General features: G+C 36.9%; 179 protein-coding genes, 1 other RNA gene and 3 pseudogenes (1 of these 183 only partly in view). 118 read left to right on the forward strand and 65 right to left on the reverse strand.

The features are described 5' to 3' along the window. The 6 genes and pseudogenes from rluB to hisC form a co-directional block, all read left to right on the forward strand. Positions 1-35: pseudogene (rluB, locus tag ACG94X_RS04915) on the forward strand (23S rRNA pseudouridine(2605) synthase RluB) (its annotated part extends 850 nt beyond the left edge of the window); the annotation flags it as partial. A gap of 459 nt (positions 36-494) precedes the next feature. Further along, positions 495-746, forward strand: a complete 252-nt coding sequence (ibaG, locus tag ACG94X_RS04920; protein ID WP_004723729.1) for a BolA family iron metabolism protein IbaG — start codon at positions 495-497, stop codon at positions 744-746. 6 nt (positions 747-752) lie between these two features. Next, entirely contained in the window at positions 753-2,012 is a 1,260-nt protein-coding gene (gene murA / locus ACG94X_RS04925; protein ID WP_419382629.1) for a UDP-N-acetylglucosamine 1-carboxyvinyltransferase, read from the forward strand. A gap of 4 nt (positions 2,013-2,016) precedes the next feature. Next, entirely contained in the window at positions 2,017-2,712 is a 696-nt protein-coding gene (hisG, locus tag ACG94X_RS04930; protein ID WP_419382630.1) for an ATP phosphoribosyltransferase, read from the forward strand. 588 nt (positions 2,713-3,300) lie between these two features. After that, the gene (hisD, locus tag ACG94X_RS04935; protein WP_419382631.1) at positions 3,301-4,602 is read left to right on the forward strand and encodes a histidinol dehydrogenase; all 1,302 of its coding nucleotides are present in this window, start codon (positions 3,301-3,303) and stop codon (positions 4,600-4,602) included. A 180-nt stretch (positions 4,603-4,782) separates the two neighbouring features. Beyond that, positions 4,783-5,880: a histidinol-phosphate transaminase gene (hisC, locus tag ACG94X_RS04940; protein ID WP_419382632.1), complete on the forward strand. Its 1,098-nt coding sequence runs from the start codon at positions 4,783-4,785 to the stop codon at positions 5,878-5,880. Between the two features lie 165 nt (positions 5,881-6,045). On the opposite strand, the gene ACG94X_RS04945 is transcribed toward hisC, so the two are convergent. Then, entirely contained in the window at positions 6,046-7,428 is a 1,383-nt protein-coding gene (locus tag ACG94X_RS04945; protein ID WP_419382633.1) for an anthranilate synthase component I family protein, read from the reverse strand. Between the two features lie 247 nt (positions 7,429-7,675). Between ACG94X_RS04945 and filA the strand changes: the two genes are divergently transcribed. From filA to filF, 6 genes are all read left to right on the forward strand, one after another. Continuing rightward, positions 7,676-8,629 (forward strand): putative pilus system protein FilA, encoded by a 954-nt coding sequence (filA, locus tag ACG94X_RS04950; protein WP_419382634.1) that lies wholly within the window; start codon positions 7,676-7,678, stop codon positions 8,627-8,629. A gap of 195 nt (positions 8,630-8,824) precedes the next feature. Then, positions 8,825-9,661: a putative pilus system C39 family peptidase FilB gene (gene filB / locus ACG94X_RS04955; protein WP_419382635.1), complete on the forward strand. Its 837-nt coding sequence runs from the start codon at positions 8,825-8,827 to the stop codon at positions 9,659-9,661. A gap of 51 nt (positions 9,662-9,712) precedes the next feature. Next, entirely contained in the window at positions 9,713-10,951 is a 1,239-nt protein-coding gene (gene filC, locus ACG94X_RS04960; protein ID WP_419382636.1) for a putative pilus system protein FilC, read from the forward strand. A gap of 11 nt (positions 10,952-10,962) precedes the next feature. Further along, positions 10,963-12,627, forward strand: a complete 1,665-nt coding sequence (gene filD / locus ACG94X_RS04965; RefSeq protein WP_419382637.1) for a putative pilus system OmpP1/FadL family transporter FilD — start codon at positions 10,963-10,965, stop codon at positions 12,625-12,627. Beyond that, positions 12,627-13,919: a putative pilus assembly protein FilE gene (filE, locus tag ACG94X_RS04970; RefSeq protein ID WP_419382638.1), complete on the forward strand. Its 1,293-nt coding sequence runs from the start codon at positions 12,627-12,629 to the stop codon at positions 13,917-13,919. The genes filD and filE overlap by 1 nt, the downstream gene beginning before the upstream one ends. A gap of 10 nt (positions 13,920-13,929) precedes the next feature. Continuing rightward, positions 13,930-15,876 (forward strand): putative pilus system protein FilF, encoded by a 1,947-nt coding sequence (gene filF, locus ACG94X_RS04975; RefSeq protein ID WP_419382639.1) that lies wholly within the window; start codon positions 13,930-13,932, stop codon positions 15,874-15,876. Positions 15,877-15,964: 88 nt separating this feature from the next. On the opposite strand, the gene ACG94X_RS04980 is transcribed toward filF, so the two are convergent. Next, on the reverse strand, positions 15,965-16,513 hold the full coding sequence (locus ACG94X_RS04980; RefSeq protein WP_419382799.1) for an NUDIX hydrolase: 549 nt from the start codon (positions 16,511-16,513) through the stop codon (positions 15,965-15,967). Between the two features lie 124 nt (positions 16,514-16,637). On the opposite strand from ACG94X_RS04980, the gene ACG94X_RS04985 reads away from it, so the two are divergent. The 9 genes from ACG94X_RS04985 (at position 16,638) to ACG94X_RS05025 (ending at position 25,373) form a co-directional block, all read left to right on the forward strand. Next, positions 16,638-17,255, forward strand: coding sequence for a CoA pyrophosphatase (locus tag ACG94X_RS04985; protein WP_419382640.1), 618 nt, complete (start codon positions 16,638-16,640; stop codon positions 17,253-17,255). An 80-nt stretch (positions 17,256-17,335) separates the two neighbouring features. Continuing rightward, entirely contained in the window at positions 17,336-17,866 is a 531-nt protein-coding gene (locus ACG94X_RS04990; protein WP_419382641.1) for a gamma carbonic anhydrase family protein, read from the forward strand. A gap of 184 nt (positions 17,867-18,050) precedes the next feature. Then, positions 18,051-18,716 (forward strand): tRNA (adenosine(37)-N6)-threonylcarbamoyltransferase complex dimerization subunit type 1 TsaB, encoded by a 666-nt coding sequence (tsaB, locus tag ACG94X_RS04995; RefSeq protein WP_419382642.1) that lies wholly within the window; start codon positions 18,051-18,053, stop codon positions 18,714-18,716. 32 nt (positions 18,717-18,748) lie between these two features. Then, positions 18,749-19,573: an undecaprenyl-diphosphate phosphatase gene (locus ACG94X_RS05000; protein ID WP_419382643.1), complete on the forward strand. Its 825-nt coding sequence runs from the start codon at positions 18,749-18,751 to the stop codon at positions 19,571-19,573. Next, on the forward strand, positions 19,567-20,385 hold the full coding sequence (locus ACG94X_RS05005; RefSeq protein ID WP_419382644.1) for a class I SAM-dependent methyltransferase: 819 nt from the start codon (positions 19,567-19,569) through the stop codon (positions 20,383-20,385). The genes ACG94X_RS05000 and ACG94X_RS05005 overlap by 7 nt, the downstream gene beginning before the upstream one ends. Positions 20,386-20,506: 121 nt before the next feature. Beyond that, positions 20,507-21,940 carry a C13 family peptidase gene (locus ACG94X_RS05010; RefSeq protein WP_419382645.1) on the forward strand — a complete coding sequence of 478 codons (1,434 nt, stop codon included), beginning with the start codon at positions 20,507-20,509 and terminating at the stop codon, positions 21,938-21,940. A gap of 40 nt (positions 21,941-21,980) precedes the next feature. Continuing rightward, complete coding sequence (fghA, locus tag ACG94X_RS05015; protein ID WP_419382646.1) at positions 21,981-22,817, forward strand: S-formylglutathione hydrolase; 837 nt, start codon at positions 21,981-21,983, stop codon at positions 22,815-22,817. A 301-nt stretch (positions 22,818-23,118) separates the two neighbouring features. Then, entirely contained in the window at positions 23,119-24,231 is a 1,113-nt protein-coding gene (locus tag ACG94X_RS05020) for a YjgN family protein (protein WP_419382647.1), read from the forward strand. Between the two features lie 20 nt (positions 24,232-24,251). Then, positions 24,252-25,373: a M48 family metallopeptidase gene (locus ACG94X_RS05025; protein WP_419382648.1), complete on the forward strand. Its 1,122-nt coding sequence runs from the start codon at positions 24,252-24,254 to the stop codon at positions 25,371-25,373. 110 nt (positions 25,374-25,483) lie between these two features. Here the strand turns inward: ACG94X_RS05025 and ACG94X_RS05030 are convergent, their stop codons facing one another. Next, positions 25,484-25,762, reverse strand: a complete 279-nt coding sequence (locus ACG94X_RS05030) for a DUF2218 domain-containing protein (RefSeq protein WP_419382649.1) — start codon at positions 25,760-25,762, stop codon at positions 25,484-25,486. 430 nt (positions 25,763-26,192) lie between these two features. Between ACG94X_RS05030 and rpe the strand changes: the two genes are divergently transcribed. The 9 genes from rpe to ACG94X_RS05075 all read left to right on the forward strand — a co-directional run bounded on the left by rpe (position 26,193) and on the right by ACG94X_RS05075 (position 33,465). After that, positions 26,193-26,879 carry a ribulose-phosphate 3-epimerase gene (gene rpe / locus ACG94X_RS05035; protein ID WP_419382650.1) on the forward strand — a complete coding sequence of 229 codons (687 nt, stop codon included), beginning with the start codon at positions 26,193-26,195 and terminating at the stop codon, positions 26,877-26,879. Positions 26,880-27,412: 533 nt separating this feature from the next. Further along, positions 27,413-27,889: a hypothetical protein gene (locus ACG94X_RS05040; protein WP_419382651.1), complete on the forward strand. Its 477-nt coding sequence runs from the start codon at positions 27,413-27,415 to the stop codon at positions 27,887-27,889. A gap of 56 nt (positions 27,890-27,945) precedes the next feature. Further along, positions 27,946-29,790: a copper resistance system multicopper oxidase gene (locus ACG94X_RS05045; RefSeq protein ID WP_419382652.1), complete on the forward strand. Its 1,845-nt coding sequence runs from the start codon at positions 27,946-27,948 to the stop codon at positions 29,788-29,790. Then, entirely contained in the window at positions 29,777-30,103 is a 327-nt protein-coding gene (locus tag ACG94X_RS05050) for a hypothetical protein (RefSeq protein ID WP_419382653.1), read from the forward strand. The genes ACG94X_RS05045 and ACG94X_RS05050 overlap by 14 nt, the downstream gene beginning before the upstream one ends. After that, positions 30,090-31,091 (forward strand): copper resistance protein B, encoded by a 1,002-nt coding sequence (locus ACG94X_RS05055; RefSeq protein WP_419382654.1) that lies wholly within the window; start codon positions 30,090-30,092, stop codon positions 31,089-31,091. The genes ACG94X_RS05050 and ACG94X_RS05055 overlap by 14 nt, the downstream gene beginning before the upstream one ends. A gap of 341 nt (positions 31,092-31,432) precedes the next feature. Further along, positions 31,433-31,750, forward strand: coding sequence for a DMT family transporter (locus tag ACG94X_RS05060; protein WP_419382655.1), 318 nt, complete (start codon positions 31,433-31,435; stop codon positions 31,748-31,750). 158 nt (positions 31,751-31,908) lie between these two features. After that, complete coding sequence (locus tag ACG94X_RS05065; RefSeq protein WP_419382656.1) at positions 31,909-32,226, forward strand: DMT family transporter; 318 nt, start codon at positions 31,909-31,911, stop codon at positions 32,224-32,226. Between the two features lie 54 nt (positions 32,227-32,280). Then, positions 32,281-32,763, forward strand: coding sequence for a methylated-DNA--[protein]-cysteine S-methyltransferase (locus tag ACG94X_RS05070; protein WP_419382657.1), 483 nt, complete (start codon positions 32,281-32,283; stop codon positions 32,761-32,763). A 36-nt stretch (positions 32,764-32,799) separates the two neighbouring features. After that, positions 32,800-33,465 carry a nuclease-related domain-containing protein gene (locus ACG94X_RS05075; protein ID WP_419382658.1) on the forward strand — a complete coding sequence of 222 codons (666 nt, stop codon included), beginning with the start codon at positions 32,800-32,802 and terminating at the stop codon, positions 33,463-33,465. 237 nt (positions 33,466-33,702) lie between these two features. Here the strand turns inward: ACG94X_RS05075 and ACG94X_RS05080 are convergent, their stop codons facing one another. After that, positions 33,703-34,470 (reverse strand): hydroxymethylpyrimidine/phosphomethylpyrimidine kinase, encoded by a 768-nt coding sequence (locus ACG94X_RS05080; protein ID WP_419382659.1) that lies wholly within the window; start codon positions 34,468-34,470, stop codon positions 33,703-33,705. Between the two features lie 97 nt (positions 34,471-34,567). On the opposite strand from ACG94X_RS05080, the gene ACG94X_RS05085 reads away from it, so the two are divergent. Continuing rightward, the gene (locus tag ACG94X_RS05085; RefSeq protein ID WP_419382660.1) at positions 34,568-35,212 is read left to right on the forward strand and encodes an HAD-IA family hydrolase; all 645 of its coding nucleotides are present in this window, start codon (positions 34,568-34,570) and stop codon (positions 35,210-35,212) included. A gap of 271 nt (positions 35,213-35,483) precedes the next feature. Here ACG94X_RS05085 and ACG94X_RS05090 read toward each other — a convergent pair whose 3' ends face one another. Continuing rightward, positions 35,484-35,948 carry an Lrp/AsnC ligand binding domain-containing protein gene (locus ACG94X_RS05090; RefSeq protein WP_419382661.1) on the reverse strand — a complete coding sequence of 155 codons (465 nt, stop codon included), beginning with the start codon at positions 35,946-35,948 and terminating at the stop codon, positions 35,484-35,486. Positions 35,949-36,086: 138 nt separating this feature from the next. Here ACG94X_RS05090 and ACG94X_RS05095 point away from each other — a divergent pair, with 138 nt between their 5' ends. The 6 genes from ACG94X_RS05095 (at position 36,087) to ACG94X_RS05120 (ending at position 43,209) form a co-directional block, all read left to right on the forward strand. Further along, on the forward strand, positions 36,087-37,346 hold the full coding sequence (locus ACG94X_RS05095; RefSeq protein WP_419382662.1) for a D-amino acid dehydrogenase: 1,260 nt from the start codon (positions 36,087-36,089) through the stop codon (positions 37,344-37,346). A gap of 47 nt (positions 37,347-37,393) precedes the next feature. Continuing rightward, positions 37,394-38,494 (forward strand): alanine racemase, encoded by a 1,101-nt coding sequence (gene alr / locus ACG94X_RS05100; protein WP_419382663.1) that lies wholly within the window; start codon positions 37,394-37,396, stop codon positions 38,492-38,494. Positions 38,495-38,531: 37 nt separating this feature from the next. Further along, positions 38,532-38,891, forward strand: coding sequence for a RidA family protein (locus tag ACG94X_RS05105; protein WP_419382800.1), 360 nt, complete (start codon positions 38,532-38,534; stop codon positions 38,889-38,891). A 137-nt stretch (positions 38,892-39,028) separates the two neighbouring features. Further along, entirely contained in the window at positions 39,029-40,459 is a 1,431-nt protein-coding gene (locus ACG94X_RS05110) for an amino acid permease (RefSeq protein ID WP_419382664.1), read from the forward strand. A gap of 147 nt (positions 40,460-40,606) precedes the next feature. Further along, positions 40,607-41,716 (forward strand): acyltransferase family protein, encoded by a 1,110-nt coding sequence (locus ACG94X_RS05115; protein ID WP_419382665.1) that lies wholly within the window; start codon positions 40,607-40,609, stop codon positions 41,714-41,716. A 341-nt stretch (positions 41,717-42,057) separates the two neighbouring features. Next, entirely contained in the window at positions 42,058-43,209 is a 1,152-nt protein-coding gene (locus ACG94X_RS05120) for a hypothetical protein (protein ID WP_419382666.1), read from the forward strand. Positions 43,210-43,453: 244 nt separating this feature from the next. Here the strand turns inward: ACG94X_RS05120 and hemJ are convergent, their stop codons facing one another. From hemJ to ACG94X_RS05155, 7 genes are all read right to left on the reverse strand, one after another. Beyond that, positions 43,454-43,906, reverse strand: a complete 453-nt coding sequence (hemJ, locus tag ACG94X_RS05125; RefSeq protein WP_419382667.1) for a protoporphyrinogen oxidase HemJ — start codon at positions 43,904-43,906, stop codon at positions 43,454-43,456. An 81-nt stretch (positions 43,907-43,987) separates the two neighbouring features. Continuing rightward, positions 43,988-45,220 (reverse strand): beta-ketoacyl synthase N-terminal-like domain-containing protein, encoded by a 1,233-nt coding sequence (locus ACG94X_RS05130; RefSeq protein ID WP_419382668.1) that lies wholly within the window; start codon positions 45,218-45,220, stop codon positions 43,988-43,990. 286 nt (positions 45,221-45,506) lie between these two features. Further along, positions 45,507-49,346 carry a DUF4132 domain-containing protein gene (locus ACG94X_RS05135; RefSeq protein ID WP_419382669.1) on the reverse strand — a complete coding sequence of 1,280 codons (3,840 nt, stop codon included), beginning with the start codon at positions 49,344-49,346 and terminating at the stop codon, positions 45,507-45,509. A 120-nt stretch (positions 49,347-49,466) separates the two neighbouring features. Beyond that, a complete protein-coding gene (locus tag ACG94X_RS05140; RefSeq protein ID WP_419382670.1) occupies positions 49,467-51,704 on the reverse strand; it encodes an SWIM zinc finger family protein in 2,238 nt (745 codons plus the stop codon). Further along, positions 51,701-52,819, reverse strand: a complete 1,119-nt coding sequence (locus ACG94X_RS05145; RefSeq protein WP_419382801.1) for a VWA domain-containing protein — start codon at positions 52,817-52,819, stop codon at positions 51,701-51,703. Before ACG94X_RS05145 ends, ACG94X_RS05140 begins: the two co-directional genes overlap by 4 nt. Before the next feature lie 110 nt (positions 52,820-52,929). Then, on the reverse strand, positions 52,930-55,665 hold the full coding sequence (locus ACG94X_RS05150; RefSeq protein ID WP_419382802.1) for a DUF5682 family protein: 2,736 nt from the start codon (positions 55,663-55,665) through the stop codon (positions 52,930-52,932). Between the two features lie 17 nt (positions 55,666-55,682). After that, positions 55,683-56,774 (reverse strand): AAA family ATPase, encoded by a 1,092-nt coding sequence (locus ACG94X_RS05155; RefSeq protein ID WP_419382671.1) that lies wholly within the window; start codon positions 56,772-56,774, stop codon positions 55,683-55,685. Positions 56,775-56,994: 220 nt separating this feature from the next. On the opposite strand from ACG94X_RS05155, the gene ACG94X_RS05160 reads away from it, so the two are divergent. From ACG94X_RS05160 to rimI, 7 genes are all read left to right on the forward strand, one after another. Beyond that, positions 56,995-58,482 carry an EcsC family protein gene (locus ACG94X_RS05160; protein ID WP_419382672.1) on the forward strand — a complete coding sequence of 496 codons (1,488 nt, stop codon included), beginning with the start codon at positions 56,995-56,997 and terminating at the stop codon, positions 58,480-58,482. 258 nt (positions 58,483-58,740) lie between these two features. Further along, positions 58,741-59,115 (forward strand): 30S ribosomal protein S12, encoded by a 375-nt coding sequence (rpsL, locus tag ACG94X_RS05165; protein WP_002050319.1) that lies wholly within the window; start codon positions 58,741-58,743, stop codon positions 59,113-59,115. A 176-nt stretch (positions 59,116-59,291) separates the two neighbouring features. Further along, on the forward strand, positions 59,292-59,762 hold the full coding sequence (rpsG, locus tag ACG94X_RS05170; protein WP_419382673.1) for a 30S ribosomal protein S7: 471 nt from the start codon (positions 59,292-59,294) through the stop codon (positions 59,760-59,762). 128 nt (positions 59,763-59,890) lie between these two features. Further along, positions 59,891-62,029, forward strand: a complete 2,139-nt coding sequence (gene fusA / locus ACG94X_RS05175) for an elongation factor G (RefSeq protein ID WP_419382674.1) — start codon at positions 59,891-59,893, stop codon at positions 62,027-62,029. 92 nt (positions 62,030-62,121) lie between these two features. After that, a complete protein-coding gene (gene tuf / locus ACG94X_RS05180; protein WP_419382675.1) occupies positions 62,122-63,312 on the forward strand; it encodes an elongation factor Tu in 1,191 nt (396 codons plus the stop codon). 316 nt (positions 63,313-63,628) lie between these two features. Next, entirely contained in the window at positions 63,629-64,510 is an 882-nt protein-coding gene (locus ACG94X_RS05185) for a metal-dependent hydrolase (protein ID WP_419382676.1), read from the forward strand. A gap of 204 nt (positions 64,511-64,714) precedes the next feature. Then, a complete protein-coding gene (gene rimI, locus ACG94X_RS05190) occupies positions 64,715-65,173 on the forward strand; it encodes a ribosomal protein S18-alanine N-acetyltransferase (RefSeq protein ID WP_419382677.1) in 459 nt (152 codons plus the stop codon). A gap of 126 nt (positions 65,174-65,299) precedes the next feature. Here rimI and ACG94X_RS05195 read toward each other — a convergent pair whose 3' ends face one another. The 4 genes from ACG94X_RS05195 to trxB all read right to left on the reverse strand — a co-directional run bounded on the left by ACG94X_RS05195 (position 65,300) and on the right by trxB (position 69,565). After that, the gene (locus ACG94X_RS05195) at positions 65,300-66,115 is read right to left on the reverse strand and encodes an arginyltransferase (protein WP_419382678.1); all 816 of its coding nucleotides are present in this window, start codon (positions 66,113-66,115) and stop codon (positions 65,300-65,302) included. A gap of 24 nt (positions 66,116-66,139) precedes the next feature. Beyond that, on the reverse strand, positions 66,140-66,871 hold the full coding sequence (gene aat / locus ACG94X_RS05200; RefSeq protein WP_419382679.1) for a leucyl/phenylalanyl-tRNA--protein transferase: 732 nt from the start codon (positions 66,869-66,871) through the stop codon (positions 66,140-66,142). Between the two features lie 78 nt (positions 66,872-66,949). Further along, positions 66,950-68,503 carry a methyltransferase regulatory domain-containing protein gene (locus ACG94X_RS05205; protein ID WP_419382680.1) on the reverse strand — a complete coding sequence of 518 codons (1,554 nt, stop codon included), beginning with the start codon at positions 68,501-68,503 and terminating at the stop codon, positions 66,950-66,952. 108 nt (positions 68,504-68,611) lie between these two features. After that, on the reverse strand, positions 68,612-69,565 hold the full coding sequence (gene trxB / locus ACG94X_RS05210) for a thioredoxin-disulfide reductase (protein WP_419382681.1): 954 nt from the start codon (positions 69,563-69,565) through the stop codon (positions 68,612-68,614). 312 nt (positions 69,566-69,877) lie between these two features. On the opposite strand from trxB, the gene ACG94X_RS05215 reads away from it, so the two are divergent. Continuing rightward, positions 69,878-73,150: a DNA translocase FtsK gene (locus ACG94X_RS05215; protein WP_419382682.1), complete on the forward strand. Its 3,273-nt coding sequence runs from the start codon at positions 69,878-69,880 to the stop codon at positions 73,148-73,150. 27 nt (positions 73,151-73,177) lie between these two features. Here ACG94X_RS05215 and ACG94X_RS05220 read toward each other — a convergent pair whose 3' ends face one another. Then, positions 73,178-73,732 carry a hypothetical protein gene (locus tag ACG94X_RS05220; RefSeq protein WP_419382683.1) on the reverse strand — a complete coding sequence of 185 codons (555 nt, stop codon included), beginning with the start codon at positions 73,730-73,732 and terminating at the stop codon, positions 73,178-73,180. Between the two features lie 240 nt (positions 73,733-73,972). Here ACG94X_RS05220 and rhtC point away from each other — a divergent pair, with 240 nt between their 5' ends. Beyond that, positions 73,973-74,593: a threonine export protein RhtC gene (rhtC, locus tag ACG94X_RS05225; RefSeq protein ID WP_419382684.1), complete on the forward strand. Its 621-nt coding sequence runs from the start codon at positions 73,973-73,975 to the stop codon at positions 74,591-74,593. A 163-nt stretch (positions 74,594-74,756) separates the two neighbouring features. Here the strand turns inward: rhtC and ACG94X_RS05230 are convergent, their stop codons facing one another. The 6 genes from ACG94X_RS05230 to yihG form a co-directional block, all read right to left on the reverse strand. Beyond that, positions 74,757-75,044, reverse strand: a complete 288-nt coding sequence (locus ACG94X_RS05230; RefSeq protein ID WP_419382685.1) for a PA4642 family protein — start codon at positions 75,042-75,044, stop codon at positions 74,757-74,759. Positions 75,045-75,249: 205 nt separating this feature from the next. Next, positions 75,250-75,522 carry a cell division topological specificity factor MinE gene (gene minE, locus ACG94X_RS05235; RefSeq protein ID WP_419382686.1) on the reverse strand — a complete coding sequence of 91 codons (273 nt, stop codon included), beginning with the start codon at positions 75,520-75,522 and terminating at the stop codon, positions 75,250-75,252. 3 nt (positions 75,523-75,525) lie between these two features. After that, positions 75,526-76,338: a septum site-determining protein MinD gene (gene minD / locus ACG94X_RS05240; protein ID WP_419382687.1), complete on the reverse strand. Its 813-nt coding sequence runs from the start codon at positions 76,336-76,338 to the stop codon at positions 75,526-75,528. 64 nt (positions 76,339-76,402) lie between these two features. Then, positions 76,403-77,131: a septum site-determining protein MinC gene (minC, locus tag ACG94X_RS05245; RefSeq protein WP_419382688.1), complete on the reverse strand. Its 729-nt coding sequence runs from the start codon at positions 77,129-77,131 to the stop codon at positions 76,403-76,405. Between the two features lie 140 nt (positions 77,132-77,271). Further along, positions 77,272-78,342, reverse strand: a complete 1,071-nt coding sequence (locus ACG94X_RS05250; RefSeq protein WP_419382689.1) for a preprotein translocase subunit SecA — start codon at positions 78,340-78,342, stop codon at positions 77,272-77,274. A gap of 89 nt (positions 78,343-78,431) precedes the next feature. Then, positions 78,432-79,349, reverse strand: a complete 918-nt coding sequence (gene yihG, locus ACG94X_RS05255; protein WP_419382690.1) for a 1-acylglycerol-3-phosphate O-acyltransferase, YihG family — start codon at positions 79,347-79,349, stop codon at positions 78,432-78,434. Between the two features lie 239 nt (positions 79,350-79,588). Between yihG and ACG94X_RS05260 the strand changes: the two genes are divergently transcribed. The 12 genes from ACG94X_RS05260 (at position 79,589) to ACG94X_RS05315 (ending at position 91,492) form a co-directional block, all read left to right on the forward strand. Next, positions 79,589-80,239 (forward strand): YiaD family glycine zipper/OmpA-like lipoprotein, encoded by a 651-nt coding sequence (locus ACG94X_RS05260; protein ID WP_419382691.1) that lies wholly within the window; start codon positions 79,589-79,591, stop codon positions 80,237-80,239. Positions 80,240-80,356: 117 nt separating this feature from the next. Further along, positions 80,357-80,989, forward strand: coding sequence for a YiaD family glycine zipper/OmpA-like lipoprotein (locus ACG94X_RS05265; RefSeq protein ID WP_419382692.1), 633 nt, complete (start codon positions 80,357-80,359; stop codon positions 80,987-80,989). Positions 80,990-81,119: 130 nt separating this feature from the next. After that, positions 81,120-81,746, forward strand: coding sequence for a YiaD family glycine zipper/OmpA-like lipoprotein (locus tag ACG94X_RS05270; protein ID WP_419382693.1), 627 nt, complete (start codon positions 81,120-81,122; stop codon positions 81,744-81,746). A 172-nt stretch (positions 81,747-81,918) separates the two neighbouring features. Further along, positions 81,919-83,958 (forward strand): UvrD-helicase domain-containing protein, encoded by a 2,040-nt coding sequence (locus tag ACG94X_RS05275; protein WP_419382694.1) that lies wholly within the window; start codon positions 81,919-81,921, stop codon positions 83,956-83,958. A 124-nt stretch (positions 83,959-84,082) separates the two neighbouring features. After that, positions 84,083-84,535 (forward strand): dUTP diphosphatase, encoded by a 453-nt coding sequence (gene dut, locus ACG94X_RS05280; protein WP_419382695.1) that lies wholly within the window; start codon positions 84,083-84,085, stop codon positions 84,533-84,535. A 225-nt stretch (positions 84,536-84,760) separates the two neighbouring features. Then, positions 84,761-86,191, forward strand: a complete 1,431-nt coding sequence (locus tag ACG94X_RS05285; RefSeq protein ID WP_419382696.1) for a phosphomannomutase/phosphoglucomutase — start codon at positions 84,761-84,763, stop codon at positions 86,189-86,191. Positions 86,192-86,251: 60 nt separating this feature from the next. Continuing rightward, a complete protein-coding gene (argB, locus tag ACG94X_RS05290; protein ID WP_419382697.1) occupies positions 86,252-87,157 on the forward strand; it encodes an acetylglutamate kinase in 906 nt (301 codons plus the stop codon). Between the two features lie 169 nt (positions 87,158-87,326). After that, positions 87,327-88,106: a GNAT family N-acetyltransferase gene (locus tag ACG94X_RS05295; RefSeq protein WP_419382698.1), complete on the forward strand. Its 780-nt coding sequence runs from the start codon at positions 87,327-87,329 to the stop codon at positions 88,104-88,106. 152 nt (positions 88,107-88,258) lie between these two features. Beyond that, positions 88,259-89,107, forward strand: a complete 849-nt coding sequence (locus ACG94X_RS05300) for a class II glutamine amidotransferase (protein ID WP_419382699.1) — start codon at positions 88,259-88,261, stop codon at positions 89,105-89,107. 283 nt (positions 89,108-89,390) lie between these two features. Beyond that, complete coding sequence (locus ACG94X_RS05305) at positions 89,391-89,846, forward strand: bacteriohemerythrin (RefSeq protein ID WP_419382700.1); 456 nt, start codon at positions 89,391-89,393, stop codon at positions 89,844-89,846. Positions 89,847-90,071: 225 nt separating this feature from the next. Beyond that, entirely contained in the window at positions 90,072-91,154 is a 1,083-nt protein-coding gene (locus ACG94X_RS05310; protein ID WP_419382701.1) for a hypothetical protein, read from the forward strand. A 17-nt stretch (positions 91,155-91,171) separates the two neighbouring features. Continuing rightward, positions 91,172-91,492, forward strand: a complete 321-nt coding sequence (locus ACG94X_RS05315; protein ID WP_419382702.1) for an RnfH family protein — start codon at positions 91,172-91,174, stop codon at positions 91,490-91,492. Between the two features lie 94 nt (positions 91,493-91,586). Here ACG94X_RS05315 and ACG94X_RS05320 read toward each other — a convergent pair whose 3' ends face one another. Continuing rightward, a complete protein-coding gene (locus ACG94X_RS05320; protein WP_419382703.1) occupies positions 91,587-91,985 on the reverse strand; it encodes an outer membrane protein assembly factor BamE in 399 nt (132 codons plus the stop codon). A 111-nt stretch (positions 91,986-92,096) separates the two neighbouring features. Here ACG94X_RS05320 and fur point away from each other — a divergent pair, with 111 nt between their 5' ends. Next, positions 92,097-92,534 (forward strand): ferric iron uptake transcriptional regulator, encoded by a 438-nt coding sequence (gene fur, locus ACG94X_RS05325; RefSeq protein ID WP_419382704.1) that lies wholly within the window; start codon positions 92,097-92,099, stop codon positions 92,532-92,534. Between the two features lie 83 nt (positions 92,535-92,617). Here the strand turns inward: fur and ACG94X_RS05330 are convergent, their stop codons facing one another. Both ACG94X_RS05330 and ACG94X_RS05335 read right to left on the reverse strand, forming a co-directional pair. Continuing rightward, positions 92,618-93,736 carry a PilT/PilU family type 4a pilus ATPase gene (locus ACG94X_RS05330; protein WP_419382705.1) on the reverse strand — a complete coding sequence of 373 codons (1,119 nt, stop codon included), beginning with the start codon at positions 93,734-93,736 and terminating at the stop codon, positions 92,618-92,620. 24 nt (positions 93,737-93,760) lie between these two features. Then, positions 93,761-94,798 carry a type IV pilus twitching motility protein PilT gene (locus tag ACG94X_RS05335; RefSeq protein WP_419382706.1) on the reverse strand — a complete coding sequence of 346 codons (1,038 nt, stop codon included), beginning with the start codon at positions 94,796-94,798 and terminating at the stop codon, positions 93,761-93,763. Positions 94,799-94,921: 123 nt separating this feature from the next. Between ACG94X_RS05335 and ACG94X_RS05340 the strand changes: the two genes are divergently transcribed. The 4 genes from ACG94X_RS05340 to ACG94X_RS05355 all read left to right on the forward strand — a co-directional run bounded on the left by ACG94X_RS05340 (position 94,922) and on the right by ACG94X_RS05355 (position 98,632). Beyond that, the gene (locus ACG94X_RS05340; protein ID WP_419382707.1) at positions 94,922-95,608 is read left to right on the forward strand and encodes a YggS family pyridoxal phosphate-dependent enzyme; all 687 of its coding nucleotides are present in this window, start codon (positions 94,922-94,924) and stop codon (positions 95,606-95,608) included. A gap of 182 nt (positions 95,609-95,790) precedes the next feature. Next, the gene (locus tag ACG94X_RS05345; protein ID WP_419382708.1) at positions 95,791-96,591 is read left to right on the forward strand and encodes a thioesterase family protein; all 801 of its coding nucleotides are present in this window, start codon (positions 95,791-95,793) and stop codon (positions 96,589-96,591) included. Between the two features lie 151 nt (positions 96,592-96,742). Further along, positions 96,743-97,564 carry a hypothetical protein gene (locus ACG94X_RS05350; protein WP_419382709.1) on the forward strand — a complete coding sequence of 274 codons (822 nt, stop codon included), beginning with the start codon at positions 96,743-96,745 and terminating at the stop codon, positions 97,562-97,564. 315 nt (positions 97,565-97,879) lie between these two features. Next, positions 97,880-98,632 (forward strand): hypothetical protein, encoded by a 753-nt coding sequence (locus ACG94X_RS05355; protein ID WP_419382710.1) that lies wholly within the window; start codon positions 97,880-97,882, stop codon positions 98,630-98,632. A 170-nt stretch (positions 98,633-98,802) separates the two neighbouring features. On the opposite strand, the gene ACG94X_RS05360 is transcribed toward ACG94X_RS05355, so the two are convergent. From ACG94X_RS05360 to ACG94X_RS05370, 3 genes are all read right to left on the reverse strand, one after another. Then, a complete protein-coding gene (locus ACG94X_RS05360; RefSeq protein ID WP_419382711.1) occupies positions 98,803-102,399 on the reverse strand; it encodes an AAA family ATPase in 3,597 nt (1,198 codons plus the stop codon). Between the two features lie 9 nt (positions 102,400-102,408). After that, a complete protein-coding gene (locus ACG94X_RS05365) occupies positions 102,409-103,662 on the reverse strand; it encodes an exonuclease SbcCD subunit D C-terminal domain-containing protein (RefSeq protein ID WP_419382712.1) in 1,254 nt (417 codons plus the stop codon). 355 nt (positions 103,663-104,017) lie between these two features. Then, positions 104,018-104,722 (reverse strand): nitroreductase, encoded by a 705-nt coding sequence (locus ACG94X_RS05370; RefSeq protein WP_419382713.1) that lies wholly within the window; start codon positions 104,720-104,722, stop codon positions 104,018-104,020. 417 nt (positions 104,723-105,139) lie between these two features. Between ACG94X_RS05370 and ACG94X_RS05375 the strand changes: the two genes are divergently transcribed. The 5 genes from ACG94X_RS05375 (at position 105,140) to ACG94X_RS05395 (ending at position 110,589) form a co-directional block, all read left to right on the forward strand. Continuing rightward, on the forward strand, positions 105,140-106,402 hold the full coding sequence (locus tag ACG94X_RS05375) for a DcaP family trimeric outer membrane transporter (RefSeq protein ID WP_419382714.1): 1,263 nt from the start codon (positions 105,140-105,142) through the stop codon (positions 106,400-106,402). Between the two features lie 540 nt (positions 106,403-106,942). Further along, positions 106,943-108,178, forward strand: a complete 1,236-nt coding sequence (gene gltS, locus ACG94X_RS05380) for a sodium/glutamate symporter (protein ID WP_419382715.1) — start codon at positions 106,943-106,945, stop codon at positions 108,176-108,178. A gap of 306 nt (positions 108,179-108,484) precedes the next feature. Beyond that, positions 108,485-109,471, forward strand: coding sequence for a patatin-like phospholipase family protein (locus tag ACG94X_RS05385; RefSeq protein ID WP_419382803.1), 987 nt, complete (start codon positions 108,485-108,487; stop codon positions 109,469-109,471). A 265-nt stretch (positions 109,472-109,736) separates the two neighbouring features. Next, positions 109,737-109,913, forward strand: coding sequence for a hypothetical protein (locus ACG94X_RS05390; protein WP_419382716.1), 177 nt, complete (start codon positions 109,737-109,739; stop codon positions 109,911-109,913). A gap of 154 nt (positions 109,914-110,067) precedes the next feature. Beyond that, a complete protein-coding gene (locus tag ACG94X_RS05395; protein ID WP_419382717.1) occupies positions 110,068-110,589 on the forward strand; it encodes an acyl-CoA thioesterase in 522 nt (173 codons plus the stop codon). A 565-nt stretch (positions 110,590-111,154) separates the two neighbouring features. Here ACG94X_RS05395 and ACG94X_RS05400 read toward each other — a convergent pair. Beyond that, positions 111,155-111,379 (reverse strand): hypothetical protein, encoded by a 225-nt coding sequence (locus tag ACG94X_RS05400; protein ID WP_419382718.1) that lies wholly within the window; start codon positions 111,377-111,379, stop codon positions 111,155-111,157. A gap of 458 nt (positions 111,380-111,837) precedes the next feature. Between ACG94X_RS05400 and ACG94X_RS05405 the strand changes: the two genes are divergently transcribed. The 11 genes and pseudogenes from ACG94X_RS05405 to ACG94X_RS05455 all read left to right on the forward strand — a co-directional run bounded on the left by ACG94X_RS05405 (position 111,838) and on the right by ACG94X_RS05455 (position 122,726). After that, positions 111,838-112,842: a CobW family GTP-binding protein gene (locus tag ACG94X_RS05405; RefSeq protein ID WP_419382719.1), complete on the forward strand. Its 1,005-nt coding sequence runs from the start codon at positions 111,838-111,840 to the stop codon at positions 112,840-112,842. Between the two features lie 68 nt (positions 112,843-112,910). Then, positions 112,911-113,441, forward strand: coding sequence for a YaeQ family protein (locus ACG94X_RS05410; protein ID WP_419382720.1), 531 nt, complete (start codon positions 112,911-112,913; stop codon positions 113,439-113,441). A gap of 108 nt (positions 113,442-113,549) precedes the next feature. After that, positions 113,550-114,173: an MgtC/SapB family protein gene (locus ACG94X_RS05415; RefSeq protein WP_419382721.1), complete on the forward strand. Its 624-nt coding sequence runs from the start codon at positions 113,550-113,552 to the stop codon at positions 114,171-114,173. 266 nt (positions 114,174-114,439) lie between these two features. Beyond that, entirely contained in the window at positions 114,440-115,678 is a 1,239-nt protein-coding gene (locus tag ACG94X_RS05420) for a DUF2252 domain-containing protein (RefSeq protein ID WP_419382722.1), read from the forward strand. 19 nt (positions 115,679-115,697) lie between these two features. Beyond that, positions 115,698-116,036 (forward strand): FKBP-type peptidyl-prolyl cis-trans isomerase, encoded by a 339-nt coding sequence (locus ACG94X_RS05425; protein ID WP_419382723.1) that lies wholly within the window; start codon positions 115,698-115,700, stop codon positions 116,034-116,036. Positions 116,037-116,625: 589 nt separating this feature from the next. Beyond that, positions 116,626-118,536: pseudogene (gene pgaB / locus ACG94X_RS05430) on the forward strand (poly-beta-1,6-N-acetyl-D-glucosamine N-deacetylase PgaB); the annotation flags it as partial. A 9-nt stretch (positions 118,537-118,545) separates the two neighbouring features. Further along, positions 118,546-119,817 (forward strand): poly-beta-1,6-N-acetyl-D-glucosamine synthase, encoded by a 1,272-nt coding sequence (pgaC, locus tag ACG94X_RS05435; protein ID WP_419382724.1) that lies wholly within the window; start codon positions 118,546-118,548, stop codon positions 119,815-119,817. Between the two features lie 16 nt (positions 119,818-119,833). Further along, positions 119,834-120,247, forward strand: coding sequence for a poly-beta-1,6-N-acetyl-D-glucosamine biosynthesis protein PgaD (pgaD, locus tag ACG94X_RS05440; RefSeq protein ID WP_419382725.1), 414 nt, complete (start codon positions 119,834-119,836; stop codon positions 120,245-120,247). 58 nt (positions 120,248-120,305) lie between these two features. Further along, a complete protein-coding gene (locus tag ACG94X_RS05445) occupies positions 120,306-121,454 on the forward strand; it encodes an acyltransferase family protein (protein WP_419382726.1) in 1,149 nt (382 codons plus the stop codon). A gap of 243 nt (positions 121,455-121,697) precedes the next feature. After that, a complete protein-coding gene (locus ACG94X_RS05450) occupies positions 121,698-122,159 on the forward strand; it encodes a PDDEXK family nuclease (RefSeq protein WP_419382727.1) in 462 nt (153 codons plus the stop codon). 21 nt (positions 122,160-122,180) lie between these two features. Then, positions 122,181-122,726 (forward strand): hypothetical protein, encoded by a 546-nt coding sequence (locus ACG94X_RS05455; protein WP_419382728.1) that lies wholly within the window; start codon positions 122,181-122,183, stop codon positions 122,724-122,726. 175 nt (positions 122,727-122,901) lie between these two features. Here ACG94X_RS05455 and ACG94X_RS05460 read toward each other — a convergent pair whose 3' ends face one another. Continuing rightward, positions 122,902-123,690, reverse strand: coding sequence for a crotonase/enoyl-CoA hydratase family protein (locus tag ACG94X_RS05460; RefSeq protein ID WP_419382729.1), 789 nt, complete (start codon positions 123,688-123,690; stop codon positions 122,902-122,904). A gap of 329 nt (positions 123,691-124,019) precedes the next feature. Here ACG94X_RS05460 and pnuC point away from each other — a divergent pair, with 329 nt between their 5' ends. The 3 genes from pnuC (at position 124,020) to ACG94X_RS05475 (ending at position 125,192) form a co-directional block, all read left to right on the forward strand. Further along, positions 124,020-124,604, forward strand: coding sequence for a nicotinamide riboside transporter PnuC (gene pnuC, locus ACG94X_RS05465; protein ID WP_419382730.1), 585 nt, complete (start codon positions 124,020-124,022; stop codon positions 124,602-124,604). Positions 124,605-124,622: 18 nt separating this feature from the next. Then, positions 124,623-124,949 (forward strand): hypothetical protein, encoded by a 327-nt coding sequence (locus ACG94X_RS05470; protein ID WP_419382731.1) that lies wholly within the window; start codon positions 124,623-124,625, stop codon positions 124,947-124,949. A gap of 129 nt (positions 124,950-125,078) precedes the next feature. Continuing rightward, positions 125,079-125,192 (forward strand): diguanylate cyclase domain-containing protein, encoded by a 114-nt coding sequence (locus tag ACG94X_RS05475; protein ID WP_419382804.1) that lies wholly within the window; start codon positions 125,079-125,081, stop codon positions 125,190-125,192. Between the two features lie 183 nt (positions 125,193-125,375). On the opposite strand, the gene ACG94X_RS05480 is transcribed toward ACG94X_RS05475, so the two are convergent. After that, a complete protein-coding gene (locus tag ACG94X_RS05480; RefSeq protein WP_419382732.1) occupies positions 125,376-125,579 on the reverse strand; it encodes an amino acid transport protein in 204 nt (67 codons plus the stop codon). 274 nt (positions 125,580-125,853) lie between these two features. Between ACG94X_RS05480 and def the strand changes: the two genes are divergently transcribed. Together def and ACG94X_RS05490 are read left to right on the forward strand one after the other, a co-directional pair. Continuing rightward, a complete protein-coding gene (def, locus tag ACG94X_RS05485) occupies positions 125,854-126,333 on the forward strand; it encodes a peptide deformylase (protein ID WP_419382733.1) in 480 nt (159 codons plus the stop codon). Positions 126,334-128,018: 1,685 nt separating this feature from the next. Then, a complete protein-coding gene (locus tag ACG94X_RS05490) occupies positions 128,019-129,245 on the forward strand; it encodes an acetamidase/formamidase family protein (protein ID WP_419382734.1) in 1,227 nt (408 codons plus the stop codon). 200 nt (positions 129,246-129,445) lie between these two features. Here ACG94X_RS05490 and ACG94X_RS05495 read toward each other — a convergent pair. Both ACG94X_RS05495 and ssrA read right to left on the reverse strand, forming a co-directional pair. Then, positions 129,446-129,865, reverse strand: a pseudogene (locus tag ACG94X_RS05495) (Arm DNA-binding domain-containing protein); the annotation flags it as partial. A gap of 179 nt (positions 129,866-130,044) precedes the next feature. Further along, positions 130,045-130,403: a transfer-messenger RNA gene (ssrA, locus tag ACG94X_RS05500) on the reverse strand. Between the two features lie 132 nt (positions 130,404-130,535). On the opposite strand from ssrA, the gene glpK reads away from it, so the two are divergent. Then, positions 130,536-132,017: a glycerol kinase GlpK gene (gene glpK, locus ACG94X_RS05505; RefSeq protein ID WP_419382735.1), complete on the forward strand. Its 1,482-nt coding sequence runs from the start codon at positions 130,536-130,538 to the stop codon at positions 132,015-132,017. Positions 132,018-132,318: 301 nt separating this feature from the next. Here the strand turns inward: glpK and ACG94X_RS05510 are convergent, their stop codons facing one another. After that, positions 132,319-132,504, reverse strand: a complete 186-nt coding sequence (locus ACG94X_RS05510; protein ID WP_419382736.1) for a hypothetical protein — start codon at positions 132,502-132,504, stop codon at positions 132,319-132,321. A gap of 273 nt (positions 132,505-132,777) precedes the next feature. Further along, a complete protein-coding gene (locus tag ACG94X_RS05515) occupies positions 132,778-133,356 on the reverse strand; it encodes a DJ-1/PfpI family protein (RefSeq protein WP_419382737.1) in 579 nt (192 codons plus the stop codon). 224 nt (positions 133,357-133,580) lie between these two features. On the opposite strand from ACG94X_RS05515, the gene ACG94X_RS05520 reads away from it, so the two are divergent. After that, the gene (locus ACG94X_RS05520; protein ID WP_419382738.1) at positions 133,581-134,060 is read left to right on the forward strand and encodes a hypothetical protein; all 480 of its coding nucleotides are present in this window, start codon (positions 133,581-133,583) and stop codon (positions 134,058-134,060) included. A 153-nt stretch (positions 134,061-134,213) separates the two neighbouring features. Continuing rightward, on the forward strand, positions 134,214-135,410 hold the full coding sequence (gene sbmA, locus ACG94X_RS05525) for a peptide antibiotic transporter SbmA (protein WP_419382739.1): 1,197 nt from the start codon (positions 134,214-134,216) through the stop codon (positions 135,408-135,410). Between the two features lie 131 nt (positions 135,411-135,541). Here sbmA and ACG94X_RS05530 read toward each other — a convergent pair whose 3' ends face one another. Beyond that, the gene (locus ACG94X_RS05530) at positions 135,542-136,060 is read right to left on the reverse strand and encodes a chromate transporter (RefSeq protein ID WP_419382740.1); all 519 of its coding nucleotides are present in this window, start codon (positions 136,058-136,060) and stop codon (positions 135,542-135,544) included. Between the two features lie 6 nt (positions 136,061-136,066). Beyond that, entirely contained in the window at positions 136,067-136,648 is a 582-nt protein-coding gene (locus ACG94X_RS05535) for a chromate transporter (protein ID WP_419382741.1), read from the reverse strand. A gap of 145 nt (positions 136,649-136,793) precedes the next feature. On the opposite strand from ACG94X_RS05535, the gene ACG94X_RS05540 reads away from it, so the two are divergent. The 3 genes from ACG94X_RS05540 to ACG94X_RS05550 all read left to right on the forward strand — a co-directional run bounded on the left by ACG94X_RS05540 (position 136,794) and on the right by ACG94X_RS05550 (position 139,563). After that, positions 136,794-137,678, forward strand: coding sequence for a LysR family transcriptional regulator (locus ACG94X_RS05540; RefSeq protein ID WP_419382742.1), 885 nt, complete (start codon positions 136,794-136,796; stop codon positions 137,676-137,678). Between the two features lie 218 nt (positions 137,679-137,896). After that, the gene (locus tag ACG94X_RS05545; RefSeq protein WP_419382743.1) at positions 137,897-138,880 is read left to right on the forward strand and encodes a hypothetical protein; all 984 of its coding nucleotides are present in this window, start codon (positions 137,897-137,899) and stop codon (positions 138,878-138,880) included. A 164-nt stretch (positions 138,881-139,044) separates the two neighbouring features. Next, complete coding sequence (locus ACG94X_RS05550) at positions 139,045-139,563, forward strand: hypothetical protein (RefSeq protein ID WP_419382744.1); 519 nt, start codon at positions 139,045-139,047, stop codon at positions 139,561-139,563. On the opposite strand, the gene ACG94X_RS05555 is transcribed toward ACG94X_RS05550, so the two are convergent. Beyond that, positions 139,564-140,061, reverse strand: coding sequence for a hypothetical protein (locus tag ACG94X_RS05555; RefSeq protein ID WP_419382745.1), 498 nt, complete (start codon positions 140,059-140,061; stop codon positions 139,564-139,566). It abuts the gene before it with no gap. Positions 140,062-140,356: 295 nt separating this feature from the next. On the opposite strand from ACG94X_RS05555, the gene ACG94X_RS05560 reads away from it, so the two are divergent. Next, on the forward strand, positions 140,357-140,521 hold the full coding sequence (locus ACG94X_RS05560; protein ID WP_419382746.1) for a DinB family protein: 165 nt from the start codon (positions 140,357-140,359) through the stop codon (positions 140,519-140,521). Between the two features lie 28 nt (positions 140,522-140,549). On the opposite strand, the gene ACG94X_RS05565 is transcribed toward ACG94X_RS05560, so the two are convergent. Then, positions 140,550-141,020, reverse strand: coding sequence for a hypothetical protein (locus tag ACG94X_RS05565; protein WP_419382747.1), 471 nt, complete (start codon positions 141,018-141,020; stop codon positions 140,550-140,552). Positions 141,021-141,226: 206 nt separating this feature from the next. Between ACG94X_RS05565 and ACG94X_RS05570 the strand changes: the two genes are divergently transcribed. From ACG94X_RS05570 to ACG94X_RS05580, 3 genes are all read left to right on the forward strand, one after another. After that, positions 141,227-141,361 carry a hypothetical protein gene (locus tag ACG94X_RS05570; protein ID WP_419382748.1) on the forward strand — a complete coding sequence of 45 codons (135 nt, stop codon included), beginning with the start codon at positions 141,227-141,229 and terminating at the stop codon, positions 141,359-141,361. 265 nt (positions 141,362-141,626) lie between these two features. Next, positions 141,627-142,220, forward strand: a complete 594-nt coding sequence (locus ACG94X_RS05575; RefSeq protein ID WP_419382749.1) for a ComF family protein — start codon at positions 141,627-141,629, stop codon at positions 142,218-142,220. Positions 142,221-142,222: 2 nt separating this feature from the next. Then, positions 142,223-142,783 (forward strand): hypothetical protein, encoded by a 561-nt coding sequence (locus ACG94X_RS05580; RefSeq protein ID WP_419382750.1) that lies wholly within the window; start codon positions 142,223-142,225, stop codon positions 142,781-142,783. A 46-nt stretch (positions 142,784-142,829) separates the two neighbouring features. Here the strand turns inward: ACG94X_RS05580 and gatB are convergent, their stop codons facing one another. Genes gatB through gatC form a run of 3 tightly spaced genes read right to left on the reverse strand, consistent with a single transcriptional unit; the run spans position 142,830 to position 146,149 of the window. Then, positions 142,830-144,305 carry an Asp-tRNA(Asn)/Glu-tRNA(Gln) amidotransferase subunit GatB gene (gatB, locus tag ACG94X_RS05585; protein ID WP_419382751.1) on the reverse strand — a complete coding sequence of 492 codons (1,476 nt, stop codon included), beginning with the start codon at positions 144,303-144,305 and terminating at the stop codon, positions 142,830-142,832. Further along, on the reverse strand, positions 144,305-145,783 hold the full coding sequence (gatA, locus tag ACG94X_RS05590; RefSeq protein ID WP_419382752.1) for an Asp-tRNA(Asn)/Glu-tRNA(Gln) amidotransferase subunit GatA: 1,479 nt from the start codon (positions 145,781-145,783) through the stop codon (positions 144,305-144,307). Before gatA ends, gatB begins: the two co-directional genes overlap by 1 nt. A 51-nt stretch (positions 145,784-145,834) precedes the next feature. Further along, the gene (gene gatC, locus ACG94X_RS05595) at positions 145,835-146,149 is read right to left on the reverse strand and encodes an Asp-tRNA(Asn)/Glu-tRNA(Gln) amidotransferase subunit GatC (protein WP_419382753.1); all 315 of its coding nucleotides are present in this window, start codon (positions 146,147-146,149) and stop codon (positions 145,835-145,837) included. Between the two features lie 133 nt (positions 146,150-146,282). Between gatC and ACG94X_RS05600 the strand changes: the two genes are divergently transcribed. The 6 genes from ACG94X_RS05600 (at position 146,283) to ACG94X_RS05625 (ending at position 151,060) form a co-directional block, all read left to right on the forward strand. Next, a complete protein-coding gene (locus tag ACG94X_RS05600) occupies positions 146,283-147,323 on the forward strand; it encodes a rod shape-determining protein (protein WP_419382754.1) in 1,041 nt (346 codons plus the stop codon). A 31-nt stretch (positions 147,324-147,354) separates the two neighbouring features. After that, positions 147,355-148,212 carry a rod shape-determining protein MreC gene (mreC, locus tag ACG94X_RS05605; protein WP_419382755.1) on the forward strand — a complete coding sequence of 286 codons (858 nt, stop codon included), beginning with the start codon at positions 147,355-147,357 and terminating at the stop codon, positions 148,210-148,212. Next, complete coding sequence (gene mreD, locus ACG94X_RS05610) at positions 148,199-148,696, forward strand: rod shape-determining protein MreD (RefSeq protein ID WP_419382756.1); 498 nt, start codon at positions 148,199-148,201, stop codon at positions 148,694-148,696. The genes mreC and mreD overlap by 14 nt, the downstream gene beginning before the upstream one ends. Next, positions 148,684-149,250, forward strand: coding sequence for a Maf family nucleotide pyrophosphatase (locus ACG94X_RS05615; RefSeq protein WP_419382757.1), 567 nt, complete (start codon positions 148,684-148,686; stop codon positions 149,248-149,250). Before mreD ends, ACG94X_RS05615 begins: the two co-directional genes overlap by 13 nt. A gap of 51 nt (positions 149,251-149,301) precedes the next feature. Next, positions 149,302-150,756 carry a ribonuclease G gene (rng, locus tag ACG94X_RS05620; RefSeq protein ID WP_419382758.1) on the forward strand — a complete coding sequence of 485 codons (1,455 nt, stop codon included), beginning with the start codon at positions 149,302-149,304 and terminating at the stop codon, positions 150,754-150,756. A 130-nt stretch (positions 150,757-150,886) separates the two neighbouring features. Continuing rightward, positions 150,887-151,060, forward strand: coding sequence for a PA1571 family protein (locus ACG94X_RS05625; protein ID WP_419382759.1), 174 nt, complete (start codon positions 150,887-150,889; stop codon positions 151,058-151,060). 204 nt (positions 151,061-151,264) lie between these two features. On the opposite strand, the gene ACG94X_RS05630 is transcribed toward ACG94X_RS05625, so the two are convergent. Further along, positions 151,265-152,710 (reverse strand): WS/DGAT/MGAT family O-acyltransferase, encoded by a 1,446-nt coding sequence (locus tag ACG94X_RS05630; protein WP_419382760.1) that lies wholly within the window; start codon positions 152,708-152,710, stop codon positions 151,265-151,267. A gap of 188 nt (positions 152,711-152,898) precedes the next feature. After that, positions 152,899-153,630 (reverse strand): phosphoadenylyl-sulfate reductase, encoded by a 732-nt coding sequence (locus ACG94X_RS05635; protein WP_419382761.1) that lies wholly within the window; start codon positions 153,628-153,630, stop codon positions 152,899-152,901. Between the two features lie 292 nt (positions 153,631-153,922). Here ACG94X_RS05635 and thrH point away from each other — a divergent pair, with 292 nt between their 5' ends. Next, on the forward strand, positions 153,923-154,540 hold the full coding sequence (gene thrH, locus ACG94X_RS05640) for a bifunctional phosphoserine phosphatase/homoserine phosphotransferase ThrH (RefSeq protein WP_419382762.1): 618 nt from the start codon (positions 153,923-153,925) through the stop codon (positions 154,538-154,540). A 95-nt stretch (positions 154,541-154,635) separates the two neighbouring features. Here thrH and ACG94X_RS05645 read toward each other — a convergent pair whose 3' ends face one another. Beyond that, on the reverse strand, positions 154,636-155,250 hold the full coding sequence (locus ACG94X_RS05645) for an arylesterase (RefSeq protein WP_419382805.1): 615 nt from the start codon (positions 155,248-155,250) through the stop codon (positions 154,636-154,638). Between the two features lie 46 nt (positions 155,251-155,296). On the opposite strand from ACG94X_RS05645, the gene ACG94X_RS05650 reads away from it, so the two are divergent. Further along, positions 155,297-156,046, forward strand: a complete 750-nt coding sequence (locus ACG94X_RS05650; RefSeq protein ID WP_419382763.1) for an ABC transporter ATP-binding protein — start codon at positions 155,297-155,299, stop codon at positions 156,044-156,046. Next, the gene (locus tag ACG94X_RS05655) at positions 156,046-158,631 is read left to right on the forward strand and encodes an ABC transporter permease (protein WP_419382764.1); all 2,586 of its coding nucleotides are present in this window, start codon (positions 156,046-156,048) and stop codon (positions 158,629-158,631) included. The genes ACG94X_RS05650 and ACG94X_RS05655 overlap by 1 nt, the downstream gene beginning before the upstream one ends. 149 nt (positions 158,632-158,780) lie before the next feature. On the opposite strand, the gene ACG94X_RS05660 is transcribed toward ACG94X_RS05655, so the two are convergent. Further along, positions 158,781-159,593, reverse strand: a complete 813-nt coding sequence (locus tag ACG94X_RS05660; protein WP_419382765.1) for a rhomboid family intramembrane serine protease — start codon at positions 159,591-159,593, stop codon at positions 158,781-158,783. Between the two features lie 73 nt (positions 159,594-159,666). Here ACG94X_RS05660 and mtgA point away from each other — a divergent pair, with 73 nt between their 5' ends. Together mtgA and ppk1 are read left to right on the forward strand one after the other, a co-directional pair. Beyond that, positions 159,667-160,341 (forward strand): monofunctional biosynthetic peptidoglycan transglycosylase, encoded by a 675-nt coding sequence (gene mtgA, locus ACG94X_RS05665; RefSeq protein WP_419382766.1) that lies wholly within the window; start codon positions 159,667-159,669, stop codon positions 160,339-160,341. Between the two features lie 150 nt (positions 160,342-160,491). Further along, a complete protein-coding gene (gene ppk1, locus ACG94X_RS05670) occupies positions 160,492-162,567 on the forward strand; it encodes a polyphosphate kinase 1 (protein ID WP_419382767.1) in 2,076 nt (691 codons plus the stop codon). A gap of 124 nt (positions 162,568-162,691) precedes the next feature. On the opposite strand, the gene oxyR is transcribed toward ppk1, so the two are convergent. The 4 genes from oxyR to rubA all read right to left on the reverse strand — a co-directional run bounded on the left by oxyR (position 162,692) and on the right by rubA (position 166,074). After that, entirely contained in the window at positions 162,692-163,597 is a 906-nt protein-coding gene (oxyR, locus tag ACG94X_RS05675; RefSeq protein ID WP_419382768.1) for a LysR family transcriptional regulator OxyR, read from the reverse strand. Positions 163,598-163,610: 13 nt separating this feature from the next. Then, positions 163,611-164,549 carry an esterase EstB gene (gene estB / locus ACG94X_RS05680; RefSeq protein ID WP_419382769.1) on the reverse strand — a complete coding sequence of 313 codons (939 nt, stop codon included), beginning with the start codon at positions 164,547-164,549 and terminating at the stop codon, positions 163,611-163,613. 60 nt (positions 164,550-164,609) lie between these two features. Further along, positions 164,610-165,800: an NAD(P)/FAD-dependent oxidoreductase gene (locus tag ACG94X_RS05685; protein ID WP_419382770.1), complete on the reverse strand. Its 1,191-nt coding sequence runs from the start codon at positions 165,798-165,800 to the stop codon at positions 164,610-164,612. Positions 165,801-165,909: 109 nt separating this feature from the next. Continuing rightward, positions 165,910-166,074 (reverse strand): rubredoxin RubA, encoded by a 165-nt coding sequence (gene rubA / locus ACG94X_RS05690; RefSeq protein ID WP_004678010.1) that lies wholly within the window; start codon positions 166,072-166,074, stop codon positions 165,910-165,912. 564 nt (positions 166,075-166,638) lie between these two features. Between rubA and ACG94X_RS05695 the strand changes: the two genes are divergently transcribed. After that, on the forward strand, positions 166,639-167,184 hold the full coding sequence (locus ACG94X_RS05695; protein WP_419382806.1) for an adenine phosphoribosyltransferase: 546 nt from the start codon (positions 166,639-166,641) through the stop codon (positions 167,182-167,184). An 87-nt stretch (positions 167,185-167,271) separates the two neighbouring features. Here the strand turns inward: ACG94X_RS05695 and ACG94X_RS05700 are convergent, their stop codons facing one another. Next, the gene (locus ACG94X_RS05700; protein WP_419382771.1) at positions 167,272-167,775 is read right to left on the reverse strand and encodes a YqiA/YcfP family alpha/beta fold hydrolase; all 504 of its coding nucleotides are present in this window, start codon (positions 167,773-167,775) and stop codon (positions 167,272-167,274) included. A gap of 360 nt (positions 167,776-168,135) precedes the next feature. Further along, complete coding sequence (locus ACG94X_RS05705; protein ID WP_419382772.1) at positions 168,136-168,861, reverse strand: hypothetical protein; 726 nt, start codon at positions 168,859-168,861, stop codon at positions 168,136-168,138. 104 nt (positions 168,862-168,965) lie between these two features. On the opposite strand from ACG94X_RS05705, the gene lysS reads away from it, so the two are divergent. Both lysS and ACG94X_RS05715 read left to right on the forward strand, forming a co-directional pair. After that, positions 168,966-170,492 carry a lysine--tRNA ligase gene (gene lysS, locus ACG94X_RS05710; RefSeq protein ID WP_419382773.1) on the forward strand — a complete coding sequence of 509 codons (1,527 nt, stop codon included), beginning with the start codon at positions 168,966-168,968 and terminating at the stop codon, positions 170,490-170,492. 312 nt (positions 170,493-170,804) lie between these two features. Then, positions 170,805-172,277, forward strand: a complete 1,473-nt coding sequence (locus ACG94X_RS05715; protein WP_419382774.1) for a capsule assembly Wzi family protein — start codon at positions 170,805-170,807, stop codon at positions 172,275-172,277. 640 nt (positions 172,278-172,917) lie between these two features. Here ACG94X_RS05715 and ACG94X_RS05720 read toward each other — a convergent pair. Further along, positions 172,918-173,355: a GNAT family N-acetyltransferase gene (locus ACG94X_RS05720; RefSeq protein WP_419382775.1), complete on the reverse strand. Its 438-nt coding sequence runs from the start codon at positions 173,353-173,355 to the stop codon at positions 172,918-172,920. A 150-nt stretch (positions 173,356-173,505) separates the two neighbouring features. Between ACG94X_RS05720 and cysD the strand changes: the two genes are divergently transcribed. Both cysD and cysN read left to right on the forward strand, forming a co-directional pair. After that, a complete protein-coding gene (gene cysD / locus ACG94X_RS05725; protein WP_419382776.1) occupies positions 173,506-174,420 on the forward strand; it encodes a sulfate adenylyltransferase subunit CysD in 915 nt (304 codons plus the stop codon). A gap of 168 nt (positions 174,421-174,588) precedes the next feature. After that, complete coding sequence (gene cysN, locus ACG94X_RS05730; RefSeq protein WP_419382777.1) at positions 174,589-176,202, forward strand: sulfate adenylyltransferase subunit CysN; 1,614 nt, start codon at positions 174,589-174,591, stop codon at positions 176,200-176,202. 205 nt (positions 176,203-176,407) lie between these two features. On the opposite strand, the gene ACG94X_RS05735 is transcribed toward cysN, so the two are convergent. Continuing rightward, on the reverse strand, positions 176,408-176,956 hold the full coding sequence (locus tag ACG94X_RS05735) for a DUF2239 family protein (protein ID WP_419382778.1): 549 nt from the start codon (positions 176,954-176,956) through the stop codon (positions 176,408-176,410). A gap of 267 nt (positions 176,957-177,223) precedes the next feature. On the opposite strand from ACG94X_RS05735, the gene ACG94X_RS05740 reads away from it, so the two are divergent. Continuing rightward, a complete protein-coding gene (locus ACG94X_RS05740) occupies positions 177,224-178,216 on the forward strand; it encodes an NAD(P)H-quinone oxidoreductase (protein WP_419382779.1) in 993 nt (330 codons plus the stop codon). Positions 178,217-178,428: 212 nt separating this feature from the next. Here ACG94X_RS05740 and ACG94X_RS05745 read toward each other — a convergent pair whose 3' ends face one another. Next, on the reverse strand, positions 178,429-179,439 hold the full coding sequence (locus ACG94X_RS05745) for a zinc-binding alcohol dehydrogenase family protein (RefSeq protein WP_419382780.1): 1,011 nt from the start codon (positions 179,437-179,439) through the stop codon (positions 178,429-178,431). Between the two features lie 177 nt (positions 179,440-179,616). Between ACG94X_RS05745 and ACG94X_RS05750 the strand changes: the two genes are divergently transcribed. Then, entirely contained in the window at positions 179,617-180,120 is a 504-nt protein-coding gene (locus ACG94X_RS05750; protein WP_419382781.1) for a hypothetical protein, read from the forward strand. A gap of 111 nt (positions 180,121-180,231) precedes the next feature. Here ACG94X_RS05750 and ACG94X_RS05755 read toward each other — a convergent pair whose 3' ends face one another. The 3 genes from ACG94X_RS05755 to ACG94X_RS05765 form a co-directional block, all read right to left on the reverse strand. Beyond that, positions 180,232-181,572: a CitMHS family transporter gene (locus ACG94X_RS05755; protein WP_419382782.1), complete on the reverse strand. Its 1,341-nt coding sequence runs from the start codon at positions 181,570-181,572 to the stop codon at positions 180,232-180,234. 447 nt (positions 181,573-182,019) lie between these two features. After that, the gene (paeA, locus tag ACG94X_RS05760) at positions 182,020-183,348 is read right to left on the reverse strand and encodes a polyamine export protein PaeA (RefSeq protein WP_419382783.1); all 1,329 of its coding nucleotides are present in this window, start codon (positions 183,346-183,348) and stop codon (positions 182,020-182,022) included. A gap of 129 nt (positions 183,349-183,477) precedes the next feature. Continuing rightward, complete coding sequence (locus tag ACG94X_RS05765) at positions 183,478-184,467, reverse strand: LysR family transcriptional regulator (RefSeq protein WP_419382784.1); 990 nt, start codon at positions 184,465-184,467, stop codon at positions 183,478-183,480. Positions 184,468-185,113: 646 nt separating this feature from the next. Between ACG94X_RS05765 and ACG94X_RS05770 the strand changes: the two genes are divergently transcribed. Beyond that, positions 185,114-186,715: an isocitrate lyase gene (locus ACG94X_RS05770; RefSeq protein WP_419382785.1), complete on the forward strand. Its 1,602-nt coding sequence runs from the start codon at positions 185,114-185,116 to the stop codon at positions 186,713-186,715. A 150-nt stretch (positions 186,716-186,865) separates the two neighbouring features. Here the strand turns inward: ACG94X_RS05770 and ACG94X_RS05775 are convergent, their stop codons facing one another. Beyond that, on the reverse strand, positions 186,866-187,348 hold the full coding sequence (locus tag ACG94X_RS05775) for a copper resistance protein NlpE (RefSeq protein ID WP_419382786.1): 483 nt from the start codon (positions 187,346-187,348) through the stop codon (positions 186,866-186,868). Positions 187,349-187,890: 542 nt separating this feature from the next. On the opposite strand from ACG94X_RS05775, the gene ACG94X_RS05780 reads away from it, so the two are divergent. Beyond that, entirely contained in the window at positions 187,891-188,484 is a 594-nt protein-coding gene (locus tag ACG94X_RS05780) for a 1-acyl-sn-glycerol-3-phosphate acyltransferase (protein WP_419382787.1), read from the forward strand. A gap of 141 nt (positions 188,485-188,625) precedes the next feature. On the opposite strand, the gene ACG94X_RS05785 is transcribed toward ACG94X_RS05780, so the two are convergent. From ACG94X_RS05785 to trpS, 5 genes are all read right to left on the reverse strand, one after another. Then, positions 188,626-188,964, reverse strand: a complete 339-nt coding sequence (locus ACG94X_RS05785; RefSeq protein WP_419382788.1) for a hypothetical protein — start codon at positions 188,962-188,964, stop codon at positions 188,626-188,628. A gap of 197 nt (positions 188,965-189,161) precedes the next feature. Beyond that, a complete protein-coding gene (locus tag ACG94X_RS05790; protein WP_419382789.1) occupies positions 189,162-189,893 on the reverse strand; it encodes a sulfite exporter TauE/SafE family protein in 732 nt (243 codons plus the stop codon). A gap of 203 nt (positions 189,894-190,096) precedes the next feature. Beyond that, a complete protein-coding gene (locus ACG94X_RS05795; protein WP_419382790.1) occupies positions 190,097-191,806 on the reverse strand; it encodes a flotillin family protein in 1,710 nt (569 codons plus the stop codon). Between the two features lie 22 nt (positions 191,807-191,828). After that, a complete protein-coding gene (locus ACG94X_RS05800; protein ID WP_419382791.1) occupies positions 191,829-192,491 on the reverse strand; it encodes a YqiJ family protein in 663 nt (220 codons plus the stop codon). A 538-nt stretch (positions 192,492-193,029) separates the two neighbouring features. Further along, positions 193,030-194,043, reverse strand: a complete 1,014-nt coding sequence (gene trpS / locus ACG94X_RS05805) for a tryptophan--tRNA ligase (protein ID WP_419382792.1) — start codon at positions 194,041-194,043, stop codon at positions 193,030-193,032. A gap of 197 nt (positions 194,044-194,240) precedes the next feature. On the opposite strand from trpS, the gene ACG94X_RS05810 reads away from it, so the two are divergent. The 4 genes from ACG94X_RS05810 to ACG94X_RS05825 form a co-directional block, all read left to right on the forward strand. Continuing rightward, positions 194,241-195,167, forward strand: a complete 927-nt coding sequence (locus ACG94X_RS05810; RefSeq protein ID WP_419382793.1) for a DUF808 domain-containing protein — start codon at positions 194,241-194,243, stop codon at positions 195,165-195,167. A gap of 52 nt (positions 195,168-195,219) precedes the next feature. Further along, positions 195,220-196,113, forward strand: a complete 894-nt coding sequence (gene ypfJ, locus ACG94X_RS05815; protein ID WP_419382794.1) for a KPN_02809 family neutral zinc metallopeptidase — start codon at positions 195,220-195,222, stop codon at positions 196,111-196,113. Between the two features lie 220 nt (positions 196,114-196,333). After that, positions 196,334-197,833 carry a cation:proton antiporter gene (locus ACG94X_RS05820; RefSeq protein WP_419382795.1) on the forward strand — a complete coding sequence of 500 codons (1,500 nt, stop codon included), beginning with the start codon at positions 196,334-196,336 and terminating at the stop codon, positions 197,831-197,833. 522 nt (positions 197,834-198,355) lie between these two features. Continuing rightward, positions 198,356-199,085, forward strand: a 730-nt coding sequence (locus ACG94X_RS05825) for a BapA/Bap/LapF family prefix-like domain-containing protein (protein WP_419382796.1), incomplete at its 3' end; no start/stop codon positions are given.

Below are 199,085 nucleotides of genomic sequence, written 5' to 3' on the forward strand. Positions count from 1 at the left end.
AAGGCGAAGAGAATCAAAATCAAGCTCCACAACGTGATCATCAGCCGATGACTAATCAATATGGTCAGCATCGTACTGAAAATCGTACCGATAGCCGTAACGAACGTACTGAAAACCGTTTTAACAAAGCGCGTTCTGGTGGTACGGGTTATAGCAATGATCGCTCGGATAACCGTGGCAATACATTTAATGGCAATCGTTCAGAAAGTCGTTATGGTCAACCCAACCGTGGTCGTTCAGATGATCGTTCAAACTCAACTGAGCGTCGTGATTATTCAGATCGCTCAGAACGTAGCGAACAACCTGAAAAGAAAAAACCTTTTGTCGTGACTAAGGGCTTTAAAAAGTTCTAATTCGATTTGGTGAGAAAAAACCACTATTTTGATATAGTGGTTTTTTTATCAATAATATTTGTACGAGTTAATGAATTACTTTGGCTAGTTATAGTAAAATACTCGGTTTTTACACTGTCAGTCCTATAAAGAGGTCATGCAATGAATAGTGAACAGCTCACTGAAATTTTAAAAGCAGCTTTTCCTGATGCTGAGGTTGCTGTCAGTGGACAAGCAGGTAAATTTGACCTCCGTATTGTGGATAACCAGTTTGAAGGGAAACGTCCAGTTCCTCGTCAACAAGCTGTTTATGCACCACTCAATTCTTATATTGCCAGTGGTGAAGTACATGCGGTTACTATTCGTGCAATGACTAAAGAAGAATGGCGCAAAGCCAGTATGTTTGGAGCTTAAGCGTCAATGGATAAATTTGTCATTCAAGGCGGTGCAAAAATCGAAGGTGAAGTTCGCATTTCAGGTGCGAAAAATGCTGCTTTACCTTTATTGGCAGCAATGATTTTAGCGGATTCGCCGATTACTTTAAAAAATGTTCCAGATCTAAAGGATGTGAGAACATTGGTCAAATTGATTAGTGGTTTAGGCATCACTATGAGTTATGAGGGCGATACTGTTGTTGCAGATACCTCTACTCTGGATAATCAATTTGCACCTTATGAATTAGTAAAAACCATGCGTGCATCTATTTTGGTGCTTGGGCCATTATTAGCGCGCTATGGTAGTGCAAAAGTTTCACTTCCAGGTGGCTGTGCCATTGGCTCACGTCCAGTCGATCAGCATTTAAAAGCATTAGAGGCTTTGGGTGCACAGATTGAGGTCGAAGCAGGTTATGTACATGCCAAAGTGGATGGTCGCTTAAAAGGTGGCGAAGTCATTTTTGATATGGTGACTGTAGGTGGGACTGAAAATATTCTAACTGCTGCCGTACTTGCAGATGGCGTAACAACAATTCGTAATGCAGCACGTGAGCCTGAAATCACAGACCTTGCACTCATGCTGATTAAAATGGGTGCGAAAATTGAAGGTTTGGACACAGATACATTGGTTGTGACTGGTGTTGAAAGTTTACATGGTTGTGAATACTCAGTTGTTGCAGATCGAATTGAAACAGGTTCGTATCTAGCAGCAGCAGCAATTACAGGTGGTAAAGTCAAAACCACACATACCGATCCAAATCTTCTTGAAGCTGTTTTAGATAAGTTTGAAGAAATGGGTGCAGAAGTGATCCGTGGTGATGACTGGATTGAACTGGATATGCAGGGTAAACGTCCGAAAGCAGTGAGCTTTCAAACGCTGCCGCATCCAGATTTTCCAACAGATATGCAAGCACAGATCATGGCGGTCAATACGATTGGTCGTGGTTTTGCAACAATTTCTGAAACAATTTTTGAAAACCGTTTTATGCATGTACCTGAATTGGCACGTATGGGTGCGAATATTCAGATTGAAGGCAATGATGCGGTGGTTACAGGTGTAGAAAAATTATCTGCTGCACCAGTTATGGCAACTGACCTACGTGCTTCTTTTTCTTTGGTTTTAGCTGCTCTGGTTGCTGAAGGTGAAACGACGATTGACCGTATTTACCATATCGATCGTGGTTATGAAGATATTGAAGCAAAATTACAAGGTCTAGGTGTTCAAATTAAGCGAGTGAGCGAGTAAGTTAATGAGCGATATGAGAAACGATGATCCAAACTTTGACGTAATGGGCAATTTTGATCATGGTTTAACTTTGGCATTGAGTAAGGGGCGTATCTTAAAAGAAACGCTTCCTTTGCTTGAAACTGCTGGGATTAATTTATTAGAAGATCCAGATAAATCTCGTAAGTTGATTTTTCCAACCACACATAAGCATGTGCGTATTCTTATTTTACGTGCTTCAGATGTACCGACTTATGTGGAAAATGGCGCTGCAGATATTGGTGTGGCGGGCAAAGATGTTTTGATGGAACATGGCGCGCAAAATGTCTATGAACCATTAGACTTGAAAATTGCCAACTGTAAGTTAATGACAGCAGGCAAGGTTGGCATGGAACGTCCGAAGGGTCGTTTAAAAATCGCCACTAAGTATGTCAATCTCACCCGTCAATACTATGCAAGCCTTGGCGAGCAAGTTGATGTGATTAAACTTTACGGTTCAATGGAATTAGCGCCATTGGTTGGTTTAGGAGATTACATTGTTGATGTCGTGGACACAGGTAATACTTTACGTGCCAATGGTCTTGAGCCATTAGAGGAAATTTGCCAAGTGTCTTCACGTTTGATTGTGAATAAAGCCAGTTTTAAACGTAAGCAAGCGCTGTTAAATCCTATTCTTTCACAGCTTGAAATAGCTGTTGAAGAGCGTCAAAAGCAAAAATAATGAATTAATTCTATTTTTGTGAATAAATGACCGTCCACTTGGGGCGGTTTTTTATTGAGAGTTCAAGTGGTTATGCAATAGGATTCGATCAGAGTGAGCTGTTGTAACTGATTGAAAGTATAAATATCGCATGCTTGGATGATTGTATTTTTATTTGAATGCTGAAATTTAGCATAGCCTTGAATAATAACCGTATTTGATGATTGATATTGATCGTGAATTTGTGTGGTGTTTTATTGAAATAATCTTGTATTAAATTACAGTGGTTGATTATATTGTCCATGCCCTTTAAATGTTGTTCGCCAATAATATGCCATTCAATATCTTCGGTTAAATATTGAAAAACTGAATTGAACTGACCCAATGAGAATGTTTGGGCTATTTTTTCTATTTGCATATTCAACCTATGGTGGATATTAATTTTTGAATAGATATATAACATCATTTTTATCGCTGTATTGAGTGAGAATGTCACTCTAAACATTGCTAGGTAAAGTATTTTCCTATCAAACTAAATAGAATTGATGATGTTATCTTACCCACAAGCTACTCAAAACAAGGTAAACTGAATCTTTCTTAAATAACCTTGTGGGTAAATTGATGCGACGTTTATCGACTCAAGAGCCAAACTTTAAACAAGTATTTGCAGACTTGTTGGCTTTTGAAACAGTGAGTGATCCTGAACTTTTAAAAACAGTAGACCAAATTATTGCAGATGTACGCCAACATGGTGATGCACATGTACTTAAACTCACTCAACAGTTCGATCGACATCCAGCACATCAATTTTCAGAGTTAGAACTGTCACAAGAACAACTCAAAGTAGCATTTGAAGGCTTAACCACAGAAGTGCGAGAAGCTTTAGAAATGGCAGAAAAGCGTATTCGTTCATTTCACCAAGCTCAAAAGCAAGATGGTTGGTCCTATGTGGATGAGTTGGGAAATACATTAGGGCAAAAAGTTACACCACTTGATCGTGTAGGGATTTATGTTCCTGGTGGATTGGCGTCTTATCCATCTTCTGTTTTAATGAATGCTGTTCCTGCGCATGTTGCAGGCGTGCAAGAAATTATCATGGTTGTTCCTGCGCCAAATGGTGAATTGAATCCACTGGTATTGGCTGCTGCTCATTTAGCAGGTGTAGATCGTGTATTTACGATTGGTGGAGCACAGGCTGTGGCTGCATTGGCTTATGGTACAGAAACCATTCCTCAAGTTGATAAAATTACAGGTCCAGGAAATCGTTTCGTCGCTGCGGCAAAACGTACGGTTTTTGGTCAAGTCGGTATTGACATGATTGCAGGGCCTTCTGAAATTTTAGTCTATGCCGAAGGCGAAAATAATGCCAAATGGTTAGCGATGGATGTTTTGTCTCAAGCTGAACATGATGCGGTAGCTCAAGCGATTTTTATTACGCCTGATGAACAATTACTGAATGATGTTGCAAATGCGATTGAAGAGCATTTAAAAGCTTTGCCTAAAGCGGAAATCGCTCGGACTTCAATTGCTAATCGTGGTGCTTTGGTTTTGGTTAAAGACCGTCAGGAAGCAATTGATTTAATTAACCAAGTCGCTCCTGAACATTTAGAGTTATGTTTGGATGATGCTCAGCAAATGTCTGAAAATATTCGTCATGCAGGTGCAATTTTCATGGGGCGTTATACGCCAGAAGCGATTGGTGATTATTGTGCAGGGCCAAACCATGTTTTACCAACCTCGGGTACTGCGCGATTCTCTTCACCACTTGGTGTTTATGATTTCCAGAAGCGTACCAGTCTGATCATGTGTTCTGAGCAGGGTGTTAAACCACTTGCGAAAACTGCCGATATTCTTGCACAACAGGAAAATTTGGATGCACATGCGAGATCAGCACGATATCGTTACGAGTAAAGAGACTAAAACTGGAAATTCAGTTCTTTAAATTAAAACCTTTCCCTAACCCTCTCGTACGGAGAGGGTACTTTATACGATTAAAATCGGAAATAGATTATATAGAGCTATTTAAAAGTATAATTGATGATTCCTTTCCTTTTGGGAGAGGTTAGGAGAGGGCGAATAAGAGAAAATAAAATGCCAAATATCACCCCTAAACAAATGCGTTTTTGGAGTCCTTCGGTACGTGAGCTTGAACCTTATATACCGGGTGAACAACCAAAAATTCAAAATTTACTCAAATTAAATACCAATGAAAATCCGTATCCACCGTCGCCTAAAGTTGTGGCTGCTGTGCAAGCCATTTTAGAAAATTCAGCAGATGTATTACGTTTATATCCAGACCCAGATGCGACAGCACTGAAACAAGCGATTGCTAAACAGCAGAATGTCGCTGTGGAAAATGTCTTTGTTGGTAATGGTTCAGATGAAGTTTTAGCACACATTTTTAAAGCATTTTTTGTGCAAGAAAAACCGATTCTATATCCAGATATTACCTATAGTTTTTATCCTGTTTATAGTCAGTTTTTTGGCATTTCAGCAAAAACCAAAATTTTGCCATTGAATGATGATTTTGAAATAGAAGTTGGTGATTACAAACAGCCGAATGGAGGCATCATCATCACCAATCCCAATGCACCAACCAGTATTGCACTTGGTTTGGCTGAGATTGAAGAAGTTTTACAAGCTAACCCAGATTCTGTCGTAGTGATTGATGAAGCTTATGTGGATTTTGGTACAGAATCTGCTGTTAGTTTGGTTACAAAATACGAAAACTTGGTTGTCTGTCAAACCACATCTAAATCACGTTCTCTTGCAGGTTTACGTGTCGGTTTTGCTATTGCTCAGCCACATTTAATTGCAGCACTTGAAGCCGTCAAAAATAGTTTTAATTCTTTTCCAATTGATCGTTTTGCAATTGCGGCAGGGGTGGCTTCATTTGAAGATCAAGACTATTTTGAAGCACAATGTCAGAAAGTTATCGCTTGTCGTGACAAGCTTACACATGAATTAGAAACATTAGGTTTTACAGTTTTACCATCCAAAGCTAATTTTATTTTTGCATCCTTACCTTCTAAAGATGCAGGTGAATTGACGAAAGAATTGCGTGAACGGGGTATTATTGTACGTTATTTTAATAAACCACGAATTAATCAATTTTTACGCATCACTGTTGGTACAGATGAACAAAATCAACGTCTTGTTGATACATTGAAAAATGATATTCTAGCTTGAAATTTTAAAGCCTTATAATCTGCCCACATAAAGTGGGCTTTTTATTGTTTAACAAGAAAGTATTTTTGTCTGTGAAATTTTACGCTTCTCAAAAGCAGGACTTAACGTATTTGGCTTTATTTTTTAATTAATTTTATTGACTAATAATGTGAAATATATTAAATATTATTCAGGTTTATACCAAGTGTTGAGTAAATCTAACATGGCAGATACTTTGTCAAAACATTCCTGATATTCTGCTTCTGCATTGGAAGCAATGGTAATTCCACCACCGGCCCAAATGGATAAATCATCCTGATACTTTTGAATAGATCGGATTAAAATGTTCCATGAACCTGTGCCATCTAAATTAAAATAACCTAATGACCCGCAATAAGCACCTCGTGGCGTATCTTCTAATTCCTCAATGATTTCCATCGCACGAATTTTGGGTGCACCTGTAATTGAACCTCCAGGTAAAGCTGAAAGCAGAACATCAAATGGATTAACATCCTTTTTTAAAACTGCCGTAACTTCACTGACCATGTGGTGGACTTGATTAAAACTTTCAATTTCAAATAGTTTAGGGGTTCTAACCGAGCCTGTTTCTGCATAAACACTCAAATCATTACGCAATAAATCTACAATCATGACATTTTCAGCTTGATCTTTTTTAGAATGGATCAGTGTGTTTTTGGACTGTTCATCGCGTACAGGATCATCATGGCGCGGCATTGTACCTTTAATCGGTTTAGTCACAATTTTCCGATCAGATTCGAAATTAATAAATAACTCAGGAGAGCAACTGAGTAATTCAAAATCATCAACTCTTAAATATCCAGAATAGGGCGCTGCTGTTAAATTCCAGAAATCTTCAGCTGTATCCAGCAGTAAACCTTGAGCTTTTGCTGTGAATTCTTGTGTTAAATTAATTTGATAGCAATCGCCTGCTTTAATATATTCTTGTACAGTAGAAAGCGTATTTAAGTATTTTTGTTTAGACCAACGTGCTTGGCAAATTGTATTAAGTTTAAACTGTTGTGCATCAATATTTTTTTCGGCAGCATTATCGGTATTAATTAATTGATTAACTAAATTGAAAATATCTAAAGCATTATTTTCATGACTATAAAATATCCATTCGCCATTTTCTTGTTTAATATAGCTTAGATATAAACCCAAATATAAATTGGGTTGTTTTTTTAAATTACTAACGACTTGTTGTTGAGCTGCAAAATTATAATCGATAAAGCCGATATAACCACCATTAAAACTAGTTTCCATCGCTGTATTCAGATTCTTGTCGGGGTCTAAGTTGTTAAATTGAATCAGTTTTTGCAATGAATGAACGTCTGTATTATTTGTATATTCAAATGCTGCATTTCTATTATAAATATGTAACTGTTCTGTATGCTGAATACAATAAAATTGGGGCAAAAAACCAATGATAGAATGGCAATTATTGTATAAATAAACACAGCCAAATAGTTCTGCTAATTTTTTTAAAATGCTTGAAGCACTACAACAGGGTGCAGTTAAAGATTTTTTGAAAATTGAAGAACTTAGCATCGATAAAATAAGACTTATAAATAAAAATATTATATAACGAAACTGTACACCAAGTCACACAAGTACCGTTTATCGGGTATATCTATTTTTTGATAAACAACTATTGAACAAAAAGTAACATGCAGTTAATTTAAAAAGGCAAAACGGACTACTCAAGGATTGAAGATTTTGTTGTAAAAAAATTAAAACAACAAAAGTCTGCGGAGAGTGGTTAAAAATGAAAAAAAATGCTCTTGGGAGAGTACAAATGAAATTATTTACTAAACTTGCTTTAGTTTCTGCAGTGGCTATTAGTTCAAACGCAATGGCTATGCAAGCAATGGATGATGCTGCACTTAGCTCTACAACTGGTCAAGATGGTATTTCTATCGGGATTGGTATTTCTAAAGTGGATATTGAAAAAGTTCATATTTTTGATGGTGATGGTTTAGCAGCTGGTAGTTTAACTGCAGGTCAACCTGGTTTTGGCGGTACAGGTACAGTCGGTGCGATTACTTTGAATGATGTTGTTCTAACTGCTCCTCATACATCTGCTGGTGCTTTGGATACTACTCGTATGCTGGCTTCGGGTAATTTAGCTGATTTGGCTATTGATACAGATTCTGGCGCAGGTGGCAAACCATTCTTAAATGTGGCTGCTTCGGTTTCTGGTCTCGATATTTCGCTTGGTAAAATTGAAGTAAATGATGCTTCTGGAACTTCTGGTGCATATGTTGCAGGTACTGCTTCTGCAGAAATTCTAAGTGGTCTAAGTTTAAAAACGGGTAAAATGACAGCAAATGTACAATTGGGTAATACGCCACAAGGTGCAATGATTAAACTTTCAGGTGCTATGGTTGGTGGCTTAGAAATTAATCAGTTAGCAATTAAAGATGCTTCAACTGGTGGTGGCGGTTATATCGCTCTTGGTGGTATTAAACTAAGTGATAATGGTAATACTAACGGTGATTTATCACTAGATGCTGATATTGCTGTTAAACCTGAAGGTCTTGCTATTACAGCAATGAAAAATGCAACTGGTACAGATATCTATATTACTAAAGTTGTGCTAGGTGGTGGTACGATCGCTGCTGGTGGTACTGCATTTACTGGTACTGGTGTTGGTTCTAAATCTATTGGTGATGTTGCAATCTCTGGTATGAAAGTATTTAATGGCGCTGGTTTAGCTCCAGGTGCTGTGATCACGATTTCTGGTCACTAAGTTTAAATTAAAAAGAGCGCGTTTAAAACGCGCTTTTTTTTACAAAAAAATTGAGAAAGTAGACGAAATTAAAAAAAAATGCTGTATTTTTTAGTAAAAAAGGTTATCTTCTAAACACAGGGAAGTAGAGTGTTTACTCTAAAAATAAAATCAGCTCTTTAGGCAAAATATTGCCGATACTTGATAGTTAAAATTATGTTAGAAATTACTTTAGGTTCGGCATTAATTTATTATTTTGCCAGCCATGCCTTAGAAGTGAAGCCAAAGCCGAAAGATGCAGTTTATTACACAGAGCTTGCGGATTCCCGAGAAAAATCATTTTCACGAAATCACCGTGAAGTGGTTGCCATTAAACCTGCCTTAGAAAACCAATTCCGTGGCATTGTGCGACAAGCTTATGACTATAGCTGTGGATCTGCGGCACTAACAACTTTGTTAAATGGTTATGTGGGCACAAATCTCACAGAACAGCAAACAATGGAAGGTTTACTTCGTTTTGGTGAATACAATCGTATTATTGAGCGAAGAAGTTTCTCTCTACTGGATATGAAGCGTTTTGTTTCCGCAATAGGCTTTGAAAGTGGCGGATTTAAGGGGGAGTTTAAAGATCTAATTAATCAAAATCAGCCCGTTATTGTACCTATTTCATATGCAGGCTTTAAACATTTTGTCGTATTTAAAGCGTATAAAGATGGTCGTGTTTATGTTGCAGACCCAGCATTAGGCAATATTAGTTTTGACCAAGAGCGTTTCAAACAAATTTGGGAAAATAATACATTATTCATCGTAAATGTAGCTAAAGATCAACAAAAGGATATGTTGGCATTAAAAGATGCAGATATGCGTCATGTGGATGATGCGACGATTAATCGTTACGCTTTGGTCGATGTTCAGTATTCAACCCCTGATTTTGTCAATCAAATGGCAGATAAAGCATCAACAATGCGTAAGGTCATTGACCGAGACCCCAACTCTGCAACATACAATCAGCCAATTACAACATATATGCGACTCTATTATAAACGTAAATAATAGATGGATTAAAAAATTAAATAACTGAATTGGATTTTGGGTAGAAATAAAATGAATAATCAATGGATGAAAAGAACATTACTTGCGATCAGCATTCAATTTGCGATTGGTAGTCTTTATGCCGCTGAAACTGAGCCAACAGAAGCTGAAGCAATGCCAGATACTGCTGCTGATCAAGTTGCAACAGAAGTTAGTACAGAATCAGTCAAAGAGGCAAGCAAGTCTGTCCAAGAGCCAACGAGTACAGTAGAAGAAGTAAAAATAAATAAAGATGAAACTAAATCTTTAGCACCAAAACCAGGTTCTCAAGCTGCAAATGCATTACAAAAGAAAGAAGGCGATGCAACTCAAGAAACGAATTTACAAGAAGTTTTTACATCAAATGAGCGTCAATACTCTCTGATCAAAAAAAGCGAATTCTCAGCATTTTATGATTTAGATTATTCCTATTATCGTGATACCCAGATTAATGCTGGAATGAACGAGGGGCAACTTTACCAACTTCGTGTCGATGAAGATGCTAATCATACGATTACCAATACGTTTACTGGTCAATATGGTGTACTCGATAATTTAACTTTCACAGCATCGATTCCGCTTGTAGCAAAATCAGACAGTTTGAAAGATGCTACAGCAGCGGGCATCGGTGATGTTAACTTTGGTGCACGTTGGGAACCCTTTCCACTTAAAGCAGGACGTTTACCACTTATTTTATTTGGCAGCTTGTCAACTAAGACAGGTGATAGTCCATATGAAATTAACCCAAATACAGATTTATCTACAGGTAAGGGATATTATTCTGTTGGTGTAGGTGCAAGTACACGTAAGTATATTGATCCTGTTGTATTATTTGCTTCTGTATCTGGTAACTATGGTCTTAAAGAAACTGGACTTGACCAAGTGCGTGGTGGCGGTAATTCACAAGGTGAGGGTGGTGATCAAAAAAATCAACGTCAATTAGAAGAGTTTAATCCAGGCATTACGGGGGGGTTCTCTTTTGGTTTTGCTTACTCATTTAACTATGATGTATCAATGACGATGTCTTATCAGCAATCATTTAACATGAATACTTCTTTTAAATATAAGCATGTTGATGGTTTGGCTGACGAATATAAAGCCGCTGATCAGTCTAGTGGTATGTTCTCAATTGCTTTAGGCGTGCGTGTCAATCCTGAAACAATTGTAAATGGTACGTTAGGGATAGGGTTAACTGAAGATTCTCCAGATATTTCATTGGGCTTATCATTCCCACTCGATATCCTTGGTTTTGGTAAGAAGAAAGCTAAATAAGGGAGTGGAGTATGAAAAACATACGATTGCGCCCATTAGTTGCTGCAATTTTCTTAACTGGGTGTTCAACGCAAGTATTTGCACATTTAGGTTTAAACTTATCTGTTGATATTCGTTCTTTAGCTATGGGTAATGCGGTTACAGCAGATCCTCCAGGGATCAGTGCGATTCATTTTAACCCAGCAGGTCTGACTAAACTCAAAGGTTTACAAACAGATGTACAAGGGATTGTTGCAAACTTTGGCATACAAAAAGAGTTTTCAGCTCCAGTCGGTTATAACGTCTTTGGATATTCAGATGATCCTTTAATTTGTAATGATACCGCTGATAATCCATCTAATCTGTGTACAGATTATAAAGATTCAGTGACTGGTGATGTCGAGTATGCAAGCTTATACATTCCTTTTCTTAAAAAAGTTGTAGATTTAGGTCCTGGCTGGCCTGTATTAGCGCCAACGGGTGGTGTTTCTTATAACCCGCCAGGATCAAAATTGACTTATGCAACAGCTGCTTATGCACCAATGGTTGCAGGATTTGGTGCGGAAGATGGTAATCCTGGTAACTTTATGGGGCAACAGGTCGCTATTGAGCGTATTACCTACTTGTCTCCATCTATTGCCTATCAAGTCAGCGATGAGCTTTCTATCGGCGCGTCCGTCGGGATGTCATACAATGCGATGGCATTGAAAACAGATTTGAGATTTCCGAATGAAATGATAGGTGTTTTACGAATGATTGATGAGTCCGTATGTGGACCGTTTCGTAATAACTCGAATGCAATTACTGATTTGATTTTATTTGGTATTTGTAATGCAGATGAGGGGATGAATCCATTTGGTACATTCGGTAAAATGGATGTCACGTTGGAGCAAAGTTTAAGTCCAAGTTATAACTTAGGTCTAATGTGGGAACCTACAGAAGAATTTGGCTTTGGTATGGTTTATCAAAGTTCTGCCAAAATGCGCATGAAAGGTAAATACTTTATTGATAATGCTAATGCGCCTCGCGAATTAATTAAAGGTTTGAACTCATCTGCAACAGGGCAAATTTTAGCTGCAATTTTAGGCTTTCCAGGCTATATCCCGCCGACAGAATCAGGTTTGATTTCAATGGATTTAGAATATCCAGCCCATTTTCAAACAGGAATAAAATATAAAATTTTACCCGATCTACAAGTCAACTTTGACGTCGGTTGGACAGATTTTAAAGCATGGGAAAAATTCAAATTTGAGTTTGATCGTCAAATTTCAGCACTTAAAATTGCGAAATTATTGTCAAATAATGTAACCGATCAATCACTGGCTTTACCGATGGGTTTTAAATCACCATGGAGCTGGGGAATTGGTTTTGAATATTCAGCAAATGATCGTTTAAAACTACGTGCAGGCTATGAGCCACGTGCGAGTGCAATTCCTGATGATAAACGTAATACTTTAGTACCTATTAATAATGCACAATTGTTTGGTTTAGGTCTAGGTTATCGTTTTGATGAAGATACTGATATTGATTTATCTGCGGGTTATTTACGTAGTAAAGATAATATTCCTGCTAATACCAGTAGCTTATCTAACCAAACTGGTGTAGGGAATTTATTGCTTAATCCATATGCTGGATTAAATGTGAAAACTAAAACAGATGTGGTTATTTTAGGTATTAACTATAGAACGAGATGGTAATGCGTTTGAAAAAGAGCAGTATAAAAATTTTAAATCCAATATGGCTAGCCTTAGGTCTGAGTCTAGTCATAACAACACCTTGTGCGGCAAATTTTTATACAATCATTGGCCCAGATGGTCATCCAATGATTGTACAAAAGCCAGAAGAAAAAACCAAAAAAACAGAAATTAAGCCATTAAAAAATGTAGTTGATGTACAAGAAACTGAAAAAATTCAAAATGAGGTTGAGAAAAAAGTATCACCTGATATTACCCAGAAAATGATAAGTACTTTAGAAACTAAACCACGTGAAGCAAAAATTGAGCCTCGTGTAAAAGTAGAGGCTCAGGCTGTCGATAATTTTAAAAACAGTGATTTGGCTCAGAACAGCACACAAGCCCCTAAAGTTGAAAAAAAGGGAATAAAAAGTTTAGAGGCAAAGAGTTCAACGATACCGTCATCACTTGATTCAAAAGTAGTTCAAGCTCAGCAATTAAAACCAGCCATAGCCGTCATTAAAACGACTGAAAAGCCAAGTCAAAATACTATAAATATTCCTTTATCTGCACAAAATGCAACTGCTCTGAAAGAAGATGATTTACTAAAGGATTTTGACAACAAAAATTTTGCTGTAATTGATGGTGAAAAATATGTCAATAATGAGTATTTGGAAGATCAGGAATTTAATCTTGAAGGTAAGAAACGTTTTTATATGACGCCTGAATTTGGCGCAGTACATGGGCGTTATGAAACAATTGAACGTAAGAAAGGATTAAGCGCAAGTTTATTGAATCGTATACGCGGTAATGGTGATGATGTAGAGAAAAAAGCAATAGTGTTAGCACCGACTTATTCTCGTTTAGCACAAAAAGATGTCGTTCAAAATCTAGAGCAAAGTTGTTTTGTTGGTAAAAAGGTTTTAAAAGCCAAAGATTTATCAATGAAAAATCAGGAAGTTGGCGTTTGGCCAGTTGCTCCAATTAAAGAAAAATTTGCTTATGAAGTCATCAAGTTAGATAGCCAAGTGCAGAATGTTTTATTTACATCTTATGCATCATCATCTAGTGCTCCTACATATTATTGGCCGTTGGTTGTTTTTCTAGATCATAAAGGTTGTGTATTAGAAGGTGTAAGTGGTTTTAAAAATGAAGATATGCAAGCCAATAATATAGAGTTTGCTGCTATGGAAGGTGTTTTGAGAAAACCTGATAATGCGGCTTATATGTTTTTAACCCCTTTATCCTCAGCAGTTGATGTTGAAAATAAACAATTAACAAATCATGGACAAATTAAGCTGAGTGTTATTCAGTAAGGAAGAAAAGATGAAAAATAGATTTTTAGCCCCTTTTGTTTTAACAGGCTTAACTTTGGCTCTTATTGGTTGTGGTGCTGAAAGTACAACGGTAAATGAGAATCCTTATAAAGGTGTGACAACATATACAAATGGATGTGATGCAGATTCCACTGAGAAATGTTTAGGTTTTTATGTGGATTATCCAATAGAAGGTTTAAACTTTGATTGTAGTGGTGATAAAAATAATCATTATTCGACAAAAATTGAAGGTGGTTTAGCAACAGGCGGCTGTTTAATTGGTGATAAAGCTTCATTTTTTATTCAAGGTGTAGAGTCAGCACGTAAAATAACGCTAGGTAATGTTGACCTTGCTAAAATTAGACCTTTAAAAATAAAAGGGCAACCTGCTGCAATTGGTTTAATTGATATTGCCACGGCAATGACGGGTAAAGCACCATTAAGTATGACGATGAGTGATGACACTTTTAAAGTCACGGTTGGATTAGTTCGTGTTTTACAAGCTGTTGCATTGAAACAAGAAGTTAACGAACTTGGTGATGTTCAACCTGTGGAGTTGACTGAAGACTTTAAAAATAAGTTGAAAACTCTGACTGCTGATGTTGGCCCAGAAGATTTTATAAATGGTAGCTATGTTGAAAAGTTAAAGCCATGGTTAGATGTTACTGTCGTTGATGAAGATACAGCAAAAGAAACGGCACAACGTTTAATTCAACAATCTTTAGTGAATGTTTATTCAACTAACTTCCTTATTTTTAGCGCAACAAATGTTGATATTCAAGGTTTTACCGGTAAGAGTGAGTTGGGCACAAAGAATGAATCTATTGCAAATATGTATTTGGTGACAGATCGCCAAGGCTACACCACAGGTTATGCAATGCAATGGGTTGGCATACCGCAGAAAGTGGAAGGAAGTACCATTGCGGATTCACTGTTAAAATTCTTATTGTTAAATCAAGTGCAACCGCAAAAATTAAATGTGACTGCTCAACAAGGTTGGATTAGCCCGCTCACACGTAAAGTGAGTAGCCCATTAGTTTTTAAATCTAATGATAATGCAACGGACAATCTTGAAATTTATCAGGGTGATTTGGTTAATAATACCAATATTGCCGGCACAGAATATATGTACAAACGTGCAACAGGTTCTGATACTGCGCCAACAGATCCTACGGTTTATGGTAAATGGCGTCAGACGCTTAATAACGATAAACTTTCAGGGAGTATTGATGTTTATAAAACTAATCCTGCGAACTATTTAGATAAAAAAGTATTTTTAACACCAAAGACTGTAAAAACAGGTGAAAAATATTATTTCCCACTATATGCGAATTTAACATTTACATTTGATAATCCAGAAGTGATTCCTAATAAGCAAACGCTTGGCATTGTGATTGATGAAAATGGTGATATTCGTACCAATATGACGTCTGCAACAGATTTATCTGGATCACGTTGTGATAGCGAGAATTTTCAGAAAACGACTTACCGTTATAACAACTCCGATGTACAACAATATCGTGTTGGTACGACTGGAACAGCGTATATTAATGGTAATGTTGAAAAATCAATCACGATGCGTATGATTTTAGCGAACCCTATATTTGGATCGTTAGATGGTGTCTTACTCGGATTAAATGAAACTTTAGTCATTGCGCCAACAGATGGTTCGAGTGTTTCGTCTAGCAATTCCGTTGCCTCTGGTGGTATTCGCTTAAATCTTCAAAGATTAATTAACGAGCAAAATACCAGTAGTGGTGTCAATATTACCAGTTGGAAAGGAAATGAAACAATTCCAGCAACATGGGTGAATTTACAAGCGGTTTACCAAACTGTTTTTAATAGTGTAGAAGCAAATAAAGCTAAATTGACTGAAGAGCAAAAAACACTAGCTAAACGTGTTTCTGGTACTATTTCAGTCAGTTTGCCAAGTTGCTATACAGTAAAAACAAAGTAAAAAGTTATTTCCATCAAAAAAGCCTAATCATTATGATTGGGCTTTTTTAATATCGCCATTTTAAAATTAAGTCATATGGATTGAATGCTTAACCGGTTTGATCTAAACGTGTGCCTAATGTTTCCAAATGCATTGGAAATATATTGTTTTTACGGTCTTCAAAATAATGTCTTAACGTTCGCTCAACACTTGGGAAAGCTAAATCATCCCAAGGGATTTCATGTTCTTCAAATAAACGACTTTCAATGGTTTCTTCACCTGCGCCGAAAATCCCATCTTTAATTTCTGTTTTGAATAAAACGTAAATTTGACCAATACGAGGAATATTGTACATACAATAAAGCTGTTCAATTTCAACTTCAACTTCAGCTTCTTCCCGCGTTTCTCTGGCAGCACCTTGTTCCATTGTTTCAAACAATTCCATATAACCAGCAGGAAGTGTCCACAAACCATAACGAGGTTCAATAGCACGTCGGCACAGCAAGACTTTATTTTCCCAAATTGCCAATGAACCACAAATTACTTTTGGATTAACATAATGTATGGTTCTGCATTCAGTACACACGTTACGGATTTTTTGATCACCCAAAGGAATTTTTTCTATTGTTGTATGACCACAGGCAGTACAAAAACTCATAAGCTTCATTGAAATTGTGAGATAACTCAGCATAACTGAAAAATTCCACTTTCGCATCATTTATAGCTTTCAGCACAAAATTTCATATATGATGGGTTGAGAACAAAAATATTGAGCGTGTTTAATGATAGATGATGAATTAACCCAAGTGTTGCAACATCGGTTACGTTTTTCAAAAAGAACGAACCCTGCCAATGCCGCAGTGTTAATTGCCATCACACAGGAAGCAGACCCTAAAATATTACTCACACGCCGTTCGGTCTATTTAAATAATCATGCAGGAGAAGTTTCTTTTCCCGGTGGAAAGCGTGATCCAAATGATACCAGTAACATTGTCGTGGCATTAAGAGAAGCTTGGGAAGAAACGGCGCTGAATCCTTTTGATGTCAAGTTGATTGGTGATTTACCCATGGAACGGGCTAAAAGCGGAATGACAGTGAAACCTATTGTCGGACTGATCCAACCTGATATACAGCTTATTGCCCAACCATCTGAAATTGATCGTATATTTTATGCACCTATTCAAAAAATGATGGAATCACAACCTATTCCATATGAAGTACGTTTAGCGCATCAATCGGTTTATTTTCCAAGTTTAAGAATTGAAAATGAGGTAATTTGGGGGTTGACGGCACGTATTCTCATTTCACTGTTTAAATATGGTTTGGATTATCAAAAAAGTTGGCCATTTTTGCTGAATTCTCCTACATTTAAATCACAAATTTTTAATAAAAAATATTAAGGATTGGCTGATACTTCATCAATACAGCAGTCTTAAATATAGACAAATGATCAACGAACCCAATTCAAGGACGATTGAATATGATGTACAAATTTAAAGGTTATGCCCCTAAAGCATTATTAGAGCCATTTGATGGATGGATTGCGGATAATGCAACAGTCATTGGGCAAGTTGAGCTTGGGCAGCAAGTCAGTGTATGGTTTGGTGCGGTCATTCGTGCAGATAATAGTAAAATTCGAATTGGTCATTTTAGTAATGTGCAAGAAAATGCGGTTTTGCATACCGATGCCGGAGTTGAGCTTACAGTGGGGGATTATGTCACGATTGGACATCAGGCCATGTTACATGGTTGTACGATTGGAGATAACAGTTTAATTGGTATTAATGCTGTAGTTTTAAATAATGCGGTAATTGGAAAAAATTGCATCATTGGTGCAAATAGTTTAATTCCAGAAGGTAAAGTGATCCCAGATAATTCTTTGGTTGTTGGTTCACCAGGGAAAGTGATTCGTACACTGGATGAAAATACAGAAAATATATTGAAAATAAGTGCATTACATTACGCTTCACATTTTAAAAATTTTATTCATTTAGAAGTATTTGAGTTCTAAAAATAGTTCTTAAAAGATTCTTAAATCATCAAAGCTTTACTTAAAACCAAGAATTGATTCTTGGTTTTATTTTGAGTTCTTCTGAATGATTTTATTTAAAGCGTTTGGCTGATCTCTAAGTCCTCGCACTCTTGAAATGAGTGGAGTATCATAGTCAGCATTTTTAATACAGTTAAGGTTGTGCATGAAATTGCTGGCATTGGAAACTGCCAATGAGCAGTGTTCCGTTTCAATTGTTGATGAAACAAAAACGCTATATTTTCAACTTGATGAACGAGCAAAGGCACAGACTCAAACCATTTTACCAATGATTGAGCAAGGCTTCGAACAAACGCAAATTAAAAATGAACAATTGACTGCAATTGCATTTAGTCGTGGACCTGGTTCTTTTAGTGGTGTGCGGATTAATGCAGCTGTTACCCAAGCATTGTCATGGGTTCATGATATTCCTGTGATTCCTATTTCAACTTTACAAGCATTAGCTCAGGCTGCATTTAGATTGCAGCAATTGACTACTGTCACTGCTGTTTTAGATGCACGTATGCAAGAAGTTTATATTGCAAGTTTTAAACTTGACCAAAATAACATCATGCAAGCTGTGGATGAAGAAAAACTACTCAATTATCAGCATGCGACTGAATACCAAAAATTTACTTTAATTGGTTCTGGTTCAGCTTTGGTTAAGGCAGATGCTGTAGATTTCAAGCACATTTCTGCAACAGCCGACGATATTGCAACGATTGCTCGTCAAAAAGCGATTGAAAAACAATGGCTAAGTGCAGAACAAGCATTGCCTGTATATTTGCGTGAAAATGCATGGAAAAAAATTCCAGAACAAGGCAAACCATAACTGTTTGTAGATTTTAATTTTTAGGATTAAGCATGGATCTTTTACTGCTATTAAAAGCAGCCATCATGGGTATTGTGGAAGGTATTACAGAATTTTTACCGATCTCCAGTACAGGGCACTTAATTCTTGCTGCTGAATTAATGAATTTCTGGACCAAAGAGAAAAGTGATTTATTTGTTGTCGCGATTCAAATGGGGGCAATTTTTGCCGTCATTTATGAATATTGGACAAAACTCTGGGGTGCTGCATCAGGTCTGATTTCAGGTGAGCCGAAGGGTCGTCATTTGGGAATCAGCTTAATTATTGCATCTATTCCGATTATGCTTATTGGTCTAACCTTTGGCGAAACCGTAAAAACATTATTATTTAATGACATATCTGTTGCAATTGGTTTGATCGTGGGTGGTCTTATTATTTGGTGGGTAGAGAAACATCCACCTAAAGTGAATGCTGTAGAAGTTGAAAATATTTCGTTAAAAGAAGCTGTTTATATTGGTTTAATTCAAGTATTGGCTTTAATTCCCGGAACTTCGCGTTCAGGTGCAACCATTATTGGTGGCATGATGTTAGGTGTATCCCGTAAAGCAGCGACTGAATTTTCCTTCTTTTTGGGGATTCCGGTTATTGTGGGCGCAGGTCTTTTAGACTTATTTAAAAATTACCATATTTATCAAACGACACAAGATTGGACAGTATTCTTTGTTGGGTTAATTGTTTCATTCGTTTCAGCATTGATTTTGATTCGTGTATTAGTTGCCTATGTTTCTAAACGTGATTTTATGGTCTTTGCTTGGTATCGTATTGTTTCAGGTTTATTGATTTTACTATTTGCATTAACAGGTTGGAAATTATGGTAAGCGAAATTCGCTTATTTACTGAATCTACATTTTTAGAGGAAGCACGGAATTATCAAACTGTGCTTTCTTTGCGTGGTGTGGCTGTAAACATTGAAATAATTGAAAAACTCAATGCACGATTTTTAAGATTCAATCCTGAGATTGCATTGTGCGTAGATGATCAAGGCTTACATTTATCTGCCAATGGTATGAAAATGCAGCCTGATTGGAAAGCTGAGATTCCACGTTTAAAGCGTGCCAGTATCAAATCTGAAATGATCGCACGTGCTTGTAACTTAGCTGAAAAACCGAGTTTGATTGATGCGACAGCAGGACTGGGGCATGATACGTTACTGATGGCACATCTTGGTGCACATGTGAGTTTAATTGAGCGACATCCTATACTTTTCACATTATTAGAAGACTCGAAGAATCAAGCAAGCAATGATCCATTTCTCAATAATATCGTGAGCCGTATTGATTTAATTTTTGCCGATTCAGAACAATATTTAAGCCAATGTGTGGCTGAAAATCACACTGTAGATGTGGTGTATTTAGACCCAATGTTTCCACAACGAGATCAAAATCAAAACACTATAAAAAAACAAGCGCAAGTAAAAAAGCAAATGCAATTGTTACATATGCTTTTACCCGAAGATGGTGAAATGGATTTAGGAGATTATCTTTTAGTCTTAGCTCAACAAATAGCCAAGCGAGTTGTGGTAAAACGTCCTAGATTGGCTGTGTTTTTAAATGAACAAGAGCCGAATCATCAATGGCAAGGTGACGCTTGTCGCTTCGATGCCTATTTTAGCACCAAGATTATTGAGTAATTTGGTAACTGTATCAATAATAGTCGAATTATTGATATATAGTTAAATCAAGCATTGATAAAATTTTAGCCGAGCATAAACTAGATATGCTGATTTAAGCCACCGCCTTAACAGAATCTTTATGATAGATCTTAAACCTTCAATTAACTTCTGGCATGATTTAAAAAGTAACCAACGTGCAGGAATTTGGTTATTTTTAGGATCTAGAAAGTCTTTACAAATTGTTAGACCAGCAATTCTTCAGCTGATTTTTTGGGGGCTGTTGGGTGGCTGTGCCAATACTTTATTCAGTTGGCTTGTTGCAGGTGATGGTGGGGTTTTTAATCGACAAGGTCTAGTCAGTTATGCCTTGTGGCCATTTATTGCACTCATTGTCGGTATTTTTCTTTCACAACGTACCAATAATCCACGTTTGATGATGGTGCCAGCATTATTATGGTTAGTACTTGATACCCATATCATGCTGTTCCAGTGCTTATTACAATATTTGGGTAATCAAGATCTTTTACCCAATATCTTCTACGATTTTATTCCAATCTTATTTGTCACACTGTTTATTTGGCAAAGCTTAGCTGTAGTTTGGGTCATTTCACGTGAATTACAATGGCCTTGGTGGGAACGTGCTTTGATCATGTTTACCACGATTGCGACATTATTCACGTGGCAAGTATCCATTAAAGAACAACCGATTTGGAAGGTTGAAGAAGTACCAGCAAGCTTAAGCGAAACTGCATTTTATAGCCAAAGCCATTTACTCAATAAAGCTTTAGAACAAATTCAATTTGGTGAATTTGCACAAACCCATTGGTACTTTCTAGGTGTCGCAGGGGCAAGTTATCAAGATGTTTTTAAGTTTGAAATAGATCGGATTAAAGAACAATTTGATACTCGTTTTGGAACATTTGGACGTTCCATTGAATTAGTGAATAATCCGAGTAGTATCAATGAAATCCCGATCGCGTCTAAGACCAGTGTTGATCTTGCTTTACGCAAAATTGGTCAGCAGATGAACCGTGAAAGTGACGTGCTGTTTTTATATATGACGTCACATGGTTTACCGAATCGTTTTGAAATGGAAAATGAACCGATTGATTTGGATGATGTCAATCCAAAATGGTTGCGAGATACGCTTGATAAATCTGGAATTCGTTGGAAAGTCATTGTCATTTCTGCTTGTTATTCAGGTAGTTTTGTTTCTGCATTACAGTCTCCAGATACTTTAATTATCACTGCTTCGGCAGCAGATCGTGCGTCATTTGGCTGTTCAAATGAAGCAGATTACACCTATTTTGGACGTGCATTCTTTGATCAAGCTATGCGTGAGCAACATTCACTTAAAGGCGCATTTCAACAAGCGTCTGAAACTGTTGCAAAATGGGAAAGCGCACAAGGTTTTGATCCATCTGAACCACAATGGGTAATTGGCAAAAATATGGAATTGATGTTGCCTCAATTGGAACAGCATTTATTTCCACAGCAGAGTATTGTTGCAACTGGACAATCTCAAAATACTAAATTGGATACACAGCTAGTCTTAACTGGAAAGCCACAGTGAGCTGTGGATTGAAAGCATCGAAACAAAAGGAAATATTGGTATGCAACAACTCAGTAACACGATTTGTTTTGATGGTGAACAAAGAATTTATCAAATTCAGTCACATTATTTAAAAACGCCTACTAAGTTTGCTGCTTTTATTCCCCCTCAAGCATTGAAAGGGCAGAATTGTCCAGCGCTGTTCTATTTAGCAGGTCTTACTTGTACCGAAGAAACATTTATTATTAAAGCGCATGCGCAACGTCTCGCTGCTCAATTGGGTTTGATTCTTATCGCACCCGATACTTCACCACGTGGAGAGAATGTCGCACAAGGCGATTCGTGGGATTTAGGACAAGGTGCTGGCTTTTATTTAAATGCTACACAAATGCCGTGGGCTGAACACTTTCAAATGGAAAGTTTTTTAATTGATGAGCTTTATCCATTGGTGGTTGAAAACTTACCCATCCAAGTTCATTCCGTTGGAATAATGGGCCATAGTATGGGCGGTCATGGTGCTTTAACTTTGGCTTGGAAGTATCCAGAAAAATTCAAATCTGTTTCTGCATTTGCACCAATTTGCGCTCCAAGTGAATGTCCGTGGGGCGAAAAAGCATTTTCGAATTATTTGGGAAATGATCAGAAGGAATGGGCGAAACATGATGCAACTCAATTGGTTTTAGCAAAAGGTGCTTTATTTAATGAAGTATTGATTGATCAAGGAAATAAAGATCAATTTTATAGCCAATTGAATCCTGAGAAATATCAACATGCATGTCATAGCGTTGGGCAAAAAATCACTTTAAGATTTCATGAAGGTTATGATCATGGCTATTACTTCATCCAAAGTTTTATGGATGATCATTTACAATTTCATGTTTTGCAATTACAAAAATAATGCTGTTTAAAATATTTGTAAGTATCGTCATTTAAGCAATATTATTAAAAAGTAATGTTGTTTAAATGATCAAAATTTCAGTTTGAAATATTGATCATTTTTATTTTCCGCTGTTCATATGTCGCTGTATTGAGTGGTTAGACCACAAAACCTAAGTGTTTGTATGTAAATAGAACAACGCTATCTTTTCTATAAAAAGCAGAATAATATTAATACAAATGGCAGATTTAAATCATCGCCAATTATATTGTTTACCTTTTTAAATTTTTGATGAGCACGGCACGATAAAATAGAGAAAATAATGCAACAACAACTACCTACATCAATTGTACTAGAAAAAGTTGAGATGGAAGCTCAACCTATTCCACCCAAAATGCAAATTGATGATTTGCCTGATTATTTGGGAAAAGTATTCCACTTTAAGTTTCATGGTCAAGCCATGGAGTATTTTGGTATTTGGATAGTTAATATCGTATTGACCATTGCGACACTGAGCCTATATGCACCGTGGGCTAAAGTTCGTCGTTTACGCTATTTCTATAATAATACTGAATTTTTTGATCGTTTCTTTGATTTTACAGGTTTGCCTACTCGAATTTTAATGGGGAGATTAATTGCACTCAGTATTTGGGGCTTTTTTGCAGTTGCTGGTTATTTGGAAATGAGCGTTGCTGCATTTGGTGGTGTCGTTATCTATTTGGCATTACCATGGTTATTACGTGCAACGCTCCGTTTTAGGTCTAGAAACAGCAAATTTGGCAATAGCCGATTCTATTTTGATGGGAAAACATCAGAAGCATATAAATTATTTTTTCTTGGGTTAGTAATCACTTTTTTCTCATGGGGAATATTTTTTCCAGTCGTGATCTGGTTCTATAAACGCTATGTGATTGACCATTTATATGTAGGGCAATTGAAGTTTAAGTTAAATAATTCATGGACGGATTATATGACGGCTACTTTGATGCCTATCGTGATTTATATCGCAATTATATTCGTTTGTAGTATGTTCTTGGTTATTGGCATTGCGTCACAAACCCGCATGTTACTCACTTCTTCAGGTTATTTATTTGGTGCTGCATTATTATTTGGAATTGTGTTCATTATACCTCTAATTCACGCACGTATTTTTATCACCACGTGGAATAGTACGACACTCGGTTATAGCCAATTTAAAACAGATTGTGACCAATGGCGTTATGCATGGATCGTCGCAAGTAATTGGTTTGTTAAAATTCTTTCCGTTGGATTGATGACGGCATGGGCTGAAATCCGTTTGTATCGTTATCAGGTCGAGTCTTTAAGTATAAGGTTACTCGATGATCCAAATAAAATGCGTAATATACGACAGTCTGATCCAAATGCGATTGCTGAAGAAATCAGTGATATTTTTGATCTTGATATTTCATTATAAAAAAGGGAGTTAGACCTCGTATGCAATCTGTTCCCGTAATTTTTTATGATGGATTAATTTCAAAGCCGCACCAAGCGGAAATGTCGCCTATCGATCCGCATTCGGTTCTGATCCAATTTCATGATTCAGCGTTAAGAAAATACAGTTTCCATACAGATCAAATGACTTTGATTGGTGCATTAGGTAAAAGAAATCCCGTAATTGAGTTGGATAATGATGCTCGCATTGAGTTTTTAACTGAGGAAGTACCAGATTGGTTAAATTTAGAATCAAAATCACTGAGTAAAAAAATTTGGATTCTAGAAAAATCACCGAGTTTAATTATTTTTAGCGTTATTTTTGTGGTTGCTTTGGCATTTTCAATTGTGAAATGGGGCGTTCCCTATGCTGCCAAAATTGTGGCAATGCAATTGCCCAGCGATACTTTGTATAAAATAGGTGATCAAGCCGAAACCTATGTACTTGAACAATGGACAAAACCAAGTCACTTGCCGAAAGGGCAACAAGAACAAATTAGAGCACAATATTTAGAAAAAATTGCAGATGGTCGTCCTGCAAAATTAATTTTTCGTGAAGGTGGAGAGCTCAGTGCTAATGCTGTCGCATTGCCCAATAATACGATTATTGTGACAGATGAGTTGATCGAACTTGCACATAGTGATCAAGAAATTTTAGGTGTACTTGCACATGAGCAAGGACATTTAGTTCAAAGACATAGCTTACAACAAGGTTTGTCTAGTTTGGGGTTGAGTGTGCTTTATATTGCGATCACTGGAGATAGTACCGACTTAATGACCACATTGCCTTTGGCTGTTGTTGGGGCAGGTTATTCACGTAAATTTGAAAAAGAAGCAGATTTATATGCTTTAAATTTGATGGATCGTAAAGGTATAGAAGTTGCTCATTTTGCCAATTTTTTGCAACGCTTAAATGATGATGCACAAGCGCATGAAAACCAAGATAAGGCTGAATCGAAACCTGCTTCAGAATCAACGGGAACTAAGCAAGTGCCTAAAAAGGATCGAAATGACAAGCATGTGGCTTTAGATATATTGGATGCTTTGGCGTCACATCCTGCAACGGAGGAACGCATTCAGATGGTGCGTGATTTTGAGCAAAAGCAAAAACAGCCTAAGCATTAAATTTCACGTTGTGATATTTAAAAATTAAATCAGGCTGAGTTTAATGGGCGCTATTATTGAGAATATCTGTTCATGAGTATCGGCTCACGAATATTGGTTGAATAGTACGATCAAGCCTGATGAGTCCATGCTACTTGGTATTCTTGTTGCGCCATTCGATTGATATGTTCAATCACCACTTGCTCTAATGAGGTGTAATCACTGCGCTGAGTGTCTATTTCAATATTTAGTTTATGAATGAATGGCGTTAGAGTCACCGTTGCATCGGTCATAAAAATACTCGATTTATTCTCTGTTTCTTCAACCTCAAATTTATGTTGCCAATGATTGACTAATCGCTTAGTAATACGTTTTGATTCATCGGTTAAAATGAAGGTTGAACTTTTCATCTGTTATTTTTCCATATTGGTATTGATTAGAATTTTTGCATAAATCATTCGAAGCAGTTTATTTTACACTGCTTCAATTCCAGTCTGTTTCAATGTTATTATGCTTAAAATTTTATAAATTTATGCAAAGTTTTGTTGAACAAATTGATGATTTTGTATATTAGATGTGATCTATACATTCAATGATGGTTTCGCAATATTGAATAGACTTATTTTGTTATTGTTGAAAATTTCTTTATTTTATAGCTAGAAGAAGTGTGAGAGGAATATACAAAAGAAATAAAAAAGTCTAAGCAAAGAAGTCCATTTTTGAGTAATCCAAACTGACAAAGATGAATTAACATCATCGAAAAATGTATTCCGATTGAAAAGTCGAAAGCGTTCAGGTCTGCTATAATTATCTTATTCAAAATCAAAGTCAGGTTCTGTCATGTCCAAGCCTTTTTTAATTGCACCTTCAATTTTATCTGCCGATTTCGCCCGTTTAGGTGAAGAGGTTGAAAATGTACTTGCAGCAGGTGCAGACGTTGTTCATTTTGACGTGATGGATAACCACTATGTTCCAAACTTAACTTTTGGTGCAGGTATTTGTAAGGCTTTGAAAAAATATGGCATTAAAGCACCTATCGATGTGCATTTAATGGTTTCTCCTGTAGACCGCATGATTGGTGATTTTCTTGAAGCGGGTGCAGACATTATTACGTTCCACCCAGAAGCGACGCATCATATAGACCGTTCTTTGCAGTTAATTAAAGATGGCGGCGCTAAAGCTGGTTTAGTATTTAACCCTGCAACACCATTACATTATTTGGATTATGTAATAGATAAAGTCGATCAGATTCTATTGATGAGTGTCAATCCTGGTTTTGGTGGTCAGAAATTTATTCCAGGAACTTTGGATAAATTACGTCAGGCACGCCAGATTATTGATGCCTCAGGTCGTGATATCCGTTTAGAAGTGGATGGTGGTGTAACACCTACAAATATTCGTGCGATTGCAGAGGCGGGTGCAGATATGTTTGTAGCAGGTTCAGCAATTTTTGGAAAGCCTGATTATAAAGCTGTGATTGATGAAATGCGTGCTGAGCTTGCTCGAGCAGGGAATGTTTCTGTTTAAATTTTCGCAGTATTACCCTATGTGGTTTGTGGATAACTTTGTGTGTAACTCTATGGATAACCATGTGAGTAACCACATGGATAAGTTGAGTATAGTTTAAACAATGCATTATCAATCGTTTAGAGTATAATCGAATTGTGTCGAAAAAGAGCTCAAATGAGCTCTTTTTTTTATGGAAATCAGTTTCTAAGGTACTGTTTAATTATTCATCTGTGGTTAAAAAACGATGAGTTGGTTTATTCATCACTGGGCTATTTTTATGATTGTTTAGATTCTCTCTATTTTCCGCCTGAGCAAAATTGAAGTATTGATCAATGGAAGCATAAAAGAATAATAAGGATGAATAAGACTAAGTATAATTTATACATTTTTAAAATGAATAAATTACAGCTTGATATTTGCCAAGCTGAAAATTACAGGCTATGCTTTAAATATTCATTGGATATAAGACCCAAAGTTTTATGCTTTTCACTCAGCTCTGCAAACAGATGTGGTTTGTTTGTCTTATGGTATTTGCCATAGGGTGGAGCAGTGTGTCTGTCGCATCGGTGAAAATCATGCATCTGGATATGCAACATGAACAAATGCAGCTAAAGATGCAGGGCAATCAACCTTTATCGGATGGTTCATTCAATGATCATGAGATGGCGAAGATGAGCGCAGAACAAATGCGTAGTCATTGTCAGCAAATGATGCAGTTAAATTCAGAGCAAAAAGCACCTCATGGGTCATCTCAAAACGATATATCACAAAAAGTATCAAGCTCCGCTATAGACCAGAGCCAGTACAGCAGTTGTATGACAACGTCAGATACTGGTCAGATGCAGCATAAAAACTGTCCTGATTGTAGTTTAATGGCGTGTCAGGCAATGATCGTATGGTTGAATGTTGAATCATTACAATGGTCAAATCCATCTGCGGATCGTCAAAATTCTCCATTTATTAGTACATATCAGGCTCAGCATCTTTCTGGGCACTGGCAGGAAATCCTTCGTCCTCCTAAAGCTTAATCCTTATTTTCAAACATTATTTTATACACAATTGTTTAAAATCTTAGGATTAAGTTATGTCTATACAATTCCAGCCGAATCGTTTGGTGCAAAGCCTGCTTGCAGGACTGTGTTTGGTTACATCTTCATGGGGCTTCGCCGCAGTTAAAGAATATCAATTGGTGATTGATGAAAGTACCATCAACGTCACAGGAAAACCTGTCAAACGTATCACGGTAAATGGTCAGTTTCCTGCGCCTTTACTTGAGTTTGAAGAAGGTGATGATGCGATTATTAAAGTTAAAAATAATCTGAAAAATAAAGACTCATCTATTCACTGGCATGGTTTGTTGTTGCCCGGAATTATGGATGGCGTACCTGGTTTTAATGGCTTTAACGGCATTAGCCCGAATGAAGAATTTGTCTATAAATTTAAAGTTCGTCAGAGCGGAACATATTGGTATCACGCGCATTCCAAAGGTCAGGAACAGGATGGTTTATACGGTTCATTGGTGATTTATCCTAAAAATAAAAAGCCTTTGGCAGCGCATGAACAAGCAGAGCGTGATTATGTCGTGATGCTTTCCGATTTTCATGAAAAAACCAGTGATCAGATTCAGCAAGATCTGAAAATTTCCGCTGAATACTATCAGGATCAGCGTGAAACGCTAAGTGATGTCTGGAAACAAGTGAAACGTGATGGTGTGAAAGCCACATGGTCTGACCGCAAAATGTGGAATCAGATGCGTATGCTCAAAACAGATATGTCTGATGTAACGGGTTATACCTTCCTGATGAATGGTAAAACACCGACACAGAACTGGACAGGTATGTTTAAGCCGAATGAAAAAGTCCGTCTGCGTTTTGTGAATGCCTCTGCTATGTCGTTTTTTGATATACGCATTCCCAATTTAAAAATGACGGTGGTCAGTGCCGATGGTCAGCCTGTCAAACCAGTAGCTGTGGACGAATTTCGTATTGGTACTGCTGAAACGTATGATGTGATTGTTGAGCCGAAAATAGGACATTATCAGATTGAAGCAGAGTCAATTGACCGTTCAGGCTATGCCATCGGGATGTTACATAATGAATTGACAGCTATGGGGCATGGTATTCACATGCCTGCGCCTCGTCCTCGTTCATTGCTAACAATGGAAGACATGGGGCATGGTACAGACCATTCAGCTATGGATCATTCCAAAATGGATGCTGATGCGATGCAGGGTATGGATCATTCAAAAATGAACCACAATGCAATGTCTGCTATGAACCATAGTGAGATGGATCATTCACAACATCAGATGCCAGCTTTATCTACTACACAAAAAAATGATCAAGTGGTGTATGGATGGGCAAATGCATCGACACCAAAAGGCGATAAAGCACTGCAATACAGCGACTTAAAGTCATTAACACCACAAGCAGATACTCGTGAAGCAACAAGTGAACTGGTGATTCGTTTAGGTGGAACAATGGAACGCTATATGTGGACAATCAATGGTAAAAAATTCAGTGATGCTGAACCGTTGAAAGTGAAATTTGGTGAACGGATTCGGGTGAAATTCATCAATGACAGCATGATGGCGCACCCGATGCATTTGCACGGCATGTTTATGCAGCTTGAAAATGGTCAACCACCTGTTGATATGCCAAATAAGCATACTGTGATTGTGCCACCGGGCAAAACAGTGACGACACTTTTGACTGCTGATGAATTGGGCGAATGGGCAATTCATTGTCACCTGCTTTACCACATGAGCGCAGGAATGATGAATAAATTGATTGTTGCCAATGTTACAGATGGCAAAGTTTCTACTTCACCGATTCAGGCTGAAAGTAACGCATCAAACAGTAGTCCATTACAAAACAATCCCTCAGAAAGCAAAGCGGATACGAAAGGAGATGCTCATGCCCACCATTAATCTTTTTTCTAAAGCAATGCTAATGGGTTCTTTACTTATATTCAGTTCATTGACGATGGCAGAACCGAAGCATGATATGACGGTGCATCAACATGCTGAGCATCATCAGATGAATTCAAGCCATGACGTGCAGAATTGCAGTGACCAGGCAAGCCATTCCGCTGCGCAACATGTGAAAGGTAACCATGCTGGACATTGTCAAAATACCCATCAAACAGCTCAAAGTCAGGCTGGTAAAACCAAAACTTCGGACAAGAAAACGACTGATCAAAAAGCCAATGAGGAGAAAGGAGATGCTCATGCGCACCATTAATCTTTTTTCTAAAGCAGTTTTTTCTCAAACAGTTTTAGCAAGTTCGTTGTTGATGATGAGTACTTGGGCAGTCGCGCATGAAGGGCATCACACGATGCCTGACTCTAGCCAAATGCCAATGCAGATGGATGTTCAGCCAACAATGGCAATTGCAACAGATACAACAACGAATCGATCTCAGCCTACTATGGATCATTCACAGCATAAGATGGTTCAATCTGTTCCAATGGTCAAATTGGCTCAAGCAGCTGCTATTTCTAATAGTGTTGCAAATACAGATTCAAATATAAATCATGGACATGGTACGCATGATCATCGTAAAGAACATGGTGCGCAAATTTATGCCGTTACGACCATCGATAATAAATGGTTGGTGGATGAAAGTGGTAAGGGCGCATTAAAATCTGAGCTTGAAACCCGAATGGGTACAGATGAAAATAAAGTTTTCATTAAAGCGCATATTGCGAAACATGAATCTCACGATGCTGAATACGATGCCAAAGTATTGTACAGCCGAATGATTTCAGATTTTTGGGATGCTCAAGTCGGTGTACGTTATCGTGCTGAAAAAGTGGAACGTGAGCACCATCAGACCGATACAGAAGAAAAGTTCGATGCTGTGCTCGGTTTGCATGGTATGGCACAGTATTTCTTTGAAACAGATGCTTATTTCTATGCAGGTCAGGACAATTATTCAGGTTTTAGTTTAGATACTGAACGAGATTTATTAATCACGCAAAAACTGATTCTAAAACCGTATTTAGAAATGGGTGTGGTATTTAGTGATGATTCAAAATATGCGAAAAAAACAGGTCTGAGTAGTGCATCACTTGGATTGGAAATGCGTTATGAGCTCAGTAAAAAAGTGATGCCTTATCTTGATGTTGCTTATGAATATTCTAAAGGTAATGATGAAACTGTTTGGCAACAGGCATCCGATTCAGAAAAGGGTTGGGTCTATGGTGCAGGGTTAAGATTTAAGTTCTGATCGTTCAAATGAAGATCATCTAAAATCTGATCATTCTCAAAAAAGGTCATTGCATCGTGCAGTGACCTTTTTTTAGCAATCATCATGCTTCATGACATTATTCTCTACGGCTAAACCCTCAGTTGCTAACGTCAGCCAATTAGATCTTCATAAAGACTAGGCAAAAATATCATGCAATCTGTGAAACTGGTCAAAAATTGTAAACAATAACCACAACATAACTGTGAGTTGCTATAATCTAAAATATTAAGGAGGAACGACCTCCCTTCATGCAGATTTTCTTTACTGCGTCAGGAAAATTCGTCAGGACGACCTGATCTATCTTAAAATGGAGCAGGCTCATGGCTTGGATATTACTGGTTCTTGCAGGCATCTTTGAAATCGTTTGGGCATATAGCATGAAGCTGTCCGAAGGTTTTTCTAAATTAACACCCAGTGTCATCACTATTTTCTTTATGATTCTCAGCTTCGGTCTGTTGGCATCCGCAATGCGTACTTTGCCACTTGGGACGGCATATACCATTTGGACAGGCATTGGTGCGATTGGATCTTTTCTAGTGGGTATATTTATTTTGGGTGAACCTGCAACCGCTATGCGGATGTTGGCTGCAGTGTTGATTGTTTCTGGATTGGTATTGATGAAATTATCATCCTCTTAAATACGTTTTATAGCCATATCTCTCTGATATGGCTTTCTTTTATATTAAATAGATTTCTTTCTAAATCGTTTACTGTCTCGTTTTTTTTCTCCTTGAACGAAAGGTAAGAGAAAAAGGAACTGATGAAAGAATTCTCAAAATTAAACTGGTAGATGAATATGGCATGGGCTTTACTGATTGTTGCGGGTGTATTGGAAGTCATTTGGGCATATTTTATGAAAGTGTCCGATGGCTTTAGCAAGCTTACACCAAGTATTCTGACCATTATTTTTATGATTGCGAGTTTTGCATTGCTGTCATATAGCATGAAAACTTTACCTTTAGGCACAGCATATACAGTATGGACGGGAATTGGTGCAATTGGTTCATTTGCAGTTGGAATTTTCTTTTTAGGCGAGCCTGCATCTACAATGCGAATGCTGGCTGCTGTGTTAATTATTTCGGGTTTAATTCTGATGAAATTATCATCAAGTTAGGCTAATCTATCTTTTATGCTGTGTGCATTTTGAATGATGGATGGGAGTACCGCAATGCAACTTTATTTTATGGAAATGGCATCACCTGTTGGTCAGTTAAAACTGGTGGCAAATGATACGTCTTTGGTTGCGGTACTTTGGGAAAATGAAAATCCAAATCGTGTACGTTTGGCAGAATTGATTGAAAATAAACTGCATTCGATTTTGCTTGAAACTCAAAAACAGTTGCAAGAATACTTTGCAGGAAAGCGTCAGCAGTTTAATTTACCGTTGGATTTTGAAGGGACTGAGTTTCAGAAGAAAGTTTGGCAGGCTTTACTGAATATTCCTTTTGGTGAAACACGTAGTTATAAGGATATTGCAGAGCAGATTGGTAATGTGAAAGCGGTTCGTGCTGTCGGTGCTGCCAATGGCAAGAATCCGATTTCGATTATTGCGCCGTGTCATCGTGTCGTTGGGGCAAATGGTAAGTTGGTTGGCTTTGCAGGCGGGTTAGAAAATAAAGACCTCCTTTTAAAAATTGAGAAATTACAATAAACTAGACTGAATTATTGATAATATTTAACACTTAGAATGATTTCACAAATTGTAGCACCACTATTTTCTCAGCTTTGGTGGGTGATTATATTATTCCTTATTATTGGAGTATTCAAAGTATTTAAGCCTTTTTTGAAAGGAAAAATGGGCGAGTTTGCAGTCAGTGCGCATGTCAAACTTTATTTGGATAAAGAAAATTATACTTTGTTGAATGATTGCACTTTGCCCGATGAACAAAATCAGAGCACTCAAATTGATCATATTCTGTTAAGCCCTAATGGTGTATTTGTTATAGAGACCAAGAACTATAAAGGATGGATTTTTGGTGGTGAGCGTCAGAAAATGTGGACGCAGAAAATTTATAAAAAATCATATAAATTTCAGAATCCATTACATCAAAATTATAAACATCAGAAAGTTCTGGAAGATATTTTGTCCGATATTGTAGAGCCTGAACTGATTCATTCAGTCATTGTCTTTATGCCCGATTGCGAATTTAAAACTCAAACGCCTGCGAATGTTTTTCGTGGAGCCGCTTGGATTGATTATGTGAAAGGTTTTAAGGCGGTAATGATTCCACCGATGAAATTAAAGCGGGTTCATTTACGCATTGAAAAAGAAATCCTAGAAAAATCATGGAAAACCAATCGTCAGCATGTGCAAAATTTGAAAGATAGGCATGCTGAAAAAATAGATGGGTAATTTACTTATCCGTCATTTTAGATTTAGCTATTTCACTTGATACATAGCCTTTTTACTTGAAAATTTTACAGTTTTTTTCTAGTACACCTAATGCACCATTTTTTATTTATGTTTTAAGAATAGTTGAAGGTATATTCTTCCAGTTTATTGCTTTTTTAGTGGTGTTTATTTATTTAAGAGTATGATTAATTTTAATTTATTCTGTTTGGAAAAGCTCGCTTGCGCGAGCTTAATTTTTTAAAACCGCTTCGGAATTTTTTGTCCACCATCCACAGGGCTTTCAGCATTTTTTAACACACCAAATAACCATGCTTCAGCGTGATTAACTGCGACATTTAAAGCATCACCCATTGCTAAGCGTCCTGCAATAAAGCTTGCTAAAGAACAACCTGAACCATGATATTCACCATCAAGGCGTGGACATTTTGTTTCAGAAATCAATTCGCCATTGAGATACAAAGCATTACGAATATATTCAGGTGTATCTTCATGTCCACCTTTGACTAAAACGGCTTTTGCACCCATTGTAAAGAGTTTAGCGGTAGCTTTTTCTAAATCATTTTCACCTGTTAAAGCACGAAGCTCAACGGTATTTGGCGTAATGACTGTCGCAAATGGAATGAGTTCTACAAAAGCTTTGACCAGTGTTTCTTGGTTCCCCAAAGAACCACCACTATTCGCAACGAGAACAGGATCAAGCACATATAAATATTCAGGATGTTCACGTAAAAACTCAGCCAAAGCCGCAATATTATCGGTTGTTCCCAACATACCCGACTTGATTACTTTGATGGGTAAATCACCGACTACGGCATGCGCCTGTGCAAGTAATAATTCTTTCGAAGTCGCCTCAAAACCAAAGACTTGCTGAGAGTTTTGTATAGTCAACGCAGTACAGGCAATGGCAGCATGTGCGCCACTCTGACCAATCGCTTCAATATCTGCCTGTAAACCCGCACCGCCAGATGGGTCAAGACCTGAAAAACAAAGTACTGTAGGGCGCACGAGCAAGTCCTTAAATTCACAAATTTGGGTTAGTATAGGCAACTTTGAGACAAGTCTCGATACTAATTTCTTTAATCTCTGTAAGAAGGTTCAGTTTGTGATTAAAAATATTTTAATAGATCTGGATGGTACATTAACCGATCCGAAAGTGGGCATTACGACTTCAGCACGTTATGGGCTTGCAAAGGTTGGACATCCAATTCCTGATACTGAAAATATTGACTGGATTATTGGCCCACCGCTGAAAGCTTCATTGGCAAAATTGTTAAATGTTGATGTCAAAGACGTACTTGCGGAACAGGCTTTACTGGGTTATCGGGAACGATTTGCAGTGACAGGACTGTTTGAAAATCATGTGTTTGATGATGTTGACGCAACTTTATCTGCATTAAAAAATAAAGGTTATCGTTTATTTTTAGCGACGGCAAAACCTGAAGTTTATGCACGACAAATTCTGGAACATTTTAATTTATTACAATATTTTGAATATCCATACGGCAGCGAGCTGAATGGTGAGCGTACTAATAAAGGCGATTTAATTGCTTATATTCTAGAACAAGAACAGTTAAATCCAGAGGAATGTTTAATGGTCGGTGATCGTGAACATGATATTTTTGGAGCACGTAAACATGGTATCGAAACCATTGCCGTGGAATATGGTTATGGCGATGCAGCAGAATTAGATGCAGCACAGCCGAAACAAAGAATTGCGAAATTTTCAGATTTATTAACAATTTTTTAAATTAGCTGGGGAAATTTTTATTCAAGGTTTACCTCATCCTAACCTTCTCCGAAAAGGAGAAGGGACTTTTAATATGAGGTATAGAGTTTTTAATTGTAAAAATTCAGCTTTTAAATATATTCGTTCAAAATGGTTACATTGATTTAATTCAGTTGAATCAAAATAAAGAGGGCTATGAATATTATCGGGCTGAAAATGAACTGTGTATTAAAAATCTTGATCCATCACCAAATGAAGATGAAGCCATCCGCTATAAAAGCTGTTTGAAAATTTAACGCACATCTAGATATAAAGATTCTTTAATTTCTTCCATCACAATATAGCTATGTGATGATGCGGATGACGGCAGTTTTTTTAATAAATCACCGAGCAAACGACGATATGCCGTCATTTCTTTAAGACGAGCTTTGACTAAATAATCAAAATCCCCCGAAATTAAATGACACTCTTGTACTTCTGGAATTTCCATTAAATCTTTAGCGACTTGTTCGAAAACATCACCTGATTTCGCAGATAAACTAATTTCTAGAAAAACCAATAGGTTACGATCAAGGTGCTTCGGATTGAGCCTTGCGTGATAGCCCATGATAATGCCATCTCGTTCCAAACGCTTGACACGTTCTGAACAGGGCGTGGTGGATAAACTTACCCTAGATGCTAGCTCACTAATTGCAATTCGACCTTCATTTTGTAGAATATCTAAAATCATTCGATCTATACGGTCTAATTTACGCATCAATAATTCCCTTTTTTTAGGCAAATTTCACGACAAAAAATTAAAACACCTAAATTATAACCCTAAAAACAGTGAAATAAACTATTGAAGCAAAAATATACTAGTTAAATAAACTAGTAAATGTATAAAGGATAACAAATGCGTGTAATTGTATTAGGTAGTGGTGTGATTGGTGTCGCAAGTGCATATTACCTCGCGCAGCAAGGAGCACAAGTTACAGTTTTAGACCGTCAAACAGGTCCTGCGGAAGAAACCAGCTTTGGTAATGCAGGGCAGATTTCGCCTGGATACTCGACACCGTGGGCTGCTCCGGGTATTCCATTCAAAGCTATGAAGTGGATGTTTCAACATCATGCACCACTCGCAATTAATATTGATGGCAGTATGTGGCAGTTACAGTGGATGGCGCAAATGCTAAAAAACTGTAATCCGAACAGCTATGCTATTAACAAAGAACGTATGACACGAGTGGCTGAATATAGTCGTGATTGTTTACGTGAGCTAAGAAAAGAAACGGGAATTAGTTACGAAAATCGTTCAAAAGGAACGCTCCAAGTTTTCCGTAATGAAGCCCAACTTGAGATGGTACAACGAGATATAGCTGTATTGAAAGAATGTGGTGTTCCGCATGAATTATTATTAAGAGATGATCTCGCTAAAGTTGAACCTGCACTTGAACATGCCAAAGATAAATTGGTCGGTGGCTTACATTTACCGAATGACGAAACAGGCGACTGTTATTTATTTACCAATGCGTTAGCCAATTTAGCTCAAGATTTGGGTGTTGAGTTTAAATTCAATCAAAATGTTGAAAGACTGGTGGTTGAAGGTGATGAAATAAAAGGTGTTGTGGTCAATGGTGAAGTGTTAACAGCAGATCGCTATGTGCTTGCATTTGGTAGTTATTCACGAGATTTCCTAAAACCGTTAGAATTAAATTTACCCGTTTATCCAGTGAAAGGGTATTCACTAACCATTCCAATTATTGATGCGAAGTTTGCACCGCAATCTACTGTATTAGATGAAACCTATAAAATTGCGATTACTCGTTTTGATCAGCGTATTCGTGTTGGTGGAATGGCGGAATTAAGTGGATTTAATCATGGTCTAAACAATGCCCGTCGTGACACCTTGGAAATGGTGACGCAAGATTTATTCCCAGGTGGTGATTTAGCACAGGCTTCATTCTGGACAGGTTTGCGTCCAATGACCCCAGACAGTACGCCGATTATTGGTGCGACACGTTTTAAAAATTTATTCCTCAATACTGGTCATGGCACATTGGGTTGGACAATGGCATGTGGTTCAGGGAAATTGATCAGTGATTTAGTCATGAATCATAAAACTGAGATTAGTACAGAAGGTTTGTCGATTAAACGTTATCCACACGCAGCTTAATTTACTCAAATATTATCAATTCAGAAATTTATTCAGGGACGAATAACATGCCTAGACCGATTTGTGCAGTGATTCATACAGAAGCGCTGCAACATAATCTCAATATTGCCAAACAGTATGCACCAAAGAGTCGTGTATTTGCTGTGGTTAAGGCCAATGCGTATGGTCATGGTATTGAGCATGTTTATTCATCTTTTCAATCTGCAGATGGTTTTGCATTGCTTGATCTTGCAGAAGCAAAACAATTGCGACAATTGGGTTGGACAGGTTCAATTTTGTTATTGGAAGGTATTTTCTCTGCACAAGATTTATATGATTGTTTAGTGTTCAATTTAAGTTTTACCGTTCATAGTGATCATCAAATTCAGTGGTTATCCGAATTTTCACAACCTGCTCAATTTGATGTTTATTTGAAAATGAATAGCGGAATGAATCGTTTAGGCTTTCCACCTGAACAATATCGCAGTGCTTGGGAAGAACTTGATCAGTTATCTAATATTCAGTCGATTACGCACATGATGCATTTTTCAGATGCCGATGGTGAGCGTTTTGAGCAATCTGGAATAGATTATCAATATCAAGTTTTTGAAGAGGCGACTCGTGATCTTGCGGGAGATCAAAGCGTATCCAATAGTGCCGCAATTTTAAGACATTCACAGCATCTTCATTCAGATGCTGTTCGTAGTGGCATCATGCTCTATGGTAGCTCTCCAGATTTTCCAACGCACACAATTCATGATTGGAATTTAAAGCCGACCATGAGTTTACGCAGTGAAATCATTGCCATTCAATATTTACAAGCCAATGAAACTGTCGGCTATGGTTCAAAATTTACCGCAAATCAAGCCATGAAAATTGGCATTGTTGCGTGTGGCTATGCAGATGGATATCAACGAATTTCTATGAATGCTCCAGTATTGGTCAATGATGTGCTTACGCAAACCATTGGTCGTGTCAGCATGGATATGTTGGCAGTTGATCTTTCACATATTCCAGATGCTGTTATTGGCAGTGAAGTTGTATTGTGGGGACAATCTTCTAACGGGACTATTTTACCTATCGATGATGTTGCAGCCAGTTCAGGAACGGTTGGTTATGAACTGATGTGTGGTGTGACTGCACGTGTCAATTTTAAAATTTCAAAATAAGGATCTAACAATGTCAAATGATACACAGAGTATTAATATGCAAAATCAGGATATTCAAAAACTCAACAGCAATGACGTGATGAGTGCTGTCACTATTTTCAATCAAGTTGTGTATCTTTCAGGTCAAGTACCTAAAAATACCGATCTTGGCATAGAAGGGCAGACGAAAGAGATATTAGCAACCATCGATGAATTATTGGCTCAAGCCAATACTGATAAATCTCGTTTATTGTCGGCACATGTTTATATTAAAAATCTTCCAGATTTTCCAGTTTTTAATAAAATTTGGGTTGATTGGCTACAAGGATGTGTGACACCATCGCGCGCAACCATTCAAGCCGATTTAGTCAATCCAAAATGGTTGATCGAAATTGCAGTGACTGCTGCACAAAGATAAACAGCAAATATTCGGAATAAAGACGAATCATGTTTAAGCAACGTGATTCAGTTTAAACAGGACAAACGATAGAACGAGGATGTTCTGACGCCAAAAGCGAGTTTGACCTTAAAAGGAATGTCAAAAAGGATATTTTTATGACAACTTCAAGCCATTCAGATGACGCACAATCGTCGCCACATGAGCTGCAACGGAAATTATCCAATCGTCACTTACAATTAATCGCTATTGGCGGTGCAATTGGAACAGGATTGTTTATGGGATCTGGGAAAACAATTTCCCTCGCAGGTCCTTCAATTTTAATCATTTATATGATTATTGGTGCAATGTTCTTTTTCCTAATGCGTGCATTGGGTGAAATTTTACTTTCAAATTTACACTACAAATCTTTTATCGATATGGCACATGACCTGATTGGTCCAAGTGCAGGCTATTATATTGGCTGGTCATATTGGTTAGGTTGGATTTTGGTGGGTATTGCAGATTTAGCCGCCATCATCAATTATCTCAATTTTTGGCTCCCCGCAGGTACAGCTTTTACCCCCATGGGGCAAGCACTGATTAGTGCAGGCTGTGTTTTATTGGTTTTGGGTATTAATTTACTCACGGTAAAATTGTTCGGGGAAATTGAATTTTGGTTTGCTTTGATTAAAATTTTAGCTATCGTTGGTTTGATTTTAATTGGCGGTTATATGGTGTTTAGCCATTTTCAAGCGCCAAGTGGTTCTGTGGCTAGTTTTAGCAACGTATGGTCGCATGGTGGCATGTTCCCTAAAGGTGCAAGTGGTTTCCTCGCAGGCTTCCAAATCGCTTTATTTGCCTTCGTCGGCGTGGAACTGATTGGTACGATGGCAGCAGAAACCAAAGACCCTGAAAAGAATTTACCGAAAGCAGTCAATGCAATTCCAACACGTATTATTTTATTTTATGTATTGGCTTTATTTATTGTGATGTCTGTTACGCCGTGGAATGAAATTCCTGCAGATCAAAGCCCATTCGTTACGCTGTTTTTACATGCGGGAATTGGTGGTGCTGCGTTAATTATGAACCTTGTTGTATTGTCCTCTGTTATGTCGTCTATGAATAGCGGTGTGTTTTCTACCAGTCGCATGCTGTTTGGCTTGGCAAAAGAAGGGCAAGCACCTGAAAAATTGGCAGAGCTATCTAGTCGTGCCGTACCTGCAAAGGGTTTGTTATTCTCATGCGGCTTCATTATGGCAGGTGCAGCATTACAGTACTTTGTACCGAATACTATTGAAGCGTTTACTTTGGCAAGTTCTTTATGTGTGATTTTATTCATTAGTATTTGGAGCATTATCATGGTGTGCTATATACGCTATCGTAAATTGCGTCCTGAATTGCATGCAAAATCAACATTTAAAATGCCTGGTGGTGTGTGGATGTCTTATGTGGTGCTGATCTTCTTAGCATTTACATTGGTCATTTTAAGTTTAGAGCCTGATACTTTAAACGCCCTCAAGATTAGTCCGTTATGGCTTGTTATTTTAGCGGTGACATATCAATTGATGTATAAGCCACGTATGAAAAAGCGTAAAGACCAATTGTAATTAAATTCTTGGTCATTGAGTTTTTGAAAATCGGGAGATGAATACAAATCATCTCCCGTAAATTTTTTACAAATTAACTGAATGAATTTACTGTAATAAAATTAATAATCTCGTCTAATAGCCGCATTCAAAATTTAAAAGAATAGCATGAGAAATTATAAGATTGATGTATTACGTGGCATATCTATTCTTTTGGTGCTGATCCACCATTTTAATATTCCTTATAAATTACACGATACTTTTTTAGGTGTGCAGGTTTTTGGAGAAAGCCTCAGTACTTTGATCGCCCGTAATGGTAATTATGGTGTGACGATGTTTTTTGTTATTTCAGGTTTTTTAATCACACAACATACTTTACAAAGAAGTGCTTCATTATCCAATATTCATTTGAAAGATTTCTATATTCGTCGTATCGCACGCATAATTCCTTGCCTCATTTTACTGGTTGCAATGGTCACAATATTGGGCGGTTTAGGCTTAAAACCGTTTTTGAATCAGGCTCCCAATGATATAGAGGTATCTTATGGCTTAACAGTTTTCGCAGCATTTACCTTTTGGATGAATATCCTGATTATTGAAAATGGTTGGGTCAATTACGCATTAGGTGTTTTGTGGTCGTTATCTGTAGAAGAAGTATTTTATTTGGCTTTTCCGATTCTATGTTTGGTTTTAGGACGTGGAAAAGGCTTTATTTTATTGTTACTTGCAGTGATTTGTTATGCCCCCTATTTTCGTTCCTTACATGCAAGAGAAGAAAGTGGCGCTTATCTATATCATTATTTTTCCAGTTTTGATGGGATTGCCATTGGTTGTTTGACCGCAATTTTTGTGCAGACTTTTAAGGGAAAAGTTCAGCATCTAAAAGCCATGATGAGTTTAGTTTCTTTGTTAATGATTGCGCTATATTTTTACGCACCGATTAAAGAAGTCAGTACATGGGGCATTAGTGTTTTTGCAATGTTATCTGCTGTTCTTATTTTCTGTTTTGCACAGAATCCGCAAATGGAATCACAATCAATCGTAGCGAAACGGATGGTATGGATTGGACAGCGTAGTTATGAAATGTATTTGTTTCATTTAATTATTCTAGGCTTATTTAAAGTTTTTTATTTCCCGAAAGAAACCTTAGCTGTAGAAAAGCTCGTGTTATTGCCTATTTATTTTATTGCTGTATTTCTACTGAGTTGGGCAATAGAAAAATATTATTCAACACCGCTGAATGTGAAAATCCGACATTATTTTAAGGTGATTAAATAGATTTGTTAGTTATTCTAATGGTTATGTATTCTATTTTTTAATCAATTTATAGTCCTTATTTGAGGAGTATTATTGCTTTTAGGCTCTATGTATATTAAAGGAATCTCATAATAAGGAAGATATTATTGGAATGAGATATTTGTGTTTAATTACTAAAAGTGAAAGCACTTAATATTTTGTAAGTACTTTATGATGCTGTGTTTTTCGTGCTTCAGAATAATGAAATTTATCATCTTAATTTAAGTGACTTATCAAAAATGTATTAAAGGAAATACACGGATTAGTGTATGCATCCAAATAAATAGTATGACTTGTGATAATACTATTATGGAGAAAATCTTATGTTACCGTCAGAACTCTCAAAGAGTATTTTATTGATTGCAATTTTTACTACAATGGCTATGCCATTGGTAGGATGTGGTGGAGGCGGTGATGATGAAGTATCGTCAAAATCACCAGATGATAAGACTACAATAGTACCGCCTACTGATAATACTACGACGCAACCGCCTACTAGTCATGGAACGACTATAGCACCTGCTCCCATCTATGAGGCTAAGAATATTGCTGTAGATGAGTCAGTTTCACTCATTAATAACAGTGATTCTTTTTATGCTATCAAGTTGAATGAAAAAGGACTTTATTCATTCGATTATGGTACTGAAAAACAAGACTCTGAAGGTGCGCATTGGGAGATTTATAATGCTAATGGGACTTTACTGACAGTAAGTAATTCTCTATATAGCCGCTTTGGTTGGACACCTCCTGAAACTGGCATTTATTTTATTCGGGCTAAAAGAGGAACAATGTTAACTATTCGGAGTCACGGTACTGCTACAAGTAATCCCTATAAATTAGAAGCTTCTCCATCATGGCTAACGAAATCTCTGTTATATACATTCGGCAACTCCTCTGGTACGGCATCATTTGTGCTAAGTCTGTATGAAAAAGATACATATCGCTTCACTTTAAATAATACTGGCCGTACAGCGGGTGAGTTTGTTATTTCAACTGCGGCAGGGAAAGAATTATCAAAAGTAAAAATGGCTGGCCTTTCAACGACAACGCAAACAATAAGTATCAACACTTCAGATATTTACTATGGACAATTTAATCAAATGGGAAGTGATGCTGGAGCAATATTTGCGGTACAAATGGAATATTTACCAGATGCCGATCGTGATGGTGACCCAGATGAAACAGACCCTTACCCCAATGATCCTAAACGCAATAGTGATAATAGTGGTGGTAATGGGAATGGTGGAGGAAATTTGAGCCAATGTGATAAGCCATATACTGGGGACACTTCAGATATTCAAGTATATGCATTTGATTATATTGCTCAATTTGATCAATGTGCTTATCGTGCAACTGGAGATACATCTTATATTACGGACGGCGATGTGCAGTGTAAAGTACTTGATGGAATGCTAAAATCAACTAATGGTAAATTTAAACCTTTATATTGCTCTGGAGCAAAATTAATTCGTTAATTCGTTAATTCGTTAATTCGTTAATTCGTTAATTCGTTAATTCGTTAATTCGTTAATTCGTTAATTCGTTAATTCGTTAATTGGTTAATTGGTTAAGGTCGAAAATACCGCTACCTTTTGCGTGAGATAGATAAAATATTTGACCAATCTACTTGCAAGACAGTTAATGGTAATGGATATTTCTAATAATTAAAAAAACCTCCATTTCGGAGGTTTTTTTAATACACTTTCAAATTTAGACATCTTAAAACGTGGGCTTAACCACCACTAAAATTACAACAGCAAATAAAATAAGTGTCGGCATTTCATTGAAAAAACGCCAAAATTTGTGTGATTTATAATGGGCATTGCCAATCAGTTTTTTACGATAATACCCACAGAAAAAATGATAAATGACCAATAAACCGACTAAGCCAATTTTTAGATAAAACCATAAAGCTTCATGATAATGTCGGGTTGCATCACCCCAGTCCACCAAAAAATGTGCCGTGATGAGTGTAGCAATCATAGATGGCCACATAATGCCACGGTATAACTTACGTTCCATGATTTCAAAGCGTTGATGGCTTAAAGCATCATCACTCATTGCATGGTAGACAAATAAACGCGGTAAGTAGAATAGTGCTGCGAACCAACATACGACAGCTATGATATGTAATGCTTTGACCCACAGGAAAGCATCAGAAGGAGCATCCATTAAATTACCCTTTTAAGGGCAGTGTGAGATGTTGATCATCCAAAATTATTTTCAAAAATTGAATGATCAACAGGTCTTAAATTAGCTTTCCCATTTTTTGAAAATGAGACAAGCATTTACACCGCCAAAACCGAAACTGTTACTCATGACAGTATTCAATTTTGCGTCGCGTTTTTCAAGTACGATGTCAAAACCTTTTGCACCTTCATCAAGTTCAGTCACGTTGATGTTTGGTGCGATGAAGTCATTTTGCATCATCAATACGGTATAAATCGCTTCTTGAACACCCGCAGCACCTAAACTATGACCAGTCATAGATTTAGTTGAGCTGAAAGCAGGGACTTTACCTTCACCAAAAGCACGTTCCATTGCCTTAAGTTCAGTAATATCGCCAGCAGGGGTTGAAGTGCCATGTGTATTTACGTAGTCAATTTGATCTACGCCATGTTGTTTGGCTTCTTCTAACGCCATGAGGATACAACGTGTTGCACCTTCACCGCTTGGCGCAACCATATCTGCACCATCCGAGTTCGCAGCGTAGCCAACAACTTCAGCCAAGATATTTGCACCACGAGCTTGCGCATGTTCAAGTGATTCGAGAATAACGAAACCACCACCACCTGCAATTACGAAACCATCACGATCAGCAGAGTAAGGGCGTGAAGCCGTTTCTGGCGTGTCATTATATTTTGAACACAATGCACCCATCGCATCAAATAACAAGCTTTGTGACCAGTGATCCTCTTCACCACCGCCTGCAAGCATTAAATCTTGCTTACCCAATTGAATTAGGTTGTATGCATAGCCAATAGCATCTGCAGAAGTTGCACATGCACTGGTAATTGAATGTGCAACACCTTGTAATTTAAAGGCTACACCTACATTCGCAGTAATGGTATTTGACATATTACGCGGTACAAAAAACGGACCGACTTTACGTGCACCTTTACTGTCTAAAAGGTCTTTCATTTCTATAACGGAAGCCGTAGAACCACCACCAGAACCGCCTGCGATACCATAACGTGGATTACCGCCAATCTGCTCTGCAGTTAGTCCAGCATGCTCAACCGCAGCCAAAGCTGAATTGTAAGCATACATGGCGCAAACACCCATAAAGCGTTTTAATTTACGGTCGATACCATCAAAATCCTGTACAGCAGCTGCGCTGACATGGCTTTTGAAATTCAATTCTTCGTAAGTAGGATTATGGCGTGTTCCAGAAATACCGTTTTGCAAAGAATGTGTTACATCTTCTAGGGAGTTACCAATACACGAATTAATACCCATACCCGTAATTACAACACGACGGTTCATGCAAAGTCCTTTATTTATAAATAGGGGATACAATGGAACTCATTTAAACGTTTTTAGTTTTGTACCGCAATGGCGAAAGATATTGATTCGTAAACAACATTTAAATACGTGTCAATTTATAGCTAAATAAGCCTAAAGCAAGGTCATACTTCACTTTATTTGAAATTTTAAAGGAATAATATAGCAGTGCTTTTCATGAAAATTAGGCAAAACCATCCATAATGATATTTCATTATAGATGGTCATTGTTTAAGAATACTCAAAATTGCTTTGTATGATACAAATTTTACCAAGGGGTTTTCTTTTCCCAGTCTGGGTCAAAACCTTTGGTCGCATCTGCTATTTTTAAATAATCTGCATAGCTTTCTGCTAATAAGATAGGTGGAACTTCACTAAGTGGCAGGTCATTACTATTCCATGAGTAACTGGTCTGTTTAGAAAATGCCAATTCATACAACACGGCAGGAATATTTTCTTCAGGCACATAACTCCCACTAAAGATGATTTGGACATGAATTCCCAGTTGTTTATACGGCTTGGTGTAACGGTCAAAAGAGCCACCATCTTCAATACTGGCACGTTGATAACCCAATTTAGTAATCACACCACGTAAAGTAAAGGTATCGGTTAACCAACCTTTATGATCATTAATTTCGGTGGCATTTTTATTAACATCGTTTGTAGAAGCGCTATCATTAATAGCATGGTCATTTTCAAACTGAGGTACAAAATGCATCATCTGCTCAAATAAAAACTTCACTTTATAATCTTTAAAATGTGCAATCCAAGCTTTTGCTTCATCTATGCCCACTAAAACAGCGTGAGAAATTTGGATTTTACTGTCCGCACTCAATTCAATTTCATCATCTTCCAAATTCAATAAAGCACCATCATCACTGGGTCTAAAACTAACTTTTTCGCCATTCGCTTTAATTTCAAGCCATACCAAACGTTGAATTAAACGTTTCATAATAGGATGTTCGAAAATATACTCTCGCCACTCTGAAACATTCCACTGACGTTCACTACACATCGCTTCATATAAACGATCTGTTTGCATATCAACAACTTGTTTAAATTCTTTTTTACTGGTACTGAATAATGCTTTGGCTTCTTTAATGATGCTTTCATCATCATCTTGGCGTGCAGCAGGTAAGGCTTTAATTTCTTTACCTTCTTCATTTTTTAGAACGAATTTTTCTTTATCATCCACAATCGCTATAAAATTACGAGTACCATATTCCAGATTCAGTACACCATTTTCATCTAGCCCAGCGGTTGGAATGGTACGGTCAGCCAATTCATCACTTGTCCATTGGTTACGTTCAGCAATTTCAGAAACTAAAGTATTTGCCAAAGTTTGCACAGAAGCAGTCCGATAACGACGTGATAACGACAATAAAAGTTGAATAATTAAAGGATCATTACTGATAGATAATGCCGAAATCATCGCTTCAATTTGCGAGCGACGTGGGTAGTGCTGCTTCATATAGTTTTGCAATTGTTTAACTGCAAAACTTCCTTGGGCATTCACAGTTAAAGCGAGCAAACCTTTACTCTTAATGGCTGAACCTAAATAGATAGACAATTTTTCACGTTTTAATTCTTCAATCACTTCTTCCAAGCTGATTGTGCCGTATTTGCCATAATATTCAGGATATTTTTCACCATAATTTTTGTATGAGTCACGATAAGCTTTCAAACGATTCGGGGCTTCCTGAGCTGCATAGATATTGGCTTCATCCAATGTCGGACTTAAAGTATCTTGATAAATAAAGCTATGCAAAAGATGATTCGCCAATTGTTGTTGGCTCTTGTCATCGAGCAAACCGAGATAGCGTTGTAGCAATTCATTGGCTTTCGGTTCTTTCAGTTTTTCAGCTAAAATCACCCACCATTTTATAATGTGTGGATCTACCTCTTTTCCATCTTGCCATTTGGCTTTAGGCAAAGTTTCAAAATCAAACCATGTGAAACTGCTTGAGAGTTTAGCTTTTAAGCCTGTTTCAGCTTCTTTAAGTAAAACAGTTGGCTTTAGATAAGCACTAATATCTTGTCCGAGTTTTTCAAGTGCAGTTAATAAGGCTGCACGAACCACCTCTTTTTTCTCTTTTTTTAATAATGCATTGAGCGGTTTTAATGCATCTTGATGTTGTAAACGAGCCAACCAGTCAATTGCAGTAATCCGGATTTCTTGCTTACCCGATTCGAGTGCTTCAATTGCGCGTTCATGAATATCTGGAAGTTTTTTTAATGCTTCTTGAGCATCAAAACGTAGCCGTTTATTTTCACCCAATGCATATTCAAGTAAGCGTGGAATAAATTGCTGCGGCAGTTGTGGAAAATGAGTCAAAACTTGAATTGCAGATGACGGTTCAAAAAATTGATAGCGACTTTCTTCAAGTGATGGAGATAAACCCAAAGCTTCGGTTAGATATTCTGGATTTTCTGCAAAGAACGGCCAAACTTTTTCAGAATCAACAATATAGTCATTCAAGCTATTCCAATGACCGCTTAACATCGCTTTTGCGATTAATCGTTTTGGATTTTTATAATTTGCCAGTTCTAAGGCATTCACATATTGGCGTAATTCTAAATGTAAATATTGCTCAGGCTTTAATTTAGGGAGAATATTGGGCCAATGTACATGATTGTTATGCGCTCTAAATGATGACATTCTTAAGATATGAACAAGTGAAAGTTCTTGAATATTTTGATATTTATTTTTATAACTAATAATATTTTCAATGTTGTGTAAGTTTTTAACTGCAACCTCACCATTTAATTGATCAACAACTTTCATTAAAGATTCTTGGCTGATTTTTTTCATTTGCGTTAAATGATCTTTCGCCCATGTGCGCTTATAGCTCGGTTCTTCTTTATTGTATTCAATTTCTTCAAGTGCGGATTGTTCAGCTTTTTCAAGTAACTCCTTATAGTTATCTAAAATATCCTGAGTAAAACGATTCGGGATATTTTGATAAGTGAAAGGTTCAAAAGACGGAATTTCAAAATTTTCTTGAGCTTGCGCTGTATTTACAGATTTCAGGCGCTGAATCGCCATGTGTAAATTTTGCTGTACAGATTTTTGCTTTTCTTGCGTAAAGGCTTGCTCTAGAGTTGCTAAATTTTCCGCACCTAAACGTGCCAATAAATCTGCCGAAAAACTACGTTCTTGACTATTACCATTGACTAGAAATTCGCTTAAATATTTTTGACTGTCATCTTGATTTAATTTAGCCAGTAAACTCATAGTTTTGGTACGAATCGTTTTAGATTTTCCTACGGCTAACTTTACAATTAAATCGGGTACTTGCAGGAGTAAGTCATTTTTTTCACTAATATAATCTACAAAAACCTCTTGTCCAATAACGGAAAGCGTTGGAATTACTTGTTTCAGTTGATCCAAACGAGCAGCGATATATTCTTTACAATCAGGGATATCAAAAATACGTTTAAAGTTATCACTGTGGTAGCTGTCGATCTCTTTACGTTCAAATAGATAGCTTAATAATTCTTCACCTAAACCTTCTTGATCAAATTCAAGCAATTGTCTAAATTGCTCAAGCGTTAGGTTGTTTTTGATTCCTTTGACAGGGTCAGACTCACCGAATTTTCTATTTTCAAACATGATGATATAGATATCGATGGTGAGATAAATAAACCAAGCAGGGACTTTATTATAGATGTTTTTAAAGTTTTTATGTTGTGATGCTGCTTCTAAAATTTTGGCAAAACGAATAATTTGTGCAGAGTCTAAATCTTCAAATAAATGCCCATAAAATTGACGACGGGCTTGAACAGAGTTTTCAGACAGTTTGGTCTGCTTTTTATCCAGTTGAATGTTGCTCCAGTACCAACTGTATGTCCCTGGTTTTCCCAATAGGAATAATGCTTTTTCATCGGGTAAATTTTGTAATTTGAGTAAAATTTCCGGGTTTTCACCTTCAAAAATAAACGAAGTGACTTCTTTGTCTAAATCCGCTTGAATTTCTGTAAGCGGATTAAAAATTTTATACACGCTTTCAATTTTATGTTTTAAAGCTTCATCTGCTTGAATATTTTCAGCGTCATTCTGCGTTTGGGAGAATATTGAACTTAATTTTGATTTGAGTTGATTAAACATAATTTTCCATCCCCGATGGCTATTTTCACTATTTCTTAAATATTGGGTTTAAAGTTTCACTACGCTATTCATCGAAAGTATAGAAAAATTGAATAGAATTAAAATATCAAAAATAATCTATCACGACATAATTTGACCTTCTAAACTTATACGTCGATTTAACTGTTGCAGTTGTAATAAAACGTGTCGCCACTTTAAAAGTGTCTGTGCTAAGTTTTTTTCGAGCACATTGGTCGTTAAAGTTTTTGCAATAAAATGTAGTCCTAAGTCTGAAAATTGCTGTGCAATGTCTTGAATTTTATTATGATCATCCTGATCCAATGTTGCACGTCCCGTATTTGCATAGAACTCTAAAAGTGATTGAATTTCGATAACTAATAGATCAAGAGCTGAATAATTTTGCTGAATTTTCCATTGTTTTTTTTGTTCTAAAAGCTTTTCAAAGCGCCCTAAAATAAGTTCAGACAATGTGCCTTTCTTTTGCTTTGGATAATCATAATCTAGGCTGAATATTTTCAAACCTTTTGTTGTTTCTAAAAATACGCTACATGGAATAAATTGAATCTGTTGAGTGTTTGCATCAATTCTAGCTAATGTCGCGATGATTTTTTCATTATGATGATTATGTTCAGAATCATTTTGAATGAGTTGGGTTAAATGTTTGATACGAGCACGATATTCAGGCTCAATCGGAATGGATAATTTGAGTGAAAAATTGTGATCATCAACAATTCGATATTCAAAACATTGCTCAAATTCGTTTAAATCTGGTGCGGTAATTTTACGATGGCGCAGTAAAATATAGCGAGATTTAAGCTGCTCCAAACTAGAATGAGGTGTAATCAATTCTTGTAAATTTTGCCATTGTGAAAGACCAATATTCATCTGTTCTAAATCAGTTTTTTTAAGATCACTGAAGAAGCCTTTTTGAAGGAAGCGTGTGTCATCACTGGCACTTATCGAAGTATCAGAGCTGGCTTTAAAATGTGTGAGTTCAATTTGATGTTGCATTAAATAACTTAAAGAACTGCCCCAAATCCCATTGTTTGCTGCGCTAAGCATATCGAAAGTTCGGTCTAAATGGTTGGCACGTGCTTGAGTGACTTTCTTTAGCTGTTGGTCGGCAACATCCCAAAAACAAACGGTTAAACCTCGTGCACCACTTTCCGTACTCCACCATTCACAACCCAGTGGAATGAATAATTCATTCGCAACCTGTTGCTGTTTTTCATGTTGCTGAGTTTCCTGATTATAGCTACGACGAATTGAACCACGTAACTTTTCCAATGCCTCTATTTGAACATCTGACGGTAATTTTTGGATTTCAGTTAATGCGGCTAAATAAGCATTTAAATGTGCAATCTGATTAAATATTAGCTGTTCATCAACGTGTACATGATGGTCTAAAAATTGCTTCATCGTGCCATGTAAAGCACGTAAGAGGCTGCCGAGTCGGGGTAGACTTTGTGCACGTGCTTGCATATTGTAGATATGTAATGCCATGACTGATTCTTTTGCTAGATGTGACAAGCCTTGCTGGATAAAACTTTGGCAAATCGCTTTTAGCTCTTCAATAAACTCAAGATCATAGGTGCTCAATTGATGATTTAAACTCTGCTTTTGCTCAGTTGTATCAATCGACCATTGCCATTGTTCGGACGAATTCTTGATCCATAGATAAGCAATACATGCCAAATGCCCTGCGATTTTCTGCTTATCTATAATCTCAGATAACATGCCGTCTAAACCTGTCGTTGGGTAGAGTAGGACTTTGTTTGGGCTCAGATCTGTTTGAAAACTAATTTTTTCAGCGTGTATATCTATCTGACACAGTTCATTATTTTCCAACCAATTTTGCACAAATTCATAAGCCAGTCGGACATTGGCTTTGCCTACTTTTTTCTGAATTTTGGCAATATCAAAAGCGAAGACAAGGTCTAAAGCTGTTTTAGTATTTACAGTATCTTTTTGTTTATTTTCAGTATTCTCAGCATGTTCAATATTTTGTATGGCTGATTCAGCAATATTTTTTTGAGAGACATTACTTTGAATCGATAGGTCTACACTCTCAGCCAGATCAACAGTTTGTGTAAAAAGGTTAGCATTCTCCTGAATCCATAAGATGCTGCTTAAAATATGTTTACAGCAACCTTGTGCAGAGCAGTTACAACTGGCTTTGGTAATGCCTTCATTGGGTAATTTAACTTCGTATTCTTCAACTTTAAATAACAACGGATTGTGTTGATTAGAAACGTGAGCGACATCGCTTAATGATTTACGTGCACGTCTGAGTAGCCCAGCATTACTGTGCATGGTTAGGCTATCTTCATCATATTGGGTATAAATTTGCCAACTCATTGCATCACCTCTGCAAACCATGTTGCCAAATGCTCAGGTGTCATTGCGGCAATTTGCATGCCTCGTTCTTGGAGTTTTTGTGCCATATTGATGTCGTATACAGGATTGGCAGCTTGATCGAGTGCAGCAAGTCCCAACAATTTACAGCCTTGCTGGTTCAATTGACTGGTGATATTGAGCATTTGTTGTACCGATGCACCTTCTTCAAAGTCACTGATTAATACCAAGATACTACGATGCGGTTGTTTAATTTTTTTCTGACAATATTGCAAAGCTTGCCCAATATTGGTTCCTCCACCCAACTGTATAGTCAATAAAACTTCAACAGGATCATGGGCTAAATGGCTCAAATCAACAATCTGAGTATCAAATAAAACCAAGCTAACATTCACAGCAGGCAGTGCCGCTAAAATACTGGCACACACGGCTGCGTACATGACTGAATCCATCATTGAGCCACTTTGATCCACACAAAGTACGATTTCCCACGGTAAATGTTTTTGCACTCGTGCATTAAAATATGGCGTTTGAATAATCAGTTTTTGTAAATCAGGTTGATAATTTTTTAGATTGGCTTGAATGGTACGTTTCCAATCAAAATTCTGCGCTTGCTTAATCTGCGAGCGTTTAAAACGGTTACGACGACCTTGTAAAGCTTGTAAAAATTGGCTGCGAATTTTCTGTAAAAGCTCTTCAACGACTTTTTTGATTAGTTCTCGAATAGCATCTTTCATCTCACTGCTTAAACGCCCACGCATACTTAATAATGCTTTGGCGACAGCAGGATTCGGTTCGAGTTGTCGTATATGTTCAGGGTTTTTAAATAGTTCTGTCAGTTGATAACGTTCAATCGCTTGTTTTTGCATGCGTTCAAAGGTCGATTTGGGAAATAAATTACGACTTTGGTTGAGCCAATTGATCGCATTGAGTTGCGAAGCATCCAAGCCGCCATGACGGTTTTTACCTTGTTCTATTCCACGACGTTTATATTCATTTTGATATAGGTAATCGAGGTTACGTTCAAGTTTAAGTTGATCACCTGACAAATTTGCCGCAGATAAGCTTTGATCTGCATAACGTCCCAACATTAAACGCCAACGACGTGCTTGATCCATTTGATCTAAGGATGATTGTGGCTCTTGTGATGATTCTAATGAGTCAATTTTTGTCTTTTCAATGTTCTTTTCGACTTTGTTTAGGTCGTTTTGATCAGGAAGCAATTCACTCATGGTTTTGCTCCCTGTATTGGTTTAATCTCAGATTCATTGGCAATCAAAGATTCATGAGCGATATTTTTAACAGCAATATTTTCAGTCGTTATATCATTCAAAGCCCATTGTTTTAAATGGTCATATTCAAACATTGTGTTGAGTTGTTGATTCAGTTGAATACCTTGTAAAACATCTTTTTCACCAATATGGCTCAGTACTTGATCTAAAATAATTTCATCACCCAATCCAGTGATTTGGGCAATCAATTTCGCAATTTTGCTGCTTTGTTTTGGTGTTAATTGGCTAAAGATATAACGTAAATCGGGTAAAATCTGAATAAAAATTTCTTCTGTCCAATGAGAAACCAGTTGATGTAGTGCATCAATTGCAATTTTAGATTGCACAAAAATTTCAGGGGCAATGAAAAACATCCCATGTAAATATTGCACCGATTCTTCAGGATCACTGCCCATTGCAAAGGCAAGTTTAAGCTGCTGTTGTAATTGATTTTGCTCAATTCGATGATCTAAAAATTGCAGTGTGTGAATGGCACCTTTAAGTGAATTTAGGTTAAATTCACTGATTTTATTCAAATCTATGTGTTGATGCATCAAATCCAAAAGATCTACATGTTGCCCACTCAAATTCGGATGAGTGATGGGAATATTTTGCTGTTTTAAATTGAGAATCAACTCATGCAAATTTTTAAGATTTTTTAAATTCTGCGTAACTTTTTCTTCATGCGTGTCATACAGCTGATCCAATAAAAAACACGCTTGATACACTGCAAGATTGAGGCTATTTGCAATTATATTTTCAGCTAAGTTTAAAAGTTTGCGACCATGCCATAAATAATACAGTTGTTGTGCTGCACCAATCAAAGAAGCAAGATTTTGGTCAGATTCGAGATAACCATCCAGTTGTTGATTAAGTAGCTGCAAATGTTGTTTTAAGCCTAAACGACAAGCGAGTGCTAATAATTTGGCTGTTTCAAGCGCAGATTGTCCAACCCCATTTTGTTCATTGTCTTGTTGTAATTTTATAATTTTCAATAACGCAATCTGTTCAAGTTGATTGCCCATTTCGGCCAGTTCAATCAAACGAGATTCGACACTTGGCGTCCATGCATAGCGCCATTCTTCAAACAGTAAATCTAAACTTGCACCATGCACAAAATCTGGCCCAGAGATACGTTGTGCAAAATTACAATTTACAAATTCAAGTAAATGAAGGTATTGGCTGATTTTTTGATGTAAAGGTTTACGGTAAATATCTAATTTTCGATTGCGTAAAATCGTATCATTCAAATTAAAGCGAAAATCTTTCACTTGTTGATAAGTATTTTGTAAAAGAGCAGGACTATGTTGATTTTTAGCCACTTTCCCTAGTTGTTGCCCACTTAGAAACTTAAAAATACAGGTGAATAAATGCTGTTGACCATCGTCTAATTCACCTTTAATCAATGCCGTTTGTAAGGCATCTAAAAGATCATAACGACTCGGTTGGTAATGCCCTCGGAGCATTGCCAATTGCCAAGCCAATTCTGCGGTATTTTTTAATGCAATATAGGGTGTGACTTCAAGTGCATGTTCTTGTTCTAAGAAATGACACAATTCATTTAAATATTGGAAAAAATGAAGTTGGTTCTTTTCAATAGATTCATATTCAGAAGATTGATGTTCTGTAGATTGGTATTCAGTTTGATTTAAATTCTCCCAAACGTGTTGATAATACGCAGGTGAGGGCATACCAGAAGCATAGCCATTTAACGCATCTAGGCGATCAAAACTATAACGAATGAGCCAAGATTGTTCTTGCCAATGACTCTTTTGATCTCTGACAATAAAGCGCTCAGTTTCTTCTGGTTTAGATAAGCTTTCTATTAATGCAATGGTGTGAAAACCACCAGTAACCACTAGAATGTTATGATCAGGATGCATCACATCTTGAATACAATTCCACATGGTATCTTCACGATGCAAAGATGCTTCTTGTAAGAGTACATCTTTTTCATAATCTAAACGTGCAAGCGAGCACCATGCAAAAACATCATCAAAAAAGTGATCGGCTTGTGTTAAAGCTTCAGCACTTTGTAATTCAAATAAATGATCCCAAAGCTCATCATGATTCCGACAATGCATTTTCAATGCAAGTTTTTGAATATATTGGCTGTGCGCAAAATAGCGTTCAGACATCAAACTTTTTTGTTGCCAATCGAGAGTAGTTTGTTCAGTCTTTAATGCACTTTGTTTTGCCCAATCAAGGTCAATAAATTTGACTTGAGCTTGAATTTTTTTCGCTTCTTGTATTGCGACCCATTCAGGTGAATATTCACAAAAAGGAAAGTAAGCTGAAAACAGTTCGGGTAACGGTTCAACTTCATTTTCAAACTCTTGGTCTACATTTACATCCAGTTCAGACTTTTTACTTGTTGTTATCTTTCTATCCGCTTTGATGAGCGATTGAGCTTGTGCAAAAATTGCAACAGGTGGTTGCGTTGCTGTGTTTTGTAAACTTTCGATTAAAAATTCAAAACTGGTCGGTGCTTCAATCAAGATGTGTGTGGGTTTGATTGCTGCAATATAGTGCTTCAAAGCATAGGCACACGCAGGGCTGTGATGGCGAACAGGGGCAAAATAAATATTTTGTTCTGCTAACTTTTGTTTAAGTTGAAATGACTGTGCTAATCGGTCAGGCATTTCATCAAATAGTTGAGTATTGCCACGATTATTTTCAGCTTGTTGCTGCATGCCCTTTTTCTGCATCATCAGAACTCACGGCTTGCATCAAAAAATGCTTTCCAATCCTCATCTTTACGCGAACGTTCTTTCACCACAGTATCTAAATAGTAGCGCATGCGTTTTGCATCATCAGGATTGTCTTTAAACACCACTCCAATTAACTGTTGGGCAATATGTTCAGCTTTTAATTTTCCATCACTCAAGTAAATTGCTTGTAAACCAGCGGCATGGGCAATATTCACTGCTTCTGCGGTAGACATAACGGCATCAGGGGTTTTTAAAGTTGCACCTTGTAAACTTTGACCTGTCCTCAATTCATTGAATACGGTGACTAGAAGTTCAATTACTTCTGGACGAATTTGAATTTCACTATATAAATTGGCGAGTTGCTGTTTAAGCTGTAAGCCAACCAATTCAATTTCAAATTGACGGTCACGAATCGGCTTAACGGTTTCAAAATTAAAACGACGTTTTAATGCAGCAGACATTTCATGTACGCCACGATCACGTAAGTTTGCAGTTGCAATAATGTTAAAGCCTTGAGTCGCATGCAAACTAAAATTTTGCCCCATTTCTGGAATCATCATTTGCTTTTCAGACAGTAAGGAAACTAGCACATCTTGAATTTCAGCAGGGCAACGGGTGATTTCTTCAAAACGAGCAAGTTGTCCATTTTTCATCGCATGGAACAATGGTGAAGGAATTAATGATTGATCTGTCGGCCCTTCAGATAAAAGCAAAGCATAGTTCCAAGAATATTTAATATGGTCTTCAGTTGTGCCTGCTGTACCTTGAATAGTCAGTTGTGAATTACCCGAAATTGCAGCACTAAATAATTCAGACAACATTGATTTTGCTGTACCAGGCTCACCGACTAACATTAAACCTTGATTGCCCATCAGTGTGACCAATGCACGATCTACGAGGGCATCATCACCGTAAAACTTTTTTTGAATCTCAAGCTTGGCATCACCTAAAATAAATGAACGAACGGCATAGGCTGACAGTTGCCATCCAGCAGGCTTTCTATGTTTATCTTGATCTTTTAGACGTTCAAGTTCTGCGTGGTATTTTTGTTCAGAAGTTGGTTTTATTTGCGTTAGAATATGATCGGACATTCTTGTAAATTCATAAAATTAAAGACTAATTTAATCTTAGTTAATAAATCACCGAAAGGATAGTTTGATCGTGTAAATGAGCGACAAGTTGTGTCATATTGGTTTGAATGATGAAAATGTTAAATTCTTTACTTCTTTAACGAATCAAAACATATTAAAGTTGAGATCAAGTGCAACTATGCCTAGTATCTTGAATAAATATAAATGGGTGAGCGAAAAGATGTCTGATTCAAATAAGAAGCAACGTGGTGGTTTTATTTCGAATGCTTTTGGCGTAGCTAAAAAGCTCAGCTCAACAGGATTGAATATTGCGAACCACATTGCGCCAGGAACAGTTGTAAAACTGACACAAAAGCCGAGCGAGGAAAATGTAATTAATGGCTCTGCTCGTGAAAAAAATTCTTTTGAAAAGAAAAACTACGATAATCCACAACAGATGATGCGTGAACATTTACCGAAAGTATCGAGTCAATTACTCGGACGACATTATAAAAAAATTAACAATGTGGCATCATTTATCTCACCCGATTTGAATGACAAATTATCGGATTATTTTTTCGATAAGCTCAATGATTTTGTTTCACAATTGTCTTCTGTCGAGGCGTTGTTAAAAGAAGTTGGAGCAAAAAGTTTAGAAGAGCTAGCTAAAGACCCAGAACGTTCACAACGAATTAGTATGGCTTTATCTAATCAAAATAAAATTATTGCAGCCTTACAAGGTACGTTGACAGGCGCAACAGGGGTGATTGGTTCCGCCATTGATGTTCCAACTTCTTTGGCATTGGCACTGAGAAGTATTTACCAAACTGGTCGTGCATATGGTTTTGAGCTGAATGTGAATGATCACGATATTGTTGAATATATTTTTAAACAAATTGATTTGAGTTCTATTGCAGAAAAACATGCGCTTTTAGCTGCGCTAAGAACTTTTGCCAATGTCATGCAAACCCATAATGTGAATCAATTACAGCAATTATTAGGTTCTAATAATGATGCGGAATTAATTAAACGATTTATTGCCAATGAAGATGGTTCATTTAAATGGGCTTGGTTAGATCATTTACCAAAATTTGGATTTCTTAACAAACTTACACCTTTTGCAAGTGTCGGTATTAGTGCTGTTTATAGTGTGAATCTGGTGGATGAAGCGACGGATAAAGCGCAAGTGGTTTTCAATGGTGCAAGACAATATTTATTGAAGCATCCAGAAGAAAATATTGATGCTTTGAGTGCTTATGAAAAATCATTGCAAAAACTGACCCAAATAGAGCCATTACTTTTAACGGACAACAAAATTACAGATGTAAAAGTTGAAAGTATTACTGCCGAGCCTGGCGTAGATCGTATTGTGCAATCTAAAGATGCATCGGATCAAAAAGTTTTAGATGAAAAAGGTACAGAAGCTATAGTTAAATCGGCTACTAAAACAGTAGTCAAGGCTAAAAATACATCATCTAAGCCGACTGTTACAAAAACAGCTGAATCGAAATCAGATCAAGTAAAACCGATACCGGCTAAAACAACTCAAGTTACAGTTACTCAGGCTAAAACTACGGCTACTAAAGCAACTTCAGCGAAAGCGATACCCGTTAAAGTGAGTAAAGCGCGTACTGTAAAAAAACCAAATCCTGATACAAATGTAACAAACGAACAAAAAACGCAACAAAATTTGTCAGAAGTGGCGAAACAGCAAGAACAGGGTAAATAAATTACATTGCCGCATAAACGAAGTTCAATGCAAGCTACAGATGTAAAAACTGCTAATAATCAAGAGCAAAATGATGATATTAAAAAGATTTGAATAAAAAGTTAGCATCACTAACGGTTAAATTTGTAGTGAAAACTTGAAATGGTCGATATTTGACAGTCTGTTGAATGTTGACCATTTTTGCATCTTGACTTACAATTGCATGCCCTCAAAAAGTAGTAATTTTTTGAGGCTTTTTATTAACGGGAGATTTGCCAAATGGCAACAACGAATCAGTTGATCCGTAAGGGTCGTACGACTTTGGTTGAAAAATCAAAAGTTCCAGCGTTGAAGGCTTGTCCACAACGTCGTGGTGTTTGTACACGTGTTTACACAACTACACCTAAAAAACCTAACTCAGCAATGCGTAAAGTTTGCCGTGTTCGCTTAACTTCAGGTTTTGAAGTTTCTAGCTATATCGGTGGTGAAGGCCATAACCTACAAGAGCACAGTGTTGTTCTTATCCGTGGTGGTCGTGTTAAAGATTTACCAGGTGTACGTTACCATACCGTTCGTGGTTCTTTGGACTGTGCTGGCGTTAAAGATCGTAACCAGTCTCGTTCAAAATACGGTACTAAACGTCCTAAGAAATAATTCGTTAAGAATTAGTTTCTTTAGACCATAGAACCGCAATCCTTTATCGTCTCGCTCTGATTTCTGCATTTATTTTGTGAAATTCAAGCGACGTGTAGTAAGGCCAGTGAATAGCACAGGACACTTTGTGCTGATACTGGATAAACCTGAAGTGTCATATTTATAGGTAGTTTAAAATGCCAAGACGTCGCGTAGTCGCTACTCGTGAGATCCTTCCGGATCCAAAATTCAGTAGCCAAACAATCGCTAAATTCATGAACCACGTAATGCAAGATGGTAAAAAATCTATTGCTGAAAGTATCGTTTACGGTGCTTTAGACCGCGTTCAAGAAAAAAACAAAGTTGACCCAGTTGAGTTTTTTGAAGCTACGCTTGAAAAAGTTCGTCCTATGGTCGAAGTTAAAGCACGCCGTGTTGGTGGTGCTACATACCAAGTGCCTATGGAAGTACGCCCATCCCGTCGTACTGCCTTAGCTATGCGTTGGTTAGTAGATGCTGCTGTTAAGCGTTCTGAAAAAACTATGGCTTTACGTCTTGCTGGTGAGTTGCTTGATGCAGCTGAAGGTAAGGGTTCGGCTGTTAAGAAACGTGAAGACGTGCATCGTATGGCTGAAGCCAACAAAGCATTCTCTCACTACCGTTTCTAATAGGTCTAGAGACCTTAATCAGGAAAGTGGCAAATTGATTTCATTGATTTGCTATCAAAGCGCTTTAAGCTGTTTTGCAGCTTAAAGCGTCCTGTTTTAAACAACAAAATTTAGGAATGCAAGAAATCATGGCTCGTAAAACCCCAATTTCTCGTTACCGTAACATTGGTATTTCAGCTCACATTGATGCTGGTAAAACTACGACCACAGAACGTATTTTGTTCTACACAGGTGTATCTCACAAAATTGGTGAAGTACATGATGGTGCAGCAACAATGGACTGGATGGAACAAGAGCAAGAACGTGGTATTACAATCACTTCAGCTGCGACTACTTGTTTCTGGTCGGGAATGAGTAAGCAATTCCCAGAACACCGTATTAACGTAATTGACACACCAGGACACGTTGACTTCACAATCGAAGTTGAGCGTTCTATGCGTGTTCTTGACGGTGCGTGCATGGTTTATTGTGCTGTAGGTGGTGTTCAGCCTCAGTCAGAAACTGTGTGGCGTCAAGCAAATAAATATAAAGTGCCTCGTTTAGCATTCGTGAACAAGATGGACCGTACTGGTGCTAACTTCTTCCGTGTTGTTGAACAAATGAAAACACGTCTTGGTGCAAGTCCTGTACCAATCGTTGTGCCAATTGGTGCTGAAGACAACTTCCAAGGTGTTGTTGACTTACTTGAAATGAAAGCCATCATTTGGGATGAAGCTTCTCAAGGTATGGAATTCGCGTATGGCGATATCCCTGCTGACCTCGTTGCTACTGCTGAAGAATGGCGTATCAACATGGTTGAAGCTGCTGCTGAAGCTTCAGAAGAGTTGATGGATAAATACTTAGAAGAAGGTGATCTTTCTAGAGCAGAGATCGTTGCGGGTATTCGTACACGTACACTTGCTTGTGAAATTCAGCCAATGCTTTGTGGTACAGCATTCAAAAATAAAGGTGTTCAACGTATGTTGGATGCTGTTATTGAATTCTTACCATCGCCTACTGAAGTTAAGCCAATCGAAGGTATTCTTGACGACAAAGCTGAAACTAAAGCGATTCGTGAAGCATCTGACGAAGCTCCGTTCTCTGCACTTGCATTCAAAATTATGAATGACAAGTTCGTAGGTAACTTAACTTTCGTACGTGTATATTCTGGTGTGCTTAAACAAGGCGACCCAGTTTATAACCCAGTTAAAGCTAAGCGTGAACGTATTGGCCGTATCGTGCAAATGCACGCAAACGATCGTCAAGACGTTGAAGAAATCCGCGCTGGTGATATCGCTGCATGTGTAGGTCTTAAAGACGTTACAACTGGCGATACATTATGTGATGAGAAAAATGTCATCACTTTAGAGCGTATGGAATTCCCTGAGCCAGTAATTTCTTTAGCTGTAGAGCCTAAGACAAAAGCTGACCAAGAAAAAATGTCTATCGCTTTAGGTCGTTTGGCTAAAGAAGATCCATCGTTCCGTGTTCGCACAGACGAAGAATCTGGTCAAACGATTATTGCTGGTATGGGTGAGCTTCACCTTGACATCCTTGTTGACCGTATGAAGCGTGAATTTGGTGTTGAAGCGAACATTGGTAAACCAATGGTAGCTTACCGCGAAACAATCAAAAAGACTGTTGAGCAAGAAGGCAAATTCGTACGTCAAACAGGTGGTAAAGGTAAATTCGGTCATGTATATGTTCGTTTAGAACCTATGGATGTCGAAGAAGCTGGTAAAGAATACGTATTCGCTGAAGAAGTTGTCGGCGGTACTGTACCTAAAGAATTCTTTGGTGCGGTAGACAAAGGTATTCAAGAACGTATGAAAAATGGTGTATTGGCTGGTTACCCTATTGTGGGTATCAAAGCGACATTATTTGATGGTTCTTACCATGATGTCGATTCTGATGAATTGTCGTTCAAAATGGCTGGTTCGTACGCATTCCGTGATGGTTTCATGAAAGCAGATCCAATCTTGCTTGAACCTATCATGAAAGTTGAAGTTGAAACTCCAGAAGACTACATGGGCGATATCATGGGTGACTTAAACCGTCGTCGTGGTATGGTTCAAGGTATGGACGATTTACCTGGTGGTACTAAAGCAATTAAAGCTGAAGTTCCATTGGCTGAGATGTTTGGCTACGCAACGTCTATGCGTTCTATGTCTCAAGGTCGTGCGACTTACTCTATGGAATTTGCGAAGTATGCTGAAACTCCACGTAACGTGGCTGAAGGCATCATCACTAAGTTCCAAACTGGCGGTAAAAAAGGTGACGACGAGTAATCTTTCGATTACTATAAGTCCCAAACTAATTCATAGTTAAAACCAAATGCTCATGAGCTAACCCTCATGAGTTATTTAAAAAGGAAGATCTCATGGCTAAGGCTAAGTTTGAACGTAATAAGCCACACGTAAACGTGGGCACAATTGGTCACGTCGACCATGGTAAAACAACTTTAACGGCTGCGATTGCAACTGTATGTGCTAAAACTTTTGGCGGTGAAGCGAAAGATTACGCTGCAATTGACTCTGCACCAGAAGAAAAAGCACGTGGTATTACAATTAATACTTCACACGTAGAATATGATTCTCCAGCTCGTCACTATGCGCACGTAGACTGTCCAGGTCACGCCGATTATGTTAAAAACATGATCACTGGTGCTGCTCAGATGGATGGTGCGATTCTTGTATGTGCTGCGACTGATGGTCCTATGCCACAGACTCGTGAACACATCCTTCTTTCTCGTCAGGTTGGTGTACCTTTCATTCTTGTATTCCTTAACAAGTGTGACCTTGTTGATGATGAAGAATTACTTGAATTAGTTGAAATGGAAGTTCGTGAACTTCTTTCTACTTATGACTTCCCAGGTGATGACACTCCAATCATCCGTGGTTCAGCTTTGGCTGCACTTAACGGTGAAGAAGGTCAGTATGGCGTTCCTGCTGTTCTAGCTCTTGTTGAAGCGCTTGATACTTATATTCCACAACCAGAACGTGCTATCGATAAGCCATTCTTGATGCCAATCGAAGATGTATTCTCTATCTCTGGTCGTGGTACTGTAGTAACTGGTCGTGTTGAAGCTGGTATCGTTAAAGTTGGCGAAGAAATTGAAATCGTTGGTATTAAAGATACAGTTAAAACAACTGTAACTGGCGTAGAAATGTTCCGTAAACTTCTTGATGAAGGTCGTGCGGGCGAGAACTGTGGTGTTCTTCTTCGTGGTACAAAGCGTGAAGACGTACAACGTGGTCAAGTACTTGCTAAACCAGGTACAATTAAGCCGCATACTAAGTTTGATGCTGAAGTATATGTACTTTCTAAAGAAGAGGGTGGTCGTCATACTCCATTCCTTAACGGTTACCGTCCACAATTCTATTTCCGTACAACTGACGTAACTGGCGCAATCCAATTACAAGAAGGCGTGGAAATGGTTATGCCTGGTGATAACGTAGAAATGTCAGTAGAACTAATTCACCCAATCGCAATGGACCCAGGTCTACGTTTTGCGATCCGTGAAGGTGGTCGTACTGTAGGCGCTGGTGTTGTTGCGAAAGTAACTCTATAATCGCTTTATAGTATAAAAAACGCTCCTTTTTAGGAGCGTTTTTTTTTGAATGTCAATTTAATAATCATAAACATCATATTTATACATGTTTGAGAAAATGAGGTGTGTATTTTGCTGTTCGGTGTATTTTTCTTTTTTATGTCATGGAAGTGCTAATTCAATTGATTGTCTAACAATTATTTTAAAACATGTCCCAAACTGATATTGGTATGACCTAATCTGCAATTATCCTAAACTTATAAAAACGTAATATAACAAAAGAGAAAAACAAACATAAAAAAATTGAGTGAGTAGTCGCTTAATAGGAGTTATTGCAATGAATGCTAAAGTGAATATTTCAAATCGTGCAGGTGCATCATTTCCAGTGCGTCGCATGGATTTTAATTTTGATCATGTGCCTGAATATTGGGCAGATGAGTCCGCAGGAATTACTCATTTTATGACAGCATTATCTGCATTATTTCCAGATGGTGAAAAACTATTTATCGATTCTGTACGTGCAGTTCGATATCACCCAGCAATTAAAGACAACGAAGCATTACAAAAAGAGATTAGTGCTTTCATTGGTCAAGAGGCAATGCACACCAAAGAGCATGAGAACTTTAATGCTTCTGCCAAAAAGTTTGGACATCGTGTTGATAAATATGAGCGTGAAACAGGTATTTTAATTCAAGGTGCGCGTAAATGGTTTGCACGTGCAGTTAAGCCATTTGGAATGACACAAGAGATGGTCGATTTAACAGCGACCACAGCATTAGAACACTTCACTGCAACTATCGCATCGCAACTGTTAGTCAATGGACATATTCAAAAATTAATGACTGATCCAACCATGTCTTATATGTGGTATTGGCATGCCGTGGAAGAAAATGAACATAAAGCAGTGGCTTACGATGTTTATGAAGCCGTATTTGGTAAAGGTATCAAAGCTTATGGTTTACGTACAACTGCTTTAGTGGTATCAATGGTGCTCATTTTTATAGCACAATCTTCATTTGTGATTCGTTTGCTCAAAGATGATGGTAAATTGAATTTTAAAGAACTTGGTATAATTTATAAATATGCTTATAGCCCATCTAAAGGCATTATTGCAGGTATGACCAAAGAGATGTTGGCATATTTCAGACCTGGTTTTCATCCAAATGATTTAGATACAGTAAGCTTGTTAGAAACGTGGAAAGCAAAGTTAGGTTTATAATTTTTCAGCAGAAATAATGAGATATCATTATTTCTGCTTCATTATTTGTATTAAGAAGCAACGGTAGTCGTTCTTTAATCTAGATTTTTAGATATTTTATTAGTGGTTTGCATAACCGAAAACATAAGTGAATTGTCAGCAGACTCTAGACTTATTTAATTAATTTCTTATAATTCTTTTTTTATCATGAGTTGATGAACGAAGATGATTCGTTTAATGCAAGCTTCAGACTTAGCTGCTGTTTCCCAAATTGAAAATTTAGTCCAAACTCATCCTTGGACGAAAAACCAATTTGAAGAATCAATCAATAGCCATGTGAGCACGGTGATTGAACAAGACCATCAAGTACTCGGTTTTTGTATTTTACAACCTGTTGTTGATGAAGCAAATCTTTTACTTATGGCCATTCATCCAAGCCAACAGGGTAAGGGTTTAGGTTATCAATTATTAGATGAGTCCATCGCCTTATTAAAAAATAATCCTGTTCAGATTTTTTTAGAAGTTCGTGAATCGAATAAAGCGGCAATCGCATTATATGAAAAATCAGAATTTCACCAAATTGATTTAAGAAAAAATTATTATCCAAAACCTGAGGGTGGTCGTGAGCATGCCATCATTATGGTGAAAACTTGTGGTGATGATTTTTCAAAATTATTTAAGTGACGTTTTTATTCATAGAAGCAGATGATGGATTGTGATTAAGTGTCTTTGATATTTTTAATGCTAATAATTAAAAATGAGCACCTTTTATGAATCGCTTAGGTGCTCTACACATTCATTGGTGATTGACTATTTGATTATCGGTTCATTCCACTCAGAGGGAAGTGTATTCATGAGTGTATTGCCAAGTTGTTGAATTTCATTCGCTTCTAAGTGACGATTGATCCGACGCCATTGACCATCTAAAAGTAATTCAAATGGTGTATATTGTGATTTGTAGTTCATTTTATTGGAGTGTGGTACCCAATAGCCTAAGTAAACATAATCTAAACTGAGCGATTTAACATATTCAATTTGTTTTAATACTGCAAATACGCCCAGCGAGCGTTTACTTTCATTTGGATCAAAGAAAGTATATACCGCAGAAATACCATCATCGAGTTGGTCACATGTTGAAACGCTAATGAGCCGATCATCTTTCCATAATTCTAAAAAGAAGCTATCCGAGCAACTATGAATTAAAAACTTTTCAAACTGATCATAACTGGGTGGGAACATATCACCATCTGCATGCCGTTCAATAATATAGCGTTCGTAAAGTTGATAATGTGTCTGAGTCGCATCTTGTGTAGATGTAATTTTAACCATTAAGTCTTGGTTGCGTTTCCACGCTTTCTTTTGTGCACTGTGCATTTTAAATTCCGCTACAGGAACACGGCAGGATAAACATTGTCTGCATAGGTGACATTCTGGGCGATAGACAAAGTCGCCACTACGTCTGAATCCTACACGAGACAATTCAGACAGCGTAACAACATCGATACGATGTACTGGGTCTAAAAAAACCATACGTGCAGATTTATCGTCTAGATAACTGCAATCATGTGGTGGGGTAATATAATATTGCAAGTCATTCAACAGGGACTTTGGATGATAAGAATTCATAAATCATGTCCCTCCTTTTATTATTCATTCCGTTAAGCGTGAAAAACTCGCTATTGTTTTACTTGAAAATACACGCTCTTGATAACTTTTCCAATCTATAGAGGGGTGTTTTATTACATCTTGTAACGATTTTAAGTATGCTTGACGAGAAATTGTACAAGCACCCATGCTTAGTAAGTGCTCATTGACTAATTGGCAATCAATCCAAGGTAAATTATTTTCATGTCCTAACAGCATGAGTGTATAAAAAGCCATTTTAGAAACATCCGTTTGTGTACTAAACATGGACTCCCCAAAACAACCATGTCCAATTGTTACGCCGTAGAGTCCACCGACAATTTTATTTTGATCCCAAACTTCTACGCTATAGCCATAGCCTGCATTAAATAGTTCACAATAACCTTGAATGATATCTTCTGAAATCCATGTTTCATCCGCATAGCTACGCGGTAGGGAACATGAACGAATGACCTGTTCAAAGGCATGATTAATTGTGATTTTATAATCAAACTTCTTCATGTTACGCAGTAATGATTTACTCGGGTGATAATCATTTGGGCGGATAATGCAACGAGGTTCAGGACTCCACCAACAAATCGGTTCGCCTTCTGAAAACCATGGGAATAATCCGTGTGTATAAGCTTCATAAAGTGTAGAGGGGCTTAGATCTGCACCAATACAAATCAGACCTTGCTCATCTGGATCCGAAGCAATGGGGTCTGGAAATATAAATTCTGAAGGCGGAAGTTTGGACACGTTCTATCATCAAATAAAGAGATCAGCCTTATCATAGCTGATCTTTGTGATGATTGAATAATTCTGTAAGCTGAGATGTTATGCAAAAAGCTTTAATTGTTTGGCAATTTTTAACTTATCACTTTGGATAAAATGTTGTGCTTTTTCTTGCAATATTTCTAAGCTCTTTTTGCGGTCAGAAATTGAATTTCCTTCATTATCTAAAACTTTCCAATTCAATTTTTCCAAAATGTTCTGAATGTATTCAGCAAAGTGCTTTGCCGTATTCAAACCATCGATAAAATGAGCACGGTAGTATAATTGGCTAAATTGATCTACAGGGATGCCAATGCCTGTGATTGGGCAAGCTAAGACTTGGTAGTTTTGATGGAAACTCGCTTGATCTATCAGGAAGCGGTTTAATTGATGTGAATGTTCAATCTGTGCTGTTGTTGCAGGATGCTGTAAGCAAGGCATAGCGAGCCCTAAATGCGTCAAAATCACCAAGGCATTTAATATCTGCGCATAGCTTATATTTGGAATGGCTTTTTCTAACTCGGCAACCGTTTGTGGTACATAATCAAGTTTTTTGAAATGGTCGCCTAAAGGTGCATAAATATCTTGGATTAAATTGAATTCACCTAAATATCCATTAATCGTTTTAGGTAACGTTTCTGGTGCAGTCAGTAAAACGAAAGCAGTATTTTTGAGGCGCTGTTCAGTTTGTAAAGAGGTTAAATTATTTTTTCCACGGATGAATAAATCTTTCCTAAACTGTGTATTGGCAAAATAATCACGACATTGTTCTTTGAAAATAGGGTGCTCAATTTGATTGAGAAACTCTTGGTGTTCTGCAGTAAAATTAATGTTATTTAATTGTGTATTTAAATCGGTTGAACCTGCATAAGTCAGTTTTACATCTTCTAAAGTTCGAACCACTTGTTGGAATGAAAAGCATTGCCAATCTTGGTTTAAATATTCATGAATTAAATAATTTGGATTCTGATTTTGTAATTCTTGAACTTTACTTAAAGCATTAGGATTGCGTTTTGCAAAGTTTGGATTTTGTTTTAACAGTGACTCGCTAAATGCCAATGAATCTTTTACTTTTTGAATCGGGTTGGTACTCGTACTATTAAATTTAAAATGGCTATGGAAAAGTTCACGAATAGGCATATTTGCTGCCCATCCCGTAAGGCAGTTATAACTGATATAGACAATACCATTTGGCTTTAAAAATTTACGAATGAATTTTAAAATAATATGTTGATTTTCATGACTAATCCAACTCCAGATTCCATGTAGGCTGATCGAATTGAACATTGGTAAATCTTTTTCAAGTAACTCTTCAAAACTCGCATCATAAAAATGATGCGGTACAAGGCATTGTTCAGCAAGGGTATTCGCATGCGCTGCGTGTGCAGGATTAAAGTCTGTACCATAGAAAGTACCAAAGTTTGAAGTCGCATGTACATTTAAGCTGACACCTTGCCCAAAACCCAATTCACAATGATTGTGCTCTAGGTCTGCACTTGAACAATCTACACCATTGAGAAGTAAACAAAATTTCTGAAAGTTCGGACTTAAATCTTTATAATAACCGAAGGTATAGTTTACTTCTGTTTGATAACCATCTGTCCATGCTGTCGTCATTATTTTCTCCTGTATTAATTTTATAAAATTATTTAGATATTTATATGTTAAAAATAAATAAACCGCTATATCAGCGGTTTATTTTTACAAAAAATTTAGTTTAATTAGTTATTCTAACCCATCTAAATAACGGTCTGCATCTAATGCAGCCATACAACCTGAACCTGCAGAAGTAATTGCTTGGCGGTAAACATCATCTGCAACATCACCCGCAGCGAAGACACCTGCAACAGAAGTCGCAGTTGCATTACCCGCTGTACCGCTATGCACTTGAATATAGCCATTACGTAATTCAAGTTGACCTTCAAACATTGCCGTATTTGGTTTGTGTCCAATAGCAACAAACATACCAGTAACATCAATATCTTGCGTTGAGTCATCTTGCATTGATTTAATACGTACAGCAGTTACACCTGAGTTGCTATCACCCAAAACTTCTTCAACAGCATGATTCCAAATAATGCTGATTTTGCCTTCTTTCACTTTTTCAAAAAGATGATCTTGAAGAATTTTTTCAGAACGCAACTTGTCACGACGGTGAACTAACGTGACGTGTGAAGCGATATTAGATAAATATAATGCTTCTTCCACAGCGGTATTACCACCACCAACAACCATGACTTTTTGGTTTTTGTAGAAGAATCCATCACAGGTTGCACAAGCGCTGACGCCTTGCCCCATGTAAGCTTGCTCAGACTCTAAACCTAAGTATTGTGCAGTAGCACCTGTTGCAATAATTAAAGCATCACAGGTGTAATCTTCCATATCACCTTTGAGTACGAATGGACGAACGTTAACATCAACTTCATTGATATGATCATATAAAATTTCTGTGCCAAAACGCTCAGCATGCGCTTGCATACGCTCCATTAAAGCTGGACCTGTTAATCCTTCAGGATCGCCTGGCCAGTTATCGACTTCAGTCGTTGTCGTAAGCTGACCGCCCAATTGCATGCCTGCAATAAGGGTTGGTTTTAAATTGGCACGTGCAGCATAGACTGCTGCGCTATAACCTGCAGGACCAGAACCTAAAATAATTAACCGAGAGTGACGAGCGCTCATGAGTCATCCTTTTTTATAAAAAATATAGAAATTGATTGAATTATACGTGAAACTCTATCCAAGTTGTGTGGCTTAGATGTCGATAATATTGATCATCTAAATCGAATTGAGCTATATAGAGTAATCAAATAATATTGTTCAGCGTTTTCATAGAAATAAAACTATAATTTTCTAACAATGCTTTACAACAGACCCTAATAATAGTGCATCTTTTTTTAGAGAACAGGTGCATAATATAAGGATTTCTTCTCTCAAGAAAAGCTTAAAAGCTTCAGATAAGAGTCATTTGAATAATTGGTTACAGGATAGTATATGACTGCGGTGTCAAATGTTTATGCACAGCGCTTTTTAACAACAATATTCTTAATTTCATTTGGGATATATCTGTTTATTGCAACAGTAACCTATACACCCTTTGACCCAGGTTGGATGCACCTTTCGAGTGATACCCAACAGGTTTCAAATGCCAGTGGTGTAGCAGGTGCGTGGATTGCAGATTTATTGTTTGGTTTTTTAGGCTGGGCGAGTTTACTGATCCCTGTATTCTTATTTGTAGAAGCTGTACAAGTATGGTGGCCAAGAAGCTTTTTAAGTCTTCCTTTCCGTTATGCTGCGCAGTTTTTCATATTGCTTGCGACTTCAAGTTTACTGTATTTAATTTGGAATGTTCCTGCAGATACTTTGGAGAATGCGTCAGGTGGAATCATTGGTTATGAGCTTGGTGAAAGTTTATCTCAACTGATTACGATTTATGGTGCAGTAGTACTCATTTTAGTTTTATTGGGTATTTTATTTACTTTAGCATTTGGTATTCAATGGAATAAGACTTGGGCAATGCTCAAGGCAACACCTGCTTATTTACAAGAGCTATTTTATAAAAATGTCCCTGAAAGTGAGTCAGCTTTTGACTTAACGACGCCACATAATAATAAAAACGGTACGCATAAGCCTGAAACGATTACTGCTCAAGCTGAATTTATCGAGCCTGCTGAGTCAGAACAATCGCATGAGCATTTAGTGGTTAAAAATAGTAAGCATTCTCAAACGGCTGAACGTCTATTTGACGATATGGTTGAACATGAGCACAAAGCTCAGAATCAAATGCAATTCGATGATATTGCGGCTGATGGACTAGATGATTTGGAGTTCGAGCGTACTTTAGAAAAAGCTCATCGTTTAGAGCAAGACAGTCAACGTTCAGTGTCTTCTGGTGAAGTATGGAAAGCGCTGTATCAAGATCAGGATCATAACCGTGATATCGATGCTTTATTACGTGCTTCTGAAGATCAATCTGAAAAGTTACATCCAAATGATTTTCCAAGTTTACATCATCACCATAATTTTAATGGAAATATAAATCAAAATTTGAATCAACAAAAAGCATCTTTAGATTGGAATGATGATCAAGTCTTTGATGAGTTATTGGCTGTTGTACCCAAGGGGCAAACTGCAACGGACATTCATTCGCCATTCAATAGTGAAATCGTTCAATCACAGCATGATGCAAATCTAGCTGCTCAAATGGTTCAAACTGCTGCTACTGTGGCAGGCACTTCTATTGCAACAGTAAGTCTTGCGAATGAATTAGATGATTTAGCCATGCTTGCAGATGATGATTTTGCGGATCATCATATTCAAGATGCTCGCCAGGAGCATTTTCAAGATAATCGTCAAAGCAACGAAACAGACAATTATCAAGATAATCATCAAAATAGTTATCAAGATAGCGCTCAAAATAATCATCAAAGTAATGATCAAGACAACGACCAAAAAGATGATCAAGGTAACCTTCAAGACATTCATCAAAATATAGAAGTAGCAAGAACAACCAGCAGTTATGCTCAATCCACACCTTTTACTCGTGCCGAAATTCAAACCAGTTTGCAAACAACAGCATTGGTCAGTGAGGAAGAGAAAAACTTAATTGTTGCTGATAAAGATGCATTTAGAGATGCGTGGCAGGGCACGGCTGGAAGGCCCCAAGAACAATCGAAATCTGAATTAAATGATTTAGATGATGAGTTTGATTTAGATGCACCATTAACAGATTCATTTGGTCGCCCAATGTCACGTGCGATGCAAGTGGCACAAAAACGCCGTGATTTATCTACTTTGCCGGGTTTAGAGTTGTTAGATAAAGTTGATCCAAATAAAAAGGTTAATTTTACTGCAGAGCAATTATCACGACTATCTGAGCTGTTAGAAATTAAGCTACAAGAGTTTAACGTCAAAGCCAAAGTGATTGAAGCGCAACCGGGGCCTGTTGTAACACGTTTTGAATTGGATTTAGCACCTGGTGTTAAAGCCTCTAAAGTGACTAATATTTCACGAGATTTAGCTCGTTCCATGTCTATGTCATCTGTACGTGTGGTCGAGGTTATCCCCGGGAAACCTTATATTGGCATTGAAGTACCCAATAGCAGTCGTGAAATGGTACGCCTGATTGAATTACTTGAAAGCCCAATGTTTAAAGATCCATCGAGTATACTTTCGATGGCGATGGGTAAAGATATTTCAGGAAATCCAGTCATTACTGATTTAGGTAAAGCACCACATATGCTCGTTGCAGGGACGACAGGTTCAGGTAAGTCTGTTGCTGTTAACTCAATGATTTTATCAATGTTATTGAAATATACACCTGATCAATTACGCTTAATTCTTATCGATCCAAAGCAATTAGAATTAGCAAACTATAACGATATTCCACATTTACTCACACCTGTTGTGACTGACATGAAAGATGCAGTCAATGCTTTGAATTGGTGTGTGAATGAAATGGAGCATCGTTATAAATTAATGTCTTTCTTAAAAATTCGTAAATTGGCTGACTATAACCGTAAAGTTGAAGAAGCCATTGCCAATGGTGAAGATTTAATCGATCCCACATGGAAAGCAGGTGATTCTGCAACTCAAGAGCGAGCACCTCGTTTAAAACCGTTACCGTCGATTGTGATTGTTGCGGATGAATTTGCAGATATGATCATGCAAGTAGGTAAAAAAGCTGAAGAAATGATTACTCGTCTTGCACAGAAATCACGTGCTGCGGGTATTCATTTACTACTTGCAACCCAACGTCCATCTGTAGATGTGATTACAGGTTTGATTAAAGCCAATATTCCGACACGTGTGGCATTACGGGTAAACAGTAAAATTGACTCACGTACTATTCTTGATGGTAGTGGTGCGGAAGACTTACTGGGGCATGGCGATATGCTGTTTCTTGGGCCAGGTAAAATTGATGCTGAGCGTGTTCATGGGGCTTTTATTAGTGATGATGAAGTAAACCGTATTTGTGATGCGTGGCGTGAACGTGGTGATCCAGATTATGTCGATGAAATCTTAACGCCATATGATGAAGATCCGACTACCCGTGGTTTTGAAGATAGTGATGGTGATCCAAACCGTGATGCCTTATACGACCAATGTGTTTCATTTGTATTAGAAACACGGAAAGTCTCTGTATCTTCATTACAGCGTAAGTTTAGTCTAGGTTATAACAGAGCAGCACGTATTGTCGATCAAATGGAAGAGCAAGGTATTGTGAGTTCTCAGGGCGCAAATGGTAAGCGTGATATTCTCGTTTAAAGGAAAACAGTTGCAGTGAGTAGACGCTCATTGCAACTGTCCTGTCAAAGTCAAATAAAGTCCAAACATCATAAATATCCAAAAAATAGAACAAATAATCATGACAATAATTTGCGCCGTATTAAACTTCTCTTGCTCGATTACGACATATTGATTTGATGTTCTTTTTGCAAAATTCAATGCTTGAAAAGCAGGAATGATAAATACAACATTCAACAGTGATATGAGCCAAAATGGATCAGGTAAATTAGATAATAATGTGAAAAATAGAAATCCTAAAAACATTAAACTAGCAGAAAAATCCTTCGAGTAATTTTGCAATTTCGCATAGTCTTTTATTTTTTTAAATAATGGATAAAGAAAAAATATTGCAAAAATTGCTCGAGCAACAGGCATAATATTCAATTGATCTTTTTGCATGAAGAAACGCCATGCTTTAAATATCCACCATATTTGATAGAGTCCCATAGTTAGAACAGAGAGGATCAAGAATTTGTTTAAGCTAATGATTTTCTGTTCTTCAATGGTAGCAGGTTGTTGTTCAATTTCAGATGGTACAGGGTTCTTATTTAAATCGAGCATGTCTTATTCTTTTTTAATTGAGCATGAGAATTATAGATTTTAAATTTGGTATATTTCAATAAATATTAGTTAAATGGCAGTCTGATTTGAAAATATTCTAAAGTCTAAAATTGACTGATGCCAAGCAGTGAGTTTCAAAGCATATTTTTGAAGATAGATGAATGACAGGCTAAGAAAAAGCATAGTAAAACATGATTTTTCACATTAAAATAACGCTCTAGACTCAGTGGAATATTAAACATGCTCTTTGCCTTATGCACCCTAGTTTTTATTCATTTTTGTGCTTTGATTACACCAGGTCCAGATTTCTTTCTGGTTTCTCAAACGGCTATCAGTCGTTCACGTAAGCAGTCGATGTTTGTTGTTTTGGGGATTACAGCAAGCGTGATGGTTTGGGCACTTTTGGCATTGTTGGGTCTAAATATTATTTTTGAAAAAATGGCTTGGTTAAAACAAGTAATGTTAGTTATTGGTGGGATTTATCTGTGTTGGTTAGGTTTTCAAATGCTTAGATCAGCATTCAGTAAAAAACCAGCCACAGAACAGCATCACTTTGAACTTCCACAAAATAATCTGCATTTTTTCTTAAAAGGCTTACTCACCAACTTATCTAATCCTAAAGCAGTGATTTATTTCGGCAGCGTATTTTCGGTCTTTTTAGCCAATCCTGCTTTAGATGGCGTACATTCTCTATTATTCATCATCGTGTCTATAGAAACATTGGTTTGGTTTAGCTTCGTGGCATTTGTATTTTCATTACCAAGTTTTAAAGCAGCTTACCAAAATTCTGCAAAATGGATTGATGGAATTTCTGGTGGAATCTTTACAGTGTTTGGTGCATATTTAATTGGTAATCGATAAGATTGAATCAGAATATTTTTAAATAAAATTATGATTAATCAGTAACTTGTGTTTTTGTCACTCATAAATTTATGCTTAATAAAAGTATTTCTAGAATTGATTCATTAAATACTTCATCCATAAAAAAACCTGCAATATGCAGGTTTTTTTATCTAATTAAAAGTTACGCAAATTTTGCTAGAACTTCTATAAATCCATCTTTTTGACGTGGATATTGTGCAATGACATCATGAATACGCTGACCTTCGGGATTGGTTCCATTCAGATCACGACCATCTGCAACAAATTTTGTTAAAAGGCGTTCATAATCAAAAGGACGCATATGTTTGAAAGCGTGATAAAGCACATGGAAATCACCATTCACCCCTTCAGGAGGAAGTTGATCTAAATAGGCAAATACACGCTCGTCTGACCATTCTTCATTGAACGTTGCTGGCTGTGAAAGTGCCATAACAGCATCTCCTCAAAATTAAAAATACTTGGATATATTTCATCATTATAAAAAAATTATTGCTGTTCATTATCATAAAATATGCAATAGATTGATGAAATTTGTCGAAGAAAAAGGGCAAAATATGCATCACAGGAAAAGCGATTCTTTTTCTCTGCGCCATATTTTGCCCTGAATCTATTTACTTGACTAATCAATAATAAAATTAATGTTCTTCAGGTAAATTGATATTCATTTCCAACATTTCAATATTCGCTTCAGAACGAACTTGCATTTGAATGTGTTGTTCATCTACGCCACGGACATAACGATTGACCACTTGCATGATTTCTTTCTTCATTTGATCAATCTTGTCTTGGCTTAGACGTTTACCCAAACCATTTTCAGAAGCAACAATAACTTTTAAGCGATCTTTAGCAGTTTGGGCGCTAGATGGTTTGTCATCATTACTGAAAAGTTTACTCCAAAATCCTGCCATTTCTTACGCTCCAAATAATCGTGCTAACCAACCCTTTGGTTTCACTGTAATGTGACGATAAGGGCGGTCTTCACCGAGGAAACGTGCCACTAAGTCATCGTATGCTTGACCCGCAGAAGCTTCATGATAAAGAATAACGGGTTTACCTTCATTCGAAGCTTGCAACACACTTGGACATTCAGGAATAACACCTAAAGTTGGAACACGCAAAATATCTTTAGAAATATCGTCAATCGTTAACATTTCTTGTTTATCAGCACGTTCAGGGTTAAAACGTGTGATACATAAATGTTTACGAATACGCCCTTCATTGTTTTCAACTTTTTTAGTTTTACTGTCGAGCATACCAATAATGCGGTCTGAATCTCGAACAGATGAAATTTCTGGGTTGGTCACAATGATCGCTTCATCTGCATGATACATGGCTAAAATCGCACCACGTTCAATCCCCGCAGGTGAGTCACAAATAATATAATCAAATTCTTGTGAAAGTTCGTCCATTACACGCGCCACGCCATCATCGGTCAAGGCATCTTTATCACGTGTTTGTGACGCAGGAAGAATATATAAGTTTTCAATTTCTTTATCGCGGATTAACGCTTGTTGTAAACGAGCTTCATTGTTCAAAACATTAACAAAGTCATAAACTACACGGCGTTCACAGCCCATAATTAAATCTAAATTACGTAAACCTACGTCAAAATCAATAACTACAGTTTTATGACCACGAAGGGCTAAACCTGTTGCGAAAGATGCGCTCGTCGTAGTTTTACCTACGCCGCCTTTGCCTGATGTAACGACAACAATTTTGGCCACCGAATCCACTCCTGTTATGGTCATCCCTTTTATGGGGATCTTTTATGGTGTTTAATTTAATACATTAAAATTGAAGAGCTTCAAATACAAGCTCTTGTTGATCATTCAAGTGAATATGTGCAGCTTTTTTTACCAGATCTTGTGGAATATCATCAGCTACACAATATGTTCCCGCAATTGAAACTAATTCGGCTTCAAGTGAATGACAAAATATTCTTGCAGCAGTATTACCGCCCGCGCCTGCAATGACTCTACCACGAACACTGCCATAGATATGTATATTTCCTGAAGCAATCACTTCAGAACCACTATTAATGCCAGCGTTGAGGATAATGTCACCATGATCTTGAACGAGACATTGTCCAGTACGTAAAATTTCATCATGATAAGACGTAATATGACGAATAGTTTTCACTGGTTCAGCTGTTGGTTTTTTATCTTGTACCGCAGGTGAAGCAGGTTCTTTTACAGGTGTTTCAACAACTTGTTCTTTGCTTGCTTTAATACGCTGTAAAGGGCGATCTGATGGCAAAACAGGGAACTGAATTGCACGTGCTTGATCGCCCAATAACCCATCAATCACAGCCATAGGCTGTAAATCAAGGCTAATAATCAATTGAATCAATGCAATAAGCTCTTGTTCAACGGTTGTGTCAATAATCACCAAAGCGCCTTGATAAGACGTTTCACTCATCATTGATGTTAATTGCTGGCGGATGGCATGATGATCATTTGTATCAAAGGTTAATCGGGTAAAATTAACCATTCTGCCTGTAATCCGTATATCAGCCATAATTATTCCTTAAAAGGCTTGTGACCTAAATTTTCTAACTCAAAGTTAATGTGTAAATAGCGCAAATGCTAGAACAAATTGACTGATTTCACTAGTAAAGATACAAATAATTTTAATCAAATGCCGATTCTTTGAATGGTTTAGTCTTTAGCTTGATCATTCTTATTCATTTCAAGTTGCCATTGTTTAACAGCAACTTGTTTTCGCAATGATTCTAAACTTTCATAGACTACAGATTCAACCAATTGTTCGAGCCTTTGATTCTCAATATTTAACTGGCTCAGTTTTGTCGATATCAACTGATACATTGCATTTGGATTGCTCGGACTTCCTTCCGTGAATGGTTGAATCAGTCCTTGAGTGATATTTTCACCCAATTGTTGACCTATGTTTTGAATTTGGTTTTCAATCATGCCACCTGCAATTGGGATTAAACGCAGTAATTGGGTTAACTGTGGTGTATCTTCAATGGCTTGGCGAACAATTTGCCCCACATTATTGGTAATGAGATGACGTTGTGCGTTGAGTTCAGTCGCCAGTGATTCTTGTAAAACTTCTGCAACTGTTTTGGCAAAAATATCACGATGATGATCAACTAAATCATGAATAATTTTTTTATGACTTGAGCTGGTGTCTAATTCTTGTATTACACCATCAATCACAGTAATAACCACACGATCTGACAATTCTTCCATCACCACTCGATAATAGAATAAAACCCGTTTCATAATGCTATCTGGAATGACTTTATGCCCCATTTCATGGAAACGATAAGCAATAACCCCTGCACGAATAAGACGTAAAAAACGTAGATAAGGGCTAATCGCTAAAATTTCATACCAATGAATAAAGGGAAAGAAAAACCAACGTGCATGATGTTTATTGATAATGGCAATGAGCCAACGAACCAGTAGTTCGACAATTAGAAAGGTAATAAACCAACTTTCAGTTTTGATCACCCAAGGGTGTAAGTCCGTCTTATAGTATTGTAAAACTTGAGGTAAGTTAACGGTATCAAAAAACCAATTGCCAAAATTACTCATTAAAAAAGCATTGGCACATAAGCAAAATAAATTGAATACAATAATGAACATCATAAAGATGTCATAGGCTAAAAATAATTTCCAACCAGGAGTATCATGACGGATATGGCGCTTTTTATTATTATTTTTAGTTTCTGATATTGTTGGCTGCGATTCTTGCGCGGTCATTACCGTTCCTTTTAACGTTTAAAGCCTTTCATGATGGCCTAAGTTTCTATTATTCATGGTTAAGTCACAACATGAAAGATCTTGCTTGTTTAAAGCTGATATTTATTTTTCATTGCACTAATTAATTGGTCTTTCTCAGTCCACAATTCATCGACCCACGCTTGGAAGCGCTCACGATATTCTGCATCATCTTCATAATTGCCGCCAAGCACCCAATCTGGAATATTAATTTTACGCATATTGACAGCAATACGTGGAACGTCACCTAGCCAAAACTCACCATAACCTGGCGCGCCATTTGGATAGACAATGGTCATATCCATCAAAGCATCAATCTTATCGCCTAAAATATCCAAGGCTAATGCTAAACCACCAGCTTTCGGTTTAAGTAAATGGGTGTAGGGAGAATTTTGTTGTTGATGTTTTTCTGGCGTGAAGCGTGTTCCTTCCAAATAATTGAGCAGTGTAAAAGGCTGACTGAGCAATTGTTCACAAGATTTACGTGCTTCTTCCATATCACGAAATTTAAGTTCAGGATTTTTTGCAATTTGTGCTTTGGAATGACGTTTCATCATTGGGAAACCGAGTATTTTAAAAGCTTGCCCAACAAAAGGAATAAAAATAAGTTCCCACTTGGTAAAAAACCGTGTGAGCGGCATACGAGTCAAACCAAAATATTGATTAACCGTGGTGTCTACCCAACTTTGATGATTGCAGGTCATTAAATAACGACCTTGCATATTCAAATCTAAATCATCATCTACGGTAATATCCCATTGTGTATTCGGTAGTATATGGTCAATTAACCAATTATTAATACCGAGCCAACTGTTGGTAATATTGATATTGGTTTCATCAACTTTTTGTGATTTTTTAAAAAGTTTGGTTAGACCAAGTGCCAGTACTGGCGGTCCGTGAAAAAAGGTACTGCCAGTGATTACACTACCGACGATAAGTCCTTTTGTAATTTTTTTTAAGATAGGTTGTTTCTGTTGCAAAGGTGACATAGAACAGTCCTAATGAATTATTGTGTTTTCGAATAAAGTATTAAATATAGTCGTTTGGCTAAAAATTAAAAAGGGCATTTATAAACTGTGTACAAATTATGATGATCACATTTGCAAACTTTGCACCATATATTACGAAATGTAAAAAAATGTGAAACTTTTAACAAAATGCCAATAGTGAAATGTTATTTTTTATAACAAAATCAAGACTAACAAAAAACACAACTTGGAGGCATGCGATGCGTGCACTTTTAATTACAGCAGCAGTAGCAGGGGCTTTGGCACTTTCTGGCTGTCAATCAACTGGTAATAACATCGGTGGTTTGGAATACGACAAATCTGCTTTAGGCGGTTTGATCGGTGCTGCAGCAGGCTATGGCTTGTCTCGTGGTAATGCCAACTCTTCAGCTCAAAACAACCGAGCTGCTGCGATCGGTGCAGTTTTAGGTGCGGGTACTGGTCTTTATTTAGACAATAAAGAGAAAAAACTTCGTCAACAAATGGCGGGTAGCGGTGTTGATGTTGGCCGTAATCCAGATGGTTCTGTTGCGTTAATCATGCCAGGCAGCATTACGTTTGATACGAACAAATCTACAATTAAGCCGAATTTCTACGCAACGTTAAACAAAGTCGCTCAAACGTTAAATGAAGATAACAAGAGTGTGATTCTTGTTTCAGGTTATACAGATAATACAGGTAATGATTCAATTAACATTCCATTGTCTCAAAACCGTGCTTCAGCCGTTGCAAGCTATTTAAGAAGCAAAGGCGTATCTAGCCGTATCGATACTCAAGGTTATGGTTCACAAAATCCAATCGCAGATAACTCTACTGCTGCTGGTCGTGAACAAAACCGTCGTGTAGAAATTAGTATTTACGCTGCTAAATAAAAAATTGTAATAGAATTAGCACTATTTTTTAATTGAAAGCTAAGAATCGAATCATAGTTTGCTATGATTCGATTTTTTATTGTCTAAATTTTCATTATCAAAAAATAGGGGGAATATATGCGCACACTTTTAATTTCTACAGTTGTTGGGGTATTGGCACTTTCTGGTTGCCAAAATATGGAATATGACAAAGCGGCAATTGGTACTGGTCTTGGTGCTCTGTTGGGTGCAGGTCTTGCTTATTCAAATGCAGATAAAGACAAAATGGGTCAAGCAGCTGCGATTGGTGCAGTTGTTGGCGGTGGTGCAGGTTTATTGCTTGATCAAAAAGAAAAGCGTTTACGTCAAGAACTTGCGGGAACTGGTGTTGACGTTGGTCGTAATCCAGATGGTTCGATCAATATGGTGATGCCAAGCGTAACTTTTGCAACGAACTCTGCAACGATTCAACCTAAATTCCAAGCTGCTTTGAATAATGTCGCACGTGTGTTGGCTGAAGGTGGTACATCAAGCAAACTTGCATTGGTTATTCATGGTCATACAGACAACACAGGGACAGATGCGATTAATAACCCATTGTCACAAAGCCGTGCCAACTCTGTAATGAACTATTTATCGACGCAAGGTATTTCTTCTGCACGTATGTCTGCGCGCGGTTATGGTTCAAGTTCTCCAATTGCAGATAACTCAACTGCAGCAGGTCGTGAGCAAAATCGCCGTGTAGAAATTACAGTTTACGCAACGAAGTAAGCTGAATGTTTGATTTGGTGTAAAAGTATACCAATAATGTAGGTCACTTATTTTCATGTAAAATCCCAATCGGATCACAGTTTAGCTGTGTTCCGATTTTTTATTTAAAATTTCTGGAGAAATAAAAATAATGCGTAAATTAGTCATGACTACAATTTTAGCTACTTTTGCTCTTTCTGGTTGTCAGAATATGGAATATGACAAAGCTGCGATTGGTTCAACAGTCGGTGCAGTTTTGGGTGCTGGTTTAGCATATGCAAATGCGGATAAAGATAAAATGGGTCGTGCTGCTGCAATTGGTGCTGCACTCGGTGGTGGTGCAGGTCTATTACTGGATAAAAAAGAACAACGTCTACGCCAAGCACTTTCTGGCACAGGGGTAAGTATTAGCCGTAACCCAGATGGTTCTATTAACTTAGTAATGCCCAATGTAACGTTTGCAACAGGTTCTTCTAACATTCAGCCAGGTTTCCAAAATGTATTGACTGATGTAGGTCGTGTGTTATCTGAAGGAGGAACTGCGGGACAAGTGCGTTTAGCTATTTCGGGTCATACGGACAGTACGGGTTCTACTTCAACGAATAATCAACTATCTAAAAACCGTGCTAATTCAGTTTTACAATATCTTTCAGGTCAAGGTTTATCTGCTTCACGTATGAGTGCGAGTGGTTATGGCTCTAATCAACCTGTTGCGGACAATTCATCTGCGGCTGGCCGTGAACAAAACCGCCGTGTAGAAATTAAAATTTCAATATAAGCAGTTTTTTCATGCGATTAAATCTCTTAGCTTTGAGCATGATGATGCAATAGACCACCTTCGGGTGGTTTTTTATCCCCTTACTTTTTTAGTTGGAAACATTCACACAAAGCAATTTGCAAGACTCCTTTAGATGACTATAATCGAGCTCGAAGTTTTTAGAGGATGAACAATGTCAAAAGCAAGTCAGTTGAATGACAAGCAACTTGAAGCCATGAAGTACACTCAAGGACCCTTGTTAGTACTTGCAGGGGCAGGTTCAGGTAAAACTTCAGTAATTACAAGAAAAGTTGCTTATTTGGTTCAGCAATGTGGAATTCCTGCATATAAAATTACAGCAATGACTTTTACCAATAAAGCCGCACGTGAAATGAAAGAGCGTGTGAGTAAATTATTGGGTAAAGAAGAAGGAAAAGGTTTATCCGTTTCTACATTCCATACTTTTGGTTTAAATTTACTTCGTTTAGAGCTTAAAAATACCCCATTAAAAAATAACTTTTCGATCCTTGACGCAGATGATTGCAAACGTATTCTGATGGATTTGATGCACCGTGATAATTTGTCGGGTGCAGAAAGTAAAGAACTCGTTGCCAAAGCCATGAAGAAAATTTCGGATTGGAAAAATGATTTGATCATGCCTGAACAGGCACATAACACCTGTGAAACCACAGAAGATGTTCAATTCGCACACTTATATCAACTTTATGAACGTAATTTACGTGCTTATAATGCCGTTGATTTTGATGACTTAATTGTCATGCCAACGCGCTTATTACAAGACAATGCTGAAGTTCGAGATAAATGGCAAAATCGTATACGTTACTTGTTGGTCGATGAATATCAAGATACCAATACTGCCCAATATACTTTGGTGAAGCTTTTGGTTGGTGTAATGGGGCAATTCACAGCAGTTGGTGATGATGACCAATCTATCTATGCATGGCGCGGAGCAAAACCTGAAAATATGGCTTTGCTGAAAGAAGACTTTCATAATTTAAAAGTTATTAAGCTTGAACAGAATTACCGCTCAACCAGCCGTATTCTGAAAGCTGCAAACCATGTTATTGATAACAATCCACATATTTTTGAGAAAAAACTGTGGAGTGATAAAGGTCATGGCGAAGTTATTCGGGTGATTACGTGTCGTAATGATGACGATGAAGCAGAACGTGTAGTCAAAGACTTGCTCACTCATAAACTGATGAATGGTAAAAGCTGGAAAGATTATGCAGTGTTGTATCGTGGAAATTTTCAAGCGCGTGTTCTGGAAACTCACCTTCGTCAAATGCAGATTCCATACAAGCTTTCAGGCGGTCAATCCTTCTTCGGGCGAGCCGAAATTAAAGATGTGATGAGTTACCTGCGCATCATTATCAACCCTGAAGATGACAGTGCGTTCTTACGTGTGATTAATACACCAAAGCGCGCAATTGGTCCTGTAACCTTGGAAAAGCTTGGTTTATTTGCACAAGAAAATCATTTATCGCTTTTAACAGCAGCAAGTGATCAGCGTTTGACGATGGTGATGCCAAAAAAAGCCACCACGCAATTGGCTGAGTTTGCTGAGTTTATTAATAATTTCACCCGTGAATTGTTGGATGATGATGAACCCGTGCCGAAAATTCGTCAGATGATGAATGAAGCAGGCTATATCGACTATCTTAAAGAAACGGCGGCGACACCTGCACAAGAAAAAACCAAGATTGATAATATTGAAATGCTGTATAGCAGTATTCAAAGTTTGATCAATCGTGCCGAAGATGTAGATGAAAAGAACATTGAAAGTGTAATTCGTAAATTGGTGTTGCTCGATATGCTTGAACAGCAACAGGAAGAAGAAGACACAGATAAAGTGAATTTATTAACACTACATGCATCGAAAGGTTTGGAATTTCCATTCGTTTACATTATGGGCTTAGAGGAAGAATTACTTCCGCATAAGAACTCAATTGCGGCAGAAACTATCGAAGAAGAACGTCGTTTAATGTATGTGGGTATTACCCGTGCGCAGCAAGGTTTGACTTTAACATTAGCCGAACAGCGCAAAAATGGTGGTCAAATGAAGCAGATGACACCAAGTCGCTTCTTAGATGAATTACCGCAAGATGATCTGGACTGGTTAGGGCGTAAGAAAAAGATCAATGAACATATCGATCCTAAATTACAAGCTCAGCAATATTTACAAAATTTAAAAGCTTTATTGAAAAAATAAGCTGATATAAATTTTATTTTTCTCCCTCTAGGGCTGTTGAGTATTTCATACATGGCTTGCGTTGTCGCAAACATTGAAGAATCATGAATAGCCACTGATTACATTGATTTATTAGGATTTCAATATGAAAGTTCAGGTTAAAGTACTTGACCCACGTTTAGGTCAAGAATGGCCAATGCCAACTTATGCAACGACTGGATCTGCAGGTTTAGATTTACGTGCTTGTGTAGACGAAGCGACTCAAATTGAACCTGGACAAACAGTTTTAGTTAAAACGGGTTTAGCTATTTATATCGAAGACGTTAATTTTGCAGGTTTGGTTTTACCTCGTTCAGGTTTGGGTCATAAACACGGCATCGTATTGGGCAACTTGGTTGGTTTGATCGATTCAGATTACCAAGGTGAGCTTATGGTTTCTGTGTGGAATCGTGGTCAAACGACATTTACATTAGAGCCAGGCGAACGTTTGGCACAATATATTTTAGTTCCAGTGGTTCAAGCACAGTTTGAACTTGTAAATGAGTTTGAAGCTTCAGAACGTGGTGCAGGTGGATTCGGTCACACTGGCAAAAACTAAAAATTTATACAATAAAAAGCCTGATAATTCAGGCTTTTTATACAATGATTTGATTTGTAACAAAAAGTACATATTCAATATATCTAAAAGTTGAATATAGTATGCATAATTTATATGTGTATGCTTTTAACCCTAAATAAAGCTTCTCAATAATTAGCCATGTCACTATTCAACAATAGTGTACTCGCCATATGATTCAGGGTTAAGCAAGTAGAAGTTTTGCTTATGATTAAAACCAATAATTTTCCATTTCAAATTTTCCGTGCCTATGACATTCGTGGGAAAGTTGATGTAATGCAACCTGAAATAATTCAGGGAATTGCACAGGCTTTGGCAAATCAATTTTTAGAAAATGGTCAGTTTCAGATCACTCTTGGCTATGATGCCAGATTAACGAGCCCTTATTTTGCTCATATCATTAAACAAGTATTCCAAGAAAAACAAATTCAAGTGATTGAAATAGGCTGTTGTTCTACGCCACAACTCTATTTTGCTGCTCGTAATAGCGATGGTAACGGCATTATGGTGACTGCAAGTCATAATCCAAAAACCGATAACGGGATTAAATGGATTATACAAAGTGAGCCACCATCACCTGAAATGATTCAAAATATCGGTGTTCAAGCTGCACAATATTCACAAAATGATCATATTCACGCCAGTGTGCTGAGTCAGTCGATTACCCATCAAATAAAAACAGAATATTGTGTCTCTTATCAAGCAGCATTATTAAACGATATTGAGCTTTCTAAGCCGTTAAAAGTGGTTATTGATGGTTTAAATGGTTCGGCAGGTTTTTGTGCCAATTTGGTTCTCAAAAAATTAGGTTGTGAAGTCATCGCAATTCGTTGTAATGCGGATGGTAATTTCCCAGACCATGCACCAGATCCATCTCAAGCCACGCATTTAGAATTATTGCGACAAAATGTATTGAATCATCAAGCAGATATCGGTATTGCATTGGATGGTGATGGTGATCGAGTCGTGCTACTAGATGAACATGCACATATTATTTCCGCAGATCGTTTATTGGCTTTATTTGCACAAATTTGTCTAAAAAATCATCCTCAACATGAAATTGTTTTTGATGTGAAGTGTTCTTCAATGGTACGCCAAGCCGTAGAACGTTTAGGCGGACATCCGAAAATGCTCCGTACTGGAAGCAGCTTTTTACGTAAATATATGTCGCAATCTAAAGGGCGGGCTGTATTTGGCGGAGAATATGCAGGGCATTATGTATTTAATGATGGCCGTGGCATGGGCTATGACGATGGTTTATATGCTGCATTGCGTGTCATGGAATATATGTGTTTATTTCCTGAAGCCAGTTTATCCGAGATATTCGCGTCTTATCCCGATCGTTTTTATACCGAAGATACCTATATAAGTACCCATCAAACCGATCCACAAACTGTGTTGAATGAAATTGAACATTTAAGCCAAAATTTTCCTGCAACGCTCAGTAATATCGACGGGGTTCGTCTTGATTTTGATCATGGTTTTGGAATTATTCGTGCATCAAATACGGGTGAGTATTTCACAGTACGCTTTGATGCAGATTGTCCAAATCATTTAAATGAAATTCGTCAGACATTTGCGTCTATGCTCAGTGATCGTTATCCTATGATCGCTCAAGATATTCTTCAAGCACATTGATTGGTATTGCATCCACAGCATTTATCAGTCTAATCCATACAGTTCATTAAGGAGAGGCGAATGCCACAGCAGCATACTGGCATCGACAAAGCACAAATATTGACTGAAGCTTTGCCGTACATTCAACGTTTTGCAGGTAAAACGCTGGTTGTGAAATATGGTGGCAATGCAATGACCGATCCAGCTTTGGAAAGTTCATTTGCTCGTGATATCGTTCTTTTGAAAACTGTGGGAATTAATCCGATTGTTGTCCATGGCGGTGGACCTCAAGTCGATTCACTACTTAAACAATTAGGACGTGAGTCTGACCGTATCGATGGTATGCGTGTCACCGATGCAGCAACCATGGATATTGTTGAAATGGTGCTTGGTGGCAGTGTGAATAAATCAATTGTGAATTTGATTAATAAACATGGTGGACGTGCGATTGGTTTAACGGGTAAAGATGGTAATTTATTACGCGCTAAAAAATTACTCATGGAAAAAATACAGGAAGACGGCACGGTTACTCAAATTGATTTGGGTTTAGTCGGTGAAGTGACTAGCGTTAAAACTGATGTTTTGGAAATGTTTACCCAAAGTGATTTTATTCCTGTGATCGCTCCTTTAGGAGTCGATGAGGATGGGCAAACGTATAATATCAATGCAGATCTTGTTGCAGGCAAAGTGGCTGAAGCTTTAGGTGCAGAAAAACTGATTCTATTGACCAATATCACAGGTGTTTTAGATGAGAATAAAAATCTATTGACGGGTTTAAGTACACAAGAAGTAGATCGCTTGATTGAAACAGGTGTGATTTACGGTGGAATGATCCCGAAAGTTGGTTGCGCATTAGACGCAGTCAAAGGTGGCGTTGTGAGCGCGCATATTGTCGATGGTCGTGTACCTCATGCCACATTATTAGAAATATTTACAGATCACGGTGTTGGAACTTTAATCACCAATCGTAGTAAAACTTCGCATTAACAATAGAAATAATTAAGAACTGATGTTCTATAAAGCCAGTGAATTCACTGGCTTTTTTATGACTTTAATATATAAACCATTCATAAGCTATTTTTAAACGTTCACTATTTCGTCACATTGTTGTCATCTGGATTGCCTAGTGTAAGTAAAAGCATAAGGAGTTCAGACGATGTTTGCAAAATTAAATCAGGTTCGCCAAAATTTTAGTTTACCTTTACCTAAACCTAAAAAAGTACAATCACAATATAAATTTGAATGGGTCGAAGACCTAAAACAACTAAAAGAAATACAGAAGTTTCGTGCAGAACAATTTTCTGACCAATTTGGAATCACATTTGAAAATGGCTTAGATCAAGATTTATATGACCTCGATTGTGAGCATGCTGTATTACGTGATAAATGGAGCAATGAAATCGTTGCTTATACACGTTTAAAACTAGTCCAAGGTCATGAATTAAAAAATAGTTATAGCTCACAAGAATTTGATGTTTCTCAATTTTCACATTTGAGTAATATTGTGGAAATAGGGCGTACTTGCGTACATCCACGCTATCGAAATGGTCGCGCACTTTCTATGTTATGGCTACATTTAGCACCAACTGTATTGTGGAAAATGAAAGCTAAACATTTAATGGGCTGCGTCAGTATCCGTTTAGAAGATAACAAAGCCCGGGCATACTATACGCATCAATTCATTAAACAATTAAATACCAATCAAGTAATTGATGTAAAAGCAAAACCTGCTTTTGAACCGACTCACCCTGAATATAGCTTTCCGCAAGATGAGCGTATTCCAAAACTATTTGATGTTTATTTGAAAATGAAGGCACGTTTATCAAAACAAGCCTATCATGATGAATCATTTAATTGCTTAGACTACTTTGTCTTTTTAGATGTGAATGAAATTGCAAAGAATTTTGTATTAAACAAAATGGTTAAACGTGAATAGGCGATTGCGATATAACAATATTCAGCAGCATTTATTTTCAATCATTGGTCGAATATAGCCCTGTTTGCAAATATTATCAGTGATTGATATTTGCAAGCAGGGAGTGACTCATGCACAATATTCATATAACTAAAACGTTGTATGAATAAATTATGTGTCAATTGCTTGGAATGAACTGTGCAACACCAACCGATATTACATTTTCGTTTCGGGGCTTTTCGCAGCGAGCAGGAATAACGTCTGATCATTCTGATGGATTTGGAATTGCATTTTTTGAAGATAAAGCCTGTCGTTTATTTGTTGATAATCAATCTGCTGTAGAGTCGCCGATCGCAGAGTTGGTGCGTAACTATCCGATAAAATCTCGTAACGTCATTGCACATATCCGCAAAGCAACACAAGGCAAAATTACTTTAGAAAACTCTCATCCATTCATGCGTGAACTTTGGGGGAGACAGTGGATTTTTGCACATAATGGCGATTTGCATGATTTTAATCCGCGTTTGTCAGGGCGATTTACTCCAATCGGGAGTACCGATAGTGAATTGGCTTTTTGTTATTTACTTGAGCAATTGGTACTCAAGTTCGGCTACCATGAGCCAAGTTTAAACGACATTTTCAGTGTATTAGAAGAAATTTCACCACAAATTGCAGAGCATGGCACATTTAATTTCTGTTTATCTAATGGTCAAGCATTGTTCAGTTATGCGACGACTAAATTGCATTGGATTATCCGAGAATATCCATTTAAACAGGCCAGACTTATAGATTTAGATGTAGATATTGATTTTAGTCAATTTACTACAGCCGAAGATCGTGTGGCAGTTATTACCACCGAACCACTAACACATAATGAAATTTGGACTGCATATAAAGCAGGTGAAATGATTTTATTTAAAGATGGTCAAATGGTTAAAACTGCAAATACACGCATTGAACGATTAATTCGAGAAGCGACTGATCCTAGTCTAGTCAGAATAACTAAAGCAGATCAATATTAGTTTTATTTTAGTCAATAAATAAAATAAACCGTTCAATAATATTGGACGGTTTATTTTTTAATAATCTATTTTAATTATAGGTTAAAACAATAAAATGACTAAAACGGTTAAAGAATACCTTACTCTTTTAGTGTGGTTTAAAATAATTAATAAGTATAAACAATGGCTTAATTTGTAATGCATGCTTTTTACTTAATCCCGACCAATCTAGTTCATTTTTATTTAAACATTTAACCGTTACTATGGATTTCAAATATGTAGGCATTGATTTTAAGGTGATCGTATGAAGATGAAATGGATTCCAGAGTTTAATACTGGTATCGATGTGATTGACGATCAACACAAAAGAATTTTGGATTATATCAATGAAATTGATGATATTGGTATTGCAACGGATCGTGCAAGAATTAAATCAATTCTAGATAATATTATTGATTATACTCAATCCCATTTTACTTTTGAAGAAAGTCTGCAAGAAGAAGCAGGTTATAAATATCGCGTACCGCATAAACGTGTACATGATTTATTTATTAAGCGTATTGAAGGTTACCGTACCAGTTTTGAACAAGGGCACTCGGTAGAAAAAGAATTACATGAAGTATTATCGAAATGGTTAATTAACCATATTCAACATGATGATGCAGATTATGTTGGTGCGGTAAAATTAAACATGATGGGAATCATTAAAGAAAATGAAAAGAGAAAAGGCAAAAATTGGTTTGCCAGATTTTTTTCGTAATATTCACATAATGTCTGCATGTTTTACATACAGCATTTTTAATGTGAAATTATGAAAATAACCAGCTCTCTCACTAAAAGAAAATAGAGAGGATAAAAATAAAGATAAGTAGATGATAAAAATCTAGCGCAGCAAATCATCGAACGGTGATTTGCTTTTTTCTTTTAAGCTTTGATTTTCGCCATCGACAAAGGCAAAATAGCATAACTTTCTATGAAACACCTCATGCAGGATTATTCTATGTCACGATGGTTATCGCCGCTCATGGCATTTTGTTTATCATTTATGATTATTGTCGGCTTGGCTCCAAGTCTAGGTATTCAAATTGATCGACAAATTGATTTTTGGATATTGTGGTTAGCAACCATGTTGATTTTGGCATTGCCGATATCTTATTTAGAAGTTGCTTTAGCAAAACGTTCTAAAACAACGGCACTCAATGCCTTGTCGAGCTTAACTCGGGATGCTGATGCATCGCAGTCGTGGCGTATTGTTGGGTGGTTGGCTGTTGTTTTTATTCCATTTCTTGCAGGTGGGATTTTGTCGAATATTAGTCAAACAACAGTACAGATTGCACAAATACCTGTAGCCGCAAATATTCTATTTGCAGGTGTTGCCATTGTTGCTTTTGCACTATCCTTTCTTCCACGTCAAATTTTGATCGGATTAACGGCAGTTGGTGTTGTTTTGTCATTGGTACTTGCAAATGTATTTGGCACAGCTTTGCAACCTTGGCATGTCACACCTATAGAGTTTAAAGAGTGGGGCAATGCAACCATTCTGGCACTTGTTGCAACTGGTCTAGGTTTAGGTTTGTATTGGCAAACCAGTTTGTTAAATATTCAACAACAAAATGAAGCGTCTAAAACAGCACTACCGATTTGGATTGCTCAACTGCTTGCTGTAATCGCATTTGGTTTCTTTGCTGTTTCTGCACAAATTCCTGCATACACATTATTGTTTACAGCCGTGATTTCAGCAGCTCTACTGTTACAGTTAGCGAAAGAGCAGTTGGTACAACGTCAAGTTGCCATTGTGATTCAATTTGCTGTCTTATTGGTGGGTTTATTGGTATGGGCTATTCCGAATATCAATGTTGTATTTAATCCATTATTGATGGTTTGGGGATTACTCATTTGTTTAATTTATTCAATTTTTGTCGGTTGGATTATGAAAATTAGTCATTTGCGTAAAGCCATTAATTTTAGCTCAGAAGCGTTTTATAATATTTGGCGTATAGCAGTTCGTATTGTTTTACCATTCGCTATTATTTTGGCGTTGGCGGCATATATTGGACAGTTGATCTAATGGTTGCGGAAAAGCCAATGGCAAAGGTTTGGGTGGCTTATGCTTCTGAAAACCAACAATTTCATATTGGGTTACAATTTTCCGATGGAATGACAATTGCGGATGCGATTGCTCAAAGTAAGCTGGCTGAACACGTTCAATTGCCTGAAAATTTTAGTTTTGGTATCTTCGGTGTTAAAAGCAATGATATGAGCCAGCTTTTACAAGCAGGTGATCGAGTTGAAATTTATAGGGTTTTGACTATAAATCCGAAAGAAATCCGCCGTAAACGTGCTTTGGAAAATCCAACCAGTCGTTATTGTCGTGGTAATCGTTATCGTCAAATATTGTCTAAATAGTATGGATTGATTTGCAATTTTAACCAATCACTTTAAATAATTGAACCAATTTAAAAAACCCCTCATTGAGGGGTTTCTTTTTATGCCAAAGTGTCTATAGTGGGGGCGCATTTAATATTGCTTCTTTGGAAGCAGGCAAACCAGGTTGTGACTCAGGAATGGTTTCTAAACCTTCAATTTTGTTGACGATACCTGCCTGATCAAAATAAACCTTTAAGTGTTGGCCATTGGCTGCGGGAATCTTGGCTTTTTTCGCATAAGTTCCTGGGATATAGGTATAAATGTAATCCCAACGTGTAGGATTCATCGGATCTGTTACAGTTGGGCTACCAAGCAAGAAACGTACTTGTTGGTAAGTCATACCGACTTGAATTTTTGAAGCTTGAGCTTGGGTTAATGGTGTTCCCTGAGGAATATCAACTTTGTATACTCCTAATACAGAACAACCACCAAGTAAAGAAGCGACGAATAACGTCAGCATGATTTTTTGCATTTTGCTACACTATCCCAATTAATTATGATGCAATTGATCCGATCATAGATCATACTGCATCTAAACTCTGTTGCATATTCCAACTTAAAATTTGTTGAGAGACCTTTTTATATGCCTATTTCAAATCAAGATTTACGAAAAGCTGGACTTAAAGTTACCCTACCACGAATCAAGATTTTGGAATTACTAGAGAATTCAAGACAACACCACTTGAGCGCGGAAGACATTTATAAAACATTACTCGAGCAAGGTGAAGATGTTGGTCTTGCGACCGTGTATCGTGTGTTAACGCAATTTGAAGCGGTTGGTATTATTCAACGTCATCATTTTGAAAACAATCACTCTGTTTTTGAAATCATGCAAGAAGATCACCACGATCATATCGTTTGTCAGAATTGTAATAAAGTCGTTGAATTTTCGAATGATACGATCGAGAGTGAACAACATTCTGTAGCCGAGCAGCATGGCTTTAAGCTGACTGGACACTCACTTAACCTGTATGGTTATTGTGATTCTGTAGAATGTCAGGAAGCATATCGTAAAAGATAAAATCACATAAATACAACAAATTAAAAGGCAGCTCAATCAATTGAGCTGCCTTTTTATAGTGCTTTCAAAAGAGGTGAGACAAATTATTGTCCGTCAAAAGTCAGCTTACTATTCGCATTTAATAACTGAGCACCACCTTCTTCATCCAATTTGATCTGTAGACGTAAATCATTTGGAGAGTCGGCGTGTTTTAGTGCATCTTTGTAAGTAATTTGTCCAGTTTTGTAGAGATCAAATAATGCTTGGTCAAAAGTCTGCATCCCTAATTCCCGCGAACGTTTCATTAAGTCTTTAATTTCATGTACTTCTCCCTTACGGATTAAGTCTGAAATTAAGGGTGAATTGACTAAAATTTCAATTGCCGCACGACGTGAGTTACCGTCTGGTGTTGGGATCAATTGTTGTGCAACCATTGCTTTTAAATTAAGCGATAAGTCCATAAACAATTGACTATGACGATCCGCCTCAAAGAAGTGAATAATACGGTCAATGGCTTGGTTGGCATTGTTGGCATGCATGGTTGCAAATACCAAGTGACCTGTTTCCGCAAATGCAATTGCATAATCCATGGTCTCACGAGAACGAATCTCACCAATCAAGATCACATCGGGTGCTTGACGTAGGGTATTCTTTAATGCAACTTCAAAGGAGTCTGTGTCAATACCGACTTCACGTTGGGTAATGATACAACCTGCATGTTCATGTACAAATTCAATTGGGTCTTCAATGGTAATGATATGACCTTTTGAATTGTGGTTGCGATAACCAATAATGGATGCAAGTGAAGTCGATTTACCTGTACCTGTCGCACCTACAAAGATGATGATGCCACGTTTGGTCATGGCTAAATCTTTAAGAATAGGTGGTAGTTTCAGTTCATCCATAGTTGGAATCGTGGTTTCAATACGACGTAACACCATGCCTGGCATGTCACGTTGTTGGAACGCACTTACACGAAAACGTGCAGTTTTATCACGGTTGGTAATTGCAAAGTTACATTCACGTGTATCTGCAAATTCTTTGCGTTGCTTCTCACTCATAATTGAGTTGAGCAACTGCATAATGATTTCACCGTTCAATTTGCTTTTAACCACAGGAACAATCTGACCATTAATTTTCATTGATGGTTCAACATCTGCAGTAATAAACAAGTCGGACGCTTTTTGCTCAATCATCATGTTAAGCAAGTCATTAAAGTCCATCTTTAAAACCTCAATAATCCATTATTATAAGAATGATTCTGGTTGCTTGGCGACGTTACGTGCAACTTGAGGGCTAATGACACCTTTAGCAACCAAGGTTTTTAAACTTTGATCTAGTGTAGTCATACCGTAATTTGCACCCGTTTGAATCGCTGAGTACATTTGTGCAACCTTATTTTCACGAATCAAGTTACGGATGGCAGGAATACCGATCATGATTTCATGTGCAGCAACTCGTCCACCACCATTTTTCTTTAATAGCGTTTGAGAAATAACGGCTTGAAGAGATTCTGACAACATGGCACGAACCATGTCTTTTTCTTCGGCAGGGAATACGTCAATCACACGGTCAATGGTTTTAGCCGCAGAAGTGGTATGTAGTGTTCCAAAAACCAAGTGACCTGTTTCAGCAGCAGTGAGCGCCAAACGAATAGTTTCAAGGTCACGCATCTCACCGACAAGAATAATATCTGGGTCTTCACGTAGTGCTGAACGCAGTGCTTCGTTAAAGCCATGTGTGTCACGATGGACTTCACGTTGATTGATCAAACATTTCTTAGACTGATGTACAAACTCGATAGGGTCTTCGACGGTTAAAATATGGTCATAACGATTGTCGTTAATGAAATCGATCATTGCAGCCAAAGTCGTTGATTTACCAGAACCAGTAGGACCTGTCACAAGCACTAAGCCACGAGGTAATTCACACATCGTTTTAAAGGTTTGACCTAGTCCTAAATCTTCCATCGTTAATACTTTAGAGGGAATGGTACGGAATACAGCACCTGCACCACGATTTTGGTTGAATGCGTTCACACGGAAGCGGGCAACACCAGGAATTTCAAATGAAAAGTCAGTTTCTAATTGTTCTTCAAAGTCACGACGTTGTCGGTCATTCATGATGTCATACACCAGTTTATGAACTTCCTTATGTTCCATAGCTGGTAAATTGATACGACGTACTTCGCCATCGACGCGAATCATCGGTGGCATGCCTGCTGAAAGATGTAGATCTGATGCCCCGTTTTTGACGGAAAACGCCAATAATTCTGTAATATCCATAATATCCCCGAATAAAAACCTATTTGCTTATTTATTTTGTAGAATAATAAGGCCTTTCTCTCAGCATAACCAACAATTTAATCGCTTGGAAGCTGAATTTCTTTGGAAATGAGTACCGTGTCAATGAATGATCTAAATCAAGTTCGAAACCAGGTGTTAGAACAGATACATCAAGCTTGCCAAGCAGCACATAGAAATATAAATGAAGTTCAATTATTGGCAGTTTCCAAAACACATCCAAGTGATGTTTTGAAAGAAATGTATGCCACAGGACAGCGTACGTTTGGTGAAAACTATTTACAAGAAGCTTTAGAGAAGATTGAAGCGTTGAAAGATTTAGCAATCGAATGGCATTTTATTGGGCATGTACAGCGCAATAAAACCAAGCTTTTAGCAGAGAAGTTTGCTTGGGTGCATGGAGTTGATCGTTTAATTATTGCAGAACGTTTATCTGCGCAGCGTGAATCGGCTCAAGTACCGTTAAATATTTGTTTACAAGTGAATATTGATGCACAAGACAGTAAAGATGGTTGTCAGCCGAATGAAGTTGCAGAATTGGTGGCACAGATTAGCCAATTACCCCATTTAAAATTACGTGGTTTGATGGTGATTCCTGCTCCGAATCATTCCCAAGCTTTTACAGATGCAAAAGCCTTATTTGAGAATGTAAAAGCGCAACACAATCATCCAGAAGATTGGGATACTTTAAGTATGGGCATGTCTGGAGATATGGTCGAGGCGATTGCGGCAGGATCAACCATGGTTCGTGTTGGCACGGCTTTGTTTGGCGCAAGAGACTATTCAAAATAATTTTAAAATAATAGTTTAGTCTGTTTTTTACATGACAAATAAATAGTCTGAATGCAAATTTAAGAACCCATGAGGTCATATTGCACGGGAATAATAGACTATGCCACTAAAGTTCAGTACAAAAATAACCCTGATTGGTTAGTTTATTGCTCAAAGCATTTTAAAAGGCTACAGGGAAGTTTATGTCTGCATATTATCAACTCATCCACCGCGAAATAGATGCGCAGGGTGTGGTCACAGCACGTTATCAATCGACTATGAATGCTCAAGGGGCATGGAATCCGAATGAGCAACATATGTCGCCAGCGACAGGTGTGATTTGTGCTGAGTTAGAGCAGTTTTTTCCACGTAAAAATATGCGTATTGGACGAATTAGTTTAGATATTTATGGTTTGATTGCTTTGGGCGAAATTGAAATTACCACTCAAATCATCCGTGCGGGGAAAACCATTGAATTAATTGAATCGACGATGCGCGGTCAAGGTAAAACTTTAGTGGTTGCACATACTTGGCGTATGATGACTTCTGATACTTCTGCAATTGTTGGTTTAGAAGATACCGTGGTGGAATCACCTGAACATATGCCAATTTTTGATGGAATACATCAATGGCGAGGGCAATATACTAAAACCATTGAAGCACGCTCAAATTCACATCGAAATGGTAAAGGTTTAGTTTGGTTAAAAACAAAAGTTGATATGGTGGAAGGGCAACATGCATCACCATTTGTTCGCTTAGTCTGTATGTCTGACATGGCGAATGGCGTTGTGCCTAGGCAGAATCGACCTTTTGAATGGGGCTTTCCAAATTTAGATTTGCAGATTCATTTATATCGGATGCCACAAGGTGAATGGTTAGGAATAGAAGCTGTTCAGCAATATGGTTCAGATGGAATAGGTTTGTCTAGTTCGATACTACATGATATTCAAGGTCCTTTTGGGCGTAGTGAGCAGATATTAACGTTAAGACCGATGCAGGAATAAAAATAGTATGTGATCAATTTTTTGACCTATTTTGAATGAATCGAAAATAGGTCATTGAAAATATATCCAACAATTCTCAACGAATAACAGCGATTAAATTATTTATACTATGGTCAATATCATTCACCATTCTAATAATTGGATATTGAACATGTATAAATCTAAAATTTTGTTGTGGTTATTTCTCTGTACTTTGATGAGTGCATGTAGTACGGCGCAGTATTCAACAGAATCTTCATCAGAAGATTCAACTGCTTCAGAAGCTGAATATGCCTCTACATCAAAAGGAGCACAATCATCCTCATCAATGTCATCGAAAACATCAGCAAGTGCCGCTGCAACACAAAATAGAGTACAGGCTAATGAGCGTTTAGGGACGAAATGGGGGGATGATGTCAGTTCGCATGTGACCCAAATCGATTTAAAACGTTTAAGTCATAGCCCTGTAGACGAAAGCCAAATTCGCTATGCAAGTAAGCAATTTTCAGGACGTAGTATTAACAGTATTTCTTTGGCAGCAGGGAAAATTAGTTTTTCTATAATTGATGATCGTGGTCGAATTTTGCCGTTATATAGAGAAGGTCAAAATTATTATTTATCTGCACAAGATGGTCAAAGTTACCAATTACGTTATTCAAATAGCAGTAATCAAACCTTTGAAATTGTTGCAAGTGTAGATGGCTTAGACGTTTTAGATGGTAGCAAAGCTTCACGTTCTAATAGTGGTTATGTCTTACGACCTTTTAGTTCATTTGCAATTGAAGGTTTTAGAAAGAGTAATTCATCAGTCGCTTCATTTACATTTAGTAAGCCGAAAGACTCTTATGCTGCTCATTCAGCGAGCGGTTCGATTCAAAATACAGGCATTATTGGCACAGTGGTTTATGAGCTGAAAGCGCCAAAGTTTTATCCAGCAAAAAACTCAAATGATGCCTATGCTCCTGCGCCTAATGCATTCCCTGCCGATCATTAAATTTAAAACCTAATGATTTTATTAATGGTCGAAATTAGTGTTTAAGTAACAAAAATCAGATATTTCTTCGAATATGGAATATCTGATTTTTTATGATAAAATCCAAATGTCGCAAGCTTTTATGCAAAGGATACTTACCCACAGTAAGGTAATGTTATATTATTACAAATAAACAATAAATCTCGATTGTTAAAGATGACAATGCCATATAACGTATCTTTCGATAATAGTCTAAAAATTTAAACACACTATATTCAAAATACTCTTGCTGCATATTTTGAAAAAATTTCTATATTTAAAATAAAAGGTGAAATTATGAATAAAATAAGTTATTTACTATGTATCTTACTTTGTCTATTCCTTGCTGCTTGTAGTAAAAAGGAAAGTCCAAGCGATGTATCGCATTCTGAAGCAACGACTACGGATGCTGCAGCCGAAGCGGCGAATAATGATGTTGCTGCTGATGAAAAATTGGGCACGAAGTGGGGTGATGAAATTAGCTCACATACGACAGAAGTGGATTTAAAGCGAAAATCCGATACACCACTGGCTGAAGTATTGGTTCAATATGCAGATAAAAATTATAAAGGTAAGTCAGTAAATGCCATTTCGATTGCAGGTGGGAAAGTAAGTTTTTCTGTAGTGGATGATCGTGGCAACAGTATTCCTATATATCGCGTAGGGCAAAGTTATTATTTGGAAGGGCGTGAAGGAAGAAGCTATCAATTACAATATGAAAATAATACCAGCAAGACTTTTGAAATTGTTGCCAGTGTTGATGGTGTTGATGTGATTAATGGAAGTACAGCGTCTCGTGGTAATTCTGGTTATGTGCTAAATGCACATGATTCTTTGAGAATTGAAGGGTTCCGTAAGAGCGCCGATGCTGTGGCTTCATTTACTTTTAGCAAGCCTGAAGATTCCTATGCTGCAAATTCAGATAATGGTTCTATTCAAAATGCAGGGATTATTGGAACTGTGGTTTATGAGTTAGAAGCCCCAAAGGATGAAGCAAAACCAGTGAATAAATATGCACCAGCACCGAATGCTTTCCCAGCAGATCGTTAATTTTTAACATACATAAAGAAGTGCTATTTCAGCACTTCTTTATCAGATTTATATTGCATGACATTTGGAAGGTATAAGTTCTTATCTTGGAACAAATGATATTTATAATGTAGCTTAAGCGGCATATGCCAAAATTTAAATAGATATAAGCTGCTTAGTGAGTGAAAAATTCAACTCACCACTTCAATAGTACTTGCACCTGCACCCAAAGGGCGAACCTGAATTTGTACAGGAATGCGTTCATGCATTTCTTGAATATGTGAAATCAGTACAACCTTACGACCTTGATTCTGTAATTGATCCAATGCATTCATGACCATGTGTAAAGATGATGCATCTAATGTCCCAAAGCCTTCATCAATAAATAAAGATTCAATTTTCATAGAACCCGATGCCATATTAGCAATCGCCAAGGATAAGGCTAGGGCAGTTAAGAAAGACTCTCCACCCGAAAGTGAAGCCACTGAGCGAATTTCACCATCCATGTCATGGTCAATAATTGCAAGACTGAGTGAGTTTTCCAAACGCTTTAAGGTATAACGCTGTGACAGCATAGCCAGTTGTTGATTAGCATGTTCTAGTAAAATATCTAAATTAAATTGTTGTGCATAATCACGGAATTTTTTCCCAGTCGCATCGCCCATTAACCCAGAAATTTTGCCCCAACGATGTTCTTCAAATTGTACTTGCTCAATTTGATCTGCAAATTGCTTATGCTTTGCTACATTTTGTTGATGTAATTCAATTTTAAGTTTGAGTTGATCGCGAATTTCAATTTGATTTTTATAGGTCTCTGCATGATCTAAAATCATCTGTTGTAACTGTGCTAAATCGATTTCAGGTTGATGAGTAAGGTGTTCAGCCAATTGTTCTTGCATCGTTTTTAATGCAGCACTGGCTTCATTGAATAAGCGTTCCGCACTCTGTAATTGTTGGCGAATTTGCTGTTCTTGAGCAGGACTAATTTGAGCCAAAATATCTAAATCTTGCAATTGAAAATCGGTATGTTGTATTAGCCATTGTTGAATATCATTCTTCACTAGATTAGTACTGTTCTGATTTTGCTGTAACTGCGCTTTGAGCTGTTCAAGCTGATTTCTTTCTTGCTCAAATTGATTGCGTAATAATTCAAAACTATGCTTGAGTTGCTGATAATGACTTTGAGTTAGCTGACGCTGCTGATCATGCTGAATCAACCACTCATTAGGCTTAACATCTAGCAAACCTGTCATTTGCTGAATTAGTTGATTTGCTGTATCTGTATTCTGCTGACCTTTTAACTTAATTTCATTCAAGTTATGCGTTGTTTCAGTAATATGTTGAGCCGTATTTGTAATGTTTAGTTTAACGGTATTGAACTGCTGAGAGTGTTGATCGAGTTGCTTGGCTAAGACCTCGATTTGCTCAAGTTGTTGAGCACGAGAATTTAAGCGATTCAATATATTTTGTGCGGAGGTTGAACTATGTTGATGCCATACTGTTTGTTCGGATTCAGAGAGACAATTCACAATATGCTGAACTTGATTGTGTAGGTTTTTCGCCGTGTTCAGTATTTGTTCAGCTTGCTGAATGTTTTGAACCCATTGAAGTTGGTCTTTATTGGCTTGTATTAACTGACCAAGTTGTGTTCCCATTTGTTGAATATCATGCTGAAATTGATTAGTAAATTTATTTAATTGTGTAGTAATTTCGAGTTGAGACTGTGCAAAATCAATTTCTAAATTCAGTGTTTTAAATTGGAGAGTTAAGTCATTTTTATGTAGCGCTAGTTTTTCTGTAATGCCTGAAATGGATATTCCAAATTGATCTAACTCTGCATTTAATTTGGTTAAATTTTGCTGTGAATTTTGCCAAATTTTTAAAAATTCTTGTTCTTTCAATATCGCTTGCTTTTCTTGTTGCTGTTGCAATTCAAATAGTGCTTTTGATAGTGCAGAATCATCCGTTTCATATGGGTGAGTTGTACTGCCACAAACTAAACATGCTTCTCCATCTTTCAGTTCTGAACGTAAATGTTCAATATTTTCAGCATGTAATAAACGTTGTTGTTGTAAAATTTCTTGCAATTTTAAACGTTCACTCTGAGCAGATGAAAAGTTTTGTTCAGCATCTTGAGTTGAATTGTTAAGTTGTTGAAATTGTTCTGTTGCTGTTTTTAATTTCACATTTAATTGTTGCAGTTCATTTTGTAATTCAAAAAATTGTTTGAGCTTTTGCTGAATAAAATCTAGTTGATTGCGTTGATTGATTTTCAAGTCACGTTGTTGGCGCATTTGCTCAATTTGAATTTCAAGTTGTTCAATTGTTCCAAACTGTTCAATCGATTGCTGTAGCTCAATTTTTTGTGTATTGAGTTTGTTTTCAGTCAGAACTAAATGACCCAATTGATTTTCAATGGCTTGATATTGCTGAATAAAGTTTCTTAATTGTTGTAAATGTGCAGATAAACCTTTATCTAAACTTGAAAATTGCTGTGAGTCTACAAGCTGCAGTTTTATTGATTCCGACTGTCGTGTTATTTGTTGGATCTGTTGTTCTAGTTGCTGTTGATGGTTTAATAAAGGTATTTTTGATTGTTCTAAATCATTCAACTTAGTTTGAGTTTTCTTAAATTCTACACCAATAAAATCACGCTCTTGAATACATTTACGGACTTCATTGAGTGGTTCACGATGTATGTTTTCAAAGTTTTGCAGTTCAGTTAAAGCTGTTTCTGCCTGATTAAACTGTGATTCTTCAGTTTTAAATTGTGTAAATAAACGATCGAAAAGTGGTTGCTGTTGCTGAAGTTGTGGTGAAAGTTGTTGCTCATTTTTAAGCAATTGTTGCTGTTGAAAAACACTAGAACGAATCTCTGAAAATACTTCCAAACGATTTAGACGTTCTTGTTCAGGCTGTAAGTTTTTCTGAGTGTATTGTTGTGTATCTACAAGTTGTTGTTTTAGAATGATTTCATTGTCAATTTTTTGCTTACGTTCAAACCATTGTTGTTTGGAATTTAACTGTAATTTTTCAGCTTCAAGCTTTTGATAATCAGCATCAATTTGTTGAAATTGAGTTGATAATTCAGCGACTTGTTCTTCAGATAAAATATCTACATGACCGAGTAAATTTTCTAATTCTTTACGTTTAGAGGTAACTAATTTGGTTTTTTCATACGCCAACTGCCCAATTTTGCCAAAAATAGAAGAGTTGGTTAGATATTCTAAAAGCTCGCCACGCTCAGTATCACGGGCTTTTAAAAATGCTGTCACTTCGGATTGTGCCAAAAGCACAGCACGGGTAAATTGCTCAAAACTCAATTGAGTAATTTTATAAATAGCGCTATCAACAGATTTAGCTTTATCTGCAACCACTACACCATCTGTTAGACATTTTAAATAGCGTTGCACACTTTGCAGTTTTCCATCGGCTTTTTCACGTGAACGTTTTAATTCCCAACGAGCTAAATAATGTTTCTGATCTTGAGCGACAAAACATAATTCTGCAAAACCATGCGCTGTGCCACGACGTAATACAGTCAGTGGTGAATTGGTTAAAAGCTCAGAACCATCGACATCGGTGAGTTTGCCATCACTGTCTTTTAAACGGGGAATTTTATTAAACAGAGCGAGGCACATTGCATCCAAAATAGTCGATTTCCCCGCACCTGTTTTCCCGACAATGGCAACTAAACCAGCAGATGCCAAAGGCTCAGATTCAAAATCTATAAAATGCTCACCAGAAAGAGAAGCCAAGTTTTTTATGCGAATAGATAAAATTTTCATGGCAACTCTCTAAACCTCGTGTTCATTTTCAAGTGATTTTTCTACTTCTTGTACCAAACTTAAAAAGTCTTTTAGTACTGCATCATCATTCGAATAACCTTGTTTATCCCAAATTTGCTGAAATAATTTTTCAGGTGTGGGCGGCTCTAAACTCATTTGTGCGGCACTATCGTCATTTTTTTCTGAAGCTAAATATTGTCGTGAAATTCGCACGAGACGATAACGACCTTTTGGCAAAGCATCTTCAAACTGTTGTCTTAAATTTGGTTGTGGTGGTACATCGGTATGGTACTCAATATCGACGTATTCACGATGATCAATATTGTCAATTTCCCCACTGGACAAAGCTTTTAATTTGGCAAACACTTCATTTAATTCGCCTTTAATTTTGTGCAGTTGCACACTACGAGGAATCGGCAATGTTTCGAATTTAAAACGTGAATCATCTATTTCAGTCGGATCGATAGTGACTTCAATGACTTGATGTTTATAGTTTATTTCACTAAAAGACAAAGGGATTGGTGAACCACTATAGCGAATATGCTCTTGACCGACTTTTTGCGGCTTATGTAAATGTCCGAGGGCAACATAGTCAATCACATCATCAAATAAAGTCGTAGACAGAGCTTCTTCATTACCAATAATAATCGGACGCTCTGAATCAGAAGTTTCACCACCTTGCATGTGGGCATGTGACATGAGAATCAGCGCTTGGTCATCCGATTTTTTATTTTTAGCTGCTGAAATGAGTTGCTGATGTAAATATGCAATTGCATTTTTACTATTGGTGGTTTGCTCATTAAAGCCGGTAATTTCTGCAGGGCGTAGAAAAGGCAGTGTTAAACACCATGCAATAATTTTCTTATTTTCATCATAAATGGGTACAAGTAAACGCTCTAAATCAACTTGTCCATCTGTATTTTTATGAATGACACCGACTGTTTTTGCATTGTACTTTTCAAGTAATGGTTCAACTTGTTCAATGCGATAACCTGAGTCGTGATTACCTGCGATCATCAGGGTTTGCATATGTGGGGCAATGTCATGTGCATCTGCAAGAAATTGATAGAGTTGTTTTTGTGCAGCAGATGCAGGGTTAATCACATCGAAAATGTCACCTGCTATGAATAAGGCATGTGGTTGTTTTTCTTTGATTTGGAGCAATAACCACGCTAAAAATTGTTCATGTTCAAACTGACGGGAATGGTTATAGAAGAATTGTCCTAGATGCCAGTCGGATGTATGAAAAAAGCGTACAGTCATGCGAACTCAAGTATTTAAAATGCCCTATGTAACTTAGCATATTTTAGACTTTGAATGATTGTATTGATGATTTAAGTAACTTATTCCGTCGCTTATTTTTAATATTTATTAGGCTTTAAATCGATCTGTACGAATCCAAAATGATTATAGTCTGCATCTAAGAAATAGCCTTTGCCAACACTTATTGAGAATAGCAATTTTCTATTGTGATTGCCTAGATATGCCGTTTTTATTGATTAGAGGATTAAATTGTTGAGTAGGACTCTACAGAGAGCTTGGTACAAAAACATTTAAAAATATAAGCAAAGGCAAAGTTATTCTACCTTTGCTTATATTCTATCGAATTGAAAAAAATTTAATCTAAGTAAACCGTAAAGTTTTCTGCAGGTTCACGTGGGGTTATGAAGGTATTCACGATGTGATCTGGGTCTGCATAACCCAATACAACTGCACATACCAGTTCTTCGTCATCTGGTGCAGCAAGCACATCCATGACGATAGAATGGAACGGATTCCATGCTGCTTGTGGGCATGTGTCTAAACCACGGGCTTTGGCTGCGATCATGACATTTTGAATCATCATAGAAACATCCATTTTTGAACCCACGCCCATAATTTTATTCAAGGTGAAAAATAACACCACTGGTGCATCGAAAATTTGGTAATTACGCAGTTGTTGCGCTGCCATTTTTTCCTTTTCACCTTTTTGAATACCGAGTAGTCCGTACAAACCCCAGCCATTTTCACGACGACGGTCAATAAATGGTGAAATCCAAGTTTCAGGATAATAGGGAAACGTTTCTTGGTATTGGTCTGTCAATTCAGGCTTGGTGAATAATTCAATTTGTGCCGCACAAACACGATCAATCATTTCTTGGCGTTTTACTCCAGTGAGGACATAAACTTTCCAAGGTTGGGTATTTGTTCCCGATGGAGCACGGCTTGCGACATTTAAAATATCTTGAATAATGTGTTTTTCGACTGCTTTATCTAGATAAGCACGGACGGAATGACGTCCAGTAATGGCTTGATCGACTGCTTGAATTTGTTTGGAAAGCATAAAAAGTCCTTGTGATATGGTTTTTTCTGTTTTTTAGACTATATACGATAGTCTTATAAGTGAAATATTCATTTTTAAATAATTTTGCTAAGCCATAGATTATATAACGATTATAGAAATGCTAATCTGAAAAAAGAATTGAAAACAAATTGTTATTCGGTAAAACTGATTTAATAAAGAGCTTAAGTTAGGCTAGATTACAACGATGTAACAACTATACACAAATTGTTACTTTTAGCTTTTAACTTAGTTTCAACGCTTTCATAATCCAACAGCAGGCATACAAAGTGCAATGTTTTTGAATGTGGTGGTTGAACGACTACAGATGAAAACAAAAAGATTGATTTTTTAGCAAGTATTGGGGTTAAAAAATCAAATTGTACGGATGCACAACATAAATAAGACTAGGAGTATTTCATGAGTCTAATCAACAAGCGCAAGTCATTTATTATTAAAAGCTTAGCTTTAACTGTAACCGCTTTAATGGTAAGTACTGCGCATGCTGCTACTGACAGCGCAGAAATTCAACAATTACGTAACGAAGTACAAGAATTAAAAACCTTACTTCAGCAACAACAGCAAGTTCAACAACAGCAACAAGTTCGCCTTGCACAAGTTGCTGCGCAACCTCAAGCTTCTGCGCCATCGGCAGGTTTAAAGTCTAAATCTGGTGCTGATATCAATATTTATGGTTTTGTCCGTGGTGATGCAAACTACATCATTGAAGGTGCTGATGATGACTTCAACGCTGTTAGTAAAGTTGGAGGACCAGACACAAAATCAGTAGAAGACAAACTTCGTGCTACTGCTAAAACGACTCGTATCGGTTTAGATTTTAATACACCTGTTGGCGATGCAAAAGTTGGCGGTAAAGTTGAAGTTGATTTTGCAGGCAACGGCGCAAATGAGAATTTACGTATTCGTCATGCTTATTTAACTTATAACAACTGGTTATTTGGTCAAACAACGTCTAACTTCCTTTCTAGCCATGCGCCTGAAATGATTGACTTTGCAACTAACATTGGTGGTGGTACAACTCGTATTCCTCAAGTACGTTATTCATATGCTTTAGCGCCAACAACTAAACTTTTGGTTGCTGCTGAAGAAGGTAATAGTGCAGGGACTACGATTAAATATAGCTTACCAGTATTAACTGCGAAACTTGCTCAGTCTTATGCAGATGGTAAAGGTTCTGCTTCTGGTCGTTTATTGGTTGAAAACTATAAGTCAGATGCAGCTGAAGACAGTAAAACAGGTTGGGGTTTGGCTTTAGGTACTGACTTTAAGATATCAGATCCATTAAAAGTTTTTGCTGACGCATCTTATGTTGTGGGTAACAGCAACTATTTATACGGCAGCAACAATGCATTTTCTGTTGTAAATGGTGATATTGAACAGAATGAATTTACTGCGCTTCAAGTCGGTGGTACTTATAAAATCTTACCTAACTTACGTTCTACATTAGCTTACGGCACACTTTTAGCAGATGACAGCACTGATTTTGCAAAAGCCAACCAAGCAGCAAATGAAAAAGTTCAACAAGCTTGGTTAAATGTGATTTATTCACCAGCTAAACCAATTGATCTTGGTGTTGAATATGTAAATGGTAAACGTGAAACTTTTGCAGGTCAGTCTTTCAAAGATAACCGTATTGGTTTAATGGCGAAATACAACTTCTAATTTGAGAACGTATTTACGATAAAAAAACCGAGGATTATTCCTCGGTTTTTTTATTGATTATAATAATTCGTCTCAAAGATAAATGTTAAAACCTTTGAAATAAGCCAAATAAAATTGTAAAAAAATAAAGACATTTAAAAAAAAAACTGGATAATGTCTGCTCTTTTTAAAGCACAATACTTTTTAAAAAGATAAAGTAATGATCATCATTTTGAAAAGTTATACACTGATCACCATTCATTTATTCTTTAGTTTTGTTTTTTCTGATTATTTAGTGAAACGATCTTTTATCTGTAAAAGGAGCAAAATTTTGTATTTTCATTTTTTGAAGTTTCTCGAACATAGCCTTTCCGTTAACCGTTAGCTCGCTTATTTTTAATCCTGTTATACTTTTTTAGTTTTCACTATTTGAAAATTTTTATTCTTTATCTTTCGTTTACGTTTAATTTTCTTAAATCACACATCAAACTCAGATGTTGTTATCAAATTAAGATCATTCAAATATAGGACAAAAGGTATTTTACCGTTGGGATACTTACCATGGAATTTACTTTTAATGCTTTCTATACGCTCATTGCAGCGGTTATTGTACTTTTGCTTGGACGGTTTTTAGTCAATAAAATTGATTTTCTAAGTAAATATAATATTCCAGAACCTGTAGCTGGAGGCTTGGTTGCGGCAGTTGTATCACTACTGGTACATAGCTTTTGGGGATTTAGCATTACCACCAGTAACGCATTGCAAACCAGTTTTATGTTGATATTTTTTGCATCGATTGGATTAAGTGCGAACTTCGCAAAACTTAAAGAAGGCGGATTTGGTTTAGTCATATTCCTTATTTGTGTCGCCTCTTTTATTATGGTGCAAAATTTTGTTGGAATAGGCTTAGCCACAATTATGGGGTTAGATCCTTTAATTGGTTTAATTGCAGGTTCTATTACGCTTACTGGTGGTCATGGTACAGCAGGGGCTTGGGGTGAAATCCTAGAAACTCAGCATGGTATCCAAGGTGCTTTAGCATTGGGCATGGCGAGTGCAACGTTTGGTTTAATTATTGGTGGAATTATTGGTGGCCCTTTAGCCAAATTACTCATTAACCGATATCAATTATCAAATCCTAAAACAAAAAATGAAGTAGATCAAACTAACCAAAATGCGACAACTGAACTGGGTGAATATGTTCCATTTGAATATCCGCATCAGGTTCGTTTAATTACAGCAGACAATGCCATCACCACACTTGGCTTATTTGCGGCTTGTTTAGCGTTTGCAGAGTTTATGACAGGATTTAGTAAGGGGCAGTGGTTTGAGCTACCTACATTCGTATGGGCGCTTGCAGGTGGTGTAATTCTTCGCAATGTATTGGAAAGCATTGTCCGAGTAAAAATGTTTGATCGTGCAATTGATGTGTTTGGTAATGCTGCACTTTCACTGTATTTGGCAATGGCATTGTTATCACTCAAATTATGGCAACTGGCAGATCTTGCAGGACCATTGGTGATTATTCTGAGCGCACAAACATTAACGATGGCTTTGTATGCTGCTTTCGTAACTTTCCGTGTGATGGGTAAAAATTATGATGCAGCTGTATTATCAGCAGGGCATTGTGGATTTGGTATGGGGGCAACACCAACAGCGGTTGCTAACATGCAAGCCATTACCAATATGTATGGACCTTCACACAAAGCATTCTTGATTGTACCGTTATGTGGCGCATTTTTTGTCGATTTGATTAATGCAACTGTGATCCAACTTGTTTTAAAATTCATTGCTTAACGATGTTTTAAATTTTAAGAGCCGGTATTTAAACTGGCTCTTTTTTTTATTGATGATCAGAAAATAATATATTTAAACTAGCATTGGAATACTGAAAATATTGCAACTTTTTATTTATGCACATCAATCGCGTGTAGAGTTTAACTTTATAAAAACTCAAAAAACTGGCATATCCCTTTTGTTTTTTTAAGGAAAATTAAACCCTGAATAGAATAAATACGTGACAGATTAAGTAAATACAACAGCAAAAAAATGTAAATTGTGCTTATATATTCTCTCATTTCGCTTCACTATTTATTTGGATTGATATCATTGTTAAATAAACTTTTAGCGACTTTGTTATGTGGTCTGTCTTTAATGGCTTGCACACATTCACCTGTAAAAGATAATCAACTTACAACAGCAATGCCCGTTAAAATTTCAGAAGCATCATCAAAGTTAGAAAAAAGTTTTTATCAATATAAATACGCGACTAATAAAAAACCAGTAATTGCCCTCGTTTTAGGGAGTGGTGGCGCACGTGGTTATGCACACATTGGCGTAATTGAAGTGCTTGAGCAACATGGTATTAAACCTGATTTTATTGTGGGGACAAGTGCAGGTAGTATTGTCGGTTCAATCTATGCCAGTGGGAAATCTGCGGAAGAATTACGTCAAATCGCTTTGAACATGAAGGTTGGTGATGTACGTGATTTTAAAATTGGCATGAAAGGTTTTTTTGACGGTCAAAAAGTTGAAGACTATGTCAATAAACAAGTCAGTCAAACACCATTAGATAAGATGAAAATTCCGATGTATGTTGTTGCAACCGAGCTAAAAAATGGTCAGCGCACAATTTTTAATTATGGCAATACTGGCCAAGCTGTTCGTGCATCGGTATCTATTCCGAGTATGTTTACGCCGACTACGATTCAAGGTAAAGAATATGTCGATGGTGGTTTAGTGAGTCCAGTTCCAGTCAATATTGCTAAAGAATTGGGTGCTGATATCGTGATTGCAGTAGATATTTTGGCGCAGCCAGAAAATACTGAAACGACCAATGTATGGGGATTGTTTAATCAGAATATCAATATTATGCAAAATAAACTAGCTGCGGAAGAGCTTAAAAATGCCGATATTGTCATTCAACCTGATTTACGTGAAAAAGCTCATATTTTTGATGTTAAAGGTCGTCAAGATACAATGCGTGCAGGTATAGACGCTGCAAATTTACGTATCCATGATTTAGATGTTGTGATTAGTAGTAAGAAAAATAGTCAGGAGCAATCGCAACAATATCGTGTTTTAAATTAAATATTTATTCAATGAATGAATAGATAACATAAGTTTTGATTTAAATTCATCTGTTCGTTTTGAACAATGCTATTTAATAACGTGTTGTGGTATTGATTCATCTTGAAAATATTGTTAAAAAATGCAAAATAAATTTAATTCAATTTATTCATAAATATAAGTTTATCATTTGTTAAATTATTATTATAGTTATGTTGTTTTAATACAGTTATTTATAATAATAGAAAACACAACTTTTTATCGCTTTACAGGAGTTTTGAGATAAATGATGCGTAAATTTGAAATTGGTGAAAAAGTTAAAATCGCAACACAACCCAATGTTATTTTTGAGATTACAAGAATTAACTCAGATCATTCTTACGAAATTTTGCATAAAGTATCGGATAAGCAGATATTTTACTATGACAACATTGCTGCAGAAATGCTGAATAAGAGTGAATAATCATAATTATTCAATACGATATATTTCAAATAAATGACACATCTAAAATCATCAATTTCACAAATGGGCAATTGCCGAATTAAGCATGTTTTTTAGCTGAAAAGATATATAATAATAGATATCAATCTCCTGTCCCAATCGAGTCTAGAATACGATGTCTCCATTAGATCAAATGATGCAAGCTACAGATGATCAATCAGAATTAGCGATGTCTGTTTTAATGACGCCTGACATGGCAAACTTTTCAGGCAATGTGCATGGTGGAACCATCCTTAAACTTCTTGACCAAGTTGCTTATGCATGTGCGAGCCGTTATTCAGGTAGTTATGTGGTGACCCTTTCTGTCGATAAAGTCAATTTTAAAGAGCCAATTCATGTTGGCGAATTAGTGACTTTTCTTGCATGTGTCAATCATGTTGGACGTACTTCAATGGAAATTGGTATTCGCGTAGAAGCCCAAAATATTCAAAAACGTACTGTGCGTCATACCAATAGTTGTTATTTCACCATGGTCGCTGTGGATGAAAATGGTAAACCAAAACAGATTCCGTCATTAAATATCGATAATGATTGGAAGCGTTGTCGTTTTGAAGCAGCGGAGCATCGTAAAGTTGCCCGTTTGCAAGATAGCCATCACCCTTCATGCAGTATTTATAAAAAAACATCACATAGTTAATTCGCTTTAAAAAGTATTAAAAACTTCTGTTGTTTTAACAGATATTTTGAACCCTATAAATTATATTGAGTTTATAGGGTTTAATTTTCGGGTGAATTTGTTTGAATCATTATTCTTTAAAAAGTCTGCCTGAGCTTCTTCTTACGTTTTAATAAGATAACTTAATGCTTAATTTAGGTCATTTATTTTAATCAATTTAATGATGTTAATCGAAGCTTTTTTAACTTCGATCGTCGTTGATAACTTTGTAATTTCTTAAAAAGAAGCGTGGTTTTAACTCCAACTCTTTCCGTTTCACTAGTTGTAAAATTATTTCAAAATTTATCAGACTATATCCAAACCTCTCCCAGATTTATCTCAAGTTTATTGTTAATTATGGTTAAAAAAAATGAATTTCATAAAATGAACAGCCAGTAAAAAAGACTGTATCTCAGCACAGATACAGTCTTTTTTTAATTTTAAGCAGCATTTAAAATCTTGATTCAGTGATTGATTGTTATCTTTGGAGGAAAATAATATTCATCACTTAAAAATCATTTTAACTCATTCATTATTTTATAATGAATTACTGACCTGCTTGTGGCGCAGATGTTGTAGGTGCTTCAGCACCACTCTCTGTTGTAGGTTGCGCAGCTGTAGTTGAATCTGCTGCTGGAGTAACATCAGATGCTTGCTCCTGAGTTGATACAATAACTCTTTCAGCTTGTTCAGCAGTTTTGTCTGAAGCTGCAAATGTAGAAAATGCAGTTATAGCAAGTGTAGTAGCTAAAAGTGTTTTAACGAGTTTCATGGTGGCATCCTTAATTCATTAAATTAAATGTGTATCGTTTCTATCAAAACCTGTTGTGTAGCAATGAGTTTTAAATGCATTACTAGCGTCTCAGGAAGTAGAACAATGCTAAATGCTGGATAAAAGTTCAGCAACCTTATCAACAAAGCGAAACAGTTTGAGTTACGTGTTTAAGACAAATGCTAAGGCTGTGTAAGAATATTGTGAATAAATTACCGATATTGACTATAAAAAGTGTATGAAAATATGAAAAATAGATGAATAAATGAACTGTTTTTTTACTTGAATTAAACAATCAATGCTGTTTTTAATGAAGTTGTTGATTTGTATTTAAGATGATAAAGTTAGATTTAATTCATAAAGTAGATGGAAAGCTTGATCTTGCTGTAAAAATCTCAACAATAGCGATTAGAAAATGCTTTTTAAAAGTTAGTCCTTCATTTAGCTGAGTCGTATCTGTGCATATTATTTCTCAAAAAAACGTCAAAACTCATATCATCTCAGGATTTTTAGGTGCAGGAAAAACAACGCTATTACAACAATTATTAAAACAAAAGCCTGACGGTGAAACTTGGGCAATATTAATGAATGAATTTGGTCAGATTGGCGTAGACCAGCAACTCTTGCCGCAAGATTCAGGTTATGAAGTGAAAGAGTTACTCGGAGGGTGCTTATGTTGTGCGGGGCAATTACCGATGCAAATCGCTTTATCGCGACTGATCCAAGAAAAACAACCTGATCGATTATTTATCGAACCGACAGGTTTAGGACATCCTGCACAGCTTTTAGAACAACTCACAGAACCACATTGGCAGGCTCAAATTAACATGCGAGCATTGGTTACAGTGATTGATGGCTCATGTTTACACGATCACGATTGGACGCAACAGGATCTATATCAAGATCAACTTAAAGCTGCACAAATTATTGTCATCTCACATGCTGATCTCATGACAGAGTCTGATCAAATTGTACTTGGTCAATTTAAAAAAGATTATGTTGCTTATATTCAACAGTGGTTAATGTCAGAGCAGGGCAATATTTTACTTGAAACAATTGATCTTCCACACCAAGGTATTGAACGAAAAATTGTGCCTTTGATTCATATTCAAAAGCAATTGCGCCCAACCGATGATTTACCTGTGATTAAGCAATTACCTTATCATTATGTAGAAACATCGAATGGTTATACTGTTGCAGGGTGGAAATTTTCAAAGCGTTGGCAATTCGACTTTTATGATCTTTTAGATGTACTTTGCGAGCAGAAAGATTGGCTTCGTATTAAAGGTATTTTTAATACCAATCAAGGCTGGATGACGTTTAACTTTAATCCTGAAAATTTAAATTATAAATCGGGTGAAGAAAGTATAGATAATCGCGTAGAAGTTATTACTCAGAACAATCGAGATTGGGAAAGCTTTGAATCTGAGATCATGAATTGCCGAATTGATTCAGAGAAATAACGCAGTAATCATTTTCAAAATCTTATAGACTGTGCGGCATATTTGAGAACTTATTTTTTGGAATGTTCATGGCGTTAAAAGCAACAATTTATAAGGCAGATTTGAATATTGCCAATATGGATGTTCATCAATACGGTGATTATCAATTTACTATGGCGTTGCATCCATCTGAAACCATTGAACGATTAATGGTTCGAGTTTTGGCGTATGCACGTTTTGCTGAAGAACGCTTAGAATTTACTAAAGATTTATTTGAAACCGATGAACCGGCTTTATGGGAAAAAGATTTGACAGGGCAATTGGTGAAATGGATTGAAGTGGGTTTACCCGATGAAGATAAAGTCAAAAAAGCAGCTGCACGTTGCAGCCAAGTAGCCGTAATTACCTATGGTTCTGCGGTTGCAGAATGGTACAAACGTAGCTCAAAACTAAAAACTTTGAAAAATGTGCAAGTGTGGCAATTGTCTGAAGCAACCACGACAGCGATTCAAGAACTGTGTGAACGTACCATGCAATTACAGTTAAATATCATGGATGGTGAGTGGACATTGATTGGTGATAAAGCGCAAGCAATCATTGAATGGACACAGTTGCAATAAACGTACAATAAGTATTCAATAATGTAGTGAGATGCAAGCCAAAGTGCTTGCATTTTTTATTATAAATTTCGTATACCTATGTATAGAATAATGATGATCGGATAACAAATGAATCCAGATATTTACCATTTGCTTATTGCGCTTGCCATTGGTGCAATTATTGGTACTGAACGTGAATATCGCAGTAAATCTGCAGGTTTACGTACCATGATTATGGTGAGTTTAGCGTCTTGTCTCTTTACTATATTGTCGATCAAAATTGGGGTGGAAAACCCAGATCGATTGGCTGCGAATATTCTGACAGGGCTTGGATTTCTCGGCGCAGGAGTGATTTTTAAAGATGATAATCGGATCTCTGGTATCACCACTGCAACGACGATTTGGATGGTTGCTGCATTGGGTATGGCAGCAGGTGCGGGTTATGAATTACTGAGTATTTTTGGCACGTTCTTGGTTCTGATCGTGCTGATTCTTCTGGTCTTTATTCAAGACAAAATTGATGAATTTCACCAAGCACGTAATTATCGAATTTTATGTGATTATCAAAAAGAAACTTTAGATAAATATGAATATTTATTTAAGCAATTTAATATGAAAATTCTTCGTGGTGTACAAAATAAAACGGAACAACAAATTTCAGGACGTTGGGTGTTGATAGGATCTGCACAAAATCATAAAAAACTCACACAATATTTACTGTGCGATGATGATATTAAAGAGCTTAGTTTTTAGATTATTTAGATTTTGTATGGCTTGGTTGTCGTTCAACAGTTTTAGACAGCGTTGGATGTTCATCCATTTTAATTCATGTGTTTTTAATCAGTTTGGTTTTTATTGGCTTGTATTTATTGCTTATTTTAACGGTTGTTGAATAGCTTTTAATCCTGAAAATTAACTCATTTGAGAAAATAGTCATGAACAATGTATTTGGAAAAGTAGGTGATTATTTTCAATTAGTTCTCAATATTTAACCATCATCAATACATTGGAGAATGATAATGCGTGATGCTTATGAACGAATTATCAGTTTTAATCAAAATAGAGATGCACGATTTTTACCCATGAAATATAAATTGATGGTGAGTAGCGCATTTCGTTTTTTCCGTGGATCTTGTCATTTATTTTATGAGGATTTAGCGCAGAATCAAACGTGGGATGACCAAACTGTGGCTTGGGTTTGTGGTGATTTGCATGTGGAAAATTTTGGATCTTACAAAAGTGCTCAAAATGTAGTGTATTTCGATCTTAACGATTTTGATGAAGCAACTTTGGCTCATCCAACATGGGAAGTCATACGCTTTTTATCCAGTGTTTTTATAGCAGGAAAGGAACTGAATCTTTTAGAAGATGATCTTAAAAGAATCGCATCGACATTACTCAATGATTATTTAACAGCGTTGCAATTGGGCAAGGCATTTGCATTAGAAAAAGAAACATTAGATGGTATTTTAAAAAAATATATCAAAGATGTGGCAGATCGTGATCCGATTGCATTTTTAAATACACATTCCCTATTGGATAATCATAATAATAGAACTTTAATTATTGATAATAAAAAATATTTTGCTATCGATTCAAGGGAAATGAAACAAGAATTGATCGTCAAGTTTCAGGATTATTTAAATTCGCTCAATACATCCATCAGCGAGTCAAATGAAGAGTTTGAGGTGAAAGATATGGCCCTTCGTATCGCAGGAACGGGTAGTATCGGCTTGACTCGCTATGTTTTTCTGGTTTATCACAATATTGAAAAAATGTATTATTTGTATGATGTTAAACAAGCTCAACCATCATCATTATCTCCTGTTTTAAAAAGCACTCAGCCAGAATGGAAGTCCGAGGCTGAACGCATTCAGACTATACAGAATTATATGCAATACATCACCCCCGCAGGCTTATCTCATTTTAGTTTCCAAGGGCTGTCTTATGTCGTGAAAGCTTTACAGTCTGAACAGGATAAAATGGACTTTAAGCAATGTGTAGAAAAGCCGAAAAAATTTACCGATGCTTGTCACAATATGGCGAAATTGATCGCCTATGCTCAAATTCGTTCATCAGGGCGAAAAGCCTCTGCTTCAGTTGATGAATTGATCGAATTTGCAAAACAAGCGCAAAATTGGAAAAGTAAACTTTTAGATTATGCGTATAATTATTACCAACAGGTTTTACAGGATTATACGAGTTTTTGTAAGGCATATGCTGCGCATCAACCGACAAATCCGCAAGTGAAAAAGTAATTAGATTTTGGAGTTTTATATGTCAAATGAATTAGAAGTCATCGATTTAAAAGTAGGTGAAGGTAAAGAAGCCGTTAAAGGTGCTTTAATTACCACACATTATACTGGTTGGTTAGAAGATGGGACTCAATTCGACTCTTCAGTTGATCGTGGTAGTTACTTTGAAACAGTGATTGGTACTGGTCGTGTGATTAAAGGTTGGGACCAAGGCATAATGGGCATGAAAGTAGGTGGAAAACGTAAGTTAATCGTTCCATCACATTTGGCTTATGGTGAGCGTAAAATGGGTAAAATCATTCCTGCAAATTCAAATCTTACTTTTGAAATTGAGTTATTCGATGTAAAAACACGTGATTAATATCTGTGCTTGAATCCATATTGCGACAATTAGAGATCTTCGGGTCTCTATTTTTTAATACTGAAAATTACAATTTTATGAGAGCATTTATTGAAGAAAAGTAAGTCGCTATTCATTATCTCTTCATAATTCAATATTGATAAATTACAATGAGTTAATATGGGGATATTACTGTTTATTGTGAGTAATATGAGATTTCACACAAAAATGCTATGTTTATGTTTAAAAAGTAATCATAATTTAACAATCACCTACAGAATTTTTGTTTGAGAAGTGTTTAAATGATGCAAATAAATAATTCTGTTCAGGGTTATTTTTAAGGTTCATTTCAGCTTTATTCTTTTAAATCATCGTTGTAATACGTCTGATTTTATTCGTCTATAAAAAGGATTTTAGTATTTCAATATTGGAGTGCTATGGACGAACTCAGATCCAAAACTATGATGATCGAGTATTTAATTATATGCTAAGCCGTTACTTTTCTCCTACAGCGATGATATGTGTAACTTTATTGTTTTCATCTTTTTATCATAGTGCGATGGCAGAAGAAAACCAAGTTGACACCCATGCTGTTGCCATCTCTGAAGATGCACCTAAAATTGATTTAAACACATTAATCGTCATTGGTTATCACGAAATTACGGCAGATAAGAATGCTGTTATTCCAAACTATGCGGTGACGACAAAGCAATTTGAGCTGCATTTAGATTGGTTACAGAAAAATGGCTATCATTTTGTCAGTGTTGATCAATTACTTAAAGCCAAAGAAGGCAAATATAGATTGCCGACTAAACCTGTTTTATTGACTGTCGATGATGGTTATCAATCATTCTATAAAGATGCTTATCCAATTATAAAACAAAGAAAAATTCCAGTAGTTTTGGCTGTGGTAGGTTCATGGTTAGAGCCTAAAGCCAATGAAATGGTGCAATTTGGTGATGAAAAATTATCACGTAAAAAACTATTAACTTGGGATGAACTGAAAACTATGCAAAAGAGTGGCTTCGTAGAAATTGGAAGTCATAGCTACAATTTGCATCGTGGAATTATGGGGAATCCACAAGGTAATTCAGAACCAGCTGCGGTCACACGTGAATATGATCCAAAAAATAAAAGCTATGAAACTGATCAGGCTTATGCAGATCGAATTTTTAATGATTTAAAAACCAATAATAAACTTTTAAAGTCACATGGTTTAAAAGCCCCACGTGTCATGGTTTGGCCGTATGGTCGTTATAATCTGCAAACAGTCGCAATTGCAGATAAAGTGGGTATGCCAATTACCATTAGCCTTGACGATGGTCCAGATCATATTGAAAAGTCTTTAGGGCATCTCAATCGTATTTTGGTAGAAGGCAATATGACTACGGATTCTTTGGCCCAAGAAATTCAAAGTCGCCAAATGAATTTTACCGACAATAATCGTCCGCAAAAAATTATGCATGTCGATTTGGACTATATTTATGATCCAGATGAAGCACAACAAGAGCGTAATTTAGGGCATTTACTTGACCGAATCCGTGAAATGCATGTGACGACTGTATTCTTACAAGCATTTTCTGACCCAGATGCCAATGGCTCTGCAGATATGGTCTATTTCCCAAATCGATATTTACCAATGCGTGCAGACTTGTTTAACCGTGTTGCTTGGCAAATTCAAACACGTACCCAAGTTGGGCGTTTATATGCGTGGATGCCTTTATTGGCATGGGATTTACCCACTTCAAATCCTGTTTCAAAAGATATTGTAGTTACACAGCAAGCCAAAGCAGGTGATCACTTAAATATGGGGTATCATCGCTTAAGCCCGTATTCAGATGATGCTCGAAAAGTGATTGAGGGTTTGTATCAAGACCTTGCTAAGTCAGCAACATTTGAAGGGATTTTATTCCATGATGATGCCACATTATCTGACTACGAAGATGCAAGTCCAGATGCTTTGAAAGCCTATGAAAAAATTGGTTTACCAACTGATCTCGACGAAATTCGTAAAGATGATGCAAAACTACAAAAATGGACTGCATTTAAAACTGAGACGATCGATTCATTTGCTCAAGATTTGGCGCAGAAAGTTCGTTATTATCAACCATTCTTATTGACGGCACGTAATCTATATGCGCAGGTGGCTTTATCTGCGTATTCTGAAAATTGGTATGCGCAATCTTTAGAACAGTCCATTAAGAACTATGATTTTACTGCAATCATGGCCATGCCATATATGGAACAAGCACCTGATAAAGATAAATTTTATAGAGATTTAGTGAAGCGTGTTAAGCAGCAACCCAATGGTATTAAAAAGACTATTTTTGAATTGCAGGCTGTGAATTGGCGCAATAACGAAAAAATTCCAAGTGCTGAATTAAGTCAAACGATTCAGTCGTTGTATCAACAAGGTGCGATGCATGTAGGTTATTATCCAGATGATCCAATTCAAGATCATCCAGATACCACTGAAATGCGTAAAGCATTTGATACCAAGCCACAGCGATTGGTTCCATAAGGTGTTGGTATGAATTCCTTTCAACATTTGTGGCAAGCGATATTAAATTTTATATTTTATTATCCATTGTTCATGTCTTATTTATGGATGATCGGTGCGTTAATTTTCTACTGGAAAGAGCGTAAAGAGCCGCCATATCAACAACCTGCGACTTTGAGTGAATATCCACTGGTTGCGGTGCTGGTGCCTTGTTTTAATGAGCAGGACAATGCTGAAGAAACCATTAGCCATGCTTTAAATTTAGATTATCCTAATTTTGAAGTGATTGCGATTAATGATGGTAGCTCAGATCGAACGGCTGAAATCCTGAATGCTTTATCTGAAATACACCCTAAACTACGTGTGGTACATTTGGCAGAAAACCAAGGTAAAGCAATGGCTTTGCAAGCAGGTAGCCTTTTAACAGACGCTGAATATTTAATTGGTATTGATGGTGATGCTTTATTGGATCGTCATGCTGCACAATGGATGATCCGTCATTTTTTACAAAACCCATCCGTTGCAGCTGTAACGGGAAATCCACGTATTCGTACACGTTCAACATTACTTGGACGGATACAAGTTGGTGAGTTTTCCTCAATTGTCGGCATGATTAAGCGTGCACAACGTACATTTGGGCGCTTGTTTACAGTATCGGGTGTGATTACTGCATTTCGTAAAAGTGCAGTGCATGAGGTCGGTTACTGGTCGCCCAATATGCTCACAGAAGATATTGATATTACCTGGAAATTGCATCGAGCAGGTTGGGATGTAACATTTGAACCGAATGCTTTGGTATGGATTCTGATGCCAGAAACTTTTAACGGTTTGTGGAAACAGCGTCTGCGTTGGGCAATGGGTGGTGCGCAAGTTTTAATTAAGAATATAGATGTATTATTGAAACCGAAGCTCAATTATCTTTGGCCATTACTCATTGAATTGATCCTGACTTTAGTCTGGTCATATTTAATGTTGATTATGGTGGTTTTATGGGTTTTACATCTGCTTTTACCGTATGTGGGATTGCCTGCAATCACCTCACCGCTATTGCCAATGGGAACAGGGATTTTACTTGGAGCAACTTGTTTATTACAATTTGCGATCAGTAAATGGATGGATAGCCGATATGAGTCAAATTTGGCTAAAAACTTTTACTGGATGATATGGTATCCCTTTGTTTTTTGGTTGATTACAGTGACTGCAAGTATTATTGCCTTTCCTAAAGTATTATTACTCGGTAAGGGCAAACGGGCACGTTGGGTTAGCCCCGATCGTGGAATGCGACAGGATCAAAATGACTAAGCGTCCGAGAAAAAAGATGAAAACACAAACTTTGATTATCGATGTGCGTAACCAATTGCCTTGGCATAAACGTTACGTATCCAATACGACGACAGCAATGTTATGGGGCGGATGGATTTTTTTGTGGCGTCCATTGATCATTTTGATTGGGTATATATCTATTCAAAAGCCGCATTTGATTGAACATTTTTTCAGTGCTATCGCGCATGTTTTAGAAAATGGTTTTACTGCACTTTTAGCGTGTGCTGTTTCACTGTGGTTATGGAGTAATTTCATTCCTTCAAAAACCAAAGCACAAGCAAAAGATAAAAATACAGATGAGTATGCGCGCTATTTCAATTTAGATCTTGAACAATTGAAAGCCTCTCGTTTGCAAAAAATATCGACTGTTCATCATGACACAGATGGGCGAATCACACATATTGACTAAAGGTATAGTCGGCAAAAGTCCCACAAGTTGGGGCTTTTATTTTGAAATGGAAAAGTAAATGTCCGCTAAAATAAACTCAGCAGAAAGCATACGTGGCTTAGCATGTCTTGCTGTTGTATTTTCTCATCTGGCGATGAGTTTTTTCCCTTATTTGCATCATTTTGATGTCAATGAAACTACAGATTTATTATGGGTTCATACCACTCACCATTCACCATTTGGTTTTTTATATTCAGGTGATGCAGCGGTTTTTGTATTCTTTGTACTCAGTGGATTTGTGCTGAGTTATGCCATTCTAAAAAGTCCTGAACAATTTAATCATAAACTTAAAACGATGATGTTAAAGCGTTATCCAAGGTTGATGATTCCTGCGCTGACATCCTGTTTAATTATTTGGGCCGTGCTGAAAATAATCAACATTGATAGCAGTCTGGTCGGTGCTTGGTTGCAGGCATTTACAGTCCAAGACTTCAGTTTTAGCCATGCACTTTATGAAGGAACAATTGGCGCATTTTTGTTTTCTGAAAGTGATGTTAATTGGGTGTTGTGGACAATGACTATCGAATTAATGGGTTCATTTGCGCTATTTTTCTTACTTTATCTTTACCACTATAAAAAATCTGCATTTTGGCTTGGCTCAATTTTAGTTGTATGTTTGGCTTATTATTGGCGTGGGCGAGGATTTAGCTTTGGTATTAGCAGCTTCATCTTTGGTATTTATATCTATTTATATGCAAAACCACTAAAAAATATCACTGCAATCATGATGTTAATACTGGGCCTATACTTGGCAGGTGCACATAATACCAGTGCGGCATACCAGTGGATTTATCAAATTTTAGGTGAACATACGTATGACTATTGCAATTTTTTAGCAGGGGTTCTGATCGTTTATAGTATTTTAATGAATCCATTATTATCTAAAGGTTTAGATCATCCTGTATTGTTATGGCTTGGGAAGTTGTCGTTTTCAATCTATTTACTGCATTTACTCATGTTGTATTTGATCTGTATTCCTTTATTCAATCTATTCCATGGTTGGGGGTGGGGCTATTCAATTTCGGTAATCGTATCGGCAATAGTTGCAATACTCGCCACTTTATTGGTTGCAGATATTTATAGTCGATATGTCGATCAATTTGCGATTACAGTCAGTAATCACCTAGCAAAAACAGTATTGAAAAAAACTCAAAATAAACACATTTAAATCATTTAAGATTTATTGAGCTATTTTATAATCAGCAGAGAATCCAAAATTCAATTTAAGGATATTGGGAAGTCGATTATTTAAAAAATTAGCCAATTAAGGTTGAATTTTCATTTCAGAAAAATAGACCTTGCGTAAGTTAAAAATAATCAACTCTTTACAATTAAAGATGCTATAAAAGTTACTTTCGCAAGAGATCTAATATTAAAAATTTTAAAATCTATGTAGATAAAGAGTAAAAGTATGATGAAAAAAATGATTTTTTTAAGTATGTTGAGTTGTATCGCTTCATTCAGTTTTGCTGATACTGTGATTAAACCGATTATTCGTGGTCAAACTTTTAATGCATTTTATATTCCAGTTAAAACTTTTGGTAAACCCCTAAAGGTTATAAAAGGTGAGGAAGATGAATGTAGTGGTGGGCAATTTCCAGATAAATGGGTGTATGATCATTTTATTTTATTGGAAAATGGGCGTATAGATAAAGTCTATTTGAAAGGTAATAATGCTGTTAAAGTAAACACAGCGACGTTAGATGAAAAAATAACAGAAGCACAATTTAAAAAGCAATTTTCTAAGTTTATTTTTAAAGTTGAACCTGACGGCTATGCTATAGCAATACCAAAAGATTCAAATAATACTGTAACGTTCTATTTTAAGAATAACAAATTGAGCTATTTCCAGTTTAGTTTTGACGACTGTTAATACAATGAGGTAGTGACAATTATGCTGAAGTTTATTTTTATAATTTTAATTGTTGTCACCCTTTATTTTTTATGGCGAATGCTTGGCAAGCAAAAAATTAATGCAGTATTTGATGAGCAACGTGAGGAATTATCACAACTTATGCAAAATGTGCATGACGATGATGAACTACCTGAGAAATCTAAAACTATTAAAAATACACTTGATGCTGAACGAGTAAAGTTGGTCGATGTTGTTGATGTAGAACAGGATATGGCTTCTGTTGAAGAAATACCCATTCATAAACAAGACCAGTTGTTATTTGATGAGGTTGCGAAATTATTTTTTGAGAAAGCCATTCAAATCAAAAGTATCAATCAGGCAGAGCAAATTCAGCAAGAATTTTTGAATAAAATGCCGATGAGTACCCAGAGCCAGTGTGGAGATTTTGATTGTGGTGAATGGTCAATATTTTGGAGTTATAACGACCAATCACTAGAGTACTATGTCGGGCGTTACGGTGTGTTCTATGCGCATGTGGATCGTGAAGGGGTTGAGCATAAGGCTGAGTTTAAAGATTGTACTTAATTTTCATACTTTGCTTTCAACAGCTTTGCACTATTTGACGTGATACTTTATTCATTAGATTGAGAAGAAATATCCTCAGTTTGGCAATCTATAAAATTTCCAAACATCAGGTTTCTTTATACCGAAAATAAAAAGAAACCATCATTCATTACAACAGGTTTTTGTTAATGTATTTTTACTTGCCTTTAAATTGCGGTGCTCTGCGTTCTAACATTGCCTGCACGCCTTCTTGGGCATCTTCAGATGCAAGTAATGGATTAAGTAAGTTTTGTAAATTGCTAAAAGCAGCTTCGGGGCTTTGTAAAAATGCTTGGTGTGCAGAATTAAGTGCCGCCTGAACAGCGAGTGGGGCAGCTTGTGCAATACGTTCAGCCAATTCAAGGGCACGAACCAATTGATTATTACCTTCCACAACCTCAGTCACTAAATTCATTTCATAGGCTGTTTTCGCATAGAATAAATCACCAGTCAGGACATATTTCATCGCTTTTGCCCAACCTGCGGCTTGTACAAAGCGCACAGTTGCACCACCAAAAGGCAAAATACCACGTTGTACTTCAATTTGGGTAAATTGGGTATTTTCATTGGCAACAACAATGTCAGAGTTCAGCATTAACTCAATTCCTGCGGTGTAGCAATAGCCCTGAACTGCTGTGACCAATGGCTTGGTTCTTTGACGACCAACAGTACCCCAAGGATTGACAATGTCATCTGAGAAGCTAAAAACACCATCTGCAAGTTTAGGTTGCAACTCTACTAAATCAAGCCCTGCTGTAAAATGATCGCCATGTGCGAAGACAACTGCACAACGTAATTCAGGGTTATCCTCATACTCAGTTAAAGCAAGTGAAAGGTCATGAATCATATGACTATCGAAAGCATTGCGTTTACTTGCTCGGTCTAAACCAATTAAAAATAAATGCCCACGTATTTCACTGCTCACTTTTCCTTGCGTATTTGACATTGTTGTTCTCACTTTGTTTGTTATACATATTTTTTAATGTTTGATAGAAAATAGTCAAATCAATGTATTTGACTGACTTGTTTATCGTTAGTTGTATAGCACATTGGGAGGATAAAATGATTTGATAATTTGTACCGAATAAAACTTCAAAGAGATATTTATATTTAAAAGTAATTTAAAATCATATATTTATTGGAAATTGGGTGAGTGATGTATCTATTTTAAAATTTAGCATTGTCATTTAATGATGCGTTGAAATTTTAGGTATTACTTGCATTCGTTCAGTTTTTTTTCATAATAAGCACATCTTAATCTGTGTTGTGCAATCGATGTCTCCATTAGAAATATTTGCCGTCATTATTAGTATTATTGGGGTTGCACTGACCATAAAACGCAATATGTGGTGTTGGGCTTTTAACTTTTTAGCTTATCTTTTATATGCTTATTTATTCTTCGAATTTAAATTTTATGGGCAAAGTATTTTACAGTTTTTCTTTGTAGTCGTAAATTTTTATGGTTTTTATCATTGGCTTAAAGGTAAGCAGCAAGATCATGAGATTAGAATTGAACCGATTGCGACTAAGACCGTCATTATACAAATGATTTTAGCGGCTATTGCAGGTTTAGTATTTGGCTTCTCATTACAACATTTTACCGATGCAACTTTACCAATGCTAGATTCGCAATTGGCTGCTTTTAGTTTATTAGCGACTTATTGGACAAGTCGTAAACATATTGCAACATGGGTTTTATGGATATTCGTTAATATTATTTATGTAGGAACTTTTCTTCATCAAAGCTTATTCCCTACAGCTGGCTTGTATGCGGCATTTGTAGGATTGGCAATTTATGGATGGATACATTGGGAACAAGTGAAAAAGAAGCAGCAAAATAAAGTTTTAGACAGCATTTAATCCAAACATAGGTTCGCCATGATTATTGATTTTATTCAAATTCAAAAGCTAAAATTTGATCAGTATGCACAAAAAATCATGGCAAAACCTGAATGTTTTTTAGATTTTGGCTCAGTTTCAGATTTTTATAAATCAGCATGGTTAAATGATTTTCCAATGGCTACGACATGGTCTGTTTCAGGCTTAGATGATGGAGCAGAACAGTTTTACATTTCAATTCAATATAAAAACCAGTATTTAAATTTGGATATTCAACAGACTATTTGGAGTTTAAGTTTTAAAAATATGGATGGAGAAATCTTTAAGCAGAAGGTCTTAAGGCATCATCGTCCAGAGTTTTTTTAAGGAATATTAAAATTTAAGCTATAGATAATTACACATAGTTAAATTTACTCATATTTTAAATTTTGGTTAAGTGTAGGTTAACCTAATGACATGAAAAAATGGAGTTTTTTTAAATATAGTGAATAAAATATCGTCGGGCGTTTTCATGGGGAAGAGTTTATTATTTTACTCAAAGAAACGTATTTGGAACAAGCTATTCAGATTGCAGAAAGATGTCGTTTGGAATACAAAATGAATTATTAATATTGGATTAAAATACCACATTAAATATTACTTCTAGTTTTGGTGTGGCAAGTTCGATGGAGTTTATTTCCTCCAAAGAATAAGTTGTAAGTAGTACAGATCAGGCATTATATTTAGCAAAAGCTAGTGGTCGAAATCAAGTTCGTCATTATTCAGAAACCCAAAATCAGTCTGATCATGCCCTTATAAACGAATAAAATAAGGTAGAATAGATAAAATGATTCCAATTACACTTATTATTGTAATATTTTCAAGGAAATATGGATAAATCATCAAGACTATTCCACAGGTAAAGGGAATGATGACTTTTTGTTTTTTACCATATAAAAAATAGCCCAATCCAATTGAACTAAAAATAACACTCAGGAGTAAGGTGGTTGTATTCATAATAATGTGATGAAATTACGATAGTACTGAGTTTATTACCTGATCAAAATTAAAAAAATCTTAAAGTTACATTTTTTATTGATATTTTTTGCAATCTTGTTGTTAATACTATAAATATTAGTGTGATATTTCCCATGTTGTGGCAAATTTAATTGATCTTTAAAACTCATTTTTTCTGATAATCACCTATTATGAATTTTTAATTATGGACGAGAGCTATACATTAAAATTTGAATTATGTTTAAGTTTATAAAAAGTATTGAAAGGATAGGAAATGGCTACAATTTTACCAGTCGCACAACTTGGCGAAGAAATTTTAGCCTTAGTTGCTGCACCAGTAACAGAGTCTGAGTTTGCAAGTGAGTGGTTAGAGATACTGTCTCAATCGATGCAAGCAACGATGTTGCTGCGTAATGGCGTGGGTATAGCTGCGCCGCAAATCTATGTCTCAAAAAGGCTAATCATTGTAGCCTCACGTCCAAATTTACGTTATCCAGATGCACCGAATATGGATGCAATTGTTATGATAAATCCTGAAATTACCAAGAGATCTATTCAAATGGTTTTAGGTGAAGAAGGGTGCTTGAGTGTTCCAGATGAGCGTGGACAGGTTGCAAGAGCAGATCAGATTTCGGTGCAATATTTCACATTAGCAGGTGAAAAAATTTATCAAGATTTTAGTGGTTTTCCAGCCCGAATCGTACAGCATGAAATAGATCATTTAGATGGGATTCTATTCGTAGAGAGAATTTAAAACGATTGTTTGCGAGTTGAAGGCTATTTTTTATAGTTTATATTGATACTTTTATTATTGGTCAATTTTTTGCAATTGGGTATAAAGTCCGTGTCTTCTAATTGCTGTTGCTAAGTTTATAAGGGGCTTGGGGCGTTAAAGACGATATTTTTATGAAACCTTATAAAAGAAAAAAAATGATTATTGTGTGATTTTAGATATGGAATGGATAATTGAAAGTGTAGCAGGGCAGATATTACGAGTGTTATATTTTGATTGATAAACCATTTTTGAATCTGATTTTTTGTAAAGTTTTACTTGGTTTTTGGATAAAATAAGGATATTGAATCTTTCTTATCATCGATAAGGATGATATTTCCGAATATGTGGAATAAGGCAATAAAAAAGCCACTTAAAATAAGTGGCTAATTTATAAAAAGAATTTTGGTGGGGTGGTGACAATTGAAAACAAATCATAAGTTGTTGTTATTTATTAATTAAATTATATATAAAAAACACAGTGTACAGATTATATGTTGCTAGGCTTATTTTATTGAGTTTGGTAGCTAAGTTTGGAGTTCAACTGGCATATAGGAGTTGGTTTTATCGAACTTATCCATGAAAGCATTATGCATGGCTATAGCTACGGCATTAGATTTACGTTCATACATATCATGCTTATCGACCATGGCCCGAAATGTCTTCTTATTTTTATTAAGCGGCTTATGATCTTTTGAAAAAATGGTATTACTTCGCGATTTAATGGCCATCCAAGTTTTATTCGCATTCGCTGCATATTAATTCTGGCCACATGCTTCTTATTACACTGCTGAATAAGATAATTAACCTTATGACATTTTCTACATTTGAACTGGCCATCAAACAAATATAGTTTTGCTACCCGACTACCACAATCATTATCAGGACATATAAACCAGTATCGGTGATTACCATAATGGCATGGTGTAGTACTAACCTTGATATGAAGCCTGTAATTGGTACTATTTTGTGTAAATGACAGAATTAAAGCGCCGTGACGATACTCATAGCCCATAGATGAGCGAATCTCATTTTCTCTTTCCCTCCCCCAATTACCAGAAGCACCATCCACAAGAGAGTTTGATCTGGCCATAGTTCGACTATCTATATTCAGACAATCTTCAACCGTGCGCTTACTATCATTTTTCATGCCTAAAATCCGCAATAATTGTCAAGAAACTCACACTAGATACCCTTTAATTGCATTTTAAGGGCAATTTTCAACATAAAAAGCATGTAAAACCACATCAATTATCCTCATTTATGTATAAAACGGCATGTTTTAAGGGGTGCATGTTAAGGTTGCTGAAGATATAATTAACTAATATTAATCAATATGTTAAGTCTATTTTGTGCAAAACACGTTGCAATATTTTACTAATGATTTAGGTAAAATAGTGTAGTCGAAAGTATAAAGGGGTGTATTTTGCGACATGTAGAGCTATAAGGATGCTTCTTGATAAAACGCTACTTGTAATAACTGGTTATAAAAGATGGATGGCTTTGCAGTGACATAAATACTTATGCACTTGATTGGATCGGAGAGTTGTAAGCAATTAGTGCATTTTTCACTTAAATTATCCAATACACTCAATTTTATCGTGGCATGAAATTTGCTCTAACGTATCTACAATATTTTTATTTTTCAATTATTAAAGGTATGTTCTATGTTTAAGCACACGCTCATCTCAATGTTTGTTTTCAGTGCTCTTGGTACTTCAGCAGTCTATGCGGAAAGCTTTAATGTTCTTAAGCAGATATCAAATAAGCCTGTTCAGCTAAAAGATGGTGAATACAAAGGCAATTATTATGTACCTTCAACTTTAAACACGATTACTTGGGGTTACTTACCAAATAAAGATGCTAAGCCTGTCATTTCTGTTCCATCAGGCAGCATTGTAACTTTTGATACAGTTTCACACGAAGGTTTACTTGAAGATCAAGGGCGTGATGCAGAAAGTTTTTTCAAGTCAAAAGGGGTTAAAGCTGAATACATTTTAGATGAAGCAAAAAAAATCACCCAATCCAAACTGAGCCATGATTTTGATAAAGATGGACCACATATTGTGACTGGCCCTGTCGAAATTCAAGGTGCACAACCGGGTGATATCTTAAAAGTAGAAGTGATTAAAGTTGAGCCACGTGTTCCTTATGGCGTAATTTCTAGCCGCCATGGTAAAGGTGCACTGGTTGGTGAGTTTCCGAAAAAGCCAAAACAAGAAAATGCTTCAGCAGCCCATCCTGAACGGTATGGCAATGTCTCAGTCTTTACTCCTATAGAAAAAAATTCCAAAGGTGAATACGAAGGTGTTTTAAAAACAGAATCAGGTAAGTCTATTCGTTTCCCACTTTATCCATTTATGGGCATTATGGGCGTAGCTGCTAATACGTCCGAGCCTGTACATTCTGTTCCACCTTCAATATATGGTGGTAACATTGATATCAATGAACTAGGGGCTGGATCAACTGCTTATTATCCTGTGCAAGTAAAAGGTGCTCTGTTCTACACAGGGGATAGTCATTTTGCACAAGGAGATGGTGAAGTAGCTTTGACAGCACTTGAGGCATCCGCTCGTGCAACTCTTAAATTTACTTTGTTAAAGGCAGGCAAAGATAAGATTCCTGGTAAGGAAATTGTGCAACCTTTAGCTGAGAATGCTGAATTTTGGATTACACCAGGTTTAGATGTAGATTTAGATGAAGCAATGAAAAAATCTACTCGTGAAGCAATTCGTTTTTTAAATCAGGAATATGGCATTGATGAGGCAATTGCCTATGCTTATTTAAGTGCTGCTACAGATTTTGAGGTTTCACAGGTAGTGGATAAAACTAAAGGAATTCATGCCAAAATACGTAAAGCAGACTTCAAAGAGTTTAGTGAAGAACAAAAATAAATAGTTCTACATAACATACGGCATTTTTTGCAGGACGTAGCAGGACAAAATTTCCTTGATGTATCTTGATAAAATGCCGTTTTAATAAAATAGCTGTAATGCTTTATTCATAAGAGCTTGAATGCATTTATAGGACTCCTTATTAGTAGGCTATCAAGGTAAATGACTTATGTGTTGTACCACTAAATACACGGTGTTTAAACATGCTTTTCCAATGCTCCCTTATTTCTAGTCATTGTATCTACAACCCAACTATTGACCTTAGTATCTAGCCACTCTCTAGCCAGTGATTCAAAGGTGGCATTATTCTGCTCAAGTTCTTGGCGGTTTCTTTCTTGTTTGGTAATGATGGGGTTATCGCCGTGTGAAATATCCTTAACTATTTCGGATGCTTTTTTTCTTGCACCTTTACCCGATAGTTCAGGATAAGTACCAATACCTAACCATGACCACTTACCATCAGCCTTTTTGTATCTGAATAACCACGCTTTTTTACCATTAGGCTTTACACGGAAATATAAGCCATCAACATCTAGCTCCCGATACTCTTTTAATTCAGGTTCAAGGTTTGCAAGTACGGTATCTGGTAAAGGTCTTCTTTTAATATCTTCTCTTTTCATGCCTTGTACACCAGTGAGTTCAATAAAATGTGCAATGTACAAGACCGTGTACACGGCATATATACACTGTGGCTAGTTATGTTTGGTTATGTTTAGGCATAAAAAAAGGCTTAACCCCTTTAGGATTAAGCCTTTCAGTCCCCAAGCTTGGCATATTTTGCCATGTTTGGGAGGGTATTTGGTGGAGGTGGCGGGAGTTGAACCCGCGTCCGCCAGCACTACGCTCGAGAATACTACATGCTTAGATATCGTCTATTATTTTAACCCTTTGTGACCCGACGAACAGGATACTCAGGCGATCCTCTAGATTTAGTACAAAGCCCCGAGGCGTGGCTTTAATACGGACTTGTGTGCGTGCGCTTCAGTCGGTCTCTCTAACCACAAGTATTCGGAGAGGCGGACAAGCTGCCCTTAGGCAGCTAGAGCGTATGATTCGTCGTTTGCGACTAAAAAATGCAAATTTGATTTACGAGAGAAAATGCGCTCTCGGCATGCATCTATAAGTTTCATCACCAGCGTCGAAGCCAGAAACACCCCCAAAGAACAAGCTTATGATAGCATATAAAACTGGAAATTCCTTAGAAAATTCACTACTTTTATATATCAAATTACCTGCTTGATAATATAATTGGGTTACTATCAACATTTTTCAAGGGACAAAAACAAAAAGATGAGCTATTTACTCGCACTTGATCAAGGAACGACTTCTAGTAGAGCCATTATTTTTGATGAGCATGGAAAAGTCTATGCGACTGCTCAACGAGAAACACAAATTAAGACACCACATTCGGGTTGGGTCGAACAAGATGCGATGGAGATATGGACAACGCAAATTGCAGTTGTACAACAAGCGATTGCATCTGCAAGATTACTTGCCAAAGACATAAAGGCACTTGGTGTAACCAATCAACGAGAAACGACAGTTGTTTGGGATAAGCGAACTGGGCGACCACTTGCTCCTGCCATTATCTGGCAAGACCGTCGTGCGGCAGACTGGTGTAATCAGCTGATTCAGAATAACTTTTCCGATAAAATTCATAAAAAAACAGGTTTACGAATAGACCCTTATTTCAGTGCGGGTAAATTAGTTTGGTTATTAGAAAATATTCAAGGATTAAGAGAACTTGCAGAGCAAGGTCACGCGGCTTTTGGAACGATAGATAGTTGGCTCATTTGGAATTTAACCCAAGGCACTGAGCATGTGATTGAAAGCAGTAATGCTTCTCGTACTATGTTGATGGATTTAAAATCACAGCAATGGGATGCTGAACTGCTTGAATTATTTAATATTCCATTATCAATATTACCTAAAATCATCCAATCAGATCGCTATATTGCTAATACTGCAACTGGATTATTGGGGGCAGAAATCCCGATTTGTGGTGTGCTAGGCGATCAACAATCTGCTTTGTTCGGTCAGTCTTGTTTTGAAGTTGGAACAGCAAAAAACACCTACGGTACGGGGTGTTTCATGTTGTTTAATACAGGTGATCAGATTCAGTTTAGTAAAAATCAATTACTCACAACATTGGCGTGGAATTGTCAAAACCAAACGCAGTATGCACTGGAAGGTAGCGTCTTTATGGCGGGTGCAATAGTGCAATGGCTGAGAGATGGCTTAGGTATTATCAAAAATAGTGCAGAAGTAGAAAGCTTGGCTTCTCAGGTGAGCAGTACCGATGGTGTTGTTCTTGTTCCTGCTTTTACAGGACTAGGTGCACCGCATTGGGACAGTGAAGCTCGTGCACTGCTCTGTGGAATGTCACGTGGCACCAATAAATCACACATCGCCCGTGCTGCCTTAGAGTCGATTGCTTTTCAGGTTTCAGATGTGCTTACAGCTATGCAGTCTGATATTGCACAGCCATTAAAAGAGTTACGCGTAGATGGTGGTGCAAGTCAAAATAATACTTTGATGCAATTTCAGGCAGATATTTTAAATGTTCCTGTCTTGCGTCCAAAATTATTAGAATCTACAGCGTGGGGTGCAGCGGCAATGGCAGGGCTTAAAATTGGGGTTTTTAATGACTTGAGTGAAATATCACAGTCATGGCAATTAGAAAGAGCTTTTGAGCCGAATATGAATGATGATCAAAGACAACATCATCTAGCATTGTGGAATGATGCATTGAATCGAACAAAATCTCATTGATTATAAATGAATTATGGTTATATTGTTGAAAATGAAAAAAGACTTTGAAATTAATTAATTACTGAGAAAAAACCAAGTTAAGCCGTTGACTTGGTTTTTATTTTTTTGAAATTTTAATTTATAGATTCGCATTAAAAAATTTTCAGCAAAAGATTATGAATATGTTTATGAGCCGATCATGACTTTAAAGAAATTTATTTCTATCGAAAATTTATTTTAGTGGGGGGCATTCATTAAGTGATCTAGAAATTAACTCGCTAATGCCCAAACTTGATGATTCAATCAGAATAATGGCGAGTCTTTAGATCTTTTTCCACTTTATATTTTCATCAGCAAAATTAATAATGAAAGATAGACCATCATCACCAACAAGATAAGATGAAGGGTTAACCATAAGCACTTTGAGTAATCTTCCAGTTTCAACCGTAATGGGTTCTAAATTATCTTTCTCTAAAGTGATGGTCTCTAGTAATTCAATGATGTCCATTTTGAATGCTAACCTATGGTTTGGGAATAAAAGTCTAGAAATTGAAATAAGTTAATACAAAGAATATTACATAATTGAAAAATAGTTTGCTGTTATAACGCTGAATATTTGCAATGATTTGTAGCGTGACTTGGTTGTTTTGAATTTGGTAGTTTGTACTGGCTTTAAACCTTATTTTGAAATTACTTTTTTGGGTTTTTCATGAGTTTTTTATTTTTTAAATTATTGGCTAAGTCCCAATTTTCGTGGAATTTAGCCTATTTTTAGAAATTGTTAAAGGGTAATGGTTGCACCTAAGGCTTTGATAAATTGCGCCATCCAAGCTGGGTGAGCAGGCCAAGCGGGTGCAGTTACTAGGTGTCCATCGGTGACTGCCTCTGTCACAGCAATATCGGCATATTGACCACCGGCAAGTTTAACCTCAACAGCGCAAGCAGGATAGGCAGAGCATAAACGACCTTTAAGTACATTTGCTGCTGCAAGTAATTGTGCACCATGACAAACGGCTGCGATTGGTTTTTTAGCGTGATCAAATTCACGGACGATTTCTACAACACGATCATTCATACGTAAATATTCTGGCGCACGACCACCTGGAATGACTAAACCAACATAATCTTGTGTATTGACCTGATTAAAATCATGGTTAATGACAAAATTATGTCCACGTTTTTCGCTATAGGTTTGATCACCTTCAAAGTCATGAACGGCTGTTACAATGGTGTCACCAGTCTTTTTTTCTGGGCAGACGGCATGAACGATATAGCCTAGACCTGTTAAAAATTGGAAAGGCACCATTGTTTCGTAATCTTCGGCATAGTCACCGACTAACATTAATATTTGTTTAGACATTATTTTATCCTCAATTCGATTTTTAAAATGATTCTATTCAAAATAGCATAGGCGTTTGACGGAATTAAGTGGTATAGATAGTGCTTTAGTCGTAATTATTATTGTAAAATTTTCTGTTTATTGCATGTGCTAAATAAGGCGATTAAATTGTGAATGATTGATTTAACAATGATCTACAGTGCAATGACTTGGCTATGTAAAGATAGAAGGAATGGATAAAAATCATGAAATTAATTAAATGGAATCAATCTTTTTTTGCAGTGTTATTGTTCTGCATGACTTCATTGAGTATGGCGGAGGAAGAGACTGAATATCGCGGGATGGGGATTGCAAAAGATTATTTTCCAACATTTCAGTATTTAAAATTACATGGATTCATTGCCAAAAAGCCTGACATAAAGCGTTATGACTATAATGATGTTTATAACGTGAAAAAGCCTTTATCATTTAAAGGACAAAATGTGGTTTTATTAACCGATGAATATATGTCGGAATATGTTGGATGTTGTGTGAGTGAAGGTTGGGGCGCAGTCATTGCCAAAACATTTGATCTTGCGCCTTTAAAGCAGTTTGCCAAAAAGAATCAGTGTTCGCTTAGCATTAGAGATAAAAGTAATGTTGATTATTATGGTTTGATTCTTAAAAAATTACCTAAAGCAGAATATTATGAGTTGTCATGTCGTGAACGTGATTTAAATGAATAGTCATCATCGATGATTGTTTTGAATAAATAAATGAGTACATGGATGTAATCAAAAAAGTACAAAGCTTTAAGCTACGTTAAGTTTTAAAGATTAGTATGAAACAATTGTAAGAAAAACAGTATATAAAACATTGTTAAAGGATCGTAGTATTAAATGTTTAAGTCTTTTTTCCCGAATCCAAAGTGGTTTTTCTCGTCGGTCGTGGTTTGGTTTATTCTCAATTTAGCATTTTGGTACAGTGGTGGTAAAACTTGGGGAGAATTTCTAGGTTTTCCAAATGGTTATGCAACTGCTGAATTGCCAATTAGTGTGAGTCGCTTTTGGTCGGCACAATTTTTATGGTTTTATCTGTGGTTCTTTGTTTCTACAGTCATTTTTGCATTGTTTTGGCAGTGGAAGTCCGATAATAAATGGCAAAATTGGTCTGTTCACGGCTCAGCTTTTATTATTTTCAATATTTGGCTGACTGTTCAAGTGAGTGTCGCAATTAATGCTTGGTATGTTCCATTCTGGGATATGATCCAGCAAATATTGACAAGAGGTGGTGGTGATTTATCACTGCTTTATGCTGAATCGTTAACCTTTATTTATATTGCCGCTATTTCTGTCACGGCAGGTGTCATCATGACATTTTTTACAAGCCATTATATTTTTAGATGGCGTACAGCAATGACGGAATTTTATGTAGAGCATTGGCAACAGTTACGTAATGTTGAAGGTGCTTCGCAACGTGTGCAAGAAGATACGATGCGTTTTGCAACCATTATGGAAGACTTAGGTGTAGAGTTTATTAAAGCCATTTTAGTGTTAATTGCTTTTTTACCATTGTTATTTTCCTTGTCAGAAAAAGTTCCAATGTTACCTATTGTTGGTGAAGTAAAATATTCTTTGGTTTGGGCAGCCATTGGTTGGGCACTGTTTGGAACTTTTTTATTGATGGTCGTTGGTGTAAAGCTTCCAGGATTAGAATTTAATAATCAAAAGGTTGAAGCGGCTTATCGTAAAGAATTGGTTTATGGTGAGGATTATACAGATCGGGCTGAACCTGCAACCTTACAAACATTATTTAAAAATATTCGTAAAAATTATTTTAAATTGTATTTCCATTATGCGTATTTCAACGTCGTCGCTCGGTGGTATGGGCAACTTGATATTTTATATAGTTTATTTGTTCTATTTCCTGCACTTGCAGCGGGTTTACTTACGTTAGGTTTGATTAATCAAATTTCAGGTGTATTCGATAAAGTTCGTGAGTCATTCCAGTATTTGGTTGGGTCTTGGAAAACAATCATTGAACTTTTATCTATTCGTAAGCGTTTAAAAGCATTTGAATCTATTTTAGATGAATGATTTAGCTACGGTTAAATGATTAGCTCATCAATTCAATTTTAAAACCCGCAATTTGCGGGTTTTTGACTTTAAAATTTATGCTGTCAAAGCATCAAAGCATCAAAGCATCAAAGCATCAAAGCATCAAAGCATCAAAGCAAAACTGCACCAGCGCCTGCACCAATCAGCATTAACCAAACAGGATGGATATTTCTAAATAAACTTAAACATATTGTTAAAGCCACAATAGCAATGAGTAACGCATTTTGTGCAGAAGCTTGTGCAATGATCCAAGCACTGACTAAGACCAAACCCACAGTAATCGGTTTGAGTGCCTTTTCAAATTTTGTGCGCAATGGATTATCTTTAAAATTATTCCAAAATTTAAGTGCATAGATTGTAATAATTGAAGATGGGCCAAATTTTGCCAGTGATGTCACCATTAAACCCATAGGTCCTGCAACGTGCCAACCGACCAAAGGGACAATCATCATATTTGGACCAGGTGCAGCTTGCGCCATAGCAAACATTGAGCTGAATTGTTCAGCAGTCATCCAGTGATGAACCGTTACCACTTGATGCTGCATTTCTGGCAAGATTGCATTTCCGCCACCAAAAGCCAATAAAGACAATTGAGTAAAAACTAAAGTGAGTGCTAAAAGGACATACATGGCGTTTTACTCCTGATTCATTCGGCGTTGTTTAATGCTAAGCACAGCGATGTTAATGGCAACCAATATCAATAAAGTCAGTGCTAAAGGGAGTTTGATAAACAGCATGAAGATGATGGTTAATATGATGGTGAAGTAGGTCAATTTGCTTTTCATTAACGGTTTTAACATTTTAAAACCTGTGGCAAAAAGTAAACCTGCGGCAGCGGCGGCTAAGCCTTGAATCATGTGCTGTACCAAGGGAATATATTGAAATTGTGCATAGAGTTGATAGAGCGAAATGACAATGATGGTTGGAGCGAGCATTAAACCAAATACAGCACTCATTGCGCCTTTGACACCTGAAAAATCATAACCAATTGCAACAGCCATATTGACAATATTACCGCCTGGTAGAATCTGACAAACACCGAGAAGATCTGTAAATTGAGCGGAAGTCAGCCATTTTTGATCTTCTACAATCAGTCGATGAGCGAGGGGTAAAACACCACCAAAACCCATTAAGCCCAGTTTCATAAAACCTAAAAATAATGCTTTGCAATTTGGAGTTTCTGCCTGCTGTTCCATTGGAATTGCTTCAGTATTCATTTAGACCTCTGTAAGGGGGGGAGCGATTTGGCTTAATGGGTATTATCTGCTTGTTTAGCTATATTGAAAAATGCTATTTTTGCTGTTAAACATACTTTAAAAGTATGCTTAACTTTTTGAGTTAAATATAAGAATAGGCATAGACATGATTGATATTCATAAACTTAAAGCGTTTATTGCTGTGGTTGAGGAAAGTAATATTTCTCGCGCGGCTGTACGCTTAAATATGCAGCAGCCACCATTAACTAGAATTATCAAAAGCTTAGAAGATGAATTATCTATAGATTTATTAAAACGATTACCGAGAGGTGTTGAAGTGACCGAAGCTGGAAAAGCCTTATATCAAGAGGCTTTGAGCATTCTCGCACATGCACAGGCGATTCCTAAACGGGTACAAAATATTTCTATGGGCTTGGAAGGACAGATCAATATCGGTTTTACTAATTCTGTTGGTTTACACTCATTTTTGCCTGCTTTATTACGTAATTTTCGTGAGGCATTTCCTGCTGTTTCGATACATTTAAATGAAGATGGAAGCAATTCGCTCATCGACTCAATTATCAATGAAAAGAATGACATCGTATTTTTGCGTAAACCTGCACCGATTGGTTTTGGTTTAACCAATTTACATATTTTAGATGAACCTTTAATTGTAGCTTTACCCAATAATCATCCTTTGGCAATAGCCGAAAATCCGATTCATTTGCTCGATTTAGAAGCCTATGATTTTGTGCTCTATCGGCGTTTAGCAGGACAAGATTTGTTTGATAATATTCTAGCGAGTTGTTATCAGGCCGGTTTTAGTCCCAAAATTGTCCAAGAAGCACCACGTTTAACATCCAGTTTAAACTTGATTGCCGCAGGAATTGGATTGTCGATTGTTCCGGAGGCAATTCGTGATTTTTGGAATAAACAGATTGTCTATAAAACTTTACAGGCAGATAGTCCATGTATTGCGCCAATTTATGCGGTGTATAAGGGAAATGTCGAGAATATACGTTTAAAGCATATTTTGGATCGTTTGAAATAATTTAGTTTTGTGACGCTTTTAGCTATAAAAGCCATGTTAACTTTGTGCGGTAAATCTTGTAATTTTAAAAAATGTAATTTTATTTCAGGTTAAATCTATTTAGTGTTGTGAAAGGTGTATTTTATTTAGATAAATAGTCAATAAATTCAATATAATAAGTTTGAGATTTATCAATATTTACGATATTTTCATGGATTGAGCTTTACCGAGAATAATACGTGAATTTTAAAATTTTTCTGCTACTCAGTACGGTTGGCTTTGTTTTGCAAGGCTGTACCAGTGTGAAGACTTTAACTTCGGATTCATTCAAACAATATACGTCGGCACAGGATGTTATTTATAAAAAAAATATCAATGAAAATAATAGCTCAGCTAAAGAATACGTCTATGACTGGGGGGCTAAACAGCATGATCAGGTGATTCAGAAGCAGATTCCGAAAAACTATCTCAACAGTTTTTGTATTGCTAAAGGTGGTCAATTTTCACAAGTTCAAAAAAGTTCGATGCATTTAGTTAAAGATATCTGGTCAAAAAAATTATTAAATACCTATAGCAATGTAAAACAGGGTATTGGCGCATACCAATGTGTGCAAAGTAATGGCGAGCAATGGTATGTGTCGATAGAACCGCTATCGGAACGTAAGCTTGAACAAGGTGAAACACGTGTTGTGAATCTGCAAACTAAAGTTTTGTCTTTAGATGAAATTAAGAAAATGTATGGTAAAGCGACTACGGTTGCTGCACCACAAGACAAAAAAGTGGTGACCAATACTCCTAAAAAGCCAGTTCCGAATAATGTAACTAAAGCTGAAATTAAAGTATTAGAAGAGAAAAAACCGATTATTCCACCTATAGAAGAAGAGGAAAAAGAGAAAGCGCAGCCTGAAAAAGCAGTTTCTACACCACAAAATCAACAAATGAAGCTGTATGCCACAGCACGTAAGGATTTAGGGCGTGGACAGAACCAAATTAATGCCTGTAATAATGCTGAACGTGCCTATAATTACGGTAAATTGTATGGTTCTACAGGTATGAATGTTTATGCTGAGTCTGGGGTTTTGGTGGCGAAATGTTTAACCAGTGTACCGAGTTATAGTCGTCGTTTTTCTAATCCGCAAGATCGTGCAAAGCGTATTTTGCAGAATATAGCGGCTGGGCAGAATCATGCTGTTGCGAAATATATGTTAAAGCAAATGAAGTAATTGAATAGGCATGTCTCTTATTGTGTCAAAGGCATGCTTATTTTTTGGATGATGATTTAAAATACAAAATCGAAGTGATCAAGCCATCGTTTACAGAGTCATAACAGGTGGTAAGGTCAACTTTGTGATAAAAAGAATCTTATTTTGAATAAAGCCGTTTAATTATGTCTCGTCAAATGTATTCTCCTATTCTTAGTCGTTTTTCTCGCCGTGTTCAGTCTGCTTTTTTAGCAGTAACATTATTGGGAACAGCGCAATTTGCAGTTGCAGGGCAAACGGTCGATCAGCTTAGTGATTGCTTAGTCAAAGCTACTACTGCAACCGATAAAACCACAGTTTTGCAATGGACATTTGCCGCATTGTCTTCACATCCAGATTTAAAAGCATTGAGTAATGTAACGGATTCGCAGCGAACTGAACTGGATAAAAAGTTTGCGCAAGTCTTACAGCATGTGATTGTGGAGCAGTGTGCGACACAGACCAAAGCGGTGATTCAGGCAGAAGGGATTCAAGCTGTTGGTGATAGTTTTCAGGAGTTAGGGCGTAGTACGGGCGAGGATATTATTAAAAACCCAGAAGTGAAGCAGCAGTTACAAGGTGTGATTCGCTATGTGGATTTAAATAAATTGGTGATGACTTTTTTAACCCCTGATATTTTTAATAAGTTGGGTTTATCTAAATAGTTATAATCTTGAACTCTGCTTTAAAAAGTTGATCATATCACCTTGTTTTAAGATTTTTTGATTGATTTGGATACGCTCTAATGTTGCCCAATATTGGATTGTAGCAGAGCGGTTGCCTGTTGGTCTTATGTGTTTATGTGCAGTATAAAAGATAATAATCTCATGATTGAGTTTACTATTAAATAGAACCTGACATTGTCTTTTTGTTGAGAATATTTGAGACAGAAAGAAGCCTTGATATTTGATTGTGGTGTGGTCTAAAATGTGATTTGGGCTGCGCCATTGTTGTTGGCTATAACTATTATATTGGGTATTGGCATCGTATCCAGACAAGTGATCGAGTTGGTACTGTAAGGTGTTGATGACTTGATCGCGACCACAGAGGTTAAACTGTAGATATATGGCAAGTATTACAATAATTGAAATGATAACAATGAATCCGTAATAAAATAATGATATTGCAGATGTTGTAAAGTCTGTTTTTTGAGTTTTTTTCAAATGACTTTTTATCCAAAGTACTTACACGTATTTTAACGAAATGAGATGTTTTGTGTGTGATTTTAATTTTGTAAAACTATAATTCAATCATATAACTATTGTTGAAGAGTTATTTCTCTCTCATTTATAAAATACAGAAACGTTTCATAGCCAAACAAATATAGAACTATTGCCTTCTATTGAAAAATTACAGCATCGAATTGATATGTCTAATTAGTAGTTCATTAAATTTGTACAGGATCTTCACGTTGAGCCATTGTCTTAGGTTCTTCATTTTTAATTTATAGATCAAAAGATGGGGATTCTGACTGCTGAAGAGATTCTTTTTCATATGATTAATCATAGAACATATTACAGAGGTAATATCGCCCATGCTTTACATCATGCAAAAGTAGTACATCCTGCGGATACTTATACGGTTTTTATTCATCAGTATGAACCTGAGCGTAGGCTAGGTTAGTTTAGACGTTATTTAAAATTTCAAATTGTTAGAATTGTGAACAAGCCTTTCCTTGGTATTCATAACGGTTAACTTTGTAGGCTTGACCATTCCAACGTAAAACTTCGAAACAAAATCCAGGTCCTCCATTTTCAATATCAGGCCAACCATCCGTTCCTTTTGTTTTTAAAAATTCAGGCATACCTGAGTCTTTTAGGATCATTTTCCATTGTCCATTTTTTTGTTGAGCAACGATATAGTAACCTACACCAGTGTTGCCGTAGCACATGGTACTCGCATCTGTAATGATGGCGTCTTTTAGTCCATCACCATTGAGATCTTTATATGTGGTGATTTGACCTATGCCACAGTCAGCTTTCCAGCCTTTATTGGTTTTATTAAAACCTGCTGCTTTAAAGATAGAATTGACTTCATTTGCAGGAATATTTGGTTTGGTTTCTGCAAAAGTTGCTGTGCCTGTGAGAAGCAGAATAGGAAGTATGAGAAGTGCTTTTTTCATTGTTGCTCTTAAAATTTGTCTGATATTGTTAGGAGTTTATGAATTGTATTGTTTTTGAGTCGGTTTGGGTATGTTGTTTCTCATAAATCATTCGGCAATTTTGATAATTTCTCATCATTATTCTCGTTGATCATGTTGAGGTTTTTAGGTTTTGTTGTCTCAATTTTCTGATTTTAAACATAGTAAGGTTGAGACAGGAAATATTCATGATTATCAGTCGGTATAAGAAGATGCAGATGAGTAGTTTGGTAATTGTAAAGTTGCATGGTGGTTGGGTAGAGGTTGAGAATAAAGAAAAAGGTGTAGTGTTTAAGGTGGTTTTGGCTCTCGAAATTTTCTGATACGGTACTTTTTTAAGTTTTTGATTGTAATAAAATAGTAACAGGAAATATTCAAGATTATAAATTTGTTGAAATCAGTATTGTTTGCTGAAAGTTTTATTGATGAAAATTCCAAAATACATCTCAAAGTAGTTTCAGTGGCAGAAAATGACTTAAGACTTAAAGTTTTGTGATTATATTTTAAAAATAATTTAAATATTTTGTTGATTTAGCAAAGTTAGGCTCAATTATTCATATACTTATAGCTTTGATATGATTCTACTTTATGAAAACAAATCTTTTAAAAATTATGGGGCCATGGGATAAGGGGTGTGTCTTAGATAAACACACTTTAAAAAGTGTACCAATCGGTACTTGGGGGAATGGTCATACTCGATTTGATACTACATATACAGAAGTTGGTGAAGCATTATTTCAATTAAAGTATCGTTCTGATTATTCTAAAGTAGAACCTCTAGCTAGCATATTGAATACTGTTGTTTTATCAGAAAAAATGGATAATATTGGGTTTGTAGTGCCAATGCCTCCCTCAGATACTACAAGAAATAGACAACCTGTTATAGAGCTTTCAAAAAGACTAGCAACTAAGTTAAATAAACCTTGTTTTACAGATATTTTACGAAAGTCAAAAACAGAGACGCCCTTAAAAAATGTTAGTACAAAATCTCAAAAACTTGAATTATTAGATGGTAAATTTAGTATAAGCAAAAGTATTTCTAATCCTGAAAAAGGTCCTTGGAATGTACTTTTAGTGGATGACTTATATCATACAGGAGCTTCTATGGAAGAAGCTGTAAAAGTGTTAAAGAGCTATAAGTGTATTAATCAGATATATGTGATAGCTCTTACTTGGAGGTAATGATGGAATCAGTCTTTATTGCAGGTTCGATAAGTATTAAAAATATTAATCAGGCTTTCTTGAGTCGTATAGATAATATTATTCATGAAAATTTATCAATTATTATTGGTGATGCGGATGGAGTAGATAAATCAATACAAGAATATCTGAGTCTGAAAAAATATAAAAATGTGAAAGTTTTTTATAGTGGAAATCAACTTAGGAATAATGTTGGTAGATGGCCTACTGAACAGGTATTAACAGAGCTTCAAGAAGGGACTAAAAAATTTTTTACGGTTAAAGATATGGCAATGGTTACATCTGCCTCCTATGGATTGATGCTTTGGGATGCAAAAAGTACAGGAACTTTGAAAAATGTAATTGAATTGGTTTCTTTAGGTAAAAAGTCTACAGTTTTTGTTAATAAATTAGCCATCTTTCAGCCTGTAAGAAATATCGAAGAGCTCGAAAAAATGATGAGTTATATGGCAGATGGATCAATTGAAAAGGCTAATCAAAAAATTAATCTAAAATCAAGGTTGTTAGATTTGAAGAATAAACAAGTGCAACCTAATCTAATATAAAAAAACCCGCTCTAAAGCGGGTTTTTTATTCCAAAATCAATCAGTTTTAACCAATCAATTTCTTCATCAATTCATTTACTTGCGCAGGGTTAGCTTTACCTTTAGCTGCTTTCATGACTTGACCGACAAGACCGTTAAAGGCTTTTTCTTTACCAGACTTATACTCTTCAACCATCTTCTCGTTGGCTGCAAGTACATCCTTAATAATCGCTTCAATCGCACCTGTATCAGTTTCCTGTTTCAAGCCTTTTTCCGCAATAATTTCGTCTGCAGTTTTGCCTTCATCCCACATAAAGCCGAACACTTGCTTCGCGATCTTACCGTTAATCGTGTTATCCACAATACGAGCAACCATACCACCCAATTTCTCAGCAGAAACAGGCGAGTCAGCAAGTTCTAAACCGGCTTTGTTTAAAGCACCAGAAAATTCACCCATCACCCAGTTTGCAGACACTTTACCTTGTGCAAGACCACCCGCCGCTGCAACGACAGCTTCATAGAAATCTGCCAATTCACGTGAAAGCGTTAAAACATGAGCATCATACTCAGTCACAGCAAAATCTGCGATAAAACGCGCACGACGTGCTTTAGGTAATTCAGGAAGATCGGCTCTTGCAGCTTCAATTTGCTCATCTGAAATAATGACAGGAAGCAAATCTGGGTCTGGGAAATAACGATAATCGTTCGCTTCTTCTTTCGAACGCATCGAACGGGTTTCCATCTTCACAGTATCGAACAAACGTGTTTCTTGGTCGATTTTACCGCCATCTTCCAAAATATCCATTTGACGTGCAATTTCTACATTAATTGCTTGTTCAATGAAACGGAAAGAGTTGATATTTTTCAATTCACAACGTGTACCAAACGCATTGCCCGGACGACGTAACGACACGTTACAGTCACAACGGAACGAACCTTCTGCCATGTTACCGTCAGAAATACCTAACCAACGCACCAAAGTGTGAACTGATTTGATATAAGCCAAAGCTTCTTCAACAGAACGCATATCCGGTTCAGACACGATTTCTAGTAACGGCGTACCTGCACGGTTTAAGTCAATTCCAGACAGACCTTCGAACTGATCATGAATAGATTTACCTGCATCTTCTTCCAAATGCGCACGCGTCACGCCTATGCGCTTCACAGTGCCATTATCAAGCTGAATGTCGATATGACCTAAGCCCACAATCGGATTGTCCATCTGGCTGATCTGGTAGCCTTTTGGCGAATCTGGGTAAAAATAGTTTTTACGTGCAAACACAGAAGTTTGGTCAATGTACGCATCGATACCTAAACCAAAACGAATGGCAAGATCAACTACTTCTTTATTCAATACAGGAAGCACGCCCGGCATTGCCAAATCGACAAGACTAGCTTGAGTATTTGGGTCTTGACCAAATTCAGTTGATGAACCAGAGAAGATCTTAGAATTGGTCGCAAGCTGTGTGTGAATCTCGATACCAATAACGACTTCCCAACCATCAATCAGGTTAGATTTTTGAGCTGTTGAGGTATTAGACATTATGCATTCTCCTCAGCAATTGCCGCACGTTTCGTATGCCAATCTGTATTTTGTTGATATTGATGAACAATCGATAATAATTGCGATTCAGACCAATAGTTTCCAATCAATTGTAAACCGACAGGTAAGTTGTTCGCATCAAAACCAACAGGGGCATTGATTGCAGGAAGACCAGCCAAGTTCACTGCGATGGTGTAAATATCACCTAAGTACATTTCAACTGGATCAAGTTTTGCGCCAATTTTGTATGCAGTGGTTGGTGCAGAAGGTGCAGCAATGACATCTACAGTTTCAAATGCTTTTAAGAAATCTTGTTGGATTAAACGACGTACTTTTTGTGCTTTCACATAGTACGCATCGTAATAACCTGCAGAAAGAGCATATGTCCCAATGAGGATACGACGTTGAACTTCTGCACCAAAACCTTCTGAACGTGAACGTTTATACAAGTCCGTTAAGTCCACAGGGTTTTCACAGCGGTAGCCGTAACGTACGCCGTCATAACGTGACAAATTAGAAGATGCTTCCGCAGGTGCAATCAAATAATAAGTAGGTACGTAGGCTTCAGTCATATTCAGGTCAATTTCAACCAGAATCGCGCCCATGTCCTGTAGTTTTCTCAATGATTCTTCAACACGTGCTTTAACGTCTGCATCTAAGCCGTGTACGTTAAAGTATTGTTTAGGAATACCAATGCGTAAGCCTTTGACCGCAGTTGCATTTAAGTTTGCAACATAATCATCCACTTCTTTCTGAATTGAAGTTGAATCTTTCGCATCGTGACCTGCAATGGTGTTCATTAGAAATGCACAGTCTTCCGCAGAGCGAGCCAATGGACCACCTTGGTCTAAAGATGATGCATAGGCAATCATCCCAAAACGAGATACACGACCATAAGTTGGTTTTAAACCTGTCAGACCACAGAATGAAGCAGGTTGGCGAATAGAACCGCCTGTATCTGTACCTGTTGCAATCGGTGCAAGATCCGCAGCTACGCAAGCCGCAGAACCACCCGAAGAGCCGCCTGGTACGTGTTCTAAATTCCACGGGTTAGCCGTTGCGCCGTAGAATGAATTTTCAGAGGTAGAGCCCATGGCAAATTCGTCCATGTTCACTTTACCTAAAGTCACTAAGCCTGCTGCTTTGGCTTTGGCAACCACTGTCGCATCGTATGGCGATACGAAATTATCGAGCATTTTAGAACCCGCAGTGGTTTTAATGCCTTGAGTACAGAAAATATCTTTATGGGCAATCGGAACGCCAGTCAATAGACCAGCCGTTCCAGATCTAAGTAAGCCATCAGCAGCATCAGCTTGAGCCAAAGCTTGTTCAGGCGTTACCGTAACGTAAGATTGAACACGATCATCAATTTTCGCAATACGGTCTAAATAGTGTTGTGTTAATTCATGAGATGAAAACTGAGCAGTTTTTAACCCTTCAGTCATTTCACGAATCGATAAACGGTGTAAATCAGTCATGAGTACAATTCTTTACGATTAATTTTATAAATAGGTTTAATTGATCAAATATTATTCGATAACGCGAGGGACAAGGTATAAACCATCCTGAGTTGCAGGGGCGATAGCTTGATATTGCTCACGATGATCCGTTTCTGTGACAACATCGGCACGAAGCGGTTGTGGATGATCAAATGGGCTTTTAAGTGGCTCAACACCTTCGGTATCAATGCCTTTTAAGCTTTCCATCATCCCTAAAATTTTATTTAAACTTTGAGCATATTCAGCAGATTGCGTATCATTCAGCGACAATCGTGCAAGATTGGCAATAGCTGAAACAGTTTGCGCATTTAACTCTGCAGATTGCTGTGCATCTGAAGTTGACATGAGGTCTCACCTAATCAGTATTAAAAAATTCAAAATATTGTGCGTTATAATAAGCGATTGACTTGTTCAAATCATCACATTTAGTTAAAGTTGCCATCTTGCGTCCCCATAAAGTTTAAACTGAGAACGACCCGTGATTCTAAAACGACTAATTGGCTTGTTTTCGCCAGATCTTGCCATTGATTTAGGCACTGCAAATACACTAATTTATGCACCAGGAAGGGGCATTATATTAAATGAACCGACAGTTGTGGCAATTCGCCATAGTGGTTCGCAGAAAATTGTTGCAGCCGTGGGTTTAGATGCTAAGCAAATGCTTGGTCGTACACCTGCAAACATTTCTGCAATCCGTCCGATGAAGGATGGTGTTATTGCCGATTTTGAAGTCACCGAAACCATGTTAAATCAATTCATTGGTCGAGTGCACGAAAAACGTTTATTTCCACCTGCGCCACGTGTTGTGGTATGCGTGCCATGTAAATCGACCTTGGTAGAGCGCCGTGCGATTCGTGAAGCTGTATTCAATGCAGGTGCACGTGATGTACGTCTAATTGAAGAGCCAATGGCTGCTGCAATTGGTGCTGGTATGCCTGTAGAACAAGCTTGTGGTTCTATGGTTGTAGATGTCGGTGGTGGTACAACTGAAATTGCAATTATTTCACTTCAAGGCTGTGTCTATGCAGACTCACTTCGTATCGGCGGTGATGTCTTTGATGAACAAATCATTAACTATGTTCGTAAAGCGCATGGTTGTGTGATTGGTGAAACGACAGCTGAAACCATTAAAAAAGAAGTGGGTATGGCGATTGCAGACGGCAAAACTTTAGAAATTGAAGTTCGTGGTCGTAACCTTGCAGAAGGTGTACCGCGCGCAATTACCGTAACTTCTGACGAAATTACCCAAGCGATTTCAGACCCGCTACAAAGCATCGTATCTGCTGTGAAATCTGCTTTAGAACAAACACCACCTGAATTATCTTCGGATATTGCAGAGCGTGGTATTGTTTTGACAGGTGGTGGTGCATTGCTGCGTAACTTAGATAAATTGCTTGCACAAGAAACAGGTTTACCTGTGGTCGTTGCCGAAGATCCTTTAACTTGCGTGACTCGTGGTGGCGGAAAAGCTTTAGAATTTTTTGATAATCCAAATCATGATATGCTTTTTGTAGGCTAAAACTCCGTAGATTAAGTTTAAGGATGAGACGGTGCAACCGAATCTCTTTTCAAGACAACCGCCATCTTTTCGCTCGTTCATTATTGCGGTAATCACTTGTTTGGTTGTGCTGTTTTTTAACTGGCGCATGCCGCAAGTGATTCAACCTGCAAGGGAAGTTCTATATGCGGCATATAATCCTATTTATGCCCTTGCAAGCTATCCTGTATTGTCGAAAGAATGGTTGAATCAACAAACCAAATCTGAAGCACAACTTCGTCGTGAAAATACTGCGATGCAAGCCGAATTGCTTCAGGGGCAAGTACGTCTGCAAAAACTCTCTGAACTTTCTGCCGAAAATACTCGTTTAAGAGGATTATTGGATACGCCACTGATTATTGACGGGCGTATGGAAATTGCAGAAGTGATTGGAACAGATGCTGATCCTTTACGTCATATCATTATTATCAACCGTGGTTCAGTCAATCAGTTAAAAGTTGGGCAAACCGTTTTAGATGATAAGGGAATCATGGGGCAAATTATCAATGTCTATCCACACAGTAGTCGTGTCATGTTGCTTTCAGATAAAGAACATTCTTTATCAGTTCGTTTAGAAAGCTCTGGGATGCGTGCCATTGTGACGGGTACGGGTGATTTGGGACATCTGAAAATGGAATATGTACCGACAAGTGCCAATATTAAAGTGGGCGATAAGGTGTATAGTTCAGGTTTAGGACAGCATTTTCCTGCAGGTTATTTAGTCGGTTCAGTGTCAAAAGTAATGCGTCATAATACCGGTGAGTTTGCTCAAATTGATGTGGTTCCTGCTGCACAATTGGCGGGCGGTCATCATGTCGTGGTACTTTTCTCAGATTCTTTAGCGATGGAGCAGCCGAATGTTGATCGCTAAGAAGCTTTCGTCAGAAAAGCAACGCAAAGATCCTTTATGGATTATTATCTTTTCGATCATCATTGGTTCAATACTAATGGTTTACCCCATGTCATATGCTTTGGCAGGTTGGCGACCACTGTATATGCTCATGATTATGCTGTTTTGGGTACTTTGTCAGCCAACATGGTGTGGTGTATGGTTTGCATTTACCATTGGCTTATTTACTGATTTATTATTAGATGCCCCCTTGGGAATGAATGCTTTAAGTTATGTACTTGTGGCTTTTATTACTCGATATTTCATCCGTGAACGTCGTGTCATGACCTTCAATAATCTTTGGGTGATTAGTACTTTTGCAATTATTGCGTATTTGTTTTTTTCTTTTATTGCGCAAGTCATGGCGGGTACACATTTTTCTATTACACGACATTGGCAACCTTTAGTTTCTAGCATTTTTTGTTGGCCTATTCTTTATTATCTATTAAAAAGATGGCGCATTTAATTCTAGCTTCGAGTTCGCCTCGACGTAAAGAACTGTTGTTACAGGTTGGTTTAAGTTTTGAGACTTGTAGCCCAGATATCGATGAATCTGTGCTGGAAAATGAGCAGGCTGATCATTATGTAGCAAGACTGGCGACTGAAAAAGCGCAAGCTGTATTACAATTATATCCTGATAGTACAGTGATTGCAGCGGACACCAGTTTGGTTTTTGCAGATCAGATTATTGGTAAGCCGGAGTCGAAGCAACATGCTTTTGAGATTTGGGCATTATTGTCAGGTCAAAAACATGAAGTGCTCACAGGTGTTTGTGTTGCAAATGCCCAACAATTATTCAGTAAAGTAGTACGTACACAAGTCGAATTTCAGCGGTTAAGTGCTCAAGATATGGAAGATTATTGGGCAACAGGTGAACCGATAGGCAAAGCTGGCGCATATGCGATTCAAGGCATTGCAGCTCAATATATAATCGCTATAAAAGGCAGTTATAGCAATGTAGTCGGTTTACCATTACATGAAACGATACAGTTATTAGATCAAATAGATCAACGCAGTTAAGGCACTAAATTAGCTGACCAAAAGAATTTTTATAATGTTTTGAGTTTTATTATGTCTGACGAATTATTGATTAACGTCACACCTATGGAATGTCGTGTGGCGCTGATTCAAAATGGAACGGTCAATGAACTGTTCGTTGAGCGCACTGTTAAGCGTGGGTTAGTCGGGAATATTTACAAAGGTAAAGTCGTACGTGTACTTCCAGGTATGCAAGCTGCTTTTGTCGATATTGGCTTATCTCGTACTGCATTTTTACATATTAATGATATGGTTTGGGCACGTAACCAACCAACGCCCAATGTTTTTGAATTATTACAACCGGGTCAAATCCTCACGGTTCAAGTGATGAAAGACATGCTGGGAACAAAAGGTGCGCGTTTAAGTACAGATCTTTCTATCCCATCTCGTTATCTGGTTTTGATGCCCTATGGTAGTCATACTGGTGTATCACAACGTATTGAATCTGAAGAAGAGCGCGATCGTTTGCGTTCGATGATTGAACGGATTCAAGCAGAGCATCAATTACCAGGTTCAGTCATTGTGCGAACGGCAGCAGAAGGGATTGAAGAAGCTGCGATTGCACAAGATATGGCTTATCTCGCCAAGTTGTGGCAATACATTCAAGACAGACAAAAAATTATTGTTGTACCTTCTTTGATTTTTGAAGAATTGCCGTTGCCACAACGTGTCATTCGAGATTTGGCCAATGAAAATACTGCAAAAATTTCGGTAGATTCACGTGAAATTCATGCCAAATTACAAGAATTTGTTCAAGAATTTGTACCGAGCATGGAAAGTCGTCTGATTCATTATCCGGGTGAGCGCCCAATTTTTGATTTGTATAATGTTGAAGAAGATATTCAACGTGCTTTACAAACTCGGGTTGCGCTCAAGTCTGGCGGTTATTTGATGATTGATCAAACCGAAGCGATGACCACTATTGATGTCAATACAGGTTCATATGTCGGTGGGCGTACGCTTGAAGACACTGTATTTAAAACCAATATGGAAGCGACGCAGGTGATTGCTCGTCAACTTCGCTTGCGTAATCTGGGTGGTATTATCATTATCGATTTCATTGACATGCAAGAAGTATTGCATCGTGAAGAGGTGATGAGTCAGTTCGATAAAATGCTTGAACGTGATCATGCTAAAACCAAAATTACCCAAGTATCAGAATTGGGTTTAGTGGAAATGACTCGTAAACGTACCCGAGAATCACTGGAACATTTACTGTGTGAATCTTGTCCTGCGTGTCAAGGTCGCGGTTATATCAAAACTGCAGAGACAGTATGTTACGAAATCTTTCGAGAAATATTACGTTATACACGTGCTTATGAATCTCAGACTGGCTTTACTGTTATTGCACATCCATCGGTGATTGATCGCTTGCTAACCGCAGAAGCCCCAGCTGTCGCAGATTTGGAGCATTTCATTCACCGTGTGATCAAATTTCAAGTCGAAAATTTATACACGCAAGAGCAATACGATATCATTCTGAGTTGAAATTGTAACAGAATATCGTTAAACACTTGTTACATCTGAAATTTTACTTTTTTCACTGATTTCACAATACTAGATACAAAGGTAGCCAAAGACGTTTCTCTTTTTAATAGTCTTAGCAAGTGAGGTCAAAATGAGTGTAAGTGAACAATTAGTCAGTCGTGGCATAATGCATGTGTTGGACAATCAACCGAAAAATACATGTGTGATGTTGGATGATAATGGTAAAGAAGTAAACGTTACTAAAGATATGGTGGTCAATGTTTGCCATCAACTCTTAAAAAAATGTCGAAATGTTAAAAATTAAGGGGCAATATTGAGCCCCTTAATTTTTCAACTTTTTTAATTAAAAATGCGTTCCATTTGAAAATAAAAATGTAAAGTTCAAATAAGCAAGAAATTAACATTCACAATTGAATATTTAATAAAGATTATTTGTAAAATACAGTTATTTACAAATAATGAGATTCACAAAAGCCTAATATCGTAGGCTTTTGCAATTCAGATAATATTAACCAATAACTTTTTGAATAGACGTATTATTGTTTAATTGAGTTTCTGTATTCATTTCGATACTTTGCTCAGATGCTAATTTTGCAGCATTTTTTTCACTTATAATGTGCTCAAATTTTTGAATTTCATTTTCTAGATGCGTCAAAAGATTTTGCAATTTAGGTAATGATTTACGGCAACCTGTTAAACCGACTTCTAATTTATCCAAATAACTGGTCATGGTGATATTCAAAGCTTGCCCGTCTAGAACAATTGAAGCAGGGTAGAGTGCATCGAGTTTTGCACCATTCCAATACAAAGGTTCACGAGGACCTGGAACATTGGAAATAATTACGTTAAATGCTTGATTTTTTGGCATCATTCCAGACGCGATATTGAACCCTGCTGGCCCAAAAACAAAAGCACTATAATTTAATATTTGATCTGAACTCATGCGTTTAAAACGATTTTTAGAGTGTAGAACACTGCGACGAATAATTTCTAAACGTTCTTCTGGTTGTTCTTTATCTGTTCCCAAGTTTGCCAAAATCATGGTGATTCGGTTACTCATATCCGAGTCGTCATCACGTAGAGAAGCAGGAACCATGGCAACCAATGGTTTTTTGGGTAAAGCATCTTGCGTAATTAAATAATCACGAATTGCACCTGAACAGACTGCTAAAATAACATCATTAATGGTCACACCAAGCGCTTTAGAAATGTCTCTAAAACGATCTAATTCAAATGATTGTGCTGCAAAACGGCGTGAAGAACTAACTCGTTGATTAAACAAACTGCGTGGTGCTTGGAAACTCGACACATAGTCTGGGTTTTTGCCCATTTCTTTAAACACAGTTTGGAACAGCTCTTGTGTCACTTTTGGTGCAGATTCGACTTGGCCTTTTAATGTTGCGTATATTTTTTTAGCTTTATCTAGTTTGGTTTCTTTTAGACGTTTTGCACGTTTACCTTCGACACACCACGGTGGAATAATAGTTTTTGAATCTGGATCTTTAGAGAATGATTTCTCCAGTAAGCGCATGCCCGCAACACCATCAATCATGGCATGGTGGATTTTAAAATACATGGCAAAGCGATTGCCTTCGATTCCTTCAATAATATGACACGTCCAAAGTGGTTTAGCCCGATCAATTAAAGCGCTGTGCTCTTGTGAAATATACACCAATAATTCACGAATTCGTCCAGGGTGCGGAAGTGCGATGTGACGGAAATGATGGTCAATATCAAACTCTTCATCTTCATCCCAAAAAAAGCCATTTAAGCGATTGTTAAACGGTGGAACAGGAATAGATTTTGAATTACGAATATCTGCAACAAGATCTTGAATAAATGTAGATGGGGCATGTTCTGGAATTTGAAATAAGAACAATCCACCCACATGCATAGGTTGTTGACGCTTTTCTAAATTAAGAAAAATATAATCGATTGGGTGTAATGGGCGCATGGTCTGGGATTGCCTCACTGCAATGTCTACAACAACTCATGTCCGAGTGTTGGATTGTTAGAATTATAGAACCTGAGCTAAAGTATAGAACGATTTGGAGGGTGAAATCCAAGCATTTCGATGAACGTTGGGTCTAGAAAGAAGTCATCAAATGGAGTGACTTCTTTCAACCAAATCTGATACTAAAACTATTTTAAATTTCCAGCATGTAACCCACATTCTTTATGGGTGGCTTCTTCCCACCACCAACGACCTTCACGTTCATGTTGGTTGGGTAATATTGCACGTGTACAAGGCTCACAACCGATAGAAATATATCCTTTTTCATGTAAAGGATTATATGGAATTTCCATCATGCGAATATAATTCCATACATCTGCACTTGACCAATTGGCAAGTGGATTATATTTAATCAATTGTTTCCCTTCGCCTGAAAAACCGACATCGGCTTGAATAACTGGAATTTCTGTACGTGTCCCCGGACTTTGATCTTTACGCTGTCCTGTGATCCAGCCATCTAGGGTGGCTAATTTTTTTCGCAAGGGTTGTACTTTTCGGATTCCACAACATTCTTTATGGTCATCTTGATAGAAGCTGAATAAGCCTTTTTCATTTACCAATTGTTGGACTGCTTCAGATTCAGGGAAACAAATTTCAATTTTGATGTTGTAATGTTTACGTACTGTTTCTAAAAACTGATAGGTTTCAGCATGCAAACGACCAGTATCTAAGCTGAAGACACGGTATGGCTTACCTAAATGATGCGCCATATCAATCAAGACAACATCTTCTGCACCAGAAAATGAGATGGCGATTTCACCTTGTTGCGATAAAGCCAACTCTAATATTTCAGACGGTGATTTATCTGTATATTCCGCAGCTAGTGCATCTACAAGATCGATCGTTGGTATAGTGGTCATGTCTGCTCCTGGCAGTTAGCTTGAAGCTCTGTTCTATTTGAATATTTCTAAGAATATCTAAATTTAAACATTTTAGAGAAAGTTAAATCAATTACACTTTATATGAGTAAAGCCTTTTTGAAATCCATCGTATTTTAAAGTAAATGAAATATGCTGCTTAGCAGATTATTTAAAATGCTTATGAAAAAAATAGATTTATAGGAATAGATAGACCAAAAAACTTTCATCAAAGAAAACCAAAATTTGATGTTATGATAACGCCAAAATTTTAAACTGACATTTGGGAGAACCCATGGAAATCGTATGTCTTGATCTTGAGGGTGTATTGGTACCAGAAATCTGGATCAATTTTGCTAAAAAAACAGGAATCAAAGAATTAGAAGCAACAACACGTGATATTCCAGACTACGATGTGTTGATGACGCAGCGTCTCAATATTCTTAAACAACATGGTTTAGGTTTAAATGATATTCAAGCTGTGATTGCAGATATGGGGCCATTCCCAGGTGCAAAAGAGTTTGTTGAATGGGTGCGTACGCATTTCCAATTGATCATTCTTTCAGATACGTTCTATGAGTTTGCTCATCCGCTAATGAAACAACTCGGTTGGCCGACGATTTTCTGCCATAAGCTTGAAACAGATGAAAAGGGCATGATCACTGCGTATAAATTACGTCAGCCTGATCAAAAACGTGAAGCTGTAAAAGCTTTACATGGTTTGAATTATCGTGTGATCGCTGCTGGTGATTCTTATAACGATACGACAATGTTAGGTGAAGCGGACGAAGGATTTTTATTTGATGCACCTGAAAATGTGATTCGTGAATTTCCACAATTCCCACCAATTCATGGTTATGAAGCATTGAAAGAAGCGATTCGTAACGCGTCTGTTCGTGATATTCCAGCATAATCTATTGAATATATTGTAAAAAAAGACGCTTAGGCGTCTTTTTTGTTGGTAGTACATAAACATACTTGAGGATTTAGTGCAGTATAGAAAGTTTCTTACAACGCAGCCTTAATTAACGGGTAGGCATTATTCAGTAGAGTTTTTTGTGCAGATGCATTCGGGTGAATTAAATCTTTTTGCATCAAATTTTTATTGCCTGCGATACTATTCATAAAAAAAGGATGGAGTTTTACTTTATATTGTTGGCTTAAAATTTGATAATTTTTTTCAAAAGCTTGGCTATATGCTGCACCATAATTCGGTGGAATTTTCATTCCCAATAAAATGACAGTTGCTTTGCTTTTCTGACTTAGTTGGATTAATTGTGCTAAATTTTTCTGAATTATTTGCGGTGGTTGCCCACGTAAACCATCATTACCGCCCAATTCAATTACAACAACATCTGGTTTGTGTGTTTGCAAGAGTTTAGGCAAGCGAGCCAATGCCCCACTGGTGGTTTCCCCACTGACACTGGCATTGATTACTTTATGCTGTTTAGGTTGTTGTTGATCCAAGCGTTGTTGTAGTAATACCACCCAACTTTGTTGTGGGTTTAAACCATAGCCTGCACTTAAACTATCACCCAAAATCATGATGGTTTTTGCAAAACTACTAACGGGCAACAGACAGATCATGCTAAAAATTAAACAATGAATACCGTTTTTCATCATTTTCAAATTTAACAATTTTTTGATTTGCATATAGGGTACTTTTACGATGTCTAAGGTTCAGGATGATTCAACTTCTCCCATCATGCCACAAGTGATAATTTCTGCACAGCAATTGACACAAAAGATTGAACTCCCACATCAAACACTTACAATTTTCGAAAATTTAAACTTGAATATTCATGCGGGTGAGCAAGTTGCCATCACAGGACGTTCGGGGTCAGGAAAGTCAACTTTGCTGGGTATTCTTGCCACTTTAGACCAAGCCAGTACAGGGCAGTTGACCGTATGCGGTGAAAGTATTCAAAGCTTAAACGAAGAACAGCGTGCTTTAGTTCGTTTAAAATATATAGGTTTTGTATTTCAATCTTTTCAACTACTTCCTCATTTGTCGGCACTTGAAAATGTGATGTTGCCACTCCGTTTGCAAAAAGATTTTAACTATTCAGATGCCGAGAAAAAGTCATTGAAATTATTGGCAAAAGTAGGCTTGGAAAGACAGAGTCAGCAAACACCTAAAGTGCTTTCTGGCGGTGAACAGCAGCGTGTGGCAATCGCGCGGGCATTGATTTCAGACCCTAAAATTATTTTTGCAGATGAACCAACAGGGAATTTGGATGGCCATACTGCACATGAAATTGAACAGTTATTATTTGATTTAAATAAAGAATTAGGCACAACTTTGGTTCTAGTTACTCATGATCCTCAACTGGCAGCACAATGTCAGCGTCATTACGAGCTATTAGAGGGGCAATTGATTGAGCATTCTCAAACTCATAAAAAACATGAGGTTGTGTGATGTTGACATTATTTAAGCCATTATTTAGGCAAAGTTTTGCAAGTTCAGGTATTTACTTACTGATTATTGCTTTGAGTTTAGCCATAAGTGCGACGACTGCTTTAAAATTTAGTAATGACCAAGTACAACAAGCAGTGACTCTACAGGCTGCAAAAATGCAAGCGGCTGATCTGGTACTTAGCGATACCAATCCGATTGAACTGCAATGGTTAAAACGAGCAGATGAATTAAAGCTCAAACAGTCGCATGTCACCATGTTCAGTTCTATGGCTTCTACGCATGATCAATTTGTCATGGTGAATGTGAAAGCGATAGATGCCGCATTTCCTTTACGTGGTGAATTGAAAAGTACCCCACAGCAGCAATTACAGACTGGTGGGGTTTGGCTGAGTAAACGTGCTCAAGAACTATTAAAATTAAACATAGGCGATTCAGTTCAAATTGCAGATGGTCAATTTAAAGTCACAGGAATTATTAACCATGATTCTAATCAGGAAATAGGTTTTTCTGCGTTTTCCCCAACAGTGATAATTTCTCAAGCGGATGTTGTAAAAACTGGCGCAATTCAAGTAGGAAGCCGTATTGAATATCGTTTGCTTATGTCTGGCGATACACAATCTTTAAATACTTATCAGCAAGCGTTCAAAGATTTTAAAGAACAAGAAAAGCAAAATTTTGCTCGACAGTTTGATCAGAAGCAGCATCAAATTGGTGATCAAAACAACCAACAAAACAATCATCAAGAAGATCAGCAAGTAGCTCAAACAGATCAATCTGCTCAAGCCGTGCAAAATACTGAAACTGATTTAGATGATCAAAGTAATTTAAGGCTGCGCAATGCCAATGAAGGAAATTCACGATTACTGAAACCGATTGAAAATTTAGATACTTTTTTACAGTTGGCGAATATTTTAACAATCCTATTGTGTGGTTTAGCGATTGCTTTGACCAGTCAGCGCTATGTTCAGCAAAATCAGGATCATATTGCTTTAATGCGTTGCATGGGGGCAAGGAAAGGTCAGATTTTCCAAACGTATTTGGTTTTATTACTGGTTGTGATCGCTATTGCTATGGTGATTGGTAGTGGCTTAGGCATGATATTGGGTTATTCGTTATTACAACTCATGCTACAAATGATTACTAATTTGGAAATACAATTTTCGATGCTGCAAATGTTGTTTGGCCCATTGCCGATTGCAATTTTTACCAGTGCAATTGTGTTGATTGGTTTTATATTACCGAGTCTATGGCAGTTGTTAAATACACCACCGATACGTGTGATTCGCCAACAGGAAAAATCAGCACGTTCAATGTTGTGGATGCTGTCTACAGGTTTAATCAGCTTAATTATTTTTAGTTTAATACTCACTGAAAATGTCGTTCTCACGACTTTAGTCATGGGTTCAGTGATTGTGTTAACAGGGCTGTTATATGGCATTGTTTTATTGGTTTTGAAAACCTTAAAATCTATGCGTAATCGACTTTCGGTCTATGTACGTACACCTTCTCAAACTGCATTACAGGTCACGGCATTGGCTTTAGGGTTAAGTTTAATTACCGTACTTGCAGTGCTAAGAACTGATCTATTAGAGCGTTGGCAGCAACAAATTCCAGAAGGTACGCCAAATCAATTTATTTATGGTTTACCGCCATTTGAGCTAGAAGCATTTAGACAACAATTAGCACAGCAGCACTGGAAAAGTTCACCTTTATATCCCAATGTAAAAGGGCGTTTATTGGCAAAAAATGGACAAGCTTTTTCTACTGATTTGGTGAAAAAGAGTAATTCGCTACGTCGTGAATTGAATTTGACTCAAGCAGATCAGTATCCTCAGGATAATAAGATTATTTCAGGTGATCCGAAGCTGTCTAAAGTTGGACAAGTATCTGTAGAGGCTAATTTAGCAGAAGAGTTAGGGATAAAAATTGGAGATCATTTAACTTTTAGTTTGCCTGAGGGAAATCTACAGGCTCAAGTTGTTAATCTGCGAACGGTAGAGTGGCAAAGTTTTAGCCCGAACTTCTTTTTTATTTTTACACCCAAGACTTTAGATGAGAATGCGGGCAGTTATTTAGGAAGTTTTTATGTGCCACCAGACGAAAAATCGAAAATGGTTCATTTGATTCAGCAATTTTCCAACACAGTTTTTATTGATGTTTCTTTGATTTTTGAAGAAATAAAGCATCTTGTTGCAGTATTGGTAAAAATTATTACTGTACTGGCTGTATTGGTTAGTTTGTCCGGATTTTTGGTGTTAATAGCCTGTATTAATTTATTGATGGATGAGCGAAAAAGAGAAGTGGCGTTGTTGCGTTCTTTTGGCAGTTCAAAGCGTCAGTTAAAAAATATGATGAGTTTGGAAATCGGTTTTATTGGATTATTGGCAGGGATTATTTCGTGTTTCTTTGCAGAGGTGATTAGCGCTGTTGCAAGTTATCGTATGGACATGGCATTACAGTTACATTGGGAAATATGGTTGATTTTGCCGATTTCGATGGCTGTTTTATGTGCCTTGATTGGACGTTATCGTTTGAGTTATTTGTCTGAAATTCCACCTTTACAGAGTTTAAGAGAATTAAATTAAAGGCGAATGGTTAAGGTCGATTGATTATGTGTGCTTATTTTAAGCATCATTATTCATTAACTTTAACGATTTTTTATGTCTCTGAACAATCTTTCCATACCTATCTAAAAAGGGTGTGGAAAGATAAATACTTAGTTATTGCGTATTTGTTAAAATTTCAATTGGCTACGCATTTGTACAATGGCTTCTTGCCAAAGTGGTGTAAGCGGCTCAACCAGATGTTGGCAATATAGATAAACAGCATAAGTGGCAGCAATGCCTAAGACCATAATCACGAGATTTACCTTTTGACCAGCTTGGCTACGTTGGGTCATATACCATGCTAGAGCCATCAGCGCACCCATGATCATACCGCCAATATGCGCGGCATTATTGATTCCTGAAGCAAAATAGCCAAACGCTAAGTTAATGGCGAGTGTGATGAAAAGTGCCTTTTTATCTAAGATAAATCTTTGATTTACTGTCGGAGCAAACATCGAAAGTAGTGTTAATGCACCACCGAGTCCCATCACCGCACCTGATGCACCAGCAGATATACGTGGAAGTAACGATTGATCAAAACTTTGTAAAAATCCATAGCTGTGACGAATATCGAGATAACCACTTAACAAGCTTCCCATTAAACCTGCAAGGATATACAGGCTTAAATAGTAAACTCGTCCAAACATTTGCTCTGCAATGTTGCCAAAGATATAGAGTGCCCACATATTCATCATTAAATGAATAATGCCGAAGTGAAAAAACATACTGCTAAAGAGGCGATACGGTTCCTCTAGAAAGGTTAAAGGTGCATAATCAGCACCCCAACGTAATGCGTCCAAAGTAGTTGGGTCTGTAATATTGACACCTGAAAGGACTTGTAAGGCAAATAATCCAACATTGATGATAATCAGTATGAGGGTTATTTTTTCTATCTTGTTACTGGTTTGTAGATAAGATGACGTTTCTCGATAATCAGACATGCCGTTTCTTTATTTCTTATAGATAGATTGAGCTTAGCATGAAATACCAAATTTTTCGGAGTAACCTGCTGACATGAAAGCTTTTATTGTTCGTGGTTTGTTAATCATTATGAGTGTTTTGATTTTGATTCAGCTTTGGATTTTCTCAAGTTTGGTCTATTGGCGTAGTCATGACGTTGAAACAACAATGTTTATGCGTTGGACATATTTCTCAGATTTTAAGCCCATTCAACATGAATGGCGTGATTATGGAGACATTAGTGATAATTTTAAACATGCGATTATTGCTGCTGAAGACGCTAAGTTTGTAGATCATCATGGTTTCGATTGGGATGGTATTGAAGATGCTTTGCAACGTAATTTGAAGAAAGATAAGGTAGTTGCAGGTGGTTCAACAATTTCACAACAACTCGCCAAAAACTTATTTTTCTATAATCGTCGTTCATTTATTCGTAAAGGGCAGGAAACCATTGCAACAACGATGATGGAGCGGATGTGGACGAAGCAACGGATTTTAGAAGTCTATATGAACTCAGTTGAGTTTGGCGATCATATTTATGGCGTAGAAGCTGCTGCACAGCATTACTTTGGTAAAAGTGCTAAAAGTTTAACAGCTGAGCAAGCTGCATTTTTAGCTGCAATATTGCCAAATCCTAAATATTACCAAGACCATCGTGATGATCGAAAATTGAATTATCGTAAAGGTTTGATCTTAAAGTATATGCGTAGTACCCGTATTCCAGATTAATTTGTGATTTAAAAATAAAGATAAATACTGAGCGTGAATGCAAAGCACAAATTATTGTGCTTTTTTTTAGTCATGGACTTTTTTTTATGAAATTGTCACAAATATGAAGCATACTAGATTTATGACATTTTTTTGATGCAGGTTTATTGCATGAATACCGCAGTGACGACAACAACAGCAACAGAATATTCTTATAATGAACGATATATTAATCGTGAACTTTCTATTTTAGATTTTCACTTACGTGTTTTGGAACAAGCAGTAGATCCTTTACATCCGTTACTTGAGCGTCTCAATTTTTTACTTATTTTCTCACGCAATATGGACGAATTTTTTGAAATTCGTGTTGCAGGGATGATGGAAGAATTAACTTTAGGTAATGAAAGCCGTTCACCAGACGGTTTAACACCTAAGCAAGTTTTAGAGCAAATTTCTAAAACGGCACATGAAGCAATTGAACGTCAATATCGTATTCTCAATGATGAAATTTTCCCAAAGCTTCGTGAAGAAGACATTTGTTTTTTACGCCGTGGCGAGTTAACACCTGCACAATCTGCTTGGATCAAAAAGTATTTTCAGGAACAAGTTGCACCCGTTCTGACTCCAATTAGCTTAGATCCCGCACATCCATTTCCTCGTTTAGTGAATAAAAGTTTAAACTTTATTATTACTTTGGAAGGGAAAGATGCTTTTGGACGACAAATTGATTTAGCGGTTGTACCTGCACCTCGTTCATTGCCACGTGTGGTACGTTTGCCAGATGAGTTAACAGGTGGAAAAGAACATTTTGTAATGTTATCTGCAATCATTCATGAACATGTTTCAGACTTGTTCCCAGGAATGACAGCAACAGGGTGTTATCAATTCCGTGTAACACGTAATGCGGATTTGGCGTTAAATGAAGATGTAGAAGACTTAGCCAAAGCATTAATTGGTGAGTTAAGTTCACGTCGTTTTGGTCGTGCTGTTCGTTTGGAAGTGACACAGAATTGTCCACAACATATTTATGAATATTTACTGGAAGAGTTTGATTTAGAAAAAGAACAACTTTATAAAGTTGATGGCCCAGTGAACTTGGCACGTTTAGTTTCGAACTTTAAACGTCCCCATATGCGTTACGATGCACATGTACCTGTGATTCCAAAAGTATTGAAAAAGACTGAAAATATTTTCTCTGCAATGCAGAAGCAAGACATTCTTTTACATCATCCGTTTGAATCTTTTGCGCCAGTAATCAACTTACTACGTGAAGCTGCTCGTGATCCTCAAGTATTGGCAATTAAACAAACGCTGTATCGTAGCGGTGCAGATTCTGAAATTGTTCAAGTTCTTGCAGAAGCAGCACGTAATGGTAAAGAAGTGACTGCAATCATCGAGTTACGTGCTCGTTTTGATGAAGAGTCGAATATTGAAGTTGCCAATGTTTTACAAGAAGCTGGTGCAGTCGTGGTCTATGGTATTGTCGGGTATAAAACCCATGCCAAAATGATCTTGGTGGTACGCCGTGAGAATAATAAATTAGTTCGTTATGTGCATTTGGGAACAGGGAACTACCATGCGACCAATGCGCGTATTTATACTGACTATGGTTTGATGACCACAGAAAAAGAACTCTGTGAAGATGTACATCGTATCTTTCAAGAATTAACAGGTATGGGGAAAATGGCAAAGCTGAAGAAGCTTTTACATGCACCATTTACCTTACATGCACAGTTAATTGCTTTTATTGATGATGAAATTGCCAATGCAAAAGCAGGTAAACCTGCACAAATTATTGTCAAAGTGAATGCATTAACAGAAGTTCAATTGATTAATAAATTGTATGAAGCATCGCAAGCAGGTGTGCAAATTGACCTGATTATTCGTTCAATTTGCTGTCTACGTCCAGGTCTTCCAAATTTGTCTGAAAATATTCGAGTTCGTTCGATTGTTGGGCGCTTCTTAGAACATACTCGTGTTTATTATTTTGGCAATAATGGCAATCCACGAATCTACTGTTCGAGTGCAGATTGGATGGATCGTAATTTATTCAATCGTGTAGAAGTATGTTTCCCAGTTGAAGATCCTATTTTGAAAAAGCGTATTTATCAACAAGGTTTGGTAAATTATATAAAAGACAATACACAAGCATGGTTGTTGCAAGGGGATGGAACTTGGGTACGTGCTCAATTAAACGAGGGCGAGAAACCTTACAATAGTCAGCAAACTTTGCTTGAACACTATTAGAAATAGTCAATACGATTTATCGTCATGATTTAATATCCATATTAATCACTTGGTTTTTAAGTATTTGAGATCAAAAAAAGGAGTCAATGTTGACTCCTTTTTTATTGCGAATTAGCTTTTGAAATTAGCCTAGATTTGCTGTGACTTTTTGTAAAATTTGAATCAATACATCAAATTCACTTTGGAGTGGTGTACTTTTACGTGTCACTAAAGCCAATGTGCGTGATGGCGCATTCTCAATCGGTTTTACAATAATCTGATCATTGTTTTTCAGCATATTTGCATGAATCGCAATTTCAGGAAGTAAGGTAAAACCTAAATTTGAACTGACCATTTCCACTAGCGTTGGCAAAGAACTGGCTTTTAAGCGATGATCATTTTTACGTTCACCAATTGGACAAACACTCAATGTATGATCGCGTAAACAATGACCTTCTTCCAATAGCATCAAATGTGAAAGATCAAGATCATCTAAGCTTCGTGCATTCACTGCGTTTTGATCCGCTTTATTGCACACCAAGAATAATCTTTCTCTCGCAATTTCAGCGACTTTTAAACCACGGATATCAAAAGGCAAGGCAAGCATGATCATATCGAGATTGCCATGTTCTAGCTTCTCTACAATCTTCTCACTTTGTGCTTCATGCAAATGCAGTTGAATTTTAGGTAATTGTTTGTGCACTTCTTCTAACAGTTGCGACAAAATAAATGGCGCAATGGTTGGAATGATACCAAGATGTAAATCACCAGTTAGAGGTTCACTCATTTCACGGCTTAAACGCATTAAATCTTGCGCATCAGCGAGTAGAACACGGGCTCGGGCGACGACTTGCTCACCTAAAGGAGTCAAACGTACATTTTGGCGGTCACGTTCAACGAGTACGCCACCCAATAAACGTTCTAACTCCATGATTCCACCCGATAAAGTGGACTGAGTTACAAATGAACGGCGCGCTGCTTCTGTAAAGTGCAACGTCTCAGACAATGTCACTAAATATGACAGCTGTCTTAGGGATGGTAATGCAGCCATAGTGTCCTAGTGCTTATGATTTAAAATGATGTGCAAATAATCCGCTAAGTTGAGGAACAAAATGCGGTGGGATATCATGCCCCATTCCCTCAATTAATTCAAATTTAGCGCCTGAAATAGCTTTTGCGACTGCCTTACCATGTCTTGGAGCTAATAAACGATCTTTAGAACCATGAATGACCAAAGTTGGTTTTTCGATCTGTTTATCCAATTTAAGTAAGGAGCCTGTACATAATATTGCTAAAAACTGTTGAAGTACACCCGCTGGGTTATAACTACGACGATATAATTTGCGTGCAGTCTGAATTGCATCGACTTGGTTAATGTAACCTGGTGAGCCAATGATATGAAATAGCTTCAAAGAATGATTAACAATGCCTTCTTCATCACGAGATTCTGGTTTGCCAATTAGACTAAAGAGTTGCTTCGGAAATGGTGGTGGTAATAACGGTTGATTGTTACTGGTAAATAATAATCCTACTTTTTCAATTTTTTCTGGATATTTTGCCGCTAAAATTTGAGCAATCATGCCGCCCATAGAAGCACCAAGAATATGTGTCTTTTCAAGACCTAAACGATCAATCAATAAGCCCACATCTTCAGCCATATCAAATAGATTATATGGCGCTCCATCATTGGGTAAACCTAAGGCAAAACGTCCCATGAGTTTATAAGAATTTAGACGTGGACCTTTATGGCGAATTTTTGAAGATAAGCCAATGTCTCGATTATCAAAACGAATCACATAAAAACCTTGATCGATTAGTGATTTACAGAAAAAATCAGGCCAAAATAACATTTGCGCCCCTAAACCCATAATCAATAAGATTGAAGGATGATCAGGATTGCCCCCTGTTTCGACATGTAGCTGAATACCATTGCCTAAATCGACTTTGGTTTCTTGCATAAAAGACGCATAAGGTGAGACTTGAAACTGGAGTGCGCTATTCATTGTTATTTTTCCTAAATGAGGATATTTTTTTGTACATAAAATATCCTCATTATTAAACCCTTAAACTGATGCAGGAATCAAGTCAGGAACTAATTTTGTTAATGTTAAGCGTTGTTTTCCTGCAGTAGCTCCTAACAGAATAAAACCACGCAATGTCCCTTCGGCATCGACCGCTTTTGATAACATACCATCTTCAAATTCCTCATTGTCCCATGTCACTTCTACACCCAGTGGCGCAGGTAGAACAGTCAGTGGGGCAGCAGGGGTTTTTACCGCTACAGGCATTGCTGGATAATATACCGTCGTCGCCTGACCACTTAAAGTTTTTGCTAAAGCACGTGCTTGTTGCATGATTGGCATGACAAATGGCAAGAGTGTTCCATTTACTTCAGCACAGTCACCGATGGCAAAAATATCTATTTGATTGGTTTCTAAAAGTGTATTGGTAATCACACCACGACTGGTACTAATCTCTGCTGTTTTAGCCAAAGCAATATTCGGTTGTAAGCCAATTGCAGATAAAACGACATCTGCTTGTAGAGACTGACCGCTTGCAAGTGAAACAATATAGCCACGATCAGTTTTAGAAACTTTTTCTACAGTGGTGCCTAAAACAAATTTGATTCCAGATTGCTCAAGATTCTCTTTAAATGCTTGTGCAACATGGTTCGGCAGTAAACGCCCTAATGGCTGTGGTGCTAAGTCGATTACCGTAACCTGATGACCTGTATTTTGCAAGTCGTTGGCAAATTCACAACCAATTAAACCTGCACCTAAAATCACCACACGTTTGTTGCCACATTCGCCCGTGCTGCAGTTGTCTAAAGTTTCACGGAATGCACGATAGTCAATCAGAGAGTTAACCACGTGAATATCATCACTCCCATCACCAGCTATCGCTAATCGAATCGGATTCGCACCAACAGCAAGAATAAGTTTTGAATAGCCTTGAGTGGATATTTGTCCATCTTTTTCTATTGTCAGTTCATGCTTTGCTGGATCGATACTTTTTACCCAAGTATCTTTTTCGATACGCATATTGAGTTGCGTACTCATTTTTTCTGCATTACCTAAACCAATTTGTTCAGGTGCTTTTTTGCCAACCAAAGCATTTGAAAGCGTAGGCTTCGCATAATTCACCGCATCATCTGCACAAATTAGCACCAGTTCTTGTTCTGTGTCTAATTTACGAAATTCTCTTGCAAGGGTATAACCCGCCATGCCAGAACCTATGATGACAATCGGTTGCATATCCATTCTCCGTACGCATTAAAATAAAAGTAGGTTGGGCTAATCATTATGTTTTTAATGGTGCAATAGCCGTAAAAAAGACCATGTAAACATGGTCTGGGTTGAAATCTTAGATTTCTACCATTTCGAAGTCTGCTTTAGAAACACCACAGTCTGGGCAAGTCCAATCATCTGGGATATCTTCCCATTTAGTACCTGCTGCGATGCCATCTTGTGGCCAACCTTCTGCTTCGTCATAAATCCAACCGCAAACGATGCATTGATATTTTTTCATCTAACTCTCCGATATCTGACAAATACGTTTTCTGCGCTGCCAGTAAATTCCTTCTGCTGCAATGACTCAAATAATATGCAAATGAAAGTGCACATATTTTTTTAAATTTTTACGCAGTTCTATAGCTAAAGTAAAGCAATTATCGGAGTTTATCTCACTTATCGTAAAGCTGAATGGCAGAGTAGGACAAAAGCTGTGTTTGTTAGGCTAATTCATGGAGATATTGTCTGACAATGTCAAGATTAATGCTCAATGTGAGGTCATTCTTCAACGCTGCTGTTTTCAGATAGGTGTTAGATAAGTGAATGTTAGTCCATTATTTATTTAGTTTTTTTATATTCTATGATTCCGACTAAGGTCTAGCTGAAAATAAATTTAATATTATTTATAATAGAATCAGAGTTTGATATACCCAATATTTATTATAAAAATGGTACTAATAAATTCAATAACTTAGAGTGAAAGATACATTCTGGCCTTTTAGTGAATAACTTACATTGATGTCTGATGTGGTTAAAAAGTGTTACAATTCACGTATTCCTTATGTTTTAAAGCTCTCCCCATATTATGAATATGTCTACTTTGTTGTGGTCTAACATCCGTACTGTCCAAAATTTCCCAAAACCAGGTATTTGCTTTTATGATTTAACCCCATTGTTTATGAACAATCTGGTTGAATTAACAGACTCCATTATTGCAAGTATTCCAGTAGACCAATTGGAGCAAGTGGAAAGTTTTGTTGCGGTTGAAGCACGTGGTTTTGTTTTGGCGAGTCTGTTGGCACAACGTACTGGCAAAGGTTTATTGTTGGTTCGTAAAGCAGGGAAGTTACCACCTCCTGTTGTTGGTGTAGGTTATAGCCTTGAATATGGTTTAGACCGTTTAGAAATGTCGGCAGATATTGAACCGCAAACTGTGATTATTGTAGATGATGTTCTGGCAACAGGTGGAACGCTTAAAGCAGTGAAACAATTGATGAGTAAATGTAAACATACTGTGCTTGGTGCAAGTATTTTCCTTGATCTACCTGATTTGCATACAGATCTTGGTATGACAGTGTGGTCTGTTTTAGATGAGACTTCAAAGCCAGTCGAGGCAGCAGTAGCTTAATCAGATTGAATAACAGTTTTTATTTTTATTGTTTAAAAGCCTTGTAAATACAAGGCTTTTTTAATTTATTGATAGATAAATTATATATTAAGAAATAAAAGTGTGTTCCATATATTCAATTAAGCGATTCAAATTTTCAGGTTGTACAAGGCGATGCTGGCCACCTTCAAAAGCATCCACTTGCATAAAGGATTCTAATTGTTCAACTACAGCATACATATCTAGAATTTCATCACCCAATTCAATATAGGCAATTTGTGGAATATCATGATCTAAATCAAGTTCATCAATCGCTGGGTAATCTTCACGGAAATCAGGCTGTAAACTTGGATTAGCGATAATTGCAGGAATATGATGGATTTGTGACATTTTTAAAGCCCAATATCCACCTAAGCTATGTCCAATTAACAAATTAGGTTTAATCTTTTCAATAATTTCGTTATAGAAATTTTCTACAGTTTTGTAGTTCAGATTGCGGTAATCAACATCGATACAATATTTTTTCACTGCATGGATGGCATGGAACTTTGTTGATTCTTTAGATGAATCTAGTCCATGTAAAAACAAAATTTTTGAATGACTCGTGTTCATATTTATCGCTTTCATACTGTCTTTATTCACAAAGATAGAAATAGTGTTGGTAGCTTTTAAACTTTCCACATCAACTATTTTTTGTATTGGACTAGTGTACTGAGCTCTAGAATTTTTATATCTTAGCTTTTGGTCTAAAACGATGATTTAATAAGAAATACAATAATGACTAATGGCGTAAGGTATTGAATATTATTTAAATATACTTAATGTGATAGTGTGGGCTGTTAACAAAATTTAATTATTCTGCATTTTTATTGTTTGAGTGAGCAGCTAGATTAATAAAAATTAGAGATTCAATTGATTAATTTAACCTGCTTAAAAACAGTTTGTGGATTTGGGTTGATGCATAGATTGTGTCTAAGTCGCAGAAAAATGGCATTGAATAATAATTGGTTGTTCAATTGAAAATGATTTAGGCAAGCCATGCTCATTTCGTGGATAGAAGCGAATTTTTTTGAGTAAGGGTTCTAAAATGGGACGCATTTTTGTATCGATATTCGGTGTATAGCTTATTTGTTGAATTTTGCCATTAAAATTGACAGAGAACTTGGCATTAATTGTGATATTACCTTGTGGGTCAAATTTGAATTTATTATTTCCCTGACCATTTAGCTCACAAAAGGGTTCAAGTTGGTTTTGTAATTGTGAAAAATGCGGTTTGACCGCATATTGAACGGTTTCTGGAAATTTTATGAAAAGTGTATATTTCCCATAATAATATTGAATTTTTGCTATTTTTTCTTCATCGCTATTCAGCGATTTATTTTTAAAGTCATTGCTTACTCTTGGTAGTTGATCCATCGTCATTTTATGCGCAATTTCAAGCGCACGAGAATTGAGCAGAGCTTGCGTTGGATTTGGGTTCATTAATTTGACTTGAATTTGGCGTGTATTCTGATTCGGAGTAAGTTCGAGTTGCCAAATATAGTCCTGATTGCGAACATTGGTTGTTTCAATTTTCGTTGGTAAGTCTTTACGAGTATTACTCATGACAACGGTTTGTTCCGCAACGACTGCTGTAGAAAACAATAATATGTCGAAGAGAATGATACTTTGGGCGAATCCTTGCCAGTATTTATTCATGATTTTTTGATTTTTACATTATTGATAGAGTTATATTCATACGCATTATGTTGTAAATCTGCTATTCTATGCAACTTCCGTTTTTTACTATAATCGAGGCAGAGATGACGCAACATAACGCTCAATCGACTTCTGAACAACACATTTCCGAAAACGATTTAATTGCGCAGCGTCATGCCAAGTTAAAGCAAATTCAAGATCATGCCAAGGAAACTGGTGTTAGTGCGTGGCCAAACACGTTTAAACGTGAACACTATGCGCAAGATCTACAAGAGCAGTTTGCTGAAAAATCTAAAGAAGAAATTGACGCTGGGGAACGAGTTTATGTTTCTGTAGCGGGTCGTGTGATGCTTAATCGTGGTTCATTTATTGTGATCCAAGACATGACAGGTCGTATTCAGCTGTATGTTGCTCGTAAAGAACTTGCCCCTGACGTTTTAGAAACTGTTAAAAGCCTAGATCTTGGCGATATTATTGCTGTTAAAGGTTACATTGGTCGTTCAGGTAAAGGTGATTTATATGTTCATATTGAACATTTTGAACTTTTAACCAAATCACTGCGCCCACTTCCAGATAAGTTCCATGGCTTAAACGATACAGAAATGAAGTATCGTAAACGTTATTTAGATTTGATTGTGAATGAAGATACACGTAAAACTTTTGAAATTCGTGCAAAAGTAGTGTCAGGTATTCGTAATTATTTGGTCAATGAACGCTTCATGGAAGTTGAAACGCCAATGATGCATGTGATTCCAGGTGGTGCATCTGCTCGACCATTTGAAACACATCATAATGCTTTAGATATGGCTTTATATTTGCGTATTGCACCTGAGCTTTATTTAAAACGCTTGGTTGTAGGTGGTTTTGAACGTGTATTCGAAATTAACCGTAACTTCCGTAACGAAGGTGTTTCGACGCGTCATAATCCAGAATTCACCATGATTGAGTTTTACCAAGCGTATGCAGACTACAAAGACTTGATGGCTTTGACTGAAAATATGCTTGAGAAATTGGCAATCGACATTTTAGGTTCTACCGATGTTCCTTATGGCGAAGAAGTGTATAGCTTTAAAGGACCTTACAAGAAAATCTCAATGTTTGATGCAATTCTTGAACACAATCCAAACTTTACTACTGAAAATGTTTCAGACCGTGAATTTTTAGCAACATTTGTTCGTGAAGAGTTGAAAGAACAAGTTAAACCGGGCTTTGGTCTAGGCAAACTTCAAACCATCGTATTTGAAGAAACTGTAGAGACGGCATTACGTCAGCCGACTTTTATTACAGAATATCCTGCGGAAACTTCTCCACTGGCACGCCGTAATGATGATAATCCACACATTACAGACCGCTTTGAATTCTTCATTGGTGGCCGTGAGTTGGCAAATGGCTTCTCTGAGTTAAATGATCCAATTGACCAAGCAGAGCGTTTCCAAGCACAGGTTGAAGAAAAAGATGCGGGTGATGATGAAGCGATGCATTACGATGCAGACTTCATTGAAGCATTGGAATATGGTTTACCTCCTACAGCAGGTCAGGGCATTGGTATTGACCGTTTAGTGATGCTTTTTGCTAATGCGGCAAGTATTCGTGAAGTGATTTTATTCCCACATATGCGTCATAAGAACTAGGTTTTATTTGATAGTGAAAAGCCACTGTAAATCAGTGGCTTTTTTGATGGATTTTATTCGGTTTTCTTAGGAGTTTTCATATTTTGGATATCAAAAATATAATTTAACTCATCATGGTATATATTTAAAATATTAAATTGTTCCGAAGCTTAATTATAAAATTGAATGAAATTATTGTATTCATATCACTGAATTATAGTGGGTAATTTTAACAATTATTCATTTTTAAATTGCAATAACACATTTTCACCATTGAAAAATTATCATAAAAAAACTAAGGTGTGGCAGCGAAATAAACTTGAGAAATAACGCATGTATTTAAAAAAGTCACTCTGTGCTGCAATATTCGCAACAATGACATTACCCGTTTTTGCACAAGGTATTGTATTGAATAATGAAGATATTCGTACAGATTTGAACTGGTTAAACCAGCAAGGCGTGATCCAAATTAGCACCTCTACGTGGCCAATGAGTGGTGATGAAATTCAGCGGGCGTTATCTCAAGCAAAAGTTGCAAATAATAGCCAACAAAAAGTCATTAATTCGATTCAAAATGCATTAACAACAGACAATCAAACAGCAAAATTAGATCTAGTTGTAGAAACTGACCAAAAATATGTGCCGCAAGCCTTTGGTGATAGTACAAAAGCACAATATGTCGGCTCATTAGAATTCAACACTGGCGGGGAAAACTGGGATGCTAGAGTTCGTGTAAATGCTGAGAAAGATCCACTTATTGACAATGGTCATGACGTGAATGTAGAAGGTTCATATATTGCAGGGAAGTTATGGAATCAATGGCTGATCGCAGGACAAATCCCAACTTATTGGGGCCCAGGGCACGATGGAAGTTTAATTCGTGGTGATGCGAGCCGTCCAGTCTATGGTTTTACAGCACAACGTGCTGAACAAAAAGCGTTTGAGTCTAAATGGTTGTCTTGGGTTGGACCTTGGCAATACCAAGCTTTTGCAGGTCAATTAGATGATTATAAAGCGGTTCCTGATACACGACTTATTGGACTACGTTTAACGGCTCAACCATTACCTTATTTAGAGTTAGGCGCATCACGTACATTCCAAATTGATGGTGAAGGGCAACCAGGTAGCGCGAAAGCATATTGGAATGCATTTATTGGTAAAGACAATGAATGCGCGGATATTACTTGTACAGGTGAAGGGAATGCTTCAAACCAGATCGCAGGTTTTGATGGTCGTTTAAATCTTCAACCGTTGTTACAAGTTCCAGTCAGCGTGTATGGACAATATGTAGGAGAAGATGAAGCAGGATTATTACCTTCTAAAAAAATGTATTTAGCGGGCGCTGATTATTCTTCAAGTTTTAAAACTATGCCATATCAACTTTATGCAGAATGGGCAAATACTGAAACTAATGGTGATCCTTTAGGTATTTCTTATAGTCATCATATTTATAAAGATGGCTATTACCAACATGGTTTTCCTTTAGGACATGCGATGGGTGGGGATGGTGAAATGATTTCTGTGGGTGGTAATATTCGCTTTGATGTCATGAATCGTTTATCTGCTCGTGCAATCTATGCCAAAGTGAACCAATCTGCGACGAAATTTGGTACAGAACAGATCAATTTAGCTTTCCCTGAAAATGATAAAATTAAGGCGCTTGATTTAACATGGACACATTACGTTAAGCCGACTATTCCATTAAAAATTAATGGTTGGGTGAGTGATTCGGATGTGCATGGCAATGATGGTGGAATATCTATTGGTATCGAAATTCCTTTAGATAAATCATTACTTGGTCATTAATGAATATGAAATATACCCAATTTTAGGTATATACGCTGTATTTTATGCAGATTAATATGATGTATCTTCTTTAATAGACCTTACTTAAAGAAGCTATTCCTACCCTCAAAGTTTGAGGAGTGTGATTTGCTCCAAAACTTTGGAATTTTATAGGCTTATCTGAATTGGATAAGCTTTTTTTATTTTAAATTAATGGCTTTAAAGCTTTTTCTAAATTCGATAAAAACAGTAGCCCTAATTTTATGGCTATAAAATGGTCAATAAAAGTTCATATATCTACAGTTTTTATTCGAAAGACAAAATTTTTTCCACTCTACAGCAAAATTTTCAAAAAAAAATACCCAATTCTAGGGATATTTTTTAGTTTATTTAATGAATATTATTGAACAACTTCTTTAGGTATTTCAATAAAAATAAAGAAGTTACTCCAACTTTAAAAGTATGAAAAGTAAGTTTTATTTTTCATACAATGATAGCTTACCCGAAAAGGTAAGCTTTTTTATTGATTGAAAATTTTTAAATTACCATCAGAGTTTAAATAATTTTTTATATAATATATTTAAATACAAAAGCTTATATCTGTTTTCGAGAGTGATTCTCACCATATTCTTTTATCTTAAATACAAGACTGACTCAAAGTTTACAATGCTTTCTTATATTGAATAAAACCAGTTTTAGTCGCAATACGGTCATATAGAAGTTGTGCATTTTGATTTGACTCATGGGTTAACCAATAAACCCGATCAAATTTTCCATTACATTTGGCATATACATGTTCAATCAATTGGCGTGCATAACCCTTATTTCTATAATTATGATCGATAAACAAATCTTGCAGATAGCAATATGGTTTTTCTGTCCAAGTGCTGTTATGTGAAATTAAATGAACAAATCCAATCATTTTGTCGTTTTGCATGAGTGCATAACCAAACATATCGGCTTGTTCATGATTTGTGATTCGCTTCCACGATAATATGATTTGTTCAGAGCTGAGTTTTGATTTATAAAATTCTAAATAGGCTTGCCATAAAGGTAACCATTGTTCAAAAGTACAATTGGATAAGGGAATGATTTTCATAAAATTCTATAAGCTTCTTGCTTTTGTATATGATGATTTTATATATCAATATAAAAAAACAAGCAATAGAAAAGCAGTGTAAATCACTATAATGAATATAAATTTTCATATGTGTGATAAACACACAATTATTTTGAGCTGGTGTTGTCCATGTCGTTAAATGAGGAAAGACTTACTCATCTTAAGCAGCTTGAAGCTGAGAGTATTCATATCATCCGTGAAGTTGCAGCCGAATTTGAAAATCCGGTCATGCTATATTCTATTGGTAAAGATTCAGCAGTTATGTTGCATCTTGCGCTGAAAGCATTTTATCCTGCAAAACTTCCTTTCCCACTGTTGCATGTCGACACAGGTTGGAAGTTCAAAGAAATGATCACATTCCGTGACAACATGGCTAAAGAGCATGGCTTTGATTTGATCGTGCATCAAAATAAAGAAGGTAAAGATGCAGGTGTAAACCCATTTGATTATGGTAGTTCAAAATATACCGACATCATGAAAACCCAAGGCCTGAAACAAGCTTTAGATAAATACAAGTTTGATGCTGCTTTTGGTGGTGCACGTCGTGATGAAGAAAAATCACGTGCGAAAGAACGTGTGTATTCATTCCGTGATACTAAACATCGTTGGGATCCTAAAAACCAACGTCCGGAACTTTGGAATCTTTACAACGGTAAAGTGAATAAAGGTGAAAGTATTCGTGTATTCCCATTGTCAAACTGGACTGAGTTAGATATTTGGCAATACATTTATCAAGAAAGTATCCCTTTGGTGCCTTTGTATTTGGCCGCTGAACGTCCAGTGGTTGAACGAGATGGTACGCTCATTATGGTGGATGATGAACGTATGCGCTTGAAAGAAGGCGAAGTTCCACAAATGAAATCGGTGCGTTTCCGTACTTTAGGTTGTTATCCATTAACGGGTGCGGTTGAGTCAACTGCAGATACCTTGCCAGAAATTATCCAAGAAATGCTTTTAGCCACAAGCTCTGAGCGTCAAGGTCGTATGATTGACCATGATGAAGCAGGCTCGATGGAAAAGAAAAAGCAAGAAGGTTATTTCTAAGCACTCTCTTTAAAAACCACCCCTAACCCCTCTTTGTGAAAGAGGTGGATAAAAAGCTCTCCTTTCCTAAAGATGGCAGAAGTCTCCCTTAGCAAAGGGAGACTTAGAGGGATTAAAGATTAAAGAGATTCAAAAAGCGATTTCAACAAATTTGTGGAGTTTTGAGCAATGTCTCATCAATCTGAACTAATCAGCCAAGATATTTTGGCGTACTTAAAACAGCATGAAAATAAAGACTTATTACGCTTTTTAACATGCGGTAATGTAGATGACGGTAAATCGACTTTAATTGGTCGTCTGCTTTACGATTCAAAATTGATTTATGAAGATCAATTACAAGCCGTGACGCGTGACTCTAAAAAAGTTGGTACAACAGGTGATGCACCCGATTTAGCCTTACTTGTAGATGGTTTACAGGCGGAACGTGAGCAGGGTATTACCATTGATGTCGCTTATCGTTATTTCTCTACAGAAAAACGTAAGTTCATCATTGCCGATACTCCAGGGCATGAGCAATATACCCGCAATATGGCAACTGGTGCGTCTACAGCTGACCTTGCGATCATCCTCATTGACGCACGTTATGGCGTACAAACACAGACTCGTCGTCATACTTTTATTGCAAGCCTATTGGGTATTCGTAATATCGTGGTTGCGATTAATAAGATGGATTTAGTCGGTTTCTCTGAAGGTCGTTTTAACGAAATTCAAGTTGAATATGATAATTTCATCAGTCAATTGGGTGATCGTCGTCCGCAGAATATTCTATTTACACCGATTTCAGCCTTGAATGGTGATAACGTTGTGAATGCCTCTCCAAGCACGCCTTGGTATACAGGCAAAACTTTAATGAATATTCTGGAAACACTTGAAATCACGCGTGATACCAGTGCGCATGAATTCCGTTTCCCTGTTCAGTATGTGAATCGCCCAAATCTCGATTTTCGTGGTTTCTGCGGTACGATTGCTTTAGGTCGTGTACAAGTTGGCGATGAAATCGTGGCTTTACCATCGGGTAAGAAATCGACTGTAAAAGAAATTGTGACTTTTGATGGTAATTTAGATCATGCCATTGCAGGTCAGGCTGTCACTTTAACACTGAACGATGAGATTGATATTTCTCGTGGTAATGTTTTAGTGAAAGCAGGTGAGCAACCGTTGTTGTCACGTTCTGTACGTGCTTCTGTAGTGTGGATGACTGATCAGCCTTTAGTGATTGGTAAGCTGTATAATATTAAAATTGGCACACAGACCATTCCTGCGAAAGTGGCTAAAATTAACTATCGTACCAATGTGAATACACTTGAGCATATGCAGGTTGATCAGCTTGAACTGAATGCAATTGCAAGTGTTGATGTTGAATTTGATGTTCCAGTAGTGTTTGACCGTTATCAAGACAGTCGTTATACGGGTTCTTTCATCTTTATTGACCGTTTAAGTAATGTGACGGTTGGTGCTGGTATGGTTGAAGCTGCGGTTGAATGGACTGCACACAACGAGCCTGTTACTGCGGAAGATCGTGCTGCTCGTTTAGGTCAAAAACCTGCTGCGGTGTCAGTTTCTGCCAAAGCGCTTGAAAATGCTCAGGTACTTGAAAGCTTGTTGATTCAGCAGGGTGTTGTTGCTATTGCCAAAATAGGTTTATCTGTGGAGCAGGTTGCTTTACTACGTCAGACGGGTGTAGTTGTAGTCACTGATGTTACAGAAGGTACAGATGTTTCTTATGCAGATGAAGCAGCGGAAGTATTGGCTGAAAAAATTGTGGAATTAGTTCGTCTATAAGAGGTTGAATTAATTTAAATAAACCCGCTGAAGAGCGGGTTTATTGTTATGGTGATGAATCTACTGATATCTTTTAATAACTCCCATTTAATGTCGCTACAATCCCAACATAGGAAAAACAGACTGTTGGACTTTAAATTTAAAGTCTAGTAATAATAAGAGAAAATTTTAACAAACTCTCTCACTATAAATTTTGAAATTTAATCTAAAAAATATCCTTCGTTTTTAAAACTAAATATTTCTTTAAATCTTTTGGGTAACTCGAAATCAAGTCTAAAAATACGGCTTTATTCCCTTGATACAACGCACGAGTAGCTTCTTCATAATTTGGCAAATCACCTAACATAGCAGACATAAAACGGTCTACAGCTTGCTTCGCCATCATCTTATGACTTTCAGAAGTGGGATTATTTAACTCAGCATCAATCAGTTTACGAATAATTGCAGAGGCACTTGAACTCTGTTGGTCAAGCCAATCCCAGTGTTTTTGTTGCAAAGTAATTTCACGAGAAATGACTCCAAGTTTTGGACGTCCAACTTTCTTTACAGCTTCGGGTTCAGCGTAACGCTGTTGAATATCAGTGATAGAACCCGTTGTATCAATATCAATTTGCTGACCAGTCTGATCGTTGAAAATTAAAATGGTTTGATCTGTTACAGCTTGTTGCTGAATAGCCAAAGTTACGTTTAATAAAGAATCAGTGATTAGATGTGTTTTGCCAAGAAAGGCGCTATAGCTTGTTTGTATATTCATTTTAGAACTCTTAACTATGTTTATTTTGGTTAGATAATAAATAATTTAATCTGGGTAAAATTATTAAGTGAGTTAATATTATCAGGGTAAAATTAAAAAGCAAGTCAACAATACAAAAAATGATCATTTTAAAAGTGACAGACATTATTCATGGAGTGTTATTTAAATTAGATTCGTTCATACCTAAGTCGACTGTGGTTCAAAAGTATTCAGCTTTATGTTCAAATAGTGAAAACTTGAAAAGTAATGAAATAAACAGGAAAAGTGATGACACAGAATACGATGCAACAGGTCATTATCACCGAACCAGGTGGTATCGAAAAATTGGCTTATGAAACTGTTGATATTCCAACAGTGCAAGCAGGTGAAGTACTGGTAAAAGTTCATGCTTTTGGCATTAACCGTCCAGATATTTTACAACGCCAAGGTTTATATCCGATGCCAAAAGGTGTTACACCCGTACCTGGTTTGGAAGTTGCAGGTGAAGTGATTGCTATTGGTGCGAATGTTTCTAAGTTTACCGTTGGCGATAAAGTCTGTGGTCTAACCAATGGCGGTGGCTATGCGGAATATTGTGTCGTACCCGAGAGCCAAACCATTACAATTCCAGAAAATATGAGCTTTGTACAAGCTGCTGCAATTCCAGAAACCTTCTTCACGGTATGGGCAAATGTTTTCCAAATGGCAAATGCCAAAGCAGGGGAAACATTACTCGTGCATGGCGGTGCAAGTGGTATAGGAACTACGGCACTTATGCTATGCAAATCATTAGGATTAAAAAGTTTTGCTACCGTAGGTTCAGATGAGAAAGTTCAGGCGATCAGCCATTTAACCACTACCATTAATTATAAAACTGAAAATTTTGAGCAAGTGATTAACGAAAAAACCAATAATGAAGGTGTAGATATTATTTTGGATATGGTTGGAGCACCGTATTTAGATCAAAATTTGAATTTATTACGTCGTGATGGTCGTTTGGTTTATATCGCATTTTTAGGTGGTGCAAAAGCCAAAGACGTTAAGCTTGGGCAAATTATGATGAAGCGTCTAACCATTACCGGGTCGACTATGCGTGCACGTACTACTGTGGAAAAAGCAGAAATTGCGCAAGACTTAATGGAAAATGTCGCACCACTTTGGGCAAAAGGTGAGTGTTTACCTATGATTTATAAAACCTTTAAATTTGATCAAATTCAGGATGCACATGCGGCTATGGATACTGGGAATCATATTGGTAAAATTGTAGTTGAAGTCATCTAAATTATTCTTCTAAATCCCTCTTCTTTTTGAAGGAGAGGGATGAATAAGATATAAATATAAGCAGCTTATGGCTTTTTTTATTTCAAATCACATTATAAATGAATCATTTTGCAAAGATTATCCACTACAACTTATTGTCGATAAGTAGTCTGAAAATGATTAGAGATGAGAATCGATAAAGCGCTTTAGACATCAATAATAAGTATAAAGATCTAAAAACCTTCTAAAACAATTTTGCCAATACTTTGTCCACTTTCTATTAATGCATGTGCTTCAGTTATATTTTTTGCATTAATACGACCTAAATTTTTAGAAAGCGTCGTTTTAATTTTACCTTGATCGACCAATTCAGCCAGATGATTTAAAATTTGTCTTTGGCGTGACATATCTGCGGTTTGAAAAGTAGAACGGGTGAACATTGACTCCCAATGGATCGAAATAGATTTTGCTTTAAAAGGATTAATTACAAAATTATCAGGATCATCAATTAAGCCAAAATGACCTTGTGGTGCAATTAAATTGACAATGGATTGGGTATAACCCGCAGTTCCTGTGATAGAAAAAATATAATCAGGCAGTCCAATATTTAAATCACGAACTTGCTGTTCCAAAGGCTGACGATGATCAATAATATAATCCGCGCCAATGGATGCTAACCATGCTTTTGATTCAGGTCGCGATGCTGTAGCAATTACTTTAAGATTGGTTAATGCTTTTAACAGTTGAACTGTGATTGAACCAACGCCACCTGCAGCGCCAATCACTAAAATTGCAGCATCCGCATGTAGCGCTTCCTGAACTTTAAAACGGTCAAACAGCATTTCCCATGCTGTAATTGAGGTCAGTGGCAGTGCTGCAGCTTCTGCATCATTAAGCGTTTTAGGCTTGAGCCCAACAATTCGTTCATCAACCAATTGAAATTCTGCATAAGAACCATTACGTTGATTAGAGCCTGCATAGAAGACTTCATCGCCAATTTTATAGTGCTGAACATTTTCACCCACTGCTTTAACGATACCTACAGCGTCATGTCCTAAGATTTTCCAAGTCTCATTTTCAGGTGAGGTCCGCTGCCGCATTTTAATATCGACAGGATTAATCGAAATGGCTTTCACTTCGACCAGTAAATCGTGTCCAGAAGCGATCGGTTGTTCTAAAGTTATATCTGAAAACACTTCAGGTTGTGAAATTTGCAAAGGTTTTTTGTAGGCAACTGCTTTCATGAGAAATCACTATTTTTGTCTATATATCAAATCAATATCAGAAATTTCACAATTTAAAAAGCAATCAATTGTGTCTTGTTGTGATGTGGTTAAATAAATACAGTATAGATTATCTCTGACTTAATTATAAATGTATGCGAAAATATGCAATCTATATATTTTGTTTTTAGGACTCCCATGACCGATTCATCTGCATCATTAAGTGATATTGAAATTTTAGACATTTTACAATCGATGAAATCGGATCAATTGGATGTCGAAGCACAGCAAATCATTGTTGATGGAGGAAAAGCAGGTCGTCAGGAAGCGCATAAACAAGCACTTGTCGCATTACACAAAAGCTTTGAAGATAAATTCGTTGAAGCTGTGGTATTGGCTTTGAATTTAAATGAAGGTCAAGCGAAGAAAATCCGTTATAAAAAAGATCGTATTCGTATTTTAAAAGTACGTGGTATCGATTATTTAGCGATTGATGGTGCAGAAACGGCTCAAGTTTTATCGCAAGTTGCACAAGCAATTGTTCGTGAAGATGCTGTAGTTACTCGTGATTTGCACAACATTTTCCCTTTCTGGAAAGAAGGTTGGCCAATGGTGCAATTTGATAATGCGTATAAAATTTTAGAAGACGATATCAAAATTCATTATCAAGCAACTTTAGATGCTTTGCTTTCACTGCGTTAATTTTTAGTATTCAATAAAAAACAAAAGCACGAATTTCGTGCTTTTGCCTTATCTGAAAACCAAGAATATTTGTATTGGGATTAGAAATATTCTCAGTTCAAGATTCTTTGTTTATTGTAAGGTTGAATAGAACGGGAATACACCAAGAACTAATGCAGCAGCCAACATGACAAAACAAGTCAAAATCGCCCATTTAATGGTAAATTTTTGATGTTGACCCAGTTCGATACCAACTAATCCACATAATAAATAAGTCGATGGAACCAGTGGGGAAAGGAGATGTACAGGTTGCCCGACAATAGAAGCACGTGCCATTTCTACAGGCGTAATACCATAGTGAGCGGCAGCTTCTGAAAGAATGGGCAGTACACCGTAGTAGAAAGCATCATTCGACATAAAGAAGGTCAGTGGCATACTTACAATCGCAGTGATCGGTGCTAAGAATGGCCCCATACTCTCTGGAATAATCGCAACAAGTTCCTTAGACATAGAGTCGACCATGCCAGTACCTGTGAGAATTCCTGTAAAGATACCTGCTGCAAAAATAATCCCAACAACGTTTAAAGCACTTCCTGCATGGTTAGCGATCAACGTTTTCTGCATATCAACATCTTTGTAATTCACAACAAGCGCAATACACAGCGCAACCATGAATAGAATAGACATTGGTAATATACCTTTGACCAGACAGATCATGAGGACGACAGTCAGTAACGCATTGAACCATCTTAAATGTGCGCGGTTTGCTTCAGGGTTATTTGATATTTGAATATCATCACCATGACTCACATCTAATTCAACAATACCTAAGCGTTTACGTTCCATACGACCATACATATAGCCGACGAAATATAACCAAACAATTGCAGCAATCATTGGTAAAATCATTGGAATAAATACATCACTTGGGTCTACATGAAGTGCACTGGCTGCACGTGCAGTTGGACCACCCCAAGGCGTTAAGTTCATGATGCCGCTTGCTAGCATCATTAATGCTGCCATGATAAGTGGGCTCATACCTAAACGCTTATAGAGCGGTAACATTGCGGCAACACAGATCATATAGGTTGTAGAACCATCGCCATCCAATGACACAATGATGGTCAGTGTAATTGTACCTATGACCACTTTAAGTGGATCACCTTTGACCAGTTTTAAAATAAATTTAACCGATGGATCGAAGAGACCCGTGTCAATCATGATGGCAAAATAAAGAATTGCGAACAGTAGCATGACACCTGTTGGTGCAAGTTTTTTCACACCATCGAGCATCATTTCGCCCAGTTCTTTGATTTCAATGTGCCCTAAGCTATCTACATAGAAACTAAGACCGTATGCAATAAGTGCGAATAAAATTGGGACAAGTGTAAGGGCTGCAAGCGCTGTCATTCGTCTCGACATGATCAAATACATGAAGCACAAGATCATGCCTAAACCTAATACGGTTAGCATAGTTCAATCCTTGAAGTAGAAATTTTTAGTTTTTTGAGCAAGTGAATGCTAATGTTTATTTAAATAAATTAAAATATACATATTAAAATATTAAATTGATTACTATTTATTAAAAAAATAAAATATTTAAAACAACAACTTACACGACCTGTGTGTTTTTACATCAAAATGGATTTTATTTTTAATATATTGATTTATATCATTATTATTTTCGATAAGTTTGAGTGAATATCAACATGTTAATTTTCATATTTCCAAAATTTATATGCTATTGGCTGAAATATTACACAGGAATTGATCAATACATCGAAATTTATAAGGTTTATTGATGTATGTATATTAATTAAATAAGTTAAATTAATATTTAAATTGTTTTACGTATAAAGTAGAGTAGATAAATAAACCTAGCATTATTCGCTAGGTTTTAAGAATAATCAACAACTCAAATTACAGTGAATCGTGTTCTTCAGTTGTGGTTTCACTTCTTTCAAGTAAGCGAGTCACCAAGAGCTGATCAATTTTAAAATGATCGACATCGACCACTTCAAATTTATAGCCACCAAAAATAGTGGCATCGGCAGGGCGGGGAATTTTACGCAATTGGTACATCATAAAACCTGCTAAGGTTTCATAGTTTTCTTCATCAGGCATTTCATCAATTTCTAAAGCATGCTTTATATCTTCAATTGGTGTGCTGCCTTCAATTAACCATGAATTATTATCACGTTTAATGATTTGCTGTTCTTCTTCCATTGGTGTAACCCAATCACCCATCACCGTAATCATGATGTCGGAAAGTGTGATAACACCCACAACCAAAGCATATTCATTAATTACCACTGCGAATTTTTCTTTAGTCGAGCGAAAACGATCCAAAAGTTCAGACAATGTTAATGTGTCTGGAATGATTAAAACGGTACGAATGGTATTTTCATTGAGTTGTAGTAATGATTGGTTTTTGAGAATACGAACCAAAATATCTTTAGCATCGACATAGCCAATCACTTGGTCAATATTTTCACTGCATACTAAAAATTTAGAATACGGATATTCAGCAAGTTTTTGGCGAATACTATCTTCAGACTCTTTTAAAATAAAGAACACGACATTTTCACGGGTGGTCATACTAGAAGGTACATTACGTTCTTCAAGTTCAAATACATTTTCAATAAAGTGTTGTTCTTGTTTTTGTAAAACACCTGCCAGTGCACCAGCATCCATTGCCGCAGAGATATCATCAAAGGTAATGTTGTCTTCACGTGTGGTATTGATTTTAAATAAGCGGAACAACATATTCGCTATAGCATTTATAAACCAAGCTAAAGGCTTACATACAACAATAAAAATTTGAATAGGATTAATGACTGATACAGCAATTTTTTCGGGTGCAATCATTGCCATACGCTTAGGCATTAAATCTGCAAATAGAATAAATAATGATGTCACCATGGTGAAAGACAGAACAAAACTAATCGTTTCAGCCCAATCTCCAACATAAAAACGTGTCACAAAGTCAAAGAAATAAGGGCGAAACGCACCTTCACCCAAAATACCACCAAGAATGGCAATAGCATTTAAACCGATTTGCGATGCAGCAAAGAACTCAGCAGAGTTTTGCTGTAAGTCTAAGACTTTTCGCGCTCTTTCATCACCTGATTCTGCGAGGATTTTAAGTTTAACTTTACGTGCACCCGCAAGTGCGATTTCAGTTAAAGATAAAAATCCTGCTCCTACAATAAGGACTGCGATGATGAGGATATTCTGGAAGAGGCTCACGAATCCACCTGTGGATCATCATTATTATGAGATATTGTTTAACACAAAAAAGGAGGTGGTAGTGAGTTACTCACTACCGATTTAAAATTAGTATAAGCTTGAAATCATAAGAATTTAAAAAAATTTAGATCAATATTGAGAAAAATGCGAATTATTGTGCATAAATTCACGATTTTCTTCTTCAACCATCTGACGTGCAACATATAAAATCAGTTGGCGTAACCAACGATGTGCAGGGTGATGATGGAGTAAAGGACACCAAGCCATTTTTAATTCAAATTCAGGAATATAAAAAGGAGGGTCTTTAATTAATAAGTTTTGGCTATTTGCTTGTAAACGTGCAATACGTGAAGGTAAAGTCGCAATCAAATCAACATTCGATGCCAAAAGAGCAGGCATTTGATAATGACGAGTAAATACTGAAATTTTGCGTTTTTGACCAATACGCTCTAAAGCTTGATCAATCCAACCTAAACCTGCTTGTTTTTCAGGGTTAACACCAAAGCCAACGCCCATTCCTGTTTTAGATACCCAAATATGTTGTGCATCTAAATAGCTTTTTAAATTTAAATTCGGTGCAGCAGGGTGCTTATTATTCAACAAGCAAGAAAAGCTGTCGCGCCAAACTAAAACTTGATGAAAGCTTTGTGGAATTTCATTAAAGCGGTTAATGGCAAGATCGACTTTACCTTGCTCCATGTCACGGTAAGACACATCACTTGGTGTTAAAAAGTCGAGCACAACATTTGGTGCTTCTGAACGTAAAGCTTTGACTAAACGTGGAACTAAAGTCGCTTCTGCATAATCTGAAGTCATGATACGGAAAACACGATTCGATGTATAAGGACGGAACTCTGTACGAGGTTCCAAAATCATCGATAAATCGGATAAAGCATCACGAATACGTGGTTGTAATTCTAAAGCTCGTTCTGTTGGAGTCATTCCTTCAGAAGAGCGAATCAAAAGTGGGTCATTAAATAAGTTACGCAGACGACGTAAAATATTACTCATGGCAGGTTGGGTAACACCCAATTGTTCAGCAGCACGAGTTACATTTTTTTCACGCAGAAGTACGTCAAGGTAAATTAGAAGGTTTAGATCGACCCGCTCCAGATTCATAAAATAAATACCGAAAATAAAATTTGGAAATCATTTATGATTATGCCATAAGGAAATGGTTTTGTGTAAAAAGCAGATAAAAAAACATCATGCGAACTGGAGCTGATATTGCTATTTATTAGATCGATAATCGTTTGTAAATCATTTATAAGCTCAGCAAGTTAAATACAGAAATAAGAATACAGGACAATATTCCCAATACGGCCAATTTAGCCCTTTGAAATGTTTATTCTAGGTGAATTAATCAACACGTTAATTTTGAGTATTATGGTCCAAAAACAGCAAATATAGACTCGAAAATGATGCATTAAGAAATCTTGTTACAAGCTCAGACTTAAGTCTAATCCTTATTAAAATGACATATTGTATTATTTTTAATCAAAAATATTATTGTAGTTAAATTGATTAACCATTTAAAAACAGTGTTTTGTGAATTTCTTATATAATTATAATACGACTTTGATCTATATATTTTTTAAATAAATACTGAGAATTAACGCAGAATATTGGATTATTTTATAGAGTCAATCTAAGCTAAGCCTATAACAGCGAAGTGTTCTAAATCTGAACAATGCCGCCAATATAGGTGGGAAGTCGATTTAGCCCTTCAATTGATGAAATCCTAATATAAAATACAGGAAATATCATGACTCAATATCAAACAGCGATTGATGCAATCCGTGAATTAAAAGCAAAATTCGGTAGCACTTGGCGCGATATTAGCCCAGAAGATGCTGCACGTATGCAAATGCAAAACCAATTCAAAACTGGTTTAGATATTGCTAAATATACCGCTGCTATTATGCGTCGTGATATGGCTGAGTATGATGCTGACTCTAGCAAATATACACAGTCTTTAGGCTGCTGGCATGGCTTCATCGCGCAACAAAAAATGATTGCGAATAAAAAATATTTCGGTACGACTGACAAGCGTTACATCTACCTTTCTGGTTGGATGGTTGCTGCTCTTCGTTCAGAATTCGGTCCACTTCCTGACCAATCTATGCACGAAAAAACTTCAGTATCTGCATTGATCGGTGAAATTTATACATTCCTTCGTCAAGCTGATGCGAAAGAATTAAACGATTTGTTCCGTGCGCTTAAAAAAGCAAACGAAGCTGGTGATACTGCTAAAGCAACTGAAATCACTGCTCAAATCGATGGTTTCCAAACTCACGTTGTGCCAATTATTGCGGACATCGATGCTGGTTTCGGTAACGAAGAAGCGACTTATTTACTTGCTAAAAAAATGATCGAAGCGGGTGCTTGTGCACTTCAAATCGAAAACCAAGTATCTGATGCTAAGCAATGTGGTCACCAAGCTGGTAAAGTAACTGTTCCACATGAAGACTTTATCTCTAAAATCCATGCATTACGTTATGCATTCTTAGAAATGGGTGTTGATGAAGGTATCATCGTTGCACGTACTGACTCTGAAGGCGCTGACTTAACTCAGAAAATCCCTGTAGTTAAAGAGCCAGGCGACATCGCTTCTCAATATATCAGCTACTTAGACACAACTGAAATTGACATTGCTGATGCTCAAGAAGACGAAATCTTGATCAAACGTGATGGTAAATTACACCGTCCTAAGCGTTTAGCTTCTGGTTTATATCAGTTCCGTGAAGGCACTCAAATTGACCGTGTTGTACTTGACTGTGTGTCTAGCTTACAAAATGGTGCGGATCTTCTTTGGATCGAAACTGCGACTCCAAACGTTGAAGAAATCGCTCACATGGTTAACCGTGTTAAAGAAACAGTTCCAAATGCTAAGCTTGTTTATAACAACAGCCCATCATTCAACTGGACTTTAAACTTCCGTCAACAGTCTTATGACCGTTATGTTGCTGAAGGTAAAGACGTTTCTGCTTATGACCGTGCTAAATTAATGAGCGCTGAATATGACGAAACTGAATTAGCTGCTGATGCTGACGAAAAAGTTCGTACATTCCAAGCTGATGCTTCTCGTGAAGCTGGTGTGTTCCATCACTTGATCACGCTTCCGACTTACCACACAGCTGCTCTTTCTACTCATGAGCTTGCTAAAGGTTACTTCGGCGATCAAGGTATGCTTGCTTATGTTGCTGGCGTACAACGTAAAGAAATCCGCGGTACGATTGCATGTGTTAAACACCAAGCAATGGCTGGTTCTGACATCGGTGATGATCACAAAGAAATCTTCTCTGGTGACAATGCACTTAAAGCGCATGACGATGCTAAAAACACAATGAACCAGTTCGGTGGTTAATCCTCCCGACTGATTTATAAAAACCCTGCGAAAGCAGGGTTTTTTATTGGTTTAAAATTATCGTAATAACCGAATGAATAGGAATAAAAAATATCAGAATCAAACAATTCGTGAGTCATAAGGAACTAAGAATAAATAAGGTGCAATGTCTTATTCTTTGGTCAGCTTATAATCTTCTGCAAGAGAGCCCTCTATTTTCGCACCACTTTCGTAATCACGAGCTTCAATAAAATTTTCACCTACAAAGAACTTACGGCCATCAGCATTTTTATCGAGTGTAATGATTGAACCTGATGAATCAAAAGCGAAAGTACCTGTAGATTTGAACTGTTGACCATCACCTTTGCCTTGATACAACTCGGTGAGTTCGTAGTGATAGTCAGACTTGAGTTCTAGTTGAGTTTCGATGCCAGAACAATCTGCACATGGCAATAAACCTTTATAAGTACCTGCCCAATCTAGACTATTTTCTGCTTGATGTTCAAAGTCGGCAGTTAAATTTGCGGCTTCATTATTTTGTGTCGTTTGCGTTTGAGGGGGAGTTTGAATATCTTCAGAAGCTTGGTCTTTGGGTTTTGTACAGGCGGTAAGAAGCAATCCTAAAATTGAAACTGTGAGTAATGTTTTCTTCATCTTTGATATCTCATTATGAATTCTAGAGCAAATGTATAACGTAGCTCAGCCAGTGATCCTTTTAATTGATTTTTTATTTTATCGCCTGAAAATTTATCATGATATGTGAATAATGTAAGAAATATAAAAAACTAAATTAAATAATAAAATTAGTAATGGTGATAAATGATGTTGTAATTACGGTTGTGGATTAAAAACTATTCAACTTTAAGCTTGTATAAATGTGACGATAAAAATGTGGATTGCATATCTAATAATCAAGATTCAAAGTTTAAAAAATTATTAAAAGATTCATCCATAAAATAAATTTTGATAATCATGATTAAGAATTGCATTGGATTAAATGTTTTAAATGCACCAAATGTTGATATATGCAAATTATCAACATAATTAGCTTAATAATAGATATTTATTCGCAAAATTTGTATATTTATTATTTTATACATTTATATATTAATTGTCTATTTAGTAGGCGAATTGCATTTTTATATTGTGTTTTGATTGCTACAATTCAGCCAATTTTTTATGTATCGGTGCGCTTTGTGTTTGAAAAATTAGCTGAACAAAGTTTGGAGTTAATGGGGTGGGAAATTGACAATCATTGGGATTTAAATATCGACCAATGTGTCATGATTGCCGCACCACATACCAGTAATTGGGATGCTTTATATGCACGCTTGGCGCTCAAAGCTTTAGGGATAAATGTTCGTATTACCATTAAAGATAGTTATATGAAACTACCATTTGGTCCTTTTGTACGGGCAATGGGTGGAATAGGAATTGATCGTCGCCCTAAACAAGATGGTAAGGATCGTCCAAGCATGGTGCAATTGATGGGTGATTTGTTTAAGACACATCCTAAATTGGTGATGTTGGTTACTCCTGAAGGAACTCGTGCTAAACAGGAAAATTGGAAAACGGGTTTTTACCATCTTGCTATGAATGCAGGCGTGCCAATTGCTTTGGCATATATGGATTATGAAAAGAAAAAGACTGGCGTTGGTAAAATTGTTTATCCGACAGGGGATTATGAGCAAGATATGGCTGAAATTATGGATTTTTATGCACAAATTAATCCAAAACACCCAGAGTTATTCAGTGTAGATACACGTTATTATCACACTGATCATAAATAATATTTTATTGTGTTGATTTAAAATATATTTAAACGCGAATCAAAAAATCCTCTCCCTCTTGCGAAACCCTGTTTCTCATCCTTTTAACGGAGAGGGAACTTCAATGTAAATCAAAATTAATTTTGCAAGAGGTCTAATAAATTATAGAGCAACAGTCGGTTGTATTTTTTGGATACCACCCAGTGAATGGCAGGCTTCTGTGTAGACAACATATTGTTGTTGAACCACTTCATTCAACGGTAAATCGAAAAGTTCATCCCCAGATTTATAGCTTTCTATATATGTCGTTGCTTTTTGCTTACTTGCCGCCAATGACTGTTCGTAATAACTTGTGATTGCGCTATGGGTTAATTGACTGGTTTCAACATTATTACATTGAAACTGATTCAATAATTTTTCAGCTATTTTAATTTCACTAGATGTGCCAATTGCACATCCTGTTAAGAAAAGAATTATACTTAATAAAAACGAGGTTTTCATCACAATAATTTATAAAAAATGAGTAATGAGATTCTATGCTTAATTGCACTTTATAAATAGGGATGTAACCTTTAATTATTTGAAATATAGTGTTAGTTGTAGAAGTATTGTGCAGTTGAGTAGGTGAATAATTTTTTAGATTAAAAATTCAATCATTGTCTATTTTACTGTGGCGAATTTATAAATAAAGATGAGTTTTAAGCAATTGTGGTGCTGAGTAAAAAACAGCCTGAAGTAAATAATAAACCAAGTACGATACGTTTAAACTGTTGCTCTGAAATTTTATAAAATAATTGAGCACCTAATATTGCTGGAATACTGACACTGATCATAATTAAAGCAAAATAAGGCAAATGTTGCTTTTGAATCGTGTCTTGAGCAAGATAAATGACGATGGTAAAAAGCTGAATGGCAAAATTGAAATGCCTCAAGATATAACGTTGCTGCTCTTTCGGTAGATTTTTAAGCATGACCCACGCAGCGGGAGCAGCACCACAAAAACCGCCTAAGCCACCTAAAATACCACCTAGAAAACCAACACTGCTATCTGCGAATTTTCCCATCTTTTGAATACGTGAAAACTCAGGTGCGAAGTACATGATTGGGCACCAAAGCACTAGAAAAATCCCGAGTATAATTTTAAAGGTATGTCCATCAATCAGATGTAATAAATAAGTGCCGAGTGGCACACCGATTAAACCTGCTACTATATAGGGTAATACCAATGAGAAAGGCAAGTGATGCTTTTGTTCTTTGCCTAAGGCAATGATATGACTCCATAATGAAGCAAAAACAACAATAGGTGCTGCAAGCTGCGGAGGTAAAATCCATACCCAAAAAGACATAGCAATAAGTGCAAATGCGAAACCGGTTAGACCTTGTACAAAGCCTGCAACTACGGCACCAATAATAAAAATAAGCCAAGTCATAAGTATAAATCAGTGCCAATAATGGAAGTTTCAGAATAGTTTGAAATTTCAGGATATTGAGAAATTAGGCACTATTTTAAAAGAAGTTTATCAATAAAACCCTCATTAAATTCATCATTTTTTTCGCTTTAGATATATGGCGATATGATTGATTCACCATAAAAGCCTCTACGAATAGAGGCTCCATTTTCAATTAAGCTGAATTATTTATCTGTTTTTGGATGCAAAGTCTGCGTTAAGCCATTGATGTCGCCACCGTTAATGCCTAACTCACTCATTAAACTGTCTATGAGGGGAGCTTGCGAGCGGTAACGTAAGGCACTATTCACCACTTGATCTGAAAGCGCAACTTGACCTTGCTCACCGTGTTCATTACTGCCAGTACTCGAACCAATAGCTCCCAAGCCATTGACTTGGAGAATTTTGATATCATCAATATTTTCCATTGGCTTAACACTTTCACGAATGATTTCAGGTAAATATTTGAGTAAAGCTAAACGAATTTGCATTTCAACTTGTTCAGTAGACAGAATATTATTGGCTTCATTGACAGCACGTGTACCTGCTGAATCTACTTGGTATTGTTTTTCTTGAGCCTGAGCAAGCAAAATTTTTGCATCAGCCTCACCTTTGGCTTTTAAACGCACTTTTTCAGCTTCAGCCTCTGCACCAATACGAATTGCTTCGGCATCATCTGCTGCTGCAAGTTTAGACGCTTCTGCTGCAACTGTGATTGCAATTGCATCTGTCTCTGCGACCTGTTTAGCTGCAACCAATTCAACTGCTTTTATACGTTCTGCACGTTGGGTTTCACGAACGGTGGTGACTTCTTCTTCTGCTTTTACCGCTTGGGCGCGAGCTTGGTCAGCGAGTGCTTTAGCCTCAGATTCTGCACGTGATTTCTCTGCAATGGCAATGGCACGATCTTGCTCTGCCAATTCAATGGTCTTTTTCTGTTCGACTTGTGCTTTTTGAATTGCTTGAGCTTTTAGAATATTTTCATTCTCAATGTCACGGTCAGCAGCAATACGTTTTAATTGCACTTCACGATCAGCGGCAATTTTTGCTTCGCCAGCTTCACGTTGCTTTTCCGATTCTTGTGTTGCAATTTCAGCTTGTTGTTCTGCACGACGAATAGAAAGTTCACGAATTTGCTCCATCTTAGAATATTCTTCTTCACGTGTAATTTTAAGACGGGCTTGTTCGGTTTCAAGGTTTTTAGTTTTGATTGCAAGGTCTGCATCTTGTTCAAGACCATTACGTTTTTTACGACGATCTTCGATTGTTTCTGTAAGTTTAGTTAAACCTTCAGCATCAAAAATATTTTGAGGATTGAAAAATTTAAAATCTGTTTGGTCTAAACCTGTCAAAGATACAGTTTCTAATTCAAGACCATTTTTAAACAATTCCTCAGAGACTGCTTGTTGGACTTTTTGTACAAAGTCTACGCGCTTTTCATGTAATTCTTCCATAGCCATTTCAGCAGCAACAGAACGTAATGAATCGACAAATTTGCCTTCGACTAACGATTTTAATTCATCAGGTTGCATGGTTTTTTTACCCAAAGTTTGGGCAGCAGTTGCAATAGATTCAGCTGTTGGTTTTACACGAACATAAAACTCAGCGGCAACATCAACGCGCATACGATCTCTGGTAATTAATGCTTGGTCTGCGGCACGTTTTACTTCTAAACGTAGCGTGTTCATATTGACTGGAATCACTTCATGTAAAACAGGAAGAACAATCGCTCCACCATTTAAAATGACTTTTTCTCCACCAAATCCTGTTCGGACAAAGGAAACTTCTTTACTCGATCGTTTATAAAGTCTGGCAATAATTGTACCAATGACAATTAATGAAATTAAAATAATGCTCGCGAATACAAGTATTTGATATAAGTTTGAGTCAAACATTTTATTATCTCTTGTCTAGTTTTTAGATTGAAATGTAAACGGCTTGAAAGCCCACTTTTGTTTTTTGGGTCAAAACAACCTCTTGACCTTGCAGAAACACAACATCTGTTTCTGGTTCTACTAAAATGTAATGCATTTGACCAAATTGATCGCTGACCTTGGCTTGAGCAGGATAATTTAACTTCGCATTACCTAAAATAATTTGGGCAGTACGACCAATCAGTTCATCACTATGAATCGCTGTCGTTTCATCTTTAGGCAAAATTTTGGCAATAATAGCGGCACTGGTTCTGACTAAAGGCATACATAAAATGAAACTAGCAGGTGCGATGATCCAAAGTGGAAAATAACTATTTGTATAATAGTGATAAATATTTTGAGTGATCAAGCCAAATAGGGCATAAACGGTGAGAAAAATAATCAACCAAACTAAAACGGGAACACGACCTAAATAAAGCCAGTCTAAAAACTGTATAAAAATATTACTTGAGTCTAGATCTACATCTGCATGATGTGTATTGGGATGATTTACGTCAAGTAATTGATCTGGAATAAATTGGTCAAGAAAACCTTGCGAGCTTAAGCCAATAATTAACAGTAGACCTTCTAAAATACCCAATAGAAACATTAAGCATAAACTTACGCTAAAAAGTAAATTCGATGGATGCGTAAAAAGTTCCCACATATTATTGTACTCAAAATTTTTGTGATCAGAATTGTTATAAATTTTTTCATTTTAGATGAAAGACTAAATGTATCATCAATTGATCAATAAAGTTTATCGTTTTTACAATAGACACGCAATGCAGTTTTATTTTATTGAAATAAAAATCAATAGTTTAATTGTTGATTACTATTTTTTTATTTAAAAAGGCTTAAAAATATTGCTTGCTATTCACTCAATGATTACATTATAAATATTAAAGCTTGCAGAGTGAATTACAGACAAAAAAAATACGCAACGATTGGGGTGATCATTGCGTATAACAACGAATCTGTTTTCACAGTTTCGGTTAAGGAGAAATGTTATGAACTTTGGGGAAAATTCATAACTTGAGTAAATTGTAGATGTTCATCTCTGTAAGTTCATTGGTATTCACGTTAATAAGTGTTAAATCTCGTAAACGTGATTAAAGTGTGAACAGCTTCAAACAAAAATAGCCTTTCATTTGAAAGGCTATTTTTGTTTATTCAAAGCTTAATTTATTGAAGATTGAATCATTTTAGAAGTGAAAAACTCCAAGTCCATTTTTGATCTCATCTAAAGTATCTTGCGTGATAATACGGCATTTGTCCGTACCTGTTTTCAAAATATCCATAATATAATCAGGATCTTTAGCAAGTTCCATGCGGCGCTCGCGAATTGGTGTAATCAATTCTTTTAACACTGCTTCAAGACGTTTTTTCACTGTACCATCGCCCAAACCGCCACGACGATAATGCGCTTTTAACTCTTCAATTTCTTCTTTGTTTGGATCAAATGCATCCAAATAAGTAAATACAATATTTCCTTCAACCTGACCTGGATCTTCAATGCGAAGATGGTTCGGGTCGGTATACATTGCATTCACAGCTTTCTTAATGTCTTTATCTGAAGCATCAAGCACAATGGTATTGCCTAACGACTTCGACATTTTTGCTTTACCATCGAAACCAGGTAGACGGCTCATATTCGAAAGCAATGCTTTGCATTCAGGTAAAACTTCTTGGCCAATTTGACGGTTCAAACGACGAACGATTTCATTGGTTTGTTCAATCATTGGAATTTGATCGTCACCAACTGGAACAACAGTCGCTTTAAATGCAGTGATATCGGCAGCTTGAGCAACTGGGTAGCATAAGAAACCAGCAGGAATATCACGTTCAAAACCACGTAATTGAATCTCAGCTTTAATGGTCGGGTTACGTTCTAAACGTGAAACCGTGACAAAGTTAAGATACAACATAGTGAGTTCATTCAAAGCAGGTAAGCAAGATTGAACGCAAATCGTCGTTTTTGTTGGATCAATTCCAACAGCCAAATAATCTGTAGCCACTTCGATAATATTACGACGGACTTTTTCAAAGTTATCCGCGTTATCCGTCAGTGCTTGAGCATCTGCTAGAAGAAGATGTTGATGATGAGAATCTTGTAAGCCCACTCGTGAACGTAAAGAACCTACAAAATGCCCTAAATGTAGTTGTCCAGTAGGACGGTCGCCTGTCAAAATGACAGGACGATTATCTTGATTCGCCATTATCCGCTTCCAACGTCTTATAATAGACAGTCATGTTTTATGAATGGGCACATTGTACGAGATTATTTATTTTAATGTCAGTGAAAAATTACATTGGATTTATTTTTATCAGTAAATGTGAATATCTACAAAAAATTCTATAGAAAAAAAGAATTACACATTAAAATAGTGAAATAACTAAAATTTTGGATAAAAAAATGGCGAGCAGTTTATTAATATTATTAGATGATATTGCAGCAGTACTTGATGATGTTGCGGTGATGAGCAAAATGGCTGCTAAAAAAACAGCAGGTGTTCTAGGCGATGATTTAGCCTTAAATGCTCAACAAGTCAGTGGTGTACGTTCAGATCGTGAATTGCCAGTAGTTTGGGCGGTGGCAAAAGGTTCATTTATCAATAAATTGATTTTGGTGCCATTGGCATTAGCGATCAGTTTTTTTGCACCTTGGTTAATTACACCTTTGTTGATGATAGGCGGTTTATTTTTATGTTATGAAGGTGTTGAAAAAGTCATTCATAGTGTGCAGCATAAAAAAGCCAAAACAGAACAAGCAGCCCAACAAGAACTTGAACAGATTGAAACTGATCTGGAAACATTTGAAAAAGATAAAATTAAAGGTGCTGTACGTACTGACTTTATTCTTTCGGCTGAAATTGTGGTGATTTCACTTGGAACGGTTGCTGCAGCAACGTTTAGCACGAAAGTCATGGTTCTTTCTGTTATTGCGATTTTAATGACCGTTGGCGTATATGGTTTTGTTGCAATGATTGTAAAAATTGACGATCTCGGCTTATACCTAACACAACAGGCATCTAGTTTTAAACAAACGATTGGACGTGGTTTACTTGCATTTGCACCTAAGTTAATGAAAACACTGACCATCGTGGGGACTGTGGCGATGTTTCTTGTCGGTGGGGGAATTATCACGCATGCTGTTTCTTCTTTACATCATTTAACTGAAGAAGCTGTTGATCATGCTGAACTTATTCCAACGGTAGGTAATATTATTGGTGCAGTCACACCGACTTTGATTAACCTTATTATTGGTATTGTGGCAGGATTGTTGGTGGTATTGGTCTTAGGGCTGATCAATAAAATTCGTAATAAATCAACAACTGCATAATATGGAAAAACATCATAAAATTTTTTCAATTTAAAATAAAAAGGATAGGGCTATGCGCTGGAAAGGACGTCGTGTCAGTGAAAATGTTGAAGATCGCCGTGGTGGTGGTCGTGGTGCTAAAGCCGGTGGTATTAGTATCATCGGGTTAATTGTCGCTTTTGTCGCATGGAAATTTTTTGGTGTAGATCCTCAACAAGCATATCAAGCTACTAAACAAGTGACTTCGGCAGGGGCGACACAAGGTGCTGCTCCGACCAATTTGACACCTGAGCAGCAAGAGGCATCTGGTTTCGTTGGAACAGTTTTGGCAGATACAGAAGATACATGGACACCTATTTTTAAACAGCAAGGTGTTCAGTATGTTTCACCAAAATTGGTGATGTTTAGTGGAGCAATACAGTCAGGTTGTGGTTCAGCTGAATCTGCAATGGGGCCATTTTATTGTCCGGCAGACCAAAAAGTTTATATCGATACTCAATTCTTTAAAGACATGCGCCAGCAAATGGGTATTTCAGGCGAACAAAATCAATCTGAACTTTCAGCAAAAGATGAAGCAGGTGATTTTGCACAGGCTTATGTCATCGCGCATGAAGTTGGACATCATGTTCAAAATCTTTTAGGTATTTCTTCCCAAGTTCAGCAGGCACGTAAACAAGCCAATGCAGCTCAAGGTAATCAACTATCTGTTCGTTTAGAGTTACAAGCGGACTGTTTAGCGGGTGTCTGGGCAAACCATACGCAACAGCGTACACAGTTTCTGGACAAGGGCGATATAGAAGAAGCGATGGATGCAGCGCAGAAAATTGGTGATGACTATTTACAGAAAAAAGCCCGTGGATATGCCGTACCAGATAGCTTCACGCATGGTACCAGTGCACAGCGTATGCAATGGTTTAATACAGGGATGAAAACTGGCGACATTAATAGTTGTGATACTTTTAAGTAAATTTATTTTGAGTGTGAATTGAGAGAGTGATTTGCTCTCTTTTTAATTGAGAATGATTTTACTCATCTACTTTTATGTTAAAAAATATAACCAATAAGCATTATTACCACTATTTTTTGTAAAATTATTATTCTGGGTGAATAGTCTTTTGTTTTGTATTTCTTTAGGAAATGATTGAGTGTTTGGTGTTCATTTAAATTAAAAATAAAATAGGACTCTGATGGGTAATTATTTTTTTCTCCAAGTGTTTACCGTTGTTTTTGCACTTTCGATTGCGACAACAATTTTTAATAAACGCATTTTAGGATTCCCACAAGCGATTGGAGTACCGCTGGTTTCTGCAATTTTTGTTTTCATTTTGCAATGGGGTGCAAGTTTACTGAACGGTAATCAATTTATATCTATCAATATTCATAATATAGAAGAAGCAGTAAGAAATATTGATTTTTATGATTTCTTGGTTAATGGCGTTATTTGTTTTATTTTGACTTCGTCAGCACTCAAATTCAAAGTTTCCGATCTAAAAGTATATTGGAAACCGATCAGCATACTTGCTACCATTGCTTTATTGCTTTGCGCTGCATTTTTTGCAGGACTGGTTTTTGGCTTCCAATATTTGGTGGGAAATCCTGTACCGATATTAATCTTATTACTATTAGGTTCTGCTTTAGGGGCGACAGATCCCATCGGAATTAAAGGTGTCTTAAGTTCTGTACGTGCGCCACACCATTTAATCGTCAAACTTGAAGGCGAATCATTATTTAATGATGCGATGTGTATTGCTGTATTTATGACATTGTTGAATGTATTGAAAGGTGAGCATTTTAGTTTAGCGGCAACATTGCAAACGTTACTCTATGAAATTGTTGTAGCAGTGATTATTGGTTGGGCATTCGGTTTAGGTATTTTACGTCTCATGCGTGGTAAGCATGAAATGGAGTCACTCATTTTGACCACGGCATTGTTGGCATGTGGTTCATATTTGGTCGCATTATTTGCCCATGCCTCAGCACCAATTGCGTGTGTGATTGGCGGTTTAATAGTTGGGAATAAATGGAAAGAAATTTTACAAGATCGTGAAATTCGAGAGGTAAACCATTTTTGGCATACTGTTGAAGGGATTATCAATTCATTCTTATTCACATTAATCGGTTTAGAGATTTTTATTTTAGATTTGAGTACCAGTTTGATTCTCGGTGGTATTTTTGCCTTCTTTGCTCTACATTTATCACGATTTGCAGCCAACTTTTTATCATTTGCATTTTTCCCATCTTTTCGTAAAAAAAGTTATAACGGTAGTTTAGCAATCCTATCTTGGGGGGGAGTACGCGGTGGTATTTCTTTGGCTTTGATCCTTGCCGTGGCGAATGTGCCAGAATTACGAGAATATAGTAGTATTTTGATCGGATACACTTTTATTAGCGTTTTACTTTCAGGTGTGGTTTGTGGACTCGGTCTGCCAGCGGTAATGAATGCATTTTATTACAATCCTAAAGAGGAGACGACAGGCTTCAAAGGCTGGTATCAACGCATATGTAATAAGATGAATAGAACAGGGGTGAAATATATCGTTGGTGAAGATGCAGAAGGACATGAAACGATCACGATTTATAATCCTGAAGCTTTGGTCGATAAAAAATCGGCTGATGGTGTCACATCTGTTCATCATCCTGAAAAAGCGCAAGAAGTAAAACGTTTAGAAAACCCAAATAATTTCTAAAAATTGTACGACTTTGTAAAATTTGGATGAATTTTCCACGTACCATTTATTAAACGATAAAACACATCGAATGCTTTCTTACGATGTGTTTTTTACTTATAGAATTTAAAATAATTATTTTCAAATGCTGATTAATAAGTATATGAATATTAGCGGTAATTTAAATTTAAAATGAACAAATAATAAAAAAAAATATATAAATAACAATTTTCATAATGAAATTAAGCTATTGATAAATATATTTATTTTAAAATTATTAAAATATAATTATGTGATAAATATCGTTAAAAAAAATTTAATACTATCGATATTTTGCACAAAAATAATGATTTAGAGTAAAAAAATAAACTTTTAATTGGTATATTTCACGCAAAATACTTAAATAATAAAACAATATACATAATTATATTATAGTGTGATAATAATCACATTGTTTAACATAGCATTAACTGTCACATCTAACTTAAAAAATGTGCGGATAAAAACTAAATTTCTAAAAATCAATGTATTAGAGGTTATAAAATGACAATCATAACAATTATTGCTAAAGAAAGTCACAGCATTTTGCAGCAGACGACAGCGAATGATATTCATTTGACGGAAAATTCTGTTGTGGTGGTCAATGTGTCTAAGGATGATGTGCAAACATTAGTACGCAATGGCAACTCACTGGTGGTTACACTAAAAAATGGAGAAAAAATAGTCATAGAAAACTATTTTAATGACAAAAATAATTTAGATAATTCAATTGTCTTCCAAGATGATACAGGTAAATTGTTTACGCTAGGTGACTTTGGCGCTGATGGTGTTGTTGTAAATTATAATCCGATTGAATCGGTTGAGCCTTTGTTATATCACGATGGAGCTGTGCCAATTTTACCGTGGCTTGGTGCCGCATTGGGGGCTGGTGCAATTGCTGCTATTGTGGCAAATGATGATAAAGATGATGGTAAAGATACGACAGCACCAGCTAAACCAACTGCACCAACAGACTTTGTAGATAATCAAGGTACTGATCAAGGTACATTCCCAGGTGGTACACAAACAGATGACACCACACCAGGGATTGTGATTGGTTCAGTGACACCAGGTGAAACACCAACATTGATTGTCGATGGTGTAGAAGTTCCATCAACGTATGATCCAACGACAGGTACATTGACGCCAGTGAATCCGTTACCTGAAGGTCCGCATGATGTGACCTATACAATTACGGATCCAGCGGGTAATACCAGTGAGCCAAGTGATCCAA

This window comes from Acinetobacter psychrotolerans (genome assembly GCF_048552595.1).
Lineage (GTDB): Bacteria > Pseudomonadota > Gammaproteobacteria > Pseudomonadales > Moraxellaceae > Acinetobacter.

Coding starts and splice junctions, on each gene's coding strand:
- ibaG (WP_004723729.1), top strand. CDS start 495: ATGAATAGTGAACAGCTCACTGAAATTTTAAAAGCAGCTTTTCCTGAT.
- murA (WP_419382629.1), top strand. CDS start 753: ATGGATAAATTTGTCATTCAAGGCGGTGCAAAAATCGAAGGTGAAGTT.
- hisG (WP_419382630.1), top strand. CDS start 2,017: ATGAGCGATATGAGAAACGATGATCCAAACTTTGACGTAATGGGCAAT.
- hisC (WP_419382632.1), top strand. CDS start 4,783: ATGCCAAATATCACCCCTAAACAAATGCGTTTTTGGAGTCCTTCGGTA.
- ACG94X_RS04945 (WP_419382633.1), bottom strand. CDS start 7,428: ATGCTAAGTTCTTCAATTTTCAAAAAATCTTTAACTGCACCCTGTTGT.
- filA (WP_419382634.1), top strand. CDS start 7,676: ATGAAATTATTTACTAAACTTGCTTTAGTTTCTGCAGTGGCTATTAGT.
- filB (WP_419382635.1), top strand. CDS start 8,825: ATGTTAGAAATTACTTTAGGTTCGGCATTAATTTATTATTTTGCCAGC.
- filC (WP_419382636.1), top strand. CDS start 9,713: ATGAATAATCAATGGATGAAAAGAACATTACTTGCGATCAGCATTCAA.
- filD (WP_419382637.1), top strand. CDS start 10,963: ATGAAAAACATACGATTGCGCCCATTAGTTGCTGCAATTTTCTTAACT.
- filE (WP_419382638.1), top strand. CDS start 12,627: ATGCGTTTGAAAAAGAGCAGTATAAAAATTTTAAATCCAATATGGCTA.
- filF (WP_419382639.1), top strand. CDS start 13,930: ATGAAAAATAGATTTTTAGCCCCTTTTGTTTTAACAGGCTTAACTTTG.
- ACG94X_RS04980 (WP_419382799.1), bottom strand. CDS start 16,513: ATGAGTTTTTGTACTGCCTGTGGTCATACAACAATAGAAAAAATTCCT.
- ACG94X_RS04985 (WP_419382640.1), top strand. CDS start 16,638: ATGATAGATGATGAATTAACCCAAGTGTTGCAACATCGGTTACGTTTT.
- ACG94X_RS04990 (WP_419382641.1), top strand. CDS start 17,336: ATGATGTACAAATTTAAAGGTTATGCCCCTAAAGCATTATTAGAGCCA.
- tsaB (WP_419382642.1), top strand. CDS start 18,051: ATGAAATTGCTGGCATTGGAAACTGCCAATGAGCAGTGTTCCGTTTCA.
- ACG94X_RS05000 (WP_419382643.1), top strand. CDS start 18,749: ATGGATCTTTTACTGCTATTAAAAGCAGCCATCATGGGTATTGTGGAA.
- ACG94X_RS05005 (WP_419382644.1), top strand. CDS start 19,567: ATGGTAAGCGAAATTCGCTTATTTACTGAATCTACATTTTTAGAGGAA.
- ACG94X_RS05010 (WP_419382645.1), top strand. CDS start 20,507: ATGATAGATCTTAAACCTTCAATTAACTTCTGGCATGATTTAAAAAGT.
- fghA (WP_419382646.1), top strand. CDS start 21,981: ATGCAACAACTCAGTAACACGATTTGTTTTGATGGTGAACAAAGAATT.
- ACG94X_RS05020 (WP_419382647.1), top strand. CDS start 23,119: ATGCAACAACAACTACCTACATCAATTGTACTAGAAAAAGTTGAGATG.
- ACG94X_RS05025 (WP_419382648.1), top strand. CDS start 24,252: ATGCAATCTGTTCCCGTAATTTTTTATGATGGATTAATTTCAAAGCCG.
- ACG94X_RS05030 (WP_419382649.1), bottom strand. CDS start 25,762: ATGAAAAGTTCAACCTTCATTTTAACCGATGAATCAAAACGTATTACT.
- rpe (WP_419382650.1), top strand. CDS start 26,193: ATGTCCAAGCCTTTTTTAATTGCACCTTCAATTTTATCTGCCGATTTC.
- ACG94X_RS05045 (WP_419382652.1), top strand. CDS start 27,946: ATGTCTATACAATTCCAGCCGAATCGTTTGGTGCAAAGCCTGCTTGCA.
- ACG94X_RS05050 (WP_419382653.1), top strand. CDS start 29,777: ATGCCCACCATTAATCTTTTTTCTAAAGCAATGCTAATGGGTTCTTTA.
- ACG94X_RS05055 (WP_419382654.1), top strand. CDS start 30,090: ATGCGCACCATTAATCTTTTTTCTAAAGCAGTTTTTTCTCAAACAGTT.
- ACG94X_RS05060 (WP_419382655.1), top strand. CDS start 31,433: ATGGCTTGGATATTACTGGTTCTTGCAGGCATCTTTGAAATCGTTTGG.
- ACG94X_RS05065 (WP_419382656.1), top strand. CDS start 31,909: ATGGCATGGGCTTTACTGATTGTTGCGGGTGTATTGGAAGTCATTTGG.
- ACG94X_RS05070 (WP_419382657.1), top strand. CDS start 32,281: ATGCAACTTTATTTTATGGAAATGGCATCACCTGTTGGTCAGTTAAAA.
- ACG94X_RS05075 (WP_419382658.1), top strand. CDS start 32,800: ATGATTTCACAAATTGTAGCACCACTATTTTCTCAGCTTTGGTGGGTG.
- ACG94X_RS05090 (WP_419382661.1), bottom strand. CDS start 35,948: ATGCGTAAATTAGACCGTATAGATCGAATGATTTTAGATATTCTACAA.
- ACG94X_RS05095 (WP_419382662.1), top strand. CDS start 36,087: ATGCGTGTAATTGTATTAGGTAGTGGTGTGATTGGTGTCGCAAGTGCA.
- alr (WP_419382663.1), top strand. CDS start 37,394: ATGCCTAGACCGATTTGTGCAGTGATTCATACAGAAGCGCTGCAACAT.
- ACG94X_RS05105 (WP_419382800.1), top strand. CDS start 38,532: ATGCAAAATCAGGATATTCAAAAACTCAACAGCAATGACGTGATGAGT.
- ACG94X_RS05110 (WP_419382664.1), top strand. CDS start 39,029: ATGACAACTTCAAGCCATTCAGATGACGCACAATCGTCGCCACATGAG.
- ACG94X_RS05115 (WP_419382665.1), top strand. CDS start 40,607: ATGAGAAATTATAAGATTGATGTATTACGTGGCATATCTATTCTTTTG.
- ACG94X_RS05120 (WP_419382666.1), top strand. CDS start 42,058: ATGTTACCGTCAGAACTCTCAAAGAGTATTTTATTGATTGCAATTTTT.
- hemJ (WP_419382667.1), bottom strand. CDS start 43,906: ATGGATGCTCCTTCTGATGCTTTCCTGTGGGTCAAAGCATTACATATC.
- ACG94X_RS05130 (WP_419382668.1), bottom strand. CDS start 45,220: ATGAACCGTCGTGTTGTAATTACGGGTATGGGTATTAATTCGTGTATT.
- ACG94X_RS05135 (WP_419382669.1), bottom strand. CDS start 49,346: ATGTTTAATCAACTCAAATCAAAATTAAGTTCAATATTCTCCCAAACG.
- ACG94X_RS05140 (WP_419382670.1), bottom strand. CDS start 51,704: ATGAGTTGGCAAATTTATACCCAATATGATGAAGATAGCCTAACCATG.
- ACG94X_RS05145 (WP_419382801.1), bottom strand. CDS start 52,819: ATGGATCAAGCACGTCGTTGGCGTTTAATGTTGGGACGTTATGCAGAT.
- ACG94X_RS05150 (WP_419382802.1), bottom strand. CDS start 55,665: ATGCAGCAACAAGCTGAAAATAATCGTGGCAATACTCAACTATTTGAT.
- ACG94X_RS05155 (WP_419382671.1), bottom strand. CDS start 56,774: ATGTCCGATCATATTCTAACGCAAATAAAACCAACTTCTGAACAAAAA.
- ACG94X_RS05160 (WP_419382672.1), top strand. CDS start 56,995: ATGTCTGATTCAAATAAGAAGCAACGTGGTGGTTTTATTTCGAATGCT.
- rpsL (WP_002050319.1), top strand. CDS start 58,741: ATGGCAACAACGAATCAGTTGATCCGTAAGGGTCGTACGACTTTGGTT.
- rpsG (WP_419382673.1), top strand. CDS start 59,292: ATGCCAAGACGTCGCGTAGTCGCTACTCGTGAGATCCTTCCGGATCCA.
- fusA (WP_419382674.1), top strand. CDS start 59,891: ATGGCTCGTAAAACCCCAATTTCTCGTTACCGTAACATTGGTATTTCA.
- tuf (WP_419382675.1), top strand. CDS start 62,122: ATGGCTAAGGCTAAGTTTGAACGTAATAAGCCACACGTAAACGTGGGC.
- ACG94X_RS05185 (WP_419382676.1), top strand. CDS start 63,629: ATGAATGCTAAAGTGAATATTTCAAATCGTGCAGGTGCATCATTTCCA.
- rimI (WP_419382677.1), top strand. CDS start 64,715: ATGATTCGTTTAATGCAAGCTTCAGACTTAGCTGCTGTTTCCCAAATT.
- ACG94X_RS05195 (WP_419382678.1), bottom strand. CDS start 66,115: ATGAATTCTTATCATCCAAAGTCCCTGTTGAATGACTTGCAATATTAT.
- ACG94X_RS05205 (WP_419382680.1), bottom strand. CDS start 68,503: ATGACGACAGCATGGACAGATGGTTATCAAACAGAAGTAAACTATACC.
- trxB (WP_419382681.1), bottom strand. CDS start 69,565: ATGAGCGCTCGTCACTCTCGGTTAATTATTTTAGGTTCTGGTCCTGCA.
- ACG94X_RS05215 (WP_419382682.1), top strand. CDS start 69,878: ATGACTGCGGTGTCAAATGTTTATGCACAGCGCTTTTTAACAACAATA.
- ACG94X_RS05220 (WP_419382683.1), bottom strand. CDS start 73,732: ATGCTCGATTTAAATAAGAACCCTGTACCATCTGAAATTGAACAACAA.
- rhtC (WP_419382684.1), top strand. CDS start 73,973: ATGCTCTTTGCCTTATGCACCCTAGTTTTTATTCATTTTTGTGCTTTG.
- ACG94X_RS05230 (WP_419382685.1), bottom strand. CDS start 75,044: ATGGCACTTTCACAGCCAGCAACGTTCAATGAAGAATGGTCAGACGAG.
- minE (WP_419382686.1), bottom strand. CDS start 75,522: ATGGCAGGATTTTGGAGTAAACTTTTCAGTAATGATGACAAACCATCT.
- minC (WP_419382688.1), bottom strand. CDS start 77,131: ATGGCTGATATACGGATTACAGGCAGAATGGTTAATTTTACCCGATTA.
- ACG94X_RS05250 (WP_419382689.1), bottom strand. CDS start 78,342: ATGACCGCGCAAGAATCGCAGCCAACAATATCAGAAACTAAAAATAAT.
- yihG (WP_419382690.1), bottom strand. CDS start 79,349: ATGTCACCTTTGCAACAGAAACAACCTATCTTAAAAAAAATTACAAAA.
- ACG94X_RS05260 (WP_419382691.1), top strand. CDS start 79,589: ATGCGTGCACTTTTAATTACAGCAGCAGTAGCAGGGGCTTTGGCACTT.
- ACG94X_RS05265 (WP_419382692.1), top strand. CDS start 80,357: ATGCGCACACTTTTAATTTCTACAGTTGTTGGGGTATTGGCACTTTCT.
- ACG94X_RS05270 (WP_419382693.1), top strand. CDS start 81,120: ATGCGTAAATTAGTCATGACTACAATTTTAGCTACTTTTGCTCTTTCT.
- ACG94X_RS05275 (WP_419382694.1), top strand. CDS start 81,919: ATGTCAAAAGCAAGTCAGTTGAATGACAAGCAACTTGAAGCCATGAAG.
- dut (WP_419382695.1), top strand. CDS start 84,083: ATGAAAGTTCAGGTTAAAGTACTTGACCCACGTTTAGGTCAAGAATGG.
- ACG94X_RS05285 (WP_419382696.1), top strand. CDS start 84,761: ATGATTAAAACCAATAATTTTCCATTTCAAATTTTCCGTGCCTATGAC.
- argB (WP_419382697.1), top strand. CDS start 86,252: ATGCCACAGCAGCATACTGGCATCGACAAAGCACAAATATTGACTGAA.
- ACG94X_RS05295 (WP_419382698.1), top strand. CDS start 87,327: ATGTTTGCAAAATTAAATCAGGTTCGCCAAAATTTTAGTTTACCTTTA.
- ACG94X_RS05300 (WP_419382699.1), top strand. CDS start 88,259: ATGTGTCAATTGCTTGGAATGAACTGTGCAACACCAACCGATATTACA.
- ACG94X_RS05305 (WP_419382700.1), top strand. CDS start 89,391: ATGAAGATGAAATGGATTCCAGAGTTTAATACTGGTATCGATGTGATT.
- ACG94X_RS05310 (WP_419382701.1), top strand. CDS start 90,072: ATGCAGGATTATTCTATGTCACGATGGTTATCGCCGCTCATGGCATTT.
- ACG94X_RS05315 (WP_419382702.1), top strand. CDS start 91,172: ATGGCAAAGGTTTGGGTGGCTTATGCTTCTGAAAACCAACAATTTCAT.
- ACG94X_RS05320 (WP_419382703.1), bottom strand. CDS start 91,985: ATGCAAAAAATCATGCTGACGTTATTCGTCGCTTCTTTACTTGGTGGT.
- fur (WP_419382704.1), top strand. CDS start 92,097: ATGCCTATTTCAAATCAAGATTTACGAAAAGCTGGACTTAAAGTTACC.
- ACG94X_RS05330 (WP_419382705.1), bottom strand. CDS start 93,736: ATGGACTTTAATGACTTGCTTAACATGATGATTGAGCAAAAAGCGTCC.
- ACG94X_RS05335 (WP_419382706.1), bottom strand. CDS start 94,798: ATGGATATTACAGAATTATTGGCGTTTTCCGTCAAAAACGGGGCATCA.
- ACG94X_RS05340 (WP_419382707.1), top strand. CDS start 94,922: ATGAATGATCTAAATCAAGTTCGAAACCAGGTGTTAGAACAGATACAT.
- ACG94X_RS05345 (WP_419382708.1), top strand. CDS start 95,791: ATGTCTGCATATTATCAACTCATCCACCGCGAAATAGATGCGCAGGGT.
- ACG94X_RS05350 (WP_419382709.1), top strand. CDS start 96,743: ATGTATAAATCTAAAATTTTGTTGTGGTTATTTCTCTGTACTTTGATG.
- ACG94X_RS05355 (WP_419382710.1), top strand. CDS start 97,880: ATGAATAAAATAAGTTATTTACTATGTATCTTACTTTGTCTATTCCTT.
- ACG94X_RS05360 (WP_419382711.1), bottom strand. CDS start 102,399: ATGAAAATTTTATCTATTCGCATAAAAAACTTGGCTTCTCTTTCTGGT.
- ACG94X_RS05365 (WP_419382712.1), bottom strand. CDS start 103,662: ATGACTGTACGCTTTTTTCATACATCCGACTGGCATCTAGGACAATTC.
- ACG94X_RS05370 (WP_419382713.1), bottom strand. CDS start 104,722: ATGCTTTCCAAACAAATTCAAGCAGTCGATCAAGCCATTACTGGACGT.
- ACG94X_RS05375 (WP_419382714.1), top strand. CDS start 105,140: ATGAGTCTAATCAACAAGCGCAAGTCATTTATTATTAAAAGCTTAGCT.
- gltS (WP_419382715.1), top strand. CDS start 106,943: ATGGAATTTACTTTTAATGCTTTCTATACGCTCATTGCAGCGGTTATT.
- ACG94X_RS05390 (WP_419382716.1), top strand. CDS start 109,737: ATGATGCGTAAATTTGAAATTGGTGAAAAAGTTAAAATCGCAACACAA.
- ACG94X_RS05395 (WP_419382717.1), top strand. CDS start 110,068: ATGTCTCCATTAGATCAAATGATGCAAGCTACAGATGATCAATCAGAA.
- ACG94X_RS05400 (WP_419382718.1), bottom strand. CDS start 111,379: ATGAAACTCGTTAAAACACTTTTAGCTACTACACTTGCTATAACTGCA.
- ACG94X_RS05410 (WP_419382720.1), top strand. CDS start 112,911: ATGGCGTTAAAAGCAACAATTTATAAGGCAGATTTGAATATTGCCAAT.
- ACG94X_RS05415 (WP_419382721.1), top strand. CDS start 113,550: ATGAATCCAGATATTTACCATTTGCTTATTGCGCTTGCCATTGGTGCA.
- ACG94X_RS05420 (WP_419382722.1), top strand. CDS start 114,440: ATGCGTGATGCTTATGAACGAATTATCAGTTTTAATCAAAATAGAGAT.
- ACG94X_RS05425 (WP_419382723.1), top strand. CDS start 115,698: ATGTCAAATGAATTAGAAGTCATCGATTTAAAAGTAGGTGAAGGTAAA.
- pgaC (WP_419382724.1), top strand. CDS start 118,546: ATGAATTCCTTTCAACATTTGTGGCAAGCGATATTAAATTTTATATTT.
- pgaD (WP_419382725.1), top strand. CDS start 119,834: ATGAAAACACAAACTTTGATTATCGATGTGCGTAACCAATTGCCTTGG.
- ACG94X_RS05445 (WP_419382726.1), top strand. CDS start 120,306: ATGTCCGCTAAAATAAACTCAGCAGAAAGCATACGTGGCTTAGCATGT.
- ACG94X_RS05450 (WP_419382727.1), top strand. CDS start 121,698: ATGATGAAAAAAATGATTTTTTTAAGTATGTTGAGTTGTATCGCTTCA.
- ACG94X_RS05455 (WP_419382728.1), top strand. CDS start 122,181: ATGCTGAAGTTTATTTTTATAATTTTAATTGTTGTCACCCTTTATTTT.
- ACG94X_RS05460 (WP_419382729.1), bottom strand. CDS start 123,690: ATGTCAAATACGCAAGGAAAAGTGAGCAGTGAAATACGTGGGCATTTA.
- pnuC (WP_419382730.1), top strand. CDS start 124,020: ATGTCTCCATTAGAAATATTTGCCGTCATTATTAGTATTATTGGGGTT.
- ACG94X_RS05470 (WP_419382731.1), top strand. CDS start 124,623: ATGATTATTGATTTTATTCAAATTCAAAAGCTAAAATTTGATCAGTAT.
- ACG94X_RS05480 (WP_419382732.1), bottom strand. CDS start 125,579: ATGAATACAACCACCTTACTCCTGAGTGTTATTTTTAGTTCAATTGGA.
- def (WP_419382733.1), top strand. CDS start 125,854: ATGGCTACAATTTTACCAGTCGCACAACTTGGCGAAGAAATTTTAGCC.
- ACG94X_RS05490 (WP_419382734.1), top strand. CDS start 128,019: ATGTTTAAGCACACGCTCATCTCAATGTTTGTTTTCAGTGCTCTTGGT.
- glpK (WP_419382735.1), top strand. CDS start 130,536: ATGAGCTATTTACTCGCACTTGATCAAGGAACGACTTCTAGTAGAGCC.
- ACG94X_RS05510 (WP_419382736.1), bottom strand. CDS start 132,504: ATGGACATCATTGAATTACTAGAGACCATCACTTTAGAGAAAGATAAT.
- ACG94X_RS05515 (WP_419382737.1), bottom strand. CDS start 133,356: ATGTCTAAACAAATATTAATGTTAGTCGGTGACTATGCCGAAGATTAC.
- ACG94X_RS05520 (WP_419382738.1), top strand. CDS start 133,581: ATGAAATTAATTAAATGGAATCAATCTTTTTTTGCAGTGTTATTGTTC.
- sbmA (WP_419382739.1), top strand. CDS start 134,214: ATGTTTAAGTCTTTTTTCCCGAATCCAAAGTGGTTTTTCTCGTCGGTC.
- ACG94X_RS05530 (WP_419382740.1), bottom strand. CDS start 136,060: ATGTATGTCCTTTTAGCACTCACTTTAGTTTTTACTCAATTGTCTTTA.
- ACG94X_RS05535 (WP_419382741.1), bottom strand. CDS start 136,648: ATGAATACTGAAGCAATTCCAATGGAACAGCAGGCAGAAACTCCAAAT.
- ACG94X_RS05540 (WP_419382742.1), top strand. CDS start 136,794: ATGATTGATATTCATAAACTTAAAGCGTTTATTGCTGTGGTTGAGGAA.
- ACG94X_RS05550 (WP_419382744.1), top strand. CDS start 139,045: ATGTCTCGTCAAATGTATTCTCCTATTCTTAGTCGTTTTTCTCGCCGT.
- ACG94X_RS05560 (WP_419382746.1), top strand. CDS start 140,357: ATGGGGATTCTGACTGCTGAAGAGATTCTTTTTCATATGATTAATCAT.
- ACG94X_RS05565 (WP_419382747.1), bottom strand. CDS start 141,020: ATGAAAAAAGCACTTCTCATACTTCCTATTCTGCTTCTCACAGGCACA.
- ACG94X_RS05570 (WP_419382748.1), top strand. CDS start 141,227: ATGATTATCAGTCGGTATAAGAAGATGCAGATGAGTAGTTTGGTAATT.
- ACG94X_RS05575 (WP_419382749.1), top strand. CDS start 141,627: ATGAAAACAAATCTTTTAAAAATTATGGGGCCATGGGATAAGGGGTGT.
- ACG94X_RS05580 (WP_419382750.1), top strand. CDS start 142,223: ATGGAATCAGTCTTTATTGCAGGTTCGATAAGTATTAAAAATATTAAT.
- gatB (WP_419382751.1), bottom strand. CDS start 144,305: ATGTCTAATACCTCAACAGCTCAAAAATCTAACCTGATTGATGGTTGG.
- gatA (WP_419382752.1), bottom strand. CDS start 145,783: ATGACTGATTTACACCGTTTATCGATTCGTGAAATGACTGAAGGGTTA.
- gatC (WP_419382753.1), bottom strand. CDS start 146,149: ATGTCAACTTCAGATGCACAGCAATCTGCAGAGTTAAATGCGCAAACT.
- mreD (WP_419382756.1), top strand. CDS start 148,199: ATGTTGATCGCTAAGAAGCTTTCGTCAGAAAAGCAACGCAAAGATCCT.
- ACG94X_RS05615 (WP_419382757.1), top strand. CDS start 148,684: ATGGCGCATTTAATTCTAGCTTCGAGTTCGCCTCGACGTAAAGAACTG.
- rng (WP_419382758.1), top strand. CDS start 149,302: ATGTCTGACGAATTATTGATTAACGTCACACCTATGGAATGTCGTGTG.
- ACG94X_RS05625 (WP_419382759.1), top strand. CDS start 150,887: ATGAGTGTAAGTGAACAATTAGTCAGTCGTGGCATAATGCATGTGTTG.
- ACG94X_RS05630 (WP_419382760.1), bottom strand. CDS start 152,710: ATGCGCCCATTACACCCAATCGATTATATTTTTCTTAATTTAGAAAAG.
- ACG94X_RS05635 (WP_419382761.1), bottom strand. CDS start 153,630: ATGACCACTATACCAACGATCGATCTTGTAGATGCACTAGCTGCGGAA.
- thrH (WP_419382762.1), top strand. CDS start 153,923: ATGGAAATCGTATGTCTTGATCTTGAGGGTGTATTGGTACCAGAAATC.
- ACG94X_RS05645 (WP_419382805.1), bottom strand. CDS start 155,250: ATGATGAAAAACGGTATTCATTGTTTAATTTTTAGCATGATCTGTCTG.
- ACG94X_RS05650 (WP_419382763.1), top strand. CDS start 155,297: ATGTCTAAGGTTCAGGATGATTCAACTTCTCCCATCATGCCACAAGTG.
- ACG94X_RS05655 (WP_419382764.1), top strand. CDS start 156,046: ATGTTGACATTATTTAAGCCATTATTTAGGCAAAGTTTTGCAAGTTCA.
- ACG94X_RS05660 (WP_419382765.1), bottom strand. CDS start 159,593: ATGTCTGATTATCGAGAAACGTCATCTTATCTACAAACCAGTAACAAG.
- mtgA (WP_419382766.1), top strand. CDS start 159,667: ATGAAAGCTTTTATTGTTCGTGGTTTGTTAATCATTATGAGTGTTTTG.
- ppk1 (WP_419382767.1), top strand. CDS start 160,492: ATGAATACCGCAGTGACGACAACAACAGCAACAGAATATTCTTATAAT.
- oxyR (WP_419382768.1), bottom strand. CDS start 163,597: ATGGCTGCATTACCATCCCTAAGACAGCTGTCATATTTAGTGACATTG.
- estB (WP_419382769.1), bottom strand. CDS start 164,549: ATGAATAGCGCACTCCAGTTTCAAGTCTCACCTTATGCGTCTTTTATG.
- ACG94X_RS05685 (WP_419382770.1), bottom strand. CDS start 165,800: ATGCAACCGATTGTCATCATAGGTTCTGGCATGGCGGGTTATACCCTT.
- rubA (WP_004678010.1), bottom strand. CDS start 166,074: ATGAAAAAATATCAATGCATCGTTTGCGGTTGGATTTATGACGAAGCA.
- ACG94X_RS05700 (WP_419382771.1), bottom strand. CDS start 167,775: ATGAACACGAGTCATTCAAAAATTTTGTTTTTACATGGACTAGATTCA.
- ACG94X_RS05705 (WP_419382772.1), bottom strand. CDS start 168,861: ATGAATAAATACTGGCAAGGATTCGCCCAAAGTATCATTCTCTTCGAC.
- lysS (WP_419382773.1), top strand. CDS start 168,966: ATGACGCAACATAACGCTCAATCGACTTCTGAACAACACATTTCCGAA.
- ACG94X_RS05715 (WP_419382774.1), top strand. CDS start 170,805: ATGTATTTAAAAAAGTCACTCTGTGCTGCAATATTCGCAACAATGACA.
- ACG94X_RS05720 (WP_419382775.1), bottom strand. CDS start 173,355: ATGAAAATCATTCCCTTATCCAATTGTACTTTTGAACAATGGTTACCT.
- cysD (WP_419382776.1), top strand. CDS start 173,506: ATGTCGTTAAATGAGGAAAGACTTACTCATCTTAAGCAGCTTGAAGCT.
- cysN (WP_419382777.1), top strand. CDS start 174,589: ATGTCTCATCAATCTGAACTAATCAGCCAAGATATTTTGGCGTACTTA.
- ACG94X_RS05735 (WP_419382778.1), bottom strand. CDS start 176,956: ATGAATATACAAACAAGCTATAGCGCCTTTCTTGGCAAAACACATCTA.
- ACG94X_RS05740 (WP_419382779.1), top strand. CDS start 177,224: ATGACACAGAATACGATGCAACAGGTCATTATCACCGAACCAGGTGGT.
- ACG94X_RS05745 (WP_419382780.1), bottom strand. CDS start 179,439: ATGAAAGCAGTTGCCTACAAAAAACCTTTGCAAATTTCACAACCTGAA.
- ACG94X_RS05750 (WP_419382781.1), top strand. CDS start 179,617: ATGACCGATTCATCTGCATCATTAAGTGATATTGAAATTTTAGACATT.
- ACG94X_RS05755 (WP_419382782.1), bottom strand. CDS start 181,572: ATGCTAACCGTATTAGGTTTAGGCATGATCTTGTGCTTCATGTATTTG.
- ACG94X_RS05765 (WP_419382784.1), bottom strand. CDS start 184,467: ATGAATCTGGAGCGGGTCGATCTAAACCTTCTAATTTACCTTGACGTA.
- ACG94X_RS05770 (WP_419382785.1), top strand. CDS start 185,114: ATGACTCAATATCAAACAGCGATTGATGCAATCCGTGAATTAAAAGCA.
- ACG94X_RS05775 (WP_419382786.1), bottom strand. CDS start 187,348: ATGAAGAAAACATTACTCACAGTTTCAATTTTAGGATTGCTTCTTACC.
- ACG94X_RS05785 (WP_419382788.1), bottom strand. CDS start 188,964: ATGAAAACCTCGTTTTTATTAAGTATAATTCTTTTCTTAACAGGATGT.
- ACG94X_RS05790 (WP_419382789.1), bottom strand. CDS start 189,893: ATGACTTGGCTTATTTTTATTATTGGTGCCGTAGTTGCAGGCTTTGTA.
- ACG94X_RS05795 (WP_419382790.1), bottom strand. CDS start 191,806: ATGTTTGACTCAAACTTATATCAAATACTTGTATTCGCGAGCATTATT.
- ACG94X_RS05800 (WP_419382791.1), bottom strand. CDS start 192,491: ATGTGGGAACTTTTTACGCATCCATCGAATTTACTTTTTAGCGTAAGT.
- trpS (WP_419382792.1), bottom strand. CDS start 194,043: ATGGCGAATCAAGATAATCGTCCTGTCATTTTGACAGGCGACCGTCCT.
- ACG94X_RS05810 (WP_419382793.1), top strand. CDS start 194,241: ATGGCGAGCAGTTTATTAATATTATTAGATGATATTGCAGCAGTACTT.
- ypfJ (WP_419382794.1), top strand. CDS start 195,220: ATGCGCTGGAAAGGACGTCGTGTCAGTGAAAATGTTGAAGATCGCCGT.
- ACG94X_RS05820 (WP_419382795.1), top strand. CDS start 196,334: ATGGGTAATTATTTTTTTCTCCAAGTGTTTACCGTTGTTTTTGCACTT.